Annotated in this window: 194 protein-coding genes, 6 tRNA genes and 1 pseudogene (2 of these 201 running past the window's edge); 122 read left to right on the plus strand and 79 right to left on the minus strand. The window is 72.6% G+C overall.

Annotated elements, in window-relative coordinates:
* The 3 genes from ACFYU9_RS07580 to ACFYU9_RS07590 all read right to left on the minus strand — a co-directional run.
* On the minus strand, positions 1 to 694 hold the 5' portion of the coding sequence (locus tag ACFYU9_RS07580; RefSeq protein WP_389343490.1) for an L-threonylcarbamoyladenylate synthase. Its footprint begins 146 nt before the window's first position; the window shows 694 of its 840 coding nt (coding positions 1-694); its start codon is at positions 692 to 694; its stop codon lies off the left edge, out of view.
* Between the two features lie 93 nt (positions 695 to 787).
* Positions 788 to 1888: a serine hydrolase domain-containing protein gene (locus tag ACFYU9_RS07585; protein WP_389343493.1), complete on the minus strand. Its 1101-nt coding sequence runs from the start codon at positions 1886 to 1888 to the stop codon at positions 788 to 790.
* 78 nt (positions 1889 to 1966) lie between these two features.
* Entirely contained in the window at positions 1967 to 2923 is a 957-nt protein-coding gene (locus ACFYU9_RS07590) for a LysR family transcriptional regulator (protein ID WP_389343496.1), read from the minus strand.
* Positions 2924 to 3201: 278 nt separating this feature from the next.
* Between ACFYU9_RS07590 and ACFYU9_RS07595 the strand changes: the two genes are divergently transcribed.
* Complete coding sequence (locus ACFYU9_RS07595; protein WP_389343499.1) at positions 3202 to 4638, plus strand: MFS transporter; 1437 nt, start codon at positions 3202 to 3204, stop codon at positions 4636 to 4638.
* A 253-nt stretch (positions 4639 to 4891) separates the two neighbouring features.
* Here ACFYU9_RS07595 and ACFYU9_RS07600 read toward each other — a convergent pair.
* A tRNA-Arg gene (locus tag ACFYU9_RS07600) sits at positions 4892 to 4964 on the minus strand.
* Positions 4965 to 5237: 273 nt separating this feature from the next.
* Between ACFYU9_RS07600 and ACFYU9_RS07605 the strand changes: the two genes are divergently transcribed.
* From ACFYU9_RS07605 to ACFYU9_RS07640, 8 genes are all read left to right on the plus strand, one after another.
* Positions 5238 to 6878 (plus strand): dynamin family protein, encoded by a 1641-nt coding sequence (locus ACFYU9_RS07605; protein WP_389343502.1) that lies wholly within the window; start codon positions 5238 to 5240, stop codon positions 6876 to 6878.
* A gap of 4 nt (positions 6879 to 6882) precedes the next feature.
* Entirely contained in the window at positions 6883 to 8709 is a 1827-nt protein-coding gene (locus ACFYU9_RS07610) for a GTPase (protein WP_389343505.1), read from the plus strand.
* Positions 8710 to 8956: 247 nt separating this feature from the next.
* On the plus strand, positions 8957 to 9433 hold the full coding sequence (locus ACFYU9_RS07615) for a single-stranded DNA-binding protein (protein ID WP_389343508.1): 477 nt from the start codon (positions 8957 to 8959) through the stop codon (positions 9431 to 9433).
* A gap of 245 nt (positions 9434 to 9678) precedes the next feature.
* Positions 9679 to 11082, plus strand: coding sequence for a Cys-Gln thioester bond-forming surface protein (locus ACFYU9_RS07620; RefSeq protein ID WP_389206270.1), 1404 nt, complete (start codon positions 9679 to 9681; stop codon positions 11080 to 11082).
* A gap of 198 nt (positions 11083 to 11280) precedes the next feature.
* Positions 11281 to 12945 carry an energy-dependent translational throttle protein EttA gene (gene ettA / locus ACFYU9_RS07625; protein ID WP_389206268.1) on the plus strand — a complete coding sequence of 555 codons (1665 nt, stop codon included), beginning with the start codon at positions 11281 to 11283 and terminating at the stop codon, positions 12943 to 12945.
* Positions 12946 to 12952: 7 nt separating this feature from the next.
* Entirely contained in the window at positions 12953 to 13378 is a 426-nt protein-coding gene (locus tag ACFYU9_RS07630) for an acyl-CoA thioesterase (protein ID WP_389206266.1), read from the plus strand.
* Positions 13375 to 14052 carry a hypothetical protein gene (locus ACFYU9_RS07635; RefSeq protein ID WP_389206264.1) on the plus strand — a complete coding sequence of 226 codons (678 nt, stop codon included), beginning with the start codon at positions 13375 to 13377 and terminating at the stop codon, positions 14050 to 14052. Before ACFYU9_RS07630 ends, ACFYU9_RS07635 begins: the two co-directional genes overlap by 4 nt.
* Positions 14049 to 14438 (plus strand): GNAT family N-acetyltransferase, encoded by a 390-nt coding sequence (locus tag ACFYU9_RS07640; RefSeq protein WP_389343511.1) that lies wholly within the window; start codon positions 14049 to 14051, stop codon positions 14436 to 14438. Before ACFYU9_RS07635 ends, ACFYU9_RS07640 begins: the two co-directional genes overlap by 4 nt.
* 258 nt (positions 14439 to 14696) lie before the next feature.
* Here ACFYU9_RS07640 and ACFYU9_RS07645 read toward each other — a convergent pair whose 3' ends face one another.
* From ACFYU9_RS07645 to ACFYU9_RS07660, 4 genes are all read right to left on the minus strand, one after another.
* Positions 14697 to 15671, minus strand: a complete 975-nt coding sequence (locus tag ACFYU9_RS07645; RefSeq protein WP_389206260.1) for an ABC transporter ATP-binding protein — start codon at positions 15669 to 15671, stop codon at positions 14697 to 14699.
* A complete protein-coding gene (locus ACFYU9_RS07650) occupies positions 15668 to 18439 on the minus strand; it encodes an FtsX-like permease family protein (RefSeq protein WP_389344134.1) in 2772 nt (923 codons plus the stop codon). The genes ACFYU9_RS07645 and ACFYU9_RS07650 overlap by 4 nt, the downstream gene beginning before the upstream one ends.
* A gap of 322 nt (positions 18440 to 18761) precedes the next feature.
* Positions 18762 to 22076: an FtsX-like permease family protein gene (locus ACFYU9_RS07655; protein ID WP_389343514.1), complete on the minus strand. Its 3315-nt coding sequence runs from the start codon at positions 22074 to 22076 to the stop codon at positions 18762 to 18764.
* 183 nt (positions 22077 to 22259) lie between these two features.
* The gene (locus tag ACFYU9_RS07660) at positions 22260 to 22664 is read right to left on the minus strand and encodes a globin (protein ID WP_389206255.1); all 405 of its coding nucleotides are present in this window, start codon (positions 22662 to 22664) and stop codon (positions 22260 to 22262) included.
* 86 nt (positions 22665 to 22750) lie between these two features.
* Here ACFYU9_RS07660 and ACFYU9_RS07665 point away from each other — a divergent pair, with 86 nt between their 5' ends.
* Positions 22751 to 23731 carry a methyltransferase domain-containing protein gene (locus ACFYU9_RS07665; protein ID WP_389206253.1) on the plus strand — a complete coding sequence of 327 codons (981 nt, stop codon included), beginning with the start codon at positions 22751 to 22753 and terminating at the stop codon, positions 23729 to 23731.
* Positions 23732 to 23741: 10 nt separating this feature from the next.
* On the opposite strand, the gene ACFYU9_RS07670 is transcribed toward ACFYU9_RS07665, so the two are convergent.
* The 14 genes from ACFYU9_RS07670 to ACFYU9_RS07735 form a co-directional block, all read right to left on the minus strand.
* On the minus strand, positions 23742 to 25085 hold the full coding sequence (locus ACFYU9_RS07670) for an FHA domain-containing protein (protein ID WP_389343517.1): 1344 nt from the start codon (positions 25083 to 25085) through the stop codon (positions 23742 to 23744).
* A 59-nt stretch (positions 25086 to 25144) separates the two neighbouring features.
* Positions 25145 to 26488 (minus strand): VWA domain-containing protein, encoded by a 1344-nt coding sequence (locus ACFYU9_RS07675; protein ID WP_389206249.1) that lies wholly within the window; start codon positions 26486 to 26488, stop codon positions 25145 to 25147.
* Between the two features lie 67 nt (positions 26489 to 26555).
* Positions 26556 to 28118, minus strand: coding sequence for a PP2C family serine/threonine-protein phosphatase (locus tag ACFYU9_RS07680; RefSeq protein ID WP_389344136.1), 1563 nt, complete (start codon positions 28116 to 28118; stop codon positions 26556 to 26558).
* A gap of 2 nt (positions 28119 to 28120) precedes the next feature.
* The gene (locus tag ACFYU9_RS07685; RefSeq protein ID WP_389206247.1) at positions 28121 to 30628 is read right to left on the minus strand and encodes a tetratricopeptide repeat protein; all 2508 of its coding nucleotides are present in this window, start codon (positions 30626 to 30628) and stop codon (positions 28121 to 28123) included.
* The gene (locus ACFYU9_RS07690; RefSeq protein WP_389344138.1) at positions 30625 to 31872 is read right to left on the minus strand and encodes a hypothetical protein; all 1248 of its coding nucleotides are present in this window, start codon (positions 31870 to 31872) and stop codon (positions 30625 to 30627) included. The genes ACFYU9_RS07685 and ACFYU9_RS07690 overlap by 4 nt, the downstream gene beginning before the upstream one ends.
* Before the next feature lie 195 nt (positions 31873 to 32067).
* Complete coding sequence (locus ACFYU9_RS07695; RefSeq protein WP_389344140.1) at positions 32068 to 33096, minus strand: glutamate ABC transporter substrate-binding protein; 1029 nt, start codon at positions 33094 to 33096, stop codon at positions 32068 to 32070.
* Positions 33097 to 33470: 374 nt separating this feature from the next.
* Positions 33471 to 34943, minus strand: a complete 1473-nt coding sequence (locus ACFYU9_RS07700) for a hypothetical protein (protein WP_389343519.1) — start codon at positions 34941 to 34943, stop codon at positions 33471 to 33473.
* Between the two features lie 341 nt (positions 34944 to 35284).
* On the minus strand, positions 35285 to 36274 hold the full coding sequence (locus ACFYU9_RS07705; RefSeq protein ID WP_389343522.1) for an N-acetylglucosamine kinase: 990 nt from the start codon (positions 36272 to 36274) through the stop codon (positions 35285 to 35287).
* Positions 36265 to 37533 (minus strand): 6-phospho-beta-glucosidase, encoded by a 1269-nt coding sequence (locus ACFYU9_RS07710; protein ID WP_389206240.1) that lies wholly within the window; start codon positions 37531 to 37533, stop codon positions 36265 to 36267. The genes ACFYU9_RS07705 and ACFYU9_RS07710 overlap by 10 nt, the downstream gene beginning before the upstream one ends.
* A 9-nt stretch (positions 37534 to 37542) precedes the next feature.
* Positions 37543 to 38448 (minus strand): carbohydrate ABC transporter permease, encoded by a 906-nt coding sequence (locus ACFYU9_RS07715; RefSeq protein WP_389206238.1) that lies wholly within the window; start codon positions 38446 to 38448, stop codon positions 37543 to 37545.
* Positions 38449 to 38451: 3 nt separating this feature from the next.
* A complete protein-coding gene (locus tag ACFYU9_RS07720) occupies positions 38452 to 39393 on the minus strand; it encodes a carbohydrate ABC transporter permease (protein WP_389206236.1) in 942 nt (313 codons plus the stop codon).
* 6 nt (positions 39394 to 39399) lie between these two features.
* Positions 39400 to 40749 (minus strand): ABC transporter substrate-binding protein, encoded by a 1350-nt coding sequence (locus tag ACFYU9_RS07725; protein ID WP_389343525.1) that lies wholly within the window; start codon positions 40747 to 40749, stop codon positions 39400 to 39402.
* Positions 40750 to 40799: 50 nt separating this feature from the next.
* A complete protein-coding gene (locus tag ACFYU9_RS07730; protein ID WP_389343528.1) occupies positions 40800 to 42023 on the minus strand; it encodes an ROK family protein in 1224 nt (407 codons plus the stop codon).
* A 250-nt stretch (positions 42024 to 42273) separates the two neighbouring features.
* A complete protein-coding gene (locus tag ACFYU9_RS07735) occupies positions 42274 to 43344 on the minus strand; it encodes a mechanosensitive ion channel family protein (protein ID WP_389343531.1) in 1071 nt (356 codons plus the stop codon).
* Between the two features lie 258 nt (positions 43345 to 43602).
* Here ACFYU9_RS07735 and ACFYU9_RS07740 point away from each other — a divergent pair, with 258 nt between their 5' ends.
* The gene (locus ACFYU9_RS07740; protein ID WP_389206227.1) at positions 43603 to 44181 is read left to right on the plus strand and encodes an HNH endonuclease; all 579 of its coding nucleotides are present in this window, start codon (positions 43603 to 43605) and stop codon (positions 44179 to 44181) included.
* Between the two features lie 15 nt (positions 44182 to 44196).
* Here ACFYU9_RS07740 and ACFYU9_RS07745 read toward each other — a convergent pair whose 3' ends face one another.
* Positions 44197 to 47250, minus strand: a complete 3054-nt coding sequence (locus ACFYU9_RS07745; RefSeq protein ID WP_389343534.1) for a beta-N-acetylglucosaminidase domain-containing protein — start codon at positions 47248 to 47250, stop codon at positions 44197 to 44199.
* 177 nt (positions 47251 to 47427) lie between these two features.
* Between ACFYU9_RS07745 and ACFYU9_RS07750 the strand changes: the two genes are divergently transcribed.
* Genes ACFYU9_RS07750 through ACFYU9_RS07760 form a run of 3 tightly spaced genes read left to right on the plus strand, consistent with a single transcriptional unit; the run spans position 47428 to position 50100 of the window.
* On the plus strand, positions 47428 to 47721 hold the full coding sequence (locus ACFYU9_RS07750) for a hypothetical protein (RefSeq protein ID WP_389206223.1): 294 nt from the start codon (positions 47428 to 47430) through the stop codon (positions 47719 to 47721).
* 1 nt (position 47722) lies between these two features.
* Positions 47723 to 49849 carry a 4-alpha-glucanotransferase gene (gene malQ / locus ACFYU9_RS07755; RefSeq protein ID WP_389343537.1) on the plus strand — a complete coding sequence of 709 codons (2127 nt, stop codon included), beginning with the start codon at positions 47723 to 47725 and terminating at the stop codon, positions 49847 to 49849.
* Between the two features lie 20 nt (positions 49850 to 49869).
* Positions 49870 to 50100 (plus strand): hypothetical protein, encoded by a 231-nt coding sequence (locus tag ACFYU9_RS07760; protein WP_389206219.1) that lies wholly within the window; start codon positions 49870 to 49872, stop codon positions 50098 to 50100.
* Between the two features lie 127 nt (positions 50101 to 50227).
* Here ACFYU9_RS07760 and ACFYU9_RS07765 read toward each other — a convergent pair whose 3' ends face one another.
* Complete coding sequence (locus tag ACFYU9_RS07765) at positions 50228 to 50749, minus strand: MarR family winged helix-turn-helix transcriptional regulator (RefSeq protein ID WP_389206216.1); 522 nt, start codon at positions 50747 to 50749, stop codon at positions 50228 to 50230.
* A 157-nt stretch (positions 50750 to 50906) separates the two neighbouring features.
* Between ACFYU9_RS07765 and ACFYU9_RS07770 the strand changes: the two genes are divergently transcribed.
* Genes ACFYU9_RS07770 through alc form a run of 4 tightly spaced genes read left to right on the plus strand, consistent with a single transcriptional unit; the run spans position 50907 to position 55005 of the window.
* The gene (locus tag ACFYU9_RS07770; RefSeq protein WP_389343540.1) at positions 50907 to 51863 is read left to right on the plus strand and encodes an EamA family transporter; all 957 of its coding nucleotides are present in this window, start codon (positions 50907 to 50909) and stop codon (positions 51861 to 51863) included.
* Between the two features lie 5 nt (positions 51864 to 51868).
* Positions 51869 to 52885, plus strand: a complete 1017-nt coding sequence (locus tag ACFYU9_RS07775) for a DMT family transporter (protein WP_389343543.1) — start codon at positions 51869 to 51871, stop codon at positions 52883 to 52885.
* 9 nt (positions 52886 to 52894) lie between these two features.
* Positions 52895 to 53815 carry a LysR family transcriptional regulator gene (locus ACFYU9_RS07780; protein WP_389343546.1) on the plus strand — a complete coding sequence of 307 codons (921 nt, stop codon included), beginning with the start codon at positions 52895 to 52897 and terminating at the stop codon, positions 53813 to 53815.
* 59 nt (positions 53816 to 53874) lie between these two features.
* Positions 53875 to 55005 carry an allantoicase gene (gene alc / locus ACFYU9_RS07785; protein WP_389343549.1) on the plus strand — a complete coding sequence of 377 codons (1131 nt, stop codon included), beginning with the start codon at positions 53875 to 53877 and terminating at the stop codon, positions 55003 to 55005.
* A 163-nt stretch (positions 55006 to 55168) separates the two neighbouring features.
* Here alc and pepN (ACFYU9_RS07790) read toward each other — a convergent pair whose 3' ends face one another.
* The 3 genes from pepN (ACFYU9_RS07790) to ACFYU9_RS07800 all read right to left on the minus strand — a co-directional run bounded on the left by pepN (ACFYU9_RS07790) (position 55169) and on the right by ACFYU9_RS07800 (position 62442).
* A complete protein-coding gene (gene pepN, locus ACFYU9_RS07790) occupies positions 55169 to 57745 on the minus strand; it encodes an aminopeptidase N (protein WP_389206207.1) in 2577 nt (858 codons plus the stop codon).
* A 165-nt stretch (positions 57746 to 57910) separates the two neighbouring features.
* Positions 57911 to 58939, minus strand: coding sequence for an aspartate-semialdehyde dehydrogenase (locus tag ACFYU9_RS07795; RefSeq protein ID WP_389343552.1), 1029 nt, complete (start codon positions 58937 to 58939; stop codon positions 57911 to 57913).
* Positions 58940 to 59112: 173 nt separating this feature from the next.
* Positions 59113 to 62442 carry a S8 family serine peptidase gene (locus ACFYU9_RS07800; RefSeq protein WP_389343555.1) on the minus strand — a complete coding sequence of 1110 codons (3330 nt, stop codon included), beginning with the start codon at positions 62440 to 62442 and terminating at the stop codon, positions 59113 to 59115.
* 196 nt (positions 62443 to 62638) lie between these two features.
* On the opposite strand from ACFYU9_RS07800, the pseudogene ACFYU9_RS07805 reads away from it, so the two are divergent.
* Positions 62639 to 62749, plus strand: a pseudogene (locus ACFYU9_RS07805) (IS5/IS1182 family transposase); the annotation flags it as partial.
* Between the two features lie 66 nt (positions 62750 to 62815).
* Here the strand turns inward: ACFYU9_RS07805 and ACFYU9_RS07810 are convergent.
* Positions 62816 to 63358, minus strand: coding sequence for a CGNR zinc finger domain-containing protein (locus tag ACFYU9_RS07810; protein ID WP_389206202.1), 543 nt, complete (start codon positions 63356 to 63358; stop codon positions 62816 to 62818).
* 141 nt (positions 63359 to 63499) lie between these two features.
* Here ACFYU9_RS07810 and ACFYU9_RS07815 point away from each other — a divergent pair, with 141 nt between their 5' ends.
* The 5 genes from ACFYU9_RS07815 to ACFYU9_RS07835 all read left to right on the plus strand — a co-directional run bounded on the left by ACFYU9_RS07815 (position 63500) and on the right by ACFYU9_RS07835 (position 67203).
* Positions 63500 to 63955 (plus strand): VOC family protein, encoded by a 456-nt coding sequence (locus tag ACFYU9_RS07815; protein WP_389206200.1) that lies wholly within the window; start codon positions 63500 to 63502, stop codon positions 63953 to 63955.
* 100 nt (positions 63956 to 64055) lie between these two features.
* Positions 64056 to 64955: a pyridoxamine 5'-phosphate oxidase family protein gene (locus ACFYU9_RS07820; protein ID WP_389343558.1), complete on the plus strand. Its 900-nt coding sequence runs from the start codon at positions 64056 to 64058 to the stop codon at positions 64953 to 64955.
* Positions 64952 to 65446 carry an HPP family protein gene (locus tag ACFYU9_RS07825; protein ID WP_389343561.1) on the plus strand — a complete coding sequence of 165 codons (495 nt, stop codon included), beginning with the start codon at positions 64952 to 64954 and terminating at the stop codon, positions 65444 to 65446. The genes ACFYU9_RS07820 and ACFYU9_RS07825 overlap by 4 nt, the downstream gene beginning before the upstream one ends.
* Positions 65447 to 65455: 9 nt before the next feature.
* Positions 65456 to 65938, plus strand: coding sequence for an NUDIX hydrolase (locus tag ACFYU9_RS07830; RefSeq protein WP_389343564.1), 483 nt, complete (start codon positions 65456 to 65458; stop codon positions 65936 to 65938).
* Positions 65939 to 66051: 113 nt separating this feature from the next.
* Positions 66052 to 67203 (plus strand): serine hydrolase domain-containing protein, encoded by a 1152-nt coding sequence (locus ACFYU9_RS07835; RefSeq protein ID WP_389343567.1) that lies wholly within the window; start codon positions 66052 to 66054, stop codon positions 67201 to 67203.
* A gap of 3 nt (positions 67204 to 67206) precedes the next feature.
* Here ACFYU9_RS07835 and ACFYU9_RS07840 read toward each other — a convergent pair whose 3' ends face one another.
* Positions 67207 to 68037 (minus strand): hypothetical protein, encoded by an 831-nt coding sequence (locus tag ACFYU9_RS07840; RefSeq protein ID WP_389206739.1) that lies wholly within the window; start codon positions 68035 to 68037, stop codon positions 67207 to 67209.
* Between the two features lie 155 nt (positions 68038 to 68192).
* Positions 68193 to 70754, minus strand: coding sequence for an aminopeptidase N (gene pepN / locus ACFYU9_RS07845; protein ID WP_389343570.1), 2562 nt, complete (start codon positions 70752 to 70754; stop codon positions 68193 to 68195).
* Positions 70755 to 70932: 178 nt separating this feature from the next.
* On the opposite strand from pepN (ACFYU9_RS07845), the gene ACFYU9_RS07850 reads away from it, so the two are divergent.
* Entirely contained in the window at positions 70933 to 71568 is a 636-nt protein-coding gene (locus tag ACFYU9_RS07850; protein ID WP_389206186.1) for a DsbA family protein, read from the plus strand.
* Positions 71569 to 71686: 118 nt separating this feature from the next.
* On the opposite strand, the gene ACFYU9_RS07855 is transcribed toward ACFYU9_RS07850, so the two are convergent.
* Positions 71687 to 72334, minus strand: coding sequence for a superoxide dismutase (locus tag ACFYU9_RS07855; RefSeq protein ID WP_389343573.1), 648 nt, complete (start codon positions 72332 to 72334; stop codon positions 71687 to 71689).
* A 198-nt stretch (positions 72335 to 72532) separates the two neighbouring features.
* Here ACFYU9_RS07855 and ACFYU9_RS07860 point away from each other — a divergent pair, with 198 nt between their 5' ends.
* Positions 72533 to 73438 carry a hypothetical protein gene (locus ACFYU9_RS07860; RefSeq protein WP_389343576.1) on the plus strand — a complete coding sequence of 302 codons (906 nt, stop codon included), beginning with the start codon at positions 72533 to 72535 and terminating at the stop codon, positions 73436 to 73438.
* Between the two features lie 77 nt (positions 73439 to 73515).
* Here ACFYU9_RS07860 and ACFYU9_RS07865 read toward each other — a convergent pair whose 3' ends face one another.
* The gene (locus ACFYU9_RS07865) at positions 73516 to 74946 is read right to left on the minus strand and encodes an amino acid permease (protein WP_389343579.1); all 1431 of its coding nucleotides are present in this window, start codon (positions 74944 to 74946) and stop codon (positions 73516 to 73518) included.
* Positions 74947 to 75063: 117 nt separating this feature from the next.
* Entirely contained in the window at positions 75064 to 76548 is a 1485-nt protein-coding gene (locus ACFYU9_RS07870; protein WP_389343582.1) for an amino acid permease, read from the minus strand.
* A gap of 254 nt (positions 76549 to 76802) precedes the next feature.
* Between ACFYU9_RS07870 and ACFYU9_RS07875 the strand changes: the two genes are divergently transcribed.
* On the plus strand, positions 76803 to 77396 hold the full coding sequence (locus ACFYU9_RS07875) for a biotin transporter BioY (RefSeq protein ID WP_389343585.1): 594 nt from the start codon (positions 76803 to 76805) through the stop codon (positions 77394 to 77396).
* 13 nt (positions 77397 to 77409) lie between these two features.
* On the opposite strand, the gene ACFYU9_RS07880 is transcribed toward ACFYU9_RS07875, so the two are convergent.
* Both ACFYU9_RS07880 and ACFYU9_RS07885 read right to left on the minus strand, forming a co-directional pair.
* Entirely contained in the window at positions 77410 to 78669 is a 1260-nt protein-coding gene (locus tag ACFYU9_RS07880) for an FAD-binding oxidoreductase (protein ID WP_389343588.1), read from the minus strand.
* An 80-nt stretch (positions 78670 to 78749) separates the two neighbouring features.
* Entirely contained in the window at positions 78750 to 80216 is a 1467-nt protein-coding gene (locus ACFYU9_RS07885; protein ID WP_389343591.1) for an amino acid permease, read from the minus strand.
* A gap of 194 nt (positions 80217 to 80410) precedes the next feature.
* Here ACFYU9_RS07885 and ACFYU9_RS07890 point away from each other — a divergent pair, with 194 nt between their 5' ends.
* Together ACFYU9_RS07890 and ACFYU9_RS07895 are read left to right on the plus strand one after the other, a co-directional pair.
* Entirely contained in the window at positions 80411 to 80905 is a 495-nt protein-coding gene (locus ACFYU9_RS07890) for a ribose-5-phosphate isomerase (RefSeq protein ID WP_389343594.1), read from the plus strand.
* Positions 80905 to 81723, plus strand: a complete 819-nt coding sequence (locus ACFYU9_RS07895) for an Fpg/Nei family DNA glycosylase (protein WP_389343597.1) — start codon at positions 80905 to 80907, stop codon at positions 81721 to 81723. Before ACFYU9_RS07890 ends, ACFYU9_RS07895 begins: the two co-directional genes overlap by 1 nt.
* Before the next feature lie 7 nt (positions 81724 to 81730).
* Here the strand turns inward: ACFYU9_RS07895 and ACFYU9_RS07900 are convergent, their stop codons facing one another.
* The gene (locus ACFYU9_RS07900) at positions 81731 to 82960 is read right to left on the minus strand and encodes a GNAT family N-acetyltransferase (RefSeq protein ID WP_389343600.1); all 1230 of its coding nucleotides are present in this window, start codon (positions 82958 to 82960) and stop codon (positions 81731 to 81733) included.
* A 107-nt stretch (positions 82961 to 83067) separates the two neighbouring features.
* Between ACFYU9_RS07900 and ACFYU9_RS07905 the strand changes: the two genes are divergently transcribed.
* The 3 genes from ACFYU9_RS07905 to ACFYU9_RS07915 all read left to right on the plus strand — a co-directional run bounded on the left by ACFYU9_RS07905 (position 83068) and on the right by ACFYU9_RS07915 (position 85050).
* Entirely contained in the window at positions 83068 to 84213 is a 1146-nt protein-coding gene (locus tag ACFYU9_RS07905) for a PP2C family protein-serine/threonine phosphatase (protein WP_389206166.1), read from the plus strand.
* 8 nt (positions 84214 to 84221) lie between these two features.
* Positions 84222 to 84695: an HD domain-containing protein gene (locus tag ACFYU9_RS07910; protein WP_389343603.1), complete on the plus strand. Its 474-nt coding sequence runs from the start codon at positions 84222 to 84224 to the stop codon at positions 84693 to 84695.
* Between the two features lie 160 nt (positions 84696 to 84855).
* Positions 84856 to 85050 carry a hypothetical protein gene (locus ACFYU9_RS07915; RefSeq protein WP_389206162.1) on the plus strand — a complete coding sequence of 65 codons (195 nt, stop codon included), beginning with the start codon at positions 84856 to 84858 and terminating at the stop codon, positions 85048 to 85050.
* 60 nt (positions 85051 to 85110) lie between these two features.
* On the opposite strand, the gene ACFYU9_RS07920 is transcribed toward ACFYU9_RS07915, so the two are convergent.
* A tRNA-Gly gene (locus tag ACFYU9_RS07920) sits at positions 85111 to 85184 on the minus strand.
* A 133-nt stretch (positions 85185 to 85317) separates the two neighbouring features.
* On the opposite strand from ACFYU9_RS07920, the gene ACFYU9_RS07925 reads away from it, so the two are divergent.
* The 5 genes from ACFYU9_RS07925 (at position 85318) to clpX (ending at position 90006) form a co-directional block, all read left to right on the plus strand.
* Positions 85318 to 85394: transfer RNA gene (locus ACFYU9_RS07925), tRNA-Pro, on the plus strand.
* 171 nt (positions 85395 to 85565) lie between these two features.
* Positions 85566 to 86945 carry a trigger factor gene (gene tig, locus ACFYU9_RS07930; RefSeq protein ID WP_389206160.1) on the plus strand — a complete coding sequence of 460 codons (1380 nt, stop codon included), beginning with the start codon at positions 85566 to 85568 and terminating at the stop codon, positions 86943 to 86945.
* Between the two features lie 258 nt (positions 86946 to 87203).
* The gene (locus ACFYU9_RS07935; RefSeq protein WP_389206157.1) at positions 87204 to 87821 is read left to right on the plus strand and encodes an ATP-dependent Clp protease proteolytic subunit; all 618 of its coding nucleotides are present in this window, start codon (positions 87204 to 87206) and stop codon (positions 87819 to 87821) included.
* A 70-nt stretch (positions 87822 to 87891) separates the two neighbouring features.
* The gene (locus ACFYU9_RS07940) at positions 87892 to 88554 is read left to right on the plus strand and encodes an ATP-dependent Clp protease proteolytic subunit (protein ID WP_389206155.1); all 663 of its coding nucleotides are present in this window, start codon (positions 87892 to 87894) and stop codon (positions 88552 to 88554) included.
* A 168-nt stretch (positions 88555 to 88722) separates the two neighbouring features.
* Positions 88723 to 90006, plus strand: a complete 1284-nt coding sequence (clpX, locus tag ACFYU9_RS07945) for an ATP-dependent Clp protease ATP-binding subunit ClpX (protein ID WP_389206153.1) — start codon at positions 88723 to 88725, stop codon at positions 90004 to 90006.
* Positions 90007 to 90073: 67 nt separating this feature from the next.
* Here the strand turns inward: clpX and ACFYU9_RS07950 are convergent, their stop codons facing one another.
* The gene (locus ACFYU9_RS07950; RefSeq protein WP_389206150.1) at positions 90074 to 91087 is read right to left on the minus strand and encodes a hypothetical protein; all 1014 of its coding nucleotides are present in this window, start codon (positions 91085 to 91087) and stop codon (positions 90074 to 90076) included.
* Positions 91088 to 91225: 138 nt separating this feature from the next.
* Between ACFYU9_RS07950 and ACFYU9_RS07955 the strand changes: the two genes are divergently transcribed.
* The 19 genes from ACFYU9_RS07955 to obgE all read left to right on the plus strand — a co-directional run bounded on the left by ACFYU9_RS07955 (position 91226) and on the right by obgE (position 117560).
* Complete coding sequence (locus ACFYU9_RS07955; protein WP_389343606.1) at positions 91226 to 93847, plus strand: valine--tRNA ligase; 2622 nt, start codon at positions 91226 to 91228, stop codon at positions 93845 to 93847.
* Between the two features lie 219 nt (positions 93848 to 94066).
* Positions 94067 to 95209: a sensor histidine kinase gene (locus ACFYU9_RS07960; RefSeq protein ID WP_389343609.1), complete on the plus strand. Its 1143-nt coding sequence runs from the start codon at positions 94067 to 94069 to the stop codon at positions 95207 to 95209.
* Positions 95210 to 95278: 69 nt separating this feature from the next.
* Positions 95279 to 96787 carry a bifunctional folylpolyglutamate synthase/dihydrofolate synthase gene (locus tag ACFYU9_RS07965; RefSeq protein ID WP_389206143.1) on the plus strand — a complete coding sequence of 503 codons (1509 nt, stop codon included), beginning with the start codon at positions 95279 to 95281 and terminating at the stop codon, positions 96785 to 96787.
* A gap of 5 nt (positions 96788 to 96792) precedes the next feature.
* On the plus strand, positions 96793 to 97149 hold the full coding sequence (locus ACFYU9_RS07970) for a DUF4233 domain-containing protein (RefSeq protein ID WP_389206141.1): 357 nt from the start codon (positions 96793 to 96795) through the stop codon (positions 97147 to 97149).
* An 87-nt stretch (positions 97150 to 97236) separates the two neighbouring features.
* Positions 97237 to 97650, plus strand: a complete 414-nt coding sequence (ndk, locus tag ACFYU9_RS07975) for a nucleoside-diphosphate kinase (RefSeq protein WP_389206140.1) — start codon at positions 97237 to 97239, stop codon at positions 97648 to 97650.
* 291 nt (positions 97651 to 97941) lie between these two features.
* The gene (locus ACFYU9_RS07980; RefSeq protein WP_389206138.1) at positions 97942 to 98961 is read left to right on the plus strand and encodes a rod shape-determining protein; all 1020 of its coding nucleotides are present in this window, start codon (positions 97942 to 97944) and stop codon (positions 98959 to 98961) included.
* Positions 98962 to 99074: 113 nt separating this feature from the next.
* Positions 99075 to 100100 (plus strand): rod shape-determining protein MreC, encoded by a 1026-nt coding sequence (mreC, locus tag ACFYU9_RS07985; RefSeq protein WP_389206136.1) that lies wholly within the window; start codon positions 99075 to 99077, stop codon positions 100098 to 100100.
* Positions 100097 to 100765: a rod shape-determining protein MreD gene (gene mreD / locus ACFYU9_RS07990; protein ID WP_389206135.1), complete on the plus strand. Its 669-nt coding sequence runs from the start codon at positions 100097 to 100099 to the stop codon at positions 100763 to 100765. Before mreC ends, mreD begins: the two co-directional genes overlap by 4 nt.
* 19 nt (positions 100766 to 100784) lie before the next feature.
* Positions 100785 to 103043, plus strand: a complete 2259-nt coding sequence (gene mrdA / locus ACFYU9_RS07995) for a penicillin-binding protein 2 (protein ID WP_389343612.1) — start codon at positions 100785 to 100787, stop codon at positions 103041 to 103043.
* 46 nt (positions 103044 to 103089) lie between these two features.
* Complete coding sequence (gene rodA / locus ACFYU9_RS08000) at positions 103090 to 104289, plus strand: rod shape-determining protein RodA (RefSeq protein ID WP_389206132.1); 1200 nt, start codon at positions 103090 to 103092, stop codon at positions 104287 to 104289.
* 42 nt (positions 104290 to 104331) lie between these two features.
* Positions 104332 to 105948: a CHAD domain-containing protein gene (locus tag ACFYU9_RS08005; protein ID WP_389343615.1), complete on the plus strand. Its 1617-nt coding sequence runs from the start codon at positions 104332 to 104334 to the stop codon at positions 105946 to 105948.
* A 52-nt stretch (positions 105949 to 106000) separates the two neighbouring features.
* Positions 106001 to 107932, plus strand: coding sequence for a TIGR03960 family B12-binding radical SAM protein (locus ACFYU9_RS08010; RefSeq protein ID WP_389206128.1), 1932 nt, complete (start codon positions 106001 to 106003; stop codon positions 107930 to 107932).
* Positions 107933 to 108002: 70 nt separating this feature from the next.
* Positions 108003 to 109400: a hypothetical protein gene (locus tag ACFYU9_RS08015; protein ID WP_389343618.1), complete on the plus strand. Its 1398-nt coding sequence runs from the start codon at positions 108003 to 108005 to the stop codon at positions 109398 to 109400.
* 122 nt (positions 109401 to 109522) lie between these two features.
* A complete protein-coding gene (locus tag ACFYU9_RS08020) occupies positions 109523 to 110290 on the plus strand; it encodes a TIGR03936 family radical SAM-associated protein (RefSeq protein ID WP_389206124.1) in 768 nt (255 codons plus the stop codon).
* Between the two features lie 235 nt (positions 110291 to 110525).
* On the plus strand, positions 110526 to 114242 hold the full coding sequence (locus ACFYU9_RS08025) for an Rne/Rng family ribonuclease (protein WP_389343621.1): 3717 nt from the start codon (positions 110526 to 110528) through the stop codon (positions 114240 to 114242).
* Positions 114243 to 114339: 97 nt separating this feature from the next.
* Positions 114340 to 115260, plus strand: a complete 921-nt coding sequence (gene galU, locus ACFYU9_RS08030) for a UTP--glucose-1-phosphate uridylyltransferase GalU (protein ID WP_389206120.1) — start codon at positions 114340 to 114342, stop codon at positions 115258 to 115260.
* A 163-nt stretch (positions 115261 to 115423) separates the two neighbouring features.
* Positions 115424 to 115744, plus strand: a complete 321-nt coding sequence (gene rplU, locus ACFYU9_RS08035) for a 50S ribosomal protein L21 (protein WP_265862363.1) — start codon at positions 115424 to 115426, stop codon at positions 115742 to 115744.
* Between the two features lie 14 nt (positions 115745 to 115758).
* The gene (gene rpmA, locus ACFYU9_RS08040) at positions 115759 to 116013 is read left to right on the plus strand and encodes a 50S ribosomal protein L27 (protein ID WP_389206118.1); all 255 of its coding nucleotides are present in this window, start codon (positions 115759 to 115761) and stop codon (positions 116011 to 116013) included.
* 107 nt (positions 116014 to 116120) lie between these two features.
* The gene (gene obgE / locus ACFYU9_RS08045; RefSeq protein ID WP_389206116.1) at positions 116121 to 117560 is read left to right on the plus strand and encodes a GTPase ObgE; all 1440 of its coding nucleotides are present in this window, start codon (positions 116121 to 116123) and stop codon (positions 117558 to 117560) included.
* Between the two features lie 262 nt (positions 117561 to 117822).
* Here the strand turns inward: obgE and ACFYU9_RS08050 are convergent, their stop codons facing one another.
* The 9 genes from ACFYU9_RS08050 to rfbB form a co-directional block, all read right to left on the minus strand.
* Entirely contained in the window at positions 117823 to 119352 is a 1530-nt protein-coding gene (locus ACFYU9_RS08050; RefSeq protein ID WP_389343624.1) for a hypothetical protein, read from the minus strand.
* Between the two features lie 20 nt (positions 119353 to 119372).
* The gene (locus ACFYU9_RS08055) at positions 119373 to 122984 is read right to left on the minus strand and encodes a CDP-glycerol glycerophosphotransferase family protein (protein ID WP_389343627.1); all 3612 of its coding nucleotides are present in this window, start codon (positions 122982 to 122984) and stop codon (positions 119373 to 119375) included.
* Between the two features lie 67 nt (positions 122985 to 123051).
* Entirely contained in the window at positions 123052 to 125304 is a 2253-nt protein-coding gene (locus ACFYU9_RS08060) for a CDP-glycerol glycerophosphotransferase family protein (protein WP_389343630.1), read from the minus strand.
* 86 nt (positions 125305 to 125390) lie between these two features.
* On the minus strand, positions 125391 to 126329 hold the full coding sequence (locus tag ACFYU9_RS08065; RefSeq protein WP_389206108.1) for a glycosyltransferase family 2 protein: 939 nt from the start codon (positions 126327 to 126329) through the stop codon (positions 125391 to 125393).
* Positions 126326 to 127060: a glycosyltransferase family 2 protein gene (locus ACFYU9_RS08070; protein ID WP_389206106.1), complete on the minus strand. Its 735-nt coding sequence runs from the start codon at positions 127058 to 127060 to the stop codon at positions 126326 to 126328. Before ACFYU9_RS08070 ends, ACFYU9_RS08065 begins: the two co-directional genes overlap by 4 nt.
* Positions 127057 to 127467 (minus strand): DUF2304 domain-containing protein, encoded by a 411-nt coding sequence (locus ACFYU9_RS08075; RefSeq protein WP_389343633.1) that lies wholly within the window; start codon positions 127465 to 127467, stop codon positions 127057 to 127059. The genes ACFYU9_RS08070 and ACFYU9_RS08075 overlap by 4 nt, the downstream gene beginning before the upstream one ends.
* 165 nt (positions 127468 to 127632) lie before the next feature.
* Complete coding sequence (locus tag ACFYU9_RS08080) at positions 127633 to 128907, minus strand: hypothetical protein (RefSeq protein ID WP_389206102.1); 1275 nt, start codon at positions 128905 to 128907, stop codon at positions 127633 to 127635.
* Positions 128904 to 129794, minus strand: coding sequence for a dTDP-4-dehydrorhamnose reductase (gene rfbD / locus ACFYU9_RS08085; RefSeq protein WP_389206100.1), 891 nt, complete (start codon positions 129792 to 129794; stop codon positions 128904 to 128906). Before rfbD ends, ACFYU9_RS08080 begins: the two co-directional genes overlap by 4 nt.
* Positions 129794 to 130780, minus strand: a complete 987-nt coding sequence (gene rfbB / locus ACFYU9_RS08090) for a dTDP-glucose 4,6-dehydratase (protein ID WP_389206098.1) — start codon at positions 130778 to 130780, stop codon at positions 129794 to 129796. The genes rfbD and rfbB overlap by 1 nt, the downstream gene beginning before the upstream one ends.
* 80 nt (positions 130781 to 130860) lie before the next feature.
* On the opposite strand from rfbB, the gene rfbA reads away from it, so the two are divergent.
* The 8 genes from rfbA to ACFYU9_RS08130 all read left to right on the plus strand — a co-directional run bounded on the left by rfbA (position 130861) and on the right by ACFYU9_RS08130 (position 138710).
* The gene (rfbA, locus tag ACFYU9_RS08095) at positions 130861 to 131739 is read left to right on the plus strand and encodes a glucose-1-phosphate thymidylyltransferase RfbA (RefSeq protein WP_389206096.1); all 879 of its coding nucleotides are present in this window, start codon (positions 130861 to 130863) and stop codon (positions 131737 to 131739) included.
* Positions 131740 to 131818: 79 nt separating this feature from the next.
* A complete protein-coding gene (rfbC, locus tag ACFYU9_RS08100) occupies positions 131819 to 132424 on the plus strand; it encodes a dTDP-4-dehydrorhamnose 3,5-epimerase (protein ID WP_389206094.1) in 606 nt (201 codons plus the stop codon).
* A gap of 112 nt (positions 132425 to 132536) precedes the next feature.
* Positions 132537 to 133526, plus strand: coding sequence for a UDP-glucose 4-epimerase GalE (gene galE / locus ACFYU9_RS08105; RefSeq protein ID WP_389343636.1), 990 nt, complete (start codon positions 132537 to 132539; stop codon positions 133524 to 133526).
* A 68-nt stretch (positions 133527 to 133594) separates the two neighbouring features.
* A complete protein-coding gene (proB, locus tag ACFYU9_RS08110) occupies positions 133595 to 134731 on the plus strand; it encodes a glutamate 5-kinase (RefSeq protein ID WP_389343639.1) in 1137 nt (378 codons plus the stop codon).
* Positions 134732 to 134938: 207 nt separating this feature from the next.
* Entirely contained in the window at positions 134939 to 135451 is a 513-nt protein-coding gene (locus ACFYU9_RS08115; RefSeq protein WP_389343642.1) for a hypothetical protein, read from the plus strand.
* Positions 135452 to 135596: 145 nt separating this feature from the next.
* Positions 135597 to 136880 (plus strand): glutamate-5-semialdehyde dehydrogenase, encoded by a 1284-nt coding sequence (locus ACFYU9_RS08120; protein WP_389206086.1) that lies wholly within the window; start codon positions 135597 to 135599, stop codon positions 136878 to 136880.
* A gap of 92 nt (positions 136881 to 136972) precedes the next feature.
* A complete protein-coding gene (locus tag ACFYU9_RS08125; protein WP_389206085.1) occupies positions 136973 to 137542 on the plus strand; it encodes a hypothetical protein in 570 nt (189 codons plus the stop codon).
* An 88-nt stretch (positions 137543 to 137630) separates the two neighbouring features.
* On the plus strand, positions 137631 to 138710 hold the full coding sequence (locus ACFYU9_RS08130; protein ID WP_389206083.1) for a hypothetical protein: 1080 nt from the start codon (positions 137631 to 137633) through the stop codon (positions 138708 to 138710).
* Here the strand turns inward: ACFYU9_RS08130 and ACFYU9_RS08135 are convergent.
* A complete protein-coding gene (locus ACFYU9_RS08135; protein ID WP_389343645.1) occupies positions 138695 to 139819 on the minus strand; it encodes a M48 family metallopeptidase in 1125 nt (374 codons plus the stop codon). The genes ACFYU9_RS08130 and ACFYU9_RS08135 overlap by 16 nt on opposite strands.
* 144 nt (positions 139820 to 139963) lie before the next feature.
* On the opposite strand from ACFYU9_RS08135, the gene ACFYU9_RS08140 reads away from it, so the two are divergent.
* The 7 genes from ACFYU9_RS08140 to ACFYU9_RS08170 all read left to right on the plus strand — a co-directional run bounded on the left by ACFYU9_RS08140 (position 139964) and on the right by ACFYU9_RS08170 (position 144277).
* Positions 139964 to 140230, plus strand: coding sequence for a hypothetical protein (locus ACFYU9_RS08140; protein WP_389344162.1), 267 nt, complete (start codon positions 139964 to 139966; stop codon positions 140228 to 140230).
* An 83-nt stretch (positions 140231 to 140313) separates the two neighbouring features.
* Positions 140314 to 140472 carry a hypothetical protein gene (locus ACFYU9_RS08145; RefSeq protein ID WP_389206079.1) on the plus strand — a complete coding sequence of 53 codons (159 nt, stop codon included), beginning with the start codon at positions 140314 to 140316 and terminating at the stop codon, positions 140470 to 140472.
* A gap of 53 nt (positions 140473 to 140525) precedes the next feature.
* Positions 140526 to 141146 (plus strand): nicotinate-nucleotide adenylyltransferase, encoded by a 621-nt coding sequence (gene nadD / locus ACFYU9_RS08150; protein ID WP_389206077.1) that lies wholly within the window; start codon positions 140526 to 140528, stop codon positions 141144 to 141146.
* 19 nt (positions 141147 to 141165) lie between these two features.
* A complete protein-coding gene (locus ACFYU9_RS08155) occupies positions 141166 to 142941 on the plus strand; it encodes an LCP family protein (protein WP_389343648.1) in 1776 nt (591 codons plus the stop codon).
* Between the two features lie 80 nt (positions 142942 to 143021).
* Positions 143022 to 143459, plus strand: a complete 438-nt coding sequence (rsfS, locus tag ACFYU9_RS08160; protein ID WP_389206073.1) for a ribosome silencing factor — start codon at positions 143022 to 143024, stop codon at positions 143457 to 143459.
* On the plus strand, positions 143456 to 144109 hold the full coding sequence (locus ACFYU9_RS08165; RefSeq protein ID WP_389206737.1) for a histidine phosphatase family protein: 654 nt from the start codon (positions 143456 to 143458) through the stop codon (positions 144107 to 144109). Before rsfS ends, ACFYU9_RS08165 begins: the two co-directional genes overlap by 4 nt.
* 95 nt (positions 144110 to 144204) lie before the next feature.
* Positions 144205 to 144277, plus strand: a tRNA-Ala gene (locus tag ACFYU9_RS08170).
* Between the two features lie 63 nt (positions 144278 to 144340).
* On the opposite strand, the gene ACFYU9_RS08175 is transcribed toward ACFYU9_RS08170, so the two are convergent.
* Positions 144341 to 145225: a helix-turn-helix transcriptional regulator gene (locus ACFYU9_RS08175; RefSeq protein WP_389206071.1), complete on the minus strand. Its 885-nt coding sequence runs from the start codon at positions 145223 to 145225 to the stop codon at positions 144341 to 144343.
* 93 nt (positions 145226 to 145318) lie between these two features.
* Here ACFYU9_RS08175 and ACFYU9_RS08180 point away from each other — a divergent pair, with 93 nt between their 5' ends.
* A complete protein-coding gene (locus tag ACFYU9_RS08180; RefSeq protein ID WP_389206069.1) occupies positions 145319 to 146752 on the plus strand; it encodes an MFS transporter in 1434 nt (477 codons plus the stop codon).
* A 203-nt stretch (positions 146753 to 146955) separates the two neighbouring features.
* The gene (locus ACFYU9_RS08185) at positions 146956 to 147189 is read left to right on the plus strand and encodes a hypothetical protein (RefSeq protein ID WP_265862737.1); all 234 of its coding nucleotides are present in this window, start codon (positions 146956 to 146958) and stop codon (positions 147187 to 147189) included.
* Between the two features lie 76 nt (positions 147190 to 147265).
* Here the strand turns inward: ACFYU9_RS08185 and ACFYU9_RS08190 are convergent, their stop codons facing one another.
* Positions 147266 to 148591 (minus strand): glycosyltransferase 87 family protein, encoded by a 1326-nt coding sequence (locus ACFYU9_RS08190; protein WP_389343651.1) that lies wholly within the window; start codon positions 148589 to 148591, stop codon positions 147266 to 147268.
* A gap of 126 nt (positions 148592 to 148717) precedes the next feature.
* On the opposite strand from ACFYU9_RS08190, the gene ACFYU9_RS08195 reads away from it, so the two are divergent.
* The 10 genes from ACFYU9_RS08195 to ACFYU9_RS08240 all read left to right on the plus strand — a co-directional run bounded on the left by ACFYU9_RS08195 (position 148718) and on the right by ACFYU9_RS08240 (position 160502).
* A tRNA-Ala gene (locus ACFYU9_RS08195) sits at positions 148718 to 148790 on the plus strand.
* 16 nt (positions 148791 to 148806) lie between these two features.
* A tRNA-Ala gene (locus ACFYU9_RS08200) sits at positions 148807 to 148879 on the plus strand.
* 300 nt (positions 148880 to 149179) lie between these two features.
* Positions 149180 to 152056, plus strand: coding sequence for a leucine--tRNA ligase (gene leuS / locus ACFYU9_RS08205; RefSeq protein ID WP_389343654.1), 2877 nt, complete (start codon positions 149180 to 149182; stop codon positions 152054 to 152056).
* Positions 152057 to 152187: 131 nt separating this feature from the next.
* Positions 152188 to 152901: a hypothetical protein gene (locus ACFYU9_RS08210; RefSeq protein WP_389206063.1), complete on the plus strand. Its 714-nt coding sequence runs from the start codon at positions 152188 to 152190 to the stop codon at positions 152899 to 152901.
* 101 nt (positions 152902 to 153002) lie between these two features.
* Positions 153003 to 153848, plus strand: a complete 846-nt coding sequence (locus ACFYU9_RS08215; RefSeq protein ID WP_389343657.1) for a DegV family protein — start codon at positions 153003 to 153005, stop codon at positions 153846 to 153848.
* Between the two features lie 599 nt (positions 153849 to 154447).
* The gene (locus ACFYU9_RS08220; protein WP_389343660.1) at positions 154448 to 155080 is read left to right on the plus strand and encodes a helix-hairpin-helix domain-containing protein; all 633 of its coding nucleotides are present in this window, start codon (positions 154448 to 154450) and stop codon (positions 155078 to 155080) included.
* Complete coding sequence (locus tag ACFYU9_RS08225) at positions 155077 to 157557, plus strand: ComEC/Rec2 family competence protein (RefSeq protein WP_389343663.1); 2481 nt, start codon at positions 155077 to 155079, stop codon at positions 157555 to 157557. The genes ACFYU9_RS08220 and ACFYU9_RS08225 overlap by 4 nt, the downstream gene beginning before the upstream one ends.
* Positions 157558 to 157573: 16 nt before the next feature.
* Positions 157574 to 158221: a winged helix-turn-helix domain-containing protein gene (locus tag ACFYU9_RS08230; RefSeq protein WP_389343666.1), complete on the plus strand. Its 648-nt coding sequence runs from the start codon at positions 157574 to 157576 to the stop codon at positions 158219 to 158221.
* Between the two features lie 3 nt (positions 158222 to 158224).
* On the plus strand, positions 158225 to 159484 hold the full coding sequence (locus tag ACFYU9_RS08235) for an MFS transporter (protein ID WP_389343669.1): 1260 nt from the start codon (positions 158225 to 158227) through the stop codon (positions 159482 to 159484).
* A 121-nt stretch (positions 159485 to 159605) separates the two neighbouring features.
* A complete protein-coding gene (locus ACFYU9_RS08240; protein ID WP_389343672.1) occupies positions 159606 to 160502 on the plus strand; it encodes a YceI family protein in 897 nt (298 codons plus the stop codon).
* A 6-nt stretch (positions 160503 to 160508) separates the two neighbouring features.
* On the opposite strand, the gene ACFYU9_RS08245 is transcribed toward ACFYU9_RS08240, so the two are convergent.
* Entirely contained in the window at positions 160509 to 160754 is a 246-nt protein-coding gene (locus ACFYU9_RS08245; protein ID WP_389206049.1) for a hypothetical protein, read from the minus strand.
* A 56-nt stretch (positions 160755 to 160810) separates the two neighbouring features.
* Between ACFYU9_RS08245 and holA the strand changes: the two genes are divergently transcribed.
* Positions 160811 to 161800 (plus strand): DNA polymerase III subunit delta, encoded by a 990-nt coding sequence (gene holA / locus ACFYU9_RS08250; RefSeq protein ID WP_389343675.1) that lies wholly within the window; start codon positions 160811 to 160813, stop codon positions 161798 to 161800.
* Positions 161801 to 161978: 178 nt separating this feature from the next.
* Here holA and rpsT read toward each other — a convergent pair whose 3' ends face one another.
* Complete coding sequence (rpsT, locus tag ACFYU9_RS08255) at positions 161979 to 162245, minus strand: 30S ribosomal protein S20 (protein WP_030211082.1); 267 nt, start codon at positions 162243 to 162245, stop codon at positions 161979 to 161981.
* A 184-nt stretch (positions 162246 to 162429) separates the two neighbouring features.
* On the opposite strand from rpsT, the gene lepA reads away from it, so the two are divergent.
* The 3 genes from lepA (at position 162430) to hemW (ending at position 167721) form a co-directional block, all read left to right on the plus strand.
* Positions 162430 to 164298, plus strand: a complete 1869-nt coding sequence (gene lepA, locus ACFYU9_RS08260) for a translation elongation factor 4 (protein ID WP_389206045.1) — start codon at positions 162430 to 162432, stop codon at positions 164296 to 164298.
* Between the two features lie 225 nt (positions 164299 to 164523).
* A complete protein-coding gene (locus ACFYU9_RS08265; protein ID WP_389206043.1) occupies positions 164524 to 166398 on the plus strand; it encodes an AMP-dependent synthetase/ligase in 1875 nt (624 codons plus the stop codon).
* A gap of 90 nt (positions 166399 to 166488) precedes the next feature.
* Positions 166489 to 167721 (plus strand): radical SAM family heme chaperone HemW, encoded by a 1233-nt coding sequence (gene hemW / locus ACFYU9_RS08270; protein ID WP_389206041.1) that lies wholly within the window; start codon positions 166489 to 166491, stop codon positions 167719 to 167721.
* A gap of 441 nt (positions 167722 to 168162) precedes the next feature.
* Here the strand turns inward: hemW and ACFYU9_RS08275 are convergent, their stop codons facing one another.
* Together ACFYU9_RS08275 and ACFYU9_RS08280 are read right to left on the minus strand one after the other, a co-directional pair.
* Positions 168163 to 168966, minus strand: coding sequence for a DUF3097 domain-containing protein (locus ACFYU9_RS08275; protein ID WP_389206039.1), 804 nt, complete (start codon positions 168964 to 168966; stop codon positions 168163 to 168165).
* Between the two features lie 10 nt (positions 168967 to 168976).
* Positions 168977 to 169699, minus strand: a complete 723-nt coding sequence (locus ACFYU9_RS08280; RefSeq protein WP_389206038.1) for an MBL fold metallo-hydrolase — start codon at positions 169697 to 169699, stop codon at positions 168977 to 168979.
* Between the two features lie 168 nt (positions 169700 to 169867).
* Here ACFYU9_RS08280 and hrcA point away from each other — a divergent pair, with 168 nt between their 5' ends.
* The 12 genes from hrcA (at position 169868) to ACFYU9_RS08340 (ending at position 181270) form a co-directional block, all read left to right on the plus strand.
* Positions 169868 to 170887: a heat-inducible transcriptional repressor HrcA gene (hrcA, locus tag ACFYU9_RS08285; protein ID WP_389206036.1), complete on the plus strand. Its 1020-nt coding sequence runs from the start codon at positions 169868 to 169870 to the stop codon at positions 170885 to 170887.
* Positions 170888 to 172027, plus strand: a complete 1140-nt coding sequence (gene dnaJ, locus ACFYU9_RS08290; RefSeq protein ID WP_389206034.1) for a molecular chaperone DnaJ — start codon at positions 170888 to 170890, stop codon at positions 172025 to 172027.
* A 112-nt stretch (positions 172028 to 172139) separates the two neighbouring features.
* On the plus strand, positions 172140 to 173222 hold the full coding sequence (locus ACFYU9_RS08295) for a nitronate monooxygenase (RefSeq protein WP_389343678.1): 1083 nt from the start codon (positions 172140 to 172142) through the stop codon (positions 173220 to 173222).
* A 52-nt stretch (positions 173223 to 173274) separates the two neighbouring features.
* Entirely contained in the window at positions 173275 to 174018 is a 744-nt protein-coding gene (locus ACFYU9_RS08300; protein ID WP_389206031.1) for a 16S rRNA (uracil(1498)-N(3))-methyltransferase, read from the plus strand.
* 102 nt (positions 174019 to 174120) lie between these two features.
* Positions 174121 to 174480: a histidine triad nucleotide-binding protein gene (locus tag ACFYU9_RS08305; RefSeq protein ID WP_389206029.1), complete on the plus strand. Its 360-nt coding sequence runs from the start codon at positions 174121 to 174123 to the stop codon at positions 174478 to 174480.
* A gap of 15 nt (positions 174481 to 174495) precedes the next feature.
* On the plus strand, positions 174496 to 175398 hold the full coding sequence (locus ACFYU9_RS08310; RefSeq protein WP_389206027.1) for a ribonuclease Z: 903 nt from the start codon (positions 174496 to 174498) through the stop codon (positions 175396 to 175398).
* Between the two features lie 53 nt (positions 175399 to 175451).
* Complete coding sequence (locus ACFYU9_RS08315) at positions 175452 to 176447, plus strand: adenosine deaminase (protein WP_389343681.1); 996 nt, start codon at positions 175452 to 175454, stop codon at positions 176445 to 176447.
* A gap of 220 nt (positions 176448 to 176667) precedes the next feature.
* Positions 176668 to 177792 carry a carbohydrate kinase family protein gene (locus ACFYU9_RS08320; protein WP_389343684.1) on the plus strand — a complete coding sequence of 375 codons (1125 nt, stop codon included), beginning with the start codon at positions 176668 to 176670 and terminating at the stop codon, positions 177790 to 177792.
* A gap of 214 nt (positions 177793 to 178006) precedes the next feature.
* Entirely contained in the window at positions 178007 to 179071 is a 1065-nt protein-coding gene (locus ACFYU9_RS08325) for a PhoH family protein (protein WP_389206020.1), read from the plus strand.
* Between the two features lie 12 nt (positions 179072 to 179083).
* Positions 179084 to 179581, plus strand: coding sequence for an rRNA maturation RNase YbeY (ybeY, locus tag ACFYU9_RS08330; protein ID WP_389206018.1), 498 nt, complete (start codon positions 179084 to 179086; stop codon positions 179579 to 179581).
* Between the two features lie 31 nt (positions 179582 to 179612).
* Complete coding sequence (locus tag ACFYU9_RS08335) at positions 179613 to 180920, plus strand: hemolysin family protein (protein ID WP_389206017.1); 1308 nt, start codon at positions 179613 to 179615, stop codon at positions 180918 to 180920.
* Entirely contained in the window at positions 180917 to 181270 is a 354-nt protein-coding gene (locus ACFYU9_RS08340) for an MmcQ/YjbR family DNA-binding protein (RefSeq protein WP_389206015.1), read from the plus strand. The genes ACFYU9_RS08335 and ACFYU9_RS08340 overlap by 4 nt, the downstream gene beginning before the upstream one ends.
* A 1-nt stretch (position 181271) precedes the next feature.
* Here the strand turns inward: ACFYU9_RS08340 and ACFYU9_RS08345 are convergent, their stop codons facing one another.
* Complete coding sequence (locus ACFYU9_RS08345) at positions 181272 to 182705, minus strand: MFS transporter (protein WP_389206013.1); 1434 nt, start codon at positions 182703 to 182705, stop codon at positions 181272 to 181274.
* 104 nt (positions 182706 to 182809) lie between these two features.
* On the opposite strand from ACFYU9_RS08345, the gene ACFYU9_RS08350 reads away from it, so the two are divergent.
* The 7 genes from ACFYU9_RS08350 (at position 182810) to era (ending at position 189347) form a co-directional block, all read left to right on the plus strand.
* Positions 182810 to 183709 (plus strand): helix-turn-helix transcriptional regulator, encoded by a 900-nt coding sequence (locus tag ACFYU9_RS08350; protein ID WP_389206011.1) that lies wholly within the window; start codon positions 182810 to 182812, stop codon positions 183707 to 183709.
* 185 nt (positions 183710 to 183894) lie between these two features.
* Positions 183895 to 184623 (plus strand): hypothetical protein, encoded by a 729-nt coding sequence (locus tag ACFYU9_RS08355; protein WP_389206010.1) that lies wholly within the window; start codon positions 183895 to 183897, stop codon positions 184621 to 184623.
* A gap of 43 nt (positions 184624 to 184666) precedes the next feature.
* Positions 184667 to 185029, plus strand: a complete 363-nt coding sequence (locus ACFYU9_RS08360) for a cytidine deaminase (RefSeq protein ID WP_389206008.1) — start codon at positions 184667 to 184669, stop codon at positions 185027 to 185029.
* A gap of 212 nt (positions 185030 to 185241) precedes the next feature.
* Entirely contained in the window at positions 185242 to 185721 is a 480-nt protein-coding gene (locus ACFYU9_RS08365) for a hypothetical protein (protein ID WP_389206006.1), read from the plus strand.
* Positions 185722 to 185950: 229 nt separating this feature from the next.
* A complete protein-coding gene (locus ACFYU9_RS08370; protein ID WP_389206004.1) occupies positions 185951 to 187285 on the plus strand; it encodes a beta-xylosidase in 1335 nt (444 codons plus the stop codon).
* 79 nt (positions 187286 to 187364) lie between these two features.
* Positions 187365 to 188348 carry a WxL protein peptidoglycan domain-containing protein gene (locus ACFYU9_RS08375; RefSeq protein ID WP_389206002.1) on the plus strand — a complete coding sequence of 328 codons (984 nt, stop codon included), beginning with the start codon at positions 187365 to 187367 and terminating at the stop codon, positions 188346 to 188348.
* A 39-nt stretch (positions 188349 to 188387) separates the two neighbouring features.
* Positions 188388 to 189347 carry a GTPase Era gene (era, locus tag ACFYU9_RS08380; protein WP_389206000.1) on the plus strand — a complete coding sequence of 320 codons (960 nt, stop codon included), beginning with the start codon at positions 188388 to 188390 and terminating at the stop codon, positions 189345 to 189347.
* Between the two features lie 12 nt (positions 189348 to 189359).
* On the opposite strand, the gene ACFYU9_RS08385 is transcribed toward era, so the two are convergent.
* Positions 189360 to 189626: a protealysin inhibitor emfourin gene (locus ACFYU9_RS08385; protein WP_389205998.1), complete on the minus strand. Its 267-nt coding sequence runs from the start codon at positions 189624 to 189626 to the stop codon at positions 189360 to 189362.
* Between the two features lie 20 nt (positions 189627 to 189646).
* The gene (locus tag ACFYU9_RS08390; protein WP_389205996.1) at positions 189647 to 190687 is read right to left on the minus strand and encodes a M4 family metallopeptidase; all 1041 of its coding nucleotides are present in this window, start codon (positions 190685 to 190687) and stop codon (positions 189647 to 189649) included.
* Positions 190688 to 190981: 294 nt separating this feature from the next.
* Here ACFYU9_RS08390 and leuA point away from each other — a divergent pair, with 294 nt between their 5' ends.
* The 3 genes from leuA to ACFYU9_RS08405 all read left to right on the plus strand — a co-directional run bounded on the left by leuA (position 190982) and on the right by ACFYU9_RS08405 (position 193939).
* Complete coding sequence (gene leuA, locus ACFYU9_RS08395; RefSeq protein WP_389205994.1) at positions 190982 to 192745, plus strand: 2-isopropylmalate synthase; 1764 nt, start codon at positions 190982 to 190984, stop codon at positions 192743 to 192745.
* 197 nt (positions 192746 to 192942) lie between these two features.
* On the plus strand, positions 192943 to 193089 hold the full coding sequence (locus ACFYU9_RS08400; RefSeq protein WP_389343687.1) for an LPXTG cell wall anchor domain-containing protein: 147 nt from the start codon (positions 192943 to 192945) through the stop codon (positions 193087 to 193089).
* 157 nt (positions 193090 to 193246) lie between these two features.
* The gene (locus tag ACFYU9_RS08405) at positions 193247 to 193939 is read left to right on the plus strand and encodes a TerB family tellurite resistance protein (RefSeq protein WP_389343690.1); all 693 of its coding nucleotides are present in this window, start codon (positions 193247 to 193249) and stop codon (positions 193937 to 193939) included.
* Between the two features lie 81 nt (positions 193940 to 194020).
* On the opposite strand, the gene ACFYU9_RS08410 is transcribed toward ACFYU9_RS08405, so the two are convergent.
* The 3 genes from ACFYU9_RS08410 to ACFYU9_RS08420 all read right to left on the minus strand — a co-directional run bounded on the left by ACFYU9_RS08410 (position 194021) and on the right by ACFYU9_RS08420 (position 197667).
* Entirely contained in the window at positions 194021 to 195367 is a 1347-nt protein-coding gene (locus ACFYU9_RS08410) for a LuxR family transcriptional regulator (RefSeq protein ID WP_389343693.1), read from the minus strand.
* Positions 195368 to 195489: 122 nt separating this feature from the next.
* Positions 195490 to 196863, minus strand: coding sequence for an FAD-dependent oxidoreductase (locus tag ACFYU9_RS08415; RefSeq protein ID WP_389205985.1), 1374 nt, complete (start codon positions 196861 to 196863; stop codon positions 195490 to 195492).
* A gap of 264 nt (positions 196864 to 197127) precedes the next feature.
* Positions 197128 to 197667: a hypothetical protein gene (locus tag ACFYU9_RS08420; RefSeq protein WP_389205983.1), complete on the minus strand. Its 540-nt coding sequence runs from the start codon at positions 197665 to 197667 to the stop codon at positions 197128 to 197130.
* Between the two features lie 185 nt (positions 197668 to 197852).
* Here ACFYU9_RS08420 and ACFYU9_RS08425 point away from each other — a divergent pair, with 185 nt between their 5' ends.
* Entirely contained in the window at positions 197853 to 198554 is a 702-nt protein-coding gene (locus ACFYU9_RS08425) for a DUF998 domain-containing protein (protein ID WP_389343696.1), read from the plus strand.
* On the opposite strand, the gene ACFYU9_RS08430 is transcribed toward ACFYU9_RS08425, so the two are convergent.
* The 4 genes from ACFYU9_RS08430 to ACFYU9_RS08445 form a co-directional block, all read right to left on the minus strand.
* The gene (locus ACFYU9_RS08430; RefSeq protein WP_389205980.1) at positions 198541 to 199467 is read right to left on the minus strand and encodes a nuclease; all 927 of its coding nucleotides are present in this window, start codon (positions 199465 to 199467) and stop codon (positions 198541 to 198543) included. The genes ACFYU9_RS08425 and ACFYU9_RS08430 overlap by 14 nt on opposite strands.
* A 192-nt stretch (positions 199468 to 199659) precedes the next feature.
* Positions 199660 to 200493 carry a hypothetical protein gene (locus ACFYU9_RS08435; protein WP_389205978.1) on the minus strand — a complete coding sequence of 278 codons (834 nt, stop codon included), beginning with the start codon at positions 200491 to 200493 and terminating at the stop codon, positions 199660 to 199662.
* On the minus strand, positions 200490 to 200759 hold the full coding sequence (locus ACFYU9_RS08440) for a DUF397 domain-containing protein (protein WP_389205976.1): 270 nt from the start codon (positions 200757 to 200759) through the stop codon (positions 200490 to 200492). Before ACFYU9_RS08440 ends, ACFYU9_RS08435 begins: the two co-directional genes overlap by 4 nt.
* Positions 200741 to 201577: a Scr1 family TA system antitoxin-like transcriptional regulator gene (locus ACFYU9_RS08445; RefSeq protein WP_389205974.1), complete on the minus strand. Its 837-nt coding sequence runs from the start codon at positions 201575 to 201577 to the stop codon at positions 200741 to 200743. The genes ACFYU9_RS08440 and ACFYU9_RS08445 overlap by 19 nt, the downstream gene beginning before the upstream one ends.
* Before the next feature lie 131 nt (positions 201578 to 201708).
* Between ACFYU9_RS08445 and ACFYU9_RS08450 the strand changes: the two genes are divergently transcribed.
* Positions 201709 to 201915, plus strand: coding sequence for a hypothetical protein (locus ACFYU9_RS08450; protein WP_389205972.1), 207 nt, complete (start codon positions 201709 to 201711; stop codon positions 201913 to 201915).
* Positions 201912 to 202127: a hypothetical protein gene (locus ACFYU9_RS08455; protein WP_389205970.1), complete on the plus strand. Its 216-nt coding sequence runs from the start codon at positions 201912 to 201914 to the stop codon at positions 202125 to 202127. The genes ACFYU9_RS08450 and ACFYU9_RS08455 overlap by 4 nt, the downstream gene beginning before the upstream one ends.
* A 59-nt stretch (positions 202128 to 202186) precedes the next feature.
* Here the strand turns inward: ACFYU9_RS08455 and ACFYU9_RS08460 are convergent, their stop codons facing one another.
* Complete coding sequence (locus ACFYU9_RS08460) at positions 202187 to 203395, minus strand: DUF3103 family protein (RefSeq protein ID WP_389205968.1); 1209 nt, start codon at positions 203393 to 203395, stop codon at positions 202187 to 202189.
* A 269-nt stretch (positions 203396 to 203664) separates the two neighbouring features.
* On the opposite strand from ACFYU9_RS08460, the gene recO reads away from it, so the two are divergent.
* The 3 genes from recO to ACFYU9_RS08475 are packed head-to-tail and all read left to right on the plus strand — an operon-like array spanning position 203665 to position 205785.
* Entirely contained in the window at positions 203665 to 204414 is a 750-nt protein-coding gene (gene recO, locus ACFYU9_RS08465; protein ID WP_389205966.1) for a DNA repair protein RecO, read from the plus strand.
* Positions 204415 to 204427: 13 nt separating this feature from the next.
* Entirely contained in the window at positions 204428 to 205252 is an 825-nt protein-coding gene (locus ACFYU9_RS08470; RefSeq protein ID WP_389205964.1) for an isoprenyl transferase, read from the plus strand.
* A 32-nt stretch (positions 205253 to 205284) separates the two neighbouring features.
* Positions 205285 to 205785 carry a YcxB family protein gene (locus tag ACFYU9_RS08475; RefSeq protein ID WP_389205962.1) on the plus strand — a complete coding sequence of 167 codons (501 nt, stop codon included), beginning with the start codon at positions 205285 to 205287 and terminating at the stop codon, positions 205783 to 205785.
* Between the two features lie 84 nt (positions 205786 to 205869).
* Here the strand turns inward: ACFYU9_RS08475 and ACFYU9_RS08480 are convergent, their stop codons facing one another.
* The 4 genes from ACFYU9_RS08480 to ACFYU9_RS08495 all read right to left on the minus strand — a co-directional run bounded on the left by ACFYU9_RS08480 (position 205870) and on the right by ACFYU9_RS08495 (position 209015).
* Positions 205870 to 206280 carry a Fur family transcriptional regulator gene (locus ACFYU9_RS08480; RefSeq protein ID WP_389205961.1) on the minus strand — a complete coding sequence of 137 codons (411 nt, stop codon included), beginning with the start codon at positions 206278 to 206280 and terminating at the stop codon, positions 205870 to 205872.
* Between the two features lie 61 nt (positions 206281 to 206341).
* Positions 206342 to 207247 (minus strand): metal ABC transporter permease, encoded by a 906-nt coding sequence (locus ACFYU9_RS08485; protein ID WP_389205959.1) that lies wholly within the window; start codon positions 207245 to 207247, stop codon positions 206342 to 206344.
* A gap of 2 nt (positions 207248 to 207249) precedes the next feature.
* Positions 207250 to 208017 (minus strand): metal ABC transporter ATP-binding protein, encoded by a 768-nt coding sequence (locus tag ACFYU9_RS08490; RefSeq protein WP_389205958.1) that lies wholly within the window; start codon positions 208015 to 208017, stop codon positions 207250 to 207252.
* A gap of 20 nt (positions 208018 to 208037) precedes the next feature.
* Positions 208038 to 209015, minus strand: coding sequence for a metal ABC transporter substrate-binding protein (locus ACFYU9_RS08495; protein ID WP_389205956.1), 978 nt, complete (start codon positions 209013 to 209015; stop codon positions 208038 to 208040).
* Positions 209016 to 209192: 177 nt separating this feature from the next.
* On the opposite strand from ACFYU9_RS08495, the gene ACFYU9_RS08500 reads away from it, so the two are divergent.
* Positions 209193 to 210575, plus strand: coding sequence for a glycine--tRNA ligase (locus ACFYU9_RS08500; RefSeq protein WP_389205954.1), 1383 nt, complete (start codon positions 209193 to 209195; stop codon positions 210573 to 210575).
* A gap of 71 nt (positions 210576 to 210646) precedes the next feature.
* On the opposite strand, the gene ACFYU9_RS08505 is transcribed toward ACFYU9_RS08500, so the two are convergent.
* From ACFYU9_RS08505 to ACFYU9_RS08515, 3 genes are all read right to left on the minus strand, one after another.
* Positions 210647 to 211237, minus strand: a complete 591-nt coding sequence (locus tag ACFYU9_RS08505; protein WP_389205952.1) for a TetR family transcriptional regulator — start codon at positions 211235 to 211237, stop codon at positions 210647 to 210649.
* 39 nt (positions 211238 to 211276) lie between these two features.
* A complete protein-coding gene (locus ACFYU9_RS08510) occupies positions 211277 to 212320 on the minus strand; it encodes an aldo/keto reductase (RefSeq protein ID WP_389205950.1) in 1044 nt (347 codons plus the stop codon).
* A 65-nt stretch (positions 212321 to 212385) separates the two neighbouring features.
* Positions 212386 to 213831, minus strand: a complete 1446-nt coding sequence (locus tag ACFYU9_RS08515; protein WP_389205948.1) for an MFS transporter — start codon at positions 213829 to 213831, stop codon at positions 212386 to 212388.
* Between the two features lie 101 nt (positions 213832 to 213932).
* Here ACFYU9_RS08515 and ACFYU9_RS08520 point away from each other — a divergent pair, with 101 nt between their 5' ends.
* Positions 213933 to 214874 carry a helix-turn-helix transcriptional regulator gene (locus tag ACFYU9_RS08520; RefSeq protein WP_389205946.1) on the plus strand — a complete coding sequence of 314 codons (942 nt, stop codon included), beginning with the start codon at positions 213933 to 213935 and terminating at the stop codon, positions 214872 to 214874.
* On the opposite strand, the gene ACFYU9_RS08525 is transcribed toward ACFYU9_RS08520, so the two are convergent.
* Positions 214844 to 216316, minus strand: a complete 1473-nt coding sequence (locus ACFYU9_RS08525; RefSeq protein WP_389205944.1) for an MFS transporter — start codon at positions 216314 to 216316, stop codon at positions 214844 to 214846. The genes ACFYU9_RS08520 and ACFYU9_RS08525 overlap by 31 nt on opposite strands.
* A gap of 52 nt (positions 216317 to 216368) precedes the next feature.
* On the opposite strand from ACFYU9_RS08525, the gene dusB reads away from it, so the two are divergent.
* From dusB to ACFYU9_RS08550, 5 genes are all read left to right on the plus strand, one after another.
* On the plus strand, positions 216369 to 217505 hold the full coding sequence (gene dusB, locus ACFYU9_RS08530) for a tRNA dihydrouridine synthase DusB (RefSeq protein ID WP_389205942.1): 1137 nt from the start codon (positions 216369 to 216371) through the stop codon (positions 217503 to 217505).
* 366 nt (positions 217506 to 217871) lie between these two features.
* Positions 217872 to 220583: a pyruvate, phosphate dikinase gene (ppdK, locus tag ACFYU9_RS08535; protein ID WP_389205940.1), complete on the plus strand. Its 2712-nt coding sequence runs from the start codon at positions 217872 to 217874 to the stop codon at positions 220581 to 220583.
* A 541-nt stretch (positions 220584 to 221124) separates the two neighbouring features.
* A complete protein-coding gene (locus ACFYU9_RS08540) occupies positions 221125 to 222171 on the plus strand; it encodes a helix-turn-helix domain-containing protein (protein WP_389205938.1) in 1047 nt (348 codons plus the stop codon).
* A 117-nt stretch (positions 222172 to 222288) separates the two neighbouring features.
* Positions 222289 to 223893: a NosD domain-containing protein gene (locus tag ACFYU9_RS08545; RefSeq protein ID WP_389205936.1), complete on the plus strand. Its 1605-nt coding sequence runs from the start codon at positions 222289 to 222291 to the stop codon at positions 223891 to 223893.
* Positions 223894 to 224001: 108 nt separating this feature from the next.
* Positions 224002 to 224415: a VOC family protein gene (locus ACFYU9_RS08550; RefSeq protein ID WP_389205934.1), complete on the plus strand. Its 414-nt coding sequence runs from the start codon at positions 224002 to 224004 to the stop codon at positions 224413 to 224415.
* Positions 224416 to 224431: 16 nt separating this feature from the next.
* Here the strand turns inward: ACFYU9_RS08550 and ACFYU9_RS08555 are convergent, their stop codons facing one another.
* The 6 genes from ACFYU9_RS08555 to ACFYU9_RS08580 form a co-directional block, all read right to left on the minus strand.
* Entirely contained in the window at positions 224432 to 225193 is a 762-nt protein-coding gene (locus ACFYU9_RS08555) for an SDR family NAD(P)-dependent oxidoreductase (protein WP_389205932.1), read from the minus strand.
* Positions 225194 to 225229: 36 nt separating this feature from the next.
* Positions 225230 to 226582, minus strand: a complete 1353-nt coding sequence (locus ACFYU9_RS08560) for an MFS transporter (protein ID WP_389205930.1) — start codon at positions 226580 to 226582, stop codon at positions 225230 to 225232.
* A gap of 81 nt (positions 226583 to 226663) precedes the next feature.
* Entirely contained in the window at positions 226664 to 227248 is a 585-nt protein-coding gene (locus tag ACFYU9_RS08565) for a TetR/AcrR family transcriptional regulator (RefSeq protein ID WP_389205928.1), read from the minus strand.
* 88 nt (positions 227249 to 227336) lie between these two features.
* Positions 227337 to 227678 carry a nitrite reductase small subunit NirD gene (nirD, locus tag ACFYU9_RS08570; RefSeq protein WP_389205926.1) on the minus strand — a complete coding sequence of 114 codons (342 nt, stop codon included), beginning with the start codon at positions 227676 to 227678 and terminating at the stop codon, positions 227337 to 227339.
* Positions 227675 to 230209, minus strand: coding sequence for a nitrite reductase large subunit NirB (nirB, locus tag ACFYU9_RS08575; RefSeq protein ID WP_389205924.1), 2535 nt, complete (start codon positions 230207 to 230209; stop codon positions 227675 to 227677). Before nirB ends, nirD begins: the two co-directional genes overlap by 4 nt.
* 1 nt (position 230210) lies before the next feature.
* On the minus strand, positions 230211 to 230686 hold the 3' portion of the coding sequence (locus tag ACFYU9_RS08580) for an NAD(P)/FAD-dependent oxidoreductase (RefSeq protein WP_389205922.1). 718 nt of this gene lie beyond the right edge of the window; 476 of the gene's 1194 nt are visible here — the last part of the coding sequence; the start codon falls outside the window, past its right edge — the gene reads right to left on this strand; its stop codon occupies positions 230211 to 230213.

Consider the following 230686-nt stretch of genomic DNA (forward strand, 5'->3'; position numbering starts at 1 on the left):
CCCGCTCCAGCGTCAGCGCCGGCAGTCCGGCCCGCCCGTACCCCGCCGCGCGGTGGAACGACACCACGCTCGTCGCCACCGGCGCGTGGTACGGGTGCCGCAGCCGGGCCGCGCCGTCGTCGGCGTGCGCCAGGACCCGTACGCCCGGCTCGCGACCGAAGTCGCGCACGGCGCCCTCGCCGCGCCAATGGGGCGGCTCGCCCGAGCGGTTGGCGGAGGTGACGAAGAGGAAGCCGGTGCCCGTCCGTTCCTGGGCGGCGGCGAGGAAGGCGTTCGAGGGGCAGTGCCGCCCGGGCGCGACGACCCGCACGGTCCGTACGCCGTCCAGCTCGGCGCTGAGGTGCCCGGGGATCCGGTCGGCGGCCGGGCCGCGGAAGCCGAACGGACCCAGCTCGTACAGCTCCTCCAACAGCGACCGCACCTGCCGCCGCGGCAGCTCGGCCGGCAGCCGGGTCCAGTCGAACAGGCCCGGGATGCCGTCCGGGACGGTGGTCACGCTGCCGGGCCGACCGTCCGGGCGGCCCTTGAGCCGGTTCACGCGGGCGACGGCCTCGCGGTCGGTGCGGGCGGTCAGCGCGTAGAAGTTGGCGAAGCCGTGCACGACCGCGCGCCCCTCGCCGAGCTCCCGGGCGGCCCGTCGTACGGCGTCGTCGTCCCCCAGGACCAGTTCCGCGTCCTCCCGCAGCGTTGTCATCAGCTCTCCTCGCTCGCCTGCCTGATCGTTTACGGCGTGCAACGATCCCGGCGTGATCCGGTCACCACGCGCTCCGGCCGCGGAGCCGCGCGGTCACCCGGCCGGGAACACCGCCTGCCGGAAGGCGTCGCGCACCGCCGTCACCGGGCCGGTGTCGCGCGTGAAGTACAGCTTGTTGGTGAGCAGCACCGCCCAGCGGCCGCGGCCGGGGCTCACCCACATCCCGGTGCCGGTGAAGCCGTAGTGCACCCACACGTCTTCCCGCACCGCAGTCCCGGGCGCCAGATGCCAGAACAGGCCGCGTGCGGGCGTGAGTCCACCGGTGCGGACCCGCAGCGAGGCCGCCGCCCACTCCGGCCCGAAGGGCGGCCGCACCGGATCGAGCAACTGCCGCAGGAACCGCCCGAGATCACCCGCCGTCGAGAACGTCCCCGCGATCCCGCACGCCCCGCCGAGCAGCCGCGTGGAGAAGTCGTGCACGGTGCCCTGGAGATGCGCCCCTGTCTCCTCGTCGTACTCCGTCGGCGCACAGCGCGCGGCGAGCCCGGCCGGCAGCGGCCCGTACCGCGTCCGCGTCATCCCGAGCGGCCCCCACACCCGTACCTCCGCCAGCTCCGCGAGCGGCCGCCCGGTCAGGAACTCCGCCAGATAGCCGAGCACGAGCGCCGCCCGATCGGTGTACTCCACCGCCTCCCCGGCCCGCCGGCGCAGCACCTCCCGCAGCACCCCGTCCCGCACGTCCTGCGGATCCGTCCCGTACAGGGCCCGCAGGTTCGCCCGCAGCGGCAGCCCGGCGGTGTGCGTCAGCAGGTGCAGCGCCGTGACGTCCCCGAGCGGACGCCCGGCGACCTCCGGCCAGAAGCTCCCGAGCGGCACGTCGAGGCGCAGCTTCCCCGCCTCGACGAGCGTCCCGACCACCGGCCACACGGCGATCACCTTGGTGAGGCTGGCGAGGTCGAACAGGGTCGCGGGGGTGGTGGGTTGGGCGTCCGGCGCGGGCGCGGACGCAGGTCCGGACGCGCGCGCGGGCGGCGATGCGGACGGGGGCGCGAGGTGGCCGACCGCCCCGCCCGCCGTGATCCCGGAGGCGTCGCCGGCGGCCCAGACGGCTCCCGGGTACACCCGGTCGCGGACCCCGTCCTGGAGGAGACGTTCGATACGGGCGAGACGGCCTGGGCCGAGCGTCGTGTTCACATCACCTGTGTACCCGTGCGGACCCCGGCGTCACCCGCTCGCCCGCGAGCTCGCGCGGGCGGGTCGGGGGGCCGTTGATCAGTCCGTGGCCCGCAGGGCGTCGCGGTCCGGCCGGGGGAGCCACCAGTCGGCTGCCGGGGGACGGTGCCAGTGGTGGGTCCGGGCGTAGGCGTGGATGAGCTCCAGCGTCCGGTTGACGGCGGGGTGCGTGGTCGCGGTGTTCCAGACGGCGTGCCAGGGGTAGAGCGGGACGGGGTCGGTCAGCGGGCGGGTGGTGAGGCCCTCGGGGAGGTGGACGGCGGTGAGGCCGAAGGCCGGCTGCCGCAGCGCCTGGACGGCGGCCAGCGCGGAGGTGCGGCCGTGCCCGCGCACGCGGGTCGCCACCGTCAGGCCGAACGCTTCGACCGCCCGGTCGGCCCAGTCGCGCCACTCGGCGGACTCGTCGGCGGTGTGGACCAGGAGCGGGTGTTCCGCGAGCACGGCGAGCGGGACCTCGTCCAGGGCCGCGAGGGCGTGGTCGGCGGGGATGACGACGCCGATGGGTTCCAGGCCCACGGGCATGGTGGCGAGCGCGGGCCCGAGCGGGCGGCCGAGGCCGTGCGGGCGGCCGAAGGCGAGGTCGAGGTCGCCGCTGAGCAGCCGGGGCACGGCTGCGGCCAGTCCGTGGCTCTGCACCACCTCGAACGGCAGGTCGGGGGTCCGGGTGCGCAGGTGGTGGATCAGGAGCGTGGAGGGCAGGCCCTCGGTGACGACGTCGATGCGCAGGGGCGCGGGGGTGTGGGCGACCTCGTCGACCAGGCGCTCGGCGTCGTTGAGGAGGCGTCGCCCGCGTCGTACGAAGACCTCGCCGGCCGGGGTGAGGGCGACGTGGCGGCGGTCGCGGGTGAACAGCGGGACGCCGAGGCGCTTCTCCAGCGTCCTGATCTGGGCGGAGAGCGTCTGCTGGGCGATGGCGAGCCTGCTCGCGGCGCGGCCGAAGTGGAGTTCGTCGGCGAGGGCGACGGCGTAGCGCACCTGGCGCAGGTCGAGGTCCACCCCTTCACGGTAACAGTCTGAGGCTGTCACATGGTCGATGAAGAGTGTTGGACCTGCGGCATGACACTGCCGTTGACTGACAGGGATAAAGGCGCCCGTGGTGCGCGAACCGAAGGAACTCAATGCCTTCCATCGGTGAATCGATGGTCAGAGAGCTTCCGTAGTCGTCGGTCCCAACATCCCGCCCGCCCGCTGCCCGTCTTTCGTCCAGCAGGGGCCCGCCCGTCCGTCGGCCGTCCGGGCCCTCGCTCCCGCTTGTCCCCATGGAGTCCCCGCCCATGCCCCGCACATCCGCCCGTCCGCACCACAACGTGACGTTCGCCGTTCTGCTCCTCGGCATCGTCGCGTACTCGCTGCTGCAGTCCCTGGTGGTCCCGGTCCTGCCGACCCTGATGGAACACCTGCACACCGACCAGTCCACGGTCACCTGGCTGATGACCGCCAACCTGCTGTCCGCCTCCGTCGCCACCCCGATCCTCGGCCGGATCGGCGACAAGATCGGCAAGGAGCGGATGCTGGCCGTCACGCTCACCGCGCTGGCCGCCGGATCGGCGCTGGCCGGCATGTCCCACTCGGTCGGCCTGATGATCGTCGCGCGTGTCGTCCAGGGCTTCGGCGGCGCCGTCGTCCCGCTGGCGTTCGGCATCATCCGCGACGAGTTCCCCGCGGCCAAGGTGCGCGGCGCGGTCGGCGCCGCCGCGGCCATGACCGCCGTCGGGGCCGGGCTCGGGCTGGTCGTGGCCGGGCCGATCGTCGAGCACTTCGACTACCACTGGCTGTTCTGGCTCCCGATGGCCCTGACGGCCCTCGCCACCGTCGCCACCCACCTGTTCGTCCCGGAGTCCCCGGTCCGTACGCCGGGCCGCATCAACTGGGGCGCCGCGGCACTGCTGTCCGCCTGGCTGGTCGCCCTGCTGCTGGCCGTCAGCGAAGGAGAGCGCTGGGGCTGGACCTCCGGGCGTGTCCTCGGCCTGTTCGCCGCCGCCGCCGTCCTCGCCGGCTGCTGGATCCGCGTCGAACTGCGTTCCGACGCGCCGCTCGTCGACATGCGGATGATGCGCGTCCCGGTCGTGTGGACCACCAACCTGGTCGGCCTGCTGCTCGGTGCCGCGATGTTCACCACGATGACCTTCCTGCCGCAGCTGGTGCAGACCCCGGCAGGGGTGGCGGGCTACGGCTTCGGCGCGAGCGTGACCCGGTCCGGCTCCTACATGCTGCCGATGACGGCGGGGATCTTCGCCCTCGGCGTCCTGGCCGCGCCGCTGGCCGCGCGCTTCGGCTCCAGGCGCGTCCTGATCGGCGGCAGCGTGATCGCCACCGCACCGTTCGTGCTGCTCGCCATAAGCCACGACCGGCCCTGGCAGATCTACACCGCCTCCGCCCTGGTGGGCGCCGGCCTCGGCCTCGCCTTCTCCGCGATGTCCGCCATCGTCGTCGAGGCCGTCCCGCCGTCCCAGACCGGCGTGGCCAGCGGCATGAACGCCAACATCCGCACCATCGGCGGCGCGATCGGCAGCGCGGTGGCGGCGAGCATCCTGTCCTCCGGGATCACGGCCGCCCACCCGTTCCCCCGCGACTCCCACTACACCGGCACCTTCTGGTTCCTGACCGTCACCGCCCTGCTCGCCGCCGCCGCGGCGTGCACCATCCCCGCGGCCAGGCGGCCACGGAGGCTGCACGCCGCGCCCGCGCCCGGGCGCGTCACGGCCGGCTGAGCGCGGCAGCCCGGCCGCGCCTCTCAAAGAACCGGGTCGGCCTGACCGATCATCAGCGGCCCGGCTCCCGCGCCATCGGAACCCGCGAACGCCTGCGCCCGAACCGGGAAATCCAGCCGCCGGGCGCCGCCTCTGGCCGGATCAGGCCGGACGGATCCAGCCATCGAGGGTGCCTTCGCCGACCCCCTCGTCCCCGACCGAAAACCACCCTCGACCAGCAAAAAGACCCTCCCGAAGGAGGGTCTTCGTCGTGCGCCCCCGGCAGGACTCGAACCTGCGGCCAAGTGCTTAGAAGGCACCTGCTCTATCCGCTGAGCTACGGGGGCCCGTGATGGTGGGGTCAAGGATAGGGGTCCCGTCGCCCTGGCCCGGTTGCTTCACCTGCGTGGCACGATGTGGAGGTTCGGTGAAGCGGTCCGATAATCGCAGGCAGGTGCGATTCGTGCAGCGCTTTTCGCGCCACTCGGGCCGGGTGTTGTGCAGTCGTTATGCCCGCGCCCCCGGGCAAGGCTCCCGGCTACATCCGTTCGGTCGGCGCGCAGGGCCGCAATACGCTTCAAAAAGGCTCCAAAATTGGGCATTCTTCGCATGTGGTGACCTTGGACGAACGGCCTCAGCTGATCGACGCACTCTCCGCCCTGCGCGACCGTGTCGCCGCCGTGCGTCTCCCCCTCCCGCTCCCCGGTGCGCCGCGGGCCCGGCAGACCCGGGCGGAGTTGCTCGCGCAGCTCGACGACTATCTGGTGCCCCGTCTGAAAGATCCCGACGCACCACTGCTCGCGGTCGTCGGCGGGTCCACCGGGGCCGGCAAGTCGACGCTGGTCAACTCGCTGGTGGGACGGCGGGTCAGCGAGGCCGGGGTGCTCAGGCCGACCACGCGGACGCCCGTGCTGGTCTGCCACCCGGAGGACCACCACTGGTTCGCCGGAATGCGGGTGCTGCCGCAGCTCACCCGGGTGTGGCTGCCCGCGCAGGACGACGACCACCCGCCCGAGGAGCCGCCCGAGGACAACGCCCTGCGCGTGGAGACCGCCGCCACCCTGCCGCGCGGGCTCGCGCTGCTCGACGCGCCCGACATCGACTCGCTCGTCGTCGAGAACCGGCTGCTCGCCGGCGAGCTGATCTGCGCCGCCGACATCTGGGTCATGGTCACCACCGCCTCCCGGTACGCCGACGCCGTGCCCTGGCATCTGCTCCGTACCGCCAAGGAGTACGACGCCACCCTCGTCACCGTCCTCGACCGCGTCCCGCACCAGGTCATCGGCGAGGTGTCCCGGCAGTACGAGGCGCTGCTCGACAAGGCCGGCTTCGGCGACCTGCCCCGCTTCACCATCCCCGAACTGCCCGAGTCCACCGGCGGCGGCAGCGGACTGCTGCCCGACAACGCCGTCGCCCCGCTGCGCGGCTGGCTCGCCCACTGCGCCCAGGACCCGGCCGCCCGCCAGCAGGCCGTCGGCCGCACCGCCGCCGGCGTGATCGACTCGCTCGACACCCGCATGCCGGAGCTGGCCGGGGCGGTCGCCGCCCAGTACGCCGCGGCCGTACGGCTCGGCGGCGCCGTCGAGGCCGCGTACGGGGACCAGGGGCGACGGGTCCGCGAGCAGGTCCGCCGCGGCGCCGTGCTCGCCGGGGACGCCCGCACCCGCTGGCGCGGCTACCCCCGCGACAGCACCGCCGGCGAACTCCTCGACGCCCTCGTCGAATCCCTCGCCGCGCTCCTGCAGTGCGCCGTCGCCGCCGCCGACGAGCGGGTGTGCGACGCCTGGCGCCGCGAACCGGCCGCCGGCGCCCTCGCACCCGGCGAACGCCGGGACACCGCCAAGGACGCCCGCGACTGCGGCGAACGGATCGCCATGACCGTACGGCGCTGGCGGCGCGTCCTGGAGGAGATGGTCGAGGAGGAGGTACGGGAGATGGAACGCCCGGCCGTCGCGCGCGCCGGGAAGCGGGCCGCGGCCGCCGCGGCCCCCGACGCCGAGACCCTCACCGCCCTCCTCGCCGCCGTCCTGCTCGGCGGCCGCCGCACGCGCGCCGCCGGCGACCGGCTCGCCGAACTCCTCGGCGCCCAGGGCGCGCTGCGGCTGCGCGACAAGGGCGGCGAGCTGGTCGCCACGTACCTCGACCGCGCCCTGCACACCGAGCGCGACCGGCGTCTGGAGCCCCTCGACGCCCTCGACGTGACCCCCGAGCCGCAGGCCGAACTGATCGCCGCGCTCTCCGTACTGCAGAAGGAGAAGTGACGCCTTGCACGACGCTCTGGACACCGCGGGCACCGTGGACGAGGGGAAGCGCCAGGAGGCCGGGCGCTGGGACGACGGGCTGATCGCCCGGCGCGCCGCCGGCCGGCCCGCCCCCGCCGGCGGTGACGCCCCGGCGACCGGGCCCGAGGACGACGACGCCCTCCCCGTGCTCGGCGGCGCCTACGGCGGCGCCCTGCGCACCCGTCTCGACGCCCTCCACGAACTCGTCGGCCTGTCCCGCACCCGCGTCGAGAGCGAGGTCCTGGCCGAGGCCGGCCGGGTCCTCGACGAGGCCGCGGCCCGGCAGCGGCTGTCCGCCCGGCACACCGTCGTCGCCATCGCCGGCGCCACCGGCAGCGGCAAGTCGACCCTCTTCAACGCCCTCGCCGGCGTCCCCGTCTCCGAGACCGGCCTGCGCCGCCCCACCACCGCCGCGCCGCTCGCCCTCGCCTGGTCCGAGGGCGCCGCGGGACTGCTCGACCGTCTCGGCATCCCGGGCCGGCTGCGCCGCAGGCCGCTCGCCGGCGGCGCGGGCGACAGCGACCTGCAGGGGCTCGTCCTCATCGACCTGCCCGACCACGACTCCGCCGTCACCGCCCACCGCGACCAGGTGGACCGGCTGCTCGGCCTCGTCGACGCCGTGATCTGGGTGGTGGACCCGGAGAAGTACGCGGACGCGGCCCTGCACGAGCGCTATCTGCGGCCGCTCGCCGGACACGCCGAGGTCACCTTCGTCGTCCTCAACCAGATCGACCGCCTCGGCACCGAGGCCGCCGACCTCGTCCTCGACGACCTGCGCCGCCTTCTCGACGAGGACGGCGTGGCGCTCGGCGAGCACGGCGAGCCGGGCGCCACGGTCCTGTCCCTCTCCGCGCTCACCGGGGAGGGCGTTCCCGAACTCCGCGAACTCCTCGGCCGGTTCGTGCAGGACCGCACCGCGCCCGAGCGGCGGCTCGCCGCCGACCTCGACGCCGCCGCGGCCAAGCTGCGGCCGGTGTACGTCGCCGACGGGCGGCCCGGGCTCGGCGAACGGTCCCGGGACGAGTTCGCCGACCGGCTCGCGCTCGCGGTCGGCGCGCACGCGGCCGGCGAGGCGGCGGAGCGGGTCTGGCGGCGCAACGCCATCCGCGCCTGCGGCACGCCCTGGCTGCGGCTCTACCGCTGGTACGAGCGGATCCGCGCGCACGGCAGCGGCACCGACCCGCGCCTCGAAGCCCCGGCCGAGGACGAGCTGACCGCCCGTCAGCGCGTCGAGCAGGCCGTGCGGACCGTCTCCGACGAGGCCTCGCGCGGGCTGCCCGGGCCCTGGGCGCAGGCGGTGCGCGAGGCGGCGGCGCGCGGCGCGGACGGGCTGCCGGAGGCACTCGACGAACTCACGGCGACCATGGGCGACCCGGCCGCCCGGCCGCCCCGGCCCGCGTGGTGGCCGGCCGCCGTCCTCGCGCAGGTGGTGATGACCCTGCTGCAGTTCCTCGGCGCGCTGTGGCTGGTCGGGCAGATCGTGGGCGTCCTGCAGCCGGGGCTGCTCGCGCCCGTCCTCGTCATGGTCGCGGGCATCGTCGGCGGTCCGCTCGTGGAGTGGGCGTGCGCGGCGGCGGTACGGGGACCGGCACGGCGCTACGGGCAGGAGGCCGAGCGCACGCTGCGCGAGGCGGTCGCGGCCTGCGGGCGGGCCCGGGTGCTCGACCCGATCGCGGCCGAACTGATGCGGTACCGGGAGGTGCGCGAGCAGTTCGTTACGGCCTCCGGCGCCACCCGGGTCGCGAGCCGGATCGCGGGCGGCGGCCGGGGCCGGCTGGGACCGACGCGGACGGGCGCGGGCCGCAGATAGGCGGGGCCGCAGAGGGGCGGGGCCGCAGAGGGGCGGGGGCGGCCGGCTTCCGGGGCCGCGCCGCCGGCCCGGGGGCGCCCGGCCTCCGTCCTCGCTCCGATCCCTCCGTCTTCCTCGCCCCGTCACCCGAAAGGGTGGCGGGGTTTTCCACAACTCCCTGTCCCTCCACAGGCTTCAGCGGGATTTCCGGTCCGCCGCCAGCATGGATTCCAGGCAAAGGAATCCTGATGAGAAGGAGATGCGGGACATGAACGAGACGACGGTGACCCTGGTCGGCAACGTGGCGACGAACGTGGAGTACCGCGAGACGGTCTCCGGAGGAATGGCGCGGTTCCGCTTCGCGGTGACCGCCCGCCGCTGGGACCGTGAGCGGGCGGTGTGGACGGACGGGCCGACCAGCTTCTACACGGTCTGCGCCTGGCGCTCACTCGGCATGAACCTGGCCGCCTCGGTGTCGGTGGGCGAACCCCTGGTGGTGCACGGCAGGCTGAAGGTCCGTGAGGAGGAGGTGGACGGGAAGCGGAAGACCTTCGTGGACGTCGACGCGACGGCCGTCGGGCACGACCTGACGCGCGGCACGGCCGCCTTCCGGCGGGCGGTCCGGCAGGGAGCGGCCCCGGAGACTCCCGTGGCGGCGGAAACACCCGTACCGGAAGGGCAAGTTCCGAAACCGGGCGACGCCGAACCGGACCCTTGGCGAACTCCCGCCGTAACCGCCTCCTGACCGACCGTTGTGGGGATTTGTCGATACCGCGACCTGGGGTTTCACGGCAACTGGCGGCGCCTGATAACGATTTCGAGTCGGAATGGTTATCAGACCGTACGACGGGACACAGGGCCCTTCCCCGTCTTTAGGATTCCGGTTACTCATGAGGCGCTTGCTTCCCGTGGGTCAGTGAGTTGCAGACAGGCACTCCCCCCACGCGTCTCGATCGAAGACGCGGAGCGGCCTGTCCGGAGGGGAAATCCATGTTTTCTGTACGCAGGCGCGGCGTTGCCCGCCTTGCCGCCGCGACCGTGGTCTCGGGCCTCGTCGCGGCCGGTGCGATAGCCGTCGCGGGACCGGCGACGGCGGACGAGGGCGGTCAGGGCACCGGCGGTGCCACGGCGACGCTCGGCGGCCTGAAGATCTACGACAAGGTCACCATCAAGGCGACCGGCGAGACGTACGCCGCCGGTCTCTTCAGCATGGACGTGAAGTCCGGCGGGACGATCCAGACCTACTGCATCGACTTCCACACCGGGGCCGTCAACGGTGAGGACTACGACGAGGTCGGCTGGGACCAGTCGTCGCTCCACAACAACCCGGACGCCGGCAAGATCCGCTGGATCCTGCAGAACTCCTACCCGCAGGTGAACGACCTCGGTGACCTGGCCAAGAAGGCCGGCGCCGGGAAGCTCACCCCGCGCACGGCCGCCGCCGCCACCCAGGCCGCGATCTGGCACTTCTCCGACAAGGTCGAGGCCACCCCCGTCAACAGCGACGCGGCCAAGCTGACCACGTACCTGGAGGAGAAGGCCGGCGACCTGGCGGAGCCGTCCGCCTCGCTCAGCCTGTCGCCGTCCTCGGTCGCCGGCAAGGCGGGCCAGCGCCTCGGCCCGATCACCGTCGACACCAACGCCGACAGCGCCACGGTCTCCCTCGCGCCCGGCGCCGCCGCCGGCGTGAAGATCGTCGACAAGGACGGCAAGGCCGTCAGCAGCGTCAACAAGGGCGACAGCAAGTTCTGGCTGGACGTCCCGGCCGGCACGGCCGACGGCGCCGCCGAGGTCAACGTGCAGGCGAACACGACGGTCCCGATCGGCCGTGCCTTCGTCAGCAAGCGGATCAAGAGCCAGACCCTGATCCTCGCCGGCACCAGCACCTCCACCGTCACCGCGAAGGCCACCGCGACCTGGGCGAAGCAGGGCGCCGTCCCCGCCGTCACGGCCGTGAAGAACTGCGCCAAGGGCGGCGTCGACATCACCGCCTCCAACCAGGGCGACGAGGACTGGACCTTCGACCTGAAGGGCGAGAAGCACACCGTCGCCCCGGGCAAGACCGAGACCTTCACCGTCCCGGTCGCCGAGGACGAGGCGTACAAGTTCACGATCACCGGCCCGAACGGGTTCGAGAAGGTCGTCGAGGGCGTCCTCGACTGCAAGACGGCCACCCCCGGCCCGAAGCCGTCCGACACCCCCGCGCCGTCCCAGACCCCGGCCACCGGTGGCACCACCTCCGGTAGCACCTCCGGCACCAACGGTGGCGGCGACCTCGCCGAGACCGGCAGCTCCAGCGCCACCCCGATGATCGCCGGCATCGCCGTCGCGCTCGTCGTGGTCGGCGGCGGCGCGGTCTTCGTCCTCCGCAGGAAGAAGGCGGCCGGCCAGTAACACCCACGGCTGACCGGGGCCCCGCCGCGCACCGCGCGGCGGGGCCCTTCCCGTTGCGGTCATCCACGCACGGTGACCGCCGGATCACTCAGGGAAGAAGCAGGTCAGACCGTCGCCGCGGTACTGGTTTCCGCCGACGGGGCTCGGTCAGGCAAGATGGTTCCATCTGCCCACTCACTCCTTGCCGGACGGTTTCTCTTGGCTGAGTACATCTACACCATGCGCAAGACGCGCAAGGCGCACGGCGACAAGGTCATCCTCGATGACGTGACGCTGAGCTTCCTGCCCGGTGCGAAGATCGGTGTGGTCGGCCCGAACGGTGCCGGTAAGTCCACCGTGCTGAAGATCATGGCCGGCCTGGAGCAGCCCTCCAACGGCGACGCGTTCCTCTCTCCCGGCTACTCCGTCGGCATCCTCATGCAGGAGCCGAAGCTGGACGACTCCAAGACCGTCCTGCAGAACGTCGAGGACGGCGTCGCGGAGATCAAGGGCAAGCTCGACCGGTTCAACGCCATCGCCGAGGAGATGGCCACGAACTACACGGACGAGCTCATGGAGGAGATGGGCAAGCTCCAGGACGACCTGGACCACGCCAACGCGTGGGACCTGGACGCCCAGCTGGAGCAGGCCATGGACGCCCTGGGCTGCCCGCCCGGCGACTGGCAGGTCGAGAACCTCTCCGGTGGCGAGAAGCGCCGCGTCGCGCTCTGCAAGCTCCTCCTGGAGGCCCCCGACCTCCTGCTGCTCGACGAGCCCACCAACCACCTCGACGCCGAGTCGGTGAACTGGCTGGAGCAGCACCTCGCGCAGTACAAGGGCACCGTCGTGGCCATCACCCACGACCGGTACTTCCTCGACAACGTCGCCGAGTGGATCCTCGAGCTCGACCGCGGCCGCGCCATCCCCTACGAGGGCAACTACTCCACCTACCTGGAGAACAAGGCGTCCCGCCTGAAGGTCGAGGGCCAGAAGGACGCCAAGCGCGCCAAGCGCCTCAAGGAAGAGCTGGAGTGGGTCCGCTCCAACGCCAAGGGCCGCCAGGCGAAGTCCAAGGCGCGTCTCGCTCGCTACGAGGAGATGGCGGCCGAGGCCGACAAGATGCGGAAGCTGGACTTCGAGGAGATCCAGATCCCGCCGGGCCCGCGTCTGGGCAGCATCGTCGTCGAGGTCGAGAAGCTCAACAAGGCCTTCGGCGAGAAGGTCCTGGTCGACGACCTGTCCTTCACCCTGCCCCGTAACGGCATCGTCGGCGTGATCGGCCCGAACGGCGCCGGCAAGACCACGCTCTTCAAGATGCTGCAGGGCCTGGAGACCCCGGACTCCGGCGAGATCAAGGTCGGCGAGACCGTCAAGATCTCGTACGTCGACCAGGGCCGCGCCAACATCGACCCGAAGAAGACGCTGTGGGAGGTCGTCTCCGACGGCCTCGACTACATCAACGTCGGCCAGGTCGAGATGCCGTCCCGCGCCTACGTCTCCGCGTTCGGCTTCAAGGGCCCGGACCAGCAGAAGCCGGCCGGCGTGCTCTCCGGCGGTGAGCGCAACCGCCTCAACCTGGCGCTCACCCTCAAGCAGGGCGGCAACCTGCTGCTCCTCGACGAGCCCACCAACGACCTCGACGTCGAGACCCTGTCCTCGCTCGAGAACGCGCTGCTCGACTTCCCCGGCTGCGCCGTGGTCGTCTCCCACGACCGCTGGTTCCTCGACCGGGTCGCCACGCACATCCTGGCGTACGAGGGCGACTCCAAGTGGTTCTGGTTCGAGGGCAACTTCGAGTCGTACGAGAAGAACAAGATCGAGCGCCTCGGCCCGGACGCGGCCCGTCCGCACCGTGCCACCTACAAGAAGCTCACCCGAGGCTGATCAGCTCATGGCTCGGCACATCTACTCCTGCCCCCTGCGCTGGTCGGACATGGACGCCTTCGGGCACGTCAACAACGTGGTCTTCCTCCGCTACCTGGAGGAAGCCCGGATCGACTTCATGTTCCGGCTCGCGCCGGGGGACGGGAGCCCGTCGTTCTCCGGCGGGTCCGTCGTGGCCCGGCACGAGATCGACTACCTGCGCCCGCTGGTGCACCGGCACGAGCCGGTCACCATCGAGTCGTGGGTGACGAAGATCGGCGCCGCCTCCCTGACGATCGCGTACGAGATCAAGGACCCCGACGTCACGTACGTCCGGGCGTCCACGGTCGTCGTGCCGTTCAACCTGGAGACGCAGCGCCCGCGCCGGATCTCCGACGAGGAGAAGTCCTTCCTCAAGGAGTACATGGACGACGGGATGACCTCGGTCGCATGATCGCCATCGCGCCGCTACACTTCGCCGACCCCAGGGAGGCGGCGGGTCTCGCCGCCTTCCTGCGCCGGCTGCTGCACTACGACCGCGCCGCCGCCGTCCGCCTCCAGGCCGGCGGGGGCGCGCTCGCCGTGTTCGGACGGCCGCCGTCCTTCGAGGTGATCGCGATCCGCACGGCGCGTCTCGTCGACGCGGTCGACCTGGACGTCACCGTCTCCGCCGGCGAACTCCTGGAGGGCATCGAGGAGTCGGCCGGCAAGGCGGTCGTCCCCGGCTCCGTCACCGGCCCGCCGTGGGCCGGGGTGCTCCCGCCGCGCGCCGGCTGGCAGCCGGTGGCCGGGCTGCCGCCGGTCGCCGAGATCCGGGGCGCGGTCGCCGCGGCCGTGGCCGAGTTCCGCTCCCGCGACGAGGCCCTGCCCGAGGAACGGCGCACCCGCGCCGAGCGCGACCGCATCGGCCGCGAGATCTGGTCCCGCGCCTTCGCCGGCACGGGCCTGCCGCTGCGCGCCGCGCACGCGGCCCAGTCCCTCGGCTTCCTGCCCCTCCTCCCGGGCGAGGAGCTGCCGGTGGCGCTGTTCGCCGCCGGGCCGTGGCTGCGGCTGCGCACCCCGTACGGCTCCGTCGCGCTGCGGACCGTTCCCATGGCGCTGAACGTGTCGCCGGGCGCCGCCCGGTGATCACTCCCGTGGTCGAGGGCCCGCTCACCGGGCCCGAACTCAACGAGCTCTTCCACGCCTCCTGGCCGGGGCACCGGGACACCGACTTCGAGCCGCTGTTCGCCCGCCGGCTGCTGCACGTCACCGCCCGCCGGGACGGCCGGCTCGTCGGTTACGTCAACGTCGTCGGTGACGGCGGCGCGCACGCCTTCGTGCTCGACACCACCGTCCACCCCGACGAGCGCCGCCGGGGCCTCGGCGTCGCCCTGGTCCGCCGGGCGGCCGAGGCCGCGCGCGAGCGCGGGGCGCACTGGCTGCACGTGGACCACGAGCCGTCCCTCACCGGCTTCTACGCCGAGTGCGGCTTCGCGCCCACCGCCGCCGGCCTCATGCGGCTGAGCGGGTAGAACCCCTCCGGGGAACCCCCTGAGCGGTGAGAACCCCTCCGGGGAACCCTCCCGCGCCACCGGTACCGGCGGGGGCACGAGCACCGCACCGGCGTACGACACGGACCTCGGCATGAGCCCCCCACCGGTACGGGAACGGACGCCCGCCCCGTACCGGTTCCGAAGCGTCCGCGAAACCGGCCGCGAAACCGTCTGCGAAGCCGGCCGCTAAACCGGCCGCGAACCCGCCGCGCACTCAGTGCCGGGCCGGCTCCCGCCTCAGCGGTCCGTGTCGTCCGGCCACACCCCGATGTGGTCCTGCTCCAGCTCGAGCGCCACCCGGTGCTTCATGCCGAGCGCCTCGGTGTAGTCGGCGGGCAGCTGGAGCCGGCCGGCCCGGTCGAGCATCGCGTACTCCCGCGCCACCAGCGACTCCTGGCCCTCCGCGTCGATCTCCGTGCGGCGCAGCACCTCGGAGGAGGTGCGGCCGTCGCGGATGGCGACCGTGCGGCGCACCTCGGAGGCGACCGCCTGGTCGTGCGTGACGATGACGATCGTCGTGCCCAGCTCCTCGTTGGCCCGCCGGAAGGCCGCGAAGATCTGCTCGCCGGTCGCCGAGTCCAGCTCACCGGTCGGCTCGTCGGCGAGCAGCACCGACGGGTCGTTGGCGAGGGCGACGGCGATCGCGACGCGCTGCTGCTGACCGCCGGACAGCTGGTGCGGACGCCGGTCGCGGATCTCCGCGATGCCGAGCATCGAGAGCAGTTCCTCGGCCCGCCGCGCCTTGTCCCCGGACCGGCCGCCACCCTTCAACTGCATGGGCAGCGCCACGTTCTGCGCCGCCGTCAGATACGGCAGGAGGTTGCGCGCGGTCTGCTGCCAGACGAAGCCGACGACCTCGCGGCGGTAGCGCAGCCGCGCCTTGCCGTCCATCGCCAGCAGGTCGCAGCCCGCGACCTTCGCCGCGCCGGCGGTCGGCACGTCGAGCCCGGCGAGGATGTTCATCAGCGTCGACTTGCCCGAGCCGGACGCGCCGACCAGGGCCATCAGCTCGCCCTCCTGCACCAGCAGGTCCAGGCCCTGGAGGGCCTGCACCTCCACGCCGTCGGTGGTGAAGATCCGGACGAGCCGGTCGCAGGCGATCAGCGCGTCATGGCCGTACTCGGGCCGGTCGCGGTGCGCCGTGGCCCGCCGCTCCAGCTCCTCCAGGGTGGTGCTGCCGGTAGCCGGAGAGGTCCCCGAGGTCGTCGTCATCGCGCGTCTCCTGCCCTGAGTTCCTTGATCGAGCCCCTGCGGGCCGCCCACCACGCCTGCATCAGCGCCGCCCCGCCCGCGAGCAGCACCACACCGGCCGCCGGAAGCCCCAGCGACCATCCGTCCGCCTTCAGCGCCGCGCCCAGGCCCACGGCCTCCTCGGGGGCGCCGGCGAGCGCGAGCCGCACCAGGTCGATGCCGGGCGCGAGCAGCAGGATCGTCGCCCAGCCGACCAGCGCGCCGCCGACCGCCGCGAGCAGTGCCTGCGGCAGCGCCTCCAGGGCGAGCAGCCGCCGGCCCTGGCCGCGGGTCAGGCCCATGGTGCGCAGCCGCGCCAGCAGCGTGGCCCGCTCGGGCGCGACCTGGAGCAGCGAGAGCAGCAGGGCGAGGACGGCGTAGCCGGCGCCCGCGGCGATGGCGGCGAGGTAGAGCCGCTCGGCACCGGTCTGCATCGGCGAGTCGACGTACGCGGCCCGCTTCTCGCCGGCCAGCGCCACATGGCTGGTCGGGTCCTTCGCCGCGACCGCGGCGCGCAGCGCCGCTCCGTCGAGCGCCGTGCCCCCGCCGCCGGTGACCAGCAGCGCGGTCGGCGCCCGGTTGACCAGGTCGGCGGCGTTGACGAGGAGGAAGTCCTTGTCGGGCAGGGCCGGGGTCACCGTGCGCACCGCGACCACCTTCACGTGGAAGCGTCCGGCCGCCGCCGTGATCTCCATGGGCCGGGCGCCGAGCCGGTCGGCGACGGCGGGCGAGGCGATCGCGGGGATGACGCGGGCGTTGTTGCCGACGTTCGCGGGCCCGCCGGTGCCGGTGGACCTCAGCAGGTCGGCGGGGAAGGGGCCGAAGCCGGTACGGGCCGCGAGCCGGGCGTACGTGGCGGGCTCGACGCCGACCAGCGGCGCGCCCATGCCGCGGTCGCCGGAGCCGCGCCGGGACGGCAGCTCCAGGCCGTACTCGATCTGCACCGGCGACACCTCCCGCACCCCGGCCACGCCCCGCACGGTCTCGGCCAGCCCTGCGGGCAGCGGTGTCGAGCCGAGGTCGTTGCCGACCCGGGCGTCCGCGCCGGTCGCCAGATGGGCCGCCTTGTCGCGGGCGTCGGCGACACCGGTGAGCACCGCGCCGCCGACCGCCGCCGTGGTCAGCGCCACGAGCAGCGCGAGCAGCGGCAGCGCGCCGGTCGCGGAGGCCCGGCCGGCCCGGGCGAGCGACAGATAGCCGACGGCGCCGCGCAGCCGGCGCGCGGGCCGGGCCAGCCAGCGCAGCGGCAGCGGATACAGCCGTACGAGCACGAACGCGGCGATCAGCGCGACCAGCACCGGCGCGGCGCTGACCAGGTAGTCGACCGAGCCGGAGTCGCCGGTGCCACGGCGGCGCAGCGCGGTGACCGCGCCGGCCGCGAGGACCAGGAACGTGAGCTCGGCGACCGTGCGGCGGCGCGACGGCTTGGCGGTGACGACGTCCTCGCGCCCGCCGTGCAGCTGGGGACGCCGGTGCAGGAAGACCGCACGCAGCGGCAGCAGGAGCGTGGCGAGCAGCGCGAACGCGGCGGCCGCCGCGCAGGCGGGCCAGATCCGGGTGCCGGGGGCGTCGGTGAGCCAGGCGGCGAGCAGCAGACCGAGCGCGCCGGCCGGGACGGTGACGACGGCGGTCTCGCCGAGCAGCCGCCCGCCGATGCCGGTCAGGGAGGCGCCGCGGGAGCGCAGCAGGGACAGTTCGGCGCGCCGCCGGGCGGTGAACAGGCCGCCGGCCATCGCGAGGACGACGACCGCGACCGCGCCGACGCCGAAGGCCGCGACCGCGACGACCGACGCGATGGCGTCACGCAGCCCGGTGTACTCGGCGACGATGTCGTCCAGGTCGGTGGCGAACGCGCCGTTCTCGCCGATGGCCTGACGCAGCTTCACCAGGTCCGGGCCCGCCGTGGCCGAGGCGAGCGCGCCGGCGAGCCGGTCGGTGTCCTGGCCGGTGAGGTGGCCGGTGGCGGGCGCGTACCGCCAGTACTGCTCGGGCTCGCCCAGCGTTCTGAGCAGCCCGGGGCCGCTCTCGGGAGCGACGATCAGGGAGGCCGTCCAGTACCACTTGACCTCGCCGTTCACGCTCTTGGCGCTGAACAGCGGGGTGTGCAGCAGCGTGTCGACCGACCAGAAGGGGCGCCCGGCGTCCTTCGGCTCGACGATGCCGGTGATGGTGATCGGCTTCGGCGCGCCGTCCTTGCCCTGCACGTGCACGACCGAACCGACCTTCAGGTGCAGCGCCTTGGCCGTCTTCGCCGTCACCGCCGCCTCCAGGCCGCCGCCCGTGCCCGCGCCGGGCGCGCGGCCCGCCGTGTAGGCGGCGTGCGCGGCCAGTCCGGCCCGGGCGTCCAGGACCAGATCGGTCGGAAGCCCGTCCGGCTGCGGCAGCCACGGGTCGAGCCCCTGGATCCGCTTGGTGGTGCGCACCCCGTACGCCGAGTCGGCGAGGTTCACGCGCAGCGGTGCGGGCAGCAGCGGCGTCACCTCGTCGCGGGCCTTGCGCAACGCCGGCGGGGTGAGCTGTTCCGCGGACTCGCTGGGCGTGGTGAGCGTGATCGCGTTGCGGTGCGCCGGCGCGGCGTCGATGGCGTGCCGCAGCCCGTCCGTCTCGTACGCGTCGACCGACCGCGGGAGCGCCGCCGCCAGGAACGCCGTCACGAGGACGAGCAGCCCGAAGGCGAGGGCCGCGCCCGGCGCGGTCCGCAACCGGGTCCGGACCCAGGGCGCCACGGCGCGGGCGGGCTTGCGGGGCATGGCGGTCGCCTTTCCGGAGGCGGGGGAGGGGGAGGGCTTGGGCTCGTGGACGGCCGTGGGCATCAGCGGCCTCCTCGGGCGACGGCGGGCGGCGCGGGGGGCCGGGCCGGGGTGGCCGAGGGCGTGCCGGGCCGGGGCCGGGTGGTGGCGGGTGGCGTCTCCGTCCCTTGCCGGGCAGCCGGGGGCACCAGCGGGTGGCGCCGCCGGGTGGCGACGCGCGCCGCCCGTGGCGCGTCGCTGCCGGCGGCAGGCCGGGGCACCGGACCGCGCCGTGCGGCGTCCGGGATGTCCGGCGAACGGCGCCGGGCCGTGACCGGCCCCATCAGTGGTCCCCCTGGGTGCGCAGCGTCGTCGCCGGGTCCGTGCGGCGCAGGGCGATCGCCGCGACGACGGCGAGCGGGAGCGCGGCGACGCCCGCGAGGAGCAGGGCCACGTGGCCGACCGGGAGTTCGACCAGGACCTGGGGGACCGGGCGTTCGGCCTGGCCGGTGAGGACGACGAGCGGGACGACGGCCCGCGTGAGGACGGTGCCGAGGGCGACGCCGACGAGCAGGCCGATGCCGACGAGCAGGCCCTGTTCGGCGGCGATGAGCCGGGCCAGTTGGCGGCGCGGGGCGCCCAGCGCGCGCAGCACGCCGAACTCCTGCGCGCGTTCGCGCAGCGAACCGGCCGAGCCGACCGCGAAGCCGACCGCGGCGAGCGCCGCGGCGGCCGCCGCGACCGCCATGAGCGCCGAGTTGGGGCCCGCGCCGAGCGGGTCGCCGAGCAGTTCGGCGGCGGCCTCGTCCCGTACGAGCACCTGCGCGGGGTCGGCGTCCGGGCGGGCCCGCAGGGCCTTCGCGACGCCGGCGGTGCGGCCGGGGGCGGTGGTCAGCCACCACTCGGTGGGCGGCAGCGTCGCGCCGGGCGTGGCCGCGAGGGCGCGGTTCGCGGTGAACAGGTCGACGAGGAGCGCGCCGCCGTCCTGCGGGGTGGTCGCGGGGGCGGAGGCGGAGACGGCGCGGGCGCCGGGGCCGGTGGTCGGCAGCTCGCGGACCACCTCGGCGATCAGCACGCGCAGCGTCGAGCCGTTGACGGCGACCTCGACGACGTCGCCCTTCTTCGCCTTGGCGGCGGTCAGGAACGCGTCGGTGGCGAGCGCCGGGACCTGCTTCGGCGGCGCCGGGCGGGGCGCGGTGAGCGTCAGGTCGTAGTCGTCGGTGCCGGGCCACGGGCCGTGGGCCTCCCGGCTGCCCGCCTCGAAGGTGACGTCGAGCGAGCCGCCGGCGCCGGCGACGCCGCTGAGCGGGACCTCCGGGTTGTCGCCGTTCGCGAGCCGCGCCGCGTACGTCGCGGTCCACTTCGGCAGCGCCCCGCGCACGTCGACCGGCTGCTCGGCGCCGCCGTCGCGGACGGAGAGCACCCGCCCGACGGTCAGCACCCGCTGCCCGCCCGAGCCCTCGCCGAGCGTGCCGCCGATCTCCAGGCCGGCCACGCTGAAGCCGCCGGCGCCGCGGAGTTCGGGCAGGGCGACGGTGAGCCGGTGGGTGCGGCCGTCGGCCGGAAGGGTGCCGAGGAGGCGGCGGTACGGGATGCCGTAGCCGTCCTCCAGGACGACCGTGGCCTGCGTGCCGGGCGTGTCGCGCGGCGCCCGGTCGCGCAGTTCGACGGCGAGCGCGCGGGTGCCGGCCGGGAGCGCGATGCCGGGACGCGGACCGGCCCCGGGCGCGACGGCGGCGAGCCGGGCGGCCGGGGAGCCGTCGGCGAGGTCGGGGCGCAGCCGCAGGCCGTCGGCGGCGTGCCGGGTGTCGACGGCCAGCACGGTCGCGTTGTGCCCGGCGACGTCGGTGCCGGCCCGGTGCACGGGCGCCGCCGCGCGGACGCCGGGCAGCGCGGCGAGCCGCTCGGTCTCGCCCAGGTCGCCGGGGCCCGCGCTCAGCACCCGCACGTCCGCGCCGGCCTTGAAGTCGGCCTGGTCGCGCTGCGAGCGGTCCCACGAGTCGGACTGCCCGATCGCCAGCATGCCCATGGCGACGGCGAGGACGAGCAGCAGCACCGGGCCCGCGCCGCGCAGCGGACGGCGGCTGAACTGCCAGCCCGCGAGCGCCGCCGGCAGGCCGCGGCCGCCGGCGGCGCGCCGCTCGGCCAGCTTGGCGGCGGGCGGCAGCAGCCGCAGCGTCAGGACGGTGCCGGCGAGCAGCGCGAGGGCGGGGGCGGCGACGAGCAGCGGGTCGACGCCGAGGCCGCCGGAGCGGTCGCCGGCCAGCGCTCCGGCGCCGCCCGCGCCGGTCTGCCGGTCGAGCTGCCAGTAGGCGATGCCCGCGATGACGAGCAGCCCGATGTCGGCGCCGGCCCGGACGGGCGCGGGCAGCGCGGCGGCCCGGCCCTTGCGCAGCGAGACGGTGGCGCCGTCCCCGGCGGCGAGCGCCGGGGCGACGACGGCGGCCGCGCAGCACAGCGCGACGGCGGCGGCGACGAGCCAGACGGCCGCCGGGGGAGTGGCGTCGAGCCGGCCGAGCGCGTCGAGCGCGGTGCGGTCGGCGAAGAGCCGGGTCAGCGGATGGGCGAGCAGCGGGGCGGCGACGGCGGCGGGCAGCGCGAGCAGCAGCGCCTCGACGGTGGCGAGCCCGGCGATCCGGCCGCGGGAGGCGCCGCGGGCGCGCAGCAGCTCGGTCTCCCCGGAGCGCTCGCTGCTGAGCAGCCGGGCGACGAGCAGCAGCGCGTAGGCGGCGAGCAGCACCAGCTGCACGGCCACGATGGAGAGGGTGGAGCGGGAGACGAGTAGCGCCCGGTCGGTCTGCTCCAGGACGGTCGGCAGCGAGGTGTAGGCGGTGACGGTGGTGCCGAAGCCCGCCGTGTCGGCGAGGACCGTCTCCGGGCCCTTGGTGGCGGAGTCGCGCAGGGCGTCGGTCCGGTCGGTGGTGACGGCACGGTAGTCGGCGGTGCCCAGCCAGGAGGTGGTGCCGGTGGTGACCCGGCGGGAGGCGAGGGTGGCGGGGTCGGCGAACAGCGGTCCGTACGTGGTGAAGGCGAGCGTCTTCACGCCGCGGCCGCCCGCCGCGTCGAGCTGCCAGTACAGGTCGGCGGTGTCCACGGGCCGGTAGACGCCGGTGATCCGGGTCTTCAGCGGTTTGCCGGCGAGCCGGTCGGTGAGGTCGAGGACGGTGCCCGGGGCGATCCCGAGCCGGCGGGCGACCTCCTCGGGGACCGCGCTCTCGACCTCGCCGGCCGCGGTGGCGGGCTTCGGCCAGGCGCCGCGGACCAGGCTGATCCGGGAGCGGTCGAGCGCGGCGAAGTGCGTGAGGTCCGGGTCGCCCGCGCGGGCGGCGGGCGGCTGGAGCGAGCGCGGCAGCGCGTACGGGCCGGAGGTCGCGAGCTTCCGTACGTGCACCGGCAGCCCGGCGAAGGTCCGCTCGGTGCCCTTGCGGGCGGCCGCGTCGGCGCTCGCCCGCTTGTCCTCGGGGATCTGGCCGCTGATGACGAGTGCGGCGGCGGGCGCGGCCCGGCCCTGGAGGGTGCCCTGGAGCGCGGCGTCGCCGATCGAGCCGGAGAAGGCGGCGAGGGTGGCGAGGACGGAGGTCGTCAGGAGGACGGCGAGCAGGGCGGCGGTCAGGAGCAGCCGGTGCGCCCTGACGCGCAGAAAGACGAAGCCCGTCACCTGTTTTCCCCCCTGAAAACACCGCGATCGTTCACTATCGAACGTTCATCGGATGCTTTCAGAGGGCACCGGATACGGAAACCGCTTACACCCGCACCTTGATGCGATCGTGACCGTTATTCGGGGCCTTCTCACCGGAATGTGTTCGTCCGGGAGCGGGCGGTCAAGGCGCGGCGCATGGGGCTACTCCGCGGTGTTGATCATCGCGGACGCGGCGAAGGTCAGATACCGCCACAGCTCCTGCTCGTGCTCCGGCGCGAGCCCCAGCTCGTCCACCGCGTCCCGCATGTGCCGCAGCCACGCGTCGTGCGCCGCCCGGTCCACCGTGAACGGGGCGTGCCGCATCCGCAGCCGCGGATGGCCTCGGTGGTCGCTGTAGGTGCGCGGGCCGCCCCAGTACTGCATGAGGAAGAGCACGAGCCGCTCCTCGGCCGGGCCCAGGTCCTCCTCCGGGTACATCGGCCGCAGCAGCGGGTCCTCGGCGACCCCCTGGTAGAAGCGGCGGACCAGGCGCCGGAAGGTCTCCTCGCCACCCACCTGCTCGTAGAAGGTCTGCTCCTGAAGCGTGCCGCGCGGAATCTCGTTCACCGTTCCATCGTCTCAGATGCCCGGACGGAGGACCGGAGGCTTAGGACTGGTGGCCGGAACGGGGCGGCGCGCAGCAGAGTGGAGACATGGAGGACGTGCGGCGCGACATGTTCGCCGAGGAGGGCGCGCGGGCGCGGCGGGCGCTGGTGCGCGAGATCGAGGCGCGCGGCGACCTGCGCGACCCCGCCTGGCGGGCCGCGTTCGCCGAGGTCCCGCGCCACCTCTTCGTCCCCTCCTACTACGTGAGCGGACCGGCCGGCTACGAACGCCTCTGGTCAGGCGACCCCGACCCCGCCCGGCGCGCCCGCTGGCTGCGCGGCGCCTACCAGGACGGGGCGCTCGCCACCCGGGTCCGGGACGGCGAGCTGCTCTCCTCCGCCAGCCAGCCCTCCCTCATGGCCCGGATGCTCGAAGCCCTCGACATCGGCGCCGGCCACGACGTCCTGGAGATCGGCGCCGGCAGCGGCTACGGCGCCGCCCTGCTCTGCCACCGCCTCGGCGACCGCCACGTCACCACCGTCGACCTGGACGAGGAGATCGCCGAGTCCGCCCGCGCCCACCTCGCCGCCGCCGGCCACCGGCCCGCCGTGCTCACCGGCGACGGCGCCCGCGGCTGCCCCGAGCACGCCCCGTACGACCGGATCGTCGCCACCTGCGAGATCCCCGCCGTGCCCTGCCCCTGGCTCGCCCAGTGCCGGCCCGGCGCCCGGATCCTCGCCCCGCTCTCCACCGGCCTGATCCTGCTCGCCGTCCGCGACCCGGAGCACGCCGAGGGGCGGTTCCTCGACACCTCCGCCTACTTCGTCCCGCTGCGCGGCGGCGGCGCCGCCCGCCCCCCGCGCCGGCGCGCGGGCGGGGTGCCGCGCCGGGTGTACGAGGACGAGGGCTTCCAGTTCCTCGCCGGGCTCGCCGGGGAGCGCCTGGACATGGGCGAAGCGCTCTCGCTCTGGCAGCGCGAACGGCAGCCGGAGCGGGAGCGCTTCGGGGTGACGGTGCGGGAGGGCCGGCAGTGGGCCTGGCTGGACGACCCCGAGGGGCCGTACGCCTGGCCGCTGCCGGACCTCTAGTGAGGTGCGCTCAGTCGCGCCGGACGGTGATCGTCGTCCAGGCGCCCACGTGCACCCGGTCGCCGTCGCCCAGCTGCACCGGCACGTAGGGCTGGATCGGGTCGGGCGAGCCGTTGATCGTGGTGCCGTTGGTGGAGTTCTGGTCCACCACCGCCCACGAGCCGTCGGGCTGCGCCACGAGCACCGCGTGCTGGTGCGAGACGCCCGGGTCCTCCGGCGGCACCGACAGGTCGATGTCGGGCGACTCGCCGGTGGAGTGCCGGCGGCGGCCGATGCTGACCTGGTTGCCCTGGAGCGGGATGTGCTGCTCGGGGGAGTACGCGGGCAGGTTGAGCCCCGTCGCCTCCGGGCCGCTGCGCTGCATCATCGCCATGAAGTAGTCGCGGTCCGGGCCGATCACCGCGCTCCAGCTCGCCGGCTGCGGACGCGGCTGCGGGGCCTGCGGCTGAGGCGGCTGCTGCCGGAACGGCGCGGGCGGCGGACCCTGCGGACCCGGGCCGGGGCCGTGCGGACCGGGACCCTGCGGACCGGGACCCTGCGGGCCGGGGCCGCCCTGGCCGGGCAGCGGGGGCAGGGGCGGCGGCGCGGAGCCGGGCGCGGGCGCCGGCTGTTCCGAGCGGGACGGGGGCGGGAGCAGCCAGTCGTCGTCGGCGCGCGGCTGCGGCGGCGCCGGCGGCGGAGGCATGCCGGGGCCGCCGGCCGGCGGCGGGGCCGGCTGGAACGCCTGCGGGGCCATGGGCGCCCCGGGGACCTGCGGGCGCTGCGGCGGGGCCTGGTGGTGCGTCGGGTCCGCGCCCAGCGGCTCGGCCGGCCGGTTCACCTGCGAGGGCCGCGAGCCCTGGTACTCGAACGGGTCCGGGTGGGGGTGCGGCGGCTGCGGCTGCCCGGGCCGCTGCGGCGACTGGAAGCCGGGCGGCAGGTTGAGCCCGCCGGGGCCGCCGGGGCCGCCGGCCGGCGGCATGCCCGGGCCGGGCGCCGGGGCGATCGGGGTGTACGAGGTCGCCGTGTTCGTGAGGAAGTTCCAGCGGCACTCCTCGCAGAACGGCGCCATCGGCTCGCGCGGGGTGCGGCACTGCGGGCACAGCTCGGCCTGGGCGGTCGCGTTCGGGTCGTAACCACCGGGGCCACCGGGCGCGCCGGGAGCACCGGGCGCGCCGGGCATCGGCGGCGGGGGCGGCGGGCCGCCGGGACCGGGGCCGGCCGGGCCGCCGGGGCCCGGGTAACCGTAGGCGGGCGGCGGCGGGGGAGGCGGCGGTACGGCACCCGTCGGCGCACCCGCCCCGGCCATGCGGTGGCCGCAGACCTCGCACCAGTCGTCGGAGACCGACTGGTGTCCGTTCGGGCAGGTCGGCATGTCGGTGCTTCCCCCTCTCGTCGTCCGTTACGGCCCTGTGTGTCCGTTGGTGTTTCCGGCTACTTCTTCACGCGAACGGTCTTGGTGGAGCGCGTCTCGAGAGTCATCTCGTCCGCTTCCGCGACCTTCGCCTTCAACCGCACAGTACCCGTCGCGGCGTCGACCACGTCCACCACCTTCGAAAGCAGTTTCGCGGTATCGGCGTTCCCGGAGGCCGCCGCGAGCTGCACCGCTCGCCCCAGCTTGGCCGTCGCACCGTCACGATCACCCGATTTACGGGCGTCCATGCCCTGCTGGATGGCGTCGGCCAGCTCGGCCTGCCCGGTGTAGTGCGCGACCTGCGCGTTGATGGCCGTGGACATCACCATGTCGTCCGTCCACACCGCCCGTACCAGCCCCTGGGACAGCGTCACCGGAGTGCCGCCCGCCGGGTCCGGCACGATCAGCGAGACCCGGGCGGCCAGCATCTCCTGGCCGACCGCGGCCTGCGGGACGCGCACGGACACGTGGTAGTCGCGGGACTCGTCGCCCCACGAGCCCGTCGGGTAGTCCCCGGCGCGCGGGCCCGCCTCGGTGCGGCGGCCCGTCAGGTCCTCTACCGTCGGCGCCACCTGCTTCACGAAGCCGATCTCCACGCCGACCGGGGTCCACAGCCGCAGCGCGACGTCCGCGACCTCCTTGTCCATGGCGCGTTCCATCATCGTCGTGAAGTCCGCCGTGAGGCCGGCCGGGTCGGCGACGATGTCGGCGGTGCCGAGCAGGGCCCGGGCGATGCCCTTGACCTCCTCGACCTCCCAGTCGGTGCCCACACCGCGCGCGTCACAGGTGAAGCGGCCCGCGCAGGCGTCCAGGGCGGCGCGCAGATCGGCGGGTGACTCGTGCTCGTTGCGGCCGTCGGTGAGCAGGATGCCGTGCCGGATCGGCGCGGCGGACGCACCGTCGGAGTGCAGGAGCCGGTCGGCGAGCCGCAGCCAGGTGCCGATGGCGGTGCCGCCGCCCGCGCTCAGGGAGCGCAGCGCGTCCCTGGCCTCGGCGCGGGTGCGCGCGTCGGCCACGGCGAGCCGGCCGCCGCCCGGGTACACCTCCTTCGCCACGTGCGTACCGGCGACCAGCGCGAACGCGGTGCCGTCGCGCAGGGTGTCGATGGCGGCCGCGGCCGCCTCGCGCGCGCCGCGCATCTTGGTCGCCGGGTAGTCCATCGAACCCGAACAGTCGAGCATCAGCACGACCGCGGCGGAGCGGCCGCCGGCAGCGGCCCGCGGCAGTCCGGCGGCGACGGTGCCGCCACCGGTCGCGGTGACGGTGACGATCGCGTTGACGTCCCGCCCGCCCTCCGGCAGGAACTCGTTCTGGTACACGTCCACCGAGAACTGCGGCCCGGTCGGCTTGGAGAAGTTGGCCATGGGTGATTCGGCTCCTCGGCTCACGAGAAGAGAAGAGTGGGTCGGTAGGGGAGGGGCGGACGGCCGGTCAGGCCGATCCTGCCCCGGCGGGCGGCAGGACGAACGGCAGCAGCGCGACCGTGATGTTGTCGTGGCCGCCGCCGTCGAGCGCGTGGCCGACGAGCACCTGGGCCGCGTGCAGCGGGCGGGCGGCGGCGTCGGCGGGCATGATCCGCGCCATCTCCTCGGCCCCTTCCGCGTAGTTCCACAGCCCGTCGGTGCACACCACCACCACGCCCGGCCGGTCCGGTTTGAACGCGGCCGTGTGCGGTTCCAGTTCGTACGCGTCGGCGCCGAGCCAGCCCGTGATGGCGTGGGCGCGCTCGTCCGCGTACGCCTGCGCCTCGTTCATCAGGCCCGTGGCCACCATCTGCGCGGCCCACGAGTCGTCCTCGGTGAGCCGGGCGGGCGGCGCGCCGCGGTCGTCGGGCACCCAGTACGCCCGGCTGTCGCCGACCCAGCCGACCACGAGCAGCCCGCCCGTGACGATCGAGCCGACGATGGTGCAGGCCGGCGCGTTGGTGTGGTGCTCGCGCTCGGCGGCGGCGGGCTCCGCCAGGGAGTTGACCGCCTCGGCCGCCGCCACGATCGCCTCGTGCATCGCCTGCTGCGGATGCGTGCCCCGCGGCAGGGCCGCCACGAGCGTCTCCTTCGCCGCGCGGGCGGCGGCGGCGGACGCCTCGTCGGGCCGGGTCGCCGACGACACGCCGTCGCAGACCACGCCGACCACCGCGGGCGTCCCGTCGGGCAGCGCGGCCGCCGCGACGGCGAAGCTGTCCTCGTTGCGGTGGTGCCGCAGCCCCCGGTCGCTCACGGCGGCGACCGCCGGCAGCTCCTCCTCCATGTGATCCCGCTCGCGCGGCTGCGCGTGACCGCAGTGCTCGCAGTACCCGTCCCCGTCCACCCGCCCGGTCCGGCAGGCGACGCACAGCTTGCGCGGGTCGGCGGCGACGGGCTCGGGGATGGCGGGCACGGCGGCGGCGGGCCCGGCCTGGAGCGCGGCGCGCGGGTCGGGCGCGGCGAGGGTGAAGTCGCCGTCGGAGGCGACTGGTTCGGCGGTGGGCGCGGAGGCGGGTCCGGCGGCCGCCGGGGCCGGGCTCCGGCCGGCGCCCCCGTCGGCGGCGGCCGGAGCCGCCGGCGCCGGGCCCGCCGGCGGGTCCGTGCCCCGGACCGGGCCGACGGACCCGCCGGAGCCCCAGGCCGCACCCGCGACCGGGGCGGACGGCGAGCCGGCGGCCGCCGTGCCCTGGGCCGGGGCCGTGCCCTGGGCCGCGGGGGCGGCCGCCGGCGCGGCCGGCACCCCGTCGGTCCGCACCGGCATCGTCGGCAGGTCGCGGCCGCCCGAGTCCGTGCCCGGCAGGTCGCCGGGGTGCTGGGTGGCCGTGGTGAGGGAGGCGGGGTCGCGGGGCGGGGGCTCCGGCCAGTCGACGGGGAGGGCGATCGGGACCGTCGGGCGGTCCGGCTCGGGCTCCGCTCCGGCGGCCGACAGGTCGTAACCGCACGCGCCGCAGAAACGATCCCCCGATTCGAGCGGCTCGGCGCACTCGGGGCAGGTCCCCAGGGGGTGCGGGGCCTTGGGCTTCAGGGACATACTCACACCCACGTCCTGGGGCGGTAGCGGTTGGCCCGCTCCACCAGTTCGATCCTCTCCTCGCCGCGCTGGGCGAGCCGGGCGAGCACCCGGTAGGAGCGTTCGAGGCCGAAGCGCAGTCCGCGCTCGTCCAGTTCGCTGCCGAGCAGCGCCGTGCCGGCCGGACTCGTGCCGGGGCTCCCGGAGAGCACCCAGTCGAGGGCCGTGCCGAGGACCTCGGTCGCCAGGCGCTCGCGGCGCACCGCGTCCAGGCCGAAGCCCTGGAGCGCGGCGACCTGCGCGGCGGCCGCCGTCAGGTCGCCGCCGAGCGGCTCGTTCGCCGGGCGGCGGCGCAGCCGGGCCCGGACGGCCGCGACCCGGGCGGCCGTGTAGTGGATGGACGACTCGGGCACGGACTCCAGGGTGCGCACCGCGCCCGCCCGGTCGCCCGCCGCCATCTGCACCCGGGCCAGGCCGAACGCGGCGCTGACGTAGCTCGGGTCGGTCGCCCACACCAGGCGGTAGTACTCCGCCGCGTTGTCCAGCTGGCCGAGCACCTCCGCGCACACGCCGAGCGCCAGCTTGGGCGCGGGCTCGCCGGGGAAGGCGTCGTAGACCGCGTCGAAGGCGAGCGCCGCGTTCTCCCGGTCGCCGGCGACCAGCGAGGTGACGCCGCGGTACCAGACCACGCGCCAGTCGTCCCCGTACCCGCGCTCCAGGTCCTCAAGGGCGCGCCCGGCGGCCCCGGTGTCGCCCATCTCCAGGCGGGCCCGCAGCTCGCGCAGCCGCAGTTCGAGCGAGGCGACCGGCGCCGCGTGCAGCGCGGTGATCAGCTCGGCGGGGGCGGCGGCGAGGAGGCCGGCGAGGAAACCGGCGTTGGGGTCGGCCGGGTCGACGCGCGGCACGGGCAGCGCGAGCGTCGTCGCGGGCACGTCCAGCGGGCGCAGGAACGCCCCGGCCCGGCCCGGGACGGCCGTGGGCAGCGCCCCGCGTCCGCCGCGCGGTCCGCCGCGCCGGGTCTCGCGCGCCCCGAGCACCGACACGTCGTCGGTCTGCTCGTCGAACAGCTCGGTGTCCGTGACCCGCACCTCGGCGCCGAACAGCGTCGACAGCGCCGGCCGGGGCCGGCCCGACTGCAGTGCCACGACCTCCCGCAGCACACCCGTCAGCTGCTCGGCCATCTCCTGCGCGGAGGAGAAGCGGCGGGCCGGGTCCGGGTCGGTGGCCCGCACCAGGAAGCGGTAGAACGACTCGTACGTCCGCAGCACCTCGATGCCGTCCGGCTCCGGCAGCGAGTCGGCGTAGACGTTGGTGTAGCCCTGGAAGTCGAAGGTGAGCACGGCGAGCGTGCGCGCCACCGTGTACAGGTCGCTGGCCACCGACGGGCCGACCTCGGCGACCTCCGGCGCCTGGTAGCCGACCGTGCCGTAGATCGCCGACTCGTCGTCGTCCATCCGCCGGACCGCGCCCATGTCGATGAGCTTGAGCTGGTCCTCGGTCTGGATCGCGTTGTCGACCTTGAAGTCGCAGTAGAGCAGGTTGCGGCTGTGCAGGTGGCCGAGCGCCTCCAGGGCCTCGATGCCGTACGCGCACGCCTGCTCGACCGGCAGCGGGTCGCGCCGGCCGTCGGGCGTGCGGCGGTCGTTGGCGATCTCCTTGAGCGACTTGCCGCCCACGTACTCCATGACGATGTAGCCGTCCAGGGAGCCGGTGCGCGGGTCGAGGTGCTCGACGAAGTTGTAGATGCGGACGATGTTGGAGTGCTCGATCTCCGCGAGGAAGCGGCGCTCCGAGATCGCGGCCGCCATGGCGTCCTGGTCACCGGTGTCGAGCAGGCCCTTGAGGACCACCCAGCGGTCCGAGACCGCCCGGTCGACGGCGAGGTAGATCCAGCCGAGGCCGCCGTGCGCGAGGCAGCCCACCACCTCGTACTGCCCGTGCACCACGTCGCCGGCCCGCAGCTTCGGCACGAAGGAGTACGGATGGCCGCACTTGGTGCAGAAGCCCTCCGTACGGCCCGGCCGGTCACCGCGCGAACGGCCCACCGGCGCACCGCAGTCGGAACGCGAGCAGAATCGCTTCCTCTCGGGCACCTCGGGGTTCGCCATCACCGCCGCACGCGGATCCGGACGCGGCACCTCCGGCACCGCCACCAGGCCCGCGCCCAGCCGGCCGCGCCCCGACTGCGAGCCGGTCGAACCCGAGCTGCGCACCGACACCGAGCGCGCCGAACCCTGCCCCGACAGCGAGCGCGAGAGCCGCCCGGAGACCGAACGCCGGGACGCCGAGGACCGCGAGGACGTCCGGGAGGAGGCGCGCGAACCGCTGCGCGCCGAGCTGCTGCCCGAGCCCTTCGACGACTCGCGGCCCGGCACGGCCAGGCCCGTCGGGTTTGCGGCGAGCATGCCGCCGGGCGCGACGACCGGGGCGAGACCGCAGGTGTCGCAGTACAGCTCGCCGCCGCCCATGTCCTCGTACGATCCCTCGCACGTCGGACGCTGACAACTGCTCACTCCGGACTCCCCGCTCATGATCGATCCCCCCGTGTGTCCCGCGGCCCCGACAGCGCCTCGGCCGCCGCCCGCTGGTAGCGCAGCACCGCCTGCTCGGCCGCCCGCAGATCGCAGGGCGCGCTCCACAGCATCCGCCGGGCCGCGTCGTACCGCTCGATGAGGAACGGGTCCTCCGCACCGCCCAGCTGGGCCACCTTCGCCTTGTACGCGTCGAGCCGGCCGCGCAGCTCGGCGCGCACCGCCAGCGGCGCGGTCACCGCCGTCAACTGCTCACGGGCGCGCAGCAGCTCGTCCTCCGCCTCCCGCTCCAGGGCGTCCAGGAGCGGCGAGAGCCGGTGCCAGCGGGCGTGCCGGCGGTGTTCGGCGGCCGCCGAGAGCCGCTCCTGCAGCGCCGTCGGCGGCCCGCTGACCGCCGGCACCTCCGACGCTGCGATCTTCGCCAGCACCTCGCCGCGGGCCGCGCGGGCCTCGGCGAGCGTGCGGTCCGCGCGCGACAGCACGTCCCGCAGCCGCAGCAGCCGGTCCTCCGAGTCCTGCCGGACCCGCAGCACCGCCTCGATCTCCCGCCGGATGTCCTCCAGGGCGCGGGCCGCCGTGTCGTACCGCCCGGTGTCGGGCCGGCCGCCGCCGGGCGCCGAACTGCCCTCGGCCGGCCGCCAGAACGCCAGCGGGTCGGATATGACCTGCTCCCGCAGCGCCGACAGCTCGGCCGTGATCTCCTCCAGCTCGTCGCCGGCCGGATGCTCCCCGGGCCGCACGCCCACCGAGTGGGCGAGCGAGCGGGTGCGGCCCAGCTCGGCGGCGAGCAGGTCGATCCGCGCGGGCAGCGCCGACCACACCGCGTCCGCGGTGACGACGACGTCCAGCGAGCGCGCGTACAGCTCGTTCATCCGCCGGACCAGGGCGTCCAGGCTGAACGCCTCGGTGAGCGCCTCCTCCTCCCGCGCCCCGCCCGGCACGTGCACGCTCGCGCCGCGCAGCCGGTCGGTCAGCTCCACCAGCTCGTCCCGGCCGGGCCAGCGGCGCCGGGCCCGCACCTCACGGGCGTCGTGCAGGGCGGCGGTGTACGCGTCGAAGTACGCCCAGAGCAGGGTGATGGTCCGCTCGGTGGCAGCCCAGCGGACCCGGGTCGTCCCGGTCAGCCCGGCACCTTCGAGCAGCCTGCGGCCGGCGTGGTCCTGCAGCGCGAGGAGCGAGTCCTCGACCGCCTTGTGCTCCGCGCCGAGCCGCGCCAGCGCACGGTCCACCTCGTCCCGGTCCATCACGGCCTCACCCACGACGGTCAGCGGCGTCGCGGCGTCCGGGGCCCCCGCCTGTGGCGTTGTGGTCAGTCGCGACGGCTCCGCCCTCACTCCCTCCTCCGCCTCGGATGCGAAGGCCCCATTCGCCGCTCCTTCTCCCGCTGCCCATCGCGGCTGAGGCCGTTACCGGCCCGGGGGTGCCCGCGACGCCCATGATCACCTCTCGTTCTCCTTGTACTTGGGGGCCGGCGGCCCGGATATGCCGGGCAGGTCCGCCTTCAGCCAGGTGTCGTACGCCTTCTGCCAGGGGCCCTGCCGGTACCGCACGAGCACCTGGTTCACCCGGCGGACCAGGTCGTCGTTGCCGAGCTTGGCGGCCACGCCGTAGTACTCGGTGGTAAAGGGCCGCCCCTTGAGCTCGACGGCCGGGTCCTGCGCTGCCTGGCCGGCCGCGAGCGCGTTGTCCGTGACGACGGCGTCGACCTCGCCCATCTGCAGCCGGGCCAGGCAGTCCAGCTGGTTGGGCACGGTCAGCAGGTCCGGGTCGTCCTTGGTGTCGTCGCCGACGTCCTTGTAGACCGCGCCGAACGACTTCTCCTCCAGGGCCTCGTAGGCCGTCGAGCCCTCGGCGGTGCAGATGCGCTTGCCGCTGAGCGAGGAGTCGTAGCCGGTGATCGGGGACGACTTGGGGGCGAGGACCTGCTGGCCGGCCTGGAAGTAGGCGGTGGAGAAGGCGACCTGCTGGATCCGCTTGCAGTTGATCGTCATCGTGCGCACCACGAGGTCGACCTTGCCGCTCTCCAGGGCGGCGATGCGCTGGTTGGTCGGGATGGTGCGGAAGATGACGGCGTTCTCGTCGCCGAGGATGTCCTTCGCGATCGCCTTCGCCAGGTCGATGTCGAAGCCCTGCAGCTCGCCGGGCGTCTCCTTCGCCGAGCCGTCGGGCAGCCGGGTCACCGTCGGCGGTGTGCGGAAGCCCCAGTTGTAGCTGGACTGGTCGACGCCGACGACGAGCTTCCCGCGCTGCTTGATCTTCACGACGGACGGCCCGTCGGCGCCCGACGGCGTCAGCGACGCCTCCGCGTCCTTGCAGGTCTCCGCGCTCCGGGCGTCCTCCCCGTTCCTCGCGGTGACCTGCACGCCCTCGCCCGTGCCGGGCGCCGCGACCGGCACGCCGGCCCGGTCCGCGGTGTGCGGCAGCGCGAGCAGCGCGAGCGAGGCGGTGAGCCCGCAGGCCACGCCCATGGCGGCGACGCCGCCCCAGCCGCGCAGCCGCGACCGCGGCCGGCGGGCCGGGGCGGCGGGCGCGTACGCGGCCGTGACCGTCAGCTCGTCCGGGCCCGTCGCCGGGCCCGCGACCGCGGCCCGCCCGGACACCCGGCGCGGCCGGGGCGTGCGCGGAGCGGCCCCGGTGACGCTCGCCGCCGTGCCGCTCGCCGCCGTGCCCGAGGCCTCGCTCAGGGCCGACGCGGCGTCGCCGCCGAGCGGCGCCGCGCCCGCCGCGCCTGCCGCGCCTGTCGCGCCCGCCGGGCCCTCATGGGGTCCGGGCGCGGCCGTGCCGTCCGGTACCCGGCCCGCTCCGGTCGTCCGCTCGACACCGTCCGGCATGTCGCCCCCTCTCACCGGTACTCCGACAGTCTGCGGTTGACGCCGAGGACGGCGCAGGCCGCGGCGAGCACGCCGAGCACGGCCGCGCCCAGCGGCAGCCCGGTCAGTGCGTTCCGGCCGCCGTCGGCGGCGCGGGTGAACTCGTCCTGCTCGTGGGCCAGGGCGCGGCCGAGGGCCGCGTCGACCTGGTCGAAGGACTGGCCGGTGGACTCGGTCGTGCCGATCATCCGGTTCATGGCGCCGGTGAAGTCACCGGCGTCGTCCAGCTCGCGGGCCTGCTGGTGGCGCTTTTGCCACTCGCCGGCCCGGGCGGCGGCCTCGGTGAGCGGGCTGCGGCCCGCGTCGTCGTCGGCGAGCCGGGTGGCCTCGGCGAGAGCCTTCGAGAGGGTGGCGAAGCTGCTGCCGTAGTCGGACTCGTACTTGTCGTGCTTGCCGTCCTCGGTGAGGACGGCGCCACGGGCGACCACGGTCAGGTTCTCGTTGGCCCGGGCCTTCAGGGAGCCGATCCGGGCCTCGTTGAGCACCTGGAGGGACTCCTGGCCGTGCGCGCGGGCGTCGTCGAGGCCCGCGCGGGCCAGGCCGTGGCCGGTGACGAGCCACAGCAGGGCCACGACACAGGCGGCGGTGGCGGCGAGCATGCCCTGGTTGAACACGCGGTTCGTCATGCGGAAGTTGCGCAGCTGGGCCCAGACCAGGACGGCCAGCGCGAGTATCCCGAGGGCGAGCGAGAGGAACGGCCAGGCGCGCGCCTCGTCGTCGTCCTCGTGCAGCCGCGCGGTCTCCGCCGCGTACAGCCGCTCGGCGGCCGGCAGCAGGTCGCGGCTCATCGTCTGGTTCGCGTACCGCAGATAGGCGCCGCCGAGGGGCAGGCCCTGCCGGTTGGCGGCGCGGGCGCGCTCGATCAGGCCGGTGTAGCGCGGCAGGTGCTCGTTGAGCGTGGCGATCTCGCTCGCGGAGCCGCCGTCGGAGTCGGTGGCGGCGGCCGCCTTGACGAGCAGCCGGGAGGCGGTGGTGATGTCGTCCGCGTACCGCCGGCGGATCTGCTCGGACTCCTGCGGGCCGGCCAGGAAGCCGCTCGCGGCGGTGGCGTCGGCGTCGGCGAGCGAGCGGTAGATGTCGGCGGCGTCGGCGCTCAGCGGCTGGCTGCGGCCCACCACGTCGTCCGCGTACGAGGACCGGTCGCCGACCTCGAAGGCCGTCACCGCCCCGAACGCCACGACGAGCAGGGCCAGTACGGCGCCCAGGATCCGCAGCCGGCCGGGCTCCGTCGTGGCCGCCCGGCGCAGCACCTCGCGGCCCTGCGCCCAGACCCCGGGCGCGGCCGGCGGCGACACGGCGGGCACCTGCCCCTGGCCGGAAACCTGCCCGGGAACCTGCCCCGGCCCGTGTCCCGGCTGCGCGGGCACGCCGGGACCCGGCCGCGCGGGCGCGCTGCCGGCGCCCTGCGCCGCCGAGGCGGCGGGCGCGTTCGGCGGGTATGTCACGTGACCTCCCCCTCGGTCTCAGACGTCGATCCCGTCCTGCCGGTGGAGTGGCGGACGCTTACCCGGCCAGCAGTATGGCCGCAGTATCCCGGCCACACACCGGGATTGTCTCGATCTTGTCGCTGATGGTGCCTATCGTGCCCCACACCCCGGACACCCTCGCCAGCGATACCCCTCTCGCCGCTCTCGACCCCTTCTTCCCCTTCGCGCACCTGTCACTCTGGAATACGTCTCCCGGTGGACATCGGTTCCGTCTCGAACGTCGCTCGATGGGGTGAACACGCGTGCGGGGCGCCCCGCGAAGGAACGCCCCGCATCCACGCCGTGCCCCTACGGCGGCCTCAGCCCCCGTAGTACCCCCGCAGCCGCTCCGCCGCCGCCGGGCCCGCGCCCGCCGCGTCGAGCGCGAGCAGCCCGGCGCCGAGCACCGGGGGCGCGGCCACCACGCCGACGACCGCCTTCGGGGCCTTCGCCGCGAGCAGCCCGGCGATCCGGTCGTCGAGGCGCGGATGCCGGGCCGCGAGCACGCTGCCGCCGAGCAGCACCGGCACCTCCTCGTCGAGCAGACCGAGCCGCCCGAGCGCGACCGAGGCGAGCGCGACGACCTCGTCGGCGAGCCGGTCCACCAGGGACCGGGCGATCGGGTCGCCCTCGGCGCTCGTGCGGAACAGCACCGGCGTCAGCTCGTGCCTGCGCTCCACCGGGATGCGCCCCAGGTGCAGCGCCTCGATCAGCGCGTACATCGTCGGCAGCCCGAAGTGCCCCGGCAGCGTCCGCGCGAGCGCCGTCGGCTCGCCGCGCCCGTCCTCGGCGCGGGCCGCGAACCACAGCGCCTCCTCGGCCATCCCGCCGCCCCCGCCCCAGTCGCCGGAGATCTTGCCGATGGCGGGGAAGCGGGCGGTACGGCCGTCCGGCAGCATCCCGACGCAGTTGATGCCCGCGCCGCACACCACGGCGACACCGCGCGGCTCGTCGACGCCGGCCCGCAGTATGGCGAAGGTGTCGTTCCAGACGTGGACCGCGCCGCCCCAGCCGCGCGCCTCCAGACCGGCCTTCAGCGCGGCCTCCTCCACCGGCAGATCGGCGTTGGCGAGACAGGCCGCGACCTGCGCGAACGCCACCGGCACCGCGGCCCCGCCGGCCGCCTGCCAGGCCCGGTCCACGATCTCCGCGAGCGCGCCGACCGCCGCCTCCACCCCCACCACCGGGGGCTGGAACCCGCCGCCGCGCGCCTCGCCGAGGACGGTGCCGTCCGGGGCGAGGACGGCGACGTCGGTCTTGCTGTTCCCCGCGTCGACGGCGAGGAGCAGCCCGTCGAGGTTCACGCCCACGCCAGGTGCTCCCGGTTGTGCGCGATCAGCCGGTCGGTCAGCCCGTCCGCCTGCTCGAACTGCCCCACCAGCGGATGGGCGAGCAGCGCCCTGAACACCCGGTCCCGGCCGCCGCGCAGCGCCGCCTCCAGGGCCAGGTCCTCGTACGCCGTCACATGCGCGATCAGGCCCGCGTACAGCGGGTCGAGCCGCGGCACCGGCAGCGGCGCCGCCCCCTTCGGGCCCACCGCCGCCTGCACCTCGATCACGGCGTCGTCCGGCAGGAACGGCAGTGTGCCGTTGTTGTACGTGTTCACCACCTGGTACGGCGAACCGCCGCCCCCGCCGAGAAGGGAGGCGGCCAGGTCCACCGCCGCCTCCGAGTAGAAGGCCCCGCCCCGCTTCGCGAGCAGCGCCGGCTTCTCGTCGAGCGCCGGGTCCCCGTACATCTCCAGGAGCTGCCGCTCCATCGCCGCGACCTCCGCCGCCCGCGACGGCTTGGTGCGCAGCTCGTCGACGACGGCGTCGTGCGCGTAGAAGTAGCGCAGGTAGTACGAGGGGACGACGCCGAGCCGGTCGAGGACCGCGCGCGGCAGCCGCAGGTCGGCGGCGACGGCGTCGCCGTGCTCGGCGAGCAGCCGCGGCAGCACGTCCTCGCCCTCGGGGCCGCCGAGCCGGACGCCGGTCTCCCAGGTCAGGTGGTTGAGCCCGACGTGGTCGAGGTGGACGTCCGCCGGGGCCACGCCGAGCAGCGCCGCGAACTTCCGCTGGAAGCCGATGGCCACGTTGCACAGGCCGACGGCCTTGTGGCCGGCCTGGAGCAGCGCCCGGGTGACGATGCCGACCGGGTTGGTGAAGTCGATGATCCAGGCGTTCGGGTTGGCGCGGCGGACCCGCTCGGCGATGTCGAGCACCACCGGCACCGTGCGCAGCGCCTTCGCGAGGCCGCCCGCGCCGGTCGTCTCCTGTCCGACGCAGCCGCACTCCAGCGGCCAGGTCTCGTCCTGCTCGCGGGCGGCCTGTCCGCCGACGCGCAGCTGGAGCAGGACGGCGTCGGCGCCGTCGACGCCCGCGTCCAGGTCCGGGGTGGTGACGATCCGTCCCTCGTGGCCCAGCCGGGCGAAGATCCGCCGGGCCAGGCCGCCGACGAGGTCGAGCCGCTCGGCGGCCGGGTCGACGAGGACGAGTTCGGTGATGGGCAGGGTGTCGCGCAAGCGCGCGAATCCGTCGATCAGTTCGGGGGTGTAGGTGGAGCCGCCCCCCACGACAGCGAGCTTCATATCAGTCGGCTAGCCCTTCACTCCGGTCAGCGTGACACCCTCGACGAACGCCTTCTGCGCGAAGAAGAACACGAGGATCACGGGGGCCATGACCAGGACGGTCGCGGCCATGGTCAGATTCCAGTCGGTGTGGTGCGCGCCCTTGAAGGACTCCAGGCCGTAGCTCAGCGTCCACGCGGCCGGGTTCTCGGAGGCGTAGATCTGCGGCCCGAAGTAGTCGTTCCACGCGGCGAAGAACTGGAAGAGCGCGATCGCCGCGATCCCCGGCTTCGCCATCGGCAGCACCACCCGCAGCAGCGTGCGCAGTTCGCCGCAGCCGTCGACCCGGGCCGCGTCGAGGTACTCGTCCGGGATGGTCAGCAGGAACTGGCGCAGCAGGAAGACGGAGAACGCGTCGCCGAAGGCCATCGGGATGATCAGCGGCCACAGCGTGCCGGACAGGTCCAGCTGCTTGGCCCAGAACAGGTACATCGGGATGACCACGACCTGCGGCGGCAGCATCATCATCGAGATGACGAGCATCAGCGCGAGCCGGCTGCCGCGGAAGCGGAACTTGGCGAGCGCGTACGCCACCGGGACGGACGACACCACGGTGAGGACGGTGCCGAGGCCCGCGTACAGCAGGGTGTTGCGCCACCACGTGAGGAAGCCCGGAGTGTGGAGGACGCGGACGTAGTTGTCCCACTGCCAGGTGTCGGGGGTGAGATCGCGGGTGAGCGCCTGCTGGTCGCTCATCAGCGAGGTGAGGAGGACGAAGACGAAGGGGAGGACGAAGAAGAGCGCGGCGGCGACGCCGAGCGCGTGCACCGCGATCCAGTGGAGCAGCGCCTTGCGGCGGGCGGTGCGCGAGGCGGGGGTGGCGGGCGCGCCGGCCCGGCCGGTACGGACGCCGGCCGTGTCGAGGAGTTGGCTCATGGATCAGTCACCTGCCTGGATCAGACCGCCGCGGCGGCGCATGAGCAGCAGGGTGAAGGCCATGGCCAGGGCGAAGAGGATGAGGGCGGTGGCGCAGGCCGCGCCGTAGTCGAAGCGCTGGAAGCCGAGGTTGTAGACGAGCTGCGGCAGGGTCAGCGTGGACTTGTCGGGGTAGCCGGGCTCGAAGGTCTGGCCGGAGCCGCCCATGACGCCGGAGGCGACCTTTCCGGCGACCAGCGGCTGCGTGTAGTACTGCATCGCCTGGATGACGCCGGTGACCACGGCGAACATCACGATCGGCGAGATGTTCGGCAGCGTCACGTACCGGAACCGCTGCAGCGCCGAGGCGCCGTCCAGCTCGGCCGCCTCGTACTGCTCCTTCGGCACGTCGAGCAGGGCGGCCATGAAGATGACCATGAGGTCGCCGACGCCCCACACCGCGAGCATCGTCAGCGCGGGCTTGGACCAGGCGGCGTCGTTGAACCACGCCGGGCCCGGGACGCCGACGGCGTCGAGCAGCGAGTTCACCGGCCCCGTGCCCGGGTTGAGCAGGAAGACGAAGGCGAGCGTCGCCGCGACCGGCGGGGCCAGGTACGGCAGGTAGAACAGGGTGCGGAAGAGCCCCGCGCCCGTCTTGATCCTCGTGACGAGCAGGCCGACGCCGAGCCCGAAGACGACCCGGCAGGCGGTCATGACGACGACCAGCCACAGGGTGTTGCGCAGCGCCGGCCAGAACAGCGGGTAGTCCTGGAAGACGTACGTCCAGTTGGCCAGGCCGTTGAAGGACGGGGCGGCGAAGCCGTCGTAGTCCGTGAAGGAGAAGTAGACGGCCGAGACCAGCGGGTAGGCGAAGAAGACGCCGAACCCGACCAGCCACGGCGACAGGAACGCGGCCGTGCGCAGCGCGGCGCGCCGCCGCTTGGCGCGCAGGGAGTTCGTGCTCATGGCCGGCTACTTCGCCTTGGCGATGTCGGTGTCGATCTGCCGCGCCGTCTGCCTGAGACCCGCCGCGAGGTCCGGCACCCCGCCCTTCTCGTACTGGAGGGCGAAGTCCTGGATCGTGTTGAGGTAGGTGGCGCCGTTGACCGCGCCGGCCGCCGTGTTGGACTTCGGGTGCGCGGCGATGTCGAGGAAGGTCTTGAAGCGCGGGTCGAACGTCAGGTGCGGCGACTTCAGGGCGTCGAAGGTGGACGGCACGTTGCGGATGCCGTTGGCGAAGGAGACGACGGCCTCGGTGTCGGTGGTCATGAACTTGACCAGCTCCCAGGCCGCGTTCTGCTTCTTGCTCTGCGGCGCGATGCCCATGATCGTGCCGGACAGGTAGCCCTTGCCGTAGTCGGCCTCCTGGCCGTCCGGTACGGGCATCGGCGCGACGCCGATGTCGAAGGGCACCTTGGCGTCGGTCGCCATGCCGAGCCGCCACTCGCCGTCGAGCTGCATGGCGACCTGGCCGGTGTGGAAGGGGTGCTTGGCGCCCAGCTCGTCGCCGAAGGAGGTGCGGAACTTCTCCAGCTTCTCGTAGCCGCCGAGCTCGTCGACCAGCTTCTTCTGCGTGGTCATCATGTCGGCGATGCCGGGGTCGGTGCCGACGGTGGACTTCCCGTTCGCGTCGAAGTAGGCGGGGCCCCAACTGCCCAGGTAGTGCTCGGTGGTGGTCTCGTAGCCGTGGAAGTTCGGCATGAAGCCGAGCTGCTCGAAGCCGTCGCCCTTGGGCTTGGTGAGCGCCTTCGCGTCGGCGAGCAGCTCGGACCAGGTCCGCGGGGGCTTCTCGGGGTCGAGGCCGGCCGCCTTGAAGGCGGTCTTGTTGTAGTAGAGCCCGTACGCGTCCGTGAGCAGCGGCATCGCGCAGCGCTTGCCCTCGAACTGGGTGTAGTCGAGCAGCGTCTTCGGGATGATCTTGCCGAGGTCCAGTCGGGACTTCTCGATGAAGGGCTTCAGATCGGCGAAGGCGCCCGACGAGCAGAACTTGCCGACGTTGGACGTGGTGAAGGACGACACCACGTCCGGGCCCTTCGAACCGCCCGTGCGCAGCGCCTGGTTGAGCTTGTCGTCGTTGATGTCGCCGACGACGTCGACCTTGATGTTCGGGTGGGCCTTCTCGAAGCGCGCGATGTTGTCGTTGATCGCCTTCACCTCGGACGGCGCCGACCAGCCGTGCCAGAAGGTGATGGTCACCTCGGCGTTCGGGTCGTCGGCGGCGGCGTTGTTCGCGGAGCCCGTACAGGCGGAGGCGAACAGCGCTATGGAGGAGGTGGCGGCGAGCGCGGCGGCGAGGCGCCGGCGGGGACGGCGTGCGGGCATGGCGTGTTCTCCCTGGGCGGAGCGGGACGGGACGGACGGCGGCGTGCGGCTCAGCGGGACGTGTCGAAGACCTCGTCGCGAGTGGTGGCGAGGGCGGATTCGAGGGCCCCGCGCAGAACGGGGTGGTGTTCGACGGCGGCGAGGACGAGCCGCGGCCGGGAGGCCGCGAGGTCGGCGAGCTGGGCCTGGACGCGGGCGCGCAGCGGCTCACCGCCGGGGCTGACGGCAGCGCCGGACAGCACGATCAGCTCCGGGTCGAGTACGGCGACGAGCGCGGCGAGTCCGGTCGCGAGGCGCTCGGCGTAGGCGTCGAGGAGGCGGTCGTAGCGCTCGTCGTCGGTGTGGTGCGCGGCGGCGTGCGCGAGGAGCCGGGCGGCGGTGGGCACGTAGGGCTGTCCGGCGGTGCGGATGCCCAGGGACTTGGCGATCCGCGGGATGGCCTGCACGCCCGCCAGCTCCTGGAAGCCGCCGGAGTTCGCCTTCGCCACCTGCCGTACGAGCGGGGTGCCGGGCACCGGCAGGAAGCCGACCTCGCCGGCGCCGCCGGTGAACCCGCGGTGCAGCCGGCCGCCGAGGACCAGCGCCGCGCCGAGGCCGGTCTCGTTCCACAGCAGCACGAAGTTCTCGTGGCCGCGCGCCGCGCCGAGCCGCTGCTCGGCGATCGCGACCAGGTTGACGTCGTTCTCGTACGCGAACGGCATCGGCAGCGCGACCGCCAGCTCGTCGAGCAGCGTGGGCGAGTGCCAGCCCGGCAGGTGCGAGGCGTACCGCAGCCGCCCGGTCGCCGGATCGAACGCGCCGGGCGTCCCGATCACCAGCCGGTGGACGTCCCCGGGCGTGAGCCCGGCCTCCTTCACGGCCCCGCCGAGCGCGTCCACCACGTGCCGGACGACCCCTCCGGCCGCCCGCCCCGGGGTCGCGAGCTCGAACTCGCCCACCACCCGCCCGGTGACATCGGCGACGGCCGCCCGGATCCGCTCCGGCGCCACGTCCATGCCGGCGGCGTACGCGGCCGCCGGATTCACCCCGTACAACTGGGCGTTGGGCCCCGGCCGGCCTTCCGTCGTCCCGCTCGCGACGACCAGCCCGTCGGCTTCGAGGCGCGCGAGCAGCTGTGACGCGGTCGGCTTGGACAACCCGGTCAGTTTCCCGATCCGCGTGCGGGAGAGTGGTCCATGGGTGAGCAGCAGCTCCAGCGCCGCCCGGTCGTTCATGGCCCGCAGCACGCGCGGGGTGCCGGGGGTTCCCGGTGTTCCGGGGGTCGTACCGGCCATGACGCTCCCTGTTGCACTGTTAGGAAAGTTTCCTATTGGGTTGGGAGGAAGGTAAGGCGGAGGTCAGCGGGGCGTCAATACCTCGGCGCCCCTCGGGGAACCCGCACACACGACCGAGGGGTTGACGGGCGGGCCGGAACACCGGCGCGAGGACGGGCGAGCGCCGGCCGGGCCCTCCCGGAGCGGCACACGCGAAGGGGCGCCGCGCCGTCATCGGCGGGGCGCCCCTTCTCCCGTACGGCGGAAGCGGCTACTTCCCCAGGTCCGGCTTCGGCAGCGGGGTCGCCGCCGCCGACTGCGGGGAGGAGGGGGAGGCGAAGACCGACGGGGCCGACATGGCGGCCGTGGGGTCGGCGGGCTTGGCGGCCGGCTCCGTGCCCTGCGGCGGGAGGCCGCCCACGATGCGGATGCCCGCCTCGTCCAGCGCGCGCTTGATGCGCCAGCGCAGTTCGCGCTCGACGCCGAGCTTCTTGCCGGGCATGGTCTTGGCGGAGACGCGGACCGTCATCGAGTCGAGCAGGACCTCCGTCAGGCCGAGGACCTCGACCGGGCCCCACAGGCGCTCGTTCCAGGGCTCGTCCTTGGACATGAGGTCGGCCGCCCCGGCGATGACCGCGCGCACCTCGTCGAGGTCCTCGGTCGGGCGGACGGTGATGTCGACGCCGGCGGTGGCCCAGCCCTGGCTGAGGTTGCCGATGCGCTTGATCTCGCCGTTGCGGACGTACCAGATCTCGCCGTCGACGCCGCGCAGCTTCGTGACCCGCAGGCCGACCTCGACGACCTCGCCGGAGGCGACGCCCGCGTCGATGGAGTCGCCGACGCCGTACTGGTCCTCCAGGATCATGAAGACGCCGGAGAGGAAGTCGGTGACGAGGTTGCGGGCGCCGAAGCCGATGGCGACACCGGCGACACCGGCCGAGGCGAGCAGCGGCGCCAGGTCGATCTTGAAGGCGCCGAGGACCATCAGGCCGGCGGTGCCGAGGATGAGGAAGGAGGCGACGGACCGCAGCACGGAGCCGATCGCCTCGGAGCGCTGGCGGCGGCGCTCGGCGTTGACGAGGAGGCCGCCGAGGGCCGTGCCCTCGACCGCCTGGGCCGAGCGGTTCATGCGGTCTATCAGCTTGGTGAGGGCCTTGCGGATGAGCATCCGCAGGGTGAAGGCCACCACCAGGATGAGGACGATCTTCAGCCCGGTGTTCAACCAGGTGGACCAGTTCTGCTCGACCCAGCCCGCGGCGTCCGTCGCCCGCTCGGCCGCCTCGTCGAGCGTCACCGGTACGTGCGTCGGATCATCGGCTCGCAGGGCAGCGGACCAGGACACGGGGGACCTCCAGGCAGGCGTTCGCAATCCGTCCACACTAGCGGGGGAGACGTGGTGTCCCCGGCGCGGTGGGCGCACATGTGCAGTGGGGAAGACGGGTCACGGCCGGGGAAGACTCCCGGATGCGCGCGGATGTGGTCGAGAACACCCCAGGGCCATTACTCCCACGTGGTGGCGCGGCGGCCCGGCATGAGGAGAGACTGGTTGCAGTTTCGTCCCGGCGCGAGCCACGCGCCGCCGGCGTCATAGGAGGCATCCGTGCCGCATGTCCTGGTCCTCAACGCGTCGTACGAGCCACTCGGCGTCGTACCGCTCCGCCGCGCGCTCGTCCTCGTCCTCGAGAACAAGGCCCTCTGTCTGGAGGAGTCCGGCGCCTTCCTGCACAGCGAGAGCCGCGTCCTCGCCGCGCCCAGTGTGGTGCGGCTCAAGCGGTTCGTGCGGGTCCCCTACCGGGGGCCCGTTCCCTTGACCCGCAGAGCCCTGTTCGCCCGCGACGGCGGGCGCTGCGTGTACTGCGGTGGCGTCGCAACCAGCGTCGACCACGTCATTCCGCGCAGCCGCGGGGGGACGCACGCCTGGGAGAACGTGGTGGCGGCCTGCCGCCGCTGCAACCACGTCAAGGCCGACCGGCACCTGCGCGAGCTCGGCTGGCGGCTGCACCATCAACCCGCCCCGCCGACCGGACTGGCCTGGCGGATCATCGGAACCGGCCATCGCGACCCGCGGTGGCTGCCCTACCTCCAGCCGTACGGCGCGGACGACGTCCTGGCCCGGATCGACTCCGTCGCCACGGTTCCCCAGGGGAAGACACCCCAGGGGGCCGTGACGACGGGTTGAGCCGGGCCTTTCGCGTCACGGGGAGGGGTCGGGCTCCGCGCCCGGCTCCTCCTCCTGCTGCCGCGCCGGAGCCTCCTGCACCGCGTACGCCTCCACCGACCACAGCGAGTAGCCGAACTCCGACCCGCGCGCGTCGCCCTGCACCCGGACGAACCGGGCGTCCGCCGCGTCCATCCGGACCGGCTCCACCCCGCCCCGGCCGTCCCGGACCGTGGCCGCCGTGCGCCAGACGCGGCCGTCGGAGGAGACCTGCACGCGGTAGCGGGAGGCGTAGGCGTCCTGCCAGCGCAGCACCACCAGGCCGATCCGGGCCGGCTCCGCCAGCTCCATCTGCCACCAGGCGCCGTCCTCCGGCGGCGAGGACCAGCGGGTCGCCGGATCGCCGTCCAGGGCGTACGCGGCGGGGAAGCCGGGCGTCTCGTCGTCGGACGAGGAGGCCGTGGCCGTACGGGCCAGGTCGGGGCCGCCCGTGCGCGGGAAGGCCCGCACGGTCAGCACCCGCTCCTCGCCCGCGAACGACACGGGCACGGCGTACGCACCGGCCGGCACGTCCGCCGCGACCGACACCTCCAGGGCCACGGTCGCCGTCGCGCCCCGGGGCGCGACGGCCTCCTTCGGCAGCCGCACCGTGATGCCCTTCGGCGGCCGGGCGGCGAGCGCCCCGCGCACCTCGCCCGCGCTCCGCCCGACCAGCGTCACGTCCACCCGCAGGGCCGGTCCGCCGATCTCGGCGTCCGTCTCGGTGCGGGCCAGCTCCAGGCCGGCGCGCGGCTCGTCGGCGAACCACGGCACGAGCGAACGCACCCGCCCCGGCGCGCCCGTCCACACGACGCGCAGCGCGTCCGCGCGCAGCCCCTTCAGGTCGGCCTGGGTCCAGCCGGAGGCGGTGAGCGGCCCGATCCGGCGCCAGCCCTCGCCCGGCACGAACGCCTCCAGGAAGCCGGCGGGCCCGCCGCCGACCCCGGCACCCGGCTCGGTCATCACCGTCAGGGTCCGCACCGGCCGCGAACGGTCCATCCGCACGGTGTACGAGCCGTCCGGCGCCGCCGCGTCCGGCTTCACGTCCGGGCGGCGCTCCCGGTCCGCGCCCGTCCAGGCCGCCGACTCGACCGCCGCGCGGGCCAGGAAGCCGTCCAGGACGCCCTTGCCGACGGTCACCGAGCCGCCCGGCTGCCCCGCGCGCAGCCCGGCGCGCCGCCGCTCCAGGTCGAGCTGGGCCCGCCAGGCCCCGGCGCCGTCGCCGCGTGCCTGGGCGAGCAGCATGTCGACGGCCGACTCGCCCGCGGCGCCGTACCGGGCCAGCCGGTCGAGCCACGGCCCGGCCTCGGTGCCGAGCGTGCCGTCCGCCGTGCCCCTGAGCCGCGCGGGCGCCTCGCGCATGACGGTGAACGCGGCCCGCAGTTCGCGCGCCGCCTTCTCCCGCACGGCCCCGTCCGGGCTCGTGCGGGCGGCCCAGAAGGCCGTCGTGAGCGGCTTCAGATAGTCCGACTCCCCGTCCGGGGCCAGGATCGAGCTCGACGTGTTCCCGGCGAGCGCCCGCAGCGCCTCGCGCGCGGCCGGATCGGGGCCGGCCAGCTCGTCGACGGCGGCGCGCCAGGACGCGTCGGGCCGGTAGCCCTTGGGGTTCCAGGCGAAGTCGGCGGTGGTGAACAGCGCCACCCGGGAGGCGGCCGCCTGCTCCATGGCGGTGGCCAGGTAGCCGGCGGAACCGACGGCCGCGGCCGGCTCGCGGCCGGTCGTCGGGCCGAGGAAGAGCCGGTCCTGGGCGTAGTCGTTGACCGGGTAGTTGTCCATGGTGACCAGCGGGTGGCGCAGCGCGCCCCGCGCCCCGGCCAGTTCGCCGCCGGTGATGGTGCGCGGCACCACGCCGACGCCCGTCCACGCCACCTCCACGCGCGCGTCGAGCGCGCCGGCGAGCGCGGTGCGGTAGTCGGTGGCGCCGTCCTGGTAGTACTCGGTCGGCACCAGCGACAGCGTCGCCGCGCCCGGGTACGTCACCCTCAGGTGGGCGGCGACCGCGTTCGCCACGCGCGCGTGGGCGCGGGCGGCGGCGCCGGGACCGCTGCCGAAGGCGTCGGCGTCGTCGTCGCAGGACCACTCGCTGTAGCTGACGTCCTGGAACTGCAGCTGGAAGGCGCGCACCCCGAGCGCCCACATGGCGTCGATCTTGCGGTTCAGGGCGGCCACGTCCCCGTCCGAGGACAGGCACATGGCCTGCGCGGGCGCCACGGCCCAGGCGAGCGTGACGTGGTTCGCCTCGGCCCGCGCGGCCAGCTCCCGGAACGCGGCCCGCTCGGCGGCCGGATAGGGCTCGCGCCACAGCGCGCGGCGGTACGGGTCGTCACCGGGGGCGTAGAGATAGCGGTTCTGCTTGGTGCGGCCCATGAAGTCGACCTGGGCGAGCCGTTCGGCGGGCGACCAGGGCCGCCCGTAGAAGCCCTCGGTGAGGCCGCGCACCGCGGTGGAGGGCCAGTCGCGCACGAGGACACCGGGGAGGGCGCGCCGCGGGCCGACGAGCTGACGCAGCGTCTGCACGGCGTGGAAGAGGCCGTCGGCGCCGACGCCGTCGAGGACGACCGTGTCCCGGCCCTGGAAGCGGCCGCTCGCGAGCCGGTAGCCGCCCGAGGGCAGATCGGACCGCTCCGGGGACTTCAGGGCCCGCAGGGCCGCCTGCGCCCCGGGCGCGTCGCCCATCCGGATCACCGGGCCGCGCCCCGGCAGCGCCTCGTGCACGGTCCGCACCCCGGCCGCCCGCAGCAGCTCGCGCAGCGCGCCCACCGCGTACGGATCGGCGTCCGGCGCCGCGAGCAGCGTCACCTCGGCGCCGAGCGGGACGCCCGGGCCGCCGGTGGCGGTCAGCGACTGGGGCCGCGGCCAGACCGCCGGGAGGGCGGCGCCGGCGTCGTCCGGCTGCCGGTCGGGCAGGGTCACGGGCGGAGCGGTGGGGGAGGGGGCGCCGGGGGCCGCGTACGCGCTGCCCGGCACACCGCCGCCGAGGAGTCCGCCGATCACCGCGACCGCCACCGCCGTCGCGGTCCGCTTCCCGCGCGGGACACGTCCGAGGTGCACGCGTGACTCCCTTCTCCCGTGAACGGTTGTGCTCCTGTGGGTCACAAGTGGATTACGAGAGCCCACCACCCGATCCGACGGAGTGTCAATGCGGGTGGTCGAACTGTCCGCATTGCCCGGTGGCCTTTCGGCGAGCTGGCACCGTTTCGCCGAATTCCGCCGGTAAAACGGGAGGCGATGGGTAGGGCTCCCCCAGCCGACCCCGGCGCCCGCCGGCCGAACCCGGCGCCCGACACCCGACGCCCGACCCGTCGAGACGAATCCGGAGACCCCGTGACCGCCACCGACCACGACCGCACCCGCAGCAAACGCATAGGGATCCCCCAGCAGGGCGCACCGCTCACCAGCGAGCCGCCCCTCGCCGACGCCGCACCCCTCACCAGCGAACCGCCGCTCATCGAGGCGGCCCCCCTCACCAGCGAACCCACCGCCCGCGCCACCGCGGGCGGTTCGGAGTCCCCCGGAGTGTGACGTGACCCTGGCCCGTCTCGCCGCCCTGCACGGAGTCGCCACCGAGTACGCCCCCTCCGCTGGCGTCACGGTCACCGTGCCCGAGGCCACCGTGGTGGCCGTCCTGCGCGCCCTGGACGTCGACGCGTCCACCCCGGAGGCGGTCGCCGAGGCCCTCGGCGCGGCGGAACGGGCCGCCCGGGAGCGGCTGCTGCCGCCCACGCTGGTCCAGTGGCAGGGGGAGGGGGATCCGCACGCGCTCGACGGCCTCCCGCCCGGCACCCGCCTCACCGTCACGTGCGAGGACGGCCAGGCCGTCACCGCCGTGGATCCGGAGCCCGGCCAGGCGCCCGGCCTGCCCGCCGGCCTGCCGCTCGGCGTGCACCGCCTCACCGCCGAGGCCCCCGACGGCCGCCGTTGCACCGGCACCCTCGTCGTGGCCCCGGCGCGCGCCCCGCAGCCGCCGGCCCGCGCCCACGGCCTGCTCGTCCAGCTCTACTCCCTGCTCTCCACCCGCTCCTGGGGCATGGGCGACCTCGGCGACCTGCGGGAGCTCGCCGACTGGGCGGGCCGCACGCACGGCGTCGGGTTCGTGCAGGTCAACCCGTTGCACGCGGCCGTTCCCGGCGCGCCCACCGACCCGTCCCCGTACCGCCCGTCCTCGCGCCGCTTCCCCGACCCGGTGCACCTGCGGATCGAGGACGTGCCCGAGTACGCGTACGTCGACCCGGCCCGCCAGGGCGACCTCGACCGGATCCTCGCCGACGCCGCCGAGCAGCGCGAACGGGTCCTCGGCAAGGGCGCGCTGATCGACCGGGACGCCGTCTGGGACGCCAAGCGGCGGGCCCTGGAGCTGGTCCACGCCGTCGAGCTCGGTCCCGGACGCCGGGCCGACTACCACGACTTCCTCGCCGAGCGCGGCCGCGCCCTGGAGGACCACGCCACCTACCAGGCCCTCGCCGAGCGGCACGGCCACCAGTGGCGCCGCTGGCCCGAGGAGCTGCGCCGGCCCCGCGGCGCCGAGGCGGCCGTACGGGCCGACGCCGAACTCGCCGAGCGGGTCGACTTCCACTGCCGGCTCGCCTGGCTGACGGACCGGCAGCTCGCCGACGCCGCGCGCACCGCGCGCGCGGCCGGGATGCCGGTCGGGATCGTCCACGACCTGGCCGTCGGCGTGCACCCGGACGGCTCCGACGCCTGGGCACAGCAGGACGTCCTCGCCGCCGGCATGTCCGTCGGCGCCCCGCCCGACGCCTTCAACGCCCGCGGCCAGGACTGGGGCCTGCCGCCCTGGCGCCCCGACGCGCTCGCCGCCGAGGGCTACGCCCCGTACCGCGGACTGCTGCGCGAACTCCTGCGGCACGCGGGCGCGCTGCGCATCGACCACGTCATGGGCCTGTTCCGGCTGTGGTGGGTGCCGGAGGGCCTGGAGCCGGCCGAGGGCACCTATGTGCGCCACGACTCCGAGGCCATGCTCGCGCTGCTCGTCCTGGAGGCCCACCGGGCCGGGGCGGCGGTCGTCGGCGAGGACCTGGGCACGGTCGAGCCGGGCGTGCGCGAGGCGCTCGCCCGGCGCGGGGTGCTCGGCACGTCGGTGCTGTGGTTCGAGCGGGACTGGACCGGCGGCGGGCGGCCGCTGGCCCCGGAGGAGTGGCGGGCCGGCTGCGTGGCCACCGTCACCACCCACGACCTGCCGTCCACCGCGGCCCGGCTCACCGGCGACCATGTGACGCTGCGCCACCGGCTCGGGCTGCTCACGGGCGATCTGGCGCGCGAGCGCGGCCGGGACGGCGCCGAGACCGCCGAGTGGCTGGGCGTGCTGCAGCGGCTCGGCCTGCTGCCGGAGGGGCCGGGCGACGAGGCCGCCGAGATCCGCGCCTTCCACCGCTTCCTCGCCGCCACCCCGGCCCGGCTGGTCGGCGTGTGGCTGCCGGACGCGGTGGGCGACCGCCGGCCGCAGAACCTGCCGGGCACCTGGGACCAGTACCCCAACTGGCGGCTGCCGGTCGCGGACCCCGGCGGACAGCCCGTCACCCTGGAGCGGCTGGCCGCCTCGACCCGCGCGCACGACCTGCTGCGGACGGTGGCCGAGGCACTCTCGGGGGGCGTGCGCGCCCGTACGGCACCCCCGGGCGCGCGCTCCGTTTAGGTGTTCGCTACTTTTGCACCGTGGACAAGAAGAACGCCCTGCGCGCCGGCGCCGTTGCGGCCGGTACGACGCTGATGATGCTGCTCATGTCGTCCCCCGCGCTCGCGCTGACCCGCGACGACGGTGACGACCCGGGCCCGGGGCTGAGTGTCGCCCAGACCCTCGGCCTGTACGTCGCCGCCCCGATCGTGCTGTTCCTGGTCATCTGCGGCCTGGTGATGGTGCTCGACAAGTCCAAGAAGAAGGCGTAAGCCTCACTCGAACGTCCCTGAGGGCGCCGCACGGTACCGCGTACCGTGCGGCGCCCTCACGTGTCTTCACACCCTTGCGGGGCCCTCACGCAGGGCCCTCTCGCAGGGCCCTTTCACGCGGCCGTCCTCACGCGGTCGTGGCGAGCAGCTTGCGCAGCAGGCCGGCCAGTTGCTCCGACTCCTCCGGCGTGAGCGCGGCCTCCAGCGCCGCGCGCTGCTCACTCAGCCCCGCGGCGACGGCCTGGTCCACGAGGGTGCGGCCCTCGTCGGTGAGGGTGACCCGCAGGCCGCGCCGGTCGTTCGGGTCGGGGCTGCGGGTCAGCAGCCCGGCCCGCTCCAGCTTGTCGAGCCGGCCCGTCATCCCGCCGGTCGTGATCATCAGCGTGGCGGTCAGCTCGCGCGGCGAGAGCGTGTACGGCTCGCCGGAGCGGCGCAGCGTGGCGAGCACGTCGAACTCGCCGAGCGACATCCCGCCGTACGGCGCGTACGCCTTGTCCACCTTGCCGCGCATGGCGTTGGACAGGCGGTAGATGCGGCCGAAGACGGCCATCGGCAGCGTGTCGAGGTCCGGGCGGACGGCCGCCCACTGGTCGGCGATGGCGTCGACGGCGTCGTGGGCGGGTCCCGGCTCGGGCGTGTGCTTCTCCATGTCCTCAGTTTCCCTCTCCGCTGAGTCACTTGCAAGCAAGTCTCTTAGTGAAAACCCTCTTGCGGATGAGTAGCTTAGTGCTAAGTTAATTACCGCCAAGCCGAACCGGCACCACGCCGGGGAGGCGCCCGCAGCCCGCTACCGGGGGGAACCCGTCATGTCCCGCAAGGCCGCCACCATCGCCCTGACCGCCCTCGCTCCGATCTCCTGGGGCAGCACCTACTTCGTCACCACGGAGTTCCTGCCGCCCGACCGGCCCCTCTTCACCGGCCTGATGCGGGCCCTGCCCGCCGGACTCCTGCTCCTCTCCCTCACCCGCAAGCTCCCGCAGGGCGCCTGGTGGTGGAAGTCGCTGGTGCTCGGCGTGCTCAACATCGGCGCCTTCTTCCCGCTCCTCTTCCTGGCCGCCTACCGCCTGCCCGGTGGCGTCGCCGCCGTCGTCGGCTCGGTCGGCCCGCTCTTCGTCGTCGGCCTCGCCGCCCTCTTCCTGGGCGACAAGCCCACCGTGAAGGGGCTGCTCACCGCCATCGCCGCCGCCTTCGGCGTCAGCCTCGTCGTCCTCAAGGCAGGGGCCGCGCTCGACGCGGTCGGTGTGATCGCCGGCCTGCTCTCCGCCCTGTCGATGTCCGCGGGCACCGTCTTCACCAAGCGCTGGGGCCGCCCCGAGGGCGTCGGTGCACTCGCCCTCACCGGCTGGCAGCTCACCGCGGGCGGCCTGTTCCTGCTGCCGATCGCCTTCCTGGTCGAGGGCGCCCCGCCGGCCCTGAACGGCACCAACCTGGCCGGCTACGCCTACCTCGCCTTCGGCAACACCGCGATCTCCTACTTCCTCTGGTTCCGCGGCATCGAGCGGCTGAGCGCCTCCTCGGTCACCCTGCTCGGCCCGCTCTCCCCGATCACCGCCGCCGTCATCGGCTGGGCCGCCCTCGGCCAGGCCCTCGGCCCGGTCCAGCTCCTCGGCATGGCCATCGCCTTCGGTGCCACCCTGTTCGGCCAGCTGGCCCCCCGCGGCAAGAAGGCCGCGGCCCGGGAAGCCGCCGAATCGTTCAGCTCCACTGAAAAGAACGGTAAGGAAGTTTCGATGGACCTGGAGGTTTCGGGAGTGCGACGGTAGGCCGCATGAGCCCGACCGGAACCGCCCGCCCGACCACCGCAGAGACCGCGAACCACACCGACAGCGACACCGACACCGACAACCACACCGACAACGACACCGAGCACGTCACCGAGAGGCCGGCACCCGCCAAGGGCGCCGGCCTCGGCGTGCTGCTCGCCCTGCTCGCCACGGTCGTCTGGTCCGGCAGCTTCGTCGTCGCCCGGGCCCTGCACGACACCGTCCCGCCCGTTCAGGCCGCCTTCTGGCGCTGGATCGTCGCCCTCCTCGCCGTCGCCCCCTTCGCCGCCCGCGCCACCTGGCGGCAACGGCACCTGATCCGCCGCCACCTCGGCTTCGTCGCACTCGCCTCGCTGCTCGGCATCACCGTCTACAACACCCTGGTCAACCAGGCCGGACTCACCACCTCCGCCGCCAACATGGGCATGATCATGGCCGCGTCGCCCGTCCTCATGGCGGTGTACGAGCGGCTCGGCGGCGCCCGGCTCGGCGCCCGGCGCGTCGCGGGCATGCTCGTCGCCTGCGCCGGCGTGCTGCTCCTCGTCGGCCGCGGCGCGCTGCCGACCCGGTTCGGCGCCGGCGACCTGTGGATGTTCGCGGCCGCCCTGAGCTTCGCCTCGTACAGCGCGCTGCTCAAGCGCCGCCCGGCCGAACTCGGCGGCGTCGTCTTCCTCTTCACCACCTTCGTGCTCGGCGCGGCGATGCTGCTGCCCGCGTACGCGGTCAGCCTCGCCGTCCAGGGCGGCTTCGAGCCCACCGCCGGCACCGTCGGCCCGCTCCTCTATGTCGGCGTGCTCTCCTCCGCCGTCGCCTTCTTCGCCTGGAACCGTGCCGTCGCCCTCATCGGCGCCGCCCGCGCCGGTGTCGTCTACTACCTCCAGCCGGTCTGCGTCGCCCTGCTCTCCTACGCGCTGCTCGGCGAGGAGCTGGGCCTCCTCGGCGGCGCGTGCATGGCGCTCATCCTGGGCGGGGTGGCGCTGGCCTCGGCCACCGGGGAGCGCCGCCGGCAGCGCCCCCGATAGGTTGCGGCCATGACCGAGTGGGACATCAGGAAGCTCCGGATCCTCCGCACCCTGCGCGACCGCGGCACCGTCACCGCGACCGCGGAGGCGCTGCTCATGACCCCCTCGGCCGTCTCCCAGCAGCTCACCAACCTCGCCAAGCAGCTCGGCGTGCCCGTCCTGGAGGCGCACGGCCGCCGGGTCCGGCTCACCGACGCCGCCCATCTCGTCCTGCGCCACGCCGAGGCGGTGTTCGCGCAGCTGGAGCGGGCGGAGGCGGAGCTCGACCGGTATGTGCGGGGCGAGGCCGGGCGGGTGCGGGTCGCCGCCTTCTCCACCGCCGTGCCCGCGCTCGTCGTGCCCGCCGCGCAGACGCTGCGCGCCGCCCACCCCGGCCTCGACGTCCGGATCCGCGAGGCCGAGGCGGCGGAGGCGTACGAGCTGCTCACCTCCGGCGAGGTCGACCTCGCCCTCTCGCTCGCCGCGCACGCGCCCACGGCCCGCGACCCGCAGTTCACCCGCGTCCCGCTGCTCGCCGACCCGCTGGACGTCGCCCTGCCCGCCGGGCACCCGCTCGCCGAGGCGCCCGGCCTGCGGCTCGCCGACCTGTCCGCCGAACCCTGGATCTTCGGCGGCTCCGGGCCCTGGTCCGAGATCACCACCGCCGCCTGCGAGGCCGCCGGCTTCGTGCCGGAACAGGCGCACAGCGCGGCCGGCTGGAGCGCGATCCTCGCCATGGTCGAGGCCGGGATGGGAGTCGCCCTGGTGCCGCGGATGGCCGCCGCCGAGCGGGCCGGCGGCGTGGTCATGCGGGTGCTGACGGCCGACCAGCCGCGCCGTCACGTCGTGGCGGCGGTACGGCGCGGGGCGGAGGAGGGCCCGGCGGTGGCACGGGTCCTCGCGGCGCTTCGCCAGGCGGCCGTACAGCGGGAATCCGTTCAGCAGCACTGAAAAGACCTGTCGAAGACATTCGATGGACCTGTGAGGTGACGCGGCCGCACAGTCGGGACATGAGCTTCCACGACGACACCGACCCGCACGCCAACGACGCCGCCCCCTACGCCGGAGGCGACCCGTACGCCGACTACCGCACCGGCGACTTCCCGTTCACCGAGCTCGTCGACCTCGCCGACCGCCGCCTCGGCGCCGGTGTCGTCGCCGCCAACGACGAGTTCTTCGCCGAGCGCGAGAACCTCCTCGTCCGCGAGCGCGCCGTCTTCGACCCCGAGCACTTCGGCCACAAGGGCAAGATCATGGACGGCTGGGAGACCCGCCGTCGCCGCGGCGCCGGCGCCGGGCACCCGTTCCCCGCGCCCGAGGACCACGACTGGGCGATCGTCCGCCTCGGCGCGCCCGGCGTCGTCCGCGGGATCGTCGTCGACACCGCCCACTTCCGCGGCAACTACCCGCAGCGCGTCAGCATCCAGGCCGCCGCCGTCGAGGGCAGCCCGAGCCCCGCCGAACTCCAGGGCGCCACGTGGGAGGAGCTGCTCCCGCCCACTCCGGTGCGCGGCCACGCCGCCAACGGCTTCGCGATCGACAGCGAGCGCCGCTGGACCCACGTCCGCGTCCGCCAGCACCCCGACGGCGGCATCGCCCGCCTGCGGGTCCACGGCGAGGTCGTGCCCGACCCCGAGTGGCTGGCCGTGCTCGGCACCCTCGACCTGGTCTCCGTGCTCAACGGCGGTGTGTACGAGGACGCCTCGGACCGCTTCTACTCCTCGCCGACCCAGATCATCCTGCCCGGCACCTCCCGCAAGATGGACGACGGCTGGGAGAACCGCCGCCGCCGGGTGCGCGGCACCCACGACTGGGTACGGTTCCGGCTCGCCGCGCAGGGCGCGGTCCGCGCGGTCGAGATCGACACCGCGTACCTCAAGGGCAATTCGGCGGGCTGGATCGCGCTCCAGGGCTGCAACGGCGATCCCTCGGGAAGCGCGGAGTGGTTCGAGATCATCCCGCGCACCCGCCTCCAGCCCGACACCCCGCACCGTTTCGTCCTCGCCGCGCGGGCCGTCGTCACCCACGTCCGCCTCGACGCCTTCCCGGACGGCGGGATCGCCCGGATGCGGCTGCACGGCGGCCTGACGGAGGACGGCGCGGCCGAACTGCGCGCGAGGTACGCCCGCCTGACGGGCTGACCGACCGCTCGGCCCCTCGTAACGGCACGACGAACGGCCCCGGCACGCCGACGACGATCGGCACGGGCGGCCGGCAGCGGCTCACGAACCTCGGCCGACCCCGGCACGGACATGACGAAGGGCCCCGGACGGCGCACACCGTCCGGGGCCCTTCGGCGCGACCTTACGCGGAGGCCGCGTCCGCCGCCTGGGCCTTCAGCGCGCGCTCCACGCCCGCGCGGCACTCCGTCACCAGCCGGCGCAGCGCCGGGACCGGGTCGTTCGCGGCGATCCAGGCGTCCGTCGCGGCCAGCGTGTCCGCGGAGACCTGGAGCGTCGGGTAGAGGCCGACCACGATCTGCTGCACGATCTCGTGGCTGCGGGTCTCGGAGACGCGCTTGATCGAGGCGAAGTACTTCGCCGTGTACGGGGCGAGCAGCTCGCGCTGGTCGGCCTGCACGAAGCCGCGGATGACGGCCTCCTGGACCGCGTTCGCCAGCTTGTCGTCGTCGACGACCGCCGCCCACGCCTCGGCCTTGGCGGCCTCGGTCGGGCGGGCGGCGCGGGCGGTGGCCGCGTGGCGCTCACCGGCCGCGGTCTTGTCGCGCTCCAGCTCGGCGGCGATCTCCGCCTCCTCGACGCGGCCGGTCGCGGCGAGCCGCTGCACGAACGCCCAGCGCAGCTCGGCGTCGACGGCCAGGCCCTCGATGGTCGCGGAGCCGTCGAGCAGCGCGGCCAGCAGGTCGAGCTCGGCGGCCTCGCGGGCGGTGGCCGCGAAGGCGTGGGCCCACGCCAGCTGGTGGTCGCCGCCGGGGGCGGCGGCGCGCAGCTGCTCCTGGGCGAAGGCGCCCCAGCGGGCCAGGCCCTCGGCGCGCCACTCGGGCGCCGCGTACAGGTCGAGGGCGACCTTGGTCTGCGCCTGGAGCGACTGGACGACGCCGATGTCGGTCTCCTTGGCGATGCCGGAGAGCACCAGGGACAGGTAGTCGCGGGTGGCGAGCTCGCCGTCGCGGGTCATGTCCCAGGCCGAGGCCCAGCACAGCGCGCGCGGCAGCGACTCGGTGAAGTCGCCGAGGTGCGCGGTGACGTTCTTCAGGGACACCTCGTCGAGGCGGACCTTGGCGTAGGACAGGTCGTCGTCGTTGAGCAGGACGACGGCCGGGCGCTGCTTGCCGGCCAGCTGCGGCACGGCCGTCAGCTCGGCGGCCTCGACGTCCAGCTCCAGGCGCTCGGTGCGGACCAGCTTGCCGTCCGCGTCGAGGTCGTAGAAGCCGATCGCGATGCGGTGCGGGCGCAGCACGGCCTCGCCCTTGGCGCCGGCCGGGAGCGCCGGGGCCTCCTGGCGGACGGCGAAGGCGGTGATGGCGCCGTTCTCGTCGGTCTCGATCTCGGGCCGCAGGATGTTGATGCCCGCGGTCTCCAGCCACGCCTTCGACCAGGCCTTGAGGTCGCGCCCGGAGGTCTCCTCCAGGGCGCCGAGCAGGTCGGCGAGGCGGGTGTTGCCGTACGCGTGGCGCTGGAAGTACGCCTGCACGCCCTTGAAGAACTCGTCCTGGCCGACGTACGCCACCAGCTGCTTCAGGACCGAGGCGCCCTTGGCGTAGGTGATGCCGTCGAAGTTGACGAGCACGTCCTCCAGGTCGTTGATGTCGGCCATGATCGGGTGCGTGGACGGCAGCTGGTCCTGGCGGTAGGCCCAGGTCTTCTCCGAGTTGGCGAAGGTGGTCCAGGCGTTGGGCCAGCGGGTGCCCTCCACGGAAGCCTGGCAGGCGACCGAGGTGAAGGTGGCGAACGACTCGTTCAGCCACAGGTCGTTCCACCACTCCATGGTGACCAGGTCGCCGAACCACATGTGCGCCAGCTCGTGCAGGATGGTCTCGGCGCGGCGCTCGTACGCGGCGTCCGTCACCTTCGAGCGGAAGACGTACTGGTCGCGGATGGTGACCGCGCCCGCGTTCTCCATCGCGCCCGCGTTGAACTCCGGCACGAACAGCTGGTCGTACTTGGCGAACGGGTAGTCGTACGCGAACTTCTCCTGGAACCAGTCGAAGCCCTGCCGCGTGACGTCGAAGATGTGCTCGGCGTCGAGGAACTCGGCGAGCGACGGGCGGCAGTAGATGCCGAGCGGCACGACCTGGCCGTTCTTGCCCTCGTACGTCGAGTGCACGGAGTGGTACGGGCCGACGATCAGGGCCGTGATGTACGTGGAGATCCGCGGCGTCGGCGCGAACTCCCAGACGCCGTCCTTCGGCTCCGGGGTCGGGCTGTTGGAGATCACGGTCCAGCCCTCGGGGGCCTTCACGGTGAACTGGAAGGTCGCCTTCAGGTCGGGCTGCTCGAAGGAGGCGAAGACACGGCGCGCGTCCGGCACCTCGAACTGCGTGTAGAGGTACGCCTGCCCGTCGACCGGGTCGACGAAGCGGTGCAGGCCCTCACCGGTGTTGGTGTACGCGCAGTCGGCGACGACCTTCAGCTCGTTGGCGCCGGCCTGCAGGCCCGTCAGCGCGATCCGCGAGTCCTGGAAGACGGCGGCGGCGTCGAGGGCGCGCCCGTTGAGCACGACCTCGTGAACGGCGGGGGCGACGAGATCGATGAAGGTCTCCGCACCGGCCTCGGCGGAATCGAAGCGGACGAGGGTGGTGGACCGGTAGGTCCCGCCCTCCTGCGCGCCGGTGAGGTCGAGGTCGACCTCGTACGCGTCCACGGTCAGCAGCTTCGCCCGCTGCTGGGCCTCTTCACGGGTCAGGTTCGTGCCAGGCACCCGGTCAACTCCTCGGTTTCGTGACGTTTGGCTCATCCTTCCACGGGGTGTGTCGGCCGCGCACGGTTCATTTCCCAGGGCGAACACGAATCGGGCACGGAGCGGAGACAAAAAGAACGGCGGTCACCGCCCCCGGTGACCGCCGTTCCTCCGTTGGAAAGGGGCTCAGCCCTGCAGTTCCTTCGCCACGAGCTCGGCGATCTGCACGGCGTTGAGCGCCGCGCCCTTGCGCAGGTTGTCGTTGGAGAGGAACAGTGCGAGACCGTGCTCGACGGTCTCGTCGACGCGGATGCGGCCCACGTAGGAGACGTCCTTGCCGGCGGCCTGGAGCGGGGTCGGGATCTCGGAGAGCTCGACGCCCTCGGCGTCCTTGAGGAGCTCGGTGGCGCGCTCGACGCTGATCGGGCGCTCGAAGCGGACGTTGACCTGGAGCGAGTGGCCGGAGAAGACCGGGACGCGGACGCAGGTGCCGGAGACCTTGAGCTCCGGGATCTCCAGGATCTTGCGGGACTCGTTGCGGAGCTTCTGCTCCTCGTCGGTCTCGAAGGAGCCGTCGTCGACGATGGCGCCGGCCAGCGGCAGCACGTTGAAGGCGATCGGGCGCTTGTAGACGCCGGGCTCGGGGAACTCGACGGCCGCGCCGTCGTGGGTGAGCGCGGTCGCGCCCTCGGCGACGGCCCTGACCTGACCGTCGAGCTCGGCGACACCGGCCACGCCCGAGCCGGAGACGGCCTGGTAGGTGGTGGCGACGAGCGCCGTCAGGCCGGCCTCCTGGTGGAGCGGCTTGAGCACCGGCATGGCGGCCATGGTGGTGCAGTTCGGGTTCGCGATGATGCCCTTGGGGCGGTCCTTGATCGCGTGCGGGTTGACCTCCGAGACGACCAGCGGGACCTCGGGGTCGCGGCGCCAGGCGGAGGAGTTGTCGATGACGACGGCGCCCTGGGAGGCGACCTTCTCGGCGAGGGCCTTGGAGGTGGTGCCGCCGGCGGAGAAGAGGACGATGTCCAGGCCGGTGTAGTCGGCGGTGGCCGCGTCCTCGATGGTGACGCCGTCGACGACCTTGCCGGCGGAGCGGGCGGAGGCGAAGAGGCGCAGCTCGTCGACCGGGCCAGGGAAATTCGCGGCCCGCTCGGCGAGGATCTTGCGCATGACCGTGCCGACCTGACCGGTGGCTCCGACGATTCCGACCTTCACAGGGACTCCTCCGTACGTGTGTGCAGGTGCTGCGCTTCCATGATGCGTATGTCCCCGGGCGACTTGTCCAATCCGTTTCTCCCAGTGGACACCCGAAAAGAAGAACCCGAAAAGAGGAGGGGCGGGCGCTCGGCGCCCGCCCCTCCCGGAATCCGGTTCCGTATCCGGCTCCGTTACGGGGTGACCTTCTCGATCACCACGCTGCCGGTGCCCGCGGCGGTGCCGCGCGCGTTCAGCAGCTGGACCTGGCCGAAGAACTGCCGGCCCTCGGGCGCGGCGCCGTTCACGACGACCTGGGCGGGCACCTGCGCGGTGCCGCCGTTGGCCAGCTGGACCGGGGCCTGCTCGTCGACCTGGACGGAGCCCAGCGCGGCCGAGTAGTACACGTCCTTGTAGTCGAACGTGGTGCCCTCGGCGGACGGCACGTTGTAGCCGTCGATGACGACGGTGTAGGTGCCGGCGGCGGGCTTGACCAGGGACACGGACTCCTCGGAGTCGCCGTCGGCGGACTGGCCGACCTTCTGGTCACCGAGCTTGACCGTGAGGTCGAGGTCGGCGGCCAGGTCGGAGCTGTTGCCGATGGCGATGTCGAGGCGCTCCACGCCCTCGCCGATGGTGACGGTCCTGATCTGCTGCTCGTGGTGCTTGATGGTCGGGCGCTCGGTCTTCAGCGAGCCGAGCGGGCCGCCCTTCAGCCGGCCGTCGAGCGCGGCGAAGCCGTTGGTGACCTTCCAGTCCACGGCGGTCGGGGTGCCGACCTTCGCCTCGGGGACCGAGCGGACGGCCGGGTCGAAGGTGGCGCCGAGCACGGACACGCCGAGCGTGAACGGGTTGTCCAGGTCCGGCGAGGTGCGCCGGGCCTCGACCTCGATCTCCCAGACGCCCGGGGTCGGGTCGGTGTAGGAGCGCAGGTCGGGGCGGCAGGTGTTGGCTGGGTTGTAGTGCGGGTAGCACACGGTGGACGCGGTCGACTCCAGGGCGACGCCGTACGGGTGGACCGAGATGAACCGGGTCTGGCTCAGCTCCTTCAGCCCGCCGAGCGAGACCTCGAGGGACTTGGCGCCCTTCGGCACGGTCACGAAGTACGACTTCGTGCTGTTGCGCTGCACGGAGCCGCTGGCGCTGAAGCCGTAGCCCGGCGCGGTCAGGTCGGCCGAGACGACGGTGGTGGCGAGGATCTGCTTGTCGACGCCCTCGGTGTCCTCGTCGTCGGCCTCCAGGATCACGCTGTGCACGCCCGCGGTGGTGGGGCGGGCCTGGAGACGGACGGTGACCGGCTGGTTGAGCGGCAGCTCGATCTCGTCGTCGCCGAGGATCCGGTAGGTGCCGTCGTTGTACTTCAGGTCCAGCGTGTGCTCGATCGGCCGGTCGGGGCCGTTCGTGCGCGTGATGGTGACGTCGTAGACCTTCTTCTGGCCGACCTTGAGGCCGCCCTCGCGGTCGTACACACCGGTGCCGGTGTGCGGGGCCGGGAAGATCGCGGTGTCGACCGGGGCCTGCACCGTGTAGTCGTGGGCGGTCGCGCCGTCCTTGATCGACTCCCAGGCGTCCTCGATGTCGATGAGGCCGGAGCCCTGCTCGTGGGCCGCGACACCCGGGATCCGCCTGGCGGTCGAGGTGAGCGCGGTGCGCAGGGTGAGCGGGGAGAGCGCGATGTGCTTCTGCTTGGCGGCGGAGATCAGCAGCGCGCTCGCGCCCGCCGCCTGCGGCGAGGACATCGAGGTGCCGTTGAGCATGCCGTAGCCGGCCGGCAGGGCGTAGCCCGCCTCGGCGACGCCGGCGCCCGGCAGCCAGGTCGGGATGGTGTTCACGGCCGAGCCCGGCGCGGTGATCGTCGGGGTGAAGCCGCCGTCCTCGCGCGGGCCGCGCGAGGAGAAGTTGAACATCGCGTACGGCTTGGTCACGGCCGAGCCGTAGTTGGCGGCCCAGGTGTCCTTGGAGATGGCCGCGCCGACCGAGATGACCTTGTCGGCCAGGCCGGGGTCGCCGATCGTGTTGATGCCGGGGCCCTCGTTGCCGGCCGAGATGACCAGCTGGACGCCGTAGGTGTCGATGAGCCGCGTGTAGAGGCGCGAGCGCACGTTGTCGCCGTCGTTCTGCGCGGGCAGGCCGCCGATCGACATGTTGACGATGTCGACGCCGCGGTTGGCGACGAGGTCGATCATGCCCTCGGTCAGCGCGGTGTTGGTGCAGCCGCCGGTCCAGGTGCAGGCACGCATGGAGACGATCTTCGCGCCGGGCGCGGCGCCGCTCATCTTCCCGCCGAACAGGCCGTTGGCGGCGGTGATGCCGGCGACGTGGGTGCCGTGCTCGGACTCGACGAGACCGATGTTGACGAAGTCGGCCTTCTTGCCGATCCAGTCGCCCTTCAGCGGGTCCATCGGCACGTCCTTGCGGATCTGCACGACGAACGGGGTGCGCTCGACGACCTCGGTGGCCGGGTCGTCGGTGCCGAAGTAGCCGATCTGGTAGCCGTCCTTGTACGGCTTCATCGGCTCGTTGTTCGTGAAGTCGCCGTCCTGGTCGGTGTCCACGCGGACGGTGCCGGCGACCGGGTCGTACAGCATGCCGAAGCGGTCGGTGGTGTCGCCGTCGCGGTTGATGTCGCCCTTCGGGTCGCCGCCCGCGGTGACCGACTCGCTGAACCGGCTCCACTGGTACGCGCCCTCCGGCGCCTTCCAGCTCTGGCCGCCCGCGGTGAAGACGGGGCCGGAGACCGGGGTGATCTGGGCGCGCCAGGTGCCGTCGGACTCGGTCAGCGGGTCGGTGGCGGTGACCCAGTCGACGATCTTGCGCTCGCCGGTGGTGGTCTTCTGCAGGGCCGGGTGGCCGAGGTCGACACCGGAGTCGAGGATGCCGATGGTCACGCCGCGGCCGTCGGCCTTCGGGTGCTCCTGGACGAAGCCGACCGCACCGGTCTCGAAGGACGGGTTGTACGGGTTCTTCGCCGGGGTGGCCTTCCCGGGCGCCGGGTAGGTCTGCGGGACGGTGGTGCCGTCGACGGCACCGGTGGCGCCCGCGTCCGGGGTCGGGTCGTCGAGCTTGACCTCCGCCTGGAGGTCGACCGACTGGACCGAGGACAGCTTGGTGGCCGCCTTGATGGCGGCGCCGGCCTTCTCGGTGGGCAGGGTGGCGCGGACGTAGCCGAGCTTGTCGTCCTGGCGGCCGACGGAGCCGCCGGGCACGGCGTCGAGCTGGCCCGCGACCTGCTCGGTGGCGCCGGGCGCGGTGGCCACGAGCACGGTGACGGTCGGCTTGCCGGCGGCCTCGGCCTCGGACAGGCGCTGGGCGTCGGTGGCGCCGAGCTTGTCGGCCGGGTCGGCGGTCTTCGCCGTGGAGCTCGCCGGGCCGCCGGCCGCCGGGTCGTCGACGGCCAGGACCGGGGCGGCACCGGCCGCGACGAGCGCGGTCACGAGCCCGGCGGCGGCCGCGATGCGGGCCGCGCGTCTGGTCCCGGTGGTCGAGCGCCCGGGTATGGAGCTCTGGTTTTCGGGGGTGGTCATTTACATCCCTGTGATGAAGGAGAGGGTCCGGAAATCGGTACCGGATGACCGCATAGCTTTTCGTAAATGACCGTGTTTTGGGGAGAGTTATCGGGCGCCGGAATGCGTCCGTGGCACACATCCGCCAGTGCGGAAGCTGCGCCACTCGGGACGAATCCCCCCTCGGACAGGCCCAAGGCGGCGTCCGTAAAGTCGATTGGCCGTTGGTCCGTTCGTGGTGCGTCGACCTGAACTGACGGATGAGTCGTGGGCGTCGATCGCTCCGGTGCTGGTCCGGCGGGAACGCCGGCGACTGCACCCAGTTCGAAGCGGTCATGGACCGGATCCGCATCGCCCGGCCGGGCCGGGGCGGCGGATCAGGGTCGGGCGGGCCCTAGCTGTCCTTGGTGCGGGCGTAGTGGCGCGAGGCCTTCGCCCGGTTGCCGCAGGCCGCCATCGAGCACCAGCGCCGGGTGCCGTTCCGTGAGGTGTCGAAGAAGTGCAGGATGCACGCGTCGTGGGCGCACTTGCGGATCCGGTCCGGGGCGGCGCGCAGCAGGTCGAGGTAGTCGCGGGCGGCGATCCAGCCCGGCCCCCAGGCGGCGTCGGCGAACTCCGGCTCCTCGCCCGGCCCTTCGGCGGTCAGGATGGCCCGGATGCGGCCGTGGCCGAGGACCGCGTCGACCTCGGCGGTGGCCGCGGGGTCGCCGGGCCGGTCGACGACGGCGGCGAGGGCGTCCCGGGCGGCGAGGGTGTGGCGCAGGGTGGTGGCGTCGGCGGCGAACCGCGTGTCGAGACCGTTGGCGGCGAGCCAGACGGTGAGGCCGGCGGGGTCGGTGAGCAGGTCCTGGTGCACGCCGTCCGCGATCCAGCGGGTGTTGAGCAGGTCCAGGGAGACGGGTTCGCCGGTGAGCGGCCGCGGGTCGGAGACGGTCATGGCGGGCGCCCTCCCGATGGTTGATCCCTGGCTAACCCCTCAAGAGTACGTGACAGGTTGCACCCGACCTGCCTAACCCTTAAAGTCGCATTGAAGGGTTAGCCCCCGCTCGGGGTGGACCACCAAACGAGGGGAACCGCCATGTCGTTCAACGGAACGCTCGCCTTCGGTCACGTCGGTCTCAACGTCACCGACATCGAGCGCTCGCTCGCCTTCTACGGGGACGTCCTCGGCTTCGAGGTCCTCGGCGAAGGAAAGGAGGAGGGGCGCCGCTACGCCTTCCTGGGCCGGGGCGGAAGCCTCGTCCTCACCCTGTGGCAGCAGGCCGAGGGCGGCTACGACGCCGGGCGGGCCGGCCTGCACCACCTCGCCTTCCAGGCCGATTCGATCGACGACGTCCGCGCTGCCGAGGCCGCCCTCGCCGCCCGGGGCGCCACCTTCGCGTACGAGGGCGTCGTCGCCCACGCGGAGGGCGCGGCGTCCGGCGGAATCTTCTTCCACGACCCGGACGGCACGCGCCTGGAGATCTCGGTCCCGCAGGGCGCCGAGGACGCCGAAGCCCCCTCGGGCCAGGCCCCGACCTGCGGATTCTTCTAACCCGCAGTCGCGCGGCCGCTCTGTCACGCAGCCGCGCGGCCGCCCGGGGGCCCGGCACCGCCCGTACTCCGACGAACCCGCACCCACCCTGGAGGTCACGATGACCACCGCCTACCGCGCCGGATCCCTCGCAGTCCAGGACCGCGTCGGCGTCCGCGACCTCGCCGAGCACGTGGGCCGCTCGATCGGCCCCGGCATCCGTCCGGTCGCCGCCGCGTTCCTGGAGCAGCAGCCGATGCTCGTGCTCGGCGCCGCGGACCCGGCCGGCCGGGTCTGGGCCGGCCTGCTCACCGGCCGGCCCGGCTTCGCCCGGGCCGTCGGCCCGCACGCCGTCTCCGTCGCGGGCGGCTTCCCCGCCCGCGATCCGCTCGCCGGCGCCGTCACCGCCGACGGCACCCCCGTCGGCACCATCGCGCTCGACCCCCGCACCCGTCGCCGCATGCGCCTCAACGGCACCGCCCGTCCCAGCGCCCGCGGCATCGTCATCGCGGCCGAGCAGGTCTTCTCCAACTGCCCGAAGTACCTCCAGAAGCGCGAGCTGCACGGCTTTGCCGAGGAGCCGGGCCCACGGGCCGGTGCCGTGCGCTACGGCACGGCGCTCACCACCGGCCAGCGGCGCCTGGTCCGCACCGCCGACACCTTCTTCATCGCCACCGCCGCGGCCGACGGCGTGGACGCCAGCCACCGCGGTGGCAACCCCGGCTTCGTCGAGCTCGTCTCGCCCACCGAACTGAGCTGGCCCGACTATCCGGGCAACGCCATGTTCCTCACCCTCGGCAACCTGGAGTCGGACGGCCGCGCGGGCCTGCTCTTCCTCGACTGGCGCACCGGCACCACCCTCCAGCTCTCCGGCTTCGCCCACACCGAGTTCGGCCCCGAGGGCCGCGCCGTCCGCTTCCGCCTGGACACCGTCGTGGAGACCCCGGGCGGCAGCCCCCTGCGCTGGTCGGCCCCCGAGTACTCCCCGGCCAACCCACCCCTCCCGAAGGGCCGACGATGACCTCCGCCCCCGCTCCTGCCGCCGCGCCCGACCGGCCCCGGCCCCGCGTCCTGCTCGCCTCCACTGCCGTCAGCGTCACCGCCCTGCTCCTGCTCGTCGCCGTCGGCACCCTCTTCCACGAGCCCCTGCTCATCCCGCCGCTCGCCGCGAGCATGGCCCTCGTGGCGGGCACGCCCGACCTGCCGCTCGCCCAGCCCCGCTCCGTCCTCGGCGGCCAGCTCCTCTCCGCCCTCACCGGCTTCGCCGTCCTCGCCGTCACCGGTCCGGGTCCGTGGGGTGCCGCCCTCGCGGGCGGCCTCGCCCTCGGCGTGATGTCCGCCGCCCGCACCCCGCACTCGCCGGCCGCGGCGACCGCCGTGATCGTGACCCTTCAGGATCCGCCGTTCCGGTCCTTCCTCGCCCTGCTCGCCCTCGCCTCCCTCCTCCTCGTCGCCACCGGTCTCGCCGGCGCCCGCCTCTCGGGCCGCCGCTACCCCGCGTACTGGCTCTAACCTCGGTCCATGAGGACCGAGTTGAGGGTGGCGGCCTACGCCGTGTGCGTACGGGGCGGCCGGACGCCGGGCGGAGAGATACTCCTCGCCCGCTGGGTGGCGCGGGACGGGGTCAAGCGGTGGACGCTGCCCGGCGGCGGGATGGACCACGGTGAGGATCCGGTCGACACCGTCGTGCGGGAGGTGGCGGAGGAGACCGGCTACGCGGCGGAGCCCGTGGCGCTGCTCGGGATCGACTCGATCCGGCGCAACTGGCTGCGGCGGCTCGGCGGGCCCGGGGACTGGCAGGGGCTGCGGATCGTCTACGAGGCACGGATCACCGGCGGCGAGCTGCGCTACGAGACCGACGGCTCCACCGACCTCGCCGCCTGGCATCCGCTCGACGCCGTGCCCGGCCTCGACCGGGTCGAACTCGTCGACATCGGGCTGCAGTTGTGGCGCGACCGGCCGCCGCTCGGCCGCTCGTCGCTCAGCGATCCGGCGAACGGCTGAAAACGGCTCAACCGTCACCCGGACGGCAGAACGAGGCTCAACCAGACCCCGGCCCCCCGTGGTCCCCTCCCGTGACCGGTCGACCGACCGGCGCACATCGCACGGGAGTTCACATGTCTGCCGCACGCACCGCGCGCACCGCCCGTACCGTCCTCGCCGCAGCGCTCGTGGCTGGCCTCGCCGGCGGGGTGCTCGCCGCGCCCGCCTTCGCCGCCGCCCCGCCCGGGCCGTCCCACACCGCCACCCAGCAGGCCCTCGACGCGGCCGTGGCCGAGGGCGTGCCGGGTGCGGTGGCCAAGGCCCGCGACGGCAAGGAGCGCTGGACCGGCACCGCCGGCGTGCGCAAGGGCGAGGACCGCTTCCGGGTCGGCTCCATCACCAAGACCTTCACCGCGACCGTGCTGCTCCAGCTCCAGGCCGAGGGCCGCATCGACCTCGACGACCCGGTGGAGAAGTGGCTGCCCGGCGTCGTCCGGGGCAACGGCAACGACGGCCGGAAGGTCACCGTCCGCAGGCTGCTCAACCACACCAGCGGCATCTACAGCTACACCGCCGACCCCTCCTTCCAGCAGCGGGTCTTCGGCCCGGCGTTCCTGGAGCACCGCTACGACACCTGGACGCCCGAGCAGCTCGTCGCGATCGCGATGGAGCACGCGCCGGACTTCGAGCCCGGCGCCTCCTGGGAGTACTCCAACACCAACTTCGTGCTCGCCGGCATGGTCATCGAGAAGGTCACCGGCCACTCGTACGAGAGGGAGGTGGAGCGGCGCGTCATCAAGCCGCTGAAGCTGCGTGCCACCAGCGCTCCCGGCACCGACTCCCGGATGCCGCAGCCCAACTCCGGGGCGTACTCCAAGCTCCGGCGCGACACCACCGGGCCGACGTACGACGTGACCGACCTGAACCCGAGCATCGCCGGCGCGGCGGGCGAGATCGTCTCCGACGCGAACGACCTGCAGACCTTCTACCGGGCCCTGCTCAAGGGCCGGCTGCTGCCGCCCGCCGAGATGAAGGAGATGACCGACACGGTCGCGACCGGCCGCGGCACGGACGTCCGCTACGGGCTCGGCCTGTTCCAGCAGAAGCTGAGCTGTGGCAAGGAGATCTGGGGCCACAGCGGCGGGATCCACGGCTCCAGCTCCCAGGCCGTGGTCACCCGGGACGGCGAGCACTCGCTCGCCGCGAACTTCAACGCCGACTGGACCGGCGACAGCCAGGCCCTGATCGACGCGGAGTTCTGCGGTACCGCCCCGAAGAAGCAGTAGCGCTCAGCGGGGCAGGACGACCACGTAGGCGGCCGGGTGCCGGTCCGGCGCGGCCATCAGCGCCGTACGGACCACGGTCGCCTGCTGGTCCATCGCCTCGCGCAGCTTGCGCGGGGTGATGTGGACGACGGTGATGCCGAGCCGCTCCAGGTGTTCGCGCTTGCGCGTGTACTGCGACCACAGCGCGTCGTCGTCCTGCCGCGGCGCCCGGGTGTCCAGCTCCACCGCGACCGCCTGGTCCGGCCAGTAGGCGTCCACACCGCCGAGGTGCGGGCCGCCGGGCAGCCGCAGGTCCACGTTCCACAGCGGGTCCGGCAGCGTGAACTCGCGCACCATGTCGTACAGCCGCTGCTCGGCGATCGCGCGCCCCTCGGCGAGCAGCGAGTCGACCGCGTCCACGACGTGGGGGCGGGTGAGCAGCCGGGCCCGGTTCAACTCCCGTACCACCGCGCCCGGTTCGCAGTGGCCGCCGCTGACCGCCTCGGTGAGCAGCCGGCGCACCACGGCCGCGTCGTCCAGTGCCGACACGGCGTCGGCGAGCGCCCGCTCCACCGGGGCCACCGGCAGCGCGTCGATCTCGACCGGCGCCGGCGGCTGGGCGGCCCTCACCACCCGGACGAGACCGGTCGAGCGCAGCCGGCGGGTGCGGGGCACCAGGACGTCGACGCGGTCGACCAGGCCGCGCGGCGGGGCGGCGGCGAAGCGGTGCAGGGAGAGCGCGGCGAGCCCGGTGATCATCGCCTCGGCGCGGGCGTAGCGGATGGCCTCCCGGAACCGGTCGGCGCCGGCGCGGGGGAGGGGGGAGGGGGCACTGGGGGAGGTGTCGTGGTTCATGCCGACGGTCTTCCGTCGTTCGGCGCTCAATTAACCGCTGTTACACGGCCGTCGACATTTAGGGACAACCCCGCACTAAAGTACGCGCGTTCGAGTGCCGAGGTACGAGGGCCCCCGGCGGTGCGTCACCGCCGGGGGCCCTCGCGCTCACGCCACTACGCGGCGCGCGCGTCGCACTCCTGCGCCCGCAGCGCCCGCGCCAGGTCGTCGCGGGACTCCAGGACGAGGCGGCGCAGCGCCGGGGCGGCGTCCGCGTGCGCGGCCAGCCACGCGTCCGTCGCCGCCAGCGTCTCCGGGCGGTCCTGGAGGCCCGGGAACAGGCCGCGGACCACGTCCATGCCGATCTGGATGGACCGCTCCGCCCAGATCCGCTCGATCACCGCGAAGTACTTCTCCGCGTACGGCGCGATCAGCTCGCGCTGCGAGGGCTGCGTGAAGCCCGAGATCGTCGCCTCCGCCAGGGCGTTCGACAGCTGGTCCGACTCGACGACCTGCGCCCACGCCTGCGCCTTGACGGCGGCCGACGGGCGGGCGGCCAGGCAGCGCACCTGGTGCCGCTTGCCGGAGGCCGTGTCGTCGCGGGCCAGCTCGGCGCCGATCCGGGCCTCGTCGGCGCGGCCGTGCGTGGCCAGCGGCGACAGGAACGCCCAGCGCAGCTCCTGGTCGACCTCGAGTCCGTCGATCGCGGCCGAGCCGTCGAGCAGCCCCTCCAGGAGCTGCAGGTCGGCGTCCGCCGAGGCCGCGGCGGCGAAGAAGTGCGCCCAGGTCAGCTGGTGCTCGCTGTCCGGCTCGGCGAGCCGCAGCTCGCGCAGGCCGCCCTCGGCGAGCTGCCGCCCGCCCTCGGCCCGCCAGGCCGGAGCCGCGTAGTGGGTGACGGCCGCCTGCGCCTGGGCGTGCACCATCTGGAGCACGCCGATGTCGGTCTCGCGGCCCGCGAAGTCGAGCACCACGCGCACGAAGTCGCGCGCCGGCATCAGTCCGTCGCGGGTCATGTTCCACAGCGCCGACCAGGCGAGGGCGCGGGCCAGCGGGTCGGTGATGTCGCCGAGGTGGGCGCGCAGGGTGGCGAGCGAGCCCTCGTCGAAGCGGACCTTGCAGTAGGTGAGGTCGTCGTCGTTGACCAGGACCAGGTCCGGCTTCTCCTCGCCGGCCAGCTCGGTCACCACCGTACGGGCGCCGGTGATGTCCGTCTCGGTGCGCGCGTAGCGCACGAGGTCGCCGCCCTCGATGCGGTAGAGGCCGACGGCCGCGCGGTGGGGGCGCAGCTCGTCGCCGTCCTGGAGGACGGCGAGCTCGGTGATCCGGCCCTCGGCGTCACAGGTGACGGCCGGGGTGAGGGAGTTGACGCCGGAGGTCTGCAGCCAGGACTTCGCCCACGCCTTCATGTCCCGGCCGGAGGTCTCCTCCAGGACCGCGAGCAGGTCGGCGAGGGTCGTGTTCCCGTACGCGTGGCGCTTGAAGTAGCGGCGCGCGCCCTCCAGGAAGGCGTCCCGGCCCGCGTACGCCACCAGCTGCTTCAGGACCGAGGCGCCCTTGGCGTAGGTGATGCCGTCGAAGTTCAGCTTGGCGTCCTCCAGGTCACGGATGTCGGCCGTGACCGGGTGCGTGGACGGCAGCTGGTCGGCGCGGTACGCCCACGCCTTGCGGTTGTTGGCGAAGGTCACCCACGCGTTGTTGAAGCGGGTCGCCTCGACCAGCGAGAACGAGCCCATGAAGTCGGCGTAGGACTCCTTCAGCCACAGGTCGTCCCACCACTCCATGGTGACCAGGTCGCCGAACCACATGTGCGCCATCTCGTGCAGGATCGTGTTGGCGCGGCGCTCGTACGCGGCCTGGGTGACCTTGCCGCGGTAGATGTACTCCTCCTTGAAGGTGACCATGCCCGGGTTCTCCATGGCGCCGAGGTTGTACTCGGGCACGAAGGCCTGGTCGTACTTCCCGAAGGGGTACGGGTAGTCGAAGTGGTCGTGGAAGAAGTCGAAGCCCTGCTTGGTGACCAGGAAGACGTCGTCCGCGTCGAAGTGCTTCGCGAGCCCCTTGCGGCACATCGCGCCCAGCGGGATCTCCAGCTCGGTGCCGTCGGCGAAGGTGCGCGTGTACGTGTCGGTGACGTAGTGGTACGGGCCGGCCACCACGCAGGTGATGTACGTGGAGATCCGCGCCGTCTCCGCGAAGCGCCACACGCCGTCGGCGCCCTGCTCCCCGGCGCCGTTGCTCCACACCGTCCAGCCCTCGGGCGCGGCCACCTCGAAGCGGTACGGGGCCTTCAGGTCGGGCTGCTCGAAGTTGGCGTACACGCGGCGGGCGTCGGCCGGCTCGTACTGCGTGTAGAGGTAGACCTCGCCGTCCTCCGGGTCGGCGAAGCGGTGCATGCCCTCGCCGGTGCGGCTGTAGGCGCACTGGGCGTCGACCACCAGCACGTTGTCGTCGGCCAGGCCGTCGAGTGCGATCCGGGCGCCGTCGAAGACGGCCGCGGGGTCGAGCGCGCGGCCGTTGAGCGTGACCGCGGTCACGGAGGGCGCGATCAGATCGGCGAAGGTCGCCTCGCCCGAGCCCGTGCGGCGGAAGCGGATCGTGGTCACGGAGCGGAAGGTGCGCACGCCCTCGCCGGCCTCGCCGACCGCCGAGCGCAGGTCGAGGAAGACCTCGTACCCGTCGACGGACAGCAGCTGGGCCCGCTCATGGGCCTCGTCGCGGGTCAGGTTCTCACCGGGCACGGTCACTCCACTCCTTCGTGCCACACCGTCGTGGCGCGTTCGAAACAGCACCGATCCTCCCATGTGCGGCTGACACCGAACAGGCGGGAATGCGGCGGGGCCGCTGCGACGTTGCGCCTTTCGGCGCAACACCGATCAGCAGAGGCCGTGTCCGAGCAGGCCGTATCCGAGGAGTCACATGTCCGAGAGCAGGACCACCGCCGAGTTCTTCTTCGACCCGCTGTGCCCGTGGGCCTGGATGACCTCCCGCTGGATGCTGGAGGTGGAGAAGGTCCGCCCCGTCGACGTGCGGTGGAAGGTGATGAGCCTCGCGGTCCTGAACGAGAACCGCCTCGACGAGGTGCCGCCGGAGTACCGCGAGATGCTGGAGACCCAGGCCTGGGGCCCGGTCCGCGTCGTCGTCGCCGCCCAGCAGCTGCACGGTGACGAGGTCGTCGGCAAGCTCTACACGGCCCTCGGCACCCGCTTCCACAACAACGGCGAGGGCCCGACCCGCGAGGCGATAGCGGGCGCCCTGAAGGACGTCGGCCTGCCCGAGAGCCTCGTCGACTACGCCGACAAGGACACCTACGACACCCAGCTGCGCGCCTCCCACAAGGAGGGCATCGACAAGGTCGGCCAGGACGTCGGCACGCCCGTGATCTCCGTCCCCGGCCCGGACGGCGACGAGGTCGCCTTCTTCGGCCCGGTCGTCACCCCGACCCCGCGCGGCGAGGCGGCGGCGCGGCTGTGGGACGGCACGCTGCTCGTGGCGTCGACGCCCGGCTTCTACGAGATCAAGCGGACGCGCACCGAGGCGCCGAGCTTCCACTGACGCCCCCGCTGTGCAGACGGCCCCCGCAGTTCACGTCACTGCGGGGGCCGTCCTCTTTACCGCCTGCCCGGTGAAGGTTGAGAAGACGATCACGAGCAGGAGCGCGTCGGCCGGGCGGTCAGAAGGAGATCAGCGGGACGGACGCCTTCGCCGCCGCGTAGCGCCGGCTCACGTCCTGCCAGTTGACGACCTGCCACATGGCGTCGATGAAGTCGACCTTCTGGTTCTTGTACTGGAGGTAGAAGGCGTGCTCCCAGGCGTCGAACACCAGGATCGGGACCGAGCCCTGGCCCACGTTGCCCTGGTGGTCGTAGACCTGCTCGACGATCAGCCGGCCGCTGACCGGCTCGTAGGCGAGCACGCCCCAGCCGGAGCCCTGGGTGGTCGCGGCGGCCTTGGTCAGCTGGGCCTTGAAGCGGTCGAAGGAGCCGAAGGACTCGGTGATCGCGTCCGCGAGCTCGCCGACGCCGTCCGCGGCCAGCGGCTCGCCGCCGCCCTCGCCGGCCTTCGGGCTCGCCATGTTGCGCCAGTAGATGGAGTGCAGGATGTGGCCGGAGAGATGGAAGGCCAGGTTCTTCTCCAGGCCGTTGACCGCTCCCCACTGGTCCTTGTCGCGGGCCTCCGCCAGCTGCTCCAGGGTGTCGTTCGCACCCTTGACGTAGGCGGCGTGGTGCTTGTCGTGGTGCAGCTCGATGATCTGCGGATTGATCACCGGCTCCAGCGCCGCGTAGTCGTACGGCAGCTCCGGAAGTGTGTAGATCGCCATGTGCCGAGCCCTCGCCCTTCGAACGACTGCAGAACCACTGCTGCTTATTGCAACCCATGTGCAAGTGCAGGCTAGCAGCAGTTGCTGATGAAGTTGATCAGCCCTTCGGCCTAGGACCACCCGGTCTGCTTCCGTGCGCTCCGCCAGTGGGGTCAATCGGTGCTGGGCGCCCAGGACCAAGATCAATAACGTGCGGGCATGCGACTCCCCCTCACGCTCGCCACGGCGACCCTCCTGCTCACCGCCCTCGCCGCCCCCGCCGGCGCCGCGCCCCCCGACGACTGGCAGCAGGTGGGCACCGACGCCCGCAGCGGTGTCAGCGGCCTCGCCTCCGAGGGCGCCGGCAGCGACAGCGCCCTGTTCGTCAACGACAACAAGCGCCCCGGGCAGCCGCGGCTCTCCCGGGTCACCTACCGGGAGGGCGCCGTCGCCGTCGGGCGGCTCGCCTGGGTGGGGGCCGAGCCCAACGACCTGGAGGCGATCGCGGCCATTCCGGGGACGCCCGGCGAGTACCTGGCGCTCGCCAGCCGCGGCATCGTCTACCGCGTCAGGGTCGACGGCGCCACCGCGACCGTCGTCGACTACGCGCCGCTGCCCGCCATCGAGGAGGGCAACGACTACGAGAGCTTCGCGCTCGTCGCCCGCGACGGGAAGTTCGCCGCGCTGTGGGCCGACCGCGGCGACGGCCCCGGCCGGCCCGCCACGCTGTACGCGGCGCCGCTCACCTTCGCCTCCTGGGGCCAGCCGCTGTTCGGCACCGTCACCAAGCGCACGTACACCTCCGCCTACCCGGCGGGCGACGGCACCCGCCACATCTCCGACCTCGCGGTGACCGGCTCCGGCCGGATCCTCGCGAGCTCGGCGTCGGACGCGGGCGACGACGGCCCGTTCGACTCCGCCGTCAGCGACATCGGCCGGGTCACGCTCTCGGCCGCCGGCCGGGCACGGGTCACGCTCGCGCCGAGCCCGGTCCGGCTCGCCACCTTCCCCGGCTATAAGATCGAGGCCGTCGCCTGCCTGCCCGGCACCACCGACGCCCTGCTCGGCACCGACGACGAGAACCGCGGCGGATACGTGCGCAGCGCCCCGTACTGCGGAGCGTGATCCGGTCGCCGGACAACGCGCGGCGCCCCCGTCGAGCACTCGCTCGACGGGGGCGCCGTTTCCTGCGTCCGGCCGGGTCAGGCCTCCTCGGCCGCGGCCGTCGCCGCACCGGCGCGCGCCTTCTGCCGCACCACGCCGATCACCGCGAGCACCAGCGTCATCGCGCCCGTCGCGTACAGCTGCACCCGGGTGTCCTCCTCGCGGGCCATCAGGAAGAAGATGACCGCCATGCCGGCCAGGGCGACATAGGTCAGGCCCGGGTAGAGCCACATCCGCACGACCAGCTTCTCGGGCGCCTCGCGCTCCAGACGGCGGCGCAGCACCAGCTGCGAGGCCGCGATGAAGATCCAGACGACCAGGATCACGCCGCCGATCATGTTGAGCAGCCACGGGAAGATCTTGTCGGGCGACCAGTAGTTCAGGCCGACGCAGACGAAGCCGAAGAAGCAGGAGGCGAGCACGGCCAGGCGCGGCACGCCGCCGGAGACCTTGCCGAGCAGCTTCGGGCCGAGGCCGCGGTGGACCAGGGAGAAGGCGATGCGCGAGGAGCCGTAGATGTTCGCGTTCATCGCGGAGAGCAGGGCGATCAGGACGACGACGTTCATGATCTGGCCGGCGCCCGGGATGCCCAGGTGGTCGAGGGCGGCGACGTACGGGCCCTTCTCGGTGATGGCCTTGTCGTTCCACGGGATGAGCGTGACGACGACGGCCATCGAGCCGATGTAGAAGAGCGAGATGCGCCACATCGCGGTGCGCACGGCCCGGGCGACGCCCTTGACCGGGTTGTCGGACTCGGCGGCCGCGATGGTGACCGTCTCCATGCCGCCGTACGAGAACACCGAGGCGAGCAGGCCGATGACCAGGCCCTCGCTGCCGTTGGGCAGGAAGCCGCCCTTGCCGAACAGGTTGGCGGTGCCCGGGGAGTCGGTGCCGGGCAGGACGCCCGCGACGGCGAGGACGCCGAGGCCGAGGAAGAGCGCGATCGCGCCGACCTTCAGGGCGGCGAACCAGAACTCGAACTCGCCGAAGTTCTTCACGGCCGCCAGGTTGGTGCCGCAGAAGACCAGCATGAAGAGCGCGACCCAGGCCCACTCGGGCGTGCCGGGCAGCCAGCCGGTGACGATCTTCGCCGCGCCGATGCCCTCCAGGCCGACGGCGACGCTGAGCAGCACCCAGAACGACCAGCCGGAGGCGAAGCCGGCCCAGGAGCCGAAGGCCCGCTCGGCGTGCGAGGAGAAGGAGCCGGACGAGGGGTACGCGGCCGACATCTCGCCCAGCATGCGCATCACGAGCATGACGAGCAGACCGGAGAGCGTGTACGCGAGGACGATGGACGGGCCGGCGGCGGCGATGCCGGCGCCGGAGCCGACGAACAGGCCGGCGCCGATGACGCCGCCGAGGGCGATCATCGACAGATGACGCTGCTTGAGGCCATGACCGAGGCCATCGGCGGGGGCGGTCGCGCCGTCCTTGCGGTCGGCCGGCGCGGGCGCGGTGGTCCGAGACATGGGCGAACCCTGTTCACTAGCTGAGACGGGGAGGGTGGCCCACAGTGTGTGGGCCCGCACCGCTCACAGGGAACAGCCGTCCGCTATACGGTCACGACCTTCACACAAGGTGAAGATCTAACCCCGCTTCGTGCCCGCCGTGTCCGCCGTGTCCGTGGTGTCCGGCGTGCCTGCCGTGCCTGCCGCGTCCGTCGTGCCGCGGAGTTCGCGCAGCCACGCCACCACCAGCACCGCCGCCGTCGCGCCCGCCGACCACAGCACCTGCGGGCGCGAGCCGTCGTCGAGCAGCATCAGGACGACGACCGCGGCCATCGCGGCGAGCGCGAGCCAGGTCAGCCACGGGAAGCCCCACATGCGCAGGGTCAGCTTCTCGGGCGCCTCGCGCTCGATCCGGCGGCGCAGCCGCAGCTGCGAGACCGCGATCAGCGCCCACACGAACAGCAGTACCGCACCGACCGCGTTGAGCATGTAGAGGAAGACGGAATCCGGCCACTTCAGATTGAGCAGCACGGAGACGAAGCCGAACGCCACCGACGCGAGCACCGCCCTGCGCGGCACGCCGCCTCCCGACACCTTCAAGAGGCCCCGCGGCGCCTCGCCGCGCTCGGCCAGCGAGAAGACCATGCGGGACGAGCCGTACAGGTTGGCGTTGAGCGCCGACAGCAGCGCCACGAACACCACCACGTTCATGATCTGCCCGGCCCCCGGCACCCCGATCGCGTCCAGGACCGCCACGTACGGCGACTCGCCCGGCTTGATCGCGGTCCACGGCAGCAGGGTGACGATCACCAGCATGGAACCCACGTAGAAGAGGAGGATCCGCCACACCGCGCTGCGCACCGCCCGCGCCACGTTGCGCGCCGGGTCGTCCGACTCGGCCGCCGCGATCGTCACGACCTCCAGGCCGCCGAAGGCGAAGACGACGGCGAGGACGCCCGAGACCACGCCCGACCAGCCGTTCGGCAGGAAACCGCCCTGGCCGGTCAGATTCGCCAGGCCCACCGGGTCGGTGTCGGGGAGCAGACCGGCGATGGCGAGGACACCGAGCCCCAGGAAGAGGACGATCGCGCCCACCTTCAGGGCGGCGAACCAGAACTCGAACTCGCCGAAGTTCTTCACCGCCGCCAGGTTCGTGGCCGTGAACACCACCATGAACAGCAGCACCCAGCCCCACTGCGGGATCCCGGGCACCCAGCCGTGCGCGATCCGCGCCGCGCCCGTCGCCTCCACGGCGAGGACCACGACGAGCAGGAACCAGTACAGCCAGCCCACCGAGAAGCCCGCCCAGCGGCCCAGCGCCCGCTCCGCGTGCACCGAGAACGCGCCGGAGGCCGGCATCGCCGCCGACATCTCGCCGAGCATCCGCATGACCAGCATCGCGAGCGCGCCCGCGATCAGGTACGAGACGACGATGCCGGGACCCGCGACCGCGATGCCCGCGCCCGAACCGACGAAGAGCCCCGCGCCGATCACCCCGCCGAGGCCCAGCATCGTCAGATGACGCTGCTTCAGACCGTGGGAGAGCGGCTCCTGTCGCGACTCCTGCGGCGACTTCCGTCCGGGAGAGAGGGACGACTGCGGGGAGGGTGGGGCGTCGTGCATGTGGGGGCTCGCGCTCCTCGGTTGTTTATGGGGACTCCACAGTCTCTCCGGTGACCGGTCGTTGGCGCAAAAGGGATGTCCCGGCGGGAGTTACCCGTGACGAGCGTCACGTGGCGAGCGGCGTGAACCAGGGACTTTGTTTGATCTCCACGAAGGGCTCGCCCTGTGCTTTGTGGGCGGCTGACCGTGATCGACCGTTCACTCCTGGCATACGGTCGACTCTGCCCCTGTCCCCTCTCACCCGCGGAGTACCGATGAGCACCGCCGCCGCCCCCGTCTCCTCCCTCCGTACCGGTACGGTCCTCGCCGACCTGATCCCGGCGAGCCGCGTCCGCGACCTCGCGCTCGTCGCCGGCGGCGCCGTCCTGACCGGCCTCGCCGCGCAGCTCACCGTGCCCGTCCCGGGCTCCCCGGTCCCGGTCTCCGGCCAGACCTTCGCCGCCCTGCTCGTCGGCACCGCGCTCGGCGCCCGCCGCGGCTTCCTCTCCCTCGGCCTGTACGCCGTCGCCGGCATGGCGGGCCTGCCGTGGTTCGCCGAGGCGTCCTCCGGCTGGGCGATGCCGTCCTTCGGCTACATCCTCGGCATGCTGCTCGCCGCCACCGTGGTCGGCGCCCTCGCCCGCCGCGGCGGCGACCGCTCGGTGCTGCGCACGGCCGGCACGATGGTGCTCGGCTCCGCGATCATCTACGCCGTCGGCGTGCCGTACCTGGCCCTGGCCACCGGCATGACCCTCGGTCAGGCGGTCGCCGCCGGCCTCGTCCCGTTCCTCATCGGCGACGCGCTCAAGGCGGCGCTCGCGATGGGCGCGCTGCCGGCGGCCTGGAAGCTCGTCGGCCGCAAGGGCTGACGGCCTTCCCGCATCACCCGGAGAGGTTCGCGGGGTCGAGTTCCGACTCGACCGCCGCGAGCCTCTTCGCCGTTTCGGCGCCGTAGAGCCCCTCCCGGCGCTCCCCGTCGCCGAACACGAAGTTGACCGCCCTCCCGAGCGTCCGCGGGGCGAGAGCCCGCTCCACGCGCGCGTGGAGCTCCCGTACGGGCCCGGGGCCGTCCTCGCCGAGCGGGTAGAGCGCGCGCACCAGCCAGGCCGCCTCGCGGTACGGGACGGAGTTCGGCGCGGCCGGCGCGTCCGCGAGCGCCCCGCCCAGGTGGTTGAGCTGCACGACGGCCATCCGCCCGGCCGCGGGACCGGTCAGCCGCAGCACCTCGGCCAGCGCCTCCTCGTCCAGGGCGTCCAGCAGGATCCCGTCGCCCCAGTAGGCGTGCGGCGTCTCGGGGTCGGCGTGGATGGTGGGGCTCTCGGTGTACGGCATCTCGCGCAGCGAGTCCGACATCACGGGCCCGAGCGCCCGCAGCGGCGCGACGAGCCGCTCGCCCTCGGCTGTGCTCCCGGAGTATCCGGTGCACGCGACCCGCACCGACAGCACGTACCGGCCGCGCAGGTGCGGCGGCAGCGCCGGCAGGTCGGGGTAGACGAGCGCGGCGAGCGAGGAGGTCACGGTCGCGGGCAGCGCCCGGGCCCAGCGGAGGTAGCCGCGCAGCACCTCGGCCGGGGCGGCCTCGGCGCCGTCGAAGGCGATCGAGCCGCCGTAGAGCCGGGCGACCGGCACCAGGTCCACGGTCACGGCGGTGACCACGCCGAACCGGTGTGCCGCGCCGCCGCCCAGCACCGCCCAGAACAGCTCGTCACCCGGGACGAGGTGCCGCGACTCGCCGTCCGGCGTCACCAGGTCCAGCGAGCGGACGTGGTCGGCGGCCCAGCCGTAGGTGCGTCCGAGGATCCCGAGCCCGCCGCCGAGCAGGTAGCCGACCACGCCGACGCCCGGCGAGGAGCCGTTGAGCGGCGCGAGCCCGTGCGGCGCGGCGGCCGCCACCACCTGTCCCCAGCGCGCCCCGCCGCCGATCCGCGCGGTGCGGGCCTGCGGATCGACGACGACCTCGTCCAGGGCGCTCGTGTCGAGGAGGACGCCGCCGTCGACGGGGCCGGCGAGCCCGTGCCCGGTGTTGGTGACGGTGACGGCGAGGCCGTGCGCGGCGGCGTGGCGGACGGCGGCGCGGACGTCGTCGGGTCCGGTGGCGGCGACGAGACGGCCGGGCGCGACGGTGAAGGCGGTCTGGAACATGGAAAGGCTCTCCGTTCCCGAGGTGGTCGGTGTACGGAGAGCCTCCCGCCCATACCTGACAGGTTCCGTCAGGTATGGATTCAGATCTTCTCGACGAGCTCCGGCTCGGTCGCGGACTGCTTCTGGATCCGCTGCTTGACCAGGCCGATCGCGAGCACCAGCGCCGCCACGAGCAGCGACAGCACGACCTGCTCACGGTTGGCGCCGCCGTCGTAGACCATGTAGCCGAGGACGAAGACGATCATCGCGGCGGTGGCCCAGGTCAGGTACGGGAAGAGCCACATCCGCACGACCAGCTTCTCGGGCGACTCGCGCAGGATGATCCCGCGCATCTTCAGCTGGGTGAGGCAGATGACCAGCCAGACGAAGAGGGCGACGGCGCCGGAGGAGTTGAGCAGGAAGGCGAAGACGGTGTCCGGCCACTTGTAGTTGAAGAAGACCGCGACGAAGCCGAAGACCACGGAGGAGAGGATGGCCGCCGTCGGGACACCGCGCTTGTTGGTGCGGGCGAACGCCTTGGGCGCGTCACCGCGCCGGCCGAGCGAGAAGGCCATGCGCGAGGCGGTGTAGAGGCCGGAGTTCAGGCAGGACAGGACGGCGGTCAGGACGATCACGTTCATGATCTGGCCGGCGGCCGGGATGCCGATGGAGTCGAGGGCGGCGACGTACGAGCCCTTCTCGACGATCGACTTGTCGTTCCACGGCAGCAGGGTGAGGACCACGAGGATCGAGCCCAGGTAGAAGACGCCGATGCGCCAGATCACGCTGTTGGTCGCCTTGGTGACGGCCTTCTGCGGGTCCTCGGACTCGCCGGCGGCCAGGGTGACGATCTCGCTGCCCATGAAGGAGAAGACGACCATCAGGACGCCGGTGAGCACCGCGCCCGCGCCCATCGGGAAGAAGCCCCCGGCGTCGGTGAGGTGCGCGAAGCCCGCGCCCGGGTTCTTCGAGCCGGGCAGCACGCCGAAGACGGCGAGCAGGCCGATCACGACGAAGGCGCCGATGGCGACGACCTTGATGCCCGCGAACCAGAACTCGAACTCGCCGTAGGAGGAGACCGAGGCCAGGTTGGTCGCGGTGAGCACCACCATCACGATGAGCGCCCAGCCCCACTGCGGGACGGCCGGGATCCAGCCCTCCAGGATCTTGGCGCCGGCGGTCGCCTCGACGGCGAGCACCACCACCCAGAAGAACCAGTAGAGCCAGCCGATGGTGAAGCCGGCCCAGCGGCCGAGCGCGCGGTCGGCGTAGGCGGAGAAGGAGCCGGAGGACGGGCGGGCCGCGGCCATCTCGCCCAGCATCCGCATCACGAAGACGACCATGGCGCCGACGAGCGCGTAGGACAGCAGGATCGCGGGGCCCGCCGCCGCGATGCCGGAGCCGGAGCCGACGAAGAGGCCCGCGCCGATGACGCCGCCGATGGCGATCATCGACAGATGGCGGTTCTTGAGGCCGGCCTTGAGGCCGTTCGAGCCGTCGGACTGCTGCGCATCACCGGTGGTGCCGGTGTCGCCGCCTTCCTTCGCCAGGGTCGGCTGCGTGTTCATGAACGCTTCCTTCGGGTGTGGGGGGCGCTCGGGTCGCGAGCTGGGGACATGTAACCCGGAGACCGGTGAGTAAGGAAGAGTTGATTCCGGATCGTGACTCAGGACACATTCGGGACGAAAGCCGCGAAACAGGCGGGACCAAGGTCCCGACCCCGCTGACCGCTACCCCGTCACCGACATGCCACACTCGGAACATGCGCGTCTACCTCGGTTCCGACCACGCCGGCTACGAACTCAAGAACCACCTCGTCGAGTGGCTGAAGGCCCACGGCCACGAGCCCGTCGACTGCGGCCCCCACATCTACGACGCCCAGGACGACTACCCGCCGTTCTGCCTGCGTGCCGCGGAGAAGGCCGCCGCCGACCCGGACGCCCTCGGCGTCGTGATCGGCGGCTCCGGCAACGGCGAGCAGATCGCCGCGAACAAGGTCAAGGGGGTGCGCGCCGCCCTCGCCTGGAGCGTGCAGACCGCCGCCCTCGGCCGCGAGCACAACAACGCCAACGTCGTCGCCGTCGGCGCCCGCATGCACACCCAGGACGAGGCCACCTCCTTCGTCGAGGTCTTCCTCAAGACCTCGTACTCCGGCGACGAGCGCCACACCCGCCGCATCGAGATGCTGGCGGCGTACGAGACCACCGGCGAGCTCCCGCCCATCCCGGCGCACCACCCCCAGGAGCCCACCGCCTGATGCCCGAAGGGCACACCATCCACCGGCTGGCCGCCGACTACCGGGAACGGTTCGGCGGCCGGCCCGTGCGCGTCTCCAGCCCGCAGGGCAAGTTCGCCGACTCGGCCGCGCTGCTCGACGGCACGGTCCTCGCCCGCACCGAGGCCCACGGCAAGCACCTCTTCCTGGGCTTCGACGGCTTCCCGGGCGGCGAGTGGGTCCACATCCACCTCGGCCTCTTCGGCAAGGTCGGCTTCGGCGACGCGCCGGCCCCGCCGCCCACCGACACGGTCCGGCTGCGGCTCGCCAACCCCGACGCGTACGTCGACCTGCGCGGCCCCACCACCTGCGCGCTCATCACCGACGCCGAGAAGCAGGCGATACACGAGCGCCTCGGCCCCGACCCGCTGCGCGCCGACGACGACCCCGGCCGCGCCTTCAGGCGCGTCGCCCGGTCCCGTACGACCGTCGCCGCGCTCCTCATGGACCAGAAGACCGTCGCCGGCGTCGGCAACGTCTACCGCGCCGAGGTCCTCTTCCGGCACGGCATCGACCCGTACCGGGCCGGCAAGGACCTGACCGCGGGGGAGTGGGACGCGATCTGGGCCGATCTGGCGACGCTGATGCGCGAGGGCGTCCGCCTCAACCGCATCGACACCGTCCGCCCCGAACACACCCCCGAGGCCATGGGCCGCCCGCCCCGCGTCGACGACCACGGCGGCGAGGTCTACGTCTACCGCCGCGCCCACCAGCCCTGCCACATCTGCGGCACGCCGATCCGCACCGCGGAACTGGCGGCGCGGAACCTGTTCTGGTGCCCGGGGTGCCAGCGCCGCTGACCGGTTCCTAGAAACCGTGCGGCAGCCAGGGCGCCACCGGCGACCCGAAGGCGACGGACGCCTCCGTCAGCGCCCCGTCCCGCAGCTCCCGCACGCGACCGGCCGCCGCGAGCGACACCAGCGACGCACCCCCCAGATACGCCGCCCCCAACTCCCGCACCGACAAAGCCAGATCCGCCGCGTCCCGCGTCCGCGCGCACACCGCGCCCTTCGCGTCCCCGGTCAGCCGCCAACGCCCCTCGTTCCACGGGCAGAACGCGTCCTCGACCTCGAACACCACGTCCACCGGTGCCTGGTAGGTCCGCGCCTCCAGGGCCGCGGCCACCTCCACGATCCGCAGGTGCAGCCCGTCCCGCAGCGTCGGCTCGCACCGGCGCACGTCACTGACCAGGTGCTGCCAGGCGTCGTCCACCGGACGGTCGTGCACATTCACCCGTCCGGTGAGGTCGACCGAGCACAGGAAGCGCCACATCGCCGCCTCCGCCGCCGGGTCGAGGCCGGTCAGCCGGTGCACCGACACGGAACCGTTGGCACCCGCGAACGACCAGTCCGGTTTGACGGCGTAGTGGGCGTAGCCGACGACCTCGCCGTCCCGCTCCGCGAGCAGACACAGCCGCGGCGAGGAGCCCGCCCGCTCACCCGGAGGGTCGAGCAGCGCCTGCCGCTCCCAGCCGGGCCGCCGGGCCAGCATCCCGGGCCGGCCCGCGACCAGCGCCGCGTACACCGCCTCGGTCGCCTCCAGGGCGTCCGCGGGCGTCGTCACGCGCAGGGACACCGCGTCCGTGCCCGGCGGCACGGCCAGCCGCACCCGGGCCGTGTCGACGACCGCCCGGGCGGCCAGCGTCGCCACGCCGTAGCCGAAGCGCCCGTAGATGGCCGGCTCCGAGGCCGTGAGCACCGCCAGCGGCTCGCCCCAGGCCCGCACGTCCTGAAGCTGGCGCCGCATCATCGAGGTGAGGATCCCGCGCCGCCGGTGCGTGCCGGCCACGCTCACCATCGTCACCCCGGCCGCCGGGACCGACGCCCCGCCCGGCACCGTCAGCCGGAAGGTGAAGGCCCCCGCCGTGCCGACGCAGGTGTCGCCGTCCCAGGCGCCCAGGAACCGCTCGTGCTCGGTCAGCTCCCGCCAGAGCGCGCGCTCCTCGTCCGCCTCCGGAACCCCGCCGAAGGCGAGCTCCAGGACCGCGTACCACCGGTCCCACTCGGCAGGGTCGAGCACCCGCAGTTCAGTCGTCATATGCCACCGATATCAGCGCTCCGGCGACCGGCGCGACCCGATTTCGAATGCAATGTCAGATGGGTCCCCCTGCACGAGCTCCGATCGGATGGATAGGGTCCAGGCCAATGGGACGTCGCGGCAGAGTGCACACGTACGCGGCCCGGACGCGCAGGAGCGCGGCCCGGGCCCGCATCGCGCTGCGCCGGAGCGCGGTCGACTACTTCCGCGGCGACGGCTCGGACTGGGTGGCCCTCGCGGGGCTGCTGCTCACCGTCCCGGCCATCGCCTGCCTCACCCTGCTCGACCCGGTGTGGTGCGCGCCCGCCGCGCTCGTGCTGCCGATCGTCGCCGGCGGGCTGCTGCTGCGCCCCGCCAGCCTGCTCGGGCTGTACGCGGCGGCCGCCGGCGCGCTCATCGTCGAGTCCGTCGTGCTCGGCCCGTACACCCAGGGCCCGGCCCGGGTCACCCCCGGCACCGTCCTCGTGGTCGCCGCCTGCGGCTTCTTCGGACTGCTCATCGCGCAGTTCCGGGCCCGGGTCGGCGTGCCCTGGCGGCGCGGCGGCACCATGCTCTTCGACCTGCGCGAACGCATCCGGGTGCAGAGCGCGCTGCCCCGGCTGCCCGGCGGCTGGCACCGCGAGATGGCGCTGCGCCCGGCCGGCGGCCAGTCCTTCTCCGGCGACTTCGTCGTCGCCGCCCGCACCCACGGCGGCCGCACCCTCGAAGTCGTCCTCACCGACGTCTCCGGCAAGGGCATGGACGCCGGCTCCCGCGCCCTGCTGCTCTCCGGCGCCTTCGGCGGCCTGCTCGGCTCGCTGCCCCCGCACGGCTTCCTGCCCGCCGCCAACGGCTATCTGCTCCGCCAGGACTGGGACGAGGGCTTCGCCACCTCCGTGCACCTCGTCCTCGACCTGGAGTCCGGCGACTACGAACTCCTCTCCGCCGGCCACCTGCCCGCCCTCCAGCTCCACGCCGGCACCGGCCGCTGGGAGGAGAAGGCCGCCGAAGGCCCCCTCCTCGGCGTCTACGACGGCGCCGAGTTCCACCCGGTCAAGGGCTCCCTGCGCCCCGGCGACGTCCTCATGCTCTTCACCGACGGCCTCGTCGAGAGCGCCGAGCGCGACCTCACCGAAGGCATCGACCGCCTCACCGGCGAGGCCGACCGCTATGTCGCCGCCGGCTTCGAGGGCGCCGCCTGGCACCTCATCGAAGCCTGCGCCAAGGACGTCAACGACGACCGGGCCCTCCTCCTCATCAGCCGCAAGGGGTGACCCGCCCGATGACCGGCAACTCCTCCCGCCTCTCCCTCGCCGAGATCGAGGCCCTCGCCGTCGCCGCGCACGCGGGGCAGACCGACAAGGCCGGCCGGCCCTACGCCGAGCACCTGAGGGCCGTCGCCGAGGGCGTACGGGCCCGGGGCGGGAGCGAGGAGCAGATCGCGGCCGGGTGGCTGCACGACGCCGTCGAGGACGCCGCCCTGCCGGAGGAGTGGCTGGCCGGGGCGGCGCTGCCGGACGAGGTGAAGGCCATGGTGCGCGCGCTCACCAAGCGGCCCGGCGAGGAGCTGGAGGCCTACACGCGGCGGATTCTCGCCACGCCGGGCGCCCTGCTCGTCAAGGAGGCCGACCTCGCGCACAACGCGGACCCGCAGCGGCTCGCGGTGCTCGACCCGGCGACCCGGGAGCGGCTCACCGCCAAATACGCCCGCGTGCGCGGCCTCCTCGGTCTCGGGCCGGCGCCCACAGGGAAATGATCAAGACGTAATTTCGTCAAGTTGGCCGGAATTCCGCGTCGACGATTCGTCACCCGTCCCCGCTGGGCAGGAAGTTGGTGGCACGATAGGTGCGGCGGGGGTGTTCTGTGGTGTGCGCTCCCGGGCGGCAAGGCGAAACCGACCGAGGGTGTGATCAGTTGTGGCCATCTCACTGTCCGTGGTGCTGCTGTTGGCGATCATCCTGGTGGTGTTGATCCGCGGCGGAAACCTCAAGGCCGGCCCGGCCGTCGTCGCGGTCCTCTTCGGGTTCTTCCTCGCGTCCACCGGCATGGCGCCCAACATCCAGAACTTCCTGGACTCGATAACGGCGTCGATCGCCTCCATCAAGTTCTGACACGTTCCGAGCACGGCGAAGGCCCCGCGGATGCGACATCCGCGGGGCCTTCGCCGTACCTGGAGCGGGCGACGGGAATCGAACCCGCGTAGCTAGTTTGGAAGACTAGGGCTCTACCATTGAGCTACGCCCGCAAGCACTGCGCCGCAGGCCATCAGGGCCGCGGCACGGACGCCATCGTAGCGGGTCCCGGTGGGTCCCCGCACGTCCCTCGGAAAGAAGGGGCGTCGCACCGTCCCCGTCCATGTACCCTACGTGTCGCACCGACGGGGTGTGGCGCAGCTTGGTAGCGCGTCCGCTTTGGGAGCGGAAGGCCGTGGGTTCAAATCCCGCCACCCCGACCAGCCGTGATCGCGCACGGCGATCGCACGTGAAGATCGCATTGTGGGGCGCCCGCCGCTTGCGGTTACTATGCAAGCTGCGTGCCCGTGTGTCTCTCTGACCGGGCCGATCGGCCGGAACCGCCCCTGGCGGCGCCGCCGGAAACCAGGAATCAGCCACAAGGAGACCGAACCGTGAAGAGCGCCGTGGAGACCCTGAACCCGACCCGGGTTCGGCTCACTGTCGAGGTGCCCTTCGAGGAGCTCAAGGACAGCCTCGACGCGGCGTACAAGAAGATCAACCAGCAGGTCACGGTCAAGGGCTTCCGCAAGGGCAAGATCCCCGCGCGTGTCATCGACCAGCGCTTCGGCCGCGGTGCGGTGCTGGAGGAGGCCGTCAACGACGCCCTCCCGAAGCTCTACAACGCCGCGGTCAACGAGGCCGAGGTCAACCCGCTCGGCCAGCCCGAGGTCGACATCAAGGAGCTGAAGGACGGCGAGCTGCTCTCCTTCACCGCCGAGGTCGACATCCGCCCGGCCATCGAGATCCCGGACTACTCCGGCATCGAGGTCGAGGTCGACGCGGTCGAGGTCACCGACGAGGACATCGAGAAGTCCGTGGAGCAGCTGCGCGAGCGCTTCGCCTCCACGAACCCGGTCGAGCGCGCCGCCGCCGAGGGTGACGTCGTCACCATCGACCTGCAGGCCAAGGTCGACGGCGAGGTCCTGCCCGACGGTGTCGCCGAGGGTGTCTCGTACACCATCGGCTCCGGCGAGCTGCTCGACGGCATCGACGCCGCCGTCACCGGCCTGGAGGCCGGCGGCGAGGCCACCTTCACCTCGCAGCTGAAGGGCGGCTCCGCCGAGGGCAAGGACGCCGAGGTCACCGTCAAGGTCACCGCCGTCGCCGCCCGTGAGCTCCCCGAGCTGGACGACGAGTTCGCGCAGATGGCGTCGGAGTTCGACACCCTCGACGAGCTCAAGGCCGACAGCCGCAAGCGCCTCGAGAACATGAAGCAGTTCGACCAGGCCACCCAGGCCCAGGAGCGCGTCCTGGAGAAGTTCCTGGAGCTGGCGGAGATCCCCGTTCCCGAGAAGCTCCTCGAGGACGAGGTCAACACCCGCAAGCACAACCTGGAGCACCACCAGCTCGGTCAGATGGGCCTGACCCTCGAGAAGTACCTGGAGTTCCAGGGCAAGACGGTCGAGGAGTTCGAGGCCGAGACCAAGGAGCAGGCGGTCAAGGGCATCAAGACCCAGTTCCTCCTCGACGAGCTCGTCAACCAGGAGAAGCTCAACGTCGAGCAGGACGAGCTCACCGAGCACCTGATGCGCCGCGCCGCGTCCTCCGGCATGTCCCCCGACCAGTTCGCCCAGGCGATCGTCGAGGGCGGCCAGGTCCCGATGCTGGTCGGCGAGGTCGCCCGCGGCAAGGCCCTCGCGGTCGTCGTCGAGGCCGCCAAGGTCGTCGACACCAACGGTGAGGTCGTCGACCTCTCCGACGAGGACGAGGAGCAGGTCACCGAGACGGTCGAGGCCGTCACCGGTGAGGCCGAGGTCTCCGAGGACAAGTAAGGCCGAGGCCCCTGGGGCCACGCCCTGAACCCGCGCCACGGGCCCGGACGCACAGCAGTGCGCCCGGGCCCGTGGACGTACCGGGACCCGGTTCGCACGCCTTTATGCGCCCCCAACTACCTTGCGCTCCCAGCGAACAGTTCGGGAAGCGGGATGGCGCCCGCCTACCAGCGCGTTAGGGTCCATGAATACGGGGGCACTGCCCTCAGAACGAGACGCGAGACGGCACGGGGCCGTCGGAGACGAGCAGGTGGATACGTGACGAATCTGAAGCCTTACGCCGCGGGTGAGCCGTCCATCGGTGGTGGCCTCGGCGACCATGTCTACAACCGGCTGCTCGGCGAGCGCATCATCTTCCTCGGCCAGCAGGTCGACGACGACATCGCCAACAAGATCACCGCGCAGATGCTCCTCCTGGCCGCCGACCCGGAGAAGGACATCTACCTCTACATCAACAGCCCCGGTGGCTCCGTGACGGCCGGCATGGCCGTCTACGACACCATGCAGTACATCCCGAACGACGTCGTGACCATCGGTATGGGCATGGCCGCGTCGATGGGCCAGTTCCTGCTCACCGGCGGCACCGCCGGCAAGCGCTTCGCGCTGCCGAACACCGACATCCTGATGCACCAGGGCTCCGCCGGCATCGGCGGCACCGCCTCGGACATCAAGATCCAGGCCGACTACCTGCTCCGCACGAAGCAGCGCATGGCCGAGATCACCGCGCACCACTCCGGCCAGACCGTCGACGCGATCATCCGCGACGGCGACCGCGACCGCTGGTTCACCGCCGACGAGGCCAAGGAGTACGGCCTCATCGACGACATCATCACCCACGCCGCGGGTGTCCCGGGCGGCGGCGGCACGGGCGCCTGAGCCGGCCCCCGGCAGCCCGTTCCGACAAGCCCCAGCCCTCACACCCGCCCCCAGGATGGTGAACAGCCCCATGACCCCGAACTTCTCCGCGAGCGGCCTTTACACCGGCCCGCAGGTGGACAACCGCTACGTCGTCCCGCGCTTCGTCGAGCGCACCTCGCAGGGCATCCGCGAGTACGACCCGTACGCGAAGCTCTTCGAGGAGCGCGTGATCTTCCTCGGCGTGCAGATCGACGACGCCTCCGCCAACGACGTCATGGCGCAGCTGCTGTGCCTGGAGTCGATGGACCCGGACCGCGACATCTCCATCTACATCAACAGCCCCGGTGGTTCCTTCACCGCGCTGACCGCGATCTACGACACGATGCAGTTCGTGAAGCCGGACATCCAGACGGTCTGCATGGGCCAGGCGGCCTCCGCCGCGGCCATCCTGCTGGCCGCCGGCACCCCCGGCAAGCGCATGGCCCTGCCGAACGCCCGCGTGCTGATCCACCAGCCGTCCGGCGGCACCGGCCGCGAGCAGCTCTCCGACCTGGAGATCGCGGCCCGCGAGATCCTGCGCATGCGCAGCCAGCTGGAGGAGATGCTGGCCAAGCACTCCACCACCCCGATCGAGAAGATCCGCGACGACATCGAGCGCGACAAGATCCTGACCGCCGAGGACGCCCTCGCGTACGGCCTGATCGACCAGATCATCTCGACCCGCAAGAGCACGGCCGCCTCGGCAGCCTGACGCTCGACCTTCCCGTGGCGCGGGAGGCTGGAGGGACGGCATGGCCGAATCCCGACCATGCCAACCGCGCCAAGGGGGGCCCGAACGGGGGGCCCGGCAAGGTACCGTCGAATATGAGGCACCAGGAGTCGCTGAACCAAGCGCTCCCAGGCGAAGGGGAAGCACCTCGTGGCACGCATCGGTGATGGCGGCGATCTGCTCAAGTGCTCGTTCTGCGGAAAGAGCCAGAAGCAGGTGAAGAAGCTCATCGCAGGACCCGGTGTGTACATCTGCGACGAGTGCATCGACCTCTGTAACGAGATCATCGAGGAAGAACTCGCCGAGACGAGCGAGGTGCGGTGGGAGGAGCTCCCCAAGCCCCGCGAGATCTACGAGTTCCTCGAGGGGTACGTCGTCGGGCAGGAGCCCGCGAAGAAGGCCCTCTCGGTCGCGGTCTACAACCACTACAAGCGCGTCCAGGCCGGCGAGAACGGGGGCGCGCAGGGCCGGGACGACGCCATCGAGCTGGCGAAGTCCAACATCCTGCTCCTGGGGCCCACGGGCTCCGGCAAGACGCTGCTCGCCCAGACGCTCGCCCGCATGCTCAACGTGCCGTTCGCCATCGCCGACGCGACGGCGCTGACGGAGGCGGGCTATGTGGGCGAGGACGTCGAGAACATCCTGCTCAAGCTGATCCAGGCCGCCGACTACGACGTCAAGAAGGCCGAGACCGGGATCATCTACATCGACGAGATCGACAAGGTCGCCCGTAAGAGCGAAAACCCGTCGATCACGCGCGACGTGAGCGGCGAGGGCGTGCAGCAGGCCCTCCTGAAGATCCTGGAAGGCACCACGGCCTCCGTTCCGCCGCAGGGCGGCCGGAAGCACCCGCACCAGGAGTTCATCCAGATCGACACGACGAACGTGCTCTTCATCGTGGGCGGCGCCTTCGCCGGCCTGGAGAAGATCATCGAGTCGCGGGCCGGCGCCAAGGGCATCGGCTTCGGGGCGACCATCCGCTCCAAGCGCGAGATCGAGGCGAGCGACCAGTTCCAGGAGGTCATGCCGGAGGACCTGGTGAAGTTCGGGATGATCCCCGAGTTCATCGGCCGTCTCCCCGTCATCACCTCGGTGCACAACCTGGACCGCGAGGCCCTGCTGAAGATCCTTGTCGAGCCGCGCAACGCCCTGGTGAAGCAGTACCAGCGCCTCTTCGAACTCGACGGCGTGGAGCTGGACTTCGACCGCCCCGCCCTGGAGGCCATCGCCGACCAGGCCATCCTCCGCGGCACCGGCGCGCGCGGTCTGCGCGCCATCATGGAGGAGGTCCTCCAGTCGGTGATGTACGAGGTCCCGTCCCGCAAGGACGTGGCCCGCGTGGTCATCACGGCCGACGTCGTCCGCGACAACGTCAACCCGACGCTGGTGCCGCGGATCGTGAAGCACGACGGCCGGCACGAGAAGAGCGCGTAGCCGCACACGCGGACGAAAGGGGCGCCCCCGCCGAGTGGTTCGGCGGGGGCGCCCCTTTCCGCGTGCCCTACGCCTTGCTGCGCGAGGTGTTGTAGAGCTTGGCCGCGAGCTCGGCCGCCTCCGACTGGGGCAGCGCCGCGCCGCCGGTCATCATGGTCGACAGATCGATCAGGTTGACGGTGCCGAGGGTCGAGTAGTCGGCCCAGATGCAGGTGGGAGCCTCCATCGACTTGGGGCCGAGCGCCGCCGAGCCGGAGCTCTTCTCGCTCGTCATCCGCACGTTCTGGCACTTCATCAGGGCGCCGCTGAAGCCCGAGGGCTCCACCGTCTCGGCCGACCCGACGAGTTCGTACTTGATCCCCAGCTTCTCGGCGTCGGGGTTCTTGCCGATGCTCGCGAAGTAGGCGTCGATGGCCGCGGACGGATCGGCGATCTCGCCGTACAGGCCGCTGAAGGTGAGCTGCTTGCCCTTGAGGGGGGCCGTGTCGTTCTTGTACTGGGCGACGACCTGGGAGGCGTTCTTCACACCGAGGGCCTCGGCGCGCGCCTTCTGCTCCGGGTTGAGCGGCCCGGTCTTGTCGCCGGCGCCCGGGTTCTTCTTGTAGGCGTCGACGCTCTCCGGAGCGGCGAGCTTGTAGCCCTTGGTGTCGTCGCCGATCGCGCCGCCACCGCCCCCGCCGCCGAACGCGTAGTAGGCGCCGATGGCCAGGCCCACGACCGCGGCCACGATGCCGATGGTCAGCGGTGCCTTGGACTTCTTCGGCGCCGGCGGCACGGGCATGTAGCCGCCGGGGCCCTGCGGCGCGCCGTACGGGGGCTGCGGCTGTCCGTAAGGGGCCTGCGGCTGCTGCCCGTACGGGTTGGGCTGCTGGCCGTAAGGGCCGGGCTGGCCGCCGTACGGGCCGGGCTGCTGCGGCGGGACGCCCTGCGGGGCCTGCTGGGGGTAGCCGTAGCCGGGCTGCGGGGCCTGCGGCTGTCCGTAGGGGTTCGGCTGGCCCCCGTACGGGCCGGGCTGGCCGGGCTGCTGCCCGTACGGGTTCGGCTGACCGCCGCCGTACGGGCCTGGCTGGTTGTAGCTCATCGACTGTTTCCCCTCACAGGATGTTTATGCGTAGCGAACATCCTGTCGGAACCCTTGCCCCGCCGGGGCGGTGGGGGTCACACCGTTACGGAACAATCGTGTTTCTGCGCGGGCGCGGGACACCCCTAAACTGGGCCCGTGACCGAGAACACTCAGCAGCAGACAGCAGCCACCACCGAATTGCCGACCCAGTACATGCCGGCCGAGGTAGAGGGGCCGCTGTACGAGCGCTGGGTAGAGCGCGGCTACTTCGAGGCGGACGAGAAGAGCGACAAGCCTCCGTACACCATCGTCATCCCGCCGCCGAACGTCACCGGTTCGCTCCACCTGGGCCACGCCTTCGAGCACACGCTGATCGACGCCCTCACCCGCCGCAAGCGGATGCAGGGTTACGAGACGCTGTGGCAGCCCGGCATGGACCACGCCGGCATCGCCACCCAGAACGTCGTCGAGCGCGAGCTCGCCAAGGAGGGCAAGTCCCGCCACGACCTGGGCCGAGAGGCGTTCGTCGAGCGCGTCTGGAAGTGGAAGGCCGAGTCCGGCGGGCAGATCTCCGGTCAGATGCGCCGCCTCGGTGACGGCGTCGCCTGGTCGCGCGAGCGCTTCACCATGGACGAGGGCCTCTCGCAGGCCGTCCAGACCATCTTCAAGAAGCTCTACGACGACGAGCTGATCTACCGCGCCGAGCGCATCATCAACTGGTGCCCGCGCTGCCTCACCGCGATCTCCGACATCGAGGTCGAGTACCAGGACGACGACGGCGAGCTCGTCTCCATCCGCTACGGCGAGGGCGACGCGTCCATCGTCGTCGCGACCACCCGCGCCGAGACGATGCTCGGTGACACGGCCGTCGCCGTCCACCCGGAGGACGAGCGGTACAAGCACCTCGTCGGCACCGAGATCGAGCTGCCGCTGACCGGCCGCCGCATCCCGGTCGTCGCCGACGCGCACGTCGACCCCGAGTTCGGCACCGGCGCCGTCAAGGTGACGCCGGCGCACGACCCGAACGACTTCGAGATCGGCCAGCGGCACAACCTGCCGTCGATCGCCGTCATGGACGAGCACGCGGTCATCACCGTCCACGGCCCCTTCCAGGGCCTGGACCGCTTGGAGGCCCGTTCCGCCATCGTCGCCGCGCTGCGCGCCGACGGCCGGATCGTCGCCGAGAAGCGCCCGTACACCCACTCCGTCGGCCACTGCTCGCGGTGCAAGACCACCATCGAGCCGCGCCTGTCGATGCAGTGGTGGGTCAAGGTCGGCCCGCTCGCGAAGGCCGCCGGTGACGCGGTCCGCGACGGCAAGGTCAAGATCCACCCGCAGGAGATGGAGAAGCGGTACTTCGACTGGGTCGACAACCTGCACGACTGGTGCATCTCGCGCCAGCTGTGGTGGGGCCATCGCATCCCGGTCTGGTACGGCCCGAACGGCGAGGTCGTCTGCGTCGGACCGGACGAGCAGCCGCCCGCCGGCGAGGGCTGGTACCAGGACACCGACGTCCTCGACACCTGGTTCTCCTCCGGCCTGTGGCCGTTCTCCACGCTGGGCTGGCCCGAGCAGACCGAGAGCCTCAAGAAGTTCTATCCGAACTCCGTCCTGGTCACCGGCTACGACATCCTCTTCTTCTGGGTCGCCCGGATGATGATGTTCGGCCTCTACGCGATGGACGGCACCCCGCCGTTCCACACCATCGCGCTGCACGGCATGGTCCGTGACCAGAACGGCAAGAAGATGTCGAAGTCCTTCGGCAACGTGGTCAACCCGCTGGACTGGATGGACCAGTACGGCTCCGACGCCGTCCGCTTCACCCTGGCCAACGGCGCCAACCCGGGCGTCGACGTCCCGATCGGCGAGGACTGGGTCAAGGCGTCCCGGAACTTCGCCAACAAGATCTGGAACGCGACCCGCTTCGCGCTCATGAACGGCGCGACCATCGAGGGCGAGCTGCCGCCGGTCGAGCAGCTGTCCGCGACGGACCGCTGGATCCTGTCGCGGCTCAACAAGACGGTCGCCCAGGTCGACGCGCTCTACGAGGACTACCAGTTCGCGAAGCTCAGCGACGCGCTGTACCACTTCGCGTGGGACGAGGTCTTCGACTGGTACGTCGAGCTGTCGAAGACGACGTTCTTCGCCGGCGGCGAGCAGGCCAAGGTCTCCGGCCGGGTCCTCGGCGAGGTCCTGGACGTGATGCTGCGCCTGCTGCACCCGATCGTCCCGTTCGTCACCGACGCCCTCTGGACCACGCTCACCGGCCGCGAGTCGCTCGTCATCGCCGAGTGGCCGAAGGACAGTGGCTTCCGCGACGACGCCGCCGAGGCCGAGATCGAGAACCTCCAGCAGGTCGTCACCGAGGTCCGCCGCTTCCGTGCCGACCAGGGCCTCCAGCCCGGCCAGAAGGTCCCGGCCCGCCTCGACCTGACCGGCACCGCGCTCGCCCCGCACGAGGCCGCCATCCGCCAGCTGCTCCGCCTCCAGCCGGAGGGCGAGGGCTTCGCGGCCACCGCCTCCCTGCCGGTCGCCGGCGCGACGGTCTCGCTCGACCTGTCGGGCACGATCGACGTGGCCGCCGAGCGCAAGCGGCTCGCGAAGGACCTGGCCGCCGCCGAGAAGGAGAAGGCCCAGGCCGAGGGCAAGCTGGGCAACGAGGCGTTCCTCGCCAAGGCCCCGGACAACGTGGTCGACAAGATCCGCACCCGCCTGGCCAAGGCGGACGAGGACATCGCCCGCATCCGGACGCAGCTGGAGCGCCTGCCCCAGGCGTGAGGCACGCGAAAGGGCCCGGCACCGCCGCACGCGGTGCCGGGCCCTTTCGCGTGCCCCGGGACGCGACGCCCTCGCCGACGGCATCCCACGGTGCCTGGCGTGCTGCGCTTCGTACATATTTCGTCGCGAAAAAGCAATGTGCCGGGAGTGCCCGATCTCACATCCGACGGGACTTCAGGTCCTCGGCGCCGGGACCAAGGACCCGGGATGATGGAACGCATGCTTCCCCTTCCCGCCCCCGTCCGCGCGCTGCGCCGCCGCGTGGACCGGTGGGCGGTGTCGCCGCGGGCGATGGACGTCGTCGCCGCGGTCTTCGCCTTCGGCCTGATGGTCCTCGACGTGCCGGGCCTCGCCCGCGCCGACAACTCGCTCACCGGCATCACCGCGACCCTGGTCCTCGCGGCCGGCGCATCGACGCTGGTGCTGCGCCGCAAGGCGCCCTGGGTGCCGTTCGCCGTGGCGATCTTCCTGATGGGCTGGCTGCACGAACTGACCATGATCCAGTTCGCGCTCTACTCGCTCGGCCGCTTCCGGGGCCGCCGGGTCTCGATGCTCGCCACCGCGCTCTACGTGGCCGCCGCCTACGTCTACTTCAACCTGCCCGGCTGGCCCGAGCGTCACGGCGAGACCCTCAGCGACTTCCTCAGCCTCGTCGTCCCCATCGGCGTCCTCGCAGCCGGCGTCGGCATCGCCGCCTACCGCCACGACCTGGTGCGCGCCCTGGAGGTCCAGCGCCGCGAGGCCGCCGCCCGGCAGGCCGTCCAGGAGGAGCGGATCTCCGTCGGCCGCGACGTCCACGACCTCGTCGGCCGCGAGCTGACCCTCCTCGCCGTGCGCGCCGAGGTGCTCTCCGTACGGGCCAGGGGAGAGGCGCACCAGCAGGACTTCGAGGAGCTCGCCGAGACCGCCCGGCGCGCCCACCGCATGCTCAACGAGACCATCGTGCGGCGCATCGACGACCCGGCCGGCACCCCGGGCCTCGACGGCCTCGGCGCGCTCGCCGAGGAGAGCGAGCGGATGGGCAGCCCGGTGCGCCTGGAGGTCGCCGAGGAGGCGAAGGCGCTCTCGCCGCTGCGCCAGACGGCCGTCCACCGCGTGGTCCGCGAATGCCTCACGAACGCCGCCAAACACGCCCCGGGCCTCCCGGTGACCGTCACGATCACGCTCGACGACCCCGACCTGCTGGCCATCGAGGTCCGCAATCCGCTGCCCCCGAACCCGCCCGACCGCGCCCCCGTCTCCACCGGCACCGGCCTGGTCTCCATGGCCGAACGCGTCACCAGCATGGGCGGCGCGGTGGACGCGGGGCGCGAGCACGGCGCGTACGTGGTGCGCGCCTCGCTGCCCGCGGGACTGCGGTAGCCGGGGAGCCCGGCGGCGCCCGCCGGGTCCTGTGGGGCCCGTGTCGGCGGTGCTTCGTAGACTGGGTGCGTGAGTGAGCCCCGCGACCCGAGCGACCCGAGCGACCAGTTCGACGACATCGTCGACAACGAGACCGACCGCGACCCCGACCTGGCAGTGATCGAGGCCGGCAGCCGCACCCTGCGTGCCATGGCCGGTCCGCCGCAGGGCGACCCGGTGCCGAGCCGGCCCGCCGACCCCGAGATCGACAAGGCGCTGCGCGACGTCGAGACCGAGCTGTCCACCCGCTGGGGCGAGACCAAGCTGGAGCCGTCGGTCAAGCGGATCGCCGCGCTGATGGACGTGCTCGGCGAGCCGCAGCGCGCGTACCCGTCGATCCACATCACCGGCACCAACGGCAAGACCTCCACCGCCCGCATGATCGAGGCCCTGCTCGGCGCCTTCGACCTGCGCACCGGCCGCTACACCTCGCCGCACGTGCAGACCATCACCGAGCGGATCAGCCTGGACGGCGCCCCGATCGACCCCGAGCGGTTCGTCGAGACCTACCGGGACATCGCGCCGATGGTGGAGCTGGTCGACGAGCGCGAGGAGTACCGGCTCTCGTTCTTCGAGGTCCTCACCGCGATGGCGTACGCGGCCTTCGCCGACGCCCCGGTCGACGCGGCCGTCGTCGAGGTCGGCATGGGCGGCACCTGGGACGCGACGAACGTCATCGACGCCTCCGTCGCCGTCGTCACCCCCATCGACCTCGACCACACCGACCGGCTCGGCGAGACGACCGGGGAGATCGCCGGCGAGAAGTCCGGGATCATCAAGCAGGGCGCGACCGTGGTCCTCGCCCAGCAGCCCGTGGACGCGGCCCAGGTGCTCCTGAAGAAGGCCGTCGAGGTGGACGCCACCGTGGCCCGCGAGGGCATGGAGTTCGGCGTGGTCTCCCGCGAGGTCGCCGTCGGCGGCCAGCTGCTGACCCTGCGCGGCCTCGGCGGCGAGTACCCCGAGGTGTTCCTGCCGCTGTACGGCGCGCACCAGGCGCACAACGCGGCCGTGGCGCTCGCCGCCGTCGAGGCGTTCTTCGGCATCGGCGCGGAGCACGCCCGCACGCTCGACATCGACACGATCCGCCGGGCCTTCGCCCAGGTGGCCTCGCCGGGCCGCCTGGAGGTCGTGCGCAAGTCCCCGACCGTCGTCCTGGACGCGGCGCACAACCCGCACGGCGCCCGCGCCACCGCGGACGGCATCACCGAGTCCTTCGGCTTCTCCCGGCTCATCGGCGTGGTCGCCACCAGCTCCGACAAGGACGCCCGCGGTCTCCTGGAGGCCTTCGAGCCGATCTTCGCGGAGGTCGTGATCACCGCGAACTCCAACCCGCGCTCCACCGATGTCGACGAGCTCGCCGCGCTCGCCGTCGAGGTCTTCGGCGAGGACCGCGTGGTCGTCGAGCCGCGGCTCGACGACGCCCTGGAGGCGGCGATCACGCTCGCCGAGGAGGAGGGCGAGTTCGGCGGCGCCGGCGTCCTCGTCACCGGTTCGATCTTCACGGTCGGCGACGCCCGGCTGCTGCTCAAGAGGGGCTGAAACCTGTGCGTACGCTCTGCGCCTCGACGCTGATCGGCGAGTTCTTCGTGATCGGCTTCGCCGGTCTGGTCGCCATGAAGGACGACTCGCTGGCCATGTCGACGGTCTGGACGGTCTGCGGGATCGCCATGGTCCTGTCGGTGCTGCTGTGCGGGATGATCACCCGTCCGGGCGGTGTGCAGCTCGGCTGGGCGCTGCAGATCGCGCTGATCGCCGGCGGCTTCTTCGTGCCGAGCATGTTCTTCCTCGGCGCGGTCTTCGCCGTCCTGTGGTGGGCCTCCGTGCACTACGGGCGGAAGATCGACGCCATCAAGGCCCGCTGGGCCGCCGCCGAAGGCTCCGCAGGGCCTGACGCTGCGTGATGACGGCTGGTGCGGGCCCTGTAGATTCTGTAGGGCCTGCCCGCCAGGCAACAGCCCCCGCACACCGTTGTCTGAAGGAGTTCCCCCGTGAGCCAGCGATCGCTCGTCCTGCTCAAGCCCGACGCCGTCCGCCGCGGCCTGGTCGGCGAGATCATCGGCCGTATCGAGCGCAAGGCCGGCTGGACCATCACGGCCCTGGAGATGCGCGCGCTCGACCAGGACACGCTGGAGCAGCACTACGGCGAGCACAAGGGCAAGCCCTTCTACGAGCCGCTGATGGGCTTCATGCAGTCCGGTCCGGTCGTCGCGCTCGTCGTCGAGGGCGAGCGGGTCATCGAGGGCCTGCGCACGCTGGCCGGCCCGACCGACCCGATCGCCGCCGCCCCGGGTTCGATCCGCGGCGACTTCGGCACCATCGTCCGCGAGAACCTGATCCACGCCTCGGACTCCGAGGAGTCGGCCGCCCGCGAGCTGAAGATCTTCTTCCCGGGCCTGGTCTGACCGCACTCTGACCTGCCATCATCCGATCAGCGCCATGACCTGGGGGCGACCGAAGGAATTCGGTCGCCCCCAGGCATATGAACGCCGATCCCGGGAACGGATCGCCGCGTCATTCCGTCACCTATACAGAGGTGGGGTGAGGCGGTCCGCCGCGCGGTATCCGGGCGGGCGGCACTACGATGGAAAACTCCACGCCGCACCACTTCAGCCACCACCTCGCCGACCTGAGAAGCCGTCAACGCTCCGCTAGGGAAGGCCCGACGCATCCTCATGGGAAACAAGGGGAACTCAATGTCGTTCATCGGCCGTGACATGGCTGTCGACCTCGGGACCGCCAACACGCTGGTGTACGTCAGGGGTCGAGGCATCGTTCTGAACGAGCCGTCCGTCGTCGCGATCAACACCAACACCGGCGGCATCCTCGCGGTGGGTGCCGAGGCGAAGAAGATGATCGGCCGGACGCCCGGCAACATCGTCGCCGTCCGCCCGCTCAAGGACGGCGTCATCGCCGACTTCGAGATCACGGAGCGGATGCTCCGCTACTTCATCCTCAAGATCCACAAGCGCCGCTACCTGGCCCGCCCGCGCGTCGTCGTCTGCGTGCCCTCCGGCATCACCGGCGTCGAGCGCCGCGCCGTCATCGAGGCGTCCACCCAGGCCGGCGCCCGCCAGGTGCACATCATCGAGGAACCCATGGCCGCGGCCATCGGCTCGGGCCTGCCGGTCCACGAGGCCACCGGCAACATGGTCGTCGACATCGGCGGCGGCACCACCGAGGTGGCCGTCATCTCCCTCGGCGGAATCGTCACGGCACAGTCGATCCGGGTGGCCGGCGACGAGCTCGACAACGCGATCATCCAGCACGTCAAGAAGGAGTACTCGCTCCTCCTCGGCGAGCGCACCGCCGAGCAGATCAAGATCACCATCGGCTCCGCCTACGACCTCGGCCAGGACGAGCACACCGAGATCCGCGGCCGCGACCTGGTCTCCGGCCTGCCCAAGACCGTCGTCATCTCCGCCGCCGAGGTCCGCAAGGCCATCGAGGAGCCGGTCAACGCCATCGTCGACGCGGTGAAGACCACCCTCGACAAGTGCCCGCCGGAGCTCTCCGGTGACGTCATGGACCGCGGCATCGTTCTCACGGGTGGCGGTGCCCTGCTCCGGGGCCTCGACGAGCGGCTGCGCCGCGAGACGGGCATGCCGATCCACATCGCCGAGGACCCGCTGGACTCCGTGGCCCTCGGCTCCGGCAAGTGCGTCGAGGAGTTCGAGGCGCTCCAGCAGGTGCTCGACGCCCAGCCGCGCCGCTGACCGCGGCGCCGGCGCCACCGCACACGCACACGCACAACTTCATCACCAACTTCATCATCAACCTCATCACCCGTCACATCCCGTCTTACTGAGGAAGGGCACGGCCGCCGCACGTGAGGGACACACGAGAGAGCCGGCTGCTCCTGGTGCTGCTGATCGCCATCGCGTTCGCATTGATCACGGTGGACATCCGAGGAGGCCAGGAGTCGCCGGTCGACGGTGCCCGACAGGCCGCGGCCGCGGTCTTCGGTCCCGTCGAGAACGGAGTCGCCTCGGCGGTCGACCCGATCGGCAACGCCATAGGGGCGGTCCGCGACTCCGGCGAGCGGCACAACCGCATCGCCGCGCTGGAGCAGGAGAACGCCGCCCTCAAGGCCAAGCTCGGCAGCGACGACCGCAACCGCAACCGGCTGCGCGAACTCGACTCCATGCTGAAGACCGCGGGCGCCGGCCAGTACGGCATCAAGGGCGCCGAGGTCATCGCCATAGGAGCGGCCCAGGGCTTCTCCTGGACCGTCACCATCGACATCGGCGCCCGCGACGGCGTCCGGCGCGACATGACCGTGCTCAACGGCTCGGGACTCGTCGGCCGCGTCACCACCGTCGGCCCCTCCACGTCGACCGTGCTGCTCGCCAACGACCCCGACTTCACCGTCGGCACCCGGATGGAGAAGACCGACGAACTCGGCTTCGCCACCGGCCAGGGCGACCGCCCGCTGCTCGTCCAACTGCTCAACGGCAAGGCCAAGGTCAAGCCCGGCGACCGGCTCGTCACCTTCGGCTCGCAGGCCGACAAGCCCTTCGTGCCCGGCGTGCCGGTCGGCGAGGTCGTCCGCGTCGACCCGTCCGGCGGCGGCCTGACCCGCAACGTCTACGTCCGCCCGTACGTCGGCTTCACCAAGCTCGACATCGTCGGCGTCGTCGTCCAGGCCCCGCGCACCGACCCGCGCGACATGGTCCTGCCGCAGAAGCCCAAGCCCGCGCCCACCGTGACGGTGACGGTCACCCCGACACCGACCGCGCCCGACGGGCAGCAGCAGGCCGGGCAGACGGGGGACCAGGCCGCGCGGAAGCCGGCCGACCAGCCCGGTGGGGCGCAGAACCCGCAGCAGCCGCAGGACCAGGGGGTCACACCGTGAAGATCAACCGCATCCTTCTCTCGGCCGCGCTGATCGTCGTCGCCCTCGTCGTCCAGGTCTCCGTCCTCGCCCGCCTCCAGCTCCCCGGCGCCGTCCCCGACCTCGTCCTGCTCACCGTCGTCGCCCTCGCGCTCGTGTACGGGCACGTCACCGGCGCCCTCGCCGGCTTCACCGCCGGGCTGCTCGCCGACCTCGCCCCGCCCGCCGACCACGCCGCCGGACGCTACGCCCTCGTGCTCTGCGTCGTCGGCTACCTCTGCGGCCTGGCCCGCCCCGACCACGGCCGGCTCAAGTCCGCCACCGGCCCGATGGCCGTGGTCGTCGCCGCCGCGATCGGCTCCACCCTGCTCTACGCGGGCGTCGGCGCCCTCGTCGGCGACACCGCCGCCCGCCATGTCGGCCTCGGCTTCCTGCTGTTCACGGCCGCCCTCTACGACCTGCTCCTCGCGCCGTTCACCGTGCCGCTCATCATGGCGATCGCCCGGCGCGCCGAGAACGACCCGCTCGCCGGGACCGACGGCGGAGGCGGCGCCGACGTCTCCTCCGGCTGGCTGTCCTCCGGCACCGGTCTGAGGATCGGCACCCAGCGCGGCGGCCTGCGCGTCAAGGCCGCCCGTAACCGCGCGTCACGCGCCGGACGCATCAAGGGAGTCAAGCGACTGTGACCCAGGGGGCAGCGGCAGCATGAGCAACATCCCCGAGACCGGGCGGACCCCCCGCGTCCAGATCCGGCTCGTGATCATCCAGGTCCTCGTCTTCTCCCTGCTCTTCACCCTCGGCGGACGCCTCTGGTACCTCCAGATCCGCAACGGCAAGGAGTACACCGACGAGGCGAAGAACAACCACGTCCAGCAGGTCGTCCAGCCGGCCGTGCGCGGCTCCATCCTCGACGCCCGCGGCGTCCCGCTCGCCGACAACGAGACCCGGCTCGTCGTCTCCGCCTCGCGCACCGACCTGCTGAAGATGAAGGACGACGGCAAGGCCGTCCTCACCCGGCTCGCCGCCGTCCTCGGCATGAAGCCCGACGAGGTCGTCAACAAGATCCGGCTCTGCGACGCCAAGACCCCCAAGCCGTGCTGGAACGGTTCGCCCTACCAGCCGATCCCGGTCACCGACGAGGCCACCACCCAGCAGGCCCTGCAGATCCGCGAGCGCGCCGAGGACTTCCCCGGCATCACCGCCGAACCCGCCGCCGTCCGCCGCTACCCGGCCCCCGGCAAGTCCCGCACCTCCCAGGTCCTCGGCTACCTCTCGCCCGTCACCGACGCCGAGATCGAGAAGGCCAAGGACAGCCCCTCGCCGTACCTGCGCTCCGACCAGGTCGGCCGCTCCGGCCTCGAACGCACCTACGACAAGGAGCTGCGCGGCAAGGCCGGCGTCACCCGCTACGAGGTCGACAACCTCGGCCGCGTCATCGGCCAGGCCAAGAGCGACCCGCCCCAGCCCGGCGCCAACGTCGTCACCTCCATCGACGCCCGCGTCCAGGCGGTCGCCGAATGGGAACTGCACAACGCGATGGTCGAGGCCCGCAAGACCTTCGACAAGAACACCAACGAGAACTACAAGGCCGACGCCGGCGCCGTCGTCGTCATGGAGGCCAAGACCGGCCGCATCGTCGCCATGGCCTCGCAGCCCGACTACGACCCCAACGCCTGGGTCGGCGGCATCTCTGCCAAGGACTACGCGGCCCTCACCGGCAAGAACTCCAACTTCCCGCTGCTCAACCGGGCCATCCAGGGCCAGGCCGCCCCCGGCTCCATCTTCAAGGTCATCTCGACCACCGCCGCCGTCAACGCGGGCTACGACTTCGACGGGCACTACCCGTGCACCAGCTCGTACTCCATCGGCAACCAGGTCTTCAAGAACTTCGAATCGCAGAACCACGGCCCCATCACCCTCGGCCGCGCCCTCGAAGTCTCCTGCGACACCGTCTTCTACGCCCTCGCCCACCAGCAGTGGATCAAGGACGGCGGCATGAAGCCGAAGAAGAACCCGGGCGACTGGTTCTACAAGACGGCCCATCAGTTCGGCCTGGGCGCCGAGACCGGCATCGATCTGCCCAACGAGGTCACCGGCCGCGTCCCCGACCGCCAGTGGAAGCAGCGCTTCTGGGAGGCCAACAAGGACTGGTGGTGCAAGAACGGCAAGAAGGGCGGCACCTACGTCCAGCAGCTCTCCTACGAGAACTGCCTCGAAGGCAACCTGATGCGCGCCGGTGACTCCGTCAACTACTCCATCGGACAGGGCGACACGCTCGTCACCCCCATCCAGATGGCCACCATCTACGCCGCCATCTCCAACGGCGGCACCCTGTGGAACCCCACCGTCGGCAAGGCCGTCATCAGTGCCGACGGCAAGAGGGTCGACGAGATCAAGCCCAAGTCGCACGGACACCTGCCGTTCAACGCGGACACCCGCAACTTGATAGACGAAGCCCTCGCGGGAGTCGCCACCCGCGGTACGGCCGCCTGGCGCTTCGGCGGCTGGCCGCAGGACAAGATCCCGATGCACGCCAAGACGGGCACCGCGGAGGTCTACGGCAAGCAGACGACCTCCTGGTTCGCCACCTACACCAAGGACTACGCGATCGTCATGACGATCGCCCAGGGCGGTACGGGCTCCGGCGCCTCCGGCCCCGCCGTGCGCAACATCTACGACGCGCTGTACGGCCTCGACGACGCCGGCAAGCAGGACCTGAAGCGCGCCCTGCTCCCGCAGCCGCAGAAGGCACTGCCGCGGATCGAGACGGACGGCTCCATCGACGCGCCGAAGATCGGACCGTACGACCCCGAGGCGCAGAAGGTCGACGCGACGAAGTCCCTGCCCGACGGCACCCAGCCCGGCGGCACCCCGCCCCCGTCCCCGCCGACCGGCCCCGCGACACCCACCAAGAAGCCGGACGACCCGCTCGCGGGCCCGCCCGCCACCCGCGGGAGGCTCTGAACGATGACCGCACCCACGGCCGCTCCGCGCGGGAGGCGCTGACCCGATGACCGCACCCCACGGCTTCTCCGTCTCGCGCTACGCGCCCGAGCGCGGCACCCTCGCCAAGCTCACCGCCCGCGACTCGGTGCTGCGCCGGCTCGACTGGCCGATCCTGCTGTCGGCGCTCGCGCTGTCGCTCATCGGCTCGCTGCTCGTGTGGTCCGCCACCCGCGGCCGCACCACGCTCAACCAGGGCGACCCGTACTACTTCCTGTTCCGGCACGTCCTCAACACCGGCATCGGCCTCGCCCTGATGGTCGGCACGATCTGGCTCGGCCACCGCACCCTGCGCGGGGCCGTGCCGATCCTCTACGGCATCTCGATCCTGCTGATCCTCGCCGTCCTCACGCCGCTCGGCGCGACCATCAACGGCGCGCACGCGTGGATCGTGATCGGCGGCGGCTTCTCGCTCCAGCCCAGCGAGTTCGTCAAGATCACCATCATCCTGGTGATGGCGATGCTGCTCGCCGCACGGGTCGACGCCGGCGACCAGCTCCACCCCGACCACCGCACCGTCGCCAAGGCCCTCGGCCTCGCCGCCCTCCCCATGGGCATCGTCATGCTGATGCCGGACCTCGGCTCCGTGATGGTCATGGCCGTCATCGTGCTCGGCGTGCTGCTCGCCTCCGGCGCCTCCAACCGCTGGGTGCTCGGCCTGATCGGCGCCGGCGTCCTCGGCGCCGTCCTCGTCACCGCACTCGGCATGCTCGACGAGTACCAGATCAACCGCTTCGCCGCCTTCGCCAACCCCGACCTCGACCCGGCCGGCGTCGGCTACAACACCAACCAGGCCCGCATCGCCATCGGCTCCGGCGGACTGCTCGGTGCCGGCCTCTTCAAGGGCTCCCAGACCACGGGCCAGTTCGTCCCCGAACAGCAGACCGACTTCGTCTTCACCGTCGCGGGCGAGGAACTCGGCTTCGTGGGCGCCGGCCTCATCCTCGTCCTGCTCGGCGTCATCCTGTGGCGCGCCTGCCGGATAGCGCGTGAGACGAGCGAGCTCTACGGCACGATCGTGGCCGCCGGCATCATCGCCTGGTTCGCGTTCCAGTCCTTCGAGAACATCGGCATGACGCTCGGCATCATGCCGGTCGCCGGCCTGCCGCTGCCGTTCGTGTCCTACGGCGGCTCGTCGATGTTCGCCGTATGGGTCGCGATCGGACTGCTGCAGTCGATCAGGGTGCAGCGGCCCATGACGGCGTAGTCCACACTCCCTCCCGGGGCCTTCCGGTCGTAGATTCGTTGCATGGCGGAGAAGCGGCCGGAGACGAAGCGCGAGATCGAGCGCAAGTACGAAGCCGGTGCGGACGTGCGACTCCCGGACCTGACCACGGTCCGGGGCGTCGCCGCAGTCCACCCGGAAGGCGTCATGGAACTCGACGCCGTCTACTACGACACCGCCGGCCTCCGCCTCGCCGCCGACTCCCTCACCCTGCGCCGCCGCACCGGCGGCTCCGACGCCGGCTGGCACCTCAAGTTCCCCGTCGCCGCCGGAATCCGCGACGAGATCCGCGCCCCGCTCTCGGACACCCTCCCGGGCTCCCTCGCAGCCCTCCTCCGCTCCCGGGTCCGCACCGAACCCGTCATCCCCGTCGTCCGCCTCCGCTCCTCCCGCGACGTCCACCACCTCACGGCCGAGGACGGCACCCTCCTCGCCGAACTCTCCGTGGACACCGTCCACGCCGACCGCCTCACGGGAGGGGGCCTGCGCGAGAGGGCCCGCTGGACCGAGATCGAGGTCGAACTGGCCGACGACGCCGACCCGGCGATCCTCGACGCGGTCGAGAAGCGACTGAAGAAGGCGGGCATCCGGCCGTCGGCGTCCCCGTCGAAGCTGGCGCGGGCGCTGGAGGAGACGGGGATGCGGGCGCCGGAGACGGGGCGAGAGGCGCGCGAGGCGGGGCGCGAGGGGGCGGAGACGGGGCGAGAGGCGCGGGAGGCGCGGGAGGCGGGGCGCGAGGTCGCCGCGCCGGACGCCGGCACCGCGGGCGCCGCCGTCCTCGCGTACGTACGCGAACAGGCCGACGCCCTCGTCGCCCTCGACCCCGCCGTCCGCCGCGACCTCCCCGACGCCGTCCACCAGATGCGCGTCGCGTCCAGGCGCCTGCGCAGCGCGTTCCGCACGTACCGCAAGGTCCTGGACCGGGACGTCACCGACCCGCTCGCCGACGACCTGAAGTGGCTCGCCGCCGAGCTGGGCCACGCCCGCGACCTGGAGGTCCTCGACGCCCGCCTGCGCGCGGGGCTCGCCGCACTGCCTCGGGACCTCGTCATCGGCCCCGTGCGCAGACGGCTCGGGACCTGGAAGTCGGCCGAGGGCGGCGGCTCCCGGCGCCACACCCTCGACGCGCTCGACTCGCCCCGCCACCTCGCGCTCCTCGACCGCCTCGACGCCCTCCTCGCCGCCCCGCCCCTCCTGCCCGCCGCCCACAAGAGCGCCGCGAAGGTCCTCCCCAAGGCCGTCCGGCGCGACTACCGCCGCCTCGCCAAGCGCGTCGAGGCCGCCCTCGCCCTCGACCCCGGCCGGGACCGCGACCTCGCTCTGCACTCCGCCCGCAAGGCCGCGAAGCGCGCACGCTACGCCGCCGATGCCGCCACCCCGGCCCTCGGCCGGCCGGCGAAGCGGTTCGCCTCCCGCGTGAAGGCCGTCCAGACCTGCCTCGGCGACCACCAGGACAGCGTCGTCGCCCGCGCCGCCCTGCGCGACCTCGCCGCCGCGGCCCACGACGCGGGCGAGCCGTCGTTCACCTGGGGCGTCCTGTACGGGCGCGAGGAGCGGTCCGGCGCGGACCGGCAGCGCGAGCTGCCGGAGCTGTGGAAGCGGGCGTCGGCCCCGAAAATCCGGGCGGCACTGAGCCACTGAGCACCGGGGTACGCTTGAGAGTCGCCCCCCTGCCAGCTCACGAAGGTTCGAGATGTCTGCTGCCGAGTCTGTCTTCCCGCAGCTCGAAGCTCTGCTCCCGCACGTGCAGAAGCCGATTCAGTACGTCGGTGGAGAGCTGAACTCCACGGTCAAGCCGTGGGAGTCCGCCGACGTCCGCTGGGCGCTGATGTACCCGGACGCGTACGAGGTCGGTCTGCCCAACCAGGGCGTCATGATCCTGTACGAGGTGCTGAACGAGCGCGAGGGCGTCCTCGCCGAGCGCACCTACAGCGTGTGGCCGGACCTCGAAGAGCTGATGCGCGAGCACGACGTGCCGCAGTTCACGGTCGACAGCCACCGCCCCGTGGGCGCGTTCGACGTGTTCGGCCTGAGCTTCTCCACGGAGCTCGGCTACACGAACATGCTCACGGCGCTGGACCTGGCCGGCATCCCGCTGGAGTCCAAGGACCGCACCGTCGACCACCCGATCGTGCTCGCCGGCGGCCACGCCGCCTTCAACCCCGAGCCGATCGCCGACTTCATCGACGCGGCGATCATCGGCGACGGCGAGCAGGCCGTGCTCGACATGACCGAGATCATCCGCCAGTGGAAGGCCGAGGGCCGGCCCGGCGGCCGCGAGGAGGTCCTCTTCCGCCTCGCCAAGACCGGCTCCGTCTACATCCCGGCGTTCTACGACGTCGAGTACCTGCCGGACGGCCGCATCGGCCGTGTCGTGCCCAACAAGTCCGGTGTGCCGTGGCGCGTCTCCAAGCACACCGTCATGGACCTCGACGAGTGGCCGTACCCCAAGCAGCCCCTCGTCCCGCTCGCGGAGACCGTCCACGAGCGCATGTCCGTCGAGATCTTCCGTGGCTGCACCCGCGGCTGCCGCTTCTGCCAGGCCGGCATGATCACGCGCCCCGTGCGGGAGCGAAGCATCACCGGCATCGGCGAGATGGTGGACCGCGGCCTGAAGGCCACCGGCTTCGAGGAGGTCGGCCTGCTGTCGCTCTCCTCCGCCGACCACACCGAGATCGCCGACATCGCCAAGGGCCTCGCCGACCGGTACGAGGAGGACAAGGTCGGCCTGTCCCTCCCCTCCACCCGCGTGGACGCCTTCAACGTCGACCTCGCCAACGAGCTGACCCGCAACGGCCGCCGTTCCGGTCTCACCTTCGCCCCCGAGGGCGGCTCCGAGCGCATGCGCAAGGTCATCAACAAGATGGTCTCGGAGGAGGACCTGATCCGGACCGTCTCCACCGCGTACGGCAACGGCTGGCGCCAGGTGAAGCTGTACTTCATGTGCGGCCTGCCGACGGAGACGGACGAGGACGTCCTGCAGATCGCCGACATGGCGATGAACGTGATCGCCGAGGGCCGCAAGGTCTCCGGCCAGAACGACATCCGCTGCACGGTCTCCATCGGCGGCTTCGTCCCCAAGCCGCACACGCCGTTCCAGTGGGCCCCGCAGCTCTCCGCCGAGGAGACCGACGAGCGCCTGGCAAAGCTCCGCGACAAGATCCGCGGCGACAAGAAGTACGGCCGCTCGATCGGCTTCCGCTACCACGACGGCAAGCCCGGCATCGTCGAGGGCCTCCTCTCCCGCGGCGACCGCCGCATCGGCGCCGTCATCCGCGCGGTGTACGAGGACGGCGGCCGCTTCGACGGCTGGCGCGAGTACTTCTCGTACGACCGCTGGATGCAGTGCGCCGAGAAGACGCTCCCCGACTTCGGCGTGGACGTCGCCTGGTACACGACCCGCGAGCGCACCTACGAGGAGGTCCTGCCCTGGGACCACCTGGACTCCGGTCTCGACAAGGACTGGCTCTGGGAGGACTGGCAGGACGCCCTCGACGAGACCGAGGTCGACGACTGCCGCTGGACGCCGTGCTTCGACTGCGGCGTGTGCCCCGCGATGCAGACCGAGATCCAGGTCGGACCGACCGGCAAGAAGCTGCTGCCGCTGTCGGTCGTGAACAAGTAGCCGCGTAACGCTCGCGTGACGGCCCGGCGGAGGGTGAACCCTCCGCCGGGCCGTCGGCGTCCTGTCGGTCATGAGCACGCAAACACCGGCCCCGGACCCGGCGCCCGCCCCGCACGCGCTGATCCGCATCCCGGTCCGCATCGTCGTGCTGCTCCTCGTCCTTCCCGTCCGCATCGTCTGGGACGCCCTCAAAGCCGGTGCCCGCCTCCTCGAACGCACCGTCCTCCGCCCGACGGGCCGGGGACTGAAGTGGCTGGTGGAGGGGGCGGGCCGGGTCCTCGCGTGGGTGTTCCTGCCGGTGGGCCGGGCCGTCGTCCGGGTGGTCGGCGGGACCGCGCGGGGGATCGGCTGGGCGTGCGTCCGGGTCTGGCGGGGGCTCGTGTGGGGGCTCAGCGGCGCCGGGCGGGGGCTCGTCGTGGCGGGGCGGTGGCTCGGCAGGGCGCTGGCCTGGCCTTTCGTCATGCTCTGGACGTACGTGATCGTGCCCGTCGCCCGCTACGGGGTCGCCGTCCCGGCCCGCTGGTTCTGGCGGTACGCGGTGGCCGCACCGGCCGGCCGGCTCTACGCGTGGATCCTGGCCCCGGCCGGACGCTGGGCGGGCCGGCTGCTCACCCGTTCGGGGAGGGCGCTGGCCTGGGTCTTCACGGGGGCGGGTCGCGGGCTCGGCTGGGCGGCCGGCGGGGTCTGGCGCGCGCTCGCCTGGGCGTTCACCGGTATCGGCCGTGGTCTCGCCTGGGCGTTCACCGGCGTCGGCCGGGGTCTCAGCTGGGTCTTCACCGGTATCGGCCGTGGTCTCGCTTGGGCCTTCACCCGTGTCGGCCGGGGGCTCGGCTGGGCCTTCCCCCGGCTCGGGCGCGGGCTCCTGGCCGTCGTCGTCGGGGTCGTCACGCTGGTCTTCCTCTGGCCCTGGCGGTACGTGGTCGTGCCGCTCGTCACGTACGGGGTCGCCGTCCCCGTCCGGTGGCTCTGGCGGCGGGTCCTCCTTCCCCTCGGCCGGGAGGTCCGCGACGCGTTCGCGATCTGCTGGCGCGCCGCCGGCTTCGTCTCGCGCGCGATCGGCCGCGGTGTCGCGTGGCTGGTCCGCAACCTGGTCGTGCGGCCGGTGGCCTGGGCGGGGCGGGGGCTGGCCTGGGCGGCGCGCAATCTGGTCGGCCGGCCGGTGGCATGGGCCGCGCGGAACCTGGTCGTACGGCCTCTGACCTGGGCGTACCGCGAGGTGTGCACCCCCGTCGGGCACTGGGTGCGGGACGCGGTGTGGGTGCCCGTGCGACGCGCCGTCGCCGGGGCCCGCGCGTCGGCGGGGGCCGCGCTCGCGTCCGTGCGCCAGACGGTGCGCCGTGCCCGGCGGGACGCCCGGCGCGCCCTGGCCGGGGAACCGGAGGTGGCCCGGGCGCGTACTCTGGGTAGTACAACGAACGTCCCCGGCGCGGCGCCCGCACCCGAGATCTCCCCGCAGCAGCGGGGGTGAGCCGGGCGGGACCCCCGGGACACACCGCATTTCGAGGGCGGCGCGTCCCCGCGCCCGCCCCGCACCGAGGAGAAGAACCACTGGGCAAGCGACAGCCCGAAGGCCCGCCGCCCGCACCTGCGGTGCAGCGCATCCGACTGCGCTACACCAAGCGCGGCCGCCTCCGGTTCACCAGCCACCGTGACTTCCAGCGCGCCTTCGAGCGTGCGCTGCGCCGTGCCGAGGTGCCCATGGCGTACTCGGCCGGATTCACCCCGCACCCCAAGGTGTCGTTCGCGAACGCGGCCCCGACGGGTGCCGGCTCCGAGGCCGAGTACTTGGAGATCGCGCTCACCGCGCACCGCGACCCGGAGGCCCTGCGGGCTCTGCTCGACGAGTCCATGCCGAACGGCCTCGACATCGTCGACGCCGTCGAGGCCCGGACCTCCGGTCTCGCCGACCGGCTCACCGCTTCCGTGTGGGAGCTGCGGCTCGACGGCGTGACCGCGGACGACGCGAAGAAGGCCGCCGAGGCGTTTCTCGCGGCCGAGACCGTGGAAGTACAGCGCAAGACGAAGAACGGAGTGCGTACCTTCGACACCCGTGGTGCCGTCGTGGAGCTGACCGCGGCCCCCGCCCAGGGCGATCCCCAGGGTGATAGGCCGGTGGACAGCGCCTGTGCGATACTGCGGCTGGTTGTTCGGCACGTGACACCTGCCGTGCGACCCGACGACGTCCTGTCCGGTCTCCGAGCTGTGGCCGACCTGGCGCCGCCGGTCCCCGCAGCGGTGACCAGGCTGGCGCAGGGGCTCTTCGACGAGGAGTCCGGCACGGTGACCGACCCGCTCGCGCCCGACCGCGAGGCAGCTGCAGCCGCCTCAGCGACGGCGCCGGGTGCCGGTACCGCGTAGGGAGCGGTCGTCGTAGCGCAGCCCTGGCACTCGGGAGCCACCTGGGTCGGGCAGCGCACTGACCAGGAGACTTTCGCCAGGCCGTCCGCAGAAGGCGTACGGAACCGGCGAGCCAGACATACAGCTCCCGTGCGGCGCCCGCGCCCCGGACGGCGGCACCGCGCACGATGCGCGTACGTGCCGCCGGACCGGAACCGGACGCGGCGCCCGGGGGCGTGACGGGAGAACCGCCCGCATGCTCGAACAGCACGAAGAACACGAGAACAACGCGCCCGGTGACAAGCTGCCGCCGCGTCGTCGTCGACGCGCCGCTTCCCGGCCCGCCGGTCCGCCGGTGACGGCCGAGACCGCCGCCGAGACCCCCGAGGCCGCGCCCGCGGCTCCGGCACCGGCCGCAGAGGCCGTCGAGGAGGCCGCTCCGGCCCCCCGTACCCGCCGCCGCGCCACCCGCAAGGCCACCGCGCCCGAGCCGGTCGCCGCCGAGGCCCCGGCCCCGCTCGTCGAGCCGGTCGCCGCCGAGGCCCCGGTCGCCGAGGAGGCCGCTCCGGCCCCGCGCACCCGTCGTCGCGCCACCCGCGCCGTCGCCGCGCCCGAGCCCGTCGCGGCCGAGGCCCCGGCCGCCGAGGAAGTCGCGCCGGCCGTCGAGGAGGCCGCTCCGGCCCCCCGTACCCGTCGTCGCGCCACCCGCAAGGCCACCGCGCCCGAGCCCGTCGCCGCCCAGGCCGAGCCCGAGGCCCCGGCCGCCGAGGAGGCCGCGCCGGCCGTCGAGGAGGCCGCTCCGGCCCCCCGTACCCGCCGCCGTGCCACCCGTAAGGCCACCGCGCCCGAGCAGGCCCCGGCCGTGAGCCAGGACGCCGCCGCGGAGATCGCCGCCGAGACGTCCGGCGAGGCGCTGCCCGAGGACACCGTCGAGGAGATCGCCTCGCACGCCGTCGAGGTCGCCGCCGCCGAGCAGGCCGCCACCCGCGGCCGTACCCGCCGCCGCGCCTCCTCGCCGCAGTTCACGCCCGCCGAGACCGAGCCCGAGGCGCCGCGCACCCGCCGCGCCGCCCGCCCGGCCGTCGCCGTCTTCCAGGCCCCGGTCTTCGCCGAGCCCATGTTCCAGACCCCGGAGACCGCGGCCGCCGCCGTGGCCCGGGAGACCGCGGAGCAGGAGATCGAGGAGCAGGTCGAGCCGGTCGAGCCGGTCGAGCAGGCCGAGCAGGCCGAGCCGGTCGCCGAGACCGCCGAGCGTGCCGAGCCCGGCGCGCGCCGCCGCCGGCGCCGCCGCGGCGAGCCCGTCGCCGTCGAGCCGGTGCCGGCCACCGTCGCCGACGAGCCCGAGGTCGAGTCCGCCACCGAGGCGGAGCCCGATGTCGATGTCGAGGTCGAGGCCGAGGACACCGACGAGTACGAGGAGCGTCCGTCCCGCCGTCGCCGCCGTGGCGGCCGTCGCCGTCGCCGTGGCGAGCTCACCGAGGCGGAGACCGAGGCCGAGGACGGGGAGGAGCCGGAGGAGTCCGAGGAGGGCGCCGAGGAGCTCCACGCCGAGGACGAGGGCGAGGAGGCCGAGGAGGCCGCGTACGGCTCCAGCAGCTCCCGCCGTCGTCGGCGTCGTCGCCGCCGCACCGGCGAGGGCGGCGGGGAGGCCGAGGCCGCCGACGAGGACGGCGTCCGCACGGTCGTCAAGGTCCGCGAGCCGCGCCCGGCCCGTGAGAAGGCAGAGCCGTCGGACGAGGTCCAGTCCATCAAGGGCTCGACCCGTCTGGAGGCCAAGAAGCAGCGCCGCCGCGAGGGTCGCGAGCAGGGCCGCCGCCGTGTGCCGATCATCACCGAGGCCGAGTTCCTGGCCCGCCGTGAGGCCGTCGAGCGCGTGATGGTCGTCCGCCAGAACGGCGAGCGCACCCAGATCGGCGTCCTGGAAGACAACGTGCTCGTCGAGCACTACGTCAACAAGGAGCAGGCCACCTCGTACGTCGGCAACGTCTACCTGGGCAAGGTCCAGAACGTGCTGCCGTCGATGGAGGCCGCCTTCGTCGACATCGGCAAGGGCCGCAACGCCGTCCTGTACGCCGGTGAGGTGAACTTCGAGGCGCTCGGCATGGGCAACGGCCCGCGCCGCATCGAGGCCGCCCTGAAGTCCGGCCAGTCGGTCCTGGTGCAGGTCACCAAGGACCCGATCGGCCACAAGGGTGCCCGCCTGACCAGCCAGGTCTCGCTGCCCGGCCGCTACCTGGTCTACGTGCCCGAGGGCTCGATGACCGGCATCAGCCGCAAGCTCCCGGACACCGAGCGCGCCCGTCTGAAGACCATCCTCAAGAAGATCGTCCCCGAGGACGCGGGCGTCATCGTGCGCACCGCCGCCGAGGGCGCGAGCGAGGACGAGCTGCGCCGTGACGTCGAGCGCCTGCAGGCGCAGTGGGCCGACATCCAGAAGAAGGCGAGCCAGATCTCGACGTCCGCGCCGAGCCTTCTCTACGGTGAGCCGGACATGACCGTCCGGGTCGTCCGCGACATCTTCAACGAGGACTTCTCCAAGGTCATCGTCAGCGGCGACGACGCGTGGGAGACCATCCACGGGTACGTCTCGCACGTCGCGCCCGACCTGGCCGACCGGCTGTCGAAGTGGACCAGCGAGGTCGACGTCTTCGCGACGTACCGGATCGACGAGCAGCTGATGAAGGCCCTGGACCGCAAGGTCTGGCTGCCGTCCGGCGGTTCGCTGGTGATCGACAAGACCGAGGCCATGGTGGTCATCGACGTCAACACCGGCAAGTTCACCGGCCAGGGCGGCAACCTCGAGGAGACCGTCACCCGCAACAACCTGGAGGCGGCCGAGGAGATCGTCCGCCAGCTGCGGCTGCGCGACCTCGGCGGCATCGTCGTCATCGACTTCATCGACATGGTCCTGGAGTCCAACCGCGACCTGGTGCTGCGCCGCCTGCTGGAGTGCCTGGGCCGGGACCGGACCAAGCACCAGGTCGCCGAGGTCACCTCGCTCGGCCTGGTGCAGATGACCCGCAAGCGGGTCGGCCAGGGCCTCCTGGAGTCCTTCTCGGAGACCTGCGTCCACTGCAACGGCCGCGGCGTCATCGTCCACATGGAGCAGCCGGCCGCGCACGGTGGCGGTGGCGGCGGCAAGCGCGCGAAGAAGCGCGGCCGCGGTGGCGAGCACGAGCACGCCCACGAGGCCGCCCCGGCGCCGACCGAGGTCGAGACCGAGACCGAGGCCGAGGTCGCGGCCGAGCTGGCCGCCCCGGTGGCCCTGCCCGAGGCGATCGCCCCGGACGAGGAGCTGTACGGCAGCATCGCGGAGGCCGAGGCGGCCGCGACGCGCGGCCGTGGCCGCCGCCGCGCGACCCGCCGGGTCTCGGCACCGGTGTCCTCGCCGGCCGTCACCGAGACGGAGACCTACGAGGTCGTCGTCCCGGAGCCGAAGGCCGAGGAGCCCGTCGCCGCGCCGCAGCCGGTCGCCGAGCCCGTCGCCGAGGAGGCCGCCCCGGCGCCTCGCGGCCGCCGTCGTGCCACCCGCAAGGCCACCGCGCCCGAGCAGGCGGCCCCGGCGGCGGAGGCCCCGGCCGCCGCGCCGGAGCCGGTCGTCGAGGCCGTCGCCGAGCCGGTCGCCGAGCCCGTCGTCGAGGAGGCCCCCGTGGCCGCCCCGCCGCGCGCCCGCCGCCGGGTGGTCCGCAAGGTCACCGCCCCGGCCGGTTCGCCGTCCGGTGCCGAGGAGGCCGCCGTGGTCGTCGTGACCTCGGCCCCCGCCAAGGCGGAGGAGGCCCCCGAGGCCGCTCCCGCCGAGGAGGCCGCCCCGGCCAAGAAGACGGCGGCTCGCAAGACCGCCAAGAAGGCCACCGCGAAGAAGGCCGCCACCAAGAAGACGGCGGCCAAGAAGACCGCGGCGAAGAAGACCACGACCGCGAAGAAGGCTGTGAAGAAGGCAGCCGAGAAGGCCGCCGCCCCCGCGCAGGACTGACTCGATCGAGTCCATGCCGCGAACCGTGTGGACCGCCCTTTCACCCGAGGGCGGTCCACACGGCATTGCCCCCGATCGGAACCAGGAAACCCACCGGATGAACAACACCCCCGCTCCCCGCGTACGCAAGGCCGTCATCCCCGCCGCCGGTCTCGGTACGCGCTTCCTTCCCGCCACGAAGGCGACGCCGAAGGAGATGCTGCCGGTCGTCGACAAGCCGGCCATCCAGTACGTCGTGGAGGAGGCGGTCTCGGCAGGGCTTTCCGATGTCCTGATGATCACCGGCCGCAACAAGCGCCCGCTCGAGGACCACTTCGACCGGAACTACGAGCTGGAGGAGGCGCTGGTCCGCAAGGGCGACGAGGAGCGTCTCGCCCGGGTCCAGGAGTCCAGCGAGCTCGCCACCATGCACTACGTGCGCCAGGGCGACCCGCGCGGCCTCGGCCACGCCGTGCTCTGCGCCGCGCCGCACGTCGGCAACGAGCCCTTCGCGGTCCTGCTCGGCGACGACCTGATCGACCCGCGCGACCCGCTGCTCGCCCGCATGCTGGAGGTCCTCGGCGAGCACGGCGGCAGCGTCGTCGCGCTCATGGAGGTCGACCCGTCGCAGATCCACATGTACGGCTGCGCCGCCGTCGAGCCGACCGGCGACGCCGACGTCGTCCGCATCACCGGCCTCGTCGAGAAGCCGGACGTCGCCGACGCGCCCAGCAACCTCGCGATCATCGGCCGCTACGTCCTCGACCCGGCCGTCTTCGACGTGCTGCGCGAGACCGAGCCGGGCCGCGGCGGCGAGATCCAGCTCACCGACGCGCTGCAGCAGATGGCGGTCGACGCATCGCTCGGCGGGCCGGTGCACGGCGTCGTCTTCAAGGGCCGCCGCTACGACACCGGTGACCGCGGCGACTACCTGCGCGCCATCGTGCGGCTCGCCTGCGAGCGCGAGGACCTCGGCCCGGACTTCCGCGCCTGGCTGAAGGGCTTCGTGGCCGAGGCGGACGCGACCGCCGCGATTTGACCCCCTCCGGGGCCCGCCCGTAACCTAGACCGTCGGCGTGTCTACTGGCACGTCACCACCTCTGAGCACATTCCTTCCGGCTCCGGCCGGGAGAGGCCGTACGCCCGTCAGGGCAGGGCGGCTGGCGTCAGAGGTCCCTTTACCGAGTGAGAGAGAGATCCGCGTGTACGCCATCGTGCGCAGCGGTGGTCGCCAGCACAAGGTTGCTGTCGGCGACATCGTTGAGGTTGACAAGATTTCCACCGCCAAGGCTGGCGACACGGTCGAGCTCTCGACCCTGCTCGTCGTCGACGGCGACGCCGTGACCAGCGACCCGTGGGTCCTGGCGGGCATCAAGGTCCAGGCCGAGGTCGTGGACCACACCAAGGGCGCCAAGATCGACATCCTGCGCTACAAGAACAAGACCGGCTACCGCCGTCGCCAGGGTCACCGTCAGCAGTACACGGCGATCAAGGTCACGTCCATCCCGACGGCCGCGAAGTAAAGAGGGACTGAGCAATGGCACACAAGAAGGGCGCATCGTCCACCCGGAACGGTCGCGACTCCAACGCCCAGCGGCTCGGCGTGAAGCGCTTCGGCGGTCAGGTCGTCAACGCGGGTGAGATCCTGGTCCGCCAGCGTGGCACGCACTTCCACCCGGGCGCGGGCGTCGGCCGCGGCGGCGACGACACGCTGTTCGCCCTGCAGGCCGGTGCGGTGCACTTCGGCACGCACCACGGCCGCAAGGTCGTGAACATCGTTCCGGTCGCCTGATCGGAAACTTTGCGGAGGCGGACCTCACTTCCCGGTCGGGAAGCGGGTCCGCCTTTCGCGTGTTACTAGATAGACATTCCGACACATAGCTTTCTGGAGGCACAACCATGACCACCTTCGTGGACCGCGTCGAGCTGCACGTCGCCGCGGGTAACGGAGGCCACGGCTGCGCCTCCGTTCACCGGGAGAAGTTCAAGCCGCTCGGCGGCCCCGACGGCGGCAACGGCGGCCGTGGCGGTGACGTGACCCTGGTCGTCGACCAGTCCGTCACCACGCTCCTGGAGTACCACCACTCGCCGCACCGCAAGGCGACCAACGGCAAGCCCGGCGAGGGCGGCAACCGGGCCGGCAAGGACGGCCAGGACCTGGTCCTCACCGTTCCCGACGGCACGGTCGTCCTCGACAAGCAGGGCAACGTGCTCGCGGACCTCGTCGGCGAGGGCACCACGTACGTCGCCGCACAGGGCGGCCGCGGCGGCCTCGGCAACGCGGCGCTGTCCTCGGCGCGGCGCAAGGCCCCCGGCTTCGCGCTGCTCGGCGAGCCCGGCGACCTCCAGGACGTCGTCCTGGAGCTCAAGACCGTCGCCGACGTCGCGCTCGTCGGCTACCCGAGCGCCGGCAAGTCCTCGCTGATCTCCGTCCTCTCGGCCGCCAAGCCGAAGATCGCGGACTACCCGTTCACGACGCTCGTCCCGAACCTCGGCGTGGTCACGGCCGGCTCGACCGTCTACACCATCGCCGACGTCCCCGGCCTCATCCCCGGCGCCAGCCAGGGCCGCGGCCTGGGCCTGGAGTTCCTGCGCCACGTCGAGCGCTGCTCGGTGCTCGTGCACGTCCTGGACACGGCGACGCTGGAGTCCGACCGCGACCCGGTCACCGACCTCGACGTCATCGAGGAGGAGCTGAAGCAGTACGGCGGCCTCGACGACCGTCCGCGCATCGTCGTCCTCAACAAGATCGACATCCCGGACGGCCAGGACCTCGCGGACATGATCCGCCCGGATCTGGAGGCGCGCGGCTACCGCGTCTTCGAGGCCTCCGCGGTCGCCCGCACCGGCCTGAAGGAACTCTCCTTCGCCCTCGCCGAGATCGTCGCGAACGCGCGCGCCTCGAAGCCGAAGGAGGAGGCGACCCGCATCGTCATCCGCCCGAAGGCGGTCGACGACGCCGGCTTCACCGTCACCTACGACGAGGCCGAGGACGTCTACCGCGTGCGCGGCGAGAAGCCCGAGCGCTGGGTCCGCCAGACCGACTTCAACAACGACGAGGCCGTCGGCTACCTCGCCGACCGCCTCAACCGCCTCGGCGTCGAGGACGCGCTGATGAAGGCCGGCGCCCGCGCGGGCGACGGCGTCTCCATCGGCTCCGACGAGAACTCGGTCGTCTTCGACTGGGAGCCCACCATGGTGGCCGGCGCCGAAATGCTCGGCCGCCGAGGCGAGGACCACCGCTTCGACGCCCCCCGCCCGGCCACCCAGCGCCGCAAGGACCGCCAGGCGGAGAAGGACGACGCGCAGCGCGAGTTCGACGAGTTCAACGCGCTGTAGTGGCCGTGCCGGCGGTCGCCACGACCGCCGGACGGAGTCCGGCGCAGCCGTCCGAAGCCTGTGAGGCCCCCTGGGGCCGTGCAGTGCGAGGGCGGCGGTCAGGGCTTGAGCCCGCCAGGCGGAGAAGGACGACGCGCAGCGCGAGTTCGACGAGTTCAACGCGCTGTAGCAGCCGCCTACACCGAAAGGGCCCGCCCCCTCCTTCCGGAGGGGGCGGGCCCTTTCACGTGCTTCGCCGCGTACGCGCCTGAGCGCCAGCGCGTCAGAGCGCCGACACCGTTTCTTCCTTGCGGTGCGGGTTGCCCCGCGGCGGGGACTTCTTCACCGTCAGGGACGCGGACTGGTCCGTGCCGCCTTTGCGGCCGAAGCGGGGCTTCGCGCCGATCAGGGGGAGGCAGAGGATGCCGAGGAAGATCGGGGCGTACATGTAGCGGGCCAGCGGCGCGGGGTTCGCGGCGACGACCGTGAGCTGGAGCGACAGCGGGACCGCGAGCAGGGCGACCGGCGCCCACACGCGGCGCTTGCGCGAGAACCAGAGCACGACGGCGTAGGCCGCGTAGCACCAGAACGCGCCGCGGACGAGGAGCCACTGCAGCTGCGGGGTGATCGAGGCCCGCCACACGAACGTCGCCGCGTGGTTGAGGGTCTCGGACAGCGGGCGGATCTTGAGGATCGGCCGGTACGGGCTGTTCTTGACCTCGTCGTTCCAGACGGCCCAGCCGTACAGGTCCGACGGCACCGCGGGCGTGGTGATCAGCGTGTTGCCGGCCAGGTCCGCCGGTCCCGGGAACGGGGACCAGGCGATGTGCGAGCGGCACAGCCGGGCCGAGATCATGTAGTCCGGCGTCCGCTTCAGGACCCGGAACCACAGGTCGATCAGCTGGTCGTTGTACTTCTCCGCGGCCTTGCGGTTCATCGGCTTCTGCATCGCCCAGTCGGCGTTGTAGCAGTTCGATGCGCGCCCGCCCCAGTGCGTCAGCGGGGCGACCTTCTTCATCAGCGCCTTGTCGGCCGGGGTGAAGGTCTGCGGCACCTTGCCGTACACCACCGCGATGTCCGCGTAGTTCATCGCGTACACCTGGTCCTTGGTCGGCGTCTTCACACCGATCGCCGGGTACACCGCCAGGTTGAGCAGCGCCGAGATGAGCGCCGGCACGACCGTCGCGAAGACCAGCCAGCGCCGCATCTTCGGCAGCGTGAGCAGCAGCACCGGCACCGCGATGACGGCGACGAGCAGGCCGTTGTTGCGGAACAGTCCCATCGCCAGGAAGCCCAGGAAGAGCATGGCGATCTCGTTGCGGAACGCGCGGTCCCGCACCTGGGAGTCGCCGCGCAGCCGGCGCGCGGCGAGTCGCCCCGCCGCGGCGAAGGCCACGACCGCGCCGATCGCGAACGGCACGTCCTTCCAGACGAAGACGACGAAGACGCCGATCGCCGGCAGCAGCGCGCACGCCACCGCCGCGGCGAAGCCCCACTTGCCCCGGACGCCGAACATCCGGAGCATCGTCACCGCGTACGCCAGCGCCGCGGCCATGGCCACGGTCTGGGCGAAGGTGAGCAGCGCGAGGTCACCGGTGAGGTTGATGGACAGCCAGACGAGGCCGTCGTAGGCCACGGAGTGGTTGGACATCCAGTGGCCGGTGGTCACGTGCCACACGTACGAGATGGAGTCGTAGCTCATCCCGCCCGGGTAGAACGCCGCCCACCACACCAGGAAGACCAGCTGGGTGGCGGCGTACACGGCCAGCGGCAGGCGCCGCCGGACCGGGATCCGCTCCAGTGTCCGGTTCACAATGGGGACCGAGGGGAGCCTCAACGTTCCTCCGAAGCGGGCTTGCTTTCCGGGGTCTTGGGATTCTTCTTGACGGTCTGGCCCGCGAGTTCCAGCATCCGGTCGATCACCCGCTCGGCGGCGTGGCCGTCGTCGAGGTCGCAGAACACGTCCTTGAACTCGCGGTACGCGTCGGTGTAGCCGGCGCTGATGCCGTCGATGTCGCGCAGTGCGTCGATCAGTTCGTCCGAGGTCTGCAGGAGCGGACCGGGGGCGCGCTTCTCGAAGTCGAAGTAGAAGCCGCGCAGCTGGTCGCGGTAGTACTCCAGGTCGTACGTGAAGAAGAGCATCGGGCGGCCGGTGTTCGCGAAGTCGAACATCAGCGACGAGTAGTCCGTGACCAGCACGTCGGTGACGAGGAACAGCTCGGCGATGTCCGGGTAGCTGGACACGTCGAACACGAAGCCGTCACCGGCGCCGGGCACGGCGTCCACGATGTTGGAGTGCTTGCGGACGAGCAGCACGTGGTCGTCGCCGAGCTTGGCCTTGGCCTGCTCGATGTCGACGCGCATGTCGAAGCGGTAGGCACCGGCCTTGTAGAACTGGTCGTCGCGCCAGGTCGGCGCGTAGAGCACGACCTTCTTGCCCTCGGGCAGGCCGATCCGCTCGCGCACGGTGCGCGCCAGGTCGTCGGTCTTGTCGGAGAGCAGCCCGTCGTTGCGCGGGTAGCCGGACTCCAGGATCTCGCCGTCGTACTGGAAGGCGCGCTTCATGATCGGGGTCGAGAAGCGGTTGGGGGAGACCATGAAGCTCCAGCTCGGGGTCTCCTGGGCGACCTTCTCCAGGTACTTGCGGTCCGCGAACTGGACGCTGTCGATGTCGTGGCCGATCCGCTTGAGCGGCGTGCCGTGCCAGGTCTGCACGATGACCTGGCCCTCGCGGCGTTCGATCCAGAACGGCAGGTGGGTGTTGGTCACGATGTAGCGGCTGGTGCCGAGCGCCTCGTACCACTCGCGGCTCCAGCGGCGGATGACCCGGACGCCCTCGGGGATCTCGGCGCGCAGGTCCTCGACGACCCAGACGTGCTCCAGGTCCGAACCCCGGCGCAGCAGCTCCTCGTACACCGCGCGCGGCGAGTCGGAGTACTGGCGGCCGGAGAAGGAGGCGTAGAGGACGACGTCCTTGAGCGCGGCCCGGCGGCCCGCCTGGTACACGGTGGTGCGCATCTCGCGCTGGCGGAACCAGCCGAGGTCGTCGGCGTCCAGGTCGGACGCGGCGTCGACGAGCAGCCGGTCGTAGAAGCGGTGGGTGAGCGCGTACTCGCGGCCGCGCAGCGTGAAGGTGGCCGGGAGCGATTCGAGGGCCGCGGGGACGGCGCGGACCGGCACCTCGACGCGGCTGCCGACGGTGCGCACGAACAGGTACCAGCGGCCCTGGCGCAGCGGCACCCGGCTGAAGCCGGCCGGCACGGGCAGGAACTCGACGCTGAAGGCGCCGTCCTCGACGGTGACCGGGTAGGTGTGCTCCTCGGCGTGCCGGCTGTGCCGCAGCACCAGCTCCAGCTGCTCGGCGGCGCCGTCGGCGGCCAGCGGCAGCGCGCCGGTCAGGCTGATCAGGCCCTCGGCGGAGACGGCCGCCTCGGCGATCATCGGCTGGACCGGCTGGGTGCGCAGCACGAGACGGCCGGCGCCGTCGCCCGCGACGGCGACCGTGCGGGCGCCCCAGGCGGCGGAGTCGGTGCCGTCGAACGCGTACTGCCGGCCCAGGTCGCCCTGGCGGTCGTGGACGGCGACGGCGTGCGCCTTCTTGCCGAGCATCAGCTCGGCGGTCCACTTGTCGGTGACCTCCAGGTCCTCCGAGTCGCGGCCCTCGACGTCGAGGCCGGCGAGCGGGACCTTCACGGAGAACTCGGCGGCACCCGGACGGGTGACCCGGTTGACGGGGAACTCCAGCTTCTTGCCGGAGGTGCCGTGGGTGAGGCGGAGGACGGGCTTGGCGGCGGCGTCGGCGGCCTCGTGGCCGAGGACACCGGTCAGCTCCAGGGCGCCGTCGTCGGCGAGCCGGTGGCCGGTCAGCTTGGCGCGGACCTTGTCGACGCGCACGTACAGGTGGGAGTCGGCGACGAACGGCACGACCCGCACGTCCTTCTCGACCCAGTACGGGGCGGGGCTCTCGGCGCTGCCGCTCTCGCCGGCCTTCAGCCGGGTGCGGCGCACGACGCCGGCCTCGACGGTGGCGACGGTCATCCGCCACACACCGTCGCGCCAGCCGCCGCGGCCCTTGAGCTTGGCCGGGTTGACGTCCATGGCGAAGCCGGACCAGTCGTAGCTGTGCAGCGCCTGGCCGGAGGTCTGGGTGGCCTTCGGGGCCCGGATGCGGCTGGGCCGGACCAGGACGGTGCGCCGGCTGCCGGTCTCGCGCATCATCAGGACGCGCAGCGACGGCTTGGGCTTGGCCGAGGGCAGGTTGCGGATGTAGGCGTGGCCCTCCAGGTGCAGCCGGCCGTCCCGCCAGACGACCTCCTCCACGCGGGCGCGCGCCGAGAACTCGGAGTCGACGCGCAGCACGTCGCGCGGGACCGCGCCCTTGGCCTTGTCGAGCACCGGGTAGTCGGCGAAGTGGCGCATGCCGGAGCGGGTGACCGGGATCGCGCGGCCGGTCTCGCGCTCGAAGGTGATCAGGTCGAGCAGCTCTTCGAGGCGGCCCTCGGCGATCAGGTGGCACTTGAGCCGCAGCGACACGTCGAGCCGGCCGAAGACCTTGGGGTCGATGCGGCTGAGGAAGTCGCCGGCGCCCTTGAGGAACTCCTCGCGGAACTCCTGCCCGCCCTCGTCGAGCACGCCCATGTACAGCGGCAGCTCGTTGCTGATGAAGATCTGGTCGTACCAGCGCTTGTGCGCCGCGTACTCCTCGCCCGGCTGCTCGCCCAGGAAGCGGCTCACCATGTCGCAGGAGCGCATGCGGTCGCGGACGTTGACCGGCTCGGTGCGGCGCTGGGTGATCGACGGTGCGCCGCCGGTGCGCTGCCGCCACAGGTAGACGGGCTCGGCGAGCACGTCGACGCCGGAGGCCAGGAAGTGCGCCGGGAGGGTCACCGGGGCGTCCTCGTAGAGGATGCCGGGGAACTCGAAGGCGTGCTTGTCCCAGAAGCTGCGGCGGAAGACCTTGTTCCAGGCGGTGCGGTCGTAGACCAGCGACTTGTCCCGGGTGATGTGGGTGCGGTCGCGGTCCTCGGCCAGGCCCTTGTGGTGCAGCGGCGACGGCGAGACCTCGCCGGCCTTGAGCTGGCACACGTTGCCGCTGACGAAGTCGGAGCCCGTCTCGTCCAGCTTGGCGATCATGCGCGCGTAGGCGTCCGGCACGACGATGTCGTCGCTGTCGACGAACGTGAGGAACTCGGTGCCCTCGGTGAGGTGCGCGGCACCCGTGTTGCGGGCCGGCCCGAGACCCTTGTTCTCCTGGGCGACGACCCGGATCCGCTTGTCCTTCTCCGCCCAGCGCCGCGCGATGGCGAGGCTGCCGTCCTTCGAGCCGTCGTCGACGACGACCGTCTCCCAGTCGGTGAACGTCTGGTCGACGATCGACTGGAGGCACTCGTCGAGGAAGAGCTCCACGTTGTAGACGGGGACGACTACTGACAGGCGGGGAGGCATGGGTACTGCGCCTTTCTTCAAGGTGTTCGTCGTGGCGGCGACGTACGTCTCGCCGGACACGGTAGCTCTAGCCGTGGGTGCGAGGCGTCGGGCGCTCCGTGGGGAGCGCGACCGGCGGTACATTCTCCTCGTTCAGGAACACCCTCCGTACCACCCGCTCGGCGGCATGACCGTCGTCGAACTCACAGAACCGCCTCCGGAACTCCGTCCGCAGCTTCGCGGACTCCGCGTCGGACCAGCGCCCGGAGAGGAAGACGTCCAAAAGGTCGGATTCGGTTGCCACGACGTGGCCCGGGGACTCGACGTGGATGTCGAAGTAGGTGCCGCGGGTGGCACGGTAGACGTCCCAGTCGTTGGCGTAGATCACCACGGGCCGGTCCAGCAGCGCGTAGTCGAACATCAGCGACGAGTAGTCGGTGAGCAGGCAGTCCGCGGCGAGGAACAGCTCCTCAAGCGACGGGTGCCGGCTGACGTCGACGATGCCCCCACCGGTGGTGTCCGCGCCGGCCCGCTCCTCCAGGTGGAAGTAGTGCGCCCGGGACAGCACGGTGAAGCCCTGCTCGCCGAGCCGGGCCGCCAGCTGCTCCAGGTCGAGCAGCGGCTGCGGCACGCCCTGGTAGTCGCGGTGCGTCGGCGCGTACAGCACGACCTTGGCGTCCGCGGCCAGGCCGAGCTTCTCGCGGGCCGCCGCGCGGTCCGCCTCGCCGGCCCGGACCAGGACGTCGTTGCGCGGGTAGCCGTAGTCGAGCTTGGTGTACTCGGCCGGGTAGGCGCGGTCCCAGACGGCGGTGGTGAAGCTGTTCGCGGAGACGCTGTAGTCCCAGCGGTCCACCCGCTCCATCAGCGCGTGCATGTCGAGGTCGCCCTGCGCGACGGGGAACTCGGCCAGGTCGACGCCCATCCGCTTGAGCGGCGTGCCGTGGTGCGTCTGCACGTGGATCTGGCCGGGCCGCTTGACCACGCGGGTGGGGAAGTTGACGTTGTTGACGAAGTACTTGCCGCGGGCCATCGCGCGCCAGAAGCCGAACGAGCCGGGGTGCACCACGTTCGTGCCGGGCGGCGGGGTGTTGCGCGAGCCGGGCTTGATCACCCAGGTCGTCTTCACCTTCGGCGCCAGCTCGCGCAGCTTCTCGTGGATGGCGGCCGGGTTGCAGGCGTAGTCGGTGTTCCAGTACGCGGCGAACACGGCCGTGTCGTTCTGCACCGGAAGCATCCGCTGGGCCCGGTAGTAGCCGGCGAGCACGGCGGCGCGCAGCGGCTTCTTCAGCACGCGCGGGGCGGCCTTGACGCGGCGGGCGGTGCGGTAGGCGCGGCGGGCGGCGCCGCGCAGCGGGGCGGGCAGCCTGCCGACGGCCCCGCGGGCGCCGGAGGCGGCGGTCGCGGCGGGCCGGACGTGACCGGCGGGCCGGTAGCGGTCCGCGTACGTCTGCAGCTTCGCCTGGAACTCGGCGCGGGCGTCGTCGGGCAGCCGGCCGGGGGAGTTCTGCACCACCCGGAAGTGGGTGATCATGCGGTCGAACAGCGGCCCGCGCCAGCGGTCGAACTCGGGGTGCGCATCGATGAAGGAGAAGACCAGCTCGTACTGGTCGAACACGTCGAAGTGCTTGCGGCTGGTGCTGTGCAGGATGCTGCCCTGGCGCCGCTGGCGGTAGTGCACGCAGACCCGGGGGAGCACGGCGATCGACTCGGCGGCGATCAGCACCGGGTACGTCCAGGGGGTGTCCTCGTAGTAGCCGCGCGGGTACTCGAAGCCCCAGCGCTCCACGAAGTCACGGCGGTACGCCTTGTTCCACGCGACCTGGAGCAGTTCGAGCAGGGCCGGGTTCCGGGACAGGTCGACGGCGCCCTGCGGGCTGTCGGCGAGCACCTTCGCCTTGGCGTTCGGGGTGATCCGCCCGTCCCAGTGGGTCCGCGAGTAGTCGAAGACCAGCAGTTCCGGATCGTCCGTGTCCGCCAGGCGCTGCGCTATCGCGGCCAGCGAGCCGGGCAGCAGCGTGTCGTCGCTGTCCAGGAACAGCAGGTAGGTGCCCTTCGCCTGCGCCATGCCCGCGTTGCGGGCGCGGCCCAGACCCACGTTCTCGGCCAGCTGGAGCGCCGTGACCCTCGGGTCCATGGCCGCGTACTCGTCCATGATCGCCCCGCACGCGTCGGGCGAGGCGTCGTTGACCGCGATCAGCTCGAAGTCCGTGAACGACTGGCTCAGCACCGAGTCGAGGCAGTCGCGCAGGTACGCCTCGACGCCGTAGGCCGGGACGACGATGCTGAACCGGGGCGCGGCCGCGTCGGTCGAAGGCCGTGCTGCTGCTTGCGTGGGAGTCATTTCGCTGGGCTTCCGAAGGGGGCTGAGGGCGGACGGACAGAGTCCGGCGGGGCGGCGGGAAGGGTCCCGCCGCCCCGCCGGGACGGTCATCGAGCGTTGGTCAGGGCGTACCTCAACAGTGTGCGCACGGCGTCCGACTGACGGTGCTTCAGGGCCCCCGGCACCATTGTCAGCGCGTGCAGCCGCATGGACAGGTGCCGTCGGGCGGCCCGGGCGGCCTTCGGCCAGCCGTGCCGGTCCAGATCGCCGGCCACCTCCTGGAAGAACCGCACGGCCTCGCCGAAGCGGGCACCCGAGACGGCCTCGGAGGAGGACAGGCTGCCGGAGTGGCGCCGGTAGCGGAAGGCGGTGGCCGGCTCGACGACGAGCCGCTCGCCGCGCCGCACCAGCTCGATGATCAGCGCCAGGTCCTGGATGACGGACAGGTCCTCGCGGAAGCTGATCTCCTTGACCGCGTCGGCGCGCCACACGATCGACGGGAAGTACAGCCAGTTCCCGCCCAGCAGGTTCGCGGCCAGCGGCTCGCCGGACATCACCAGGCGGCGCCCGGTGTCCTTGGGCGCGTAGAGCCGCTTCTTCACCTCGTCGCCGAGCGTGGTGGCCGGCATGCCGTGCTCGTCGATGACCTCGACGCCCGGCTGGTAGATCGCCGCGCCGGGCACGGCCGCGATCGCGGCGCGCATCGTCGCGACGTAGTTCGGCAGCAGCAGGTCGTCGCTGCCGAGCATGGAGAAGTGGGTCGACTCGACCAGGTCCACGCACTTGCGGAAGTTGCGGGTGATGCCGAGGTTCTGCTCGTTGCGCTGGTAGCGCACCCGGTCGTCGCCGAGCGAGGCGAACCACTCCGGGACGCCCGGCTCCTTGCCGTCGTCGACGACCGTCAGCCGCCAGTCCGGGTCGGACTGCTCCAGGACACTGCGCACCGCGGCCTGCATCAGACCGGTGTCGCCGTAGTGCGGAAGCATGATGTCGAGGGTCTGCACCCCGGTCCGCGGGACGTCGGTCTCTCGGGCTTCCTCGGTCACTTGGACTTCCTCTTGGGGCCGAGGGCGGAGCGGCGGCTGATCGCGAGCAGCAGGATCATGCCGATGCGGCCCAGGTAGAGCGTGGCCTTCCAGGGGGACTGGCTGGGCGTGCCGGTGGCGCGCGGGCGCATGGCCACGGGCACCTGCTCGACCTGGTAGCCGGCCCGGACCACGGCGATGGTCGACTCGACCGTGTCGCCCAGGTACTCCACCGGGTACCAGTGCGCGAAGACGTCGATGAGGTCGCGGTTGGAGGCGCGGAAGCCGGACGTGACGTCGGTCAGCTTCGTCTTAGCCATCCGCGACAGCCAGAACGCGAGCACCAGCATGGCCCACTTGCGCGGGCCGCGGGTCTCGTAGTCGCCGGTGCCGGCGAACCGCGCGCCCATCACCAGGTCGGCGCCCGCGTCGAGGCGGGCGATCAGCTCGGGCACGTTGCGCGGGTCGTGCTGGCCGTCGGCGTCGACCTGCACGGCGACGTCGTAGCCGTGCTCGTACGCATAGCGGTAGCCGGCGCGCATGGCGCCGCCCACGCCCAGGTTGTACGGGAGCTTCATCACCGTCGCGCCGGCCGCGCGGGCGACCCGGGCGGTGTCGTCGGCGGAGCCGTCGTCGACGACGAGGACGTCGACGCCCGGCAGCGTGGTGTGGACCTCCTTGACGACGTCGGCGACGCCTTCGGCCTCGTTCCACGCGGGCATGATGATCAGGACGCGCTTGCCGTCGATCACGAGCGGTCCCCCTGTCCGGCGGCGCCTCGGCCGGCGGTCTCGTCCGTCTCCGGGAGCAGCTCCCGGGTCTCCTTCAACCGGCCCTGCAGGTCCTGCACGTCGAGCCTGAGCAGCGCGACCTCCTCGGAGAGGGTGCGGCTCTCCTCTTCCAGATGGCCCACCTCGTTGCTCAGCTGGAGGCAGACGATGAAGAGGAAGGCGACACTGAGGAAGAGGATCAGGCTGACGCCCGATGCCACGCCGACCTTGCGCGCCAGGTTGTCGAGACCGCTGGGGAAGAAGCCGAGCGGGATGATGACCAGGCCCGTGAGGACCCAGAGGAACGCGTACTTCTCCTTGAGCTTGCGGCGGCGCAGCAGCTCCACGATGCACGCGACGAGGAAGACTCCGGTCACCGAAGTCAGCATCCACAACTTCACGCCGGGCTCCGGTCTATCGGATGACTCATGAGGAAAGGGCCTGTCTACTCTTCCAAGGTGGGGGCGAAGGGCGCCGCAGGCTACACCCACGCTCCGCTGACCTCGAAGGTCGAACTGGTCTCGGACCGGTCACGGAGAGCGAGGGAATGGTGATCATTCCGATGAGTGCACCGAGCGGTAGCCTACACGAGAGCGAAGAACGAGTGTCATGACGGTGACGACCGCGAGAGCGCCCAGGGCATAGGCGATCTCGACCCTGCTGCGCAGTTCCAGCGGGCTCAGCGTGACCGCCACGAGCACCGCCGTGCCGATGATCCAGGCCATCAGCTGCTGCCGTGCGGCGCCGCTGGTCAGCAGGGCCTGACCGAGCACCATCGCCAGCAGGTACAGCGTCGTGCCGAGCGACAGCCACGCGAAGTCGACCGGCCCGAGCACGTGCGGTGACCCGAAGAGCACGGGCAGCATCCAGGGACCCAGAGTGACGGCGACCAGGCCGAAGGCCGCGCCGAGACCCGCCGTGATCGAGCAGGCCCGCAGCAGCAGCCGCCGGTAGCGGTCCCGGTCGCCCTCGGCCTGCGCCGTGGACAGGCCCGCGAGCAGCGACGCCTGGAAGGCGCCGAACACGAACACCGGCACGCGCGCCACGACGAGCGCCGACAGCAGGGCCGCCACCAGGGCGCTCTGGTCGGTCGCGATCAGCTTGGTGCTGATCACGGCCACGTTCACCAGCACCTGCGCGAGCAGCGTCGAGCCGACGAGCAGACCCAGGTGCTCGATGAGCTCCCGCCACTCGGCCGTCGACCCGGGCCGTGCCCCGCGCAGCGCCGACGGCAGCGTCACCAGGACCGAGATCAGCGGTGCCACGGTCATCACGGAGGCGAACACGAACGGGGACGTCACCCCGGCGAACGCCAGGCCCGCCGACAGGACGATCCGCAGCAGACCGTCGAGCCCCAGCTGGAGCCCGTACGCCTCGAAGCGGCCGAGCCCCGCCAGCATGCCGCGGGTCAGATGGGCGCAGGCGAGCGCCGTGAAGGCACCGGCCAGCGCCCAGATCAGGCTGCGGTCGCCGTGGAAGAACAGATCGGCGAGCGGTCCCGAGAACACCGCGAGCGGCAGCAGCACCGCCGCGAGCAGCCCGCCGGCGAGCGCCGCGCCGCGCCGCAGCACCGGCAGCGCCCCGTCGCCGGCCACCACGCGGGCGGCCACCACCCGGGTGACCTCCTGCTCGACCGGGAAGAACAGGCCGAGCCCGACGGAGGCGACGACCGTCCACAGGACGGAGAAGCTCGCCATGTCGTCGACGGAGAGCGAGTGGCCCGCCGCCGCGAGATGGACGTAGTTCGCGCCGCCGAGCAGCGCCGTGCCGATGCCGACGAAGGCGGTGCCGCGCGGCAGCGCGGTGGTGATGCGGTCGAGCAGGGTCACGCGCCGGACCCGTCCGTCGTCATGGTCCGCAGCGCCTCGGTCAGCTGCTCGCGCCAGTGCGGCTGGGACGCGACGCCCGCGTCGGCCCAGCGCTCGTGGGCGAGCACGCTGTACGAGGGCCGGCGGGCCGGCCGCACGAACTTCTCGGACGTCGTCGGGCGCACCCGCTCCGGGTCCAGGCCGGTCAGCTCGAAGGCCGCCCGCGCCAGGTCGAACCAGGTCGCCGTCTCCGCGGCCGTGCCGTGGTAGACGCCCGCCGGGGCGCGGCCCGCGAGGGCCTGCGCCCCGAGGTCGCGCAGCTGCCGGGCGAGCGCCCGGGTCCAGGTCGGCTGGCCGCGCTGGTCGTCGACCACGTCGACGGTCTCGCGCTGCCCGGCCAGGCCCAGCATGGTCGACACGAAGTTGCGGCCGTGCGCCCCGTACAGCCAGGCCGTGCGGATCACGTAACCGCGCTCCGGCAGCAGCTCCAGGACGGCCCGCTCGCCGGCCAGCTTGCTGCGGCCGTAGGCGTTGATCGGCGAGGTGGGGGCGTCGTGCCGGTACGGCTCGGTGGCGTCGCCCGGGAAGACGTAGTCGGTCGACACCTGGAGCAGCACCGCGCCGGATCCGGCGCAGGCCCCGGCGAGGGCGCGCGGCCCGTCGCCGTTGATCCGGGTGGCCGCGGCCTCCTCGGTCTCGGCGCCGTCGACGTCGGTCCAGGCGGCGGCGTTGACGACCACGTCGTGGCCGGCGACGGCCGCGCGCACGGCCTCGGCGTCGGTGATGTCGAGGTCCTTGCGGGTCAGCGCGGTGACGTCCGCGCCGGCCTCAGCGAGCACGTCGGCGAGGTCGCGGCCGAGCATCCCGGCCGCGCCGGTGATCAGCCAGCGGGTCTGTGCGATGTCCATCAGGAGAGCGCCGCCTTGGCCTTCAGCGGCTCCCACCAGGCACGGTTCTCGCGGTACCAGCGCACGGTGTCGGCGAGACCCTGCTCGAAGGTGACCTGCGGCGTGTAGCCGAGCTCCTCCTGGATCTTGGCGATGGAGAGCGAGTAGCGCAGGTCGTGGCCCTTGCGGTCCTCGACGTGCTCGACCATGTCCCAGCCCGCGCCACAGGCGTCGAGCAGCAGCCCGGTGAGCTCCTTGTTGGTGACCTCGGTGCCGCCGCCGATGTGGTACACCTCACCGGCCCGGCCGCCGCGCAGCACCATCTCGATGCCCCGGCAGTGGTCCGAGACGTGCAGCCAGTCGCGGATGTTCAGGCCCTCGCCGTACAGCGGCACCTTCTTCCCGTCCAGCAGGTTCGTCGTGAACAGCGGGATCATCTTCTCGGGGAAGTGGTACTGCCCGTAGTTGTTGGAGCAGCGGGTCACGACGACGTCCATGCCGTGCGTGCGGTGGTACGAGAGCGCCAGCAGGTCCGAGCCCGCCTTGGACGCCGAGTACGGGGAGTTCGGCGCGAGCGGCCAGTCCTCGGTCCACGAGCCCTCGGCGATCGAGCCGTACACCTCGTCGGTGGAGACGTGCACGAAGCGGCCGACGCCGTGCCGCTTGGCGGCGTCGAGCAGCACCTGCGTGCCCAGCACGTTCGTGGTGACGAACGGCGAGGAGTCGAGGATCGACCGGTCCACGTGGGACTCGGCCGCGAAGTGCACGACGGCGTCCTGGCCGCGCATCGCGTCGTCCACCGTCGCGTAGTCGCGGATGTCGCCGTGGACGAACGTGTAGCCGGGCTTGTCAGCCACGGGGGTGAGGTTCGCCTCGTTCCCCGAATAGGTGAGGTTGTCCAGGACGGTGACCTGGGCGCCCTCACCCGAAGGCAGCTCTCCCGAGAGCAGCGCCCGTACGAACTGTGAACCGATGAACCCGGCGCCGCCGGTGACCAGAATCCTCATAAGGGACACCATTCTATGGGCTGGGGCCGGGACGCCAGGCGGTCCGCCCCCCTGCCGGGGCTGCCGTAGGCTGCTTGCCCATGCGTGGAATTTTGCTCGCCGGTGGTACCGGCTCCCGACTCTGGCCGATCACCCGGGCCGTGTCGAAGCAGCTGATGCCGGTCTTCGACAAGCCGATGATCTACTACCCCCTCTCGACCCTCGTGATGGCCGGGATCAGGGAGATCCTGGTCATCACCGGCCCCGAGGAGCGCCCCCAGTTCGAGCGCCTGCTCGGCGACGGCTCGGACTTCGGGCTCGACATCACCTTCGCCACGCAGGAGCACCCCAACGGCATCGCCGAGGCGTTCGTCATCGGCGAGGAGTTCATCGGTGACGAGCCCGTCGCCCTGATCCTCGGCGACAACATCTTCCACGGCGTCGGCCTCGGCCGGCAGCTCGCGAAGTACGGGCAGCCGGAGGGCGGCGTGGTCTTCGCGCACGCCGTGTCCGACCCCACCGCCTACGGTGTCGTCGACTTCGACGAGAACGGCGTCGCCCGCTCCATCGAGGAGAAGCCGCAGAACCCGAAGTCCCGCTACGCGGTGCCGGGCCTCTACTTCTACGACGGCCGGGTCGTCGAGATCGCCAAGGGCCTGGAGCCCAGCGCCCGCGGCGAGCTGGAGATCACCGACGTCAACAAGTACTACCTGGACCGCGGTGAGCTGCAGGTCTCGGTCCTCGACCGCGGCACCGTCTGGCTCGACACCGGCACCTTCCAGTCCCTCGTCCAGGCGTCCGAGTACGTCCGCGTGGTCGAGGAGCGCCAGGGCATGAAGATCGGCTGCCTGGAGGAGGCCGCCTGGCGGGCCGGCTTCATCGACGACGACCAGCTGCGCCGCCTCGCCGAGCCGCTCACCAAGAGCGGATACGGCGACTATCTGCTCAACCTGCTCGCGTACGAGGCCGAGCGGGTCTGAGCGGTCCGGTCCCGGGAAGCGTCTTCCCGGGACAGCGGTCCATTCATGAGAAGTCCATTAAAAGGAAGCGGCACTATCCATGAAGGTCAACCCGCTCGGCATCGAAGGTGCCTGGGAGTTCGTCCCGCAGCAGCACGGTGACGCCCGCGGTCTGTTCCTGGAGTGGTACAAGGCGGACGCCCTCACCGAGGCCGCCGGTCACCCCCTGAACCTCAAGCAGGGCAACCTCTCCGTCTCCTCCGCCGGCGTCGTGCGCGGCATCCACTTCGCCGACGTGCCGCCCGGCCAGGCGAAGTACGTGACGTGCGTGCGCGGCGCGGTGCTCGACATCATCGTCGACGTCCGGGTCGGCTCGCCGACCTTCGGCCGCTGGGAGGCCGTCCGCCTCGACGACCAGGACCGCAAGGCCGTCTACCTCTCCGAGGGTCTCGGCCACGGCTTCTGCGCGCTGACGGACGACGCCACCGTCTCGTACCTCTGCTCCGAGGGGTACGCGCCGCAGCGCGAGCACGGGATCCACCCGCTCGACCCGGAGATCGCCATCGAGTGGCCGGTCGACGGCGAGCCGGAGCTCTCCGCGAAGGACGCCCAGAGCCCGACCCTGGCCCAGGCCCGCGAGGCCGGGATCCTGCCGGTGTACGAGGAGTGCCTGGCGTTCCGGGCGTCGCTGGCGAACCGGGGCTGAGTCCGGAGCCGGGTGTGAGCCGGGGGCCGGGGCCCGGGTGTGAGCCGGGGGCCCGGCCGGCGCTGAGCCCGGACCGCCCCTGGCCCCGTCCGCTTCGGGTTAGGCTGCCCGAATGACGTGGCTCATCACCGGCGGCGCCGGCTACATCGGTTCCCATGTCGTCAAGTCCATGACGGAGGCCGGTGAGCGGGTCGTCGTCCTGGACGACCTGTCCACCGGCGACCCGGCCAGGGTCCCGGCGGGCGTACCGCTGGAGCGCGGCAGCGTCCTCGACCGGCCCTTCACCGACCGCGTGCTGCGCGAGCACGACGTCCACGGGATCGTCCACCTCGCCGCGAAGAAGGCCGTCGGCGAGTCCGTCGAACGCCCGCTCCTCTACTACCGCGAGAACGTGACCGGCCTCCAGGTCCTCCTGGAGGCCGCCGCCGCGGCCGGCGTGCGCGGCTTCCTCTTCTCCTCCTCCGCCTCGGTGTACGGGATGCCCGACACCGAGCTGGTGACCGAGGACACCCCGTGCGCCCCGCTCAGCCCGTACGGCGAGACGAAGGTCGCCGGCGAGTGGATGGTCCGCTCGGTCGGCCGCGCCCACGGCATGGCCACCGCCTGCCTGCGCTACTTCAACGTCGCCGGCACCGCCGAGCCCGCACTCGCCGACACCGGCGTCCACAACCTCGTGCCGATGGTCTTCCAGCGCCTCGACGCCGGCCGGCCGCCGCTGATCTTCGGCGACGACTACGAGACCCCCGACGGCACCTGCGTCCGCGACTACATCCACGTCGCCGACCTCGCCGACGCCCATCTGGCCGCCGCCCGCCGCCTCGACGCGTACGCGGCGGCAGGCGAGCCACGCGACCTCACCCTCAACATCGGGCGCGGCGAAGGCGTCTCCGTACGGGAGATGATCGACCTGATCCGCGAGGTGACCGGCCGCCCGGTCGCCCCCGAGGTCGTCGCACGCCGCCCCGGCGACCCGGCGAAGGTCGTCGCCTCCGCCGAGCGGATCACCGCCGAGCTGGACTGGAAGGCCCGCCACGACGTCCGCTCCATGATCGCCTCGGCCTGGGCCGCGCACACCGGCGGCGGCGTCCAGCAGCCGGAATAGAAGGGCGCCGCGGAAACGCACTCGCGTAGATTGCGCGACGGACAGCCGAGGCGAGCAGGACGGGCACGATGGGGTCGACGCAGGTGACAGTGGCAAGGCAGTACGTGACGGAAGCCCGCAGGATCGTCGTGAAGGTCGGCTCGTCCTCGCTGACCACCGCGTCCGGCGGGCTCGACGCCGACCGTGTGGACGCCCTCGTGGACGTCCTCGCCAAGGTCCGCAGCGGTGGCGAGAAGGAGATCGTCCTGGTCTCCTCCGGCGCCATCGCGGCCGGCCTCGCCCCGCTCGGCCTGACCCGCCGCCCCAAGGACCTGGCCCGGCAGCAGGCCGCCGCCAGCGTCGGCCAGGGTCTGCTCGTCGCCCGCTACACCGCCTCCTTCGCCCGCTACGGGGTACGCGTCGGCCAGGTGCTGCTCACCACCGACGACACCAGCCGGCGCGCCCACTACCGCAACGCCTACCGGACCCTCGACCAGCTGCTCGCCATGGGCGCGCTGCCGGTCGTCAACGAGAACGACACCGTCGCCACCGACGAGATCCGCTTCGGCGACAACGACCGGCTCGCCGCCCTCGTCGCCCACCTCGTCCGCGCCGACCTCCTCGTGCTGCTCTCCGACGTCGACGGGCTCTACGACGGCGACCCGGCCAAGCCCGGCACCTCGCGCATCGCCGAGGTCGCCGGCCCCGCCGACATCGCCCACGTCGAGATCGGCTCCGCCGGCAAGGCGGGCGTCGGCACCGGCGGCATGGTCACCAAGGTCGAGGCGGCCCGGATCGCCGCTGCCGCCGGCATCCCCGTGGTCCTCACCTCCGCCAGCCGCGCGGCCGACGCCCTCGCGGGCCGCGACACGGGCACGTACTTCCACCGCACCGGCCGCCGCTCCGCCGACCGGCTGCTCTGGCTCGCCCACGCCTCCACCCCGCGCGGTGCGCTGGTCCTCGACGACGGGGCCGTGACCGCCGTCGTCGACGGCAAGAAGTCGCTCCTCGCCGCCGGAATCGCCGCCGTCGAGGGGGAGTTCTCGGCCGGCGACCCGGTGGAGCTGCGCGACACCGCGGGCCGCCCCGTCGCCCGCGGCCTCGTCAACTTCGACGCCAAGGAACTGCCGCGGCTGCTCGGCCGGTCCACCCGTGACCTGGCCCGCGAGCTGGGTCCCGAGTACGAGCGCGAGGTCGTGCACCGAGATGACCTCGTCGTGATGTGAGCAGCTCGTGAAACTCCCGCCTGTGAACCGAAACGGCTGAAAGTCTGGTCATCCGGTAGGGACCTTTACCAAAACCGCCCCATGCGCCGCCCGGGACTGGTCAACTTTGTCTCGGGGAGCACGAGGGGGCGGGCAAGACAGCACGCGCAGCAGAACGCAGCAGCATGCGACACGCACGCAGCACAGGCATCACACAGGAGGCCGCCGGTGAGACGAGCGCGCCCAGGGGCACACCCCCGCGGGACGGCCGAACGCGCCCTGACGAGCGTCGAGGCCGGAGCCGACTTCGACGACATCGACGACATCGACGAGGAGTCCGCGAAGGACACACGGGCACGGGGCCGGGAGGCCGCGGCGGAGCCGGAGGCGGAGATGGAGGTGTCGAAGCTCTGGCACATCACCCTCAGCGTCTCCGGGCGGGAGGCCCCGCTGAAGGAGGTGCGCCGGGCCCTGGAACAGCTGGCCCATGACCACCCCTTCCTGCTGACCAGCCGCTACGCCAACGACCACGCCGAGATCCGCTACTGGGAGGAGGCCCGCGACCTCCACGACGCCGCGGCCGTCGCGCTGCGGCTGTGGGGCGAGCACCGGCAGAGCGCCCAGCTGCCGCCGTGGGAGATCGTCGGCCTGGAGGTCATTGACCGCGAGACCTACCACCAGCGGATCGCCGAGGGATACGGCCCGCCGCCGGCCGCCCCGGTCGGCGTCCACCCCTACTGAGACCGGCACCGGGACCAGGGCCCCGCGATGACCGAGAACCGGCCAATGCCGCGGGGGCGGGAGCCCCGCCCGCCGACGTCTCGCAGAACGGGACGGCCGGCGGACACGTGAGGGATGTCCGCAGGGGTGCCAGTACCCTGCGGACATGACCTCGCTCATGCCCTTCGACAACATGTCCCCGGTCACCCAGGCCGCCTACCGGGCCCGTGCCGCCGCCGCCGAGATCGCGCCACTCCCGCGCGCGGCGAAGGACGACGCCCTGCTCGCCGTCGCGGACGCCCTGGAGGTCCGCACGGCCGAGATCGTCGAGGCCAACGCCGAGGACGTCGCCCGCGCCCGCGAGGCCGGCACCAGCGAGTCCGTCATCGACCGGCTCACCCTCACTCCCGAGCGCGTCCGCGCCATCGCCGCCGACGTCCGGCACGTGGCCGCCCTGCCCGACCCGGTCGGCGAGGTCGTCCGCGGCTCCACCCTCCCCAACGGCATCGACCTGCGCCAGGTCCGCGTCCCGCTCGGCGTCGTCGGCATCATCTACGAGGCCCGGCCCAACGTCACCGTCGACGCCGCCGCCCTCTGCCTCAAGTCCGGCAACGCCGTCCTGCTGCGCGGCTCGTCCTCCGCGTACTCCTCCAACACCGCCCTGGTGAAGGTGGTCCGCGACGCCGTCGGCGGCGCCGGACTGCCCGCCGACGCCGTCCAGCTCGTCCCCGGCGAGTCCCGCGAATCGGTGCGCGAGCTGATGCGCGCCCGCGGCCTCGTCGACGTCCTCATCCCGCGCGGCGGCGCCTCCCTCATCAAGCGGGTCGTCGAGGAGTCCACCGTCCCCGTCATCGAGACCGGCACCGGCAACTGCCACGTCTACGTGGACGCCGAGGCCGACATCGACATGGCCGTCGACATCCTGATCAACTCCAAGGCCCAGCGGGTCAGCGTCTGCAACGCCGCCGAGACCCTCCTGGTCCACAAGGACATCGCCGCCGCCTTCCTGCCGCGCGCCCTCGACGCGCTCGCCGAGGCCGGCGTCACCGTCCACGCCGACGAGCGGGTCCTCGCCCTCGCCGAGGGCGGCAAGGCCACCGTCGTCCCGGCCACCCCCGAGGACTGGGAGACCGAGTACCTCTCCTACGACATCGCCGCCGCCGTCGTCGACTCCCTGGACCGGGCCGTCGAGCACATCCGGCTCTGGACCTCCGGTCACACCGAGGCCATCGTCACCACCTCCCAGGCCGCGGCCCGCCGTTTCACCCAGCTGGTCGACTCCACCACCGTCGCCGTCAACGCCTCCACCCGCTTCACGGACGGCGGACAGTTCGGCTTCGGCGCCGAGATCGGCATCTCCACCCAGAAGCTGCACGCCCGGGGCCCCATGGGCCTCCCGGAACTCACCTCCACCAAGTACATCGTGACCGGCGACGGCCACATCCGATAACCCGTTCGCCCGGCCCTCGGGCGGCCGGAAGAGGGCAGGGACGGCTCGCGCTTTCCCTGCCCAAAACGCCCTCCCGGGTCTACTCTGAACCCGTGCCGGACGACGTGGGGGGCATGCCGTTCCCGAACGGCGAGGACCCCGAGGACTCTGTCGACCGCGGCGGCGCAGACGACGACTTCGCCACCGTGGTCTTCGACGAGGACTTCGTACGGGCCGCCACCGTCCACGAGCCCACCGCCGTCGAGCGGCTGCTCGCCGCCGCCCAGGCCCGCGCCGAGGCGGAGGCCGCCCGCGCCCGTGCCGTGGCCGGTCTGGCCGACGACGACCTCTTCGACGGCTACGACGCCGGCCGCCTCCCCGAGGGCTACGACCCGGACACCGCCGACGACGAGCTCGGCCCCTACGGCCCGCACGGCGGCGCCCTGCGCCCCTACCGGAACAGCGCCCGCTGGCACCGCCCGGTCGCCTGGGTGCTCGCCCTGGTGATGGGCGTCGGCATGGTCGCCCTCGCCTTCAGCGCCGTCTACCGGGGCGCGGCCAACAACCGGCAGGACCGCATCCCCCCGCCGCCCGCCGCCGACGTGGACAAACCGCGCGCCGTCCCCACCATGGCCACGGCTCCCTCCGCGCCCCCCGTCCCGGCCGCTCCCGGCACCCCTTGACCCGTTCGCCGCAGCCTCGTCGCATTTCTTGCGAAGTTGTCGTGTACCTGGGCGTTTACCGGAGCTTCCGCCGACCTACCCTGAAGGTATGGCAGGGCGTGGCGACCCGCCTGAGGGGACCCCTGAGGGACTCCCCGGCGGTGAGGACGAATACCGATCCGTCGTCTTCGACGAGGCGTTCGTCCGTGCTGCCCGCCTCCAGGAGTTCTCCGCCCGGGAACGGATGGGCGAGCACGCCCAGGCCGTCCGCGCCCGCTCCGCCTGGGAGGGCCGCAGCGGCTCCCGGCAGGCCCTGCTGCTCGTCCTGCTGATCCTGCTCGCCTTCGGCACCGCGGTCTATCTCGGCGTCCGCAACCCCTACCAGCCCCCCGTCGACCAGCCGGCCGAGCCGCTGCGCTCCACGGTCGTCCCGCTCGCCCCCCAGGGCCCGGTCCCGGGCGGCACTCCGCAGCAGCTCTTCGGCCACAGCCCCGCCGCCGAGTACCGCACCGGCGCCGCCGGCATCAACCTGCCGCTGGCCGGGCGCACCACCCACTTCTCCGAGTCCCAGGTCGTCACGGCCCTCGGCATCGCCAAGGACTACCTGGTCGCCTCCTCCCTCGAACCCGACGTCCTGGCCGGTCTCACCGTCCGCCCGCCCCGCCTGCTGATCGACCCCGACCAGCAGGCGCAGTTCGACCGGAGCGTCGAGGCGCCCGTGGACGACGGCCGGCACGCCGTCGCCGGCTGGCTGGTCCGCTTCGACTCCCGCCGGGTCGTCCTCGCCGACCCCTCCGTCCGCGTCCAGGGCACCCTGCGCTTCGCGGAGATCAACACGGACCTCCTGGAGGTCACGGCGGACCACACCTTCACCTACGCCGTCCGCCCCGCCACCGCCGGCAACGGCCCGGCCCCGCGGGCCTCGCTGTTCACCGTCCACCGCGAGCTGCGCTTCCGCTTCGACCGCGAGGACCTGCGGATGCACCGCGCCGAGCTGCTCACCAGCGCCGTCCAGGCCGGTCCGCAGTCCTGCGACGCGGACACCACCGGCTCGCTGCGCCCGCTGCTCGCCGGCGAGCGGGCCGCCGACCGCAGCCGGCAGGCCGCCACCGACCCGTACGCCACGGCCGCGCCCACCGTCTCCGCGGTCTGCGGCGTCCTCGCGCCGAGCGCTCAGCCGTCCTTCTGACCGGGGTCCTTGCCGGGGGCCGCGCCGGAGCCCTGACCGGAGTCCTGGCCGGAGTCCTGGCCGGTTTCCCGGCCGCGGTCCTGGCGTGAGCGGCCGAACAGCTTCCCGCCGAGGTCGCCCGCGAGGTCCCCGGCGCCGCCGGCTATGTCGCTGACCAGCTTCATCAGCGGATCCTTGCTGTTCTTCACGGTGTCCGCGTAGTGCCGCCCCGACTCGCGGAACGAGTCGGTCACCGAGGTGTCCTTGTCCTCCGAGCGCTTCGGGTAGTGGCCGTCCATGATCCGCTGGTAGTCGCGGGTCTCCGACCACTTCTTCAGCTCGGCCGCGCGGACCGTGGTGAAGGGGTGCGAGCGCGGCAGCACGTTCAGGATCTTCAGCACGGAGTCGCGCAGGTCGCCGCTCTTCTCGTACTCGTCGGCCTGGGCGAGGAACGCGTCCACGTTCATCTCGTGCAGGTTGTTGCCGCCCGCGATCTTCATCAGGCCGCGCATGGACGCCTGCAGGTCCTGGCCCACGAGCAGCCCGGCCCGGTCGGCCGAGAGCTCCGACTTGCGGAACCACTCGCGCAGCGCGGCGACGATCGTCATGATCGCCACGTTCCCCAGCGGAATCCAGGCGATCTTGAGGGCCAGGCTGGTGAGGAAGAGCAGCACCGTCCGGTAGACGGAGTGGCCCGAGAGCGCGTGGCCCACCTCGTGCCCGATGACGGCCCGCATCTCCTCCTCGTCGAGCAGCTCCACCAGGCCGGTGGTGACGACGATGATCGGCTCGTCGAGGCCGATGCACATCGCGTTCGGCTGGGGGTCCTGCGTGACGTACATCGGCGGGACCTTCTCCAGGTCCAGGATGTAACAGGCGTCCCGCAGCATGTCGTTGAGGTGCGTGAACTGGGCGTCGCTCACCCGCACGGATTCGGAGAGGAAGAGGAGCCGCAGGCTGCGCTCGGGCAGCAGACCGCTCAGCGCCTTGAAGACGGTGTCGAAACCGCTCAGCCTGCGCAGCGCGACCAGCGCCGAGCGGTCGGCCGGGTGTTCGTAGGCCCGCGAGGAGATCCCGGGGAAGCGCTTGCGCCGTCGGCCCGGCAGGTTCTCCTGGTGATGATCGGTCATGGATGCCCCCTGTTCGTACGAGTCGGTGCTCGTCCCCCTGACGCGACCCAGCCTAGGCGAGGGGGCTACCGTGTGCCGGAGCCTGTGGATAACTCGGGCACTGTGGACAACCGCGCACTGTGGAAAACCGAGGAGCACGACACCATGACGGACACACCGGCCACCGCCGTCGCCTCCCTGCTCGCCGCCGCCTCGCCGCAGGGCCCCGGCGACACGCTGCGGATCGTGCTGCTCGTCTCGATGGTCGGCGGCGCCCTGCTCGCCTGGTTCCTGGTCCGCGGCTACCGCAAGGGCGCCGAGGACACCGCCCCCCAGGCCGGGGCCGGAGCCCGGGCCGGCGAGCGGGCGGAGGGCCGCTCGGAGGTCGCCGCGGCCCGCACCGAGAACGGTCCCGGTGACGCCAACGCCTGAGTCGGCGTGAGCACTCGGCGACGCGCCGCATACGATGTGCGCGAAGTCTCCGCTCCCATCCCCGATCGAAGGTCCTGCCGAAGATGAGCCTCCACGCCACCGCCGCCAACCTGGTCACGCTCGCCGAGGGTGCCGAGGGCGGCAACCACGACAGCCTCAACCCGTTCGTCACGGGTGGCGGCGCCCTGCTCGTGCTCCTTCTGCTCCTCTGGGTGACCACCCGCTTCAACCGCGACCGCTGAGCCGAGAGGCCGCTGATCCGGCGTCCGCCGCCGTGCCAGTAGGCTCTGCACGCATGGGAGAGCAGGAAGTGCCTACTGGCGGTCGCGGCAAGCGCCGTGTCGGCGTGATGGGCGGCACGTTTGACCCGATCCATCACGGACACCTGGTGGCCGCCAGCGAGGTGGCCGCCCTGTTCCACCTCGACGAGGTGGTGTTCGTGCCGACCGGGCAGCCGTGGCAGAAGAGCCACAAGGCCGTCTCGGCGGCCGAGGACCGGTACCTGATGACGGTCATCGCCACCGCGTCCAACCCGCAGTTCTCCGTCAGCCGCATCGACATCGACCGGGGCGGCCCGACGTACACCATCGACACCCTGCGGGACCTGCGCTCCCTCAACAGCGACTCGGACCTCTTCTTCATCACCGGTGCCGACGCGCTGTCGCAGATCCTCACCTGGCGGGACGCCGAGGAGCTGTTCGCGCTCGCGCACTTCATCGGCGTCACCCGGCCGGGTCACGACCTCACCGACGACGGCCTGCCCAAGGGCGGGGTGTCGCTGGTCGAGGTCCCCGCGCTCGCCATCTCCTCCACGGACTGCCGGGCAAGGGTCGCGCAGGGCGACCCCGTCTGGTACCTGGTCCCGGACGGTGTCGTGCGCTACATCGACAAGCGCCAGTTGTACCGCGGCGAGTGAGCCTCGGGGAGGGCCACCGGTGAACGATCAGCAGAACCCGTACGACCCGTACTATCCGCAGCCGCAGATCATCGGCTACGACGCGTACGGGCAGCCGGTGTACCAGCAGCAGGTCCCGCAGCAGCACTACGAGTACGACCAGTACGACCCGTACGGACAGCAGCAGGCACAGCAGGCTCAGCAGGCACAGCAGGCACAGCAGCCGCAGGCCCCCCAGACCCAGTCCCAGGGTTACGGCTACGACCCGTACGGGCAGCAGCAGCCGCAGCAGCCGCAGTACGACCCGTACGCGCAGCAGCCCTCGTACGACTACACCTCCTACGACACGGGCCACACCGGCCAGGCGGGCCAGACCGATCAGGCGGGGCAGCAGTGGGCCGTCCGGACCGAGCCCGCGCCCGCGCCGCAGGCCCCCCAGGTCCCGCCGCAGGCCCCGGCCCCCACTCCTTCGCCGGCACCGGCCCAGGAGCGGGAGACCGCCGCGCCCGTACCGGGGCAGCGGCAGCGTCCGGCGACGGACGGCGACGGACGCGCGTACGGCACCGAGCAGTTCTCGTTCATCGAGGAGCCCGACGAGGACTCCGAGGACGTCATCGACTGGCTGAAGTTCACCGAGAGCCGGTCCGAGCGCCGCGAGGAGGCCCGCCGCCGCGGCCGCAACCGCGTCGTCGCCCTCGTCGTCGTCCTCGCGCTCGCCGTCGTCGGCGGCGTCGGCTGGCTCTGGTCGGCCGGCATGCTCCCGGGCACGTCCGGCGGCGAGCAGAAGCAGAACACCGCCACCGGTCCGCAGCAGCGCGACACCATCGTCGTCCACCTGCACGACACCAAGGGCGGCGGCACCTCCACGGCCCTGCTCGTGAACAACGCCACCACCAAGCAGGGCACCACCGTCCTGCTCCCCAACTCGCTCGCCCTCGCCGACGACGAGGGCTCCACCACCACGCTCGCCAAGTCCGTCGAGGACGACGGCTCCAGCGGCACCCGCGAGGCCATCGGCAACCTCCTCGGCGCCAAGATCACCGGCACCTGGCGGCTCGACACCCCGTACCTGGAGAACCTCGTCGAGCTGGTCGGCAACATCGACCTCACCACCGACACCGAGGTGCCCGGCGACAAGCGCGGCGCCGAGCCGCTGGTCAAGAAGGGCGAGAACCAGACGCTCAACGGCCGTGCCGCCGTCGCCTACGCCACCCACCGGGCCTCCGGCGAGGCCGAGGCCAAGCAGCTCCAGCGCTTCGGACAGGTCCTGTACGCGGTGCTGCGGAAGATCTCCGACGACCCCAAGGCCGCCACGATCACCGTCGAGACCCTGGCCCAGATCCTCGACCCGTCGCTGCCCGAGAAGGACCTCGGCGCCTCGCTCGCCAAGCTCGCCGAGCACGCCAAGGTCGGCGACTACAAGACCGCCGTGCTGCCCGTCGAGTCCGACGGCTCGCTCAGCGAGGCCACCAGCGACAGCGTCGTCAAGGACATCCTCGGCGGCAAGGTCAGCGCGCCCGACCAGGGCGGTGCCACCCGGGTCGCGATCCGCGACGCCACCGGCAAGGACGCCACCGAGGCGGCCCGCGTGGTCCTGGTCAACGGCGGCTACGCCGTGGTCGGCGGCACCAAGGCCGACACCGAGGCGAAGTCCGAGGTCGTCTACGCGGAGGACGCCCAGAAGGCGACCGCCGTGGAGGTCGCCAAGACCCTGGGCCTGCCCCTCGGATCCGTCACCAAGGGCAAGCCCGCCGCGAACGCCCAGGTCACCGTCGTGCTCGGCGGTGATTACAAGATCCCGGGCGCCAAGCGGTGACCCTCAAACAATGGTTTTCGGGACCGTCGGCGGTACATGAGACCCTTGAGGAGACTCAGACCGCCGACGAAAGCCAGCATGTGACCGCCACGGACCGCTCCATCGAGCTCGTCAACGCCGCCGCCCAGGCGGCGGCCGACCGGCTCGCTCACGACATCATCGCGTACGACGTCAGCGACGTGCTGTCGATCACCGACGCCTTCCTGCTCGCCTCCGCGCCCAACGACCGCCAGGTCAAGTCGATCGTCGACGAGATCGAGGAGCGGCTGCTCAAGGACCTCGGCGCCAAGCCGGTGCGCCGCGAGGGCGACCGCGACGCCCGCTGGATCCTCCTCGACTACGTCGACATCGTCGTCCACGTCCAGCACAGCGAGGAGCGTGTCTTCTACGCCCTGGAGCGGCTGTGGAAGGACTGCCCCGAGCTGCCGCTGCCCGAGGACGCGCTGAAGACCCGCGGCAAGGCCGAGGAGCACGCCCGGCTGACGGGCGCCGACGGGGCGGACGGTGAGCTGAGCTGACCAGCGGCAAGGGCGGCGCCGGGCGCCGCATCGTGCTGTGGCGCCACGGCCAGACGTCCTGGAACCTGGAGCGCCGCTTCCAGGGCTCCACGGACATCGAGCTGACCGGCACCGGCGTCGCCCAGGCGCGCCGGGCCGCCCGGCTGCTCGCCGCGCTGAAGCCGGACGCCATCGTCTCCTCGGACCTCAAGCGGGCGGCGGCCACGGCCGCCGAGCTGTCCTCGCTCACCGGTCACACCGTCGCCCTCGACTCCGGCCTGCGCGAGACCTACGCGGGCGAGTGGCAGGGCCTGACGCACGACGAGATCACCGCGCGGTACGGCGAGCAGTACGCCGCCTGGAAGCGCGGCGAGCCCGTGCGCCGGGGCGGCGGCGAGCTGGAGACCGAGGTGGCCGACCGGGCCGCCCCGGTGGTCCTGGAGCACGCCGACAAGCTGCCCGAGGACGGCACGCTCGTCGTGGTCAGCCACGGCGGCACGATCCGCACCACGATCGGCCGGCTGCTCGGCCTGGAGGCCCATCACTGGGAGTCCCTGGGCGGCCTCTCCAACTGCTGCTGGTCCGTCCTCGGCGAGGGTGCGCGCGGCTGGCGCCTCCTGGAGCACAACGCCGGCACGCTGCCCGAGCCCGTACTCGGCGACGACACCTGAGCCGCCGCGTGTGGCCTGCCGGATCCGATTTCACTTTCCGGCAGGTCACAGGCTAGAGTTCTTCTTGTTCGCAGCGCGGAGCGCGAAGAACACGCGGGGCTATAGCTCAGTTGGTAGAGCGCCTGCATGGCATGCAGGAGGTCAGGAGTTCAATTCTCCTTAGCTCCACAATCACCGGATCCCGTCCCCAGCAGGGGGCGGGATCCGTCGTTTCCCTGGTCTCCCGCCCCGTCACCTCTCCCGCAGCAGCAGGTCGATGGCCCGCCGGCTCCCCTCGTCGTTCGGCGTGTAGGTGACGATCCGGCACTCCGGCATCCCGTTGACCGACAGCGAGACCGAGGTCATCCGTATCTCGCCCACCAGGGCGTGCCGGAAGGTCTTCACCCGGGTGCCCGGCGGCACCACGTCGCCGCTGCGCCACAGCTCCGCGAAGTACGGGCTCGCCTCGCGCAGCAGCCGGACGAACGACTCCCAGGCCGGCTCGCCGACATGGCGCCCGTACGCACCCCGCAGCTGCGCCACCATCAGCGGCAGCTCCAGGGTCCGGTCGACCAGCGGGCAGTCCGCCTCGTCCACGGTGAACAGGGTCCACAGGGCGTTGCGTATGCCCACCGGGCCCACCGCGGGGCCCGGTGCCGGGCCCGGCCCGTCGTCGAGGAACAGCAGGTCGTACGTGGCGTTCGTGGCCAGCACGTCGTACCGCGCGTTGTAGACCACCGCCGGGAGCGGCACGAGGGCGTCCAGGACGCCCTGGATCTCGGGGCTGACCGCCACCACGTGCTCGGGCGCCGCCTCGGGCCCGTACGGCACCTCCGCCAGGTGGTAGAGGTGCTCGCGCTCCGGCCGGTCGAGCCGCAGCGTGCGGGCCACCGCGTCGAGCACCTGCGCCGAGGCGTTGATCGGCCGGCCCTGCTCCAGCCACGTGTACCAGGTCACGCCGACGCCGGAGAGCTGCGCCACCTCCTCGCGGCGCAGCCCCGGCGTGCGCCGTCTCAGGCCCGGCGGCATGCCCACGTCCTGGGGCGTCACCCGCGCCCGCCGGCTGCGCAGGAACGCCGCCAGCTCCGGTCTGCGCCGCGTCTCGCCCGGTGCTGCCACAGTCGTCACACCCCCCATGGTCGGGTCCCCGTACCGCCGTTGCCAGGTGCTGCCAGTACCAGCATCGACGGGCTCTCGTTACCCGTATCTGGCCGGCGTCACGCTGCTCGCATGACGACGACCACCACACGTCCCGCACCCAGTAAAGACCCCGGCACCGACAACCGGCCCCGGGCCCTGCTCGGCGTCGTGCTCGCCGCCCAGTTCATGGCCCTGCTCGACGCCTTCATCGTCAACGTCGCCGCCCCCACCATCCGCCGCGAACTCGCCGCCACCGGCGCCGGGATCCAGCTCGTCGTCGCCGGATACACCATCGCCTACGCGGTGTTGCTGATCACCGGCGCCCGGCTCGGCGACCGGCTCGGCCACCGTCGCCTCTACCTCGCCGGGCTCGCGCTCTTCACCGCCGCCTCGCTCGCCTGCGGACTGGCCGGTGGAACCGGCCAGTTGATCGCCTTCCGGGTCGTCCAGGGCGCCGGATCGGCCCTGATGATCCCTCAGGTGCTCAGCCTCATCCAGCGCAACTTCACCGGCGAGGGCCGGGTCCGCGCGCTCAGCGCCTATGCCGCCGTCCTCGCCACCGGCGCGGCCGCCGGCCAGGTCGTCGGCGGCGTCCTCGTCAGCGCCGACCTCTTCGGCACCAGCTGGCGCCCGGTGTTCCTGGTCAACGTGCCCATCGGGCTCGTTCTGCTGGCCCTCGGCGCCAAGGTGCTGCCGCGCGACACGGGCACCGAGGCCGAGCGCGCCCGCTCCCTCGACCTGCCCGGACTGCTGCTGCTCGCCGCCTCCGTCACGCTGCTCACCGTCCCGCTCGTCCTCGGCCAGGAGAAGGGCTGGCCGCTGTGGACCTGGCTGTCGTTCGCCGGCGCACTGCTCCTGTTCGCCGCCTTCGGCGCGTACGAGGCCGCGCTCGCCCGGCGCGGCGGCGCCCCGATCGTCGCGCCCCGGGTGCTGCGCAGTCCCGGCATCGGCCGGGCCGTCGTGCGGATCGCCGCCGTGATGGCCGTCAACGCGGGCTTCCTGTTCACCCTGACCCTGCACCTCCAGGGCGCGCTCGGGCACAGTGCCCTGCGCACCGGCCTCACCTTCGCGCCGACCGCCGCCGTCTTCGGGCTCGTCGGCCTCACCTGGCGGCGCTGGCCGGCCCGGCTGCAGCCCTTCCTGGTGCCCGGCGGCTTCCTCCTCACGGCCGCCTCCTCGGTGGGCGTGGGCGCCGTCCTGAAGGACGGCGGCGCGGGCGGCTGGGCGCTCTACCCGGTGCTGTGCGCCATGGGCGCCGGCCTGGCGCTGGCCTTCAGTCCGGCCCTGACCGGCGCGCTCGCGACCGTACGGCCCGCGGACGCCGCCGACGCCAGCGGACTGCTCGCCACCGTCACCCAGCTCGGCCAGCTGATCGGCGTCGCCGCGTTCGGGGCGCTCTTCCTGGGCCGGATCACCGGACCGGGGGCGCACCTGTCCGCCGACGCGCTGTGGGAGTGCACCCTCGCACTGGCCGGGGCGGCGGTCCTGGGGGCCTCGGCGAGCCTGCTCCGCCGACGGCGCTGACCCCCTTGCGGGGCCATGGCAGAATCGGACCGCCGGAGGGGAAGAGGGTCCGGGCGGGAGGGAGCGCGCATGGCCGTGGACGGTGCCGAGGAGATCGCAGCCGATGCCGTCGCGGAATCCGCCCCAGGACCGACAGCACCACCCCGCTCAGGAGCGGCGTGCGCCGCGACGGTGTCTGTCGCGACCATGACGGGAGCCGAGTGATGGGTGCGCACCGGCGGAAGTGCGACTGGTGCGGCAGCGGGACGCCCATCGTCCGTGACATGGACCCCGTGAACCCCTCGTTCCAGTACTGGTGCGAGGAGTGCGCGCGGGCGCTGATCATAAAAGGCGACCCCATCGAGACCTACCGCGAGCTCGAAGGGGAGCCGATCTACGGCCGGCTCCTCGACGAGCACTGCACCCTGAAGCGGTTCTACTCCTTCGCGACGGCCTGAGCGGCCCGAGCGCCCACTGCGCGCCCGGGCTCGCGGCGGTACGAACGCCCTCAGCGCCCCGGGCGCCCCGCGCGACTCAGGCGCTCCGGGCGGACTCGGGCTCCCGGGTCTTCTGCCGGGGCTGCGGGACCGCCGTCGGAAGGGGCTCCTGCCGGGTCCGGCGCAGTGACAGCGCATAGCCGGCGAAGACCGCGAGCGCCGTCAGCGGGTAGACCGCCGAGAGCAGCATCTGGCCCGCGTTCTGCTCCAGTTCGGGCCGTCCCGGGTCGTGCGGCACCCACCACAGCGCGAACGAGGCGAAGACCAGCGCCACGGCCGCCGTCACCGGCCACGCGCGCGTGGAGCGCTCGTACAGCAGGATCAGCAGGGTCACGGCCCACACCCAGTGGTGCGACCAGGAGATCGGGCTGATCATCAGCGCCGTGAACGCGGTGATGACCACGGCCACCGCGCGGTCGCCGCGCACTGCCGCCCGCACCGCGAGCACCATCGCCGCGCCGCCGAGCAGCAGGGCCGCCGCGACCCACCACAGGCCCGGCGCGTCGGTGTGCATCAGGCGGGCGAGGACGCCGCTGAGGGACTGGTTGGCGGTCTCCTCGGTGTGCCCGACCCGGCCCGTCTCGAACAGGGTCCGGGTCCAGAACTTCTTCGAGTCGGCCGGCAGCACCACCGCCATCACCAGCGTCGTCACCAGGAACACGCCGGTCGCCGTCAGTGCCGTACGCAGCCAGACGTTCACGCCCCGGCCCGCGCCGGCGCCGGCGCTCCGGTCCCGGCGCCACAGCAGCAGGCCGGCGGCGAACAGCAGGACCACGAAGAGGCCCGGGGTGAGCTTCACGGCGGTGGCGAGCCCGATGCCCAGGCCGGCCCAGCGGCTGCCGCGGCCGCCCTCCCGGCGGGTCAGGTCCCACAGCACCGCCACCGCTATGAGCAGGTTGATCTGCCCGTACCGCAGCGTCGTCCACACCGGCTCGCACCACACGACGACCGCGGCGATCCACAGTGTCGTACGCCACAGATCGGCGCGCGCGGCGCGACGGGAGAGCGCGGGGCGGACCAGCTGGAGCGACAGCTGGACCAGGGCGACGACGAGGAGCAGGTTGCCGGTGGTGTTCAGCGTCCGCATCAGGGGCACGCCCACCAGCGTCAGCGGCAGGAACAGCACGGCCGCGAACGGCGGATAGGTCATCGCGAGGTTCGCCGAGGTGGCGCGCATCTCGTACAGGTCGCCGCCGGAGCGCAGTGTCTCGGCCTCCGCGCGGTAGACCATCACGTCCAGCATGTTCACGTGGGCGAGGCGTTGTGCCACCCAGAACGCGGTGAACGACAGGAGACAGACCGCCGCGGCGGTGACCAGGGGCCACGGCCGGGCGCGGGTGGGGGAGGGCGTGGAGACGGACACAGGTGGCGACCCTACCCGGCCCCTGCTGACGGGCCCGGGATACGGATTTGGCGATCGGCCGGACGGCCGGTTAATGTTCTCTCCGTTGCCGCACGGGAAACCGGGGCGGTCGACACAACTAAACAAGGGGCTATAGCTCAGTTGGTAGAGCGCCTGCATGGCATGCAGGAGGTCAGGAGTTCAATTCTCCTTAGCTCCACAGAATCCCGTAACAGGGGGCTATAGCTCAGTTGGTAGAGCGCCTGCATGGCATGCAGGAGGTCAGGAGTTCAATTCTCCTTAGCTCCACAGAGTAGGAAGCGGGCCGTCCGGACAGGACGGCCCGCTTCTTCGTTTCCGGATCCGGGCCTCCTCGTGCACCGGCTCCGCGCCGCCGGCCGCCGGAACGCCGATGCGTCCCGATCAGGCCCTGCGGTACCCTGACGCCATGCGTGCCGTACGCCTTCTGCTTAGCGGGCCGCGCTGATCAGTCCCGACGGATGAACATCCGGTCGGCATCGGCGCGGCGTCCCCTCCTGTGCGAGGGGATTTTTCATTTCGTGGCAGTGCTGGCAGTGGGCAGAGACGATCGATGGAGCTTCAAGGATCATGACCGAGATCAACACGGCTGCCGAGACGGCGGCCCCGCATCGCTACACGGCGGCCATGGCCGCCGACATCGAGGCACGCTGGCAGGACGCCTGGGACGCGGAGGGCACCTACGAGGCCCCCAACCCCACCGGCGACCTGGCCGGGGACGCGGCCGTCGCGGCCCGCCCCAAGAAGTTCATCATGGACATGTTCCCGTACCCGTCGGGCGCGGGCCTGCACGTCGGCCACCCCCTGGGTTACATCGCCACCGACGTCTTCGCCCGCCACGCGCGCATGACCGGGCACAACGTCCTGCACACGCTGGGCTTCGACGCCTTCGGCCTGCCGGCCGAGCAGTACGCCGTGCAGACCGGCACCCACCCGCGGGTGTCCACCGAGGCCAACATGGAGAACATGAAGGCCCAGCTGCGCCGGCTGGGCCTGGGCCACGACAAGCGCCGGTCGTTCGCCACGATCGACCCGGAGTACTACAAGTGGACCCAGTGGATCTTCCTGCAGATCTTCAACTCCTGGTACGACGACGAGGCCAAGCAGGCCCGTCCGATCGCCGAGCTGGTCGAGCGCTTCGAGAACGGCACCCGCGAGGTCCCCGGCGGCCGTGACTGGAACGCCCTGAGCGCCGTCGAGCGCGCCGACGTCCTGGGCGAGTACCGCCTGGCGTACGCCTCCGACGCGCCGGTCAACTGGTGCCCCGGCCTGGGCACCGTGCTGGCCAACGAGGAGGTCACCGCCGACGGCCGCTCGGAGCGTGGCAACTTCCCCGTCTTCAAGGCCAAGCTGCGTCAGTGGAACATGCGCATCACCGCCTACGCGGACCGCCTGCTGGACGACCTGGACGCGCTGGACTGGCCCGAGGCCATCAAGCTGCAGCAGCGCAACTGGATCGGCCGCTCCGAGGGCGCCCGCGTCGACTTCCAGGTCGGCGACACCGGCGCCATCACCGTCTTCACCACCCGCCAGGACACCCTGTTCGGCGCCACCTACATGGTCCTGGCGCCGGAGCACCCCCTGGTCGACGGTGCCGCGAAGATCGTCCCGGCCGCCTGGCCCGAGGGCACCCGCGAGGTGTGGACCGGCGGACACGCCACTCCCGCCGAGGCCGTCGACGCCTACCGCAAGCAGGCCGCCGCCAAGTCCGACGTCGAGCGGCAGGCCGACGCCAAGGAGAAGACCGGCGTCTTCACCGGCGCCTACGCGACCAACCCGGTCAGCGGCGAGCAGGTCCCCGTCTTCATCGCCGACTACGTCCTGATGGGCTACGGCACCGGCGCGATCATGGCCGTCCCGGCGCACGACGCCCGCGACTTCGCCTTCGCGCGCGCCTTCGAGCTGCCGATGCGCTGCGTCGTCGAGCCGTCGGACGACCGCGGCACCGACCCGTCGACGTGGGACGACGCCTTCGGCTCGTACGAGGCCAAGCTGATCAACTCCTCGAACGAGGACGTGACGCTGGACGGCCTGGGCGTCGTCGAGGCCAAGGAGCGGATCACCGCCTGGCTGGCCGACCGCGGCATCGGCGAGGGCACCGTCAACTTCCGCCTGCGCGACTGGCTGTTCAGCCGTCAGCGCTACTGGGGCGAGCCCTTCCCGATCGTCTACGACGAGGACGGCGTCGCGCACTCGCTGCCCGAGTCGATGCTGCCGCTGGAGCTGCCCGAGGTCGAGGACTACTCGCCGCGCACCTTCGACCCGGACGACGCGGACACCCAGCCGGAGACCCCGCTGTCCCGCAACGAGGACTGGGTCAACGTCACCCTGGACCTGGGCGACGGCCCGAAGAAGTACCGCCGCGAGACCAACACCATGCCCAACTGGGCCGGTTCCTGCTGGTACGAGCTGCGCTACCTGGACCCGCACAACAGCGAGAAGCTGGTCGACCCGGCCATCGAGCAGTACTGGATGGGCCCGCGCGAGGGCATGCCCACCGGCGGTGTCGACCTGTACGTCGGCGGCGCCGAGCACGCCGTGCTGCACCTGCTGTACGCGCGCTTCTGGTCGAAGATCCTGTTCGACCTGGGCCACATCTCCTCGGCCGAGCCGTTCCACAAGCTGTACAACCAGGGCATGATCCAGGCGTTCGTCTACCGCGACGCCCGCGGCATCGCCGTCCCGGCGGCCGAGGTCGAGGAGCGCGACGGCGCGTTCTACTACCAGGGCGAGAAGGTCAGCCGCGTCCTGGGCAAGATGGGCAAGTCCCTGAAGAACGCCGTCACCCCGGACGAGATCTGCTCCGAGTACGGTGCCGACACCCTGCGCCTGTACGAGATGGCGATGGGCCCGCTGGACGTCTCCCGCCCCTGGGACACCCGCGCGGTCGTCGGCCAGTACCGGCTGCTGCAGCGCCTGTGGCGCAACATCGTCGACGAGACGACCGGCGAGGTCACCGTCGTCGACGAGCCGGCCGACGAGGACACCCTGCGCGCCCTGCACAAGGCCATCGACGGGGTCTCGCAGGACATGGTCGCGATGCGCTTCAACACCGCCATCGCCAAGATCACCGAGCTGAACAACCACCTGACCAAGTCCGGTGGCGCGCTGTCCCGGCCGGTCGCCGAGCAGCTGGTGCTGCTGGCCGCGCCGCTGGCCCCGCACATCGCCGAGGAGCTGTGGCACCGCCTGGGCCACACCGGCTCGGTCGTCCACCAGGACTTCCCGGTCGCCGACCCGGCCTACGTCGTGGACGAGACCGTGACCTGTGTCGTCCAGATCAAGGGCAAGGTCAAGGCCCGCCTGGAGGTGTCCCCCTCGATCACCGACGCCGACCTGGAGGCCCTGGCCCTGGCCGACCCGGCCGTGGTCGGCGCGCTGGGCGGCGCCGAGATCCGCAAGGTGATCGTCCGCGCGCCGAAGCTGGTCAACATCGTCGCCGGCTGATGCCAGGCCGCCCGTGAGGCGGTTCCCCTAGGGGACGGGTAGGGGCAGGTTGGGGGTTCCGATGGAACCGCCGGCCCGCCCCTTCCGTTTACCGTGGAGGAACCACAACCGAGGCCGGAGGGGCGAGGCACATGGAAGCCGCGATCACGATCATGGCGTTGCTGTTCGTCGCCTTCGTGGCGCTCGGGGTCTATGCGACGGTGAAGGTCGCGAAGGCGGCCAAGCGCGGGGTCGACCGCACCATCGACCAGGCCCGGCGCACCGTCGAGGACACGACGCTGCGCGCCAAGAGCTTCGGCCAGGGCGGCGCCGCCGGTGAGCTCGCCCAGCTGCGGCTCTCGCTGCGCACCTCGATGCGCGCCACCCAGGACGCCCTGCACGCGGGCGTCGCCGAGGACGCCTCCCTGAAGGAGTCCCTGGACCTCTTCCACCGGCTCAGCGGCCATGGGCGCGAGCTGGACGAGATCCTCAAGCGCCTGGAGCGCGAGCCGGACCGGGCCCACGTCGTGGCCCAGCTGCCGGACCTCCGCCACCGCACCGAGCAGATCACCCACTCCGCCGACGCGCTGCGCTTCGCGGCCCGCGACCGGGCCCGCAGGTTCGCCGCCGACGACCTGGACTCGCTGAGCGCCCAGATCGACATGGAGGCGGGCGCGCTGCGGCACTGGACCGCCGCCGACGTGGCCGGTGCGGCCGCGGGCGACGGCAGGGACGCGGCCGCTCCGGCGACGGGGGCGGCGACGGACGCGGGGACGGCGGCGCCGCAGGCCATCACCGGGCCCGGCCCGCGCACCGCGGCCTACCCGTGGGAGAAGTCGGCCCGGCCCGAGAAGACCACCGGCTGACGGGCTTCCGGGCCCGCTCGGGGACGGCGGCTCGACGACCCGCGGCCCCGAGGGCGGGGCCGGGCTGCCGGGCGGCGGCCCCGGCGGGTAACCTCCCGCTCATGTCCCGGCATGTCGCGATCGTCACCGATTCCACGGCCTACCTGCCCCCCCAGGCGATGGAGCGGCACGCCATCACCGCCGTTCCGCTCACCGTCGTCCTCGGCGACCGCGCGCTGGAGGAGGGCACCGAGATCTCGGCCCGCTCGCTCGCGGAGGCGCTGCAGAAGCGACGGTCCGTGACCACCTCGCGGCCGGCCCCCGAGGTCTTCGCGGCGTCCTACCGCGCCGCCGCCGAGGCGGGTGCCCGCGGCATCGTCTCGCTGCATCTGTCCGGCGAGTTCTCCGGCACCTATGACGCGGCCGTCCTCGCCGCCAAGGACGCCCCCGTGCCCGTACGGGTCGTCGACACCCGGATGGTCGGGATGGCCCTCGGCTTCTGCGCCCTGGCGGCGGCGGAGGTCGTGGAGGCCGGCGGTTCGCTCGACGAGGCCGTCGCGGCCGCCGAGAAGCGGGCCGGGAGCACCTCCGCCTACTTCTACGTCGACACCCTCGACTATCTGCGCCGGGGCGGGCGCATCGGCGCCGCGCAGGCGCTCCTCGGCTCCGCGCTGGCCGTGAAGCCGCTGCTCGAACTCGAGGGCGGGCGGATCGAGCTGCGCGAGAAGGTGCGGACGGCCTCCAAGGCCATCGCCCGCCTCGAGGAGATCGCCGTCGAGCGGGCCGGAAGCGGGCCCGTCGACGTGGCCGTGCACCACCTCGCCGCGCCCGAGCGGGCCGCCGTGCTGGCCGAGCGGCTGCGCGAGCGGCTGCCGGCGATCGAGGACCTCCAGGTCACCGAGGTCGGCGCGGTCATCGGCGCGCACACCGGGCCGGGACTCCTCGCGGTGGTCGTCTCGCCGCGCTGACCGCTCCAGGGGCGCTCGAACCACTCGCCCGGGTGACGGAGTTATCCACAACCGGGCGGTTGTCCACGGAAGTCGAGGCGCCCCGGCACGGGCCGGTGCCGGTCCCTACCGTCGGATCCATGACTCTTCGCACAGACATCGGATCACGACGCGGCGCGGCCACCAGCGGACCCGGCCGGGCACCCGGTTCGGACGGCCGCGCCAGCCGGCGCACGCGGCCGGCGCGGCCCGGCAGGCATGCGGCGGGGGCGGTCTCGGAGGCGGTACGGCGCCGGGGCGAGGCGCTGTTCCCGGCGACAGCGGCCCCACCGGAGCCCCGTGCGCCCGCGACGGCGCCCGCGCCCGTATCCGCACGGCCTCGTCCCGCGCTTCTGCCACCGTCCCCGTCGCCCGAGAGCCCACCGGCACCGGCGGCCCCCGCGAACCCACCGGACGCGCTGGGACCACCGGGTCCACCAAACCCGCCCGGACCTTCCGCGCCGCCGGGCATCCGGACGCGGGAGCGGTTACGGCTCGCGCTGCGGGAGCGGCTGCCGCTGTGGGCCCAGACCCGGTACGGGCTCGAAGGACGCTCACTGGCCGCCCTCACGGTGGTCCTGGTGGTGGCCGCCGCGGGAGCGGGGATCTACTTCTGGACCGGGCGGCCCCAGCAGGTCAGGGCGCCCGAAGTGGTCGTGGCCGCCCGGCCGCTGCCCGAGGCGGCGCCCGCGCCACCGGATCCGGTGCCGCCGGAGCCCGCGGCACCGGCGGCACCGTCGCCGACGGCCGCGAGCGCGGTGGTCGTGGTGGACGTCGGCGGCAAGGTGCGCAGGCCGGGGGTGTTCACCCTGCCGGCCGGGTCCCGGGTCACCGACGCGCTGCGCGCGGCGGGCGGCATCCGTCCCGGCACGGACACCACCGGCCTCAACCGGGCCCGGGTCCTGACGGACGGCGAGCAGGTCCTGGTCGGCCTCCCGGCCCCCGCGACCGCGTCGACGGGCGGCGCGGTCGCAGGAGCCGGCGGAAGCGGGGCCGGGATCCCGGGGCCGCCGGGTCCCGCGACACCGCTGAGCCTCTCCACGGCGACCGTGGAGCAGCTCGACGCGCTGCCCGGCGTCGGCCCGGTCCTCGCCCGCCACATCGTCGAACACCGCACGGAGCACGGGGGATTCCGTTCGGTCGCCGAGCTGCGGGACGTCAACGGGATCGGCGAGCGCCGGTTCGCGGACCTCGCGCCGCTGGTCCGGCCATGAGCGAGGACGGCCGCCGGGCTTCGGCACGGGACGAGGGGCCGGCCGATCTGCGGCTCGTCCCGCCGGCCCTCGCCGCCTGGGGCGGTGCGGCACTCGCGGTGGGCGTCGCCGGATGGTGGACGGTCGCCGGGGTGCTGCTCTGCCTGGGCGCCGCCGCGCTGCTCCTGATGCCGGCGGCCCGGCGCGGGCTGCGGGCGACCGCCTGTGCCGGAGCGCTGCTGTGCGCGGCCGCCGGAGCCGCGTCCGGCGCCCTGCACGCGGCCGACCTGCGACGCGGACCGGTGCCCGGGCTCGCCCGCGACGGCGCCCGGGTGGCGGCCGAACTGACGGTCACCGCCGACCCGCGGCTCACCCGGTCCCGGGTGCGCGGCAGCCGGGCGATGCCGGCCCTCGTGCTCGTCGAGGGCGAGGTCACCCGGGTCGAGGACCGCGATCGCGCGGTCTTCCGGACGCGGGCGCCGGTCCTGCTGCTCGTCCCCGCGCGGGAAGCTCCCGGGGCGGGGCAGCGGGAGTGGTCGGCGCTGCTGCCCTCGACCCGGATCGCGGTGAACGGCCGGCTCGCACCGGCGCGGGACGGGGACGCCTTCGCCGCCGTGCTGCGGGCCGACGGCGACGGGCCGCCCCGGATCACCGGGCCGCCGAGCGCGCTCCAGCGCACGGCGGGGGAGCTGCGCGCCGGGCTGCGGCGGGCGACGGAGGGCCTCGCGCCGGACGCGCGGGCGCTGCTGCCGGGCCTGGTGGTCGGCGACACCTCACGGATCGAACCGGAGCTGAAGGAGGCGTTCGAGGCCACCGATCTCACCCATCTCCTCGCCGTGTCGGGTTCGAACCTGACGGTCGTGCTGCTGCTCCTCATCGGCCGGCCCGGCGTCGCGCAGCGCGCCGAGCGGGGCGGGCTCGCCCCGAGGATCGGCATGTCGCTGCGGGTCACGGCGCTGGCCGGCGGCGGGCTGACGCTGGCGTTCGTCGTCGTGTGCCGCCCGGATCCCAGCGTGCTGCGGGCGGCGGCCTGCGGGCTGGTCACGCTGCTCGCCCTCGCGACCGGCCGGCGCCGCTCGCTGATCCCGGCGCTCGCCGCCGTCGCGCTCGCCCTGGTGCTCTACGACCCCTATCTGGCGCGCAGTTACGGCTTCCTGCTCTCCGTCCTGGCCACCGGCGCGCTGCTCACGGTCGCCCCGCGCTGGAGCGAGGCGCTGCGGCGGCGCCGGGTGCCCGGCCGGATCGCCGAGGCGCTCGGGGCGACGCTCGCGGCGCAGGCGCTGTGCGCGCCCGTCGTGGTGGTCTTCGCCGCCCGGGTGAGCCTGGTCGCCGTCCCCGCCAATCTGCTGGCGGAGCCCGCGGTGGCCCCGGCCACGGTGCTCGGCTTCGCCGTCCTCGGCCTCGCGCCGCTGTGGCCTGGGGCCGCCGAGGCGGTGGCGGGGGCGGCGGCCTGGCCGGCCGGGTGGATCGCGACGGTCGCCCGCACCGGTGCGCAGCTGCCGGGCGCGGAGACGGCCTGGCCGGACGGCTGGTGGGGCGGTCTGCTCCTCGCGCTCCTGACCGGGCTCGTGGTGCTCGCCGCGCGCGGGCTCCCGTACCGGCGATGGCTCGGCGCGGGGTGTGTCGTGCTGCTGCTCCTGGCCGTCGTCCGGCCGCCGCCGCTCGCGCGGCTCGTCACCGGCTGGCCGCCGCCGGGCTGGGTGTTCGCGATGTGCCAGGTCGGGCAGGGGGACGCGACCGTGCTCGCGGCCGGCGGGGACACCGCCGTCGTGGTGGACGCCGGGCCGGATCCGGCGCTGGTCGACCGCTGCCTGAGGGAGCTCGGGGTGCGCCGGATCCCGCTCCTGGTGCTCACCCACTTCCACGCCGACCATGTGGCCGGGCTGCCGGGGGTGTTGCGCGGGCGGGCGGTGGGCGCGATCCAGACGACGGGGCTGGAGGACCCGCCGGCCCAGGCCGCGTTCGTCCGGCGCACGGCGCGGGCGGCCGGGGTGCCGGTGGTGCGGGCCGTGGCGGGGGAGCGGCGCCGGCTCGGTCCGCTGGAGTGGCGGGTGCTGTGGCCCCGGGCGGATCCGGGTGCCGCAGGGGTGGACGCGGAGGGCGAGTCGGCGGCGAACGACGCGAGCGTGACGCTGTTCGTCACGGCCGCGGGCGGGGTGACCCTGCTCCTCCTCGGCGACCTCGAACCCACCTCCCAGCAGGGCCTGTTGCGGGCCGTCCCGGTGCTGCCGCCGGTGGACGTGCTCAAGGTCGCCCATCACGGTTCGGCCCACCAGGACCCCGGGCTGATACGGGCGGTGCGGCCGAGGCTGGCACTGGTGTCGGCGGGCCGGGACAACCCGTACGGCCATCCGTCGCCGCGGACGGTGACGGCGCTGCGGGCCGGCGGGGCGCGGGTGCTGAGCACGGACCGGGACGGGGCGATCGCCGTGACGGGCGCGGGCACGGGGCTCGCCGCCGTGACTTCCGGGGACATCCTTGTAAAGGAGTCTTTCTAAAGATACGTTTACATGCATGACGGAGCAGCCTCACAGCATCCAGCTCACCGACCCCCGCGCCCTGCGCGCCTACGCCCATCCGACCCGGATGACCCTGGTGGGCCTGCTGCGCAGCAGCGGGCCGTTCACCGCCACCAGGGCGGCCGAGCTGACCGGCGAGTCGGTGGCCAGCTGCTCGTACCACCTGCGGATACTCGCCAAGTACGGGCTGGTCGAGCAGGCGCCGGGCGGCAAGGGGCGGGAGAAGCCCTGGCGGGCGACGGCTCGGTTCACCGAGTGGCCGGAGCACAGTGAGGACGCGGCCGTCGTCCAGGCGGCGGACGCGCTCAGCGGCGCCGCGATCGAGCACTACTTCCACCGCGTCATGAGGGCCGTGGAGATGCGCCACTCGCTGCCCGGGGAGTGGCGGGAGGCCGAGCAGTTCGGCGACACGCTGCTCCACCTCACTCCCGAGGAGCTGGCCGGGCTCGGGCGGCGGATCGACGAGCTGCTGCGCCCCTATGAGGAGCGCGAGCCGGACCGGGCCCGGCGGCCCGAGGGTGCGCGGCCCGTCGCCGTCCTGCGGATCGCCTTCGTGGACCGCGAGCTCACCGACCTCGCCGAGAACCCCGACAGCACTCACAGCACCGACAGCACCGACGGCACCGACGACCAGGAGGAGTGACCCGTGGCGATCGCCGAACGCATACCCGTGCTGCTGCGCGAGCGGCCCTTCCGGCGGTACTGGACGGGGCAGACCGTCTCGCTCGCCGGCGACCAGATCTCGCTCATGGCGCTTCCGCTCGCCGCCGTCCTCGTGCTCGGGGCCGACGCCGCCGAGATGGGCTGGCTGAAGACGGCCGAGCTGCTGCCCGCGCTGCTGTTCAACCTGCCGCTCGGCGCCTGGGTGGACCGGCAGGCGCGGCGGCGGCGCGCGATGATCCTGGCCGACCTCGGCCGGGCGCTGCTGCTGCTGAGCCTCCCGGTGGCCTACCTGCTCGACGTGCTGACGCTGGGCCAGCTGTACGTGGTGGCCTTCGCGGTCGGGGCGCTCACGGTGCTCTTCGAGGTGTGCAACGCCACGCTGTTCGTGGCGCTGGTGCCCACGGAGCGGTACGTGCAGGCGAACTCGCTGGTCAACGGGAGCCGTTCGGTGGCGTGGCTGGCGGGTCCGGCGGCCGGCGGGGTGCTGGTGCAGGTGCTGACCGCGCCGCTGGCCCTGCTCGCCGACGCGGTGACGTATCTGGTCTCGGCGGGTTGTCTGGCCCGGATCAGACCGGTCGAGCCGGTTCCCGCACCGGTGGAGAAGGGGCACTTCACCGAGGGACTGCGCTGGGTGGTGCGGGACCGGTCGATGCGGGCGCTGTTCGCCGCGTCCGGCACGGTGCAGTTCTTCAACTTCATGTTCCACACGCTCTTCGTGCTCTATGTGACGACCGAACTCGGGCTGAGCGCGGGTGTGCTGGGCGCGGTGCTCGCGGCGGGGGCCGTGGGCGGGCTGATCGGGGCTGCGTGCGGCGGGGCGGTGGTGCGGCGGATCGGGATCGGGCCGTCGCTGGTCACCGGTTTCGCGGGCTTCGCGCTGCCGCTGCTGCTGGTGCCGGCGGCGAGCGGGCCGGAGCCGCTGGTGATCGGAATGCTGTTCGCGGCCGAGTTCCTCTCCTGCGTCGCGGTGATGCTGGCCGACATCGCGGCCGGGTCCTTCCAGATGGCGCTGATACCCGACGCGATACGGGCCCGGGTGATGGGCGCCTTCCGGACGCTCAACCACGGCTTCCGTCCGCTGGGCGCGCTGCTCGGCGGCCTGCTCGGCGCGGCGCTCGGGCTGCAGCCCACGCTGTGGGTGGCGACCGTGGGCACGCTGCTCGCGGTCCTGTGGGTGCTGCCCTCGCCGCTGGCGCGGCTGCGGGAGCTGCCGGAGCGGGCGCCGGTGGGCGTACACGAGTAAGCGGAATCCTCAATTCGGACTCTCGGTAACACTCCTGCCGTTTGCCTCGAACGCGGCAACAGTGATCGAATGCGTCTTCGTTGAAACGGAAACGTCAGCGGTTTGTCCGGGGGTACGGAAAATGTTCGGTCTGTTCGGTAAGCGTGGTCCGGGAGCCTCCCGGGGCGGCCCGCTCGCGGGGCTCACGGTGCCGCCGTCGGCGGGCGTCCTCAGCTGCCGGGTGCTCGATCCGGTGAGCGAGCCGGTCCGCCAGGCCGAGTTCGTGGTCAGCGACGCGGCGGGCCGCAAGGTCCTGGCCGGTGAGACCGACCCGTACGGCAGCGTGCTGGCGACCGTGCCGGCCGGCGAGTACCGGCTGGCGATCACGTCCGAGGGCTACACCCCGTACCACGGCAACGCCGTCGTCGACGAGAGCGGCCACGCCGGCCTCGGCGAGGTCCGGCTCCAGGTCGCCCCCCAGCAGCCGCTGCCCGAGCCCGGTGACTGGGAGATCGACCCGATGCACTCCCAGATCGGGTTCACCGCCCGGCACATCGGTCTCGCCCGCATCCACGGCCGCTTCAACAGCTTCGCCGGGGCGGTTCGGATCGCCGAGCGCATGGAGCACTCCGCGATGCACGTCGTGATCGACGCGGCCTCCATCGACACCGGCGTGCGGATGCGTGACGACCACCTGCGCTCCGGCGACTTCCTGGACGTCGGCGCGTACCCGACGCTGGAGTTCTACAGCGAGCGCTTCGTCCACAAGGGCGGCAGCCGCTGGGCCGTGACCGGCGCGCTCACCCTGCACGGCGTCAGCCGCACGGTCACCCTCGACACGCAGTACCTGGGCCTCGGCAACGGACTGCAGGGCGAGCCCCGCGGCGCCTGCCGCGCGACCACCGAGCTGCACCGCGAGGACTTCACCCTCACCTGGCAGACCCTCCTGGCCCGCGGCATCGCGGCGGTCGGCTCCAGCATCACCATCGACCTGGACATCCAGATCGTCCCGAAGGCCGCGCGGACCGCGCAGGGCTGAACCGGCCTACGGCTCCTCCCGCCACCCCTCGTACTCGGCGGCCAGCGCGTCCAGGGCCGCCGGGTCCAGGAGGCCGTCCGGGTCCTCGACGACGACGAGCCACTGGGCGTCCTCGGCGTCGTCCTCGCCGGCCAGGGCGTCGCGGACGAGCCGGGGGTCCTCGGCGAGGACGAATCGGTCGGGAAGCTCCTCGATGACCTCTTCGGCGGAGTCGCGGTCGGGGAGGACGAGTACGTGTCTCACATCGTTCACGTGCACATTCTCGGCGATGGGGGGAGTGTCGGTGGCGCGTGGGATCCTTGACGGCGATGGCCACCAAGAAGTCCTCCCCCGACGACCTCCTCGCCCCCGTCACGCTCGCCGTGGGCCAGGAGGACCTGCTGCTCGACCGCGCGGTCCGCGAGGTGGTGGCGGCCGCGCGGGCCGCCGACGCCGACACGGACGTGCGCGACCTCACCGCCGACCAGCTGCAGCCCGGCGCGCTCGCGGAGCTCACCAGCCCATCGCTGTTCGCCGAGCGCAAGGTCCTCGTCGTGCGCAACGCGCAGGACCTGGTCGCGGACACCGTCAAGGAGATCAAGGCGTATCTCGACGCGCCGGCCGAGGAGATCACCCTCGTGCTGCTGCACCCGGGCGGCGCCAAGGGCAAGGCCCTGCTCGACGCGGCCCGCAAGGTGGGCGCGCGCGAGGTGGCCTGCCCCAAGACGACCAAGCCGGCGGAGCGGCTGACGTTCGTGCGGCAGGAGTTCCGGTCGCTCGGCCGGTCCGCCACGCCCGAGGCGTGCCAGGCGCTGGTCGACGCGATCGGCAGCGACCTGCGGGAGCTGGCCTCCGCCGCGGCCCAGCTGACCGCCGACGTCGACGGCACCATCGACGAGGCCGTCGTCGGGCGCTACTACACGGGCCGCGCCGAGGCCTCGTCCTTCACGGTCGCCGACCGCGCCGTCGAGGGCCGCGCCGCCGAGGCCCTGGAGGCCCTGCGCTGGTCGCTGTCGACCGGCGTCGCGCCCGTCCTCATCACCAGCGCGCTCGCCCAGGGCGTCCGCGCCATCGGCAAGCTCTCCTCGGCCCGCGGCGGCCGCCCAGCCGACCTCGCCCGCGAGCTCGGCATGCCCCCGTGGAAGATCGACCGGGTCCGCCAGCAGATGCGCGGCTGGACCCCCGACGGCGTCTCCCTGGCCCTGCGCGCGGTCGCCGAGGCCGACGCGGGCGTGAAGGGCGGCGGCGACGACCCCGAGTACGCGCTGGAGAAGGCCGTCGTCACCATCGCGCGCGCGGCCCGCATGCGCCGCGGCTGACCACGGGTACGGCGAAGGCCCCGCCGCCTCCTGGGGAAGGAGGACGGCGGGGCCTTCGTCGTACAGGCTGGTGGCTCGTACACGCGTGGCGAACGCGTCTCGCGTACGGAGCCGGGGTGGCCGGGCGGGAGCGGTTAGAGGGCCCGCTGGAGTCCCGTACGGCCGGTCACATCAGAGCTCAGCCCTGGAGGGAGGCAACCTTGGTGGCCAGCGCCGACTTCTTGTTGGCGGCGGCGTTCTTGTGGATGACACCCTTCGAGACAGCCTTGTCGAGCTGACGCGAGGCGGCACGAGCGGCAACGGTGGCCTTCTCGAGGTCGCCGGCGGCGACAGCCTCACGGGCCTTGCGGATCGCGGTCTTGAGCGACGACTTGACGGCCTTGTTGCGCAGGCGCGCCTTCTCGTTGGTCTTGTTCCGCTTGATCTGGGACTTGATGTTCGCCACGAAAGAGCCTTTACAGGTTCGATGTTTCTTCAGGATGCGCCTTGCAGCTGAGAGGGCACACAAGACACAGCTGTCAACGGTATCAGCCGTCCCGCGCACCGCCCAAACCGGGCACCGGCCCGCAGGCATGGGACCATGGACCCTACGTACCCGTTCCGAACACCGCCCGAGACGAGAACCCTGCGTGCCCGCGACTCCTACCAACGTGCCCGAGCCGAGCCGTACCGACCCGGCTCTGATCCGCAATTTCTGCATCATCGCGCACATCGACCACGGCAAGTCCACGCTCGCCGACCGGATGCTCCAGCTGACCGGTGTGGTCGACCAGCGGCAGATGCGCGCCCAGTACCTCGACCGGATGGACATCGAGCGTGAGCGCGGCATCACGATCAAGTCCCAGGCCGTCCGGCTGCCCTGGGCCCCCACGGAGGGGCCGGATCAGGGCCGCACGCACATCCTGAACATGATCGACACGCCGGGGCACGTCGACTTCACCTACGAGGTCTCGCGTTCGCTCGCCGCCTGCGAGGGCACGATCCTGCTGGTGGACGCCGCTCAGGGCATCGAGGCGCAGACCCTGGCCAACCTCTACCTGGCGATGGAGAACGACCTCACCATCGTCCCGGTGCTCAACAAGATCGACCTGCCGGCCGCCCAGCCGGAGAAGTTCGCCGAGGAGCTGGCCAACCTCATCGGCTGCCAGCCGGAGGATGTCCTCAAGGTCTCCGCCAAGACCGGCATGGGCGTCGAGGCGCTGCTCGACCGCGCCGTCCGCGACATCCCGGCCCCCGTCGGCGTCGCCGACGCCCCGGCCCGCGCGATGATCTTCGACTCGGTCTACGACTCGTACCGCGGTGTCGTCACCTACGTCCGGGTCGTCGACGGCCAGCTCAACAAGCGCGAGCGCATCCGGATGATGTCGACCGGCGCCACCCACGAGCTCCTGGAGATCGGCACCAACTCGCCCGAGATGCTGCCGGCCGACGGCCTCGGCGTCGGCGAGGTGGGCTACCTGATCACCGGTGTGAAGGACGTCCGCCAGTCCAAGGTCGGTGACACGATCACCTCGCAGGCCAAGGGTGCCGAGGAGGCGCTCGGCGGCTACAAGGACCCGAAGCCGATGGTCTTCTCCGGTCTGTACCCGCTGGACGGCTCGGACTACCCCGAGCTGCGCGACGCCCTCGACAAGCTCCAGCTCAACGACGCCGCGCTGGTCTACGAGCCGGAGACCTCTGCCGCGCTCGGCTTCGGCTTCCGCGTCGGCTTCCTCGGCCTGCTCCACCTCGACGTGATCCGCGAGCGCCTGGAGCGCGAGTTCGGCCTCGACCTCATCGCCACCGCCCCCAACGTGGTCTACCGCGTGATCATGGAGGACGGCGCCGAGCACACGGTCACCAACCCGAGCGAGTTCCCCGAGGGCAAGATCAGCGAGGTGTTCGAGCCGGTCGTGCGCGCCACGATCCTGGCCCCCACCGAGTTCATCGGCTCGATCATGGAGCTCTGCCAGACCCGGCGCGGCACCCTCCTCGGCATGGACTACCTCTCCGAGGACCGCGTCGAGATCCGCTACACCCTGCCGCTGGCCGAGATCGTCTTCGACTTCTTCGACCAGCTGAAGTCCAAGACCCGCGGCTACGCCTCGCTCGACTACGAGCCCACCGGCGAGCAGGCGTCCAGCCTGGTCAAGGTCGACATCCTGCTGCACGGCGACAAGGTCGACGCCTTCTCGGCGATCACCCACAAGGACGCGGCCTACGCGTACGGCGTGCGGCTCGTCGCCAAGCTGCGCGAGCTCATCCCGCGGCAGGCGTTCGAGGTGCCGATCCAGGCCGCCATCGGCTCCCGGGTCATCGCCCGCGAGACCATCCGCGCCATCCGCAAGGACGTCCTCGCCAAGTGCTACGGCGGTGACATCTCCCGTAAGCGGAAGCTGCTCGAGAAGCAGAAGGAAGGCAAGAAGCGGATGAAGATGGTCGGTTCGGTGGAGGTTCCGCAGGAAGCCTTCATCGCCGTCCTGTCCAGCGACGAGTCGGGCGGCAAGGCCAAGAAGTAGCCGCCCCACTGCTCCACGAGGCCGCCACGAGGCCACCGCCAGGTGGCCGCGAGGCCGCCACGAGGTCACCACGAACGGGTCTGTACGCCGACGGCGTGCAGACCCGTTCGTTATAAGCAAGCCCTTACGTGCCGGTCCCCGGCGCTCTACTCTGAAGCCGCTCGAAGGTTACTCGCCAGTTAGTTACGCCCCGCCTGACCGCACCGCCGCCGCCCGGAGGACGTCGTGAGCGACACCCAGACCCTGATCGAGAACCGGCCGCCGTCCGTGGCGGCGCTCTTCCTTGAGCGCGTCGAGCGGACCCCCGACGCGGAGGCGTACCGCTACCCGGTCCCCGCCGCCGGCCAGGGCCCCGACGAATGGAAGTCGCTCAGCTGGGCGCAGGCGGCCGAACGCGTCCACGCGATCGCCGCCGGCCTCATCGACCTCGGCGTACAGCCCGAGGAGCGGGTCGCCCTCGCCTCCGCCACCCGCGTCGAGTGGATCCTCGCCGACCTCGGCGTCATGTGCGCCGGCGCCGCCGTCACCACGGTCTACCCGCAGACCAACGCCGAGGAATCGGGCTTCATCCTCTCCGACTCCGACTCGCGCGTCCTCATCGCCGAGAACGCCGACCAGCTCGCCAAGGCCGTCGAGCGCCGCGCCGACCTGCCCCACCTCCACCACGTCGTCGTCATCGACCCCGAGGGCGCCGACACCTCCGAGGAGTGGGTGCTGACCCTCGCCGAGCTGGAGGCCCGCGGCAAGGCGTACCTGGAGAAGCACCCGGAGGTCGTCAAGGAGCGCGTCGGGGCGATCACCCGCGAGCAGCTCGCCACCCTCATCTACACCTCCGGCACCACCGGCCGCCCCAAGGGCGTCCGCCTGCGCCATGACAGCTGGTCGTACATGGCCAAGGCCATCTCCGCGACCGGCCTCGTCACCCAGGACGACGTGCAGTACCTGTGGCTGCCGCTCGCCCACGTCTTCGGCAAGGTGCTCACCTCCGGCCAGATCGAGGTCGGCCACGTCACCGCCGTCGACGGCCGCATCGACAAGATCATCGTGAACCTGCCGATCGTGCAGCCCACCTACATGGCCGCCGTCCCGCGCATCTTCGAGAAGGTCTACAACGGCGTCGCCGCCAAGGCCCGCGAGGGCGGCGGGGCCAAGTACAAGATCTTCCAGTGGGCGGCCGGCATCGCCCGCGAGTACGCCAAGGTCACCCAGGACAACTTCCGCCGCACCGGCACCGCCTCCGCGCCCTTCGGCCTCGCCGCCAAGCACAAGGTCGCCGACGCGCTCGTCTACAAGAAGCTCCGCGAGGCCTTCGGCGGCCGGCTGCGCGCCGCCGTCTCCGGCTCCGTCGCCCTCGCCCCCGAGATCGGCTACTTCTTCGCCGGCGCCGGCATCCACATCCTGGAGGGCTACGGCCTCACCGAGTCCTCCGCCGCCTCCTTCGTCAACCCCGGCGAGGCGTACCGCACCGGCACCGTCGGCAAGCCGCTGCCCGGCACCGAGGTCCGCATCGCCGACGACGGCGAGATCCTGCTGCGCAGCCCCGGCATCATGGAGGGCTACCACGGCCTGCCGGAGAAGACCGCCGAGGTGCTGGAGTCGGACGGCTGGTTCCACACCGGCGACATCGGCGAGCTGTCCGCCGACGGCTACCTGCGCATCACCGACCGCAAGAAGGACCTGTTCAAGACCTCCGGCGGCAAGTACATCGCCCCGACGGAGATCGAGGGCCAGTTCAAGGCCGTCTGTCCGTTCGTCTCGAACATCGTGGTCCTCGGCGCCGACCGCAACTACTGCTCCGCGCTCATCGCCCTCGACGAGCCGGCCATCCAGGGCTGGGCCGCCGAGCACGGGCTGGGCGGCACGTCGTACGCCGAGGTCGTCGCCACCCCGCAGGTCGAGAAGCTCATCGAGGGCTACGTCGCCCGCCTCAACGAGGGCCTCCAGCGCTGGCAGACCATCAAGAAGTTCCGCCTCCTGCCGCGCGACCTGGACGTCGAGCACGGCGAGCTCACGCCGAGCCTGAAGATGAAGCGGCCGGTGGTCGAGCGGACGTACCAGCACCTCATCGACGAGATGTACGAGGGAGCGCGGGAGGCCTGACCTGGGCTTTCCGTCCTGGACGAGGAGTTGTCCACAGGGCGTCGTCCACAGGCTCGGCGGGGATGTCGGGCGGTACGGGACAATGGCTTCATGCCTTCCGTACTGCCCGATGGTGAGCCCATGCCCGAGGACGGGGCGCTGCCCGCCCACGCCCTTGAGGGCGCCGGGGAGCGACCCCTCGGGTTCTATCTGCACGTGCCGTACTGCGCCACCCGGTGCGGTTACTGCGACTTCAACACCTACACCGCGAGCGAGCTGCGCGGCGCCGGCGGCGTCCTCGCCTCCCGGGACAACTACGCCGCGCAGGTCGCCGAGGAGATACGGCTCGCCCGCAAGGTCCTCGGCGACGACCCGCGCCCCGTGCGGACCGTCTTCGTCGGCGGCGGCACCCCCACGCTGCTCGACGCCGGCGACCTCGTGTCGATGCTCGGCGCGATCCGCGACGAGTTCGGGCTCGCCGACGACGCCGAGGTGACCACCGAGGCCAACCCGGAGTCCGTCGACCCCGCGTATCTCGCCACGCTGCGCGAGGGCGGCTTCAACCGGATCTCCTTCGGCATGCAGAGCGCCCGGCAGCACGTGCTGAAGATCCTCGACCGCAGCCACACGCCGGGGCGCCCCGAGGCGTGCGTCGCGGAGGCGCGGGCCGCCGGTTTCGACCACGTCAACCTCGACCTCATCTACGGCACGCCCGGCGAGTCCGACGACGACTGGCGGGCCTCCCTGGACGCGGCGATCGGCGCCGGCCCCGACCACATCAGCGCCTACGCGCTGATCGTGGAGGAGGGCACCCAGCTCGCCCGGCGCATCCGGCGCGGCGAGATACCCATGACCGACGACGACGCCCACGCCGACCGCTACCTGATCGCGGAGGACGTCCTCTCCGGCGCCGGCTTCCAGTGGTACGAGGTCTCCAACTGGGCCACCTCCGACGCCGGCCGCTGCCTCCACAACGAGCTCTACTGGCGCGGCGCCGACTGGTGGGGCGCCGGCCCCGGCGCCCACAGCCACGTCGGCGGCGTCCGCTGGTGGAACGTGAAGCACCCCGGCGCGTACGCGGCGGCCCTGGGCGCCGGCCGGTCGCCCGGAGCCGGCCGCGAGGTCCTGTCGGACGAGGACCGCCGCGTCGAGCGGGTCCTCCTGGAGCTGCGGCTTCGCGAGGGCGTCGAGCTGTCGCTGCTGAAGCCCGCGGGCCTGGCGGCGGCCGAGCGGGCGCTGGCGGACGGGCTGCTCGTGCCGGGGGCGTACGGCGAGGGACGGGCGGTGCTGACGCTGCGGGGGCGGCTGCTGGCCGACGCGGTGGTGCGGGACCTGGTGGACTAGGGCGCTGCGCCCTCGCCCCGACCACGCCCGTCCGGGCTGCGCCCGGCGGCGACTTCGCCACCCCCGTGTGGGCATTCGTTCCGCAGGGCGGAACGGGTGGGCACACGGGACGTTGCCCCTTGCCGGGCCTAGGCTCCTCGCCCGTCGACCCGCACCGCGAGGGCGTCGCGGTCGTGGTGCGGGTTCAGGCGCAGGGGGCGGAGGCGCCGCCAAGGGCGCCGTCCCGTGTGCCCACCCGTCCCGCCTGGGGGCACCCACGGACGGAGTCTGGGGGAGGGACGAATGCCCACACGGGGGTGGGCGGGGGCGGACGATCGCCCCCGCGGCGGCGGGTAGCGGGGGCCGCACGCGCGAGCGGGCCGCACGGGCGGCGCGGAGGTCGAGTGCGCGGGCCGCACCGGAGCGGGGCGGGAGCCCCACGACGGGCGGCGACAGTCGCCCCTACGGTGCCGTCACGAAGTCGATCAGTTCTTCCACGCGGCCCAGCAGTTCCGGTTCCAGGTCCTTGTACGACGTCACTCGCGACAGGATGTGCTGCCACGCGGCGCCCGTGTTCTCCGGCCAGCCGAGGGCGCGGCAGATGCCCGTCTTCCAGTCCTGGCCGCGGGGGACGGTGGGCCAGGCGGGGATGGCGAGGGCGGCGGGCTTCACGGCCTGCCAGACGTCGATGTAGGGGTGGCCGACGACGAGGACGTCGGGGGAGGAGACCTGGGCGGCGATGCGGGACTCCTTGGAGCCCGGGACCAGGTGGTCGACGAGGACGCCGAGGCGGGCGTCCGGGCCGGGGGCGAAGTCGGCGACGATGGCCGGGAGGTCGTCGACGCCCTCCAGGTACTCGACGACGACGCCCTCGATCCGCAGGTCGTCGCCCCAGACGCGCTCGACCAGTTCGGCGTCGTGGCGGCCCTCGACGTAGATCCGGCCCGCCCGGGCGACCCGCGCCCGGGCGCCGGGGACGGCGATCGAGCCGGAGGCGGTACGGGTGGGGCGCGCCGGTGCGCCGGCGGAGGGGCGGACCAGGGTGACGACCCGGCCCTCCAGGAGGAAGCCGCGCGGCTCCAGCGGGAAGACCCGGTGCTTGCCGAAGCGGTCCTCCAGGGTCACCGTGCCCGCCTCGCAGCGGATCACCGCACCGCAGAACCCCGTCGTGACCTCCTCGACGACGAGGTCACGGTCCGCCGGCACCTCCGGCACGGGCGCCGATCGCTTCCAAGGGGGCGTCAGATCCGGGTTGTAGCTGCGCATTCGGGCGACGCTACGGCACCTCGAAGCGGCGTGCCAGTTCATCGCGCTGGCGTCGGACGAACGCGGCGTCCACCACGGCGCCGTGGCCCGGCACGTACACCGCGTCCTCGCCGGCCAGGGACAGCAGGCGGTCGACGGCGGCCGGCCAGCGGGCCGGGATCGCGTCCGGGCCGGCCTGCGGCTCGCCCGACTCCTCCACCAGGTCGCCGCAGAAGACGACCTCCCGCTCGCCCGGCACCAGGAGCGCCAGGTCGTGGCCGGTGTGGCCGGGGCCGGCGTTGGCGAGGAGGACCCGGCGGCCGCCGAGGTCGAGGGTCCACTCGCCGGAGACGGTGTGGCGCGGGGCCACCAGGACCTCGGCGGCCTCCGCCGCGGCCCGCTCGTCCACCCCCTGCCGTACCGCGTCCAGGCGCAGCGCCTCCGCCTCGCGCGGCAGCAGCGTGTCCATGCCCACCGCGCCGAAGACCTCCGCGCCCGCGAAGACCGCCGTGCCGAGGACGTGGTCGAAGTGCGGATGGCTGAGTGCGACATGCGTCACCCTCCGGCCGCCTGTGATCGCCGCCACCTGCGCCCGCAGCTCCGCGCCCTGCGCGAGGGTGGCTCCCGTGTCGTACAGCAGGACCCCGTCCCGCCCGGTGACCAGGCCCACCGTGGCGTCCCAGCCCGGCAGCCTGCGGCGTCCGACGCCCTCGCCGAGCCGCTCCCAGCCGTACTCTTCCCAGTCCAGATCCATGGCGTGACGCTAACCGGTACGCCGACCGGATCGCCTCCGCCGACCCCGCCTCCTTGCCAGGAGCGATGTCCGCCGCCGTACACTGGCCGGGGGTTTCCTGGCACTCGGACAGGGCGAGTGCCAAAAGTGGAGCAACCGGAACCGGATCGACAGCTGGAGGTGCGCGCGATGCTCAGCGAACGCAGACTCGAAGTGCTGCGCGCCATCGTCCAGGACTACGTCGGGACGGAGGAGCCGGTCGGCTCCAAGGCGCTGACCGAGCGCCACAAGCTCGGCGTGTCGCCCGCCACCGTGCGCAACGACATGGCGGTCCTGGAGGAGGAGGGCTACATCGCCCAGCCCCACACCAGTGCCGGCCGCATCCCCACCGACAAGGGCTACCGCCTCTTCGTCGACCGGCTGGCCGGCGTCAAGCCGCTGTCCACCCCCGAGCGGCGCGCCATCCACAACTTCCTCGACGGAGCGGTCGACCTCGACGACGTCGTCGGCCGCACGGTCCGGCTGCTCGCGCAGCTGACCCGGCAGGTCGCCGTCGTGCAGTACCCGTCGCTGACCCGTTCGACGGTCCGGCACGTGGAGCTGCTCTCGCTGGCACCCGCCCGGCTGATGCTCGTGCTCATCACGGACACCGGCCGGGTCGAGCAGCGCGTGATCGACTGTCCGGGACCCTTCGGCGAGACCTCCCTCGCCGACCTGCGGGCCCGCCTCAACAGCCGCGTCGTCGGCCGCCGCTTCGCGGACGTGCCGCAGCTGGTGCAGGACCTGCCGGAGTCCTTCGAGGACAACGAGGACCGGAGCACGGTCTCGACCGTGCTCGCGACCCTGCTCGAAACCCTGGTGGAGGAGCAGGAGGAGCGGCTCATGATCGGCGGTACCGCCAATCTGACCCGCTTCGGACACGACTTCCCCCTGACGATCAGGCCCGTCCTGGAAGCTCTGGAGGAGCAGGTCGTGCTCCTCAAGCTGCTCGGCGAGGCCAAGGAGTCGGGCATGACCGTACGGATCGGGCACGAGATCGCCCACGAGGGCCTGACGTCCACGTCGGTCGTCTCGGTCGGCTACGGTTCCGGCGGCGAGGCAGTCGCCAAACTCGGCGTGGTCGGACCGACCCGCATGGACTACCCCGGAACGATGGGAGCGGTACGCGCAGTGGCACGTTACGTCGGACAGATCCTGGCGGAGTCGTAAGTGGCCACCGACTATTACGCCGTACTGGGCGTACGCCGTGACGCTTCGCAGGACGAGATCAAGAAGGCGTTCCGGCGCCTCGCCCGCGAGCTTCACCCGGATGTGAACCCGGACCCGAAGACGCAGGAGCGGTTCAAGGAGATCAACGCCGCCTACGAGGTGTTGTCGGACCCGCAGAAGAAGCAGGTCTACGACCTCGGCGGCGACCCGCTGTCCGCCTCCGGCGGCGGCGCGGGGGCCGGTGGCTTCGGCGCGGGCGGCTTCGGGAACTTCTCGGACATCATGGACGCCTTCTTCGGAACGGCGTCCCAGCGCGGCCCGCGCTCGCGCACCCGGCGCGGCCAGGACGCGATGATCCGCCTGGAGGTGACCCTCGACGAGGCCGCCTTCGGTACCACCAAGGACATCCAGGTCGACACGGCCGTCGTCTGCACCACCTGCTCGGGCGAGGGCGCCGCGCCCGGCACCTCCGCGCAGACGTGTGACATGTGCCGCGGCCGCGGTGAGGTCTCCCAGGTCACCCGGTCCTTCCTGGGCCAGGTCATGACCTCGCGCCCCTGCCCGCAGTGCCAGGGCTTCGGCACGGTCGTCCCGACCCCGTGCCCCGAGTGCGCCGGCGACGGCCGCGTGCGGTCGCGCCGTACGCTCACGGTCAAGATCCCGGCCGGTGTCGACAACGGCACCCGGATCCAGCTCGCGGGCGAGGGCGAGGTCGGCCCCGGCGGCGGCCCCGCCGGCGACCTGTACGTCGAGATCCACGAGATCCCGCACGAGACCTTCCAGCGTCGCGGCGACGACCTGCACTGCACGGTCACCATCCCGATGACGGCGGCCGCGCTCGGCACGAAGGTGCAGCTCCAGACCCTCGACGGCCTTGAGGACGTCGACATCCGCCCGGGCACCCAGTCCGGCCAGTCGATCCCGCTGCACGGCCGTGGCGTCACCCATCTGCGCGGCAACGGGCGAGGCGACCTGATCGTCCACGTCGAGGTGCAGACCCCGACGAAGCTCGACCCGGAGCAGGAGCGACTGCTGCGCGAGCTGTCGAAGCTCCGCGGCGAGGAGCGCCCGCTGGGCCAGTTCCAGCCGGGGCAGCAGGGGCTGTTCTCGCGCCTGAAGGACGCGTTCAACGGGCGCTAGGCGTCTGCCGGACGCGTTCGACGGGCACTGGGCCCCGTTCCGTACGGTCGAGAGGGCGGCCCGCACCCGGTGCGGGCCGCCCTCTCGGGTACCGGCATGACACGATGCCTGCATGTCCACCGCTCTGAACGATCTCTCTCGTCATCCGATCGTGCAGGCCCCCATGGCGGGTGGCGCCTCCTGTCCCGAGCTCGTCGGTGCCGTGTGCGAGGCGGGCGCGCTGGGCTTCCTGGCCGGTGGGTACAAGACCGCGGGCGGGCTGTACCAGGAGATCAAGCAGGTGCGCGCGCTCACCGCGCGGCCGTTCGGGGTCAACCTGTTCATGCCGCCGGGCGGCCAGTCCGCGGATCCGGCGGCCGTGGAGGTGTACCGGCACCAGCTGGCCGGTGAGGCCACCTGGTACGAGACGGAGCTCGGCGACCCCGAGCAGGGCCGGGACGACGCCTACGACGCCAAGCTGGCGATCCTGCTCGACGACCCGGTGCCGGTCGTCTCCTTCACCTTCGGCTGCCCGGACCGCGACGCGCTCCACGCGTTCGCCCGGGTCCGCACGTACACGATCGTCACCGTCACCTCGGTCGAGGAGGCCCGGACGGCCGAACGGGCCGGGGCCGACGCGGTCTGTGTGCAGGGCACGGAGGCCGGCGGGCACCAGGGCACGCACCGCAACGACCCGGCCGACGGGCCGGGCGCCGGGAGCGGCCGCGGGCTGCTGCCGCTGCTGACCGAGGTCCGCGAGGCCGTGCGGCTGCCGATCATCGCGACCGGCGGGATCATGCGCGGGCGGCAGATCGCCGCCGTGCTCGCGGCGGGCGCCGACGCCGCCCAGCTCGGCACGGCCTTCCTCGGCTGCCCCGAGTCCGGGGCGCATCCGCTGCACAAGCGCGCCCTGACCGACCCGCTGTTCACGCACACCGAGCTGACCCGGGCGTTCTCGGGGCGGCCGGCGCGGGGCCTGGTGAACCGTTTCATGCGCGAGCACGGGCCCTACGCCCCGGCCGCCTACCCCGAGATCCACCATCTGACCGCCCCGGTGCGCAAGGCCGCCGCGACCGCCGGGGACCCGCAGGGCATGGCGCTGTGGGCCGGGCAGGGCCACCGGCTGGCCCGGGAGCTGCCGGCCGGGCGGCTCGTCGAGATCCTGGCGGAGGAGCTCGCCGAGGAACTCGCGGCCCTCGGTACCGTCACCCGCTGAAGCGACTCAAGCGACTCAAGCGACTCAAGAAACCAAGCAACAGGAGCACCACGTGACCGCACCCGTCTTCGTCGTCGACGCCGTCCCGTCCGTCGGCGGGTTCCTCCTCGACGGGCCGGAGGGCCGGCACGCCGTCTCCGTGAAGCGGCTGCGCGCGGGGGAGGAGCTGGTGCTCACCGACGGGCGCGGCGCCTGGGCGGAGTGCGTGGTCGCCGCCGCCGAGGGCAAGGACCAGCTGACCGTCGACGTCACCGCCGTCCACGAGGACCCGGAGCCCGCGCCCCGGATCACCGTCGTCCAGGCGCTGCCCAAGGGCGACCGCGGCGAGGTGGCCGTCGAGACCATGACGGAGACCGGCGTCGACGCGATCGTGCCGTGGGCCGCGTCCCGCTGCATCACCCAGTGGAAGGGCGACCGCGGTCTGAAGGCGCTCGGCAAGTGGCGGGCCACCGCGCGCGAGGCCGGCAAGCAGTCGCGCCGCACCCGCTTCCCCGAGGTCGCCGAGCTGATGACGTCCAAGCAGGCCGCCGCGCTGCTCGCGGGCGCCGACTTCGCCGCCGTGCTGCACGAGGACCGCGACCACCCGAGCGGCGCCCTCGCGACGGCCGAGCTGCCCGCGACGGGGTCGATCGTGCTGGTCGTCGGGCCCGAAGGGGGCGTGTCCCCGGAGGAGTTGGCGCTCTTCGAGGAGGCGGGCGCCCGGCCGTACCGGCTCGGCCACAGCGTGCTGCGCACGTCGACGGCGGGGACGGCGGCCGCGGCGCTGGTGCTCGGGCGGACGGGACGCTGGTCGTAGGCCGCGGCCGCGGCTGATGATCCGGTCGGGGCCCGCGTTGTCGGCGGGCCCCGATAGCATTTGATCGACATCGAGAGCGACCGAGGCGAGGAGGCCCGGGCCATGGCCGGAGAGCCGCAGAGCGACTGCCTGTTCTGCAAGATCGCGGAGGGGGAGGTCCCGGCGACGATCGTGCGCGAGACGGAGACCACGCTCGCGTTCCGCGACATCAACCCGCAGGCACCCACGCACGTCCTGGTGATCCCGCGGCTGCACTACCCCGACGCCGCGTCCCTCGCCGCCGCGGCGCCGACGGTCGCCGCGGACATACTGCGCGAGGCCGGCGCCGTCGCCGAGCAGGAGAAGATCGACGGCAGCGGCTTCCGCATCATCTTCAACACCGGTGCGGGCGCCGGTCAGACGGTCTTCCACGCCCACGCGCACGTGCTGGGCGGCCGCGGCCTCAACTGGCCGCCCGGATAGGCCGGGACGGTCCCCTTGTCCGTACGTGAACTGGTCGTGCTCGGCACGGCCAGCCAGGTCCCGACCCGGCACCGCAACCACAACGGCTATCTGCTGCGCTGGGACGGGCAGGGCATCCTCTTCGACCCCGGCGAGGGCACCCAGCGCCAGATGCTGCGGGCCGGGGTCGCGGCGCACGACCTCGACCGGATCTGCGTCACGCACTTCCACGGGGACCACTCGCTGGGCCTGGCCGGGGTGATCCAGCGGATCAACCTCGACCAGGTCCCGCACCCGGTCACCGCGCACTACCCGGCGAGCGGACAGCGCTTCTTCGACCGGCTGCGGTACGCGACGGCCTACCGCGAGACCGTGAAGCTGGCGGAGGCGCCGGTCGCCGCCGACGGGCCGCTCGCCGTCACCGACGCGTTCACGCTCGACGCGCGCCGGCTCTCCCACCCCGTCGAGTCGTACGGCTACCGGATCGTCGAGCCGGACGGGCGGCGCATACTCCCCGAGCGGCTCGCCGCGCACGGCATCGCCGGGCCGGACGTCGGCCGGATCCAGCGCGAGGGCGCGCTCGACGGCGTCACGCTGGAGGACGTCAGCGAGGTGCGGCGCGGGCAGCGGTTCGCGTTCGTCATGGACACCCGGCTGTGCGACGGGGTGTACGAGCTCGCCGAGGGTGCCGACATGCTCGTCATCGAGTCGACCTTCCTCGACGAGGACGTGCAGCTCGCCGTCGACCACGGCCATCTGACCGCCGGTCAGGCCGCGGCGGTGGCGCGGGACGCGGGCGTACGCCACCTGGTGCTCACGCACTTCTCGCAGCGCTACGCCGACCCGTCGGAGTTCGAGCGGCAGGCGCGGGCGGCCGGCTTCGAGGGGGAGCTGAGCGTCGCCCAGGACCTGATGAGAGTCCCCGTGCCCAAGCGATAGCCCACCCGGAAGCACCCGCACCACCCGCACCACCTCCAGGAAGCAGCACCACCATGCCGGTACCCAAGGCCGAACTCCACCTCCACATCGAAGGCACCCTCGAACCCGAGCTGGCCTTCGCCCTCGCCGAGCGCAACGGCGTCACCCTCCCGTACGCGGACACCGCCGCGCTCCGTGAGGCCTACCGCTTCAGCGACCTCCAGTCCTTCCTGGACCTCTACTACGCCCTCATGGCCGTGCTCCGCACCGCCGACGACTTCACCGACCTCGCCGACGCGTACCTCGCGCGCGCCGCCGCCCAGGGCGTGCGGCACGCCGAGATCTTCTTCGATCCGCAGGCGCACGCCGTGCGCGGCGTCCAGATGGGCGTCGTCGTCGAGGGCCTCACGGCAGCGCTCGACCGCGCCGAGGAGCGCCACGGCATCTCCACCCGCCTCATCATGTGCTTCCTGCGCGACGAGTCGGCCGAGTCCGCGATGGCCACGCTCGATGCCGCGCGGCCCTACCTCGACCGGATCACCGGCGTCGGCCTCGACTCGGCGGAGGTCGGGCACCCGCCGGCCAAGTTCCGCGCGGTGTACGAGGAGGCCGCGCGGCTCGGGCTGCGCCGCGTCGCCCACGCGGGCGAGGAGGGCCCCGCGGAGTACATCCGCGAGGCGCTCGACGTCCTCGGCGTGGAGCGCGTCGACCACGGGCTGCGGTGCCTGGAGGACCCGGACCTCGTCGACCGGCTGGTGCGCGAGCGGGTGCCGCTGACGCTGTGCCCGCTGTCCAACGTGCGGCTGCGGGCGATCGACGTCATCGAGCAGCACCCGCTGCGGCGGATGCTGGACGCGGGCCTCGTCGCGACGGTGAACTCGGACGACCCCGCGTACTTCGGCGGCTACGTCGGGGACAACTTCACCGCGGTGCGCGAGGCGCTGGGCCTGGAGCCGGAGCAGCTGCGGACGCTGGCGCGGAACTCGTTCCTGGCGTCGTTCCTGGAGGACGAGGAGGAGCGGCGGGAGCGGTACCTGGCCGAGGTGGAGGCGTACGACTTCGGGGCGTAGCCGTCCGGGGGCGGGCCGGCGCCGGCGTTCCGGGGAGTGAACGCGGAAATGAGACGCCGTGCGGTGGTGCACGTGGTCGCGGCACCATGTGTATCAAGCACCGAGTGGGCGGAGAAGGCGTTATCCCCCGATTTGGCCCGCCTCACCTTCCCCTTAGGGCACACTGTCGAGATCGGCGCCACGGTGCCGATCCGCCGCACCCACGACCGGGGAGCCTGCCGTGACCGACCGCGAACGCGAACGCCGCACCGACGTCGACCCGCTGGTGTGCCTGCGCGAGCCCACCGATCCGGACTGCGACGTCTTCCTCACCGGCACGGTCTTCCTCGACATCATCTTCACCGGCCTCGACAGCGCCCCCGTGCGCGGCACCGAGTCCTGGGCCCGCGGCATGGGTTCCAGCCCCGGCGGCGTCGCCAACATGGCCACCGCGCTCGCCCGCCTCGGCCTGCGCACCTCGCTCGCCGCCGCGTTCGGCGACGACCACTACGGCGAGTACTGCTGGGACGCCCTGGAGCAGGGCGAGGGGATCGATCTCTCGCTGTCGCGGACCGTGCCCGGGTGGCACTCGCCGGTCACCGTCTCCATGGCGTACGAGGGCGAGCGCACGATGGTCTCGCACGGCCACGCCGCCCCGCCGCTCGACGGCACCCTGCCCGCCGGTCCGCCCGCCTACCCGCCGCACGCCCGCGCCGCCGTCGCCTCCCTGGTGCCCGGCCGCAGCGAGGAGTGGGTGGCCCGGGCCGCCCGGGGCGGGGCCAAGGTCTTCGCGGACGTCGGCTGGGACGACACCGGGCGCTGGGACCTGGCCGGCCTGACCGACCTGGAGCACTGCGAGGCGTTCCTGCCGAACGCCGCCGAGGCGATGCGCTACACCCGCACCGACTGCCCGCGCGCCGCCGCCCGGGCGCTCGCCGACAAGGTGCGCTACGCGGTCGTCACCCTCGGCTCGGAGGGCGCCTACGCCGTGGACGGCGCCACCGGCGAGACCGCCGAGGTGCCCGCGATCCGGGTCTCCGCCCTCGACCCGACCGGCGCCGGGGACGTCTTCGTCGCCGGCTTCGTCACCGGCACCCTGGCCGGCTGGCCGCTCGCCGACCGGCTCGCCTTCGCAGGGCTCACGGCCGCGCTGTCGGTGCAGGAGTTCGGCGGGTCGCTGTCCGCGCCGACCTGGGGCGAGATCGCCGCCTGGTGGCAGCACGTCCAGGGACACGAGGGCCAGGACCCGGCCGCCCTGCGCGACCGCTACGCCTTCCTGGAGCGGCTGCTGCCCGTCCGGGCCCGCCCCTGGCCGCTCCGCCGGGCCGTCCCCACCATCGGCTTCCGCCCCGCCCCGGCCCCCTAGGGCCTGTCCGGCGGATCATGGCCGGAGCCGCGACCCCCGAGGGGTACCCCCCGGGGCGCCGGCCCGCGCCCTCCTCGCCGCGCAACCGCCCGGTCCCGGCACCGTAAAAACCGTTCAGGGTTGTCCGACCCGAGTCGTAGGCTTGGTATCCGAGAGGTTGTCGAGCAGCGAGAACCCTGCGACGGGAGGTATGTGCAGGCCACAGTGCCGGCCCATGACTCAGACACCCACAGCCCACGCCCCTGCGCCGGGGCAGGCACGCGCTCAGTTCACCGTCCCCGCGAAGCACCCGATGGTGATGGTCCTCGGATCCGGTGACACCCTGCTGCGCGTGATCGAGGAGGCGTTCCCGTCCACGGACATCCACGTACGGGGAAACCAGATCAGCGCCGTCGGCGACGCGAGTGAAGTCGCCCTGGTACAGCGCCTGTTCGACGAGATGATGCTGGTGCTCCGCACCGGACAGCCGATGACGGAGGACGCCGTGGAACGGTCGATCGCCATGCTGCGGGAGGAAGACGGGGAGGCGGCGGCGGAGACGCCGTCCGAGGTGCTCACGCAGAACATCCTCTCCAGCCGCGGCCGCACCATCCGCCCCAAGACCCTCAACCAGAAGCGCTATGTCGACGCCATCGACAAGCACACCATCGTCTTCGGCATCGGCCCCGCCGGCACCGGCAAGACGTATCTGGCCATGGCCAAGGCGGTCCAGGCCCTGCAGTCCAAGCAGGTCACCCGGATCATCCTGACGCGGCCGGCCGTCGAGGCGGGCGAGCGGCTCGGCTTCCTGCCCGGCACGCTCTACGAGAAGATCGACCCGTATCTGCGTCCGCTGTACGACGCGCTGCACGACATGCTCGATCCGGACTCCATCCCCAAGCTGATGGCCAACGGGACGATCGAGGTCGCGCCGCTCGCGTACATGCGGGGCCGGACGCTCAACGACGCGTTCATCATCCTCGACGAGGCGCAGAACACGAACCCCGAGCAGATGAAGATGTTCCTCACCCGCCTCGGCTTCGACTCGAAGATCGTCATCACCGGTGACATCACCCAGGTCGACCTCCCCGGCGGCACGAAGAGCGGTCTGCGCCAGGTCCGCGACATCCTCGACGGGGTCGCGGACGTGCACTTCTCGATGCTCACGTCGCAGGATGTCGTCCGGCACAAGCTCGTCGGCCGTATCGTCGACGCGTACGAGAAGTACGACAACGCCAACGACAACGCCAACGCCAAGGCCAAGGGCGACGGCAGCCGTAACGGGCGCAACGGGAAGTAGAAGCAACAGCACATGTCGATCGACGTCAACAACGAGTCCGGCACCGAGGTCGACGAGCAGGCGATCCTCGACATCGCCCGCTACGCGCTCGGGCGCATGCGCATCCACCCGCTCTCCGAGCTCTCGGTGATCGTCGTGGACGCCGAGGCGATGGAGCAGCTCCACATCCAGTGGATGGACCTGCCGGGCCCGACGGACGTCATGTCCTTCCCGATGGACGAGCTGCGCCCGCCGTCGAAGGACGACGAGGAGCCCCCGCAGGGCCTCCTCGGCGACATCGTGCTCTGCCCCGAGGTCGCCACCCAGCAGGGCAAGGACGCCCCGACGCAGCACTCCATGGACGAGGAGCTCCAGCTCCTCACCGTCCACGGAGTGCTGCACCTGCTCGGCTACGACCACGAGGAGCCGGACGAGAAGGCCGAGATGTTCGGCCTCCAGGCCGCCATCGTGGACGGCTGGCGTGCGGAGAAGGGCCTGACCGGCCCGTCGCCCGCGCCGACCGTCTCCTGACCCCGGTCGGCAGGGGACAGGTCCGTCCGTCATGACCGCACAACTCATCCTGGGCGCCGTCGCCCTGGTCATCGTCGCCTGGCTCGCCGCCTGCGCCGAGGCCGGCATCGCCCGCGTCTCCAGCTTCCGCGCCGCCGAGGCCGTCCGGTCCGGGCGGCGCGGCGCCGAGAAGCTGGCGCAGGTCGCCTCCGACCCGACCCGCTATCTCAACGTGGCGCTGCTCGTCCGCGTCGCCTGCGAGACGGCGGCCGGCGTCCTCGTCACCTACGCCTGCCTGGAGGCCCTCCCGGAGACCTGGCAGGCGCTGCTCGTCGCCATGGCGGTGATGGTGCTCGTCTCGTACGTCGCCGTCGGCGTCTCGCCGCGCACCATCGGCCGCCAGCACCCGCTGAACACGGCGACCGCCGCCGCGTACGTGCTGCTGCCGCTCGCCCGGATCATGGGTCCGATCCCGCAGCTGCTCATCCTCATCGGCAACGCGGTCACGCCGGGCAAGGGCTTCCGCAAGGGCCCGTTCGCCTCCGAGGCCGAGCTGCGCGCGATGGTCGACCTCGCCGAGCAGGAGTCGCTGATCGAGGACGAGGAGCGCCGCATGGTGCACTCGGTCTTCGAGCTCGGCGACACCCTGGTCCGCGAGGTGATGGTGCCGCGCACCGACCTCGTCTGCATCGAGCGCTACAAGACCGTCCGCCAGGCCCTCACCCTCGCGCTGCGCTCCGGCTTCTCCCGGATCCCGGTCACCGGGGAGAACGAGGACGACATCGTCGGCATCGTGTATCTGAAGGACCTGGTCCGCAAGACGCACATCAACCGCGACGCCGAGGCCGACCTGGTGTCCACGGCGATGCGCCCGGCGGCCTTCGTCCCCGACACCAAGAACGCGGGCGACCTGCTGCGCGAGATGCAGCAGGAGCGCAACCACGTCGCCGTCGTCATCGACGAGTACGGCGGCACGGCCGGGATCGTCACCATCGAGGACATCCTGGAGGAGATCGTCGGCGAGATCACCGACGAGTACGACCGGGAGCTGCCGCCCGTCGAGGAGCTCGGCGACGACCGCTACCGGGTCACCGCCCGCCTCGACATCGGAGACCTCGGCGAGCTCTACGGCTTCGGCCCCGACGAGTACGACGACGAGGACGTCGAGACGGTCGGCGGACTGCTCGCCAAGGCCCTCGGCCGGGTGCCGATCGCCGGCGCGAACTCGGTCGTCGAGCTGCCCGACGGGCGGAGCCTGCGGCTCACCGCCGAGGCCCCGGCCGGCCGGCGGAACAAGATCGTGACCGTGCTCGTCGAACCGGTCGGCACCGCCGGCCCCGAGGAGGGAACCGAGTCGTGACGCCCGACCAGCTGCGCGCCTTCTGCCTGGACTTCAACGACGCGACCGAGGAGTTCCCCTTCGGGCCCGACGTCTCCGTCTTCAAGGTGGCCGGGAAGATGTTCGCGCTGTCCTGGCTGGACGCCGACCCGCTCACGGTCAACCTCAAGTGCGACCCGGACGACGCCGTACGGCTCCGCGAGGAGTATCCGGCGATCGCCCCGGGCTACCACATGAACAAGCGGCACTGGAACACGGTGAGCGTGGGAGAGCTCCCGGACCGGATGGTCCGGGAGCTCGTCGAGGACTCGTACGACCTGGTGGTCGCCGGGCTGCCGAAGGCGGTACGGCTCCGCCTCGACCGGCCCTGACTCACCCGGCGCGCCGCAGGCCGAGCGCCACGACCGCCGCCGTCACCAGCACGATCGCCGCGTCCAGGGCGAGGACCGTGCGCACGCCCCCGTACAGGCTGTCGCCGGTGGTGGCGAGGACGCCGAGCAGCGGGATGCCGACGGTGATGCCGACCTGCTGGGTCGTGGTCACCAGACCGGTGGCCAGGCCCTGCTCCTCGTCCGGGACACCGGAGGTGACGGTCACGCCGTACGAGATGATCGCGCCCAGGTGGCACATCGAGGCCAGCGAGACCGCGACCGTGGCGACGACCGCGCCCGAGCCGGCGCCGATGGCCAGCAGCCCGGCGGTGAGCACGCCCTGGCCGGCGAGGCCGAGGACCAGGGTGCGGCGGGCGCCGAACCGGCCGATGACCCGGGCGGCGAAGGAGCCGGCGAGCACCGACAGCGCGCCCTGCACGCCGAAGACCAGACCGGTCTGGAAGCCGGACAGGCCCAGCGTCTCCTGCAGGTAGAGCGTCAGGACGAAGACGACCGTCGACATCATCGCGAAGGTGATCAGCCCGCCCAGGTTGCCGAAGGCGACCGTGCGCCGCTTCAGCATCGGCAGCGAGACGAGCGGGGCGGCGTGCCGGGACTCGACGATCACGAAGACGACCAGCAGGGCCACGCCCGCCACCAGGGTGACCAGGACGTCGGCGTGGCCGAAGCCGCGCTGGGCCGCCGTCGACAGCGAGTAGATCAGCGACAGCAGACCGCCGGTGACGGTCACCGCGCCCGGCACGTCCAGGCGGGGCCGCTCGGGGGTGCGGGACTCGGGCAGCAGGGCCGGGGCGAAGGGCAGCACGAGGGCGCTGAACACAGCGAGCAGGCCCATGGTGGAGCGCCAGCCGAAGGTGTCGGTCATGACACCGCCGAGGACCATGCCGATGGTGAAGCCCAGCGACAGGATGGTGCCGGAGATGCCGAGCGCCCGGTCGCGCTGCGGGCCCTCGGGGAAGGTCGTGGTCAGCAGCGCCATGCCGGTCGGCACGATCGCCGCCGCGCCCAGGCCCTGCAGCGCGCGGCCGGTGAGGAAGGCGGCCGGGCTCCAGGCGAAGGTGGCGAGCAGCGAGGCCGCGCCGAAGAGCGCGAGTCCGGTGAGGAACAGCTTCTTGCGTCCGTACAGGTCGCCGATCCGGCCGGAGAGCAGCAGGAAGCCGCCGGACGGCAGGGCGAAGGCGGTGATGGCCCACTGGAGGGCGGCGGGGCTGAGGCCGAGGTCGGCGCCGAGCACCGGCAGGGCCACGTTCAGGACGGAGAAGTCCAGCGACACCATGAACTGGGCGGCGCACAGCACGATCAGGATGAGCCGGGAGCGGCCGCTGAGCGCGGGGGCCGGGGCCGGGGGCGGGGTGTCGGCCGGGGCGCCGGTGGGGGTCGGTGGAGCCTTGGGGGAGGAGGTCGCGGTTGCCATGACCACGACTCTCGTGGCGCGGGAATGTCCGTGGGGAGCGGGAACTTATCCTGTTGGTCGCACCACCAGGCAAACCCATGCGCGTCCCGGGGGAGGAAGCACACGTGGCCACCGCACTGGAGAGCACGGACGGCGGTACGGAGGGCAAGGCACACCGGCTCGCCGAACTGCGCGAGTTCCTGATGAGCCGGCGGGCCCGGGTCAGCCCGGCCGAGGCCGGCCTGCCGGACGGCGGCGCCCGGCGCCGTACGCCCGGACTGCGCCGTGAGGAGGTCGCCGTCCTCGCCGGCGTCGGCGTCTCCTGGTACCAGTGGCTGGAGCAGGGGCGCGACATCACCGTCTCGCCGCAGGTCCTCGACTCCGTCGCCCGCGTGCTGCGGCTCAGCCCGGCCGAGCGGCGCCACCTCTACGTCCTGGCGGGCCTCAACCCGCCGGCGCCCGAGACCGCGCCCGAGGACCGGGACATGTGCCACGGCCTGCGCCGGCTCATCGACACCTGGATGCCGTTCCCGGCGCACATCATGGACGTGTACTGGAACACGGTCATGTACAACGACGCGGCGGCGATCGTGCTCGGCATGCGGCCGGAGATCGTGCAGAACTGCCTGATCGCCTTCTTCACCGATCCGCTGTACCGCACGCGGTCGAAGTCCTGGGAGGAGATCGCGCCGCAGGTCGTCGCCCAGTTCCGCGCCGCCTGCTCGGAGCACCCGGAGGACGACGGCTTCCGTGAGGTGATCGAGGAGGCGAGGGCGGCGAGCCCCGAGTTCGCCGAGCTGTGGGACCGGCAGGACATCCGGCCCGGCGGCCTCAACCGCAAGGAGCTGGAGCATCCGCTCGTCGGCCCGCTCTTCGTCGAGGCCACCCAGCTGCGGGTGCCGGCCCGCCCGGACCTGGTGATCGTGCTGCACACGCCGCTGCCGGAGGCGGACACGGCGGCGAAGCTGGAGTGGCTGGTGTCGCCGGAGGGGCGGCGCGGGGCGATGTACCCGGTGGCGGGCTGAGGGGCCCGGGGGAGTCGGCGGCCACGGGGGAGCCGGCGGTAGGGGGACGGCGGCCTCCGGGGTGAGTCGGCGGAACGGGGACCTCGACGAAGCGGTGTCAGAGACTCCGGATATCCTCTCGCCGCACGTCACCGCAGGACGCGGCCGTGCCCACCCCTGCCGCCTCACCCTCAAGGGCTTCGCAAATGCGTACGCGTTTCTCCCGCGGTCTGTCCGCCGCCCTCGCCGTCTCCGCGCTCTCGCTGACCGCCGCCTGTGGTGGCGGCGACTCCGACGGCGCCAAGAAGGACGGCGCCGACAAGCCGGCCGCCTCCGCGTCGGCCACCTCCGCCGCGCCGCAGCCGGCCGCCCCGCTGACCGATGCCCAGATGAAGGCCGCCGCGCTCGATGCCAAGGACCTGCCTTCGGGCTGGGCGGCCGGCAAGGTGGAGACGGGCCCGGCCTTCGGCAAGGCCGACAAGCCCGAGTGCGTGGCGGTCACCGACCTGTTCGCCCCGGCCGTCAAGGGCGCGACGACCGGCGCGGACCTCCACTTCACGCAGGGCAAGAACACCACGCTTGACCAGCAGGTCCTCACCTTCCCGGGCACCGGTGCGGCCGACTTCGCCAAGGCGATCGGCGCCGCCGCCGACGGCTGCACCTCCTTCAACACCACGGCCGAGGGCATGAAGATCAAGGGCACGGTCAAGAAGCTGACCGCCCCGGCCGGCGCCGAGGAGGCGCACGCCATCCGCGTGACGGTCACCATGCCCGACATGGGCTACCAGACCCAGGTCGACCTCCTCGTCGCCCGCCAGGGCAGCGGCGTGACCCGCATCGCCTTCGACCCGGCGAACGACGCCACCGGCCACAAGGACTTCGGCGCCCTCGCCAAGGCGACGGTCGACAAGTTCGCCAAGGCCGCTCAGGGCTGAGACCCGGCCCCGTAGCCGCTCCGGCCCGACCTATCCTCGGATCATGACACTCAACCGCACGCACGACGACCTCGGTGCCGAGGACCTCAAGATCATCACGCTGGCGCGCAGCGCCCGCGCCCGCAACGGGGTGCCGGAGGGCGCGGCGGTACGGGACGAGACCGGGCGCACCTATGTCGCCGGCACCGTCGAGCTGGAGTCGCTGAAGCTGAGCGCGCTGCAGACCGCGGTCGCCATGGCCGTCGCCAGCGGCGCCCAGTCGCTTGAGGCCGCGGCCGTGGTGTCCGCCGCCGAGGCGGCCTCGGACGAGGATCGCGCGGCGGTGCGCGACCTGGGCGGGCCCGAGACCCCGGTGCTGCTCGCGGGCCCCGACGGGCGGCTGCGCGAGGCGGTCACCGCGGGCTGAGCGGATGACGGTGTGACGGGAGAGGCCCGGTGCTCGACGAGCGCCGGGCCTCTCGTGGTACCGCTCCCGCACAGCCCTTGTGCTCTTGTGAAGAATGCGCGTCAATAGCACCGGTCCGCATGATGGACCGTCAGAAACGCGCCGTCAGGGGCGTGTCATCCACGCAGTGCCCGCACCCCTGCGTTCGTCATCGGAAGGGGTACGACCTCGCCATGAGAAGCAGAAGCAGCTTAGGGATCGTCGCGGTGCTGTCCGGGGCGCTCGCCGCCGCCGGGCTCGCCTTCGCGCCGGGTGCCGCCGCCGTCTCGCCGGGCTCGGCCACGGCGACGTACGACTGCGGGACGTGGGGCGGCGGCGGTGCCACCCTCACCGCCACGCAGAGCGGCACCGCCGCGACCATCACCCTCACCTCCGCGGTGAAGACGCCGGTCGCGGTCGGCGCCGACCAGATCAGCGCCACGCTGACGATGGCCAAGGCCGGCGGCGGCACCCGGGTCTTCACGGGCAAGAAGAACCCGCCGCTCGCCGCGAACCAGTCGGTGACGATCGGCCCGCTCAGCGGGACGGTCGCCTCCGGTGACAGCCTCAACTCCTACTTCGCGGGCACCGCGCTCAAGATGGTGATCTTCGGCGTCACGGTGAACTGCGACGCGCTCACCTCGCAGTCGCCCGGGCCCTTCGTGTTCAGCTGAGCCCCTTCCGCACGACACCGCACGACACACCGCACGTCCGACCGGTACCGCCCTGGGCGGTACCGGTCGCTGCTGTGCGCCCACGTCCCCGACCTGGGGAAATGTGTCAAATGTGGTGATCTTGACAGTATCTGATGGGCCATCAGTCGGTGCTTTTCGATTCCATTGACTTCTCTCGGCCCGCAGCCGTCAATGGCGCCCTCTCTCGTCTCCCTCAGGAGGGGCCCACATGCACTTCACCCCACGAAGACGGCGCCGCTGGACCGCCGTCCTCGGCGCCACCGCGCTCGCCGTCACCGCGGGCGGCGCGCTCGCCGCCCCGGCCGGCGCGGCCACCACCGCCTCCCAGGCCGTGGACTTCGCCACCCACTGCGTGCCGCCGCCGATCGCGGGCATCCCGCCCATCGACGGCACCACCACCGCCCAGATCACCGTCGACAACGCCGCGCCGAAGGTCGGCGACACGGTCACCGTCACCTACACGGTCACCAAGCCCGCCGCCTCCAACCCGGTGGACCTCCAGCTCCCGGCCGACATCATGACGCCGAGCGGCAAGGTCACCCTCGGCGGCGCCCAGTCCGGCGCGGTCACCGTCACCGGCGAGAAGAAGAACCCGCCCGTCCCCGGCAAGGGCGCCTTCCCGGCCTTCTCGATGAAGGGCACCTTCACCGTGACCGCGCCCGGCGCGATCACGCTCTCGCCCGGCGACTACAACATCCACACCTCGTACCTGATGGAGCTGGACACCCCCTGCACCGTCAGCAACCCGCCCGCGCCCGTCTCCGAGACGGTCACCGCCGCCCCGCAGCCCGGCGCCAACGAGCGCGCGCTCCAGCTCGACAGCGCCTCCGGCGCGCCCGGCGTCCGCGTCACGGTCAGCGGCACCAAGTTCACCCCGCTGACCGAGGTGACCGTCGTCGGCCGGGCCGGCGCCGCCGAGACCGCCGACAGGATGACGGTCACGACGGACAGCGAGGGCGGTTTCGCCGCGCGCCTGAGGGTCAGCGACCTGGCGACCACCGGGATCGTGGCCTACGAGGGCGCGGCCTGGGACGCCGACAAGGGCGCGGGCCCCGTCGCGTACCAGGTCATCGACGACACCCCGGCCCCGCCGAACAGCCAGAAGATCACGGCCACGGTGAAGGCGGGCACCCTGTCGATGACCCAGGCCGGTGACGCCGTCCAGCTCTCGGCCGTCGACTTCGGCCAGGGCGGCGCGGCCACCGGCGCGCTGCAGACGGTGACCGTCAAGGACTTCCGCGGCGGCCCCGCGGGCTGGTCCCTGACCGGCAAGGTCACCGACTTCACCGGTCCCGGCGGCGCGTCCGTCGGCGCCGGGCGGCTCAGCTGGACCCCGGCCTGCACCACCAAGGCCGGCAGCCCCAGCACCTGCGCCCCCGGCAGCGCCGGTCCCGTCGGCAGCGGCGGCGCGACCCTCGCCTCCACGCCCAACGGCACGCTCACGGGCGGCGAGTTCACCGTCGACGCCGGGCTCTCCCTCGACGTCCCGGCCTACACGGCGCCGGGCTCGTACGCGGGCGTGCTGACGCTGACGCTGTCCTGACCGACACCAGCACCGTCACCGTCACCGACACCGGCACCGGCACCGACACGAGAGAACCGAGCCAAAGGGGTCCGCACCCGTGCGACGCAAGCCGTACGTCCTCCTCCTGAACGTTCTGCACGTCCTGGCCGTTCTGGGCGCCGCGCTGCTGCTCGGCGCCCGGAACGCACCCTCCGCGGCAGCCGCCGAGAACGGCGAGTGGGCCGTCTACCCGGCCGCCTCCCGCCTCGGCAGCCGCCCGTACTTCTATCTCTCCGCCGATCCCGGCACCACCGTCACCGACCGGGTCACCGTCGCCAACAAGACCGCCGCGCCGCTCACCTTCCTCCTCTACGGCGCCGACGCCTACAACACCGAACGCGACGGCGGCTTCGCCGTGCGCACCCGGCAGGAGCGGCAGACGGGCGCCGGGGCGTGGATCAGGCCCGCCCGGGACCGGGTCACCGTGCCGCCGAGGTCCGCCGTCACCGTGCCGTACACGCTGACCGTCCCCGCCGACGCCGAGCCCGGCGACCACCCCGGTGCCGTCGTCGCCCTCGACGAGCGGATCACGAAGGGCGGCGCGGGGGGCGCGGTCGCGCTCGGAGTGCAGCGGGCGGTCGGCGCCCGCGTCTATCTGCGGGTCGGCGGCCCGACCGTGCCGGCGCTCGCCGTCGAGGACGTCACCCTCGTCCAGGACCGGCCGCTCGTGCCCGGCACGCGGACGAGCACCGCCGCCGTCTCGTACACCCTGCACAACCGCGGCAACGTCACCCTGAACCCCAAGGTCGCCCTGGAGGCCCGGGGCCTCTTCGGCCGGACCCTGCTCTCCCGCGACCTGGAGCGGCTGCCGGCCGAGCTGCTGCCCCGGCAGAAGATCCGGCTGACCGAGTCCTGGCGCGGATCGCCGCAGTTCGACTGGGGCGAGGTGACGCTGACGGCGACCGCCAAGGACGTCCGCGAGTCGGCCGGGGTGTCCTTCGTGGCGCTGCCCTGGCTGCCGCTCACGGTGCTCGCCGCGGGCGCCGCCGGCGGGGCCGCCGCGCTCCGGATCCGCCGGCGCGGGGCGCCGCGGACCGACTGAGGCGGACTGAGTACGTATGCGGGGCGCGGATCGGGGACAATGGCCCCCATGAGCGTTCGCACCCCCGAGACCGATGAGAACACGGCCCCCCACCGGGCGGGCTTCGCCTGCTTCGTCGGGCGCCCCAACGCGGGCAAGTCCACCCTTACGAACGCTCTCGTCGGTCAGAAGGTGGCGATCACCTCCAACCGGCCGCAGACGACCCGGCACACCGTCCGCGGCATCGTGCACCGCCCGGACGCCCAGCTGGTCCTGGTCGACACCCCCGGCCTGCACAAGCCGCGCACGCTCCTCGGCGAGCGGCTGAACGACGTCGTGCGCACGACGTGGGCCGAGGTCGACGTGATCGGCTTCTGCCTGCCCGCCGACCAGAAGCTCGGCCCCGGCGACCGCTTCATCGCCAAGGAGCTCGCCGAGATCAAGAAGACGCCCAAGGTCGCGATCATCACCAAGACCGACCTGGTCGACTCCAAGACCCTCGCCGAGCAGCTGATCGCCATCGACCAGCTCGGCAAGGAGCTGGGCTTCGAGTGGGCGCAGATCGTGCCGGTGTCGGCCGTCGGCAACAAGCAGGTCCAGCTCGTCGCCGACCTGCTGATCCCGCTGCTGCCGGAGTCCCCGCCGCTCTACCCGGAGGGCGACCTCACCGACGAGCCCGAGATGGTCATGGTCGCGGAGCTGATCCGCGAGGCCGCGCTCGAAGGCGTACGGGACGAGCTGCCGCACTCCATCGCGGTGGTCGTCGAGGAGATGATCCCGCGCGAGAACCGCCCGGCGGACCGGCCGCTGCTCGACATCCACGCCAACGTCTACATCGAGCGGCCCAGCCAGAAGGGCATCATCATCGGCCCCAAGGGCAAGCGCCTGAAGGAGGTCGGGACGAAGTCGCGCCAGCACATCGAGGCGCTGCTCGGGACCCCGGTCTTCCTCGACCTGCACGTGAAGGTCGCGAAGGACTGGCAGCGGGACCCCAAGCAGCTGCGCAAGCTCGGCTTCTGAACCCCTGGGGGCTCAGGCGCCTTCCTTCAGCACGAGCTGGATCAGCTCGCGCTGTTCGTCGGTGAGGTGCGGGTCGGCCAGCCGCACCATCGTGCCGTCGATCGTGATCTCGTAGCTGAAGCCGTCCGGGACCCCTCGGCTCTCGGGCGGCGGCGGTGCGGCGAGCGTCCGGTCGGCCAGTTCCCGCAGGCGCTGGTCGTCCGGGCGGCCGTCGGTCTCCACCTCCGCCGACTTCTCGATGCCCGCGAAGCCCCCGGTGCGTACGACGCGAATTTTCATGGGGTCTGTCTACCGCAGACTCAGGAGGTCGGCACCCCGACCGTCGCCCAGGCGTCCTGGACGGCCTTGGCCTCGTCGCCCTGGGCGTAGCGGGCCTTCGCCGCCGCGACGGTGGCGGCCGCGAAGTCCTTGAAGGTGGCCTCGGAGTCCAGCGTGCCGCCGGTCAGCACGTCGTACCAGATCTGCCCGGCCCGGTCCCAGGCGTTGCCGCCGAGTGCCGTGGCGACCAGGTAGAAGGCGTGGTTGGGGATGCCCGAGTTGATGTGGACGCCGCCGTTGTCGGAGTGCGTGCGGACGTAGCCGTCCATCGTCGCGGGCTGCGGGTCCTTGCCGAGCTCGTCGTCGTCGTACGCCGTGCCCGGCGCCTTCATGGACCGCAGCGCCGTGCCCTTGTCGATGGCGGGGCCGAGCAGGCCCTCGCCGATGAGCCAGTCGGCCTGGTCGGCCGTCTGGCCGAGCGCGTACTGCTTCACGAGCGAGCCGAAGACGTCCGACACCGACTCGTTGAGTGCGCCCGACTGGCCGTAGTAGGCCAGGTTCGCGGTGCTCTGGGTGACGCCGTGGGTGAGTTCGTGGCCGATGACGTCGACCGAGACGGTGAAGTCGACGAAGAGCTGGCCGTCGCCGTCGCCGAAGACCATCTGCTCGCCGTTCCAGAAGGCGTTGTCGTACTTCTCGTCGTAGTGGATGCTTGCGAGGAGCGGCATGCCGGCGCCGTCGATGGACGCGCGGCCGAAGACCTTCTCGTAGAGGTCGTAGGTGGCGCCGAGGCCCGCGTAGGCGCGGTTGGCGGTGGCGTCCTGGGTCGGCTGCCCGCCCTCGTCCTGGATCTTGTCGCCCGGCAGGTCGGTGCCGTTGTGGGCGTCGTAGATCGTGCGGCGGACGCCGGTGGCCGCGGCCGGCGCGGCGAGCGCGGCCAGCCTGCGGGTGGTGCGGTGGGCGGCGTCGGCCACGAGGGTCCGGCGGGCGGCCTCGGCGAAGGCCGGATTGTCGGACTGTGCGAGCCGCTCCAGGATGTGCGGCGGGACGATCGTGCAGAAGACAGACGAGTGGGGAGTCATTGCAGCAATGTGGCACTGCGTGGTGCCCGTGTCACGACCCGCGACGGCGATTGGCGAAATGGAGTGATGGGTCACCATTTCCGCTTGACGACGGAGCCGTCCCGCATACTGAAACGGGACGTCCGCCTCCGTCGCACCTCGGCTACAGTGACGCGCATCATGCGTTTCGGGCTGCTTCTCCTTAGCTGCCGCGGCGAGGGCCTGTAGTCGTAGGCCGACCCCCTCCCCGCGGGTTTCGGTGTTGCGTTCGACAGTCGGCCGTCCTATCCGCAGGACCCCGAGGAGCCCTACGCAATGTCTCAGTCGCCCTTCATCAGCCGTCCGACGCCCGTTACCACCGCGACGCACACGCAGCAGCCGTCCGGGATGCCCGTGCACAAGTACGGGCGGTACGAGGCCGTCGAGATCCCGGACCGCACCTGGCCCGACCGGCGCATCACCAAGGCGCCGCGCTGGCTGTCCACCGACCTGCGTGACGGCAACCAGGCCCTGATCGACCCGATGTCGCCGGCCCGCAAGCGCGAGATGTTCGACCTGCTGGTCCGCATGGGCTACAAGGAGATCGAGGTCGGCTTCCCGTCCTCCGGCGACACCGACTTCGCCTTCGTGCGGTCGATCATCGAAGAGGGCGCGATCCCGGACGACGTCACCATCTCCGTACTGACCCAGGCCCGCGAGGACCTGATCGAGCGGACCGTGGAGTCCCTGAAGGGCGCCAGGCGCGCCACCGTGCACCTGTACAACGCGACCGCGCCGACCTTCCGCCGGGTCGTGTTCCGCGGCTCGAAGGACGACATCAAGCAGATCGCCGTCGACGGCACCCGCCTGGTGATGGAGTACGCGGAGAAGCTGCTGGGCCCGGAGACCGTCTTCGGCTACCAGTACAGCCCGGAGATCTTCACCGACACCGAGCTGGACTTCGCCCTGGAGGTCTGCGAGGCGGTCTGCGACGTGTGGCAGCCCGGTCCGGGCCGCGAGATCATCCTGAACCTGCCCGCCACCGTGGAGCGTTCGACGCCGTCCACGCACGCGGACCGCTTCGAGTGGATGTCCCGCCACCTGACCCGCCGCGAGTACGTCTGCCTGTCCGTCCACCCGCACAACGACCGCGGTACGGCCGTGGCGGCGGCCGAGCTGGCCGTCATGGCCGGCGCCGACCGCATCGAGGGCTGTCTGTTCGGGCAGGGCGAGCGCACCGGCAACGTCGACCTGGTGACCCTGGGCATGAACCTGTTCAGCCAGGGCGTCGACCCGCAGATCGACTTCTCGCAGATCGACGAGATCCGCCGGACGTCCGAGTACTGCAACCAGATGGAGGTCCACCCGCGCCACCCCTACGCGGGCGACCTGGTCTACACCGCCTTCTCCGGCTCCCACCAGGACGCCATCAAGAAGGGCTTCGACGCCATGGAGGCCGACGCGGCCGCCCAGGGCAAGACCGTCGACGAGATCGAGTGGGCCGTGCCGTACCTGCCGATCGACCCGAAGGACGTCGGCCGCTCCTACGAGGCCGTCATCCGGGTCAACTCGCAGTCCGGCAAGGGCGGCATCGCGTACGTCCTGAAGAACGACCACAAGCTGGACCTGCCGCGCCGGATGCAGATCGAGTTCTCGCGGATCATCCAGACGAAGACCGACGCCGAGGGCGGCGAGGTCACGCCGAAGGAGATCTGGTCCGTCTTCCAGGACGAGTACCTGCCCAACCCGGAGAACCCGTGGGGCCGCATCCAGCTGCACGGCGGACAGGTCAGCACCGACACCGACGGCACCGACACCCTGGTCGGCCAGGCCGTCGTGGACGGCGTCGAGACGGTCCTGAACGGTACCGGCAACGGCCCGATCTCCGCGTTCTTCGACGCGCTGCAGGGCATCGGCGTCGACGTGCGCCTGCTGGACTACCAGGAGCACACCATGAGCGAGGGCGCGTCCGCGCAGGCCGCCTCGTACATCGAGTGCGCCATCGACGGCAAGGTCCTGTGGGGCATCGGCATCGACGCGAACACGACGCGCGCGTCGCTGAAGGCGGTCGTGTCGGCGGTGAACCGCTCGGCGCGCTGACCCGGCCCGTCGCCCGGCGCGTCAGCCGCCCCGCACCCCGCTCCGGGGTGCGGGGCGGTGTCGTATGACGACCCGCACTATGTCGACCCGGACGCCGGTCCCCGCCGAGCCCGGCAGGCCGGCCGGGACCCCGGGAGCGCCGAAGCCCTCGGCAACCGCCCCGTCCCCCCTCCGGTTCCTCGTCCGCCGGCGCCCCCGTGCCCGCCCCCTCGTCCACCCCGGAGGGTGATCTCGCCACCACCGGTTCGTCCGTCGGACCTGGGGTGATCGGCGCCGGCGCGGCGGCCGTCCTCGCCGGCGGCGGCCTCCTGGCCTTCGCGAAGCGCCGCAAGCGGGCCTCCTGACGCCCCCGCGGAGGCCCGCCGGGGCCCCTTCCGGACCGCGGCGGGTCTCGGCCATCTCCCTGGCGTTCTGCTGACGAGGTGCTGACGCCGCATCATCGATGTGGCTAACATCACGCCAACGCCGGCAGCGACGCCGGCGCGTCGAAGGAGGTGCGGCGTGCGATCTGCGCGGAAGTCTCGTGAGCGGAGCCTGGTCCTCTGCGGGATCCGAACCTCCTGGAACACGATCGGCGACGGCGAGTTCTTCTGCGAGGAGTGCGGCGGCGACCGCAACTACCGGCGCCGCACCGGCCGCCGCCGGTTCGCCCTCCTGGGCGTGCCGCTGCTGCCCCGCGGCCACGCGGGGCCGGTCGTGGAGTGCGCCGCCTGCCACACCCACTTCGGTACGGACGTGCTCACGCACCCGACCACCAGCCGCTTCTCGGGCATGCTCCGCGACGCCGTGCACACCGTCGCCCTCGCCGTCCTCGCGGCCGGCGGCACCACGTCCGCCGCCGCCGTCGACACCGCCGCCACGGCCGTCCGGGCCGCCGGATACGCGGACTGTACGGGCCTGCAGCTCGTCGAACTGGTCGAGGCGCTCGCCGCCGACACGGGCCGCTTCCTGCCGGACGTCAGCAGCGGGGGAGCGGCCCTCGCCATCGAACTCCACGAGGCCCTCGAACCCCTCTCCCCGCACCTCGCCACCGCCGGCCGCGAATCGATCCTGCTCCAGGGCGCCCGCATCGCCCTGGCCGACGGCCCGTACACACCGGCCGAGCGCGAGGTGCTGGGCACGGTGGGCAACGCGCTGGCGCTGTGCGCGGACGACACGGCGAGGCTGCTGGCGACGGCACGCAAGGTGGGCTGAGCGGCCTTCCGCGCGGTCGGCCTGCGGGGCGGCGTCCGGGGCCCGAGGCGCGCGGGGCGGGTGTCCGGGGCCCGGGCGTGCTCAGGCCGCTACGGCGCCCAGGCGGGCGAAGGCCGCGCGGGCGGCGGCCCGCTCGGCGCCGCCGAGCCGCATCCGGGTCCGTGCCGCCTCGTACGGCACCCGGAGCTCCAGCCACAGCGCGAGCGCGCGCCGCAGCGGCCCGTGCGCGAGCGTCACCGCGCCGCGCGCCCCGGCCGCCATCGCCGTGAGCAGCGGCACCTCCTCGGCCGGGTCGAGGGCCGCAAGCCCGTCGGCCGCCGCGAGCGCCGCGGCCGGGTCGCCGAGCGCGAGGTGCGTCTCGACGAGCGCGGCGAGCAGCCGGGCCCGGCCGAGCACGTCGTGCGCCGGGTCGGTCTGACAGTCCAGGGCCAGCCGCAGCCCCGCCAGCGCGGTGTCCGGCCGGCCCTGCGCGAGCCGGAGCAGGGCGAGACCCGGTTGCGGCACCCGGCCCAGTTCGTGCGCGTGGGCGTACGAGCGGGCCGCCTCGGCCCGCCGGCCCTGGCGGCGCTGGATCTCGCCGACGGCGTACGCGGCGGCCGCCGCCGTGCCGAGCGCGTCCGGCAGCACCTCCCGGCACACCAGCCGGGCCTCGTCCTCGGCCCGCGCCCACTCCCCGAGCAGGTCGAGCACCTCGACGTGGTGGATCCGGCACGGGCCGCGGAAGGGATTGCCGGGCAGTCCGGCGCACCAGGCCATCGCCGCCTCGGTCCACTGCCCGGCGCGCGCGAGCTCGGCCGCGTGCACGCACTCGCCGAGGGCCAGGTCGTAGAGGCGGCCCGTGGAGAGGTCGCTCAGTTCGCCCGCGATGACGGCGCGCATCGCCTCGTCGAGGAGGGCGAGCGCCTCCGCGCGGTGGGCGGGGCCCTGGGCGAGCAGGACCGAGGAGGCGGCCTGGCGGGCCAGGGCGAGGAGGCCGGGGTCGCCGGAGCGGGCGGCGAGGCGGGTCATGCGGCGGGCGGCGGCGAGCGCCGCGGCCGGGGCGTGGTGCTCCTCGGCGTCCGCGACGTCGGACCAGGCGAGGAGGCACTGCTCGGGGCAGTCGGGCCGGCCCTCCAGGTGGTGCCGGGCCCGGTGCAGCCAGCCCGCGGCGACGGCGGGCCGCCCGAGCCGGCGGTACTCCGCGGCCAGCCACCACGCGGCCCGCCCCGCACCGCGCGGGTCGTGCGCCGCGACGTACCCGGCGTGCGCCCGCAGCCGCGCCGCGACCGACTCGTCGACGCGACCGGACCACCAGGCGGCGTCGGCGAGCGCGTCGAGCTCGCCGGGCCCGAGCGGCGCGAGGGGATGCCGGTCGGCCGCGTGCAGCCGGGCGTAGACGCCGCCCCGGTCCGCGGCCGCCGCGTCCTGGGCCCGCGCGACGACAGCCACGCTCTCAGGTTAGGCCGGGGGAGGGGACGGGGCCCGGGGACGGGGTGGGGGGCCCGAAACGGCACCGGGCCCGGGGGAAGCCCCCGGGCCCGGTGCCGTCCGGTGAAGGAGACGCGCGGCCGTCAGGCGAGTTCGACGCCGCTCGCCCGCAGCATGTCCTCGCGCTCCACGATCTTCACGCGCTCGCGGCCCTGGGCCTCGCCGAGGGCCTTCTCGGCCGCGTCGAGCTTGTACCAGCCCTCCCACGTCGTGTACGTGACGCCCTTGCCCTCCAGGAAGGCCACGACGGCGGCCTCGTCCGGGGTCTCGGGGGTGAGGAGGCGGCCGTTGGCGTGGTCGTCGAGGAGGTTGGCCACGGTCTCGTTGGCGTCGCCCTTGGTGTGGCCGATGAGGCCGACGGGGCCGCGGCGGATCCAGCCGGTGACGTAGGTGGAGGCCATGTGCTCGCCGGTCTCCTCCATCACGCGGCCGCCCTCGTCGGGGACGGTGCCGGTGGCGGTGTCCCACGGGAGCTTGGGCAGCTCGTCGGAGAGGTAGCCGACGGCGCGGTAGACGGCCTGGACGTCCCAGTCGGTGGTCTGCCCGGTGCCCTTGACGTTGCCGGTGCCGTCCAGCTCGGTGCGCTCGGTGCGCAGGCCGACGACCTTGCCGTCCTCGCCGAGGATCTCGACCGGCGACTCGAAGAAGTGCAGGAAGAGCTTGTGCGGGCGGTCGCCGACGTCGCGGATCGCCCAGTTCTCCAGGGTCTTGGCGACCATGTCGGTCTGCTTGTTCTTGCGGCGCTCGGCTATCGAGCCCTCGTCGTAGTCGATGTCCTCGGGGTTGACGATGACCTCGATGTTCGGCGAGTGGTCCAGCTCGCGCAGCTCCATGGGGCTGAACTTCGCCTGGGCCGGGCCGCGGCGCCCGAAGACGTGGATCTCGACGGCCTTGTTGGCCTTGAGGCCGTCGTGGACGTTCGCCGGGATCTCGGTCGGGAGGAGCTCGTCGGCCGTCTTCGCGAGGATGCGGGCGATGTCGAGGGCGACGTTGCCGACGCCGAGGACGGCGACCTTCTCGGCGGACAGCTCCCAGTCGCGCGGGACGTCCGGGTGGCCGTCGTACCAGGAGGCGAAGTCGGCCGCGCCGAGCGAGCCGTCGAGCTCGACGCCCGGGATGCGCAGCTCGCGGTCGGCCATGGCGCCGGTGGAGAAGATCACGGCGTCGTAGAAGGCGCGGAGGTCGTCGAGGTGGATGTCGGTGCCGTAGTCGACGTTGCCGAAGAGGCGGACCTGCGGCTTGTCGAGGACCTGGTGGAGGGCGGTGATGATGCCCTTGATGCGCGGGTGGTCGGGCGCGACGCCGTAGCGGATGAGGCCGAAGGGCGCGGGCATCCGCTCGAAGAGGTCGATGGACACACCCGGTGCGGCGGCGGCCTCGGACTTCAGCAGCGCATCAGCGGCGTAGATCCCGGCGGGGCCGGCGCCGACGATCGCGACCCGGAGGGGGCGGGGCATGACTGGATTCCCTTCGCATACGACGTGGCGGCGAAGGCAGCCGCCGCTTAGGTCACCCTAAATAACGCGTGTCGCGAGGTGGTACCCGCCCCCGGTCTATGGCCTCATAAGGCGGACTTATGAGATCTCAAAGGGAACCCTGGACTCCGTCGCCGTCCCGAACGCCCGCGGTGCGGAGCGCGGCGCGGCGGCCGCCCTCTTCCCGGAGGCGGCCGCCACGTCGCTCATGCCGGGCCCGGCCGGCGGGACGGGCTCAGGCGAGGGTCACAGGGACCAGGAGAACTTCACGGCCTCCATGGGGATGGCCTTGCCGACGGTGCCGACGATGCCCTCGTCCTTGCAGCCGGAGCGGTAGGTCGCGAACGGGGACGGGGAGGAGCTGACGCCGCCCACGTTGCGCAGCCAGCCCTCCGCGTAGATGTTGCCCTGGCCGCCCAGCCGGCTGTCGGGGCAGTAGTAGTACGAGATGGCCTCGATCGGCGTGTTCATGCGCTCGGTGCCGATCTGGATGTCGTGGCTCGGGTTGGCGCACTGGTAGGTGGAGTCCCAGCCGTAGTTCGCGCGGTGGGCCTTCATGCAGAGGCTGCCGTAGTTGATGCGCACCCGCAGGGCCTCCAGGTTGCGGGCCTCGCCGATCGAGCCGGCCCACGCGCCGTTGCACACCTCGGACTTCCAGCCGACGTCCTGCACATGCGGCGTGTAGCAGACCGAGGCGCCCTCGGCGGCCTGCGCGGTGCCGGCGCTCGCGCCGGCTCCCAGGGTCGCCACCACGGCCAGGCCGGCCGCGGCCAGGGCGCGCGTCATCGTCTTGAACATCATTCATTCCCCCGTCGGATGAGAACGATCGCGGATCGCCGGTTGCCGATCCCGGATCGCCGAACGGTGAGCGATGCTATCCGGCCATCATCAACTACCCAATCGATAAATCGATGTGGGGATTTCCGCGAAGGCGGGGGATTGCCCCACCCCGGGCCCGGGGGGCCGCCGCAATGTCCGTGACCGGGGTGGCGTGGTCAGCTGGGCGGGTGAAGGAACGTATCGGTTATGCCGCGTGGATCGCGGGCGTCGTCCAGTTCTTCGTCGTCCATGGAATTGTTCAATCCGCTTGGACGCAACCCTACAGCTGGGCGCACAACAACATCAGTGACCTGGGAAATGCCCTCTGCGCACTCCAGCGGGAGCCCGAACCCCGCTTTGTCTGCTCGCCCGAACACGGCCTGATGAACGGCTCGTTCGTCGTCCTCGGCACCCTGCTCGCCGTCGGTTTCGTGCTCACCGGCCCGCTCTGGCGCCGGGGCGCCGCCGCCGGCACCGCCCGCGTCCTGTCGGCCGCGGCCGGCCTCGGTTTCGTCCTGGTCGGCCTCGCGCCCGCCGACACCCACGAGAACCAGCACGTCCTCGGCGCGCTGCTCATCATGGGTCTCGGCAACACCGGACTCGTGGCGGCGGGCGCCGCCGGACTGTCCAAGGATCTGCCGGGCGGCCTGCGCCGGGCCACCGGCCTCCTCGGTGCCGTCGCGCTGACAGCCCTCGCGCTCTTCCTGTCCCACCACTACCTGGGCCTCGGCATGGGCGGCATGGAACGGGTCGCGGCGCTGCCCGTCCTGCTGTGGGCACTGGTGGCGGGCGCGTACGGCCTGCGTCCGGGCCCGCGCCCCGCTCCGGCACCCGGCCGGCTCACCTCGGGGTGAAGAGGATCTGCTCGGAGGGGAGCGTCATCCGCAGCGTGTTCGTGTCGGTGACCTCGACGATGTTGTGCAGTCCGGTCTGCTCCTTCGGATCGGCCTGCGTCAGGTCGAGGAACTTGTCCTCGGTCCCTCCCGCCAGGTACATCCGGAAGGCGTCCAGCGTGGTGTTGCCGAGCGACAGGTACTCCTTCAGGCGCCGGAACAGCTTCGGCAGGATCACCACGTCATCGGTGATCGACTGCATCCCGGTGACCTTCGCCCCGGTGACGGTCACGTCGCCCATCGCGTCGGCCGCGATGTTCCAGATGCCCTTGCCGGTCCCGGCCTTCGCCAGCTCCTTCGCGGCGGCCAGCTCGCGCCGCAGCTCGGGGTCGAGGCCCGCGTAGAACATCGGATACGCCAACCCGTCGGCGACCAGCTGGTAGTTGGCCGTCTCCTTCAGACGCCGCACCCCCACGTCCAGCTCGTAACCGCTGGCCCCCGGCGGCTCGGTGCCCTTGCCGACGAACGACACGCAGCGGCCGAAGACGTCGGTGCCGCGCGTGAGGATGTAGCCGGGGACGGTGTCGGGCGTCGCGGAGATGACGTCGTGGGGGTGCTGGGGGTCGGGAGTGCGGCGGATGTCGCCGAAGCCGAGCCAGGTCAGCAGGGCGTCCGTGGCGGCGTCACCGAGCTTGGCCGGCTGGTGCTTCTCCTCCCCGTAGCTCCCCGAGTAGTGCGTCTCCAGCGCGTCGATGCCTTCGAGCCGGACGTCGACGTGGCCGTCCCGCGCCGGTTGGGGCCTCTTGCAGCCCTGTACGAGCTTCCACTCGCCCACGTAGTCCGGGATGAAGGGGATCGTGTCCCCGTCGGGGGCCGTATGGCCGGAGAGATGGAAGGATCCCTTGATCAGCAGCATGAGCATGGTGGCTCCCACGGCGATGTGCGTGCGGCATGGAAGGGAACCGGTTCTCCTCCTTCCATGCTGCGACCGGTCGCGGACGCGTGCCATCGGAGCGGATCGCGGGTGCGGGGAGTACGCGCTGACGCAGAGGCGTACGCCGGCGCGCATCCGGCGCACATCGGCATCCGACGCACATCGGCGCCGGCATCGCGGGCGTGCTCCGCGTCAGGCGGCGTCGCCCATGTAGATCATCGCCACGACGAGGCCGATGGTCGCGGCCCACAGGAGCAGGGCTCCGAGGGCGACCACCACCCGTGTGAAGACGGGGTAGACGCCGACGGACATCGCCGGGGAGTCCGGCAGGTAGCTGATCTCGACCTCGCTCGCGTACGCCTGCCGGTAGTAGCGGTGCGTCACGCCGTTCCGGTCGGTGTACTCGTACGTTCCCGACTTGCCGTACGGGCTCGTGCGCACCGCCATCACCGTGATGCCGCGCCTGGGCAGCACCCACATCCGGAAGTTCCCCTCCGTCGCGGCGGTGCTCAAGACGTTGAGGAGGATCGCCACGAACCCCAGCGGGAGCGAGAGGATCAGTGCGCCCGGCTCCCCGTGCTTGACGACCAGCACGCTCATGGTGATGAGCGCCCCGAGACCGGGTCCGAGGCCCAGCACGGCCCACACCACACCCCGTGCCCTCACTCCGGCGCTCACGGTCCCCTCGGGCGTACGGGGCGGCCGCAGCGAGCGCGTCGTCACGAGCGCCGCCCCGTCGAAGGACGCCTCCGGCTCCGGCAGCCGGGCCAGCGCCGCGCCCACCGTCGACGCGAACACGTACGCCGGCGTGTCGTTCACGCCCTGGACGACGTGCACGACGGGCTCGGCGCCCTCCGGCACGCGGACCACGACGGTGACGGCCCGCCCGCCCGGCGACACCCGCTCGACGGCCCGCAGCGGTATCCGCACCTCCTCGTCCCCGCGCCGCAGCGTCAACGCGTCGTCCTCATGCCGGAGGACGACGCCGCCGCTGCCGCGCAGGATGGGCGTGGAGGGTGCCGTCATCTCTTCACACCGGCGACGAACGCGGCCCAGGCGGCGGCCGGGACGACGAGCGCGGGACCGGTGGGGTTCTTGCTGTCGCGGACGGGAACGACACCGGGGACGCCGTCGAGGACTTCGAGGCAGTCGCCGCCTTCGCCGTTGCTGTAGGAGCTCTTGCGCCAGGCGGCGCCGACGAAGTCGTACGAGACTTCGACGCAGTCGCCGCCCTGGCTGTTGCTGTAGGAGCTCTTGAACCAGTGGGCGTTGCTCAGGTCGTACTCGCGCATCGTCTGAAGTCCTCCGCCGCCGATTCGATCAGGGCCAGGGACGCCTCCGGCGACAAGGCGGCGACCCTGAGCAGATCGTAGGCGCGCTGTGCACGCTTCACCACCGCCGGATCATCGAGGAGTGTCCCTGAAAACGACGTTTCCGTATAGGCCGTTGGCGGCTGGTCCTTGAACTCCATCAGCTTGAGCGTGCCGTTCATGGAGGCGTGCGCTCCGGTCGTGCGCGGCAACACTGTGACCAGTACCCAGCGCTGCCGGATCAGCGTCGCGATGTGGTCCAGTTGCCTCGCCATGGCTGCCGGACCACCTACGGGGTGGCGGATCGCGTTCTCGTGCAGGACCACCCAATACTCGGGCCTTGTAGCGTCATCCTGGAGGATCGACTGTCGCTCGATCCGTGAGCTGACCTTTTCCTCGACGTACTCCACTGTTGCGAACGGGTTCGCGGCCACCGTCACAGCCCGCGCGTACTCCGGTGTCTGCAGCAGGCCCGGGATGACCGTCGGTCCGAAGTCGCACAGCTTCGTCGCCACCGCCTCAAGCTCCGCCACCTCGTGGAAATACGAGGCATACGGCGAGTTGTTGATGAGCTTCTGGCAGGTCCGTTCGAAAATACCGCCGGTTTGTAGCACCTCGTCGATTCTCTGGGCCACGTCCAACTGCGGCTTGCGTACCCCCTGCTCGAACAGGCCGATGTACGTCCCCGACACGAACACCCTTGCGCCCAGATCGGTCCGTGAGATCCCCGCCGCTTCGCGGCTCTCCCTCAAGAGCCCACCGAAGAACTCCCACGTCGCCTGCTGTTTGCCTTTGGCCATGGATTAACTCACCAGCTCCACACCGCTCTTGTTGCTCCATCGCGTCTGTCGAGTCTACGGATTCCCCTCCACCCTGGTTGTCGTAACCGGGAATTGGATTCGGAAAGGAATGCGTTGTGAAGGAAGAAGGCATGCGATCGACAGAAGAGGCACGTGAGGCAGTGACGGAATTGCGCGAGGCGCTCGACCGGGCCGGAATCGTCCTTCCCTCGCTCGGGCTCGACGCCGTCACCCTCGCCGCCGATCCGCCCCGGCCGCTGGTCGAGCTCGGGCGCTGCACGGCGGCGACGGCGAGGCTGCTCGCGCAGGCGCTCATGCCGGAAAGGGGCCGAGGATGAAACTGCCCGTAGGGGTCTACGTGATCGACATCCGTACGGGGAAGGTCGGGACGGTCATGGGGCACGAGGGCCCGTATCTCCAGGTGCGGCCTCTCGGCGGCGGGCGCGAGTGGGACTGCGAGCCGGACGGCGTGCGGGTCGCCACCGCCGCCGAGCGGCTGAGCGCGGCGACGGCGCACGCGAACGCGCGGAGCAGGGGTGAGGTCTCGTGAGGGGCGCGTAGGGGTCCGCGGGGGAGCGCGGCCCCCGCGGACCCCTGAACTCGGAGGACTCAGAACTGCTGGACGAAGTACGGCTCGACGGTGAGGTAGCCGTTGCCCCGGGCGCCGTAGAGCGTGCCGCGGCTCTGCTGGGCGAGGGTGTACCAGGAGTCGACGTAGTCCGGGTCGTCGGTCCACCAGTCGTTGGGCATGGCGTCCAGGATCGCGTTGACGAGCGGGACGTAGGCGCCCTGGTCGGTGATGGTGAGGAGCACCGTGGCGATGGCCTTGGCGAGGTCGCGGTAGTTGGTGCTGCCGTCCTCCTCCATCATCACGGCGTCGGCGAGGTTGTACTTGTAGTACGACCAGTTGACCAGGATCTGGTTCGGCCGGTAGACCGTGCCGTCGTTGTCGAGGTACGGCATGTCGACCGGGTCGACGCGGACCTTGCCGTCCTGGCCGAAGCCGCTGACGAGGGTGTAGATCTCGGCGTCGCCCTTGATCCAGGGCTCCTCGTCGTCGTTGAGGTGGACGGCGGTGATCTTCGTGGTCCAGAAGCCGGCGGTGGCGGCGGCCGTGGCCGTGTTCGTCGCGCCCGGCGCCGCCGGTGCGGCGGACTCGACGCCGGCCCTCACCAGCTCCTGGCGCATGACGTCGAGGCCGGCCGCCAGTGCCCTGGTGCCGTCGATGTCGACGACGTACACGGGCCGCGCGGGCGCCTTGCGGGCGTCCAGGCGGTGGGCCCGGCCCTGGCTGTCGTAGGCGGTGACGGTGCGGGCGTCGTCGTCCGGGACGGCGGCGGCGACCCAGGGGGTGACGCCGGCCGTCAGCGCGGCGCGCATCGACGCGTCGCCGAGCCGCAGCCGCAGCAGCGAACCGGTCCTGGTGCCCAGGCCCTTGGCCTTCGCGATGTCCTGATCGGCGGCGGCGAGCCGGGACTTCAGCGCTCCGTGCGCCTTCTCGGCGACGGGCACCTCGGCCCCGGCCGTCCTGAGCGCCGCCGCGCGCAGGCTCGTGTTCCAGGCGCCGTCGCCGAGCGACCGGGCGATGTCCTGGGCCGCCCGGTCCTGGGCGGAGGTGACGGCGGCCCTGGTGACGGCCGCCGAGGCCCGGGCCGCGGTCTGGGCCGCGGTCTGGGCTGCGGTCCGGGCGGCGGCCGGGGCCGGGGTGGCGGCGGTGGCCACGGAGGCGGCGCCGAGGGTCTGGGCCGCGCAGAGCGCGACGAGGGTGGCCGCGGTGGCGGTTAACGTGCCGCGTCGTCGGGTGGGACGAGGTCTCACGGTGATCGCTCCTCCAGTGGGAGTGGGGCCCGTAAACGGGGTGCCGGGGACGATCTATGCGGGTAGAAGGTTTCCTCGGGCATCATGATGACGAGGACATGTCACGCGCACAAGGTCTCCTCGGCAGCCGACGCGGCGCGGGCCGTCCCTCCGCCCGCTCCTTGCCGTTCCTCGCCGGGCGGGCGGTGGCCGATCATGGACGGCCGTGACTCCGGATGCCGGCGTGTGCATGGCGAATCACCGCTCTTCGCATACGCGAGAATGGCTCCATGAGTCTGTTCCGCGACGACGGCATCGTGCTGCGCACCCAGAAGCTGGGCGAAGCGGACCGCATCATCACGATCCTCACGCGCGGTCACGGCCGCGTGCGCGCCGTCGCGCGCGGAGTGCGGCGGACCAAGTCGAAGTTCGGGGCGCGGCTCGAACCGTTCTCGCACGTGGACGTGCAGTTCTTCGCTCGCGGGAGTGAGCTGATCGGACGCGGGCTGCCGCTCTGCACGCAGAGCGAGACCATCGCCGCGTACGGCAGCGGCATCGTCACCGACTACGCGCGGTACACCGCGGGCACCGCGATGCTGGAGACGGCGGAACGGTTCACCGACCACGAGGGCGAGCCCGCCGTACAGCAGTACCTGCTGCTCGTCGGGGGACTGCGCACCCTCGCGCGCGGGGAGCACGCCCCCCACCTCATCCTCGACGCCTTCCTGCTGCGCTCGCTCGCCGTCAACGGCTACGCGCCCAGCTTCGAGGACTGTGCGAAATGCGGACTTCCCGGCCCGAACCGCTTCTTTTCGGTCGCGGCGGGCGGAGTCATCTGCGCGGACTGCCGGGTACCCGGAAGCGTCGTACCCTCAGCGGAGGCCGTAGGGCTGCTCAGCGCGCTGCTGACCGGCGACTGGGCGACGGCGGACGCGTGCGAGCCGCGTCACGTCAGGGAGGGCAGCGGACTCGTGTCCGCCTATCTGCACTGGCACCTGGAACGCGGGCTGCGCTCGCTGCGGTATGTAGAGAAGAGCTAGGAGACACCACGCCATGGCCATCGCACGACTCCTCGGACGCCAGCGACGGGAATACAGGACTCCCGAGCCGCACCCGTCCGGTGCCCGCCCGCCGAAGCTCCAGACGGAGCTCGTGCCCGAGCACGTCGCGATCGTCATGGACGGCAACGGCCGCTGGGCCAAGGAGCGCGGCCTGCCGCGCACCGAGGGGCACAAGGTCGGCGCCGAGCAGGTGCTCGACGTCCTCCAGGGCGCGATCGAGATGGGCGTCGGCGCGATCTCGCTGTACGCCTTCTCCACCGAGAACTGGAAGCGCTCGCCCGAAGAGGTGCGCTTCCTCATGAACTTCAACCGCGACTTCATCCGCAAGACCCGCGACCAGCTCGACGCGCTCGGCATCCGGGTGCGCTGGGTGGGCCGGATGCCCAAGCTGTGGAAGTCGGTCGCCAAGGAGCTCCAGGTCGCCCAGGAGCAGACCAAGGACAACACCAGGCTCACGCTCTACTTCTGCATGAACTACGGCGGTCGCGCCGAGCTCACGGACGCGGCGCAGGCGCTCGCCGAGGACGTGAAGGCGGGCCGGCTCGACCCGGCGAAGATCACCGAGAAGACCATCCAGAAGTACCTCTACTACCCCGACATGCCGGACGTCGACCTCTTCCTGCGGCCCAGCGGCGAGCAGCGCACCTCCAACTACCTGATCTGGCAGAGCGCGTACGCCGAGATGGTCTTCCAGGACGTGCTGTGGCCCGACTTCGACCGCCGCGACCTGTGGCGGGCGTGCGTCGAGTACGCGCAGCGCGACCGCCGCTTCGGCGGCGTGGACCCGGCGGACCTCGCCGTGCTCGACAAGGCGTGAGCGGGGACGGGGGGCCGGTGACGATGGAACTGGTGTACACGCCGACGCGCGAGGACGTCCTCGACGCGATACGGGTGCGAATGCGGACGCGGCCGTCCGGGCGCCGGATGCGGTGGCTGATGCCCGTCACGACGGTCCTGGCGGCCCTGGTGATCGTCCTGAAGCTGACCGGGCCCGGCGAGCCCGACGTCGGCGGCATCGTGCTCATGATCTGGCTCGGGCTGGCCGCGGCCCTCCTGCCCACGCTCGTGCCCCGGCTCACCGCCCGGCAGATGTACCCGATGCTGGAGCGGCAGGGCGAGTTCACGGCCCGCGTGGACGAGGAGGGGGTCCGCTTCACCACCCGCGAGAGCGAGACCGCCAGCCGCTGGCAGATGCTGTCCACGTACGTCGAGACGCCCACCCAGTTCGTCCTGCTCACCGCCGACAAGGGCGGCGTGGCCTTCGCCACCCTGCCCAAGCGTGCGCTCGCCGCTCCGGACGACGTCGACCGGCTGCGCGCCTTCCTGGACGCGCGCATCACCCGTATCTGACCCCGGGCATCTGACCCCGGGCATACGGAAGGGCCCGCACCGAGCGATGTCGGTGCGGGCCCTTCCGTATGTCAGGTCACCGCGTCACTTCGCCGCGCACTCCGCGCACGTGCCGAAGATCTCCACCGTGTGCGCCACGTTCACGAAGCCGTGCTCCGAGGCGATCGTCTCCGCCCACTGCTCGACCGCCGGGCCCTCGACCTCCACGGCCTTGCCGCAGACGCGGCACACCAGGTGGTGGTGGTGCTCGCCGGTCGAGCAGCGGCGGTAGACCGTCTCGCCGTCGCTGGTGCGCAGCGCGTCGACCTCGCCGGCGTCGGCCAGGGACTGCAGCGTGCGGTAGACGGTGGTGAGGCCGACGGAGTCGCCGCGGTGCTTGAGCATGTCGTGCAGCTCCTGGGCGCTGCGGAACTCGTCCAGCTCGTTCAGCGCCGCCGACACGGCGGCCCGCTGCTTGGTCGAGCGGCCTTGTACGGGGGGTCCTGCCGTCGCCACGGGGGCCTCCTTGAATGCTTGTCTGCCCCCGCCATTCTGCCAGCCTCCCCCTCCTGCGATGTCAGACCTTCACGTCGTCCGAGGGGCGGCGGGTGGCCGGAACCGTCGCCTCGACCGCCGCGTCGCAGGCACGGGTGGCGGCCTCGGCGGCCTTCGCGCGGCGCCGGGCGAGCGGGGTGGCGAGGGCGGTGAGCGCGATGAAGACGGCGATCGCGAGGAGGACGATCGTCGCGCCGGGCGGGGCGTCCACGTAGTACGTGGTGACGGTGCCGGAAAGGGTGACGGCGGTGCCGATGACGACCGCGAGCACGAAGGTCGTACGGAAGGACCGGGACAGCTGCTGGGCGGCGGCCACCGGGACCACCATCAGGGCGCTGACCAGGAGCAGGCCGACGACGCGCATGGCGACCGTGACGGTCACGGCGGCGGTGATCGCGACGAGCAGGTTGAGCAGGCGCACCGGCAGGCCGGTGACGCGGGCGAAGTCCTCGTCCTGGCTGACGGCGAAGAGCTGGCGGCGCAGGCCGACGGTGACGAGGACGACGAAGGCGGCGAGGACGACGATCGCCGTGACGTCGGCCGGGGAGACCGTGGCGAGGGAGCCGAAGAGGTACGAGACCAGGTTGGCGTTGGAGCCGGTCGGCGACAGGTTCATCAGCAGGACGCCGCCGGCCATGCCGCCGTAGAAGAGCAGCGCGAGGGCGAGGTCGCCGCGGGTCCTGCCGTACGCGCGGATCAGCTCCATGGCGACGGAACCGGCGACGGCGACCAGGGTGGCCATCCAGACCGGGCTGGAGTTCAGCAGGAAGCCGAGACCGACACCGGTCATGGCGACGTGGCCGATGCCGTCGCCCATGAGCGCCTGGCGGCGCTGCACGAGGTAGACGCCGACGGCGGGGGCGGTGATGCCGACCAGCACGGCCGCGATGAGCGCCCGCTGCATGGCGGGGGAGGCGAGGAAGTCCATGGTCAGGTCAGCAGTCCCGTACGGAGCGGCTCGTCGGCCGCGTGAGGATGGACGTGGTCGTGGCCGGGCAGGGCGTGCTGGCCCACGGCCTCCGGCGGCGGGCCGTCGTGGACGACGCAGCCGTCGCGGAGCACGACCGCGCGGTCGATGAGGGGCTCCAGGGGGCCCAGCTCGTGCAGGACGAGGAGGACGGAGGCGCCGCCGGCGACCTGCTCGCGCAGGGTGGCGGCGAGGATCTCCTGGCTGGCGAGGTCGACGCCGGCCATCGGCTCGTCCATGATCAGCAGCTCGGGCTCGGAGGCGAGCGCGCGGGCGATGAGGACGCGCTGGTGCTGGCCGCCGGAGAGCGCCGAGACGGAGTCCCCGGCGCGGTCGGCGAGGCCGACGAGCGCGATGGCGCGGGCGACTGCGGCCCGGTCCGCCTTGGTCAGCCAGCCGAACCTCCGGCGGGAGAGCCGGCCGGAGGTGACGACCTCGCGGATCGTGGCGGGCACGCCCCCGGCGGCGGTGGTGCGCTGCGGCACGTAGCCGACCCGGGCCCAGTCGCGGAAACGCTTGCGCGGGGTGCCGAAGAGCTCGATGGTGCCGCCGGTCAGCGGCACCTGGCCGATGATCGAGCGGACGGCGGTGGACTTGCCGGAGCCGTTGGCGCCGAGCAGCGCGACGACCTCGCCGCGGCCGACGGTGAGGTCGACGCCGCGGAGGACGGGGCGCGCGCCGAGGGCCGCGGTGGCGCCGCGGACGGAGATGACGGGCTGGTCGTTCACCATGACCTCTTCCTGGATTCCGGTCACTTGGCGCCGAGCGCGGTCTTCAGGGCGGCGAGGTTGGACCGCATGACCTCGAGGTAGTCGTGGCCCTTGGACTTGTCCGTGATGCCTTCGAGCGGGTCGAGCACGTCGGTCTTCAGACCGGTGTCGCCGGCGAGGGTCTTCGCGGTCTTGTCGCTCGCGAGGGTCTCGAAGAAGACGGTGGAGACCTTGTCCTGCTTCGCGATGTCCTGGAGCTGCTGGACGCGGGCGGGGCTCGGCTCGGACTCGGGGTCGACGCCGGAGATGGCCTCCTGTTCCAGGCCGTAGCGCTCGGCGAGGTAGCCGAAGGCGGCGTGGGTGGTGATGAAGGTCTTGGTGGCCGTGTTCCTCAGGCCGTCCGCGTACGCCGTGTTCAGCTCGTCGAGCTGCTTCACCAGGGTGTCGGTGTTCTTCTTGTAGTCGGCGGCGTGGGCCGGGTCGGCCTTCTCGAAGGCGGCGCCGACGCCCTTGGCGACCTGGGCGTAGCGCACCGGGTCGAGCCAGATGTGCGGGTCGGCGCCGGCCTCGGACGCGTGGTCGTGGCCCTGGTGGCCCGCCTCCTCGGCGCCGTGCTCGTGGCCGCCGGCCTCGGTTCCGTGCTCTTCCATCGTGGTCAGCTTGGCGGCGTCGACGGTGTTCTCCACGCCGGACTGCGCGATGGCGTCGTCGACGGCGGGCTGGAGGCCCTTGAGGTAGAGGATCACGTCGGCGGTGCCGAGGTCGACGACCTGCCGGGGCTTGAGCTCCAGGTCGTGCGGCTCGACGCCGGGCTTGGTGAGCGTGTCGACGGCGATGTGGTCGCCGCCTATCCGCTCGGCGAGGAACTGCATCGGGTAGAACGACGCCACCACGTCCAGCTTCCCGTTCCCGCTCTTGTCGGCCGCGTCCGACTTCCCGCCGCAGGCGGAGAGGGTGACGAGACCGAGCGCGACGGCTCCGGCGACGGCGGTCGTGGGTATCAGTCGGCGTACGTTCATGACACTCATTTTCAACAAAGATGGAAACGGTTGTCAATTGCCGATGGCCGGGGCGGGGCGGGCAGCCCCCCGGGCAGTCGCCGGGCGGCCTCCGGGCGGGAACCGATTTGATACGGGGCCCCAGGGCGCCGGTAACCTGAGGCATTCGCACTTCGTCGTCGTAATGAAGAGAGCACCGTGGCCGCCGACAAGATCGACACCATCGTCAGCCTGAGCAAGCGCCGTGGCTTCGTTTTCCCCTGCAGTGAGATCTACGGCGGTCAGCGCGCCGCCTGGGATTACGGGCACCTGGGCGTCGAGCTCAAGGAGAACATCAAGCGCCAGTGGTGGCGTTACATGGTCACCTCGCGCGAGGACGTCGTCGGCATCGACTCGTCGGTCATCCTGGCCACCGAGGTCTGGGAGGCGTCCGGTCACGTCGCGACCTTCACCGACCCGCTGACCGAGTGCACCTCCTGCCACAAGCGCTACCGCGCCGACCACCTGGAGGAGGCGTACGAGGAGAAGCACGGCCGCCTCCCCGAGAACGGCCTCGTCGACCTCAACTGCCCCAACTGCGGCAACAAGGGCACCTTCACCGAGCCCAAGCAGTTCTCCGGCCTGCTCTCCACGCACCTCGGCCCGACCCAGGACTCCGGCTCCGTCGCGTACCTGCGCCCCGAGACGGCCCAGGGCATCTTCACCAACTTCGCCCAGGTGCAGACGACCGCGCGCAAGAAGCCCCCGTTCGGCATCGCGCAGATGGGCAAGTCCTTCCGGAACGAGATCACTCCGGGCAACTTCATCTTCCGCACCCGCGAGTTCGAGCAGATGGAGATGGAGTTCTTCGTCAAGCCGGGCGAGGACGAGCAGTGGCAGGAATACTGGATGGAGCAGCGCTGGAACTGGTACACCGGCCTGGGTCTCCGTGAGGAGAACATGCGCTGGTACGAGCACCCGGCGGAGAAGCTCTCCCACTACTCCAAGCGCACCGCCGACATCGAGTACCGCTTCCAGTTCGGCGGCAGCGAGTGGGGCGAGCTCGAGGGCGTCGCCAACCGCACCGACTACGACCTCTCCGCGCACTCCAAGGCCTCCGGCACCGACCTGGTCTACTTCGACCAGGAGGCCCAGGAGCGCTGGACGCCGTACGTCATCGAGCCGGCCGCCGGTGTCGGCCGCACCATGCTCGCCTTCCTGCTCGACGCGTACGTCGAGGACGAGGCCCCCAACGCCAAGGGCGTCATGGAGAAGCGCACCGTGCTGCGCCTCGACCACCGCCTGGCCCCGGTCAAGGTCGCCGTCCTGCCGCTGTCCCGCAACCCGCAGCTCTCGCCGAAGGCCAAGGGCCTCGCGGCCGACCTGCGGCAGAACTGGAACATCGACTTCGACGACGCCGGTGCCATCGGCCGCCGCTACCGTCGCCAGGACGAGATCGGCACGCCGTTCTGCGTCACCGTCGACTTCGACACCCTCGACGACAACGCGGTGACCGTGCGCGAGCGCGACACCATGAAGCAGGAGCGCGTCTCCCTGGACCAGATCCAGGGCTACCTGGCCAGCCGCCTCATCGGCGCCTGACCTGCCTGAGGGCGCATGGCGAAGCCCCCGGTTCCGTTTCCGGAACCGGGGGCTTCGTCGTGCGTGCGGAGCTACGCCTTGAGCGCGCGCTGCACCAGGGACACCACCGCGTCGAACGCCGCCTCGACGCCCTCGGCCGACCAGTCCGCCGCGTGCGCCGGGTTGTGGAAGCGGTCCGTGGCGTGGAAGACCGCGCGGGCCGTCGTCGCGGCGTCCTGCTCAGGGGCGGCGAAGACGCCGTCGCGCCGGCCGTCCGCCAGGATGCTCGCGATCTGGTCGACCAGGTGCTGCTCGTGGCGGTCGACGACGGCGCTGTTCTCGCTGATCAGCACCTGGAAGGTGGCCATCAGCTCCGGGTCGCCGCCCGCCTTGCTGCGCTTGAAGCGGAAGAGCGCGGTCAGCCAGCCGGTGAGCCGCTCGTCGGCGGGCCCGTCGCCCTCGACGTACGGCGTGAGCGAGACGATCGTGCGCGACAGCCAGCGCTCGGTGACGGCCTCGCGGAGCTCCGCCTTCGTACGGAAGTGGCGGTAGACGCTGCCGTGGCTCACGCCGAGGGCCCGGGCGACGTCGACGACGGTCGCCTTCGCCGGGCCGTAGCGGCGGAGCACCTCCTCGGTGACTTCGAGGATGCGATCGGCGGTCAGGGTCTCCGTGGTGGCCATGGAATGACAGTACCTGTCAGCGCGATCCGCCTTCAGGTGTCACCGCTCGCTGTCCAGGTGCGCCATCTGCGCCTCCGGGTAGCGCTCGCCGGCCGCCGCGTCCGCCGGCACGGCCGCCTCGATCGCCGCCAGGTCGGCCGCGTCGAGCGTGACGTCGAGCGCGCCGAGGGCCTCGGTGAGCCGGTCGCGGCGGCGGGCGCCGATCAGCGGCACGATGTCCTCGCCGCGCGCGAGCACCCAGGCGATGGCGAGCTGCGCGACCGAGACGCCCTTGGCCCCGGCGATCGCGCGCAGCCGCTCCACCAGGTCCAGGTTGTGGCCGAGGTTCTCGCCCTGGAAGCGCGGGCTGAAGCCGCGGAAGTCGCCGGCGGCGAGCTCGCGGTCCCGGGTGAAGTGGCCGCTGATCAGGCCGCGGGAGAGCACTCCGTACGCCGTGATGCCGATGCCGAGCTCGCGGGCGGTCGGCAGGATCTTCTCCTCGATGCCCCGGGAGATCAGCGAGTACTCGATCTGGAGGTCCGCGATCGGGGCGACGGCCGCCGCCCGGCGCAGGGTGTCCGCGCCGACCTCGGAGAGGCCGATGTGCCGGACGTGCCCGGCCTCGACCAGCTCGGCGATGGCGCCGACGGTCTCCTCGATCGGGACCTGCGGGTCGAGGCGGGCGATCCGGTAGACGTCGATGTGGTCGGTGCCGAGGCGCTGCAGCGAGTACGCCAGGAAGTTCTTCACCGCCGCCGGCCGGCCGTCGATCCCGCTGAAGCCGCCCTCCACCGTGCGCAGCGCGCCGAACTTCACGCTGGTCAGGGCCCGCTCGCGGGCGGCGGCCGGGGCGGTCCGCAGGGCCTCGTTGATCAGCAGCTCGTTGTGGCCCATGCCGTAGAAGTCGCCGGTGTCGAGGAGCGTGACGCCCGCGTCCAGGGCCGCGTGGATCGTCGCGACCGACTCGGCGCGGTCGGCCTCGCCGTACAGCGCGGACATGCCCATGCAGCCGAGTCCGAGCGGGAAGACGCGGGGGCCGGTGGCGCCGAGGGGGCGGGAGGGGTGCGCGTTCGGGTTCGTGGGGGTGCTCGTCTTCGTCGTCATGCCTCAACCATGACATGAGCGATGACAGATTTCAATATCTGTCAGTCGATCGGTCAGTCGGTCTGTCAGTCGATCGTCTTCGGAAGGCGGAGCGCCAGGGCGCCCGTCACCACCGCGAGGCCCAGCTGGACCAGGAGCGTCACCGTCAGCGCCGTACCCGCCCCGTCCGTCGCCGACAGCGACAGGAAGAGCGAGCCGAGCGTCGCCACACCCAGCGCCATCGCCGACTGCTGCGCGGTCACCATCACGCCGCTGCCCACGCCCGCCCGCTCCGCCGGCACCTCCGACAGCACGACCCGGAACAGCACCGGCAGCTGGAGTCCCTGGCCCAGGCCCGCGACCGCCATGCCCGGCGCCAGGTCGAGCACCGACAGGTCGGGCCAGGAGCGCGCGGCCGCCCAGACGATCAGGCCGAGGCCGAGGGCCTGGAACAGCGCGCCGGCCGGGACGATCCGGGTGCCGAAGCGGCGGACCAGCCGCGGACCGGCGAGCGAGGCGCCGAAGAAGGCGAGCGCCATCGGCGCCACCGCAAGCCCCGAGGCCACCGCGCTCAGGCCCAGGGCCTGCTGGAGCGCCACCGCGATCACGAACATGAAGCCGCTGAACCCGCCCGACAGCGGCACGATCAGCGCGATCCCGCGCCGCAGCGACACCAGGCGCAGCAGGCTCGGCGGCACCAGCGGCGTCGCGCCCCGGCGGTCCGCCCGCCGCTCCACCCACCAGAACGCGCCGGCCGCGAACGGGAACACGACGAGCGCGACCCACGTCCACAGCGGCCAGCCCGCGGCCCGGCCCTCGGTCAGCGGCGCGAGCAGGGTGAGCAGCGCGACGGCGAGCAGCAGCGTGCCCGGCACGTCGACGGGCGCCGGCCGGTCGGAGCGGGTCTCGGGAACGCTGCGGGCCGCGAGCACCAGCCCGAGCACCGCCACCGGCACGTTGACCAGGAACACCGAACGCCAGCCGGTGCCCGCGATGTCGGCGGCCACGAGCACGCCGCCCAGGATCTGGCCCACCGTCATCGACAGGCCGGCGGTGGCCCCGTACAGGCTGAGCGCCCGCGCCCGGCGCGGTCCCGCCGTCGAGGAGTGAATGGTCGCGAGGACCTGCGGCAGCATCAGCGCGGCCGCGGCACCCTGTGCCACCCGCGCGCCGACCAGCGTCCAGGCGTCCGGGGCGAGACCGCAGGCGAGCGAGGTGAGACCGAAGGCGGCCATGCCGGCGAGGAAGAGCCGGCGGCGGCCGAAGAGGTCGCCGAGCCGGCCGCCGAGGACGAGCAGCACCGCGTACGCCAGGCCGTACCCGGCGACGACCAGCTCCAGGAGCGCCGGGCCGGCGGCGAGGTCGTGGTCGATGGTGGGCAGGGCGACGTTGACGATGAAGAAGTCGACGAGCGGGAGCGAGGCGCCCAGCAGCACGGTGAACAGACCGAGCGGGCTGAGCGGCCCACCGGCCGGGAGGTCGGCGGCGGGAGGTGCGGATGCACGGGCGGACGGGGCGGTTGTCGTAGTCACACAGCCGAGCTTCCGCCTCTTGCCAGCCTGGTACCAGAGGGTGTTTATCCTGGTACAAGCACTACCTGGAAACGGGCTGAGCGGCCCTGCACCCTGGGAGCATGACTCTGATGGTGGCCGAGACGGAAACCGGGATCCAGAACCGGACCGAACCCGACATCCGGCGGCACGAGCTCGCCGCCTTCCTGCGCAGCCGGCGCGAGCGCATCACGCCCGAGCAGGTCGGACTGCCGCGCGGCCGGCGCCGCCGCACGCCCGGGCTGCGCCGCGAGGAGGTCGCCCAGCTCTCGGCCGTCGGCGTCACCTGGTACACCTGGCTGGAGCAGGCCCGGCCCATCCAGGTCTCGCCGCAGGTCCTCGACGCCCTCGCCGACGCGCTCCAGCTCGACCCGACCGAGCGCACCCACCTCTTCGCCCTCGCCGGACAGACCGACCCGCACCCCGAGGCCGCCTGCCCCGCCGTCACGCCCACCCTGCGCGCCCTGCTCGACCAGCTGGAGCCGATCCCCGCCTGCGTCCAGAACAGCCGCTACGACTACCTCGCCTACAACCGCACCTTCGGCCGGCTCTACTGCGACCTGGACCGGCTGCCCCGCGAGGACCACAACACCCTCTGGCTCGCCTTCACCAACGACGACTTCCGCGCCGCCGTCGCCGACCTGCCCGAGGTGCTCGGCGCGATGGCCGGCAAGTTCCGCGCCTCCATGGCCGAGCACCTCGCCGAGCCGGCGTGGAAGGCGCTGCTGCGGCGGCTCCAGGACGCCTCGCCCGAGTTCCGCGAGATCTGGGCCCGGCACGACGTCGTCGACCAGGCCGGCCGCGCCAAGCTCGTCCGCAACGCCCACGTCGGCCCGCTGCACATGGAGCACCGCAACCTCTGGCTCGGCCCGGCCGCCGGACCCCGCCTCATCACCTACGTCCCCCTCGACGAGGAGTCCCGGGCGGGACTCGAACGCCTCCAGGCGCTCGCCCTCGCCGAGGAGGCCGCCCGGGCCGAGGCGCTCCGGTCGGCTCAGGCCGAGGGCGCCCTCGCCGCCGCCTGAACCGCGCCCTCCGCCTCCAGCAGCCTGGCCGTCCGCTCCGCCGTCCGCCGCGCCCACGCCCCGCTGGTCAGCGCCCCGGCGAGCAGCACGCACAGACCGCAGCCGGTGACGATCCAGTACGCCGGCCGGCTCGCCTCCACGAACCCCTCCAGGTGCGGACCGGTCGCGGAGCCCGGCCCGTACGACGCCGACGCCAGGCCCGCCGAGAGCACCGCGCCCGCCACCGCGACCCCGAGCGTCTGCCCGATCTGACGGCTCGTCGAGGCCACGGCCGCCGCCACACCCGCCTGGGCGCGCGGCATCCCGGAGACGGCGGTGTTGGTGATCGGGGCGTTGACCACACCGAAGCCGATGCCGAACACCACGTAGCCGACGAACAGCAGCGGCGTGCTCGTCTCCGCCCGGAAGGCGGCGAACGGCAGCGCGCCGGCCGCCATCGCCGTGCCCGCGGCGAGCAGCGAGGGCCGCGGGCCGCGCGCGCCGACGAGCCGTCCCGACAGCGGCGCGAAGACGAAGGTCATCGCCGCCATCGGCAGCATGAAGAGCCCCGCGTGCAGGGCGGACAGGCCCCGGACGTCCTGGAGGTAGAGCGTGTTGAGGAAGAGGAAGCCGCCGAGCGCGGCGAACGCGCAGACCGCGATCACCGTGGCCCCGGAGAACGGCGCGCTGCGGAAGAAGCGCAGGTCGATCAGCGGCTCCGCGCGCCTCGGCTCGTAGACGAGCACCCCGGCGAGGGCGAGCGCCGCCACGACGGCGAACGGCAGGCTGGACTCGATGATCGCGTACGTGAGCGAGCCGAGCAGCGCCGCCACCAGGAGCTGGCCCACCGGATCGGCACGGCGCGGGCGGGGCGCGCGGGACTCGGGGACGTACCGCAGGGTGAGGAGCAGCGCGAGCAGCCCCACCGGCAGGTTGACCCAGAAGATCGCCCGCCAGCCCACCGACTCCACGAGCAGGCCGCCGACCAGCGGGCCGGCCGCCATGGAGACGCCGACGACCGCGCCCCACACGCCGATCGCGCGGGCGCGGGCCGCCGGGTCGGTGAAGGTGTTGGTGATGATCGACATGGCGACCGGATTGAGCATGGAGCCGCCGACGGCCTGCACCGTCCGGAAGGCGACGAGGGCCTCCAGGCCGGGCGCGAGGGAGCAGAGCAGCGAGCCGAGGACGAAGACCACGAGGCCGGTGGCGAAGACCCGGCGGCGGCCGATCCGGTCGGCGGTGGAGCCGGCGAGCATCAGCAGCGAGGCGAGGACCAGCGTGTAGGCGTCGATGATCCACTGCAGGCCGGCCACCGAGGCGTGCAGTTCGCGCTGCAGGGCGGGCAGGGCGACGTTGAGCGCGGTGTTGTCGAGGCTCACGATCAGCAGGCTCATGCAGCAGATCGCCAGCACGAGCCGTTGCCGGCCGTGACCCGGCGGCGTCTTCGTGAGCTCGGGCATAGCCGGATAGTACGGCTGTCTAAAGAGTTGCGCAGTGCGCGACAATGGGCCAATGACCGCGTTCTCCCCCCTCGCCATCGGGCCGCACATCGTGCAGCCGCCGGTGGTGCTCGCCCCGATGGCCGGCATCACCAACGCCCCCTTCCGCACCCTCTGCCGTGAGTTCTCGGGAGGGAAGGGGCTGTTCGTCAGCGAGATGATCACCACGCGGGCGCTGGTCGAGCGCAACGAGAAGACGATGCAGCTCATCCGCTTCGACGCGTCCGAGCAGCCGCGCTCGATCCAGCTGTACGGCGTGGACCCGGTGACCGTCGGCAAGGCGGTGCGGATGATCGTCGACGAGGACCTCGCCGACCACATCGACCTGAACTTCGGCTGTCCGGTGCCGAAGGTGACCCGCAAGGGCGGCGGCTCGGCGCTGCCGTACAAGCGGCCGCTGCTGCGCGCGATCCTGAACGAGGCCGTGGCGAACGCGGGCGACCTGCCGGTCACCATGAAGATGCGCAAGGGCATCGACGACGACCACATCACGTATCTGGACGCGGGCCGGATCGCCGTGGAGGAGGGCGTCACCGCGATCGCCCTGCACGGCCGCACCACCGCCCAGCACTACGGCGGCACGGCCGACTGGGACGCCATCGCGCGCCTGAAGGAGCACGTGCCGGAGATCCCGGTGCTCGGCAACGGCGACATCTGGTCGGCGGACGACGCGCTGCGGATGATGCGCGAGACCGGCTGCGACGGCGTCGTCGTCGGCCGCGGCTGCCTGGGCCGGCCCTGGCTCTTCGCCGACCTGGTGGCGGGCTTCGAGGGCACCGGCGCCTACGCGCAGCCCGGCCTGCGCGTGGTCGCGGACGCGATGGTGCGGCACGCTCGACTTCTTGGCGAGTGGCTGGGGGACGAGGCCCGCGGTGTCATCGACTTCCGCAAGCACGTGGCCTGGTACCTGAAGGGCTTCTCGGTGGGCTCGGAGATGCGCAAGAGCCTCGCCATCACCTCGTCCCTGGACGAACTGCGCGCTCAGTTGAGCGAGCTGGACCTGGACCAGCCGTGGCCGGTCGGCGCGGACGGCCCCCGGGGTCGTACGTCCGGAAACAACCGGGTTGTCCTGCCGGACGGCTGGCTGAAGGACCCCTACGACTGCGCCGGAGTGAGCGAGGACGCCGAGCTGGACACGTCCGGCGGGTGAGATCGGGGCCTGCCACGGGCGTTTTTCGCGAGTGATCCTCGCCACCCCTGATAGGGGTAGCGCTCAGATGAGCAGGTTACGAACTCCTCTCCCGCTTGAAGGGTGGCACTGGGTGCCACCCTTTTTGCGTTCAAGAGTTGAACACAACTGCTCCATTCGGCGCTCATGTGAGCGTCCGGGCCCAGCTTTGGGTCAAATGAGCTTCGGGCCCTGAAAGCGGAAGCTACTGGTCGGTTACTTTCGATGTGCTGGCGGACGGGTGGTTAAGACCGGATGACCGCTAGGCGTACCTCCCCAGACGCCTTCGATCTGGGTATGTTCCTCGGCGTCAGGGCAGCCAACCGAGTCGTCGAGGAGTCGTGACCCGTGTCGGAAATCAATGATCAGAAGTTCGTCTACGACTTCACCGAGGGCAACAAGGACCTGAAGGACCTGCTCGGTGGCAAGGGCGCCAACCTCGCCGAGATGACCAACCTCGGCCTGCCGGTGCCCCCCGGCTTCACGATCACCACCGAGGCGTGCAAGGTCTACCTCGACTCCGGCTCCGAGCCGGCCGCGCTCCGCGACGAGGTCTCCGCCCACCTCGACGCGCTCGAGACGCGGATGGGCAAGAAGCTCGGCCAGGCCGACAACCCGCTGCTCGTCTCGGTCCGCTCCGGCGCCAAGTTCTCGATGCCCGGCATGATGGACACCGTCCTCAACATCGGCCTCTCCGACGCCTCCGTCGAGGGCCTCGCCGCCCAGGCCGACAACGGGCGCTTCGCCTGGGACTCGTACCGCCGCCTCATCCAGATGTTCGGCAAGACCGTCCTCGGCGTCGACGGCGAGCTCTTCGAGGAAGCCCTCGACGAGGCCAAGGCCGCCAAGAAGGTCACCAGCGACACCGACCTGGACGCCGACGACCTGAAGAAGGTCGTCGAGCACTTCAAGGGCATCGTCAAGACCGCGACCGGCCGCGACTTCCCGCAGGACCCGCGCGAGCAGATGGACCTCGCCATCGAGGCCGTCTTCAACTCCTGGAACACCGACCGCGCCAAGCTGTACCGCCGCCAGGAGCGCATCCCGGGCGACCTCGGCACCGCCGTCAACGTGTGCTCGATGGTCTTCGGCAACCTCGGCCCGGACTCGGGCACCGGCGTCGCCTTCACCCGCGACCCCGCCTCCGGCCACGCGGGCGTCTACGGCGACTACCTGCAGAACGCGCAGGGCGAGGACGTCGTCGCCGGCATCCGCAACACCGTGCCGCTCGCCGAGCTGGAGTCGATCGACAAGACGTCGTACGACCAGCTCATGGAGATCATGTCGACGCTGGAGACCCACTACAAGGATCTCTGCGACATCGAGTTCACCATCGAGCGCGGCCAGCTGTGGATGCTGCAGACCCGCGTCGGCAAGCGCACCGCCGGTGCCGCCTTCCGCATCGCCACCCAGCTCGTGGACCAGGGCCTCATCGACGAGGCCGAGGCGCTGCAGCGCGTCAACGGCGCCCAGCTCGCCCAGCTGATGTTCCCCAAGTTCGACGAGGCCGCCAAGGTCGAGCAGATCGGCCGCGGCATCGCCGCCTCCCCGGGTGCCGCCGTCGGCAAGGCCGTCTTCGACTCGTACACGGCCGTCAAGTGGTCCCGCTCCGGCGAGAAGGTCATCCTCATCCGCCGTGAGACCAACCCGGACGACCTGGACGGCATGATCGCCGCCGAGGGCATCCTCACCTCCCGCGGCGGCAAGACCTCGCACGCCGCCGTCGTCGCCCGCGGCATGGGCAAGACCTGTGTCTGCGGCGCCGAGGAGCTCGAGGTCGACACGAAGCGCCGCCGCATGACCACCGCCTCCGGCGTGGTCATCGAGGAGGGCGACGTCGTCTCCATCGACGGCTCCACCGGCAAGGTCTACGTCGGCGAGGTACCCGTCGTACCGTCCCCGGTCGTCGAGTACTTCGAGGGCCGCATGCACGCCGGCGCCGACGACGCCGACGAGCTCGTCCAGGCCGTGCACCGGATCATGGCCTACGCCGACCGCGTCCGCCGGCTGCGCGTCCGCGCCAACGCCGACAACGCCGAGGACGCCGCCCGCGCCCGCCGCTTCGGCGCCCAGGGCATCGGCCTGTGCCGCACCGAGCACATGTTCCTCGGCGAGCGCCGCCAGTACGTCGAGCGGCTGATCCTCGCCGACACCGACGAGGAGCGCGAGGAGTCGCTGAAGGCGCTGCTCCCGCTGCAGAAGCAGGACTTCGTCGAGCTCTTCGAGGCCATGGACGGCCTGCCGGTCACCGTGCGCCTGCTCGACCCGCCGCTGCACGAGTTCCTTCCCGACATCACCGAGCTGTCGGTGCGCGTCGCCCTCGCCGAGGCCCGCAAGGAGCCGCACGAGAACGACCTGCGCCTGCTCCAGGCCGTGCACCGGCTGCACGAGCAGAACCCGATGCTGGGTCTGCGCGGCGTCCGCCTCGGCCTGGTCATCCCCGGCCTGTTCACCATGCAGGTCCGCGCCATCGCCGAGGCCGCCGCGCTGCGCGTCGACGCCAAGGGCGACCCGCGCGCCGAGATCATGATCCCGCTCGTCGGCACCGTCCAGGAGCTGGAGCTGGTCCGCGAGGAGGCCGAGGCGGTCATCGCCGAGGTCGCCGCGCAGACCGGCATCGAGCTGAAGCTCGCGCTCGGCACCATGATCGAGCTGCCGCGCGCCGCCGTGACCGCCGGTCAGATCGCCGAGGCCGCCGAGTTCTTCTCCTTCGGCACCAACGACCTCACCCAGACGGTCTGGGGCTTCTCCCGCGACGACGTGGAGGCCAGCTTCTTCACCGCGTACCTGGAGAAGGGCATCTTCGGCGTCAGCCCCTTCGAGACCATCGACAAGGATGGCGTCGGCGCCCTGGTCCGCCAGGCCGTCGAGGCCGGCCGGGCCACCCGCCCGGACATCAAGCTCGGCGTCTGCGGCGAGCACGGCGGTGACCCGGAGTCGGTGCACTTCTTCCACGAGGTGGGCCTCGACTACGTCTCCTGCTCGCCGTTCCGGATCCCGGTGGCGCGCCTGGAGGCCGGCCGCGCGGCGGCCGAGGCGAAGGGCAGCGACAGCCGCTGACCCCGACGGGCCCCCAGGGGCCCGGAAGACCACCGGAGCCGCCGTTCGTCCCCGACCCTCAGAACCGATGGGCGGCGGCTCCGGTTTCCATGGAGACGGGGCGGACACCTTGTGCGGAGGTGTCCGCCCCGTCGTATTTCGTCCCTGCGTTCCCGGTGCGGGTCGTGCATGATCGTTGGGGAAATGTGAGTTCTTGTTCAACTGCATGTGCCAGTGGTGCATTGAATTATTCGGCGTTGAACATTCGCAAAGAATGAGACGGGCGCGGCCTCCGGATCCCCACCCGGAAGCCGCGCCCTTTAACTGTGTCGGGCGGGTGAGCCGCAACCTCGCCGACCGCCGCCGGACGCGGCAAAGCCCCCCACGGTCTTCGCCACGTCACCTCGGTCCTGAAGGTTTCCCGTCCGACCGCCACAGCTTTTCGGTTTCCGGCCGTTCGCCGCGAGGCTTTTCAAGTGTGGCTGAAACACCCTGGTAACGTGCAGTGATGCTGTGCATACTCGTCGTCGGGGGTGGTTGCGAGTGCACAGGTGGGGGTTCCATGCTGCGGATTCATTTCACCGGTAACGACTTGGCGGGCGTACGGATGGCCGCCCGGCCGGACGTTCTGTGGGAAACGATTCTCAGTTTTCACCGTTTAAGGGACCGGCGCGGCTCGGTCGTCTACGGGGACTGGCGGTCCGAGGCCCGGACCAAGGTCGGCGCCGAGACCCGGCTGCTCGCCGCGCTCGTCCCGGGCCGCGGCTATTTCCCGGACTTCCTGACCCCGCCGCAGGGCGTGCTCGGGCTCGACGAGGGCCTCGACGCGATCCGCGCCACGCCCCCGGGACGGCTCCACACCGAACTGGCCCTGATCGGCGCCGCCCGCGCCGGCCGGCCCGCCGTGCCCTCCGCGCTGCGCACCCTCGCCGACGGCGGCACCGCCGCCTTCGGCCGGATGCTCGGCGCGCTGCGCGCCTACCACCGGGCCGCCGTCCAGCCGTACTGGACGCACGTCCAGGCCCGCTTCGAGGCCGACCGGGCCCGCCGTGGCCGGGCCCTGCTCGACGGGGGAGCCGACGAACTGCTCGCCTCCCTGCCGCCGATGCTGCGCTGGCGCAGCCCCGTCCTGGAGGCCGACTACCCCGTCGACCGGGACGTCCACCTCGACGGGCGCGGGCTGCTGCTCCAGCCCTCGTTCTTCTGCCGCGGCACCCCGGTCGTGCTGCGCGACCCCGGCCTGCCGCCGGTCCTGGTCTATCCGGTCACGCACTGCGAGCCGCCGACCGTCCGCGCGCCCGGCCTGCCCTCGCTCGCCAAGCTCGTCGGCCACACCCGGTCGGCCGTCCTCAGCGCGATCGGCGACGGCGGCACCACGAGCGAACTGGCCCGCCGGGCGGGCGTCTCGCTCGCCTCCGCGAGCCAGCACGCGGGTGTGCTGCGCGAGGCGGGCCTGGTCGCGACGCTCCGGTACGGCAACGCGGTGCTGCACACGCTGACCCCGCTGGGCACGGCCCTGCTCGGCGGCTCCCTCCAGGACGCGCATTGCTACGCGCGTAGTGAGCGGGTGACGGGGGAGGGCCGGGGCGCTGTCAGCGGGGCCCGCTGACCCCGCGGCACGGGCAGGGGCACCTCCCGTGCACGGAGACGAGCACCTGCGTCGGGGGAAGATCGACAGCTGACGTACGCTCCTGCCCTTGTTGCCGACACGCAGGGGGACCGGATCGTGGAACGACGTGCGCTGATGCTGGCCATGGGCGGGTTCGTGGGAGCGGCGGCCTGGAGCGGTGGCGCCGCCGCGCCGGCGGCCGCGGCCACCGGGAGCGGGGTGGTCGTGGACGTCACCGCGTACGGCGCGGCGGGCGACGGGAGCGGCGACGACTCGGCCGCCTTCCAGAAGGCGCTCGACGCCGTGAAGGCGGTGCCGGGCGGAGCGACGCTGCTGATCCCGCCGGGCACGTACCCGATCGGGATCAGCCTGGTGCTCGGCGCGGGGACGACCGTGCTCGCCTACGGCGCCACGATCTTCCGCACCAAGGACAGCGGCGCCCTGGTGAAGAACTTCGACTCGGTCATCCAGGTCCACGGCTACGAGGGCGCGGGCTCCGTCGCCGTCCTCGGCGGCACCTGGGACATGCGCGGTGCCGCACACCCCGCCCAGAGCGACGCCATGGGCTTCGCGCACTGCGACGGCGTCCTGGTCAAGGACTGCACCATCGTCGACACGCCCTCCGCGCACGCCGTCGAGCTGAACGCGGTGCGCAACGCGGCCGTCGTGAACTGCGTCTTCGACGGCTACCACGCGGGCGACGGCGCGAGCCCCACCACCAAGGAGGCTGTCCAGATCACCTGCGCCACCGAAGGCAACCTGCCCGCGCCCGCCTACGACCTCACCACCTGCGAGGACGTCCTCGTCACCGGCTGCACCCTGCGCGCCGGCACCACGACCGGGCCGTACGGCGCGCTGTGCGGGGACCACCGGGGCGCCAAGGGCAAGAGCCACCGCCGGATCCGGGTCATCGGCAACACGGTCGAGAAGAGCGGGGCGTACGGCGTGCACGTCGCCGACTGGCAGGACTCGGTCGTCGCCGACAACACGATCAGCGGCGTCGCCCTCCACGGCATCTACCTCAACTCGCCGCAGGGCAACGCGCTCAGCGGCATCACCGTCACCGGCAACACCGTCCGCTCCGTCGACGGCAGCGGCGGCATCACGGTCAGCGTGCCGAAGTTCGCCACGGTGCCCGTCACCTACGGCGCCCGGCACAGCGACCTCACGATCAGCGGCAACACGGTCGAGTCGATCAGGGGCGAGGCCGCGATCTACGTCTCCCGCACCGACGGCGTCACCGTCACCCGCAACACCGTCACCGGCACCACGCGCCTCACGGACACCGGCAACGCCCAGGGCATCCACGTCCAGGAGTGCCCGGACGCCGTCGTCACCCACAACACCGTCTCCGGCGTCCAGGGCGACGGCATCGGCCTGGACACCAACGTGGCGGGCGCCGTCGTCGCCGGGAACACCGTCAGCGGCGCGACGAACTACGGCATCCACGCGGCGGCCGGCGCCGCGGCGATACGCGGCAACAGGATCACCGGCGCCACCACCCACGGCATCCGGATCACCGGCGCCGCCGACACGATCTGCCAGGGCAACACCGTCGGCACCGTCACCGTCTCGGGCACCACCGCCCCGGCAGCCGTCGCGGTGACCTCCACCTGCACGGGAGTGTGGGTCGCCGGCAACGACCTGAGCGGGCGCGGCGCCGGCGTCGCGGCGGTCCTCGACCAGGGCACCGGGACCACGGTCTCCGGAAATCTCGTCTGATCTCTTCTCCGGCGCGGCGATGAGTTTTCGCCGCGCCGCCCGTCTTAACTCTCGAAAGCGCCGACACGGCACCGACGGAAGACGCACGACGGAAGAGAGAGCGACACCATGGCCCCGCAGATGATCTTCGTGAACCTGCCCGTGAAGGACCTCGACGCCAGCAAGTCCTTCTACGAGAAGCTCGGCTACTCGATCAACCCGCAGTTCACGGACGAGACCGCCGCGTGTGTGGTCATCAGCGACACGATCTTCGCGATGCTGCTCACCGAGGAGAAGTTCCGCACCTTCACCGCGCCGGGCAAGGAGATCTCCGACGCGACCAAGGCCACCGAGGTGCTCGTCACGCTGAGCGCCGAGAGCCGCGAGAAGGTCGACGAGCTCGCGGACCGGGCCCTGGCGGCGGGCGGCAGCCCGGCGAAGGAGCCGATGGACCTGGGCTTCATGTACGGGCGCTCCTTCGCCGACCCGGACGGCCACCACTGGGAGGTCTTCCACATGGACCCGGCGGCCGTCCAGGGCTGATCCGCCCCGTGCCGCGTCAGGCGGAGACGCCGCCGTCGACGACCAGGTCCGTGCCGACGGCGGAGCCCGCCGCGTCGGACGCGAGGTAGAGCACCGCCGCCGCGATCTCCTCGGCCGAGGAGATCCGGCCGAGCGGTGACTCCTCCTTCATCCGCACCTCCCGCTCGGCCTCCGTCTCGCCCGGCCGCAGCGACATCGAGGACTCGGACGCGCCCGGGCTGACCGCGTTGATGCGGATCCCGTCGCCGATGTGGTCGAGGGCGGCGGCCCGGGTGAGGGCGGAGACGGCGGCCTTGGAGACCTGGTAGCCGAAGACGCCCGGGATCCGGACGTGCGGGCCCAGGTTGGACGCGATGTTGACGATGGCGCCGCCGCCGTGGCCGCGCATGTGGGCGATCTCCGCCTGGAGCGCGTGCAGGACGCCCGTGACGTTGATGTCGAGCAGGGCGTGCCAGTCGTCGAGCGGGAAGTCGGCCGCGCTGTGGCCGCCGCGGAACACCCCGGCGTTGTTCACGGCCACGTCGAGCCCGCCGAAGGCCGCCACCGTGTCCCGGACGAGCCGGTGCATGTCGGCGGCGGCCGTCACGTCGGCGGTGAACGCGCGGGCGGTGCCGCCCGCCGCCGCGATCAGCGCCACCGTCTCGTCGAGCGTGGCGGCGCTGCGGCCGGCGACCGCGACCCGGGCGCCCTCGGCGGCGAAGGCGCGGGCGATGGCCCGGCCGAGACCGGTGCCGCCGCCGGTGACGAGGACGGTGCGGCCGGTGAAACGGGAGGTCATGGTGGGTGCTCCTGTCGAAGGGCGAGACGTGGTCGGTTACTTGGTACGGGAGGACAGTGCGGCCAGTGCGGCGAGCGCCAGAGCGGTCGCCGCGAAGGCGCGGGCGTCCGAGCCGAGCGTGAGCACGGCGGCGAAGACGACGGTCGGGCCCAGCTCCATCGCGGTGTTCAGGACCCCGCCCGCGAGCCCGGCCCGCTCCGGCGGCACCCCGTCGGTGGCCAGGACGCCGGCCCCGGCGAAGGCGACGGCGGCACCGGCCGCGAGGAGCAGGAGCCCGGGCAGCAGCCCGTAGGCGTAGGGCACGGCCGGGTCGAGGCCGGTGGCCGCGAGCAGCGCGAGGCCCGCGGCCGCGGTGCCGAGCCCGGCGGCCGTGGCGCGCCCCGCCCCGTACCGCCCGATCAGCGGTCCGGCGGCGCGGCCCGCCGTGAGCAGGGCGACGGCGAAGGGCACGAAGGCGCCCGAGGTGAGCAGCGCGGACCAGCCGCGGCCGTGCTGGAGGGCGAGCGAGAGCAGGACGAAGACGCCGGCGGTGCCGGAGGCGGTGAGCGAGACGGTGGCGAGCCCGATGCCCCGGCGCCGGTCGCGCAGGAAGGCGGGCGGAAGCAGCGGGTCGGCGGTGCGCCGCTCGACGAGCGCGAAGGCGGTGAGCAGGGCGAGGCCGGTGAGCAGCGGGACGAGGACGGCGGCGGAGGTCCAGGGGTGGGCCTCGGTCAGGACGAGTCCGTAACTGGCGAGCGTGATCCCGGCGGTGGCGAGCAGCGCGCCCGGCAGGTCGAGCCCGCGCCTGCTGCCGCCACCCGTGGTCGTCGGCAGCAGGCGCGGGCCGAGGGCGAGGGCGGCGGCCGCGACGGCGACCGGGACGGCGAAGCTCCAGCGCCAGGAGGCGACGGCCGAGATCACGCCGGACAGCAGGTTGCCCGCGGTCGCGCCGAGGACGGCGAGCCCGCCCCAGGTGGCCATGGCCCGGCCGTACGCGGCGGGTGCCGGGTACAGGGCGCGCAGCACGGCCATCGCGGCGGGCGCGACGAGCGCGGCGCCGAGGCCCTGCGCGAACCGGGCGGCGAGCAGCGGACCGTAGCCGGTGGTGAGCGGGGCGAGCGCGGAGGCGGCGCCGAAGACGACGAGCCCGGCGGTGAGGGCGCGGCGGCCGCCGAAGCGGTCGGCGAGCCGGCCGCCGAAGAGCAGCAGGCCGGCGAAGGTGAGCCCGTAGGCGGCGCTGAGCAGGATGAGGGCGGCCCGGTCCAGGCCGAGTTCGGCGCCGATCCGGGGGAGCGGCACCGCGAGCGAGGCGAGCGTGAAGATCAGCGTCATCTGCACCGCGCCGAGGAGCGCGAAGCCGGCGGCGGGCGTCGCCGCGGGTCTGGTCGTCGTGAGCGTCGTGGCGGTCATGTCTCCCCCTGTATTTTGACCGTACGTTCCAGTATGAGAGCCGAAGAAAAGGGCGCCCGTGGGCGCCCCTTCCGGAGCACTTCAGTCCAGCAGTGCCAGCGCCTGCTCCGCCGCGTCCCGCACCCGGGCCGGGTCGCTCGACGCCTTGCCGACCACCCTGAGGCCCTGCATCAGCACGAGCAGCATCCGGGCGAGCGAGCGCGGATCGCGGTCGTCCGGCAGCTCGCCCTGGGCGCGGGCCCGCACGAGCGCGGCGTGCAGCAGGGTCTCGACCTGCTCCCAGCTGAGCTCCACCCGGCGGGCCACCGTCCGGTCGTGCGGCCCGAGTTCGGCCGCCGAGTTGGTGACGAAGCAGCCGTTCAGGCGCAGGTCCTCGGTCGCGGCCTCGGCGGCGAAGCGGCGGACGAGCGAGCGGACGGCCGGCAGGGCCGGGCCCGGCGCGGACAGCTCCGCCATGATCTGTGGGTCCCGGGTCTCGCGGTAGCGGTCGAGCGCCCGCACGTACAGCTCGTGCTTGCTGCCGAAGGTCGCGTAGATGCTGGCGCGGCCGATGCCGAGACGCTCGACGAGGTCCGACATCGTCGTCGCCTCGTAGCCGCGCGCCCAGAACAGTTCGAGAGCTGCCTGGAGCGCGGCGTCGGGATCGAATTCCTTGGTCCTGGCCACGAGGAGACCGTACGCCTATCCGGAACGATCGGTCAAGAATGATCGGTCAAGAATGTTCGGTCAGGAATGATCGTTCACGAACGCTCGGTCAGGAAGGATTCCGGGTGAGGCGCACGGGATAGACCGCCACCGTCACCTCGTCGTCGTCCAGGCACCGGCCCGTCTCCAGGTCGAAGCGCTGCTTCAACAGCGGCGAGGCCACGAACGGCCGCCCGCCCGCCGAGCCGACGAGCCCCCGGGCGAGCACCTGCGCGCCCGTGAACGGATCGCGGTTGTCGATCGCGTACGTCCGCCCCGCCCGGTCCTTGAAGACCGCCGCCTGCCGGCCGTCCGGGAGCAGCGCCGTCACGCCCCGGCCCGGCGTGAGCCGCGCCTCCTCGCAGACCGCCACCCAGGCGTCCGCGCCCGGGGAGAGTTCGAGCGTCGTCATCGGACCATCGCTCCTTCGCGCGAGCCGAGGGCGAGGACCGTCAGGTCCGGCTTGATCTGGTCGCGCTCCGGCACGAACCGCACCGACGGGTCCGGCGTCTCCGGCGCGTTGACGAAGGAAACGAACCGCCGCAGCCGGTCCGGGTCGTCCAGCGTCTCGGCCCACTCGTCCCGGTAGCCGGCGACGTGCGCCGCCATCAGCGCCTCCAGCTCCTCGCACAGCCCCAGCGAGTCGTGCACGACCACGTCCCGCAGGCGGTCGAGCCCGCCCTCCAGGCGCTCCAGCCACACCGAGGTGCGCTCCAGGCGGTCCGCGGTGCGGATGTAGAACATCAGGAACCGGTCGATCAGGCGCACCAGTTCGGCGTCCGAGAGGTCCTGGGCGAGCAGATCGGCGTGGCGCGGCATCGCGCCGCCGTTGCCGCCGACGTACAGGTTCCAGCCGTTCGCCGTCGCGATGATCCCGAAGTCCTTCGACCGGGCCTCCGCGCACTCGCGGGCACAGCCCGAGACCGCCGACTTCAGCTTGTGCGGGGCGCGCAGGCCCCGGTAGCGCAGTTCGAGGAGGATCGCCATCCGCACCGAGTCCTGCACCCCGTAGCGGCACCACGTCCGCCCCACACAGGACTTCACCGTGCGCAGCGCCTTGCCGTACGCGTGCCCCGACTCGAAGCCCGCGTCGACGAGCCGCGCCCAGATCGACGGCAGCTGCTCCACCCGGGCGCCGAACAGGTCGATCCGCTGACCGCCGGTGATCTTCGTGTAGAGCCCGAAGTCGCGGGCCACCTCGCCGATCACGATCAGCTTCTCCGGGGTGATCTCGCCGCCCGGGATGCGCGGCACCACCGAATAGGAGCCGTTGCGCTGGAGGTTGGCGAGATGGTGGTCGTTGGTGTCCTGGAGGGCCGCCTGCTCCCCGTCCAGGATGTAGCCGTTGCCGAGGCCGGCCAGGATCGACCCGACGGCCGGCTTGCACACCTCGCAGCCGTCGTCGCCCTTCGCCTCCGCCCGCCCGTGCGAGTCGAGCAGCGCGGCGAACGACGTCACGCGCAGGGTGCGGGCGATCTCGTAGAGCTCGCCGCGGGTGTACGAGAAGCAGCCGCAGAGTCCTTTGCCGGCCGCCGCCGGCAGCAGCTTCTCGATCACCTTCACGCAACTGCCGCAGCCCGTGCCGGCCTTGGTGCACTTCTTCACCTCGGATAGCGTCGCGCACCGCGTGACGGCCCGCTTGGTCACGTGGTGACAGGAGCAGATCACGGCGTCGTCCGGCAGCGCGGACGGGCCGAGCGCCGCCGGCGCTCCCGCGCCCGCCGGCAGCACCAGCCGCTCCGGCGGGACCGGCGGCCTGCTGCCGGTGAGCGGGCGCAGCAGCCCGTACGACTCGGCGTCGCCGACGAGCACACCGCCGAGCAGCACGCCCTCGCCGTCCACCACCAGCTTCTTGTAGACGCCCGAGCGCGAGTCGGAGTAGACCACGTCCAGGCTGCCCTCGGCCGCGCCGTGCGCGTCGCCGAACGAGGCCACGTCCACACCGAGCAGCTTCAGCTTCGTCGACAGGTCGGCGCCCGTGAAGCCCTTCGTGGACTCCCCTTCGAGGCCGGCGATCGCCGCCGCCGCCGTCTGCGCCATCTCGTAGCCCGGCGCCACCAGGCCGTACACCCGGCCGTCCGAAGCCAGCGCGCACTCGCCGATCGCGAAGACGGCCGGGTCCGACGTCCGGCACAGCTCGTCCACCGCGATGCCGCCGCGCTCGCCGACCGTCAGGCCGCAGTCGCGGGCCAGCTGGTCGCGCGGGCGGACACCCGCCGAGAACACCACCATCTCCGTGGCCAGTTCGGAGCCGTCCGACAGGCGCATCGCCGTGACCGCGCCGTCCTCGGTCACCACCTCCCGCGTGCCCGCGCCGGTGTGCACGGTCAGCCCCATCCGCTCGATCGTGCGCAGCAGGGCCGCGCCGCCGCCCTCGTCGACCTGCACCGGCATCAGCCGCGGCGCGAACTCCACGACGTGCGTGTCGAGCCCGAGGCCCTTCAGCGCGCCCGCCGCCTCCAGGCCGAGCAGCCCGCCGCCGACCACCGCGCCGGTCGTCCGCCCCTTCGCGTACTCCTCGATCGCGAGCAGGTCCTCGATCGTGCGGTAGACGAAGCAGCCGTCCGCGTCCTTGCCGGGCACGGGCGGCACGAACGGGTACGAGCCGGTGGCGAGCACCAGCGTGTCGTACGCGAAGACCTGCCCGGAGCGGGCGGTCACCGTCCGCGCCGCGCGGTCCACGGCGACCGCCGGGTCACCCGTGTACAGCTCGATGCCGTGCCGCGCCATGAACCCGTCCTCGACCAGGGACAGGTCCTCGGGCGTCTTCCCGGAGAAGTACGAGGTCAGCTGCACGCGGTCGTACGCCGGCCGGGGCTCCTCGCAGAGCACCACGACCCGCGTCCGCGCGGTGACGCCCCGGTCCGCGAGCGCCTCCAGGAACCGCTGGCCGACCATGCCGTGGCCGACCAGCACGAGGGTGGGGGTGTACGGGGTCGTCATCTCAGGAGCCTCCGTCGTGGGTGAGCAGGTGCAGCAGCGGGGCGTCGGGCAGGGCCTCGTCGCCCTCCCAGGCCCGGGCCAGCGTCCCGACCGCGCCGAGATCGCCGAGCAGCACGCCCCCGACGAGCCGGTCACCCCGGACGACGACCTTGCGGTAGGCGCGGCGGGTGGCGTCGGTGAGCCGGACGACGTCGTCGCCGGGAGCGGGCGTGGTCTCGCCGAAGGCGGCGAGGTCGAGCGAGCCGGCGCCGCCGAGGGTGAGCCGGGTGAGCGCGCGGGTGCCGGCGTAGCGCGGCGCGCCGCCCAGGAGCAGGTCCGTCAGCACGTCCGCCTGGTCCAGCGCCGGGCCCGCGAGGCCGTACACCCGCCCTCCGTGCTCCGCGCAGTCGCCGATCGCGTGGATGTACGGGTCCGAGGTGCGCAGTTCGTCGTCGACGACGACGCCCGTGCGGACGTCGAGGCCGGCCTCGCGGGCCA

This window comes from Streptomyces sp. NPDC004327, assembly GCF_042873935.1.
Taxonomy (GTDB): domain Bacteria; phylum Actinomycetota; class Actinomycetes; order Streptomycetales; family Streptomycetaceae; genus Streptomyces.

What these genes read in the sequence shown, in the direction of transcription:
- ACFYU9_RS07595 (WP_389343499.1), top strand. Translation starts at nt 3,202, where the DNA reads ATGCCCCGCACATCCGCCCGTCCGCACCACAACGTGACGTTCGCCGTT.
- ACFYU9_RS07615 (WP_389343508.1), top strand. Translation starts at nt 8,957, where the DNA reads ATGAACGAGACGACGGTGACCCTGGTCGGCAACGTGGCGACGAACGTG.
- ACFYU9_RS07620 (WP_389206270.1), top strand. Translation starts at nt 9,679, where the DNA reads ATGTTTTCTGTACGCAGGCGCGGCGTTGCCCGCCTTGCCGCCGCGACC.
- ACFYU9_RS07630 (WP_389206266.1), top strand. Translation starts at nt 12,953, where the DNA reads ATGGCTCGGCACATCTACTCCTGCCCCCTGCGCTGGTCGGACATGGAC.
- ACFYU9_RS07635 (WP_389206264.1), top strand. Translation starts at nt 13,375, where the DNA reads ATGATCGCCATCGCGCCGCTACACTTCGCCGACCCCAGGGAGGCGGCG.
- ACFYU9_RS07645 (WP_389206260.1), bottom strand. Translation starts at nt 15,671, where the DNA reads ATGACGACGACCTCGGGGACCTCTCCGGCTACCGGCAGCACCACCCTG.
- ACFYU9_RS07650 (WP_389344134.1), bottom strand. Translation starts at nt 18,439, where the DNA reads ATGCCCCGCAAGCCCGCCCGCGCCGTGGCGCCCTGGGTCCGGACCCGG.
- ACFYU9_RS07665 (WP_389206253.1), top strand. Translation starts at nt 22,751, where the DNA reads ATGGAGGACGTGCGGCGCGACATGTTCGCCGAGGAGGGCGCGCGGGCG.
- ACFYU9_RS07670 (WP_389343517.1), bottom strand. Translation starts at nt 25,085, where the DNA reads ATGCCGACCTGCCCGAACGGACACCAGTCGGTCTCCGACGACTGGTGC.
- ACFYU9_RS07675 (WP_389206249.1), bottom strand. Translation starts at nt 26,488, where the DNA reads ATGGCCAACTTCTCCAAGCCGACCGGGCCGCAGTTCTCGGTGGACGTG.
- ACFYU9_RS07680 (WP_389344136.1), bottom strand. Translation starts at nt 28,118, where the DNA reads ATGTCCCTGAAGCCCAAGGCCCCGCACCCCCTGGGGACCTGCCCCGAG.
- ACFYU9_RS07685 (WP_389206247.1), bottom strand. Translation starts at nt 30,628, where the DNA reads ATGAGCGGGGAGTCCGGAGTGAGCAGTTGTCAGCGTCCGACGTGCGAG.
- ACFYU9_RS07690 (WP_389344138.1), bottom strand. Translation starts at nt 31,872, where the DNA reads ATGGACCGGGACGAGGTGGACCGTGCGCTGGCGCGGCTCGGCGCGGAG.
- ACFYU9_RS07695 (WP_389344140.1), bottom strand. Translation starts at nt 33,096, where the DNA reads ATGGGCGTGGCCTGCGGGCTCACCGCCTCGCTCGCGCTGCTCGCGCTG.
- ACFYU9_RS07710 (WP_389206240.1), bottom strand. Translation starts at nt 37,533, where the DNA reads ATGAAGCTCGCTGTCGTGGGGGGCGGCTCCACCTACACCCCCGAACTG.
- ACFYU9_RS07715 (WP_389206238.1), bottom strand. Translation starts at nt 38,448, where the DNA reads ATGAGCCAACTCCTCGACACGGCCGGCGTCCGTACCGGCCGGGCCGGC.
- ACFYU9_RS07720 (WP_389206236.1), bottom strand. Translation starts at nt 39,393, where the DNA reads ATGAGCACGAACTCCCTGCGCGCCAAGCGGCGGCGCGCCGCGCTGCGC.
- ACFYU9_RS07725 (WP_389343525.1), bottom strand. Translation starts at nt 40,749, where the DNA reads ATGCCCGCACGCCGTCCCCGCCGGCGCCTCGCCGCCGCGCTCGCCGCC.
- ACFYU9_RS07730 (WP_389343528.1), bottom strand. Translation starts at nt 42,023, where the DNA reads ATGGCCGGTACGACCCCCGGAACACCGGGAACCCCCGGCACCCCGCGC.
- ACFYU9_RS07750 (WP_389206223.1), top strand. Translation starts at nt 47,428, where the DNA reads ATGGGTAGGGCTCCCCCAGCCGACCCCGGCGCCCGCCGGCCGAACCCG.
- ACFYU9_RS07765 (WP_389206216.1), bottom strand. Translation starts at nt 50,749, where the DNA reads ATGGAGAAGCACACGCCCGAGCCGGGACCCGCCCACGACGCCGTCGAC.
- ACFYU9_RS07770 (WP_389343540.1), top strand. Translation starts at nt 50,907, where the DNA reads ATGTCCCGCAAGGCCGCCACCATCGCCCTGACCGCCCTCGCTCCGATC.
- ACFYU9_RS07775 (WP_389343543.1), top strand. Translation starts at nt 51,869, where the DNA reads ATGAGCCCGACCGGAACCGCCCGCCCGACCACCGCAGAGACCGCGAAC.
- ACFYU9_RS07780 (WP_389343546.1), top strand. Translation starts at nt 52,895, where the DNA reads ATGACCGAGTGGGACATCAGGAAGCTCCGGATCCTCCGCACCCTGCGC.
- alc (WP_389343549.1), top strand. Translation starts at nt 53,875, where the DNA reads ATGAGCTTCCACGACGACACCGACCCGCACGCCAACGACGCCGCCCCC.
- ACFYU9_RS07800 (WP_389343555.1), bottom strand. Translation starts at nt 62,442, where the DNA reads ATGACCACCCCCGAAAACCAGAGCTCCATACCCGGGCGCTCGACCACC.
- ACFYU9_RS07810 (WP_389206202.1), bottom strand. Translation starts at nt 63,358, where the DNA reads ATGACCGTCTCCGACCCGCGGCCGCTCACCGGCGAACCCGTCTCCCTG.
- ACFYU9_RS07815 (WP_389206200.1), top strand. Translation starts at nt 63,500, where the DNA reads ATGTCGTTCAACGGAACGCTCGCCTTCGGTCACGTCGGTCTCAACGTC.
- ACFYU9_RS07820 (WP_389343558.1), top strand. Translation starts at nt 64,056, where the DNA reads ATGACCACCGCCTACCGCGCCGGATCCCTCGCAGTCCAGGACCGCGTC.
- ACFYU9_RS07825 (WP_389343561.1), top strand. Translation starts at nt 64,952, where the DNA reads ATGACCTCCGCCCCCGCTCCTGCCGCCGCGCCCGACCGGCCCCGGCCC.
- ACFYU9_RS07830 (WP_389343564.1), top strand. Translation starts at nt 65,456, where the DNA reads ATGAGGACCGAGTTGAGGGTGGCGGCCTACGCCGTGTGCGTACGGGGC.
- ACFYU9_RS07835 (WP_389343567.1), top strand. Translation starts at nt 66,052, where the DNA reads ATGTCTGCCGCACGCACCGCGCGCACCGCCCGTACCGTCCTCGCCGCA.
- ACFYU9_RS07840 (WP_389206739.1), bottom strand. Translation starts at nt 68,037, where the DNA reads ATGAACCACGACACCTCCCCCAGTGCCCCCTCCCCCCTCCCCCGCGCC.
- ACFYU9_RS07850 (WP_389206186.1), top strand. Translation starts at nt 70,933, where the DNA reads ATGTCCGAGAGCAGGACCACCGCCGAGTTCTTCTTCGACCCGCTGTGC.
- ACFYU9_RS07855 (WP_389343573.1), bottom strand. Translation starts at nt 72,334, where the DNA reads ATGGCGATCTACACACTTCCGGAGCTGCCGTACGACTACGCGGCGCTG.
- ACFYU9_RS07860 (WP_389343576.1), top strand. Translation starts at nt 72,533, where the DNA reads ATGCGACTCCCCCTCACGCTCGCCACGGCGACCCTCCTGCTCACCGCC.
- ACFYU9_RS07865 (WP_389343579.1), bottom strand. Translation starts at nt 74,946, where the DNA reads ATGTCTCGGACCACCGCGCCCGCGCCGGCCGACCGCAAGGACGGCGCG.
- ACFYU9_RS07870 (WP_389343582.1), bottom strand. Translation starts at nt 76,548, where the DNA reads ATGCACGACGCCCCACCCTCCCCGCAGTCGTCCCTCTCTCCCGGACGG.
- ACFYU9_RS07875 (WP_389343585.1), top strand. Translation starts at nt 76,803, where the DNA reads ATGAGCACCGCCGCCGCCCCCGTCTCCTCCCTCCGTACCGGTACGGTC.
- ACFYU9_RS07880 (WP_389343588.1), bottom strand. Translation starts at nt 78,669, where the DNA reads ATGTTCCAGACCGCCTTCACCGTCGCGCCCGGCCGTCTCGTCGCCGCC.
- ACFYU9_RS07885 (WP_389343591.1), bottom strand. Translation starts at nt 80,216, where the DNA reads ATGAACACGCAGCCGACCCTGGCGAAGGAAGGCGGCGACACCGGCACC.
- ACFYU9_RS07890 (WP_389343594.1), top strand. Translation starts at nt 80,411, where the DNA reads ATGCGCGTCTACCTCGGTTCCGACCACGCCGGCTACGAACTCAAGAAC.
- ACFYU9_RS07895 (WP_389343597.1), top strand. Translation starts at nt 80,905, where the DNA reads ATGCCCGAAGGGCACACCATCCACCGGCTGGCCGCCGACTACCGGGAA.
- ACFYU9_RS07900 (WP_389343600.1), bottom strand. Translation starts at nt 82,960, where the DNA reads ATGACGACTGAACTGCGGGTGCTCGACCCTGCCGAGTGGGACCGGTGG.
- ACFYU9_RS07905 (WP_389206166.1), top strand. Translation starts at nt 83,068, where the DNA reads ATGGGACGTCGCGGCAGAGTGCACACGTACGCGGCCCGGACGCGCAGG.
- ACFYU9_RS07910 (WP_389343603.1), top strand. Translation starts at nt 84,222, where the DNA reads ATGACCGGCAACTCCTCCCGCCTCTCCCTCGCCGAGATCGAGGCCCTC.
- ACFYU9_RS07940 (WP_389206155.1), top strand. Translation starts at nt 87,892, where the DNA reads ATGACCCCGAACTTCTCCGCGAGCGGCCTTTACACCGGCCCGCAGGTG.
- ACFYU9_RS07950 (WP_389206150.1), bottom strand. Translation starts at nt 91,087, where the DNA reads ATGAGCTACAACCAGCCAGGCCCGTACGGCGGCGGTCAGCCGAACCCG.
- ACFYU9_RS07960 (WP_389343609.1), top strand. Translation starts at nt 94,067, where the DNA reads ATGCTTCCCCTTCCCGCCCCCGTCCGCGCGCTGCGCCGCCGCGTGGAC.
- ACFYU9_RS07980 (WP_389206138.1), top strand. Translation starts at nt 97,942, where the DNA reads ATGTCGTTCATCGGCCGTGACATGGCTGTCGACCTCGGGACCGCCAAC.
- mrdA (WP_389343612.1), top strand. Translation starts at nt 100,785, where the DNA reads ATGAGCAACATCCCCGAGACCGGGCGGACCCCCCGCGTCCAGATCCGG.
- rodA (WP_389206132.1), top strand. Translation starts at nt 103,090, where the DNA reads ATGACCGCACCCCACGGCTTCTCCGTCTCGCGCTACGCGCCCGAGCGC.
- ACFYU9_RS08005 (WP_389343615.1), top strand. Translation starts at nt 104,332, where the DNA reads ATGGCGGAGAAGCGGCCGGAGACGAAGCGCGAGATCGAGCGCAAGTAC.
- ACFYU9_RS08010 (WP_389206128.1), top strand. Translation starts at nt 106,001, where the DNA reads ATGTCTGCTGCCGAGTCTGTCTTCCCGCAGCTCGAAGCTCTGCTCCCG.
- ACFYU9_RS08015 (WP_389343618.1), top strand. Translation starts at nt 108,003, where the DNA reads ATGAGCACGCAAACACCGGCCCCGGACCCGGCGCCCGCCCCGCACGCG.
- ACFYU9_RS08025 (WP_389343621.1), top strand. Translation starts at nt 110,526, where the DNA reads ATGCTCGAACAGCACGAAGAACACGAGAACAACGCGCCCGGTGACAAG.
- galU (WP_389206120.1), top strand. Translation starts at nt 114,340, where the DNA reads ATGAACAACACCCCCGCTCCCCGCGTACGCAAGGCCGTCATCCCCGCC.
- rpmA (WP_389206118.1), top strand. Translation starts at nt 115,759, where the DNA reads ATGGCACACAAGAAGGGCGCATCGTCCACCCGGAACGGTCGCGACTCC.
- obgE (WP_389206116.1), top strand. Translation starts at nt 116,121, where the DNA reads ATGACCACCTTCGTGGACCGCGTCGAGCTGCACGTCGCCGCGGGTAAC.
- ACFYU9_RS08055 (WP_389343627.1), bottom strand. Translation starts at nt 122,984, where the DNA reads ATGCCTCCCCGCCTGTCAGTAGTCGTCCCCGTCTACAACGTGGAGCTC.
- ACFYU9_RS08060 (WP_389343630.1), bottom strand. Translation starts at nt 125,304, where the DNA reads ATGACTCCCACGCAAGCAGCAGCACGGCCTTCGACCGACGCGGCCGCG.
- ACFYU9_RS08075 (WP_389343633.1), bottom strand. Translation starts at nt 127,467, where the DNA reads ATGCTGACTTCGGTGACCGGAGTCTTCCTCGTCGCGTGCATCGTGGAG.
- rfbD (WP_389206100.1), bottom strand. Translation starts at nt 129,794, where the DNA reads ATGGACATCGCACAGACCCGCTGGCTGATCACCGGCGCGGCCGGGATG.
- rfbB (WP_389206098.1), bottom strand. Translation starts at nt 130,780, where the DNA reads ATGAGGATTCTGGTCACCGGCGGCGCCGGGTTCATCGGTTCACAGTTC.
- rfbA (WP_389206096.1), top strand. Translation starts at nt 130,861, where the DNA reads ATGCGTGGAATTTTGCTCGCCGGTGGTACCGGCTCCCGACTCTGGCCG.
- rfbC (WP_389206094.1), top strand. Translation starts at nt 131,819, where the DNA reads ATGAAGGTCAACCCGCTCGGCATCGAAGGTGCCTGGGAGTTCGTCCCG.
- galE (WP_389343636.1), top strand. Translation starts at nt 132,537, where the DNA reads ATGACGTGGCTCATCACCGGCGGCGCCGGCTACATCGGTTCCCATGTC.
- proB (WP_389343639.1), top strand. Translation starts at nt 133,595, where the DNA reads ATGGGGTCGACGCAGGTGACAGTGGCAAGGCAGTACGTGACGGAAGCC.
- ACFYU9_RS08120 (WP_389206086.1), top strand. Translation starts at nt 135,597, where the DNA reads ATGACCTCGCTCATGCCCTTCGACAACATGTCCCCGGTCACCCAGGCC.
- ACFYU9_RS08130 (WP_389206083.1), top strand. Translation starts at nt 137,631, where the DNA reads ATGGCAGGGCGTGGCGACCCGCCTGAGGGGACCCCTGAGGGACTCCCC.
- ACFYU9_RS08135 (WP_389343645.1), bottom strand. Translation starts at nt 139,819, where the DNA reads ATGACCGATCATCACCAGGAGAACCTGCCGGGCCGACGGCGCAAGCGC.
- ACFYU9_RS08140 (WP_389344162.1), top strand. Translation starts at nt 139,964, where the DNA reads ATGACGGACACACCGGCCACCGCCGTCGCCTCCCTGCTCGCCGCCGCC.
- ACFYU9_RS08145 (WP_389206079.1), top strand. Translation starts at nt 140,314, where the DNA reads ATGAGCCTCCACGCCACCGCCGCCAACCTGGTCACGCTCGCCGAGGGT.
- nadD (WP_389206077.1), top strand. Translation starts at nt 140,526, where the DNA reads ATGGGAGAGCAGGAAGTGCCTACTGGCGGTCGCGGCAAGCGCCGTGTC.
- ACFYU9_RS08175 (WP_389206071.1), bottom strand. Translation starts at nt 145,225, where the DNA reads ATGGGGGGTGTGACGACTGTGGCAGCACCGGGCGAGACGCGGCGCAGA.
- ACFYU9_RS08180 (WP_389206069.1), top strand. Translation starts at nt 145,319, where the DNA reads ATGACGACGACCACCACACGTCCCGCACCCAGTAAAGACCCCGGCACC.
- ACFYU9_RS08185 (WP_265862737.1), top strand. Translation starts at nt 146,956, where the DNA reads ATGGGTGCGCACCGGCGGAAGTGCGACTGGTGCGGCAGCGGGACGCCC.
- leuS (WP_389343654.1), top strand. Translation starts at nt 149,180, where the DNA reads ATGACCGAGATCAACACGGCTGCCGAGACGGCGGCCCCGCATCGCTAC.
- ACFYU9_RS08210 (WP_389206063.1), top strand. Translation starts at nt 152,188, where the DNA reads ATGGAAGCCGCGATCACGATCATGGCGTTGCTGTTCGTCGCCTTCGTG.
- ACFYU9_RS08215 (WP_389343657.1), top strand. Translation starts at nt 153,003, where the DNA reads ATGTCCCGGCATGTCGCGATCGTCACCGATTCCACGGCCTACCTGCCC.
- ACFYU9_RS08225 (WP_389343663.1), top strand. Translation starts at nt 155,077, where the DNA reads ATGAGCGAGGACGGCCGCCGGGCTTCGGCACGGGACGAGGGGCCGGCC.
- ACFYU9_RS08230 (WP_389343666.1), top strand. Translation starts at nt 157,574, where the DNA reads ATGACGGAGCAGCCTCACAGCATCCAGCTCACCGACCCCCGCGCCCTG.
- ACFYU9_RS08240 (WP_389343672.1), top strand. Translation starts at nt 159,606, where the DNA reads ATGTTCGGTCTGTTCGGTAAGCGTGGTCCGGGAGCCTCCCGGGGCGGC.
- holA (WP_389343675.1), top strand. Translation starts at nt 160,811, where the DNA reads ATGGCCACCAAGAAGTCCTCCCCCGACGACCTCCTCGCCCCCGTCACG.
- hemW (WP_389206041.1), top strand. Translation starts at nt 166,489, where the DNA reads ATGCCTTCCGTACTGCCCGATGGTGAGCCCATGCCCGAGGACGGGGCG.
- ACFYU9_RS08275 (WP_389206039.1), bottom strand. Translation starts at nt 168,966, where the DNA reads ATGCGCAGCTACAACCCGGATCTGACGCCCCCTTGGAAGCGATCGGCG.
- ACFYU9_RS08280 (WP_389206038.1), bottom strand. Translation starts at nt 169,699, where the DNA reads ATGGATCTGGACTGGGAAGAGTACGGCTGGGAGCGGCTCGGCGAGGGC.
- hrcA (WP_389206036.1), top strand. Translation starts at nt 169,868, where the DNA reads ATGCTCAGCGAACGCAGACTCGAAGTGCTGCGCGCCATCGTCCAGGAC.
- ACFYU9_RS08295 (WP_389343678.1), top strand. Translation starts at nt 172,140, where the DNA reads ATGTCCACCGCTCTGAACGATCTCTCTCGTCATCCGATCGTGCAGGCC.
- ACFYU9_RS08305 (WP_389206029.1), top strand. Translation starts at nt 174,121, where the DNA reads ATGGCCGGAGAGCCGCAGAGCGACTGCCTGTTCTGCAAGATCGCGGAG.
- ACFYU9_RS08315 (WP_389343681.1), top strand. Translation starts at nt 175,452, where the DNA reads ATGCCGGTACCCAAGGCCGAACTCCACCTCCACATCGAAGGCACCCTC.
- ACFYU9_RS08325 (WP_389206020.1), top strand. Translation starts at nt 178,007, where the DNA reads ATGACTCAGACACCCACAGCCCACGCCCCTGCGCCGGGGCAGGCACGC.
- ybeY (WP_389206018.1), top strand. Translation starts at nt 179,084, where the DNA reads ATGTCGATCGACGTCAACAACGAGTCCGGCACCGAGGTCGACGAGCAG.
- ACFYU9_RS08335 (WP_389206017.1), top strand. Translation starts at nt 179,613, where the DNA reads ATGACCGCACAACTCATCCTGGGCGCCGTCGCCCTGGTCATCGTCGCC.
- ACFYU9_RS08345 (WP_389206013.1), bottom strand. Translation starts at nt 182,705, where the DNA reads ATGGCAACCGCGACCTCCTCCCCCAAGGCTCCACCGACCCCCACCGGC.
- ACFYU9_RS08355 (WP_389206010.1), top strand. Translation starts at nt 183,895, where the DNA reads ATGCGTACGCGTTTCTCCCGCGGTCTGTCCGCCGCCCTCGCCGTCTCC.
- ACFYU9_RS08360 (WP_389206008.1), top strand. Translation starts at nt 184,667, where the DNA reads ATGACACTCAACCGCACGCACGACGACCTCGGTGCCGAGGACCTCAAG.
- ACFYU9_RS08365 (WP_389206006.1), top strand. Translation starts at nt 185,242, where the DNA reads ATGAGAAGCAGAAGCAGCTTAGGGATCGTCGCGGTGCTGTCCGGGGCG.
- ACFYU9_RS08370 (WP_389206004.1), top strand. Translation starts at nt 185,951, where the DNA reads ATGCACTTCACCCCACGAAGACGGCGCCGCTGGACCGCCGTCCTCGGC.
- era (WP_389206000.1), top strand. Translation starts at nt 188,388, where the DNA reads ATGGCCCCCATGAGCGTTCGCACCCCCGAGACCGATGAGAACACGGCC.
- ACFYU9_RS08385 (WP_389205998.1), bottom strand. Translation starts at nt 189,626, where the DNA reads ATGAAAATTCGCGTCGTACGCACCGGGGGCTTCGCGGGCATCGAGAAG.
- ACFYU9_RS08390 (WP_389205996.1), bottom strand. Translation starts at nt 190,687, where the DNA reads ATGACTCCCCACTCGTCTGTCTTCTGCACGATCGTCCCGCCGCACATC.
- leuA (WP_389205994.1), top strand. Translation starts at nt 190,982, where the DNA reads ATGTCTCAGTCGCCCTTCATCAGCCGTCCGACGCCCGTTACCACCGCG.
- ACFYU9_RS08415 (WP_389205985.1), bottom strand. Translation starts at nt 196,863, where the DNA reads ATGCCCCGCCCCCTCCGGGTCGCGATCGTCGGCGCCGGCCCCGCCGGG.
- ACFYU9_RS08420 (WP_389205983.1), bottom strand. Translation starts at nt 197,667, where the DNA reads ATGACGCGCGCCCTGGCCGCGGCCGGCCTGGCCGTGGTGGCGACCCTG.
- ACFYU9_RS08425 (WP_389343696.1), top strand. Translation starts at nt 197,853, where the DNA reads ATGTCCGTGACCGGGGTGGCGTGGTCAGCTGGGCGGGTGAAGGAACGT.
- ACFYU9_RS08435 (WP_389205978.1), bottom strand. Translation starts at nt 200,493, where the DNA reads ATGACGGCACCCTCCACGCCCATCCTGCGCGGCAGCGGCGGCGTCGTC.
- ACFYU9_RS08440 (WP_389205976.1), bottom strand. Translation starts at nt 200,759, where the DNA reads ATGCGCGAGTACGACCTGAGCAACGCCCACTGGTTCAAGAGCTCCTAC.
- ACFYU9_RS08445 (WP_389205974.1), bottom strand. Translation starts at nt 201,577, where the DNA reads ATGGCCAAAGGCAAACAGCAGGCGACGTGGGAGTTCTTCGGTGGGCTC.
- ACFYU9_RS08450 (WP_389205972.1), top strand. Translation starts at nt 201,709, where the DNA reads ATGCGATCGACAGAAGAGGCACGTGAGGCAGTGACGGAATTGCGCGAG.
- ACFYU9_RS08455 (WP_389205970.1), top strand. Translation starts at nt 201,912, where the DNA reads ATGAAACTGCCCGTAGGGGTCTACGTGATCGACATCCGTACGGGGAAG.
- recO (WP_389205966.1), top strand. Translation starts at nt 203,665, where the DNA reads ATGAGTCTGTTCCGCGACGACGGCATCGTGCTGCGCACCCAGAAGCTG.
- ACFYU9_RS08470 (WP_389205964.1), top strand. Translation starts at nt 204,428, where the DNA reads ATGGCCATCGCACGACTCCTCGGACGCCAGCGACGGGAATACAGGACT.
- ACFYU9_RS08485 (WP_389205959.1), bottom strand. Translation starts at nt 207,247, where the DNA reads ATGGACTTCCTCGCCTCCCCCGCCATGCAGCGGGCGCTCATCGCGGCC.
- ACFYU9_RS08490 (WP_389205958.1), bottom strand. Translation starts at nt 208,017, where the DNA reads ATGGTGAACGACCAGCCCGTCATCTCCGTCCGCGGCGCCACCGCGGCC.
- ACFYU9_RS08495 (WP_389205956.1), bottom strand. Translation starts at nt 209,015, where the DNA reads ATGAACGTACGCCGACTGATACCCACGACCGCCGTCGCCGGAGCCGTC.
- ACFYU9_RS08505 (WP_389205952.1), bottom strand. Translation starts at nt 211,237, where the DNA reads ATGGCCACCACGGAGACCCTGACCGCCGATCGCATCCTCGAAGTCACC.
- ACFYU9_RS08510 (WP_389205950.1), bottom strand. Translation starts at nt 212,320, where the DNA reads ATGACGACGAAGACGAGCACCCCCACGAACCCGAACGCGCACCCCTCC.
- ACFYU9_RS08520 (WP_389205946.1), top strand. Translation starts at nt 213,933, where the DNA reads ATGACTCTGATGGTGGCCGAGACGGAAACCGGGATCCAGAACCGGACC.
- ACFYU9_RS08525 (WP_389205944.1), bottom strand. Translation starts at nt 216,316, where the DNA reads ATGCCCGAGCTCACGAAGACGCCGCCGGGTCACGGCCGGCAACGGCTC.
- dusB (WP_389205942.1), top strand. Translation starts at nt 216,369, where the DNA reads ATGACCGCGTTCTCCCCCCTCGCCATCGGGCCGCACATCGTGCAGCCG.
- ACFYU9_RS08540 (WP_389205938.1), top strand. Translation starts at nt 221,125, where the DNA reads ATGCTGCGGATTCATTTCACCGGTAACGACTTGGCGGGCGTACGGATG.
- ACFYU9_RS08550 (WP_389205934.1), top strand. Translation starts at nt 224,002, where the DNA reads ATGGCCCCGCAGATGATCTTCGTGAACCTGCCCGTGAAGGACCTCGAC.
- ACFYU9_RS08555 (WP_389205932.1), bottom strand. Translation starts at nt 225,193, where the DNA reads ATGACCTCCCGTTTCACCGGCCGCACCGTCCTCGTCACCGGCGGCGGC.
- ACFYU9_RS08560 (WP_389205930.1), bottom strand. Translation starts at nt 226,582, where the DNA reads ATGACCGCCACGACGCTCACGACGACCAGACCCGCGGCGACGCCCGCC.
- nirD (WP_389205926.1), bottom strand. Translation starts at nt 227,678, where the DNA reads ATGACGACGCTCGAACTCTCCCCGGGCGCGGACGCCTGGGTGGCGGTC.
- nirB (WP_389205924.1), bottom strand. Translation starts at nt 230,209, where the DNA reads ATGACGACCCCGTACACCCCCACCCTCGTGCTGGTCGGCCACGGCATG.